Below are 230,686 nucleotides of genomic sequence, written 5' to 3'. Positions count from 1 at the left end.
CTTTCCCATGTTATTTAAAAGACTAACTTTATTGATTTTATTATCTATTTCCATGTTCAGCGGTCTATCTTATGGCGCCTCCTATACACTTTCTCCCCACGGTTATGCCATTGATTACATCCAAGGTGAAGGTGATGTCAAAGGGTTAAAATTAGCATACCAGTACCATCCAGAGTCCCTACAATCGCTGTTTAAAAACACCCATATTTACTTAGAATCAAGTATTAATCTTTGGCAATATGGTGCTAAAAACAGCCATCAGACCAATACCGTGCTTGCTTTGTCGCCGGTATTTCAATACCCAATCGGATCAGTAGCAAACATACCACTGTATTTCGAAGCTGGAATTGGTGTTTCATTAATTAATGACACTCACTTTGCAGGTAAAAACGTGAGTACCCACTACCAATTTGAAGACCGTCTAGGCTTTGTTGCTGACTTTGGAAAAACCAAGGCCGCACTACGCTATTTACATTATTCAAATGCGGGATTTAAAAGCCCAAACCCTGGCCTTGACTTTATTTCGCTGTCGTTAGCTAGGCGTTTTTAAAGTGTATAATAGCTGCTAAACTCAGTGAAAATTAATTGGTCATTAAAAAATCATGCAAATTTGGCAAGTCCTTATTATCATTGTTGTGTTGGCAGTTATTATCGGCAATATCATGCTATTAAAGCACTCAGCAAACATTGGTTTTAAAGCCCAGGATAAAAAAACAGACACCAGAGCGCAAAAAAAGCCCTAACCTAGTTTAGTTAGGGCTTTGCATCGTAGGGGATGTTCTTTAATTTAGGTAAGCTCTTTTCTGAGTTCTTTAGTTGCTTTAACCATGTTATCAAGTGCTTGACGCGTTTCTTCCCAGCCACGGGTTTTCAAACCACAGTCTGGATTAACCCATAAGCGCTGGACAGGTATTTTTCGCGCTGCTTTGTGGATCAAGGCTTTTATCCATGCAATGTCGGGCACATTCGGTGTGTGAATATCATACACCCCAGGACCAATATCATTCGGGTATGCAAAATCCTCAAATGCTGCAAGTAACTCCATGTTTGAACGCGACGTTTCAATGGTGATCACATCAGCATCCATATCTGCAATCGCAGCAATGATGTCATTAAACTCGGCGTAGCACATATGCGTATGAATTTGCGTTTCATCTTTCACACCGCTGGCAGACACCCTAAATGCATACGCAGCCCATTCCAAGTATGCTTGCCATTGGCTGGCTTTTAGCGGCATGCCTTCACGAAATGCAGGTTCATCAATTTGAATGATTTCAATACCCGCATTTTGCAGATCAACCACTTCATCGCGAAGTGCAAGTGCTATTTGATTAGCTATGGTTGGCTTATCTAAATCATCACGAATGAATGACCAAAACAGAATCGTCACAGGGCCTGTGAGCATGCCTTTCATTTTCTTGTCAGTCAGCGATTGCGCATATTTACTCCACTCAACCGTCATTGGCTGTTCACGTGAGACATCGCCCCAAATGACTGGCGGTTTCACACAGCGTGAGCCGTAACTTTGTACCCAACCAAATTGAGTAAAAGCAAAGCCTTCAAAGAGCTCTCCAAAATACTCAACCATGTCGTTACGCTCAGCTTCTCCGTGCACTAATACATCAAGATCGAGCGCTTCTTGCTCTTCAACCGCGTAACGAATTTCTGCCGCCATTTGCGATTGGTATTGTGCAGCGGATAACTCCCCGGCTTTAAAATCACGTCGGGCTTTACGAATAGCCTGCGTTTGCGGGAACGACCCTATCGTTGTGGTTGGTAATAACGGCAAGTCAAGCGCCGCATGTTGCTTTTCGATACGCTGAGCAAATACGCTGTTGCGCTCACCATCTGTTGCCGTTAATGCACTGACACGTTGCTGCACAGCAAGATTATTCACCCGTTTTGACGTTAAACGTGCTTTAACTGGTGCGCAGTAGCTTTGCAACGCGCTGACATCATTACTTGCAAGTGCCGCTTTTAGTAATGCCAGTTCTTGGCCTTTTTGTTTCGCGAATGCAAGCCACGAACGCAGCTCATCATCAAGCTGTTGCTCTTGGTCTAAATCCACTGGGGTATGTAATAACGAACACGACGGCGCAAGCCATAAGTTATCAGCACGCTTTGCAGCAATGTCTTTTACATTTGCATAGACAACTTCTAAGTCAGCGCGCCATATATTACGACCGTTGATAACACCAAGCGACAGCACTTGTGATGGGCTTAATAGCGAATCAAGCGTTGTCACATCTACATCGCTTGCAACACAGTCAAAGTGCACACCATCAACTGGGTAGTCAGCAATATCGTTATAATAAGCAGTTACTGAGTCAAAATAACTGGCAAGTAGCAACTTTACACCTTGTCCGGCTAATGCATTTAAGCTCGTTTTTAATGCATTGCGATAATCTTGTGCGAGTTCAAGGCCCAAAATAGGCTCGTCAATTTGTACCCACGCAACCCCTTGCGCAGCAAGTTTAGCTAATACCTGTTGATAAACGGGCAGTAGCTTTTCAAGTAAACTTAATTTATCAAACTCTTTACCTGCACATTTAGCTAAATAAAGGTAACTGACAGGGCCCAATAACACCGCTTTTGCTTGATGACCTAATTTTTGTGCTTGGGCAACGTGTTCAAATAACTCGTTCCAAGTTAATTGAAACTGCTGATCACTGCTAAGCTCAGGCACAATATAATGGTAGTTAGTGTTAAACCACTTAGTCATCTCGCTGGCTGCACATGCACAACCTGTTGGTGCGCGGCCACGACCAATACCAAACAAGGTATCCAGATCCACGCTGCCATCCGCTGTTTGATGACGCTCAGGGATAGCACCAACTAATAAACTGGTAGCCAGTACATGGTCGTACCAAGCAAAGTCGCCCACCGGTAATAAATCAATACCAGCATCAGCCTGCAGTGCCCAATTTTCTGCGCGGATCGCCTCACCTTGCGCTAATAGCTCTGCTTGAGTGATGTTACCTGCCCAATATGATTCAACTGCAAATTTCAATTCGCGCTTTTTACCTATTCGCGGAAAGCCTAAGTTATGTAATTGTGCCATATGCTCTAATCTCTATTTAGCTGTTTAGATGGCTAAAATCTACACTCGTAATTGCAATCGTACAATTGATGCTTTCTCAGTTCTAACGTGAGGTAAATTCATGGAAATAATTTTAATAATCTAAAAAAATACAATGACAACGCTGTCAAATTTAGTGCTATTAGTGAACTTGTAAACTTTACGTGAAAAAATGACGTTATTTAGCCATCTAGACGTTGAAGCGCCTTTAATAAAAGCGTATTATGTCTGCAATCTGAGTTCGGCTCACTTTTACCATGAGAATTATTAAAGATGATTGATGTAAAACATTTGAAAACCATCGCAACCTTGAAAGAAACCGGTTCTTTGGTGAATACTGCGCGGGAATTATTTTTGACTCAATCTGCTTTATCACATCAAATCAAAGATTTAGAAAACAAGCTTGATTGCCAACTATTTGAACGTAAAACTCAACCGGTACGTTTTACTCCGCAAGGTATGCTATTGCTAGAACTTGCAAACGAAGTACTGCCTCGCGTTGAGGCGACTAAGTGTCGTTTGAAAGAAAGTCTTAACCAACCAATCTCACAATTACGCCTAAGTGTAGAATGCCACGCCTGTTTTCATTGGTTACTACCGACGATTAAAGAATTCAATAACTTTTGGCCAGATATTAAAGTGGATTACGAGCGCGGCTTTAGTTATGACGCTATACCCGATCTGCTCAGCGATGAACTGGACTTAGTATTAACCTCAGATATTCGTGAGCCAGATAAACTTGAATACGCACATTTATTTGATTTTAAACTTAAGCTCATTGTTGCCCCTGATCATGAACTGGCAAAAAAAGCCTATGTCACAGCCCTTGATCTAAAAAACGAAACCATTATTTCGTATCCTATTCCTCGTGAACGTCAGGATATATTTAAGCATTTCATTCAAAATGCACGCTATGACGGTACTTTAAAAACGGTTGATCAAGGCTTATTAATTTTTCAACTTGTAAGCGCGGGAATGGGCGTTGCGGCATTACCAGATTGGTTGGTCACACCTTATGAAAGCCAAGGACTGATAAAATCAATTCCGTTGGGTGCGCTGGGCTTAACACGGCCGATGTATTTAGCGATGAAAAAGAATATGAAAGACAATCCAGTCTATCGCCACTTTTTAAATACCTGTAAGTTAAATAACGGTCGATAAAATAACAGTAACCCAGTAGCATACAAAAAACCCTTTTATGTGTGCTACTGTAATGTTTGAATTAAAAAAAATCCTCGGCGCAATGCTTATGCCATTACCATTATTGGGAATACTGTGCTTTATCGCTCTGGTTATCGCGCTGCGCACCAATAAGCTCAGCGCGTATATTGGTATCTTCGCAATCAGCTTTTTACTGCTGGTCAGCACCCCATTTATTGGCCAACAAATAATAGATCCAAGTTCGCAATTAAAATACACCTTTCACTCAAATCAGCAGCCAGCACTCGATAAAATAGTGGTACTTGGTTGCGACGTAAATCCCAACCCACAACTTAGTGCCAATAGTCAGCTCGGTAATTGTGCTAAAAGTCGCTTAGTTGAAGGCCTGCGGTTAGCCAACATTTACCCTAATGCACAACTTATTGTTTCAGGCGGCGGCTATGCAAAAGTCACCAATAGTAGCTTGATGCAACAAACAGCCATCAGTTTAGGAATGGATGCGGCGCGCATCAAACAAAACCCCGCAGCCATGGATACCGCCGACGAAGCACGGCTTTTAGCACCCACCCTAGTTGATTTTAAAGTGGCACTGGTCACCTCAGCCAGTCATATGGCACGGGCAAGCGATTTATTTAATGCTCAAGGTGTTGACGTGATCCCTGCCGCTACGGATTTTTATGATTTCTCCGCCTGGCCTACTCACAAACAATATATTCCAAATGTAGAAGTGCTCAAGGCCGTTACCAGTTATTGGCATGAAGTACTAGGAAGTGCGTGGATAAACGTGCGCCGCTGGATTGATCCAGAAGCGCTCTAAATCAAGTTCAGGTTACACTGGGTTATCTATATCAATAAAGGTTACATCAAAACCATGTTGCTCAGCCAATAACTCACCGAGTGCTTTTATACCATAACGCTCGGTGGCGTGATGGCCTGCGGCAAAAAAATCAATATGCTGTTCTCGGGAGCTATGGATGGTTTGCTCTGATGCCTCGCCAGTTAGGTATGCATCTATGCCTTGGCTTGCCGCCAAATCGATATACCCTTGGCCACCGCCGGTGCACCACGCAATTGTTTCAATTGGTTCATCGCGTACTAAACTAACCAATGGCTCTCGGTTTAATACCCTTGCTATCTTTTGTGCGAACTGTTCGCCACTCATCGGGGTTTTTAATCGCCCTTTTACCGCCACGCTGTTTGCCACAGGCTCTAAACCTGCGCTCATTTCCAAGTCAAGTAATTGGGCAAGTTGTGCGTTATTGCCTATTACTGGGTGCACATCAAGGGGAAGGTGGTACGCAAACAAATTTATATCGTGATTAAGCAACGCAGCTATGCGACGTTTTTTAATCCCGGTAATTGGTTGCGCTTCACCTTTCCAAAAATAGCCATGATGAACTAATATTGTATCTGCGTTATGAGCAATTGCAGCATCTATTAATGCTTGACTGGCAGTGACGCCAGTAACAATTTTTTTGACCTGCTCACGTCCTTCAACTTGTAAGCCATTTGGACAAAAATCTTGGATAGCATCCGGTCTTAAAATAGTATTTAATAAGTGATTAAATTCTCTGCGCTGCATTTTATTATTCCAGATTAGCGTTAAATTCTGTGCAAATTTTGGCGTTTATAGGGCTAAAATGGAAGGAAAATCGCAAAAAATTGAAAAGTAAGTCAAAAATAGGTATAAATAAATATTCTCAATCTGTGTTTACAACGTATAGGGTCTCTGATGAGCAAACTAGACAAAACAGAAGTATTAAATGCCTTTGAAGCTGCATATCAAGCAGCCAACGGTAAGAAACCTGAAATCACCACCAAACCTGGTTGGTACAGCATCGATGGCGGCAAAAATTTACGCCTTGCAGAAGTTGCTGAATTAACAGAGCAGCTAACATCAGGCACAACGTCTGACAAACCTGCCGCTAAAGCACCAGCTAAAAAAACTAAAACTAAAGTAGCTCCCGCTAAAGCAGCTGTTAAAAAAGCGCCATTTACTATAACAACAGCGAATGAAGAAGGTTACACAGCCGAAGAACTTTGGATTGTGTACCTAGCTGAAAAAGATCACGATTGTCGCCTACCCCGCGGTGTTGTGTAAGCTAATTTAGTTGTTATTAAAAAACCGCTTTTAAGCGGTTTTTTTGTGCGTCACGTATTGCTCAACTTTTTTATTTGCGCCGTTAGATAATGTACCGCACAGCACAATAAATACAGTGCCAAGCAACACTGGCATGAGCAGGAAATCCCAACTTTGCCCACTTAACATGATTAGAATAGGGTTCGCACCGGCAGCAGGATGAATGGTGTTTGTTAGCATCATCGCTGTGATAGCCAAACCCGTGGCTACAGCAATGCTAATTGGCTCAACACCCACAAAATTCACAAAAACAACACCAATTAACGCAGTCAAAAAATGCCCTATTATCACGTTTTTTGCTTTTGCTAGCGGGCTGTGTGGCACGCCAAACACTAACACCGCTGTAGCACCAAAAGGGGCCATTAACCAAATTCCATAATTCCCTAAACTTTCTAAATACGCCAACACCAATAATGTCATTGCAGAAAATACACCGGCACTGAGTGCTTTATAAAACGGATAATTCATAGTTACCTCCAAACAAAGTAGACCGACTTGTCTACACGCGGTAGTGTAGACGAGTCGGTCTACTTATGTCAAGCTTACTTTTTGACTAGGAGCAGCCATGGATAAACGTACCCAGATAATTAATACCGCACTCAGTGCCTTCTATCAAAAAGGCATCCATGCGGTAGGCATTAATGAAATACTTAAAGGATCAGGTGTTGCAAAAAAAACGCTTTATAATCATTTCGTCAGTAAAGATGAGTTGATCTGCGCGTGTCTTGAGGTGAGAGATCAGCGTTTTAATACCTGGTTAAGCAAGCAAATTGCAGGCAGTACAACGCCACTAGACGTTGCCTGTGCATTATTTGGTGCTATCGCAACTTGGATAGATAATAAAGCGCCCGAGCTTGGCAATTTTAATGGCTGTTTCTTTATTAATACTGCGGCAGAATATCCTGTGCCCGATCACCCTATTGCTTTGCAGTGCGCAGCACATAAACAAGCGGTGCTAACTCTGCTAATTGATACGCTCAGCCAAACGGCGCAATTACAAAACCAGCCCGCTAAAGCCGCTCAACTGGCGCAGCTACTGATGACTCTAAAAGAGGGCATGATCTGCCAAGCGCGAGTCACGCATACAACGAATCACTTTTTACAAAATCCAGAGTTGTTATGTCAGTTAATGAATGTGCAGCCATAAAAAAAAGCGGCTATTCAGCCGCTTTTGATTGGTTTATTTAATAATTACTTATCTTCAAAGTACAGTTTGTCACGTGCTTTTTTGCCAACTTCATTCATAGTCGCGGCATCAAACAAGCGACCGTTGATCATAGTGTAATCAACTTTATCTGTATCACGGATATTCGTCAGTGGATTGCCATCGATCACCATTAAGTCAGCCAGTTTACCGACTTCTAATGAACCGATATTTTGATCAAGGCCGATGTACTTTGCCGGATCAAGCGTCGCCGCACGAATTGCCTCAAGTGGTGTCATACCGCCTTGCGCAAACATCCAGATCTCCCAATGCGCGGCAAGTCCTTCGCGCTGGCCATGCGCACCTAAATTCACTAATACGCCCAAATCTTGCAGCTCTTTTGCAACGCGGGCATTATTAAAGTGATTATAATGATGATCCGGTGCTTTAACGCGACGCATTGAACGCGGTAGCAATTGGTTTTTCGGCACAAATTTACTCAAACGCGGGTGATTCCAGACGTCTGTTTTATCGTACCAATAGTTTTCCCCCCAAATCCCGCCATAGGCAACCCCCAGGGTTGGCGTATAGCCCACATCACTTTGTGACCAAAGCTGCTTAATGTCATCATAAATATTTGCCACTGGTATTGAATGCTCAATCCCGGTGTGACCATCAACCACCATGGTTAAGTTATGTTGCAGTAATGAGCCGCCTTCTGGTACCACCATCATCTCAAGCTCTCTACCGGCTTCAATCACTTGCTGGCGCTGTTCACGGCGTGGTTGGTTATATGACTTAACACTAAATGCACCGACTTTCTTTAAACGCTCTAGATGAAATTTTGCATCCTCTAACGAATCAATATGCGACGTATAACCAGGCATATTGGCGCCATATAAAATAGTACCGGTTGAGAAGATACGCGGACCAACTATGTTTCCCGCTTTTTGCATTTCGCTGGCAGCAAAAATTTCCGTGGTATCGTTTGATGGATCGTGAATCGTGGTTACACCCAACGATAAACCGGCTAAGTTTTTCCAGTTTTGCTCAGGAATAATTTCATCACTGGCTTGTGAGCCATGCGCGTGCGCATCAACAATCCCTGGCATAATGGTTTTGCCAGTGACGTCGATCACTTGGGCGCCTTTTGGAATGCTAACATCACCGGCGCTGCCAACGGCTTTAATATGCTTGCCATCGGTTAGTAATACGCCATTTTCAATGACTTCCTCACCTTTCATGGTAATAATACGTGCGCCCGTTAAGGCTATCATGCCTTTTGGTTCAGCCATTTTGCTACTAAAGCCAATGTTATCGCCGCTTGTTACTTTAAAATCAGCGTCATCCGCTTTATTTATATCAAATAAACCTGCCAAGCTTGCATGATAAAGCTCAGGGCCTAAGCTCCAATACAGTTTATCGCTGCTGGCGCTCCAGCTGATATTCTCACCGGCACGCACAGATAACTGCTCGATTGGGAACTGGCTGTCTTTAGGACCAATATTAATGGTTTTTCCACTTTGCACTAAAGGAGTAACGAACACTTTAAAGCGTTCTGCAAAAGCTAAATATTTACCATCAGGTGATACCCTAAATTCAGTGGCATGCTCAGATTCATACAACTTAGAGACTTTTTTAGAATCCAGCTCAACCACACTCAACGTAGGCTTTGGCCACGGGCTCATTAGATAAATACGGTCATTCGCTGCTGCAAATTGTGGCTGATAACCACTTTTAGTAATAAGTTCTGCTTTACCGCCTTTACTGCTCACTGCATAAATACCAGGGTGCAAAGACCAATCAGGGTTTAAAATACTGCCACCAGAGGCTTTACGATACACCACCGTTTTACCATCAGGGCTAAACGTTGGCTCAACATATTTACCCGGCTCTGTGGTGATAGCATCACCACGACCACTGCGTGCAGATACAACTCGTACAGCGCCCTGCTCGTTATCGTCCCAGGTTACATAAACGATTTTTTTACCATCACGGGAAAACTGCGGGAACAACTCAAAATGGTCATCTTGTGTAGTGAAACGTTTAACTTTACCTGACTCTAAATCGCGTTTATAAATATGTCCTAGTGCTTCAAAAATTGCCGTTTCACCATCCGGTGACACTTGTACATTACGGAGCATTTTTACAGCAAATTCATCGCTATCAATGTTCTGCGTAAAGCGCACTGCTTTTTGAATTTTCTTGCTGGTTTTAACTGCAAATGGCACAGTTTCTACATCACCGTCACTCACATCCAGTTTGTGAATAGTACCACCCGCCCAAAACACCAGTTGTTGGTTATCTGGAGTCCAGGCAATGGTTGGATACACACCATGAATAGCCCATGTTTCTTGCATATCACGTTCAAGCTTATCGTATAACTTGGTGTGTTTGCCGCTGGTTAAATCATATAAATACAGGCTCGTTTGAAAGTCATCACGCTTAATATAAGCCAACTTTTTGCCATCCGGCGAAGGGGTTGGTCGAATTGCACCGCCGACACCATCAATGATCGTTTCTATCTCACCCGTTTGCCGATCATAGCGTTTGATTTTATAAATACCAGCAACGGAATCTTTTGAATAGTGGAAGGTTTTACCCGGTGTTGCATCATGAGAAAAATACACATAACGGCCATCCGGTGAGAACATTGGCTCACCTAAATCTTTTTGGTCATCCGCGCGTTGAGTGAGTTGTACACCTTTACCACCCGCTTTATGATAAAGCCATACTTCACCAGCGCCCAGTGAGCGCGTTGCAGTAAAATGTTTACGAGCAACTATATAGTCACCATCAGGGCTCCAAGCAGGACTATTGAGCAGACGAAACGTTTCATCGGTCACTGGCGTTTGGTTTTCACCATTTACATCCATTAGCCAGATATTATCGCCGCCACCTTGATCGGAGGTAAATGCAATATGCTTTCCATCAGGACTAAAACGTGGCTGCATTTGCCATGCTATATCAGAAGTAAGCTGCACCGCCGTGCCACCAGCCATAGGCATGGTATAAATATCACCGAGTAAATCAAACACGATGGTTTTGCCATCAGGGCTAACATCAATATTCATCCAAGTGCCTTGTGAGACACTGATAACCGCATCAGTAAACTGCCCTTGTGGCGCATCTACTTGCCATTTTTCATCATTATTATCCGCTGCCTGAGCTTGGCCATAAAGTGCCAATGACACAGCAACAGCCATCGCTGTATGAAGCATTGTTTTCATTGCATTCTCGCTTATTTTTATTGCGGTTTTCATCTTATGAACATGATTGCAACAAAAACGGCTGCAAGTTACCAGCGATATCTGATAAAGCGCAGGTATTTGGCGGTTAATGCCATTTTATCGGGTCAAACTGATAATAACCGACCAACAAACTGTATATTTCAGGGTCGTAATGGCGCAGCTCGGCGGGTTTTTCAAGAAAGGTTTCAGTGACTACAGCAAAAAATTCGGCTTCATTAGTCGCGCCATAACTATGAATAACATGGGGCATATTATAAGCCACATGCGTTTTTAACTGATTATAAGCACGGCTAAAAACACGTCCCCATTGTTGATAATCAGTTTGCTTTGCTAATAACGGCGTGCCGGTTGTTTTTCCGGTTTCTTGATCAAGTTGATGAGCAAACTCATGAAACACTAAATTATGTCCGTCACTGGGCAAACGGTTACCTTCTAAGACATCATGCCAGCTCAGTACTAAAGTGCCGCCAGGCCACGACTCACCTTGGCGTACCGTATTGTGATAACTTACCAGCCCAGCATTGTCACGGGACGTTTGTGGGGCATAATATGCACTAGGGTAAAGCAAAATCTCTTTCACATTTTGATATAAGGGCCATGGTTTGTTGAGCACTAACACGCATGCGTCAGCTGCAACTATCAGTTTCATGGCATCATTTAACTGTAAACCATCACAGCCGATAAAACGTTTCTCATTTAAAAACCACACAATATGACGTTCTAATTTCTCACGATCGCTATCGGTCATTCTTTGGTAGATAGGCATACAACGTAACAGTAATGCTGTTTGTTTTGCGTCTAAACGGTAATCTCGGTATTTCTTTTGCCACAGTCGATTTTGAATTACCGGCCAACGCCAATAAACAGCCACAAACGCAATTAGCGCCAGTATTAATAATCCATTTACCATATGAGTGTCCACTAAAAAGCTATGCAGTATTAATATGTCCGTTGGCTGGTAAATTCAATTAGTTAACTACAAATAAAACGCCGCATATCGATTTAGGAGCTACGGCTCCTTGGCATGCTGTTAACCTAAATACAGATTAACAGCTTGTAGAATTAACGATACAGTGGCTGCCATGCGCAGGTTTTATAACCATAACGCTCAAAGTAGAAGCGGTTACAGTTATCGTCATAATTACTGTTACCTACATCAATACGATGGCCACTGATGTACTGATTGTGCAGTGACACCTGCTGCCCGTTATACAACAGTGTGAAGTGTACATGCGGGCCTGATGATTGACCGCCTTCACACAAGGCCTGATTATAGTTGTTAGCATAACGGCCAAGCCATGCGCCAGGTTGTACATAATCACCACTGGTATATTGTAAGTTAGACATATGATAATAGTTGGTTGCATAACCACTGGAGTGCGTTACACGAATATTGCACGATGAAAAACGCGTGACTGTGCCGCCATGAGCCGCTTGTACGTATGGTGTATTACTGCCCCAGTTACCCGAACCATTATTAAAATCAAGTGATGAATATGGATAGCCAGAGCCAGTATTTGAATGGGCCCCCCCGCTATACCAATAACCTGATGGCCAAGGTAGATCCATGGAAAAGCTGGCAGCTGTAAACTGTTGACGACTGCTTTTTGCTGCACTTTTTGATGAGCGTTGTAGCTGTGCACTACTTTCGGGGAATAAGCTATCAAAAGTGGCTAAAAAACCTGTTAAATCGCTATTAGCGTGATGAACGTTATCTTGCTCCACGGCTAATTTATTACGCTTTTTAAACACACTAACCAAGGCAGCCGTTGCAGCTGTGCTGCTATTTGTACTGGCCGAGTTGCTTATAGCCGTGCTCGCGTATTTTGATTTTTTTGCCGTCACTTGGCTATCTTGCCACTGTTTGTATGCATAAAATCGCTGACTTAATTTTATAACCACATCTTCTACTTGCGCATCAAAACCCCGCTCATCAGATAAACCCGCTAACGGGTTAGTGCTATCAGCAGCAGGGTTTGAAAGTAAACCGCTTTGCTGTTCAAGTAAGGCTAAAATAATTTTCGGATTAATACTCGCATAACCTGCCCAATGCAGAATAAGCTCTTTTTTATCTTCCAATGCAGGAGCATGTAGAGCAAAAAAGTTATCCCAGTCTTCATTCAATAAGGCATTATTAAATACAAACTGAGTATCATCAACAGCCAGTAAAGAGTTTAATTTTAGTGATTCAATAGACTGGGCTGTAAACGAAAAATTATCGTGCTTATGACCTTCTGCAAATACCGCAGGTGACACGCCTAAAATACTCGCTAGTGCAAGATTAACTATATTATTTTTCATCTGTTGTTCCTTGTATAAATATCAAAAATATCCCCAACTGGGAACAAAGATATAACATCAAGGTTAAGCAAATGTTAATGAAGTGTTTTAATGTTTACATAAATATATTTTATGTACCTGATATAGCATGGCCTGCAGCGGGCTTTCTCTGATAAAAATAAGCGCATAAAAAATACACAAGCAAATTACAAAAAAGCACACTAAGGATTCAATTTTTTAGCGCTAAACGTATCTGAAAATGTTATTTCTACCCTGTTTCGGCCATTACTTTTTGCTTTATATAATGCCTGATCAGCTTGCGCTAGTAACCGATCATAATCATTAACGTTCAATGAATCAGCGACACCAAAGCTAACCGTTACAGATAACCCGCTAGCAATATTTGAAAAATCATAATTGGCAATTTCCACCCGTAATTGTTCACATAATTGCGCGGCTTGTTGTGCGGTTTTATTAGGGAATAGTAAGGTAAACTCTTCACCTCCCCAACGAGCGACTTGGCTTGCGTCGCTCTCACCACATTGGCCTAACAAATGAGCAACTACGCAAATTACCCGATCGCCAATAATATGTGACCAACCGTCATTAATTCGTTTGAAATGATCGATATCCATAATCGCAATAGCCAAAGGTAAAGCTTGCTGTTTAAAATCTGAAAAATTATCAGCTAGCCAACTATCAAAGGCACGACGATTTGGCAAATCGGTTAGCTGATCATGAGTTGCTTGATGAGCAAATGCATCCGTTTGCTGTTGCAAGTCTCTAGTTTGTTGCTCGACACGAATCATGAGCTCTTTTTCAATTTTTTTATAATGATAAAGGCGATATTGATACAAGGCGTATGCAAGCAATAGTAAAGTAAAAAACATTACCAGTTTGAAGCTTGTTTTTTGCCAAAAATACGACTGAATAACAAAATTTACCGTTTTATAATTATCCTGCCACTGACCATTTGGGTACCCCGCTCGTACCATAAAAGTGTATTTACCCGGAGCAAGATTTGTATATTCTGTAATTGTTAAGCGCTGGCGATTTACCCACTCGTTATTATAACCAAGCAATTTTGTTTGAAAGTTGAGCCGCTGCGGCATAATAAAACTCAAGCCAGCATAATGAAATGACAATCGCGACGTACTTGGCGGTAAAAGTAGCACTTCTTCAGCATATAATAACGGGGTATTTTTACCATCTACATACAAATTCTCTATCACTGTTGGCAATGATATTTGCGTGGCTTGTTTTATACGTTCAGGCACAACAGTACTCGCTCCTTGGGAAGTAGCAAACCAAATACTGCCATCATTATGAAGTGTTGCAGCCGGGTTAGAGCCACCATTGGCTTGGGCGCTAAGCATACCATCGCCTTCATCATACAGTTGATACTGTAATTTTTGGCTTTTAGCATTGATTGGATCATCTAAAAAGTCATTCACTTGCTGCTGCTTAACTTGAATGATGCCACGATTACTCGACAACCAAAACGAATCACCTTGTGCCACTAGCTGAAAAAGCTTATCAACTGGTAAACCTTGTTCACGACCCAACATCGCAATATCGCCAGTAATAATATTGAAGCGAATCAAACCTCTATCTGTGGTCATCCACATAAAGTCTTGTTGAGCGTAAAAACCAAATGCATATTCTGCATTGAATTGTTTAGGAAATGCCTGCCCTTTAAATTCCCCTAAGGCACTATTAAACATAGCAACACCAACCCCCGTGCCAACCCAAATGTTGCCATGGCTATCAAGCGCAAGTGCCATGATAAAATCACCTGGTAGACCCTGTTTGGTTGTATATTGAGTTAATGAACCATCGGGTTCTATACGTGTTAGCCCTGCAGCAGAGCCGACCCACAAGCGTTGTTCGTTATCAAACAAAAGTGCTCTGATTTCATTACTTGCTAAGCCATAATCACGATTTATTACTGGGTAGATCTTTTTATCAATAACACGCATTAAACCACTGGTATAAGTACCGACCCAGACATTTCCTTGTTGATCTTCAGCTAAGCTGAGAATTGATAAGGGATCTTGATCAAATGCAGGTTTAATCGCCTCTACTTTATCATCACTAATGCGATTTAAACCTAAGCTACTCCCCACCCAGATACTGCCATCAGGGCGAGAAAGAACGCTGCGTACATAGTCGCCATTAAGTCCACGTTTTTTTGTCCATGACGAAAAAGGGGCTTCGCGTAATCGATAGACACCGCCGTTAGTACCAACCCAGATGCTTTTTTCACGATCCTGCATTAACGATAAAATACGATTTGCCGGTAAACCTGCGTCGGCATCCAGTTGCTCTAAACCAATTTCACTGAGCCTAAAGAGACCTTTATTGATAGTACCAAACCAAATGTCATCATGATCATCTTGTAATAAACTAGAGATAGATTCTCCATCTAATTGGGTATGAATACTTTCAAACATATCACCCACTAATCGCCACGCACCTTTTTCACCTGCAACAATGAGTTGGCCTTGTTTAGTTAATAATACCGAATAAATAGAGCTGTTAGGTAATCCACTACTTGGCGTAACCAATTGTGCCGTTTTATTTTCGACTCGATACAAGCCATCGCTAGTAGCGGCCCAGATCACCCCACTCGCATCTTCAACTAATCTATATGCGCTGAAATTAACTAATACCCTATGTTCTGGGCCATTATCAAACTCACGATATGTAACACCGTCGCCTTCTAGTGCTAACCACATTTCACCTGAACGGGTTTTTAAAACATAATTAACCATGGCTGACGCATTGTCTTGCGCAATCCATTGCCTATTTTTTAAATGACTAATACCACCGCGTGCTCCTGAAATATACAAACTGCCATCGGCTTGCGGGGCTAGACTACGTAAACCGGAATCAGGTAAACCGGCTATTTCTGAGCGGGAAAATAGCTTAAATTCACGACCATTAAAACGGACTAATCCTTCCCAGGTCGCAATCCACACATAACCATCACTGGTTTGCGCAACACTATTAATACTATTATGTGGTAAGCCCGAGCGGGTATTCCATGTTTCAGCAAAATAGTCATTCAGAGGCAAGCGAGTTTGCTCAGCAGCAAAGCTGCTAAAGACAACAAAAATGAAAAAACAAAGACCTAAACGGATCATTCTACTAAACGCCTTTGTAATTATGGCGAGCTAACAACTTAGCATTAACACAAATTAAATTAATAATGATTTATTAGTATTTAATTATCATTACATTTCACTGTTCGGCAATTATACTAACATAGTCTTAGTTTTAGTTTCATTAACTAAATAACACAATATGTTTACGTCTAAACTAAACAGAAAAGTCATCAATACTGCGTTGCAGGTGTTCAATAAACTTAGCCACATGCAAACCATCCATTAATGCATGATGTACATCTATGGAAAGCGGCATTTTTCCGGTTTTGGCATTAAATTTACCAAACACTAATTTTGGAATACCGAAATTATCTGCTTGGCTAAAGGCATGAGAGAAGCTCATAAAATCCAACCAAGGTAACACTGAAATATGCAGCAGATCCGCTTGCCCTTCTGTGCATGCAAAAGCATCTGAAAATAAAGGTTGTTGTTTTGCTGCTAGGCTCACAGCACTGGCATGCACTTGGAAATCAGCAAAGCTTTGCTGCGGTAACAAATAACTAAACCGAAAAGTATCATCATCTGCAAGCTCAACAACACTGGCCCGCTGAGTTGTTAATTGCCAAGGCATGTTATCAATAATACGCAGCAGCATTGGCTGATAAGCATGACTGGCCTGTAACGCCGCATAAATATAAGCATGAAAAAATGAACACTGTTGTGCTTTACAATACTGATAAAGTGCTGCCACATCGAGCTGTACACAGACATTAAAATAAGGTTGCGTAAACTCTTTAAACAAGGAGAAATGTTGTTGGCGTGGCCATGAGGTTAAATCGATTGGGGTCATTATTTAAAACTAAACGGCTTAGGGTAAGCGTATCGTGAGTGATTTATTACATAAAGTAAAGGCGTGCAATTGCACGCCTATATACCAATCGGCTTAAATATTTAACCATTCTAGCGTGCTAAATAAAGCGCTAACTGCGTTATAAATTTCTAAAGTAGAACAACTACATGTCGAAATTTATGCCTTGTTATCACTCTATTTATCTGTCGCTATAAATGGCTAATAACTTAACACGATTGGTATTCGGCTATTATAAACCGTTTTTGATGATCTCTTGTGCTAGTTCATCGGCAATTAAATGCGTTGATTTTTGCTCTTTTTCACTGCGTGCAAAAATTTCAGTTAGGGTATCGTAAATACCTTCAACATGTTTATTTGACGCTGCAGCAGAGTAACCTTCTGGCGCAGTTTCATAATAAACATTAATGATACCACCGGCGTTGATCACATAATCCGGCGCATACAAAATACCTTTTTCACGAATGATTTCACCGTGACGAGATTCTGCCAATTGGTTGTTTGCGCACCCAGCAATAATAGTCGCTTTAATACGAGGGATCGTTAAATCATTGACTGTAGCACCTAGTGCACATGGCGCGTAAACGTCTACATCAAGGTCATAGATCTCGTCGATGCTCACCGCAGTTGCTGCAAAGTCATTGACAACACGGTCAATCGCTACTTGGTTAATGTCGGTCACAAATAATTGTGCACCGGCTTCATGTAAGTGTTTACATAAACCATAAGCAACGGCGCCTAACCCTTGTACCGCGACTTTAATACCTGTTAGGTCCTGATCACCACGTTGATGCTGTAACGCGGCTTTAATGCCTAAAAAAGTACCATAAGCAGTAAATGGTGATGGATTACCACTTTTACCTTCAAGGCCTAACACATAGTTAGTTTCTTTGTTCATAATGGCAACATCTTCGCAGGTGATGTTAACATCTTCGGCTGAGTAATAGCTGCCATTTAAACGCTCTAATTGACGGCCAAAGGCACGAAATAGCTGCTCAGATTTAATCTCTTTCGCATTACCAATGATCACAGATTTACCGCCACCAAATGGCAGGCGTGCTACTGCATTCTTATAGGTCATACCTTTTGATAAACGCAGCGCATCAACGATAGCATCATCATCACTTGCATAGTCCCACATTCTGCAACCACCAACGGCAGGACCTAGATTAGTATTATGTACGGCAATAATTGCTCGAAGCCCTGATTCTTTATCTGCACAAAAAACCACTTGTTCGTGGTTATCAAAGTCAACTTGATTAAACACAGCCACTTTATCTTACTCCGAAATTTGTAACCCGTGAGAGGGTATGCACGCTGAAATTGCCGAGACTTTATCACTTCAAATTGCGCCTTACCACTATATGAGATGATAAAACTAATCAAAATAACTAAACATCATAAACAAATGCAATAAGACAAATTAGCCGCATATTTAATCCACAAAAAATACAAAAACAACAACTTAAATGCACATTAATTGAAAGATTACAAATATAGCTTTACGTGAACGTAAAAGGCAAGTTTAGTGTAAAGTAAATATTACAACCAGAATAACGGGAATATATGTTTAAATAGAGTATGTTATGAGCGGAGTTAGGGATTTATTGAAACTGGTCAGATCTGATAAGCGGTATTTAACATTCGCTAAATACCGCACAAATCAACGGCGGTTTATTTTAATTTACCGTCTAACTCTTCGATCTTTGCTTTCCAAATCGCAGGGCCTTGCGTATGCGCATTTGCGCCTTCGCTATCTACCGCAACTGTAACTGGCATATCTTCTACTTCAAACTCATAGATAGCTTCCATACCTAAGTCTTCAAACGCCACAACACGGGCTTTTTTGATTGCTTTCGATACTAAGTATGCCGCACCACCTACTGCCATCAAATACACTGACTTGTTGTTTTTGATAGATTCAACGGTTGCAGGGCCACGCTCTGCTTTACCAATCATCCCAATGATGCCGGTTTTCTCTAACATCATGTCGGTAAATTTATCCATCCGTGTTGCAGTTGTTGGGCCTGCTGGACCTACGGCTTCATCGCGTACCGCATCAACTGGGCCAACGTAGTAGATAAACTTATTATCAAAATCTACGCCCTCTGGTAAACCTTCACCTGAATTGATCATATCTTGTAAACGTTTATGCGCCGCATCACGACCGGTTAAAATAGTGCCTGACAATAATACTGTCTCGCCCATTTTCCACTCGCGGGTATCTTCTTTGGTTAACGTATTTAAATCAACGCGGCGTGTGCCTTCACCTACTTCAAACGTTACTTCTGGCCAATCTTCAAGTTTTGGCGCTTTTAAGTTCGCAGGGCCTGAACCATCTAGGGTAAAGTGAACATGGCGAGTTGCTGCACAATTTGGGATCATTACCACAGGTTTTGATGCAGCGTGTGTTGGTGCGGTTTTAATTTTTACATCAACAACCGTTGTTAAACCACCTAAACCTTGCGCACCAATACCAAGTTTATTAGCACGTTCAAAAATATCTAAACGCAACTTTTCTTCGGTGGTTTGTGCACCACGTTCCATAAGCTCATGGATATCAACAGGATCCATCAGGGATTCTTTTGCTAGTACCGCTGCTTTTTCAGCCGTGCCACCAATACCTATGCCTAGCATACCCGGTGGGCACCAACCAGCTCCCATGGTCGGTAAGGTTTTTTCAACCCATGCCGCTACGTCATCAGATGGGTTCAACATCACCATTTTAGTTTTATTTTCTGAGCCGCCGCCTTTAGCTGCAACCATGACTTCTACTTCGCCGCCTGCCACTAAGTCAATGTGTACCACTGATGGCGTGTTGTCTTTGGTATTTTTGCGCGTGCCAGCAGGATCTGCAACAATCGATGCCCGTAAAGGGTTATCAGGATTCAAATAAGCACGACGCGTTCCTTCATCAACCATTTGTTGTACGGTTAAATCGGTTTTATCCCATTTCACATCCATACCTACTTTTACAAAGCAGGTAATAATGCCGGTGTCTTGGCATAGCGGGCGCTTACCTTCAGCCGACATACGCGAGTTAATCAAAATTTGCGCGATGGCATCTTTAGCCGCTTTACTTTGCTCTTTGTTATAGGCTTTTTCGAGTGCTTGTACAAAATCAAGTGGGTGATAAAACGAAATATATTGCAGAGCATCTTCAATGCTATCAATAAAGTCTTGCTGACGAATTGTACTCATAGGGGTTCCTTAAGTTACCTTTACGTATTTTTTATACACGTAACATAAATCAAACCGGTGACGGTGGTTTGTAAAGCCATAGGCAGCCTTTGTTATTCACTAAACGCTGCCAAAAAATTTTAACTTATGATACCCTCCCAGCCCGTTTCGAGCCAGTTTTTCAGGGTAAAAAAATAGATGATAAAGCAACAAAAAACCTGTATTCAATTAGACATTTCGCTCAACTGTGTAGAGGTTTTCGCCTATTTTGCTGATTTACCTTATGCAGCACTGCTCGACTCTGCCAATAGCGAGCATGTCAATAGCCGTTATGATCTGATTGCTATTGCCCCTAGCATGCGCCTAGAAGTTAAAAATAATCACACTTATATTGATGGCAAGCTCACAACGCAAGACTGCTTTAGTGTCATCCAAAACGAGCTTGCCAAGCTTGATGCCAGCAAAACACAGCACGACTTACCGTTTAGCGGTGGTTGGCTAGGTTATTTTGGTTACGACTTAGGCCGCATCATTGAGCACTTACCTGAACAAGCAATTGATGATATTGCTATGCCACAAATGGCGATTGGCCTCTATCCAGATGCATTAATTTACGATAAACAGCTCGGCCACTGGTTTTATATCGCACAGCCAAATATTGATAGACAAGCCCTGTACCTTGAGCCGTTAACAACCGCAACACCGCTTTATTCTGCATTTGAGATAACCCGTGACTGGTCATCAAATATGAGCCTTGCTCAATACAGTGACAAATTTGCCAAAATCCAAGCATACTTAAACAGTGGCGATTGCTACCAAATCAACTTAGCACAACGCTTTACCGCGCAATATCAAGGTTCGCCGTGGCAAGCTTACTGCACTTTACGTGATGCCAACAAAGCGCCCTTTTCCAGTTTTATCAATCACCCCGATGGCGCTATTGTATCTATTTCGCCAGAGCGGTTTATCGCCATCAACCAAGGTTATATTGAAACTAAGCCTATCAAAGGCACCTTGCCACGCTGCAAAGACGAGCAGGAAGATGCCGCACAAGCCACTCGCTTACAAAATTCAGCGAAAGATCGCGCCGAGAATGTGATGATTGTTGATTTACTGCGTAACGACTTAGGTAAAGTTGCCAAACCCGGCAGCGTACAAGTGCCTTCGTTATTTGCAATTGAGAGCTTTCCGGCCGTGCACCATTTAGTCAGTACAGTTACAGCGCAATTAGCCGCTGATAAAACCGCCGTTGATCAGCTCAAAGCGGCTTTCCCTGGAGGCTCAATTACTGGCGCACCAAAAATACGTGCGATGGAAATTATTGAAGAATTAGAACCACATCGCCGCAGTATTTACTGTGGCTCAATTGGTTACTTAAGTGCTTGTGGCAATATGGATACCAGCATTACCATTCGCACCTTAGTCTGTCATAACCAGCATATTTATTGTTGGGCTGGCGGCGGCATTGTGGCTGACTCACAAGTGGAGTTGGAATACCAAGAAACTTACGATAAAGTAAATAAAATTTTGCCTTTATTGAAGTGATCCACTTGAATAGCCGACAACTTATGGCTCGTTTTCAGCTAACTGCGCCCAATACTGACATTCCAGCGCATCATGCTTATTTACAAGGCACTCAACGCGCCAGTGCCGTGATGCTGCCATTGATTGATATCGACAACATTGCGCACATTTTATTATGTAAACGCCCAACGTTTTTAAATCATCACCCTGGCGAAATTTGTTTGCCTGGCGGTAAATATGAACACAGTGATATCGATTTACGTAACACCGCCCTGCGCGAGTTACATGAGGAGCTTAATATTGCTGCTGAGAATGTCCGTGTGATTGGCCAATTACCCGATTACTCTACCCTTACAGGCTTCACCATCACGCCATTTGTTGGTGTGCTCGCAGCAAACACCCAGTGGCATCCCGATCACAATGAAGTTGCGGCAAGTTTTTTACTACCCGTAAATACTTTAGCGAATGTAAACAATTGGCAACCCTTGCATTTTGAGCGACGCGGAAAGGTAATTACTTTACAAGGCTTTTCAACCCCTTATGGACTACTCTGGGGGGCAACGGCTAGCATTATAAAAAACTTTACAAAACAGCTCGCCATACCAGTTTAAATCTCTATCGCAAAGGGTTACAAGGGTACAATTACGCGTTATTATGTGCGACCGTTCAAAGGCAGCAATCGTGCTGAGTAAAAGTAGAGTAAAGTTATTATGATCAGTGCATTTGATATGTTTAGTATTGGCATTGGCCCGTCGTCTTCACACACAGTCGGTCCTATGCGTGCATCGCGTTTATTCGTTAACGAACTACAACAACAAAATTTATTAACCGATGTCACCAGCGTTAAAGTTGAGCTATATGGTTCATTAGGCCAAACCGGCATTGGCCATGGCTCTGGTAAAGCCGTTATTTTAGGGCTTGCCGGTTATGATCCAGAAACCATAGATGCTGATTTAGTTGACGAGATCCTCGCTAAAATTGAAAACGAACAAGTTATCTATTTAAATCAAGTTCATAAAGCTAAGTTCCCAAAACAAGGGGCGATCGTATTTCATCGTCGCAAAACTTTACCTAAACACTCAAATGCCATGGAAATCATTGCATTCAAAGGTGACGAAAAACTCCACAGTAAAGTATATTACTCAATTGGTGGCGGCTTTATTGTTACCGATGAAGAATTTGAAAAAGAAAAACAAGCAGCGCTGGATATTCGCGAAGAAAACCCAGCCCCCTTTCCTTTTGGCAGCGCCAAAGAATTGCTTGAGATGTGTAAAGAATCGGGCTTTAGCGTATCAAGCTTGATGATGAAAAATGAAAAAACCTTGCGCACAGAAGATGAAATCAAAGATGAGTTATTCAATATTTGGCAAGTAATGAAAGCCTGTATTGAACGCGGTATGCGCACCGAAGGCATTTTACCCGGTGGTTTAAAAGTAAAACGCCGTGCTCCGAGTTTGTATTTAAAGCTCAATATTGAAGTAAGTAACGATCCTCTGCGAGCCATGGACTGGGTAGACTTATTTGCCCTTGCCGTTAACGAAGAAAACGCCGCCGGTGGCCGTGTGGTTACGGCACCGACTAATGGCGCTGCGGGCATTTTACCTGCGGTACTTATGTACTATCACACCTTTATTAAAGAAGTTGACCGCGATATTGCAACGCGCTACTTACTCACTGCTGCTGCGATTGGCATCTTATATAAAAAGAATGCCTCAATTTCAGGCGCTGAAGTAGGTTGCCAAGGTGAAGTAGGTGTTGCCTGCTCTATGGCTGCGGGTGCACTGACAGAAATTGTTGGTGGCAGCGTATTACATGTTGAAAATGCCGCCGAGATTGGCATGGAACATAACCTAGGTTTAACCTGCGATCCGGTCGGTGGCTTAGTACAAGTGCCCTGTATTGAACGTAATGCAATGGGCGCGATTAAAGCGATTAACGCATCACGCTTAGCTATTCGTGGCAGTGGCGAGCAAAAGGTATCACTGGATAAAGTGATCAAAACCATGCTCGATACCGGTAATGATATGAAAACCAAATACAAAGAAACCGCACGTGGTGGTTTGGCTGTAAACATTATTGAATGCTAATTTTTTAAGATGCTCAAAAAAGCCGCTCGATGCGGCTTTTTTATTTGCAATATTAGCTACTTAACTGGCAACTCGATATCTTCAAACAACTTATCAACGTCCTCTTGATTACGCAATAAGCTGGCTCGTTCCACCCGCTCTTTGGTTAAATGCGGTGCAAAACGTTCTATAAAGTCATACATATAGGTGCGTAAGAAACTGCCTTTTCGAAAGCCAATTTTAGTGGTGCTCGCTTCAAATAAGTGACTTGCATCAATACACACTAAATCAGTATCTGCAATTTGATCAATCGCCATTGATGCAACAACACCCACACCTAGACCTAAGCGTACGTAGGTTTTAATCACATCTGCATCGGTTGCAGTAAATACAATATGCGGTTCAAGTCCCTGCGCATTAAAGGCTTTATCAAGCTCTGAGCGACCAGTAAAACCAAATACATAGGTAATTAACGGATACTGGGCGATATCAGCAACGGTTAAAGATCCCGCTTTTTTCGCAAGTGGATGGTCTTTAGCAACTACGATACTACGGTTCCAGTGATAACACGGCAACATCACTAAGTCTGAATATAAGTGCAGTGCTTCGGTGGCAATGGCAAAATCGGCATCCCCGCGCGCCGCTGCATCGGAAATTTGTTGTGGCGTACCTTGATGCATGTGTAATGACACCGCTGGATACTTTTTCATAAAGCCTTGGATCACGCTTGGCAGCGCATAACGGGCCTGTGTATGTGTGGTAGCAATATTTAACTTACCTTGATCTGGTAAGGTATGTTCATTTGCTACCGCTTTGATGCCTTCGACCTTGGAAAGTATTTCACGAGAAATGTTAATAATTTCAGTGCCTGCACTCGTAACATGAGTGAGGTGCTTACCACTTCGACCAAAAATTTGCACACCCAACTCATCTTCTAACATACGTACTTGTTTAGAAATACCTGGTTGCGAGGTAAATAAACTTTCAGCTGTTGCTGAAACATTTAGTTTATGATTTTGGACTTCGACGATGTATCTGAGTTGTTGTAATTTCATGGCTGCATTTTTTAGTGTAGTTATACTGCTTATTTATAAATGCTACATCACGTCAAGCCAAGTGTTTTCTACTCAATAATAGAAAAAGACTCTCTGGGATCAGAATTATAAGGTTATGTGCTTAGGCTAGCATAAACCCTCGTATTGAGGTAGCCATCTTTTTAACGGAACCCCAAAATGAAAAAAAATCATAATCCGTATAGGAATAAATAATGAGAAAACAAATTCTTTTTTGACATAAATAGCGCAAAACTACCCTGTTAGCATATATTTAATGTAAGATAAAAATTATTAGCTTGTGAAACCTGAGACCTAAACCATGATCGTTTCTATTATTATTATGTTGATTGTTGCACTAATTGTCATTGCCCTGTGGGTCAGTGCGGTACAACAGCATAAAGAGAAACAAGAAACCGAACGTCGCAAAGATTTAACTAAACAAAAAAAAATCATTGAAGAATCGGAAGACGTATTACTAAATAGTGCTAACATCCCCATGTCTGAGCATATTTTACGTATTCTGCAGCGCCGTATTCATGATGCTTTAGTAACTATGGTGCAACTTTCTCCCAATTCTAAAGAGTTAAAAAATCGCTTAAAAGAAGCAAAAGAACGGTTGAGTAACCAACTTGTTGACGCCACTAATTCAGAGAACTTAGTGTTACCTGATAACGACAAACAATTGATATCACTGATCCAAGCTATTAAAAAATTACGCGCAGTGCTTCGCTCTGAGCATGGTAAAGGTAAAGTTGATAGCCAGATTTTTGTTGCTGAAGATAAGCGTTTAGAAAAACTGCAATTAAGAATTAACATAGAAAGCCAAATTAAACGGGGTATCTCCGCTCGCTCAGCCAACATGGTGGGTTCAGCACGGCAATACTTTGAAAAAGCCTACGCTACATTATCAGCAGTGGCCTATAGCGACGACTATATCACTGGGAAACGTCAAGAATTAGAGGGTTACTTAGAAGCCATTAGTACTGAATTAAAAGCATCAAATGCAACGGCACTGAAGAAGAAAGCCGAACAAGAACAAGACGATTTAGATGTATTATTTGCACCAAAGAAAAAGTGGTAAGCCACTTTTTCTTTGCATGAGTCGTTAAAAACCGATTTACGATAAAAACGCGAACTTAACCACAAACATCGCCGTCAAGATCCACACACTAATACTCACTTCATCACGTTTGCCACACAATACTTTTACCGCCGTGTACGAGATAAAGCCAAGCGCAATACCATGTGCAATCGAAAACGTCAGTGGCGTCATCAGTAATACAACACTCACTGGGATCGCATCAGTCATATCATCCCAATTTACAAACTTGAGATTCTGTAGCATCAATACCGCAACATATAAGATAGCGCCTGCAGTAGCATATGCTGGCACCATTTTAGCCAGCGGCGCAAAAAACATCATCAGTAAAAAACACAAACCAACAACCACCGCAGTTAAGCCTGTACGACCACCAACAGAAACCCCTGCAACCGATTCAATATAGGACGTTGTTGTAGAAGTACCAAGCACCGAGCCTGCAATGGTTGCTGTGCTATCAGCACTGAGTGCACGACCTAACCGCGGCATATTACCTTTTTCATCAGCAAGGCCCGCTTTTTGCGTTACCGCCACCAAAGTGCCTGATGTATCAAATAAATCAACAAACAAAAATGCAAAAATAACACTGAGCATTGACAACTCAAGTGCCGCAGCAAAATCAAGTTGCATAAAGGTAGGTAGAATTGAAGGTGGCATAGACATCACCCCTTGATACTCAACTAAACCTAAACTTAACGCTATGACAGTAACTAATAAGATACTGATCAGTACGCCACTTTTAAAATCACGATACAACAAAGCTGCAATAACAAAAAAGCTGAAAATTGCCAGCAATGGCCCTGCTGCAGTGATATCACCTAACTGTACTAAGGTGGCAGGGCTTGCCACAATAATACCGGCATTTTTTAGCGCGATTAACGCTAAGAATGCGCCAATCCCCGTGGCTATTGCTTGCTTTAATACCAAAGGGATTGCGTTAATGATCCACTCTCTGACTTTAAACAAACTTAAAAACAAAAAGATACAGCCCGACATAAACACCGCACCTAATGCAGCCTGCCAGGTATAGCCCATGCCAAGTACAACACCATAAGTAAAAAAGGCATTTAACCCCATACCTGGAGCCAGTGCTAACGGGTAATTAGCCCAAAGACCCATAATAAAACAACCAATCGCGGCTGCTATACAGGTTGCAACAAACGCCGCGCCCTGATCCATACCAGCTTCAGCTAACATTGCAGGGTTTACAAAAACAATATAAACCATGGTAATAAAAGTTGTGAGGCCAGCAATACATTCACGGCGCACAGTTGAATTGTGCTCGCTAATTTTAAATAACGCGTCAAGCATAGATGAGTTTCATTTTAGATAAGAATAATTGTGCAATTTTATCATATATTTCAAGAATAGCAGGACATTTTACCTTGTATTAGACTAAACTTACGCGGTAATAGACAACAATAATATATGTGGCACTATGACAGATACCTCGCCAATTGGCTTAGATTTAGAACAACAGCTAGATAACGTGTTATCGTTTATCACTCAACCAAACCGCCCCCCACAGGGTGACGCTAAAGCTGATACACCACAAAGCACGGTGAATAAAGCGCTGTATTATTTAAAAAATGAACAAGCCCCTCTCGCCGCTAAATGGATGCGCCTGGCAGCGATGTCAGGAGATCACCGAGCACAGTTTTATCTCGGGTTATTTTTTATCAAAGGCCAAGGCGTGCCCAGTAGTGTATTTCATGGTGCAGTATGGCTAAGTTTAGCTAGTAGCCAAGACTATGCACCCGCGACTGCAGCTCTGGCAGATCTTCGTAAACATCTCACTACACGTCGTTTTAAAGATGCTCAGTGCTACGCTGCAACACTGTATGAACAGATCCATCAGCAGCAATTTGCGCATCTGATCCCAACTACTGTATAAAAAAATAATAACCACCACTTTATATTGAGTAAAATACCAACAGCATGAAATAATAATTAAGGGATTGATTTTTATTTTAAATTTCAATTTTACTATGTATTAAATCTGCACAGCGAACATTAAAAATTACAAATCGTATAAAAAATTAGCAAAAAACACTTGCACCAAACAACTGTATAAACTACTGTATACACATACTGTATAAACAACCAGTGAGTGAACATTATGTTACAGCCAATTACCGTAAGAACTGTTAAAAGCTACCAACGAGATAACCAAAGCGCATCAGTTAACTTAATTCAAATTGAAGATGAGATCTCAGCAACGTTTGAATTACTAAAGGTATTGCACCATTACAATAATCAAAATGCATGGACATTACTGATTGCACCCGATCATGTACCGAGTAAAGCGTTACTTGATTCATGCTCTATTGATACCAGTAAACTACTAGTGATACGTCAAAAGCATCTTGTGAATTTAGCGTATGTTTTAAACTCAGCATTACATAATGGTAATTTTGCAGCAGTGATCACTTGGACTGACATCGTAAAAGATAATCAAATTGCGGATCTATCGCTAAACTTAGATCAAGCAAGTGCAAAGTTATACTGCTTCACTAAAACCCAACAAAGTACCGATATGGCATTGGCGCAATAAGCTGTTAAAATAACGTTTTTGCATAAAACTAATTTAACATGACTTCACTTACTAACAGTAATTGCTTATGCGGCAGTCAACACAGTTACCAAGACTGCTGCCAAAAGCTGCATTTAGGCACAGAGCAAGCAACCACGGCAGAGCAACTGATGCGCTCTCGCTATGTAGCCTATGCATTAAAAAATGCCAAGTATATTTATCAAACTTATGCCCAAGCAAAACAAGCTGAAAATCCAGTCAAAGAAATCGCTGAGTTTGCTAACAGCTGCCGCTTTATTCAATTAGACGTGATAGATGCAGAGCAACATGAGAGCACTGCTGATGTTGAATTTTGCGTTAGTTATTTTTATCAAAACTTATTTTGCCAGCTGCATGAAAAATCAAATTTTATAAAAGAAGCAGGATTATGGCGCTATTTAGATGGTGAGATTTTCCCTGTTGCTGATCTTAAAATTAACCGTAACGATGAATGTCCATGCGGCAGCGGTAAAAAATATAAAAAGTGCCACAGCGTGTAGATAATTCCCTTGCATACATTGATGCTGCAATAAACTTTCCTGCAGCATGGCACTCTTTAGCTTAGCGAACGACCCACTAACAACCTAAATCGACTCACTGAAGTTGCTATAGCAGTCGTCATCAACGTTATAATTTGTAAGCTGAACGCTCATTTTAAGCGAAAATTAACCAATATAGATTGGTTTTGCATTACTCATTCAACACTTCCTGACAGTAACTAAACTTCGCTTAAATAAACGATTAACAGCTTGATTAAAAATAAATATTTATTTAAGTCACTCGCTGAATACCTACAGAGCACACAAAGCGAATTTAAACGTTAGAGGTTTTTCTAGCACAACTAAATTCAACCCGGTTAGGGTTGTCATCGTCGTGGGAGCTAAATTAATGATCCAAAAGATCTAGATAACGCATTGAGCAAATATGCCCCTTCATAGAGCCTAATAAGATGCTCATTTCATCCACTTAATGTACTTCTCGCTTAAACATAAAGGGAACAAATGTTAATTTAATAACATCGCAAATCAACTACCCTTGAAACAAAATAGTAAATTAAATTGTTATTATTTTTATCACTTAAAACTCTGTACAAAAACAAGACAACAAACTGATTTTAATGAAATTAAATAATTTAATGGCAAATAAAGCAAACCTAAATGATGAAATTAAAACTAAATATTCAGCAATTAGCATTGCGTAAAATAATATTTACCGCAATAATGCCACCGGTAGCACTGCTGTACAAGCATTAAAAACCTTGATTGCGTTAACACTTTTAACAATTAATTTATTTAATTGTTTTTATCTGAACATACAATAATTAGGAACAACAATGAGAAAAAGTACACTTTTTAACTACTCAGTGCGGGCTTTGGCCATCACTGCGGCAATTTATGGCAACAGTGCGCTTGCTAATGCTTCAGGTTTTGCCACCACAAATGGCGGGACAACCGGCGGTGCTGGCGGTGATATTGTTTATGCGACAACGGGTACGCAAATTCATCAGGCACTGTGTAATCGAGCATCAAGTGACACGCCAATTATCATCCATGTTGAAGGTACAATAAATCATGGTAATACTAGTAAAGTTTCAGGAGACAGCTGCAATACAGGGCCTGATTTAATTGAACTAAAAGAAATAAGTAATGTGTCAATTATTGGTGTAGGAAGCGGTGCCCTGTTTGATCAACTGGGCATTCATATTCGCTCTTCTTCAAATATCATTATTCAGAATGTCCATGTCAGAAATGTCAAAAAGTCTGGCTCACCCACCTCCAACGGCGGGGATGCCATTGGCATGGAATCGAATGTCAGTAATGTCTGGGTTGACCACGTTACATTGGAAGCCAACGGAGGAGAAAGTTCGGGTTATGATGCGTTATTTGATATGAAAAGTAACACTAAATACGTGACGTTATCATACAGTATTTTACGTAATTCAGGTCGTGGCGGGCTTGTTGGCTCAAGTGATAGTGATGAGAATAACGGCCCTGTTACTTTTCATCACAACTACTATGAAAATATCAACTCTCGCACGCCTTTATTAAGACATGCCACAGCCCATGCTTACAATAACTACTACAGTGGACTTGTATCATCAGGTATGAATCCACGTATTGGTGGCAAAATGCGAGCCGAGAATAATTACTTCAAAGATTCAAAAGATCCACTGGGCACGTTTTATACGAATGATATGGGTTATTGGCAGGTCAGTGGCAATATTTGGGATAATATCGATTGGTCACAGCAAGAAAGCAAGCTTCACCCTGCTGGGCCTAACCCGACCTCCACCACATCAATCAACATCCCTTATAGCTATCAACTTGATAATGCGCAGTGTATACCCAGCATCATCGCTGCAACAGCGGGGGCAAACAAAGGCTTACAAACATCCAATGGGCAATGTGGTACAACGCCACCAACTGATCCAACACCGGATCCGGATCCAACTCCAACCCCTGAGCCGACACCCGCTGGTGAAAATCTGGCACTCAGTGCTGGTGTTGATGGTAGCTCAAAGGCCAGTGGTTCAAGCTATGGTAATGTCAATGATGGCGATACTGCAACTTACTGGTCACCGTCAGCTACCACAGGCGCCATTAATATTAAAAACCTAAATACAACTATTAATGCTGTGAGAATTATCGAAACAGCAGCCAGTGCTGGGCGGATCACTGCTTGGTCTTTAGTGAATCATGATACAGGTGTCACCCTTGCAAACGGTGGTGCCGTGCCAAATGTGATCACTTTCTCTGACACTAACTTATCAAAAGTCAGTTTTGTAATTCACTCAGCCAGCGGTGTACCACAAATCGCAGAATTTGAAGTCTACAATGGCTATAGCGATGGCTCGAATGGCAACGTCAGCAATACCTTAGTCAATGGCACCTATCGCATTACTCCAAAACACAGTGGCGCTTCACTCGATGTAGCTAATTGTGATAGTACGGATGGGGCAAATATCAGGCAGTGGTCTTGGCTTAATAATAATTGCCAAAAGTTTAATATCTCCACAGTGGATGGTATATGGCATCGTATTTCACCCGCTAATGCCCCAGCTAAAGGGTTAGAAGTTTATACCCATTCCACAACAGCGGGAGAAAATATCAATATCTGGACCTACACAGGAAGCTATAACCAACAGTTTCGTTTCCAAAGTGCCGGCTCAGGTAAGTGGCGTATCATCAATCGCAATAGTGAACTATGCTTGGATGTAGATGGCAGTAAAACGGGCGATGATGCTAATATTTTGCAGTGGACATGCTTAGCCGGGGCAGAAAATCAAATGTTTGAACTAATCAAACAGTAACCCCACATTACCAGTGAAGGGCTTGACTAAGTCCTTCACTGCGTAAACGCAGCATTCGTAAAGCGTTGTTTATGCAGCCTGTAAATGGTGGTTAAATTAATAACGATAACGGTTGCTTCTAATAACACGCCGCCAATTGAGCCAACAATAATATTATTTGCCAACCATAAACACGATCCCACAAACAGCAAAACACGCATTTTGATGCCCGTTAAACAAAATAGTGCAAAACAACCCAAACAGGCGGCAACAATCGCAAGATAATCCGTCCATTGCTGCGCTGTTAGGTAACCGATAAACACGGTTAAAATAATAAAAATGGCTGCTACCCACACCGATTTTACCCGCATTGATACAGCCGTACGCCCCGCTGAAAATAAACAGCACAATGATGAAGTGATCGCATTGAGTAAATAAAAGTGCAGTGCATGATTTAGATTCATCACCACCATCATTATTTTTAAACGACGATCATCCTTTTGATAAAAGCACACCAATGCTAAAACAAAGCTGAGTAAACCAAACCCTTGGGCAATCAAACTATCAACCACCAGCCCTACACCCCATTAAAATAAATATCTCAACCGCTATTGTGGTTAATAAACAATAACTCAAACAGCTACACGCTATTACAGATTATTTTCAATCATGGTTTTAATCGTTCGCGCTTTAACAAAGTGGTCTAATTGATGAGTTTGTATCCACCATGTCGCGGCTTCCATCAATAGTTCAGGATCATCATTTTTATTTGCAAAGAAAGCATAAAATGACAATCCCACATTATCACCCTTCGTCGCTATTTTTTTATCGCAAACTTGAATGATCTTAGTCCTTAATTCATCGCGCATTACGGCGTTACCTCACTTCACTTTTTAAACTGCATTGCATTTCAATAAGTTGGTGTTCGCCAACTTTTTCAACATCTTTAATATATTTAAAACCATAACGTTGGTAATAGCCTTGCAAGTAGGCATGCGCATGAATTTCAATGCTCTCAAGACCAATTTTACCAGCATGTGATAGCAAAGCATTAATAACCAGCTTAGCAACACCCACCCCTCGGTACTGCTTTAACACCGCAATCCTTGCCATAACAGCACAAAATTTGTCACGTTTAACTAATCGCGCTGTCGCAACTAAAGAGCCTACATCAGTCACCACAACGTGAATAGCTTCCTCATCTAAGCCGTCCAAATCTAACTGCTTAGGAATATTTTGTTCGATAACAAATACCTGATGGCGAATAGCATGCGCTTGCGCAATCAGTTCAGGGCTAGTGCCTAGTTAACATCCATTTATTATGACCTCTTACAGATAAGTTATACCAATCGTGTTAAGTTACTAACCATTTATAGCGACAGAAAAATACAGTGATAACAAGGCAGAAATTTTGACATGTAGTTGTTTTACATAAAAAATTACTAACGCAGTTAGCGCTTTATTTAGCGCGCTAGAATGGTTAAATATTTAAGTCGATTGGTATTATTACACACCTCACTGTAAGGTGTGTAATAGCTCGGCTATTTCAGCTTTTAATGCTTTATCTGGGATTTTATTAGCACTAACCTGCGCGGCTTGTAAACAGCTAATTGCGGCATCGGTTTGCCCGAGTTCAATATGCATAGTTGCCATTGCATAGCCAATTGACGACATATAATCTTTAGCATTAATGGCTGTCGCCTTGGCTAACGCTTTTTCATAGATCAACAAAGCATCGGCAAATTCATCGGTAAAATCAGCCAGCGTTTCCCACTGAACAGGATGATCTTTTTCAGTATTTTCGTGTTCAATACACAAGGCTTTTAACTGCTCGTAAAGTGCCTCGAAGCTCGCTTGATCTTGCTGTTGCGCTGCATTCATTAGCTCGCCAGCCAAATCCAATACTGACTTATACAGTTTTGTATTCATCATTCTATCATTACCTTTTGTTAGAAATAACGGCCAGCTCAATAATAGATTGCTTAAAGTAATTCGAAACCAGCAATCTAGCTAAGACCAATAATGCCCTATTCTAATACACTCTACGCTGAAATGATTCATCCTAAGCGAGATCACACAAGTTGTTTTATTATCGCTGGGTAAAACTGTCGATTTGGTGCCATAATAACGGTGAATTGAGAGGTCTACAGCACCTTCTCGATTGTAAAAATATTAATTCTCTGTTTTGGCCTTAGTTTTGTTACTTGCATGAATAAAATACAATGCGATCCCTAAGCAAATAACGGCACCAATTCGAGTTGGCGAAAAAGTAATAATGTCATTACCAAGCCAACCAAAATTATCAATAAGCATGCTCATACATAATTGCCCAAAAATAACCGCAACCGTTGCAACCGCAGTGCCTATACGCTGTACAGCAAACACCATAATTACGATATAGGGTACGCCACACATTGCCCCGAGTAATTGCCATTTGGGCACATCTGATAGTGTCACCACGTGGTTAGGCTCAAAGTAAAAAATAAGCAATCCGGTGATCAAGGCACCTACCGAAAAAGTTAAGAATGCGCAGCGAAACACGCCGACTTTACTTCCTAGCTGGGCATTTATTGCCGCTTGAATACTTAATGTAGCGCCGCCGATCACAGCTAAAATTATCATTATAAAAGTCATTTTCGTCCCCTACCCCTGTGCCATCAAAATCAATGCAATGATAATAAAAACCAGCGCAACAAGCCGTTTACGATCGACCTGACGATGCTCTGTGCCAAATAAGCCGTAATGATCTATCAATAAACTTTTCGCTATTTGTCCCATCAGAATACCGATCATCGTCATAGCAATACCGATCACCGGTGTTGCTATGGTCAAAATAACAACATAAACCGGCCCCAAAACACCACCTAACAATGTCCATGATGGTTGTGTGAAAAATGACGGGCTATTACGAGGACTAAAAAACAGCATCAACATAAAAGTCAGAGCAGCACCGACACTAAACACACTAAAGGTGGCCCATAGTTCTCCAACTTCGCCGCCCAAAGGCCCCAATATGCCGGCTTCTACAGACAACCCCATTCCTCCCACAACCACAATTAGAATCAAAATAAACTGCATACAAATCTCCTATAAATAAGAAATTCATCATAGCCTAGTGGTTTAACGCAAAAAATGGGATTATATAGAAAACACCTTTGCAGGATTTGCACAAATGAATGATGTTAGCTCAATTAATATCCGCGCATTAAAGTTCTTTATCGACGTGTATAAAAGTAAAAGTTTTTCTGTTGTTGCTCGGCGCGAGAATGTCTCTCCTTCAATGATCTCTCGGGTAATTCTGCAACTTGAGGAGGCGCTTGGTCAGCAACTGTTTTATCGCAATACACGCGCAATAATACCAACCGAAGCCGGGAGGATTTTTCACGACTATGCGCGGTCAATGACCGAACAACTCACAGCAGTACATAATGAATTGCAAGATAGAGCAAGTCAGCCAAAAGGGTTGATCAGAATAAATGCACCAGTGTTTTTTGGCCAAAAACACATCGCCCCTTGGCTTGGCGGGTTTTTAAATCGCTACCCGTTAATTCAAGTTGAGTTAACCCAAACAGATGATTTTATTGATCCACATACGGATGCCGCCGACATAATTTTCCGGATTGGCTCACTCAGCGACTCATCCTTGCATGGCAAAACTTTAGGCGTGCAAACATACCATTTGGCGGCATCACCCGGTTACCTTAAAAAGCATGGTATACCTAAACGTCCGTCAGATCTGAGTGAGCATCATGGTTTAATATATCGCGGTTCATCTGGGCAAAATCGTTGGTTATTTAAAAACAATTCATCAGCATGGCAGCAACAAGCAGTGATCCCTACCTTAGTCTCTAATAATGCCGAAACGCTGCTAATTAGCGCATTAAATGACATGGGGATTGTGTTATTTCCAGACTGGTTAATCGGTGAAAGCCTAACAGCTGGAACACTAGTATCAATTTTAGGTTCGTTTGCACCAACAATTAAAGTTGGCTCACAAAACATTACTGCCATTTACCCAAACACCAAGCAGCCACCGCTCAATGTGCGTGCCTGTATTGATTACTTTAGTGAGGTGTATGGCAATCCCGTGTATTGGAAATACCAAAATTAATTTATCGCTCTATGATTGGCTATTTGTCTACCAGTCTTTATCGAAGCGTTTTGCGGTCCATCATTCGTTGCTTTTGTAGAAAATATTTTAAATTAGGGGTAGATTTATATATCACCACTGAGGTTATACTGGGCTTATATTTTCACCCGTGGCAAACACTATGCTCCCTACAACACATCCTGCTTTTTGGCGCGATCCCGCATTGCCATTTATAGAGCTTCGCCAAGTACTTGATGGCCGACGCGTTACCTATGCCCCCCATTCTCATCAACAATGGTCTATCGGGGCTATTTTAGCTGGGCAAAGTGAATTTGTTTGTGAAAACCGCCTACATCAAGTCAGCCAAGGTCACCTCGTAATAATGAACCCTGATAAAGTGCATGCCTGTAACCCACAGCAAAACTCTGCATGGGCATATTATATGATGCACGTCGATAAACAGTGGTTAGCGCAGTTATTATTTGAGTCAGGAGTGAGAACCGAGCCGCACTGGCAAGATAGTCGTTTAGATACCCTGAACATGCCATTGCTGTATCAGGATTTTGTTAGCCTGTGCAAATTACTGCTATCAAACAACCCTGTTAGTGCTAAGCGTAGTCAATTGCATCATTATTTTATTGAATTATTTAACCATCTAGATAGCAACTCACGCACAGTCGAGCGCACTTTACTCGCTCCCAACACGCTTTATCAAGTGGCTCATTATTTAAATGAGCACAGCTTAGATGACACCCCTATTAGTGCCATCAGTGAACATTTCGGGTTTAGTACCAGCTATTTAGTGCGCGCTTTTAAACGCCACTTTAACATGACTCCTCATGCCTATCGGCTAAATCGCCGTGTTCAGTTAGGCCAGCAAGCACTCAAAAAAGGGCAAACAATAGCCAGTATTGCCTACGAAAGTGGCTTTAGTGATCAAGCTCACTTTCAACGTGTATTTAAGCAACGTGTTGCCGCAACTCCTGAGCAATACCGGCGCTCCTTACCGTTGTAAGTAAAAGCAATTTAAACCACTAATAACACGCAACTGGCCACCAACAACAATGCCAGTGCTCTGTTCATCAACCGCACATTCGCAGCACTTTGAAAATGCTGCCCGAGTCGCATACCAAGCCACACCCAACAACCAAGTGATAGCCAACAAATCGGTAAGTACAAACTGGCAAAGGTGATGACCTCTGTACTTAATGCATTAGGAATATACGCCGCAATACCCGATAACGAAGCCAACCATGCCTTAGGGTTAAGCCATTGCATGATAACCCCAGTCATAAAAGTGGGGGCACGGCGGCTATCTTTACTATTCAATGTGCCATCATCGATAAATAGTTGGTAGCTCAAGTACAATAAAAATGCGATACCAAACCACTGCAAAGCCGCGGTGATCCAAGCCAATTCATCAATCAAAATATGTAAACTAAAACCAATAAATAAAAATAATACGATAAAACCTAAAGTAGCCCCTGTCACAAATAATAGGCCGCTTCTTGCCCCAAAGCGGGCACTGCAACTTAACGATAAAAGGTTAACAGGACCTGGTGTAATAGAGGCTGCTAAGGCAAATAATGCCATTGAGATGATCACAGAAAAAGTCATAAGCGTACTTCAGTAATTAATTTGCTGATGAGTATTTCTTTTTCTCAGTGTGTCGTATTGAACAAAATTGACCTCAAGCAATAATAATCGGCTGGTTTATCTGCCTTGAGCAACAATTGCTGTATAGTGAGCACACAAACTTGCAGAAATGTTAATTATGAAAGAGTGTAATCAGTGTGGTAAATGCTGTATTAAATACGGCGATGGCGATCTCAGTGCTACGCAAGAAGAGATTGATCTTTGGGAAATTTTTAACCCTGACATTTTCGCATTTGTTAAAAATAAGCAAATATGGCACGACCCGCACACAGGGGAAAAACTCAGTCGATGCCCTTTTCTTGCGCTTGCACCCAAAGCAACCCCCCATGCGGCGAATAAATATACCTGCAGTATTTACTTAGATAGACCAGAAGATTGTCGTCATTACCCTAGCCTCATTAGCGAAATGGTAAGAGACGAATGTGAAATGATTGAGGTCATTGATTTGGATAACTACAAAAAAGCACAAGCCAAGTTAGACTTATTAATGCAAGACAGTCGCCCTGCTGGTTATTGATTATTAACACTGTGCTGCGCTTATTAGACTAAAGGTGTAGAGCCAATTGATTAAACAGCATCTGCGTCATCAGCCAATAACGATCAGTTTCTCACTCACTAAAACACACTTAAAAAGCTGATTTTAAAAGATAAAATACATTCACACTTGGCAGTTTGGTTACTTTACACACTTGCCACTTTCAACACCATGCTCGACCTTTGCCTAATCGTAATTGTTACTCACCTGCATTACTGTGCCAATTCAATATTCATAGCTTTAAATAGGTATATAAAGCTGTTTTTTTATTTTGAGTAAGCAACTATGTTGCAGGAGAATTAATGACAACTACGCGAAAAGATGACTCTTCATCCCAAGCTGAGCAGGTAAGCGACACTCAAACCGTTTCCGATAGCTATAAAAATCTTCATAAACCTAGCTCTGAGTTTGCCAGTCGAAATGACTACCTTGAGCATGAACTGCAAATTATGCAGCCCAAGCGTTGGCGCCCTAATTTGCCTTTTCGCGATTACCGCTTCGAATTTGAAGATACTATCCCAGCGATGGCAGGCACCATAGGCAAAGTCGTGATGGTTGGTGCAATTGCTGCCACATTTGCTGCGCCGCTGGGCTTGAGTGATGCCTTTGTGCTAGAAAATGTCCGCTACGAATTACTTATAGTAGCTATTTTTATCATCTTGTTTTCAGGTTTTATTTTGCCCACCGCTAACTTAGCGGGAACCCACGGACCGCTTATTCCACTCATTCCCATTGTTGTTGCAGCAGGCGGGCACCCCATGGCGTTCGGACTACTCATTGGCGCGTTAGGATTACTGCTTGCCATCAGTAAAGGCGGCAGTTTACTGGCACGGCTGACCAGTAAAGGAGTGTGCGGCGGGTTATTACTGTATTTAGGCTTCATCGGCACAATTTCACAGGTAAAAAAACTATTTGCATGGGCGGAAGAAATTGAAATGACCCACATTGCTTTTATCGTTATTTTGGCCACTATTTTACTTTATGCGCTACTCGAGCATTTTAAAAAGCGTTGGTTAGCGGTGCCGCTCAGTTGCCTAATTGGTGGCTTGACTGCCTTTGCTTTAGGCGCGCCGTTTGAATTTAAAACCGCCCCCGGCATGCCAAATATGAACCCTATGTATTGGTGGGGCGAAAACACGGGTTGGATGTTAGGTTTGCCGACTCTTGAAAGCTTTGTAGTCGTATTGCCCTTTGCGATACTTGCTGTAGCAATGTGGTCGCCAGACTTTTTAGGCCATCAAGTATTCCAAAAAATCAGCTACCCAAAACGCACTGAAAAAGTACAAATGAATATTGACGATACTATGCTCAGTGCATCGGTCAGGCAAACCTTTGGTTCTATTTTAGGCGGGGCCAATTTTACCTCATCATGGGGCACCTATATTGTGCCTGCTGCAATTGCCAAGCGTCCTATCCCAGCCGGTGCAATTTTAACCGCATTGTTTTGTGTGATTGCAGGTATATGGGGTTATCCAATGGATCTCGCTATTTGGCAGCCAGTGCTGTGTGTGGCGTTAATTGTCGGTGTATTTATCCCGCTGCTTGAGGCTGGCATGGAAATGACTCGCGAAGGTAAAACCACGCAATCAGCCGCTATTGTGGTATTTGCGTCAACGTTAGTAAACCCCGCATTTGGCTGGTCGCTAACCATGCTACTGGATAACTTAGGCTTAATTGGCTGTAAAGAGCGCAGCTCTGAGCTCACTCATATGAGCCGTTGGATCATTCCGCTGTTTATGTTTGTGTTATTAACCAGTGTCATGGCGATGGTGGGTATGCTACCTGGGATCCCTGCTTTACTAGAGAACTTTAGGCACTAATACAAAAAGGGGAAGCGGATCAATCGCCTCCCCTTTTTCGAGATTTTTAATCACTTTATTAATCTTGCAACGCCATCGCAGCCAGTTTCAGGGTACTTGCAAATGACTCTGCCCCTGCGATAAACAAACCATTGTGGCAAAACATTGCATCATCAATACCCGTTTCGGTTTGAAATTCAATATCTGATAAACCCGCCCATGCTTTTGGCAGTGATTTTCTATCTTCGAATGAGCCTGGCTCCACTGGCACAGTTTGCAAAATCCATTTACCCGAATGTGATGGGTAAACCATATATAGCGCTTGTTGCGATAACGCATGCACTGTTTTTTTCCATGGTGTGTATTGCTCTAGCACAATGACTCTTGGATCTTCTGCGTTTTCAATCGCTTTTGCGACAATTGCTTTAGCGTTGATACTGCCACTGGCCGAGGCTATAAAGCGCGATAAAATGCGCATTGCAAATTCAACCGCTTCGTCAAAACAGCGATCAAACTCACTTGCTTCTTGCCACGTTGGGTTAAACATAGAAATAGTTTGGCTTAAACTGATCCCTTGTGACACCCCTTCAACGTGACCACAATCAATGGCATCAATGGTAGATACTAAAGAGGAATCAACAGCATTAACGATATTTTCATCGCCATGGCACAGTTGTAAGCCATATTTCTGCCAAACTAAACCGAATGACGAATAAGGAATACCATTTTCACGTGCACCCGCGCCACCACGTTGGTGGTGATCAAAGCGCCCTGTTTCTGGATCATATTCACCGCCCACATCAATCACAATATCAGCTTGCGCTATCAACTGCGTATCGCGAGTACGCACAAGCTTAAAGTCAGGAAGAGCTAGCCTAAGTGCTGCGATACTAAACACATCATCCGCGTGAAAATTACCATTGTGGGTTACTACTGTTAAATCATTCATATATTTAATGTCATTTTTGAAAAGGGGTAAGAAGACGACGTAATTAAGCTATACCCGTAAAGCACCGAGCGAGTCTAAAATTACCAGCACAGCAGTATACGCTATACGCGCTGCTGCCACAAAACAGCGCACTGTTTTTTACAAAAAAACGGAGAAAAGCGAGAGCTAAATAATATTATTGCCTTGCTCAGGATCGCGAGAGCTATCAGCTTGTTCACGAATTTCATCGGCATCACTACTCACATCATCAATATCAGTGTGAGTTTGCGCGATTGCCTTGGCTTTTCTCTCTGGTATAACAGGCTCTGCCGAGAGATTTTGCGTTTGCTCGCAGGTTGATGCATTTAAAATAATTCGCTCACGTGCATCATCTGGCATGCTAATACCGTGCTCAGTAAAGCTGTTGACCATTTCTCGCATTAACTGTGATGCTACTTTAATTGTGCTGTGTTGTTCACTGTTAATCCAAAAGTAAATGCTTAAATTGATAGTCGCAGAGCCCAGCTCATCGAGTAACACTTGTGGGGCTGGATCGTTTAACACCGCCTCTTGTTGAGCCATTAAACTAACGGCAAGTTGTTGAGTCGCGCGTATGTCGTTATCGTAACCTATACCTAACTTAAAATGACCACGCATTTTCGGGTTTGCAGTCAGGTTTTTAATCACATTTTTATATACGGTCGCATTAGGAATTTGAATATGGTTACCATCAAAATCAACTAAAGTGGTGGCACGGGCCGTTACTTTTTTAACGACCCCTAAGCGGCCATCGACCTCAATCACATCATCAATACGAAAAGGCCGCTGTACGCTCAACAACATGCTTGATATAAAATTCTCAGCAATATCTCGAAATGCAAACCCTAAGATCAAACCTATTAAGCCAGTACCACTCATCACCGCCACTGCAAACTCAGTTAAGCCTGCTAACCGTAAAAACAGATAAACACCAAACAAAATAATCACAATGCTAATGAAACGACGAGTAACAACGTGCAACAACCGGCTTTCACTAACATAACCGATGGGCTTAACAAATAAGTATGACAATGGCCTAGCAAGCAAATAGCACAAAACGATCGCTACAATTCCCAAGGTAAGAGCAGGTAACATTTGCCAAGCACTTTGTAAAAAATGCGCGATCTGTAGGTTTATTGCTTGCCAAGATATCGGGGCGACAGCGACTGAGTTAGTATTAACTTCGAGTGGCAGAAATAAAGTAAGAAATTGATTATTAATGATATTGATAATTTCCATATGCATACCTTGAGTTCCGTGCCGCTATAAATATTAACTTTGACACTGCAAATAAAACGCCAACTTAAACTGGCAAACACCTTGCAGTTAAGTACATAACTAGACGAGTATTTAATGGCAAATTAGGTGCTTAATAATCAAACCAAGCAAGGAATATAATGGCACATAAACAGCGTGGTTTTACAGCCAATAAGCCTGCAGACATCCCTCTGCTCGGCTGGTGGGATATCTGTAAACGGGTATATGACAGTATGTCGCAAGATAATTTATCGTTTGTTGCCGCTGGTGTCGCTTTTTATGCATTACTGGCTATTGTACTGAACAACAAAAACACGAACATTCTTCTAAAACGAATGAATAGTGCTATTTTTACCCATGGTTGTTTAATTTTAATGTGCTTAAATAACACTATATAAGATTCGGAGCAAAGCAATGAAAGTAATAAAGCAACTCAATAGCCATGCAACCCAAGATGGTGATGGCGTAAACATCAGCCGTATTCCAGGCTTTGATGGCAAACATTTAGATCCATTCTTGATGATCGACGAATTAAAATCTGACGATCATAGTGATTTTATCGGCGGCTTTCCGGCGCACCCGCATCGTGGCATCGAAACCTTTACCTACATTATTAAAGGTGGCTTTGAGCACCAAGACCAAATGGGTAATAAAAAAGCCATTCGCGCGGGAGATGTGCAATGGATGAGCACAGGTTTTGGTGTTATTCACAGCGAAATGCCACTTGCCGATGCGATAGAAGGCATGCATGGTTTTCAAATTTGGCTCAATATGCCAAGTACTGAAAAACTCAGAGCACCTAAATATCAAGATACCACCGAGCACCCTGCACCGCGCTTTAAAAATAGCCAAGGCGTTGAGCTAAAAGCGCTGGCTGGCAGTTGGCAATTTGACCAGCAAACTCAAGTTTCTAGCCTACAAGAGCTGGCAGCCAATGGCATGTTAGCGGATGTAACAATCCCTGCGGGCGCTGAATTTTCGCACCCACCGCTGACACAAACTAAGGTGATGCTTTATATTCACAGCGGCGCTATCAACACCGAACAGGGTGGCCCCGTGATGGCCGGCAGCCTACTTATTTTAGAGCCTGGCAGTGATATTCAATTTAGTTCACAAACCGGTGCTGGGGTGCTTATTTTAGCCGGTGATCCGCTCAATGAACCGATTGCCCACATGGGACCGTTTGTGATGAATACGCAAGCGCAACTGCGAGAAGCAATTAGTGATTACCAAAGCGGTAAATTTGGTACCTTTTAATACACAATACAGGAGTCAATTATGGGATTACTAGTCAACGGTAAATGGCAAGATAAATGGTACGACACTGATAAAAGCGACGGTGAGTTTAAACGCGAGTCTGCACAATTACGTAACTGGGTAACCGAAGATGGCAGCGCAGGCGCAACGGGTGAAGCTGGTTTTAAGGCTGAAAAAGGCCGTTACCACTTATATGTGTCATTAGCTTGCCCATGGGCGCATCGCACCTTGATTTTTAGAAAATTAAAAGGCCTTGAAGACTATATTGATGTCTCTGTAGTCAGCCCAGATATGTTAGATAACGGCTGGACATTTGATAAAAGCAATCACAGTACTGGTGATGCGCTATTTGCTAAGCAATTTATGCATCAAATTTACACCGAAAATAAAGCGGATTATTCCGGGCGAGTAACAGTGCCTGTGCTATGGGATAAACAGAAAAATAAAATCGTTAGTAATGAATCCGCAGAAATCATTCGCATGTTTAACAGCGCCTTCAATGATTTAACGGGCAATAAACGAGACTTTTACCCTGCTCACTTGCAAGCGCAAATCGATGCAATTAATGAGCTGGTGTACAACAACATTAATAACGGTGTATACCGTACAGGGTTTGCAACCACGCAAAAAGCCTATGAAGAGGCATTAAATGACTTGTTCAGTGCATTAGACAAAGTCGAAAGTATTTTACTCAAGCAGCGTTACTTAGTGGGTGACACATTAACAGAATCCGATTGGCGACTGTTTACTACCTTGATCCGTTTTGACAGCGTGTATGTAGGGCATTTTAAATGCAACCAGCGCACTATCGAGAGTTACCCTGCCTTAAGTGAATATTTACGTGAGCTTTATCAGGTCGCTGGCGTAAAAGAAACCGTTGATTTTTATCATATCAAACGGCATTACTATTTTAGCCATACCATGATAAACCCCACCCAGGTGGTGCCTAAAGGGCCTAGTATTGATTTTTCTCGCCCGCATAAGCGTGGCTAACTTAACTCACAAAACTACCCCAGCACAATAGCTGGGGTTAATTTTATTTAATCGCTTTTTTTAAAACAGCTTACCACTGTATTTCATTGATAATATAACCAAAATAGCTTTGCTCTCCGACTAGGTTTACTTTTTTATCCTTAAGCGTTAATAATTCTGCTTTATCTAAATACCATCGTATTGAATGTGTTTCTTCATTTGCTAAATCGGCAAATGTGAGTTCTACACAGTGCGACTCATAATCACTACTACATGTAGTTGCCTCAACTAACTGGTATTCTTGCGACCAATACTCCGCTAAACGGTACTGTGCCCATAACTGTATTGGGATGTTAATGAACGTCCAAAAGTAAAAGTAAATAAATACCGGCGTAAAAAGCAGCGTAAAATACTTAACTAAGCGTCCCTCATAAATAAAATGTTCATCTAAACTTTCCTTCACTTGAGCAAAATTTTTATAGCGACTAAAAAGATAACCGATCGTTAGCACTGTCAGCGTAGGTAAAATCCACTTGAGAATAAAATTGTAATTAGCGTTAGGGATAAATGCGGGATCCACACTTTCATGCCAGATGATAAAACCGCAAGGCATGAAGCAGGTAAGTAATAAGATTAAAATCATCCAAAAAAGCTGAGGTTTTGCCATAAAAATTTAAAATCCTTATAAATTATGACTTGAGATGGCGTAACATGTGCTTATTATACAAGCTATTGCAGTGTAATTTAAACAACACTGTACCGAAGGTAAGCAAAAAATAGTATTTTTCATCTAAAGCTCTGGTAAGCCAAGATAACCTGCTACCTTCAGTACAACATACCAGGGTCTGTTGACCTTTGCGGATTAATATTTGTTCAAACTAGGGGCAATTTAATCACGGCGCGAGGTTTGTAACCTAGTGGGCTAAGTAAAAACCGAGCAACAAAGAGTTAATTACCCCTAGGCAGAACCCTTCGGGCAGCGCCTGTTTGGCATTGATGCTGCGTTATCGCCTATTTATGGGGAATAACCACACCACATAGGCTCTGCCTTGCCTAAATACCAAACAGACTGCTGCAAATTTAACCTTGAAAGGTCAACAGACCCTAAAGAAAACGAGCTTAATCCTTAATCGCTTCTTCAATTGTATGCGTATTTACCAGCTGATTTACATTGCCTTTTATCACAACGGTTGCAGCTATTTTGTCTTGAATTGCTTGGCGGTTTGGATCCCAATAAACTTGTAAAAATCCTAATAAGCCAGTCGCAAACCCTGCCCCATAACCACCGTAGCGGCCAAACGCATCCCATAAACTTAAATATTCACCACTGAGTGCGACAACGCGAATATCACATATTTTTTTGCCCGGTGTTTGGCCTTGCCAAAGCAGCGAAAATAATGTGAAGTACACGGCAGCCCAGCCAAAGCCAAGGCCTAAATCTTGAATGATGCCCTTGCCCCACTGCAGCACGCTATTTACGGGTTCTGTTTGCGCGTTTTCGTCTTCAAGAGCTGGCTTAGCACCATCAGCTTCAACCATTACTTGCAATAACACGCGAGTGACCTGCTGATTTTCAAGCCCCTCGATTTGGGAAAGTGTCGGTACTTGCGTCAGTAAATTAGCCAATGCATTACTTTGGCATGATTGGTCACAATGCTGATTTTGCGCTGTGTTAGCTAAATACGTCTGGATCAGCTGCTTTTCTTCTGTCGTTAATGGCATTTCTTGGTTGATTTTTATCCCTTGAATTGCGCTATCGTCCTCAAAAAAATCAATGGCGAGTGAAAGTACTGCCAACGAACTTACAAATAATATACTGGCCGCTATCACTTTTAGTACTCTGCGCCAAAACATCGACATTTTCGGTAGATGCTTTTGCGCTGTGCCTTTATAAAAAGCCATTGCAGCCACAAAGGCGATTAACGCAGCGCTGAGTTTTGCTGCTACAAAAATCAACATAACATCGATGATCATCGCCACAGCACGCCGTGAAGGAGACGCCAGCGGCAACCCCAATAACGCTTGATCAAGCTCAAACGCATAAGGGGTAATAACTTCCCTGCTTTCAGCACGCGTTAACCCTAACTCTTCTATTTGTTCGACTTTCATTTATGCTCTCGTCCTTAAACATTATTCCGCGCTGTTACAGCAGCTTTAACAAATTACTTTTTTATCAAACCATTAAAGCCAAATTATCTATAAAGGGTTTATTTTCTTCATCAATGATTTGAATTATCTGTTTGTGTAAGCGTTTTTTATGCTCAGCAAAAATGGCGCGTTTTTTATCAAACGTAGCGGCAAATGTCATCGCATCAATAAGTAAGCTTTGCTGATCTGTTGAGGCTTTTTCAATAACGTGATCAATTGCCAGCTCTGCTCCAGAGACGCGACGCCCTGTTAGTTTCATTTCGTTAAAGCGGTAGTAAGGCATGGCTTTTTTTACAAAAGCTATCATGCCAGGTAAAAATGGGATTGATAAATCCACTTCAGGGAAGCAAAAAAAGCCGCGATCGCTGCGCATAAATCTAAAGTCACAGGCGCAGGCTAAAATAGCCCCATTACCAAAAGCATGACCATTAATAGCGGCTATCACTGGCATAGGAAAAAGCAGTAAGGTTTTAAATACATCGTCCATGTCGTACATAAAACCACGTATTTCATCAGCCTTTTTTGCTTGCATGGCAGGTAACAACCAGTCGGTGTCGATACCTAAACTCCAACACTTTTCATCGTTTGAAGTGATCACTAGCGCTTTGTGGTTTTGGTTTGCAGCAACTTCAGCAAGTGTTTGTTTTAGTTGTTTAGCAAACTGTGGATTTTGACGATTTTCGCCGTTTGTTAGGGTAATAACTGCAACGCTGTCTTGAGTCGTTAATGTCATAATGCTCATGCAAGTACCTTGATATTTTTATTGTCATTATTTGCTAAGGCTCCTCTTTAATCTACTGAGGAAGATTAACTTATAATGCCATGATTAATGTTTAAGTTACTAGCTTTGCTATTTAAAAAATTGCTCTCGTGGAAAACTAATAGATTGTTTTAAAGGTAAATATCCATAACAATGCTTACTCAACTATTTAATCAAACACGGGTGAAGACGTATGGGCAAAACCGCAATCGTAATTGGCGCGACAGGATTAGTAGGCAGCCAATTAGTTAAGCAACTCGTTGACCAAGCACATATCAGCCAAGTAATTACCCTCACTCGTCGCCCTGCACCATACAAAAATGAAAAAGTGATTAATCATGTGGTTGATTTTGATCACTTAGCCCAGCATGCGCAGCTGTTTAAAGCAGATATTTTATTTTCATGTTTGGGCACCACCAAAAAAGCCGCGGGCTCTATTGCCGCTCAGCGTAAGGTGGATTTTTATTATCAATTAAAAGTCGCTGAGCTTGCTGTAAAACATGGTGTACAACACTACTTGCTCGTATCCTCCAGTGGTGCAAATGCCCATAGCAGCAACGGCTATTTAAAAATGAAAGGTGAGCTGGAGCAGACGGTTAAAACTTTAGCGTTTAATCGCATCAGCATTATTCAGCCATCGTTATTAGTTGGCGAGCGTAATAACGAATTTCGCCTCGCTGAAAAACTAGGCAGTGTATTGTTACCTATTTTATGTTGGTTACCTAGGTTGAGAAAGTATCGTCCTATCACAGGCAAACAAGTTGCAGCAAAAATGTGCGCGCTTAGTACTAAACCGAGTGTGGGAGTTGAGTATTTTAAATTAGATGAGCTGTTTTATACATAAAGTACATTGTCGCATGTGATAATTTCAAGCTAAGTTAGCGTTTATATGAAAAACATGGATGTCACTGTTATCTTTCAAACCACTAAAGCAAAAACCAAGCTTTACAAATATTTACAAACCAAGGATTAACAATATTTACATCTGTAATTATTAAACATATATTTAGTATCCGTCAAACTACCCCTAAAAATTATATACATGGAGTTTATTTTGAAATTACTAACAAATTTGCTTTTCTTATTTTCAGTGCTTGCTTTAAGTGGCTGCGCCCATCAGATAAGCCTAAACCCTGATACAGAGAATCTTAAAGTTACAGAGCATAAGTCTACATCAGTTGTAGGATATTACATCTCTGAAGATAATATTAAAAAACAAGTGAAAACACCGGGTGGTGGCGGTGATAAAGTGAGCTATAAACCTTATAAAGATACAGAAGCAGCTTTATATACAGTACTATCAAATAAATTTGATAACGTCTATCGTCTTGAATCATTGACTGATAGTGAGTTTTTAAAAAGCAAAAATATAAAATATATATTTGTTCCAACCATAACAACAAATTCTAGTTCTGATAGTGTATTCACATGGCCTCCAACAGAGTTTACATTCACATTAAATTGCAAAACACTCGATAGCGAAGGGAATGTTGCATGGAAAAGTGAAGTTAATGGTGTTGGCAAAGCTGAATTTGATGAATTTAAAAATGACTTTTCCTTATCAGCAAAGCGCGCAACTGAAGAAGCATTTAATGGGCTAGTTGCAGAACTAGACAAATCAAATTTATAAGCGAATAACAATGAAATATAAAAGTTTATTAACTCTAATTATAGTTCTTGCTTTGAGCGCATGTACAATTCAGGTTCCCCCGTATCGCGCAGATATTAGTAATGTATCAAAATTAAAAGAGATTCCAAACGAATCTGTATCTGTAGGTAAAATTAAATCAGAAAAAAACCTAAATAAAATATCACTACGAAGCTCTCCTCTGGTTTCATCTGTTGGCGATAGTTATGGCGAGTATATCGAAAATGCCTTACTGCAAGAACTGAAGCTAGCCAAATTATGGTCAGGTGTTGCCAAAAAGCAGGTTTCAGGCAGTCTAGTTGATCACGATATTGATGTAACAGGTTTCTCAGAAGGTGATGCATTTATAAAAGTCAATTTTGTTGTTTCAGAAGGTAATGTTAATTTATTTGAAAAAACAATATCAGCGGAGCACACTTTCGACTCATCTTTTATGGGCGCAATTGCAATCCCGAATGGACAACAGAGCTATGTAGAATTGGTGCAAAAGCTACTGAAAAATTTATATTCTGATAAAGATTTTATAGAGGCAATAAAATAGAATATCTCTTATTTTATACGTTTTAAGACAAGTTATTCTATCACTGTAATTGAATTAACAGCTTCTACACAAAAAGCCAGCGAATGCTGGCTTTTTGATTAACGCTTATTTAATTATTTACCAAACTCTGTTGGAGCTGGCGGCACAACCAATGGTTTTTTCGGGTTTGCTTTAAGCTCTTTTAACAGCTCTTGTACGGCACGCTCAACCGAAGGATCTTGCCCAGCTTGGATAAGTTCTGGGCGGTCTATCACTTCAATATCAGGGCTTACGCCTTCATTTTCGATGATCCAGTTACCGTCGTTGTCGAGTATTCTAAAGGTAGCAGCGATCACAGAGCCACCATCCACAAGCCCTGGGTTGCCTGAGATACCAATTAAACCACCCCAAGTGCGAGTGCCAATTAGTTTACCTAAGCCTGCTTGGCGGAAGTAATACGGCAGTGCGTCACCACCTGAACTTGAGTAGCCGTTGATCAGCATGGCTTTTGGTCCATCATGGGCAAACTGTGGCGTTTTAGTGGGTTCAACACCACGACGTTTCCAATAATTAAGCGGCTTACGTGCCAGCCAAGTGATCATATGCTCAGGAATAAAACCGCCGCCGTTGTAACGATCATCAATGATCATCGCTTCTTTCGTTGTTTGCGGTAAGAAGTTTTTAAACAATGCACGGTTACCTTCGTAATGTGTGTTTGGCAAATGTACATAACCAATACGACCGTCGGATAGTTTATCGACGTATTCAGCACGGCTTTGCGTCCATTGTAAGTAGCGTAAACCAGTTTCACTTGCCACAGGTTTAACTGACACTTTCCAGCTATTTTTAACACTTGCTGACTTACTTAGTAATAACTCAACAGGTTTGCCCTGAGTGTTTTCAAGTAACTCATAAAAGTTAACCACCTCTTTTACTGAGCGACCATTAACCGCAATAATATAGTCGCCAACACTTGCGTTAACACCCGGCTCGTTTAGTGGTGAACGGAAGTTTTCGTGCCAGTTTTCGCCTTTAAAGATGTTCTCAATTTTCACAAAGCCTGATTTATGCGCGCTAATTTCTACGCCTAATAAGCCATGCTGTAAACGAGTAGCCGTTGGCATATCGCCAGAATTGACATAAATATGCCCAGAGTTAATCTCGCCGGCAATTTCGCTTAACACGTAGTCAAGGTCGGCGCGATGTGCGATTGCATCCGCCATTGGCTGATAACGTTTTAAAATAGCATGCCAATCTTGGCCATGATGATTTTCGTCATAAAACCAATCACGTAATGTCCGCCAGCCTTCGCGGTACATTTGTGCCCACTCGGTTTGCGGGTCAATTTTTAGTACCATGTCGTCAAGGTTAAGTTGCGTGGCTTTTAAATCTTGCTTTGCGGCAGGCGCAATAACACTGTAGTTATCGCCAGCACGAGCAATTATATGCTCGCTACTTGTTGATACTTTATAGCTACTAACACCCGCGGCCACAGTGGCAATCTCACCATCAATAGCATTTGGGATAAGCTTTAGTTCACCGCCAGATAAAGTTAAAACTCCATCTTTAACACCGCTTAATGCGCCGTAGTTACCCGCAGGCGCATTGAGTGCCACCGCACGCTGCATAAAACCTTTACCATCAATATGATTACTCGGCGCTTTAGATGAGGCGTCGTCTTGCTTGTCCTCCACAATACTGGTTTCATCAGTCAACGGGGCATTTAGCGGTTTGATTTTATTGTTTACTGCAACCGCGTAAATTCGCGTGGCATTATTAAACATATAATCAAATTCATAACTACTAAAAGTTAAGTTAAAGTCGCGCTCAGAGGTAAAATACAATTGTTGGCCATCAGGCGAAAACGTTGGGTTTCTCTCACTGCTCATATCGTCAGTCAAGCGAGTCAGGTCTTTTTCTTTGATATTGTAATGCCACAGTGATGCATAACGGTTCTCGTTATTTTTAACAAACACAATATCTTCACTATTTGGTGACCAAATATAGGTGGTTAAACCGTCTTCTTCATACTTTGCGGTATCAATTTTATGCTGCTTGCCGGTTTTTATATCAAGCCACCATAAGCTGTGATTTAGATCGGCAAACATTAATTTTTTATTATCTGGAGACCAAACTGGCTCAAAACGCCAAATAGTGCCATTACTCGTCAGTTGTTTTACCTTGTTGTTATTGGCTCGGTCTTGGATATAAATTTCGTACTCGCCACTTTCATCGCTCATATACGCCACATAACGGCCATTCGGTGACCAAGATGCTGCTATCTCTCGCCCTTTTGGCGTCTGGCTTAAATTACGGGTTGGGCCATTTTTAACAGGCACTGAAAACAACTCACCACGGGCACTAAATAACACGCGTTTGCCATCGTGAGATACATCCATTGAATCAATAAAACCGACTACATTTTTGCTATAAGGCATAGTGTATTCACGGTTACCCTGCACATTAATAGTCAGTTTTTGTGTTTGTCCAGTGGCATCATCAAAGCGATATAAATAACCGCCATTTTCATACACTATGGCATCAGGGCCTGCCGATGGCCAAAGTACATCAAACTCGCTGTGGTTAGTGACTTTTACAGGCGCTTTACCGTCTTGGTGTTTATATAAGTTTAAGGTGTATTCTTTATCAGAAACATAGTAAATGTTGTCGTGCACCCAGGTCGGTTGCTGCTCAGTAGCAGGATCACTGGTTAGTTGTTTTGAGGTATTATTTTCTAAGTTATAAATCCAGACATCTTGCGCACGACCACCACGACTACGCTTCCAAGTACGAAACTCGCGGTCAATGGGGGTATATAAATACTGCTTGCCATCAGGCGATAGCATGCCGCCGCCCGTTTCAGGTATGGCCAATGGCCGCTCTAAGCCACCATCAGCAGGCACCATGTAAGGACGTCCGACACGCTTACCATATGGTGTGCGATTAGCTCTGAATACAATATGCTTACCGTCTGGCGTCCAATCAAGTACGCGATAATCAAACCCGCCACGCGGTGGCATCACACCCACATCATTGTAGTAAGTTAACTGTTTTAGCTGTGAGCCGTCGCGGTTCATTACATACACTTGGCGGCTGCCATTGTATTGCGCTGAAAAAGCAATTTTGCTGCCATCAGGTGAAAACTTAGGGAAGGTTTCAAAACCAATATGATCAGTTAAGCGCGTGCTGTTACCCGTTTTGATATTTGCTATATAAATATCACCGGCATACACAAAGGTGACTGATTCTTTATGAATATCAGGGAAACGCAATAAGCGCGTGTCGTGTGTTTCGTAAGCTAGAGCCACCGATGAGATTGCCGGTGACACTGCTACTGCTATTGCGGTTAAAAAAGTACGTAATTTCAACTTAACCATCCTTATGTTGTTATTTTATATCATCATAACAACATAAAAATGGATTGCAGCTTTGTTCGACAAATTACTGTAACAGAGTGTAAATAACGTTCATGAGCAATAACAGTTAGCCGCTCTATTTAGCCTACTTTAGGTAGCTGCCTTTTATCAATGACTTTAAATGTAGTTAAATCAACGAGCATTGAAAACACGTCAGCATTATCGATAAACAACATAAACAGATCGCCTTGTTCATTAACAGCGTACTCAAGAATGCGGTCGTAGCCTGTAAGAACCTCGCTATAACCACTGCCATCAATTTTACTTAATGCAAAAGTGCTTTTATCTTCGTTGCTTAAAAGGCCGTCGTTATTTGTGTCGTTTTTAATAACATGATAGGCAATACCCGCCGCTTTTGACTGCGAATCAAATTCAGATAAATACAATGGAGAAATATCAGTGATCAACTGATCTGTCGTATCAAAAAGCCAATTTGCATAGTTTGTTTTACCATTGATAAACATCACATTTTTTGACCGTGTTGGCTTGTATTTCGAAGAGAACATTGCACGAACCTCCGCTTCAGCTTGAATGCTTGCTTCAACCGTTAACTTTTCAGACTCAAGCTCTATATAATAAAAGTCCGTTTCTCCTACTCTTCGCGGGTAGCCCAAACGCCACTTTTCTTCTTCGTTCTTGTCATCTGCTAAATTTAATGCCGGTGGCTCAACGTCGTTATCATTAAATACTGTTGTAACAAGTTGGACTGAAATTAACGCAGTAGCAATTAAAACCCCGACTAATAAAATAATTCCATTTAAGTTCCATACCCATTTAAAAAATTTATCTGAATTCATGCTTTCCCTATTTTTAAAAAAAGTGATCAATTTATCTGAACATACGTATTATTTAGCTTATCTATAACACAAAGCTTTGCGATAAAAAATGACAAAAAACCCTACAACTAGTTTGCTGTTACTATCAGGTTCCGGCGATTTAACTCTGCACTGGCAAATAGTTAATGACTCAGTAATGGGCGGTTTATCGACCAGCCAAGCTTATGAGAAGGATAATAGCTTAATTTTTACAGGCAACGTTTCTCTTGAAAATAATGGGGGCTTTGCTTCAATACGCACAACAATAAACACCAATAAAGAAAACGCCAATCTCATATCTTTACGGTTAAAAGGAGATGGTAAAACGTATCAACTGCGCTTAAGAACAAGCCAGTATCTAGATGGGCCAGCGTTTACTGCTTCGTTTGCAACATTAAAAGATCAATGGCAAGTCGTTACATTCTCACCAACTGACTTTAGTCTCACTTACCGTGGTAAAACCTTAGAGCAGCAACCAGAGTTAACGTTTAAAGATGTACAACAATTGGGCCTTATGATCGCCAAAAAACAGCAAGGTAATTTTCAACTTGAATTAGCGCAGATAAACTTTGAGCATAAATAGCGTAAATTAAGTTGTTGTATTGATAGTATTAAAATTATTTTTTGAAATCATATTCTTCGTTATCTCGCTTTTTAAGCTCTGTAATAACCATTTCTATCATCTGTTTCTTTATTTCTGCGTGGTTGGACTTTAGCTCGTTAAGTTGCTGAACTAATATATCAATTTGCTCTTGCTGTTGAGAATCTCGGTATTTTTTCGCACCTGTATGCTCCGGCTCTATTTTTAAATTTTGCGCTTCGGTGTTTTTTTCCAGCTGTATAAAATTGCTAGTGTGGCTTTCAAGCTTGAGATTTCGCTGAATTGGATCTTGTTTTAATTTATTAATTTGTTCTTGTAGCACGGTGATTTTTTGCGCTAAATCTTCATACACTTTTTGTAAATTGTTATACTGTTCAGCAAAATTCACATCCTCTTCGCTGTACTCTTGCGCTTTAGCATCTAAAAACTCAGACAAAATATATTCAGGCTGCTCTGTTTGCGCTGCTTGTTCTTCAAGTCGTTTTTCGTATTTACTTTGCAACCCATGAGCTTCAGGAACAGTAATAACAGGTAAGATCTTCATATTTCATCCTTAAAATTATCCTGGTAATAATATCGGCACAAAATAATAAGACTTTAGCTTTCTTTTGCAAAAACATTACCCTTTGTTATTACCCAAAGGCTAGGAAGCTACTAATGGTTAAACGGCCAGTTGATGGGTTACTAGATAGCCCTAAATCAGGGTTAATATTACCAGAATGCAAGGCATTACTTGGATATACAATAAGCCTATTCGGTTTCGCCTCTAGTGAGGCTATTTGCTCAAACAGTGTTGTATCGCTGGTAATATAACGTGGACGCTCATGGAGCCTTTGAGCAATGGCTTGCTGTTTGATCATTGCACGATACGGTGCGAGTCGCTGCTGCGTTATACGTTCAAAGCCCGATGCTTTATGCCGATACAAGGACGTTCCACCATATGCTTTGGCACATAAAAAGTGCACAGCAGCAAGCTGGTTAACGCTAGGCGTATCAAAGTGAGGCAGCATTTGAATCGGCCTTAATTTTGTAACCGGTGTTGTGGCAATTGAAAAAGCAGAAAAAATCACCTTCATGTCATGGCTATCGATAAAATTGAACGACGACTGTAGGATAGGAAATAACTCTTTAAGTTGCTCACTATAGTTAGCCGGTGATGGTTTGCGAACCCCTGGATATAAATCCCCAGTGCATGCAGTAAAGGCCGAGTTATGCTCAACGTTTTCGCAAGCACAGGCGATGAGTTCATTATAATTTAAACTTAAATCATCAATCACTAAAACAGGTATACGCTCATTCCCAACAACTAAGCGTGTAACTTTCATTGCCGGATTTAAAAAAGTAGCACTAGTCATGTACACTAGCTAACTGCTGGTTTTTACGTTCAATAAGTGGATACAGTTGACCCAATGAATTGATCATCGTGTAGATTGGTTTAAGCTGTTGTGCTTTATGCAAACGCCCTATTTGTTCAGCATCGAGTGCTGCTACTTTCTCTTCACTTACCGTATATAGACCGTTTAGACGTGAACTTTGCTTATTGCTAAAGGTAACGTCAAGGGAAAGAGGCTGCACTAAATTAAGCGCTAATAATGTGTCGATCAGGGCTTTATTGTCTATTTCGCCTTGCAATAAATACCCTAAACATTGTTTCATTTTAACAAAATAATCACTCTCATCCCCGCTGTCAGTAAATAATAACTGGATGTCACTAGCGTTATTTTGCGCTGAGTCACGCACTATTGATGGGCTGTCTAAGTTTATACAAACCGCATAATCTCCCGCTACTTCAGTGTCTATATCACCGACAAAAAATGGCTGTCTTTGAAGCTGTAATGGTATGTATACTCCTTGCCATTGACCGTCTTTCGAAAATAAATTTTCATGTTGCTCAAAACCTAATAATGCCGTTAAGGTAAATTCGCCTGTTTCACCACTTTTAGCCAGTACGATCGGATGTTGCACAGATACTTGGCTAAATTCAGCAACCACCACGGGAAGCATATGTTGTGCGGCACTGTGTTCTTGAGTTTTCACGGTATCAATTTTTAAATGTTTGTGAGCACTGTAATTAATTGCAACTAAATTAGTCATATTGTTCTCTTTATTCTGTATATTTCACAGCACAATTAAATTGCACTAAACCCATGCAGCTTAATTTTATCAAGTAACTCTCTGTTACTAGGTAATGTTGTAACAGCCTGCTGGATCATATGTTTATTTTTAGCAAATTGGCTCTGTGCAAATGTTTTATCATTTAATAAGTAAGGCGAGTTGCTGTAATCACTTTTAAAGCCCATTCCATACAAGACATACTGATAGCTTGCAGCAGGAAACACTTCATTATTACTGGCAAAATCATAATCAGCAGGCGCGCGATATTGCCAAAGTTGCATTAAATCTTGCAAGCTGTGTGGGATCGTTTGAGGATCGCGATTATCTATCCAAAACGCATTATCGGTGCGCTTACTCAAAATATAGTGCAGCTTTAAAAAGTCGATTATTTTCCCCCAGCGGTAGAGAAATGTATCGTTAAAGCGTTTCGCTGTAATGTCCATCACCTCGCGAGTCGCTGGCAATTGCTCGCTAATCATTTGCGCTGACATCTCAACTAACACAAGTGCGGACGCTTCAAGTGGCTCTAAAAAGCCAGCAGACAATCCAACAGCAACACAATTATTTTGCCAAAAGTGACTGCGATGGCCACTTTCTATCGGAATTTTTCTGATTGTTAGTGAATCAATCTTATCGCCTATATACTCGGCAAGCCTTGCCCTTGCTTGCGATTCAGTACTGTATTTACTGGAATACACATAACCAACACCACGGCGATGTTGTAAACCTATGTCCCAGATCCAACCTGCTTCTTGCGCCGTCGAAATTGTATGTGAAGCGATCGGACTACTGTCATTTTCATAGGGTACCTGTACTGCTAAAGCCGTATCTATGAATAAAACATCACGATAGGATTTAAACGGCACCTGATAATGACCTCCAAGTAGCAACGATGAAAAACCACTGCAATCAACAAATAAATCGCCACTTATATTTCCGGCCTGCTTTGTTGTTAAACTACCTATATCACCATTTTCGATGCTGTTAACTTGAATAACATCGGCTAAAATATGCGCTACCCCTAACTTTTCGATACAGTGTTTTTGTAAAAACACCGCAAATTTAGCTGAATCTAGATGATAAGCGTAATTGGCGACAGCGCCATATTCAGGCGTTCTAATCGTTTTTGGTGCAAGACCTTGCTCACAAAGTGCTTCTTGAAAACAGACCGCATTAGAAAACGATGATGATTGCTCGCTATCGTTTAACCAATATCCTGCCATATCTGCTTTAGTGAATCCTTGCGGTAAAACCAATGGATGATAATAATAATCATCTTCGCCACCATTCACCCATTGTGCAAACTTAGCACCTTGTTTAAAACTAGCGTCACACTCACGGATAAAGTCGGTTTCACTGATCCCCAAAGCGATTAAAGTGCTGCGCATTGTTGGCCAAGTACCTTCACCAACGCCAATAATTGGTACATTTGGCGATTCGACTAAGGTGACCTTGACGCCAACGTCTGTATTACTCTTATGCTCTGCCGCCAACCGCCCAGCCGTTAACCAACCGGCAATACCGCCACCCACTACAACCACTGTGTTTATGCTGTTTTTTTGTTGTTTCATTTTAATACTCGCGTGGATTGCAATTAAAAGTGACTTTTAATCAATACATAAAAGTCACTTTATTTAGCAGATTAATGCTTAGAAGTTACCACGAATACCGAACATGAAACGGCGACCGCTGTCTTCAATTTGTAGCATGTGATTAGCAAAACGACCTCGTTTGTGAACATACTCTTGGGTTAGATTAATACCTTCAATGAAAACTGTGACCTGTTCGGTTAGATCATAACTAATGTTCGCATCAAGCTGTGCATAATCTTCGACAATAGTTACACCATCACCATTAAGTTGACTTAACGATTGCACAAAGCTGTCTCGCCAGTTGTAAGCTAAGCGAGCTTGAAAGGCATCATTTTCATAAAAACCGACCACATTGTATGAATCACTTAAGCCTGTAAGAGCAAACACTTGAGTAATATCTGCTGCGTCTAACTCTTTGTTACTATCTACAATAGTGGCATTAACCATAAAACCAAAGCCACTGTCGAAGGTATGCTGTAGAGCGACTTCCCAGCCATCAACAATGGCTGATTCACTGTTATTTGGTATGGTATTGGTAAACACCGCGGTGGTGTCTGCTGAGTCTGGGCTATCAACATCATTGCCTGTGGAAGGATCAGTAAGTAGACCGCCACCAGGCAGTGCAAAGGTTAAGTCTTCAGTGGTATTGATAATGAAATTAGCAACATTTTTTCTAAAATAACCTGCCGATACATAACTCGCATTACCGTAGTACCATTCCAGAGATAAATCTAAGTTATCAGAAGTAAAAGGCGCTAACGCTGGATTACCAGAGCTGGATGTTAAATTGCCGCCTTGCCGCGTTGTTTCTATCACTGTGACCGGTGACATACTATCGAGCGTCGGCCGAGTGATTGTTTGTGATACCGCAGCACGGGCAATTAAGTCATCATTGATTTCGAGCTTAAGACTAAAATTAGGTAAAATCGCTTCATAGTCAGCATTAGCTGAAATAGATTGAACACTGCCATAATTAGCTAACATTTCTGTTTTATCTAAAATTGACAATGAGTTAACTGGTTCATCGCTGCCGTTTACTTCAACATCAGTCGTTTCATACCTAAACCCAGCTGAGGCAAACAAAGGCATACCCGCAAGCTCTGATTCAAAATCAAATTCGCTATACAAAGCAATTGTGTCTTCGGTTATTTCAAATGACTTATTACGCTTTACTGCATCAAAGCTAATTGGCTGCCCATTTGCTGCGGCATATTGCTCTAAATAAGCAAAGTTTGCTTCACCATCATGGGCAAGCCAAGATGTCGGCATACGACCACTGCCACTGACGTTATCTAAAAAGTCATCGCCAGCATCAAATACAAACTGTGCAAATCCGTCCATACTAGGCATATCTGGATAACCACAGAAAGTACAATGGATACCCACCCCTTCATTATCCCAACGTTCAAGACTTTTAGTTTCGGATGAATACATTGCACCAAATTTTACGGCTACAAGACCCGTATAACCATCGTTGTACCAGGTACTATCCCAACGAAATTGATCAACGGTATCTTCGACCGCCCAGCCACGACGCAACATAACATGAGCTCGGCTATTTGCCGGATCTAAATGATTTGAGACCCCATCAGGGCTAACTGCCGGATTATATGCGCTGCCATCTAGCTCCTGTTGACCACTGTAAATACTGCCATCTGCAGAGGCAAACTCACTGGCATAAGGTAAAATACCTTCATCAACTTGAAAGCGCACACGGTTTGCATAACCAATCAAAGATAACTGATCACCGCGGCCATTATTTGCTTCCCGCTCAGCCTTTGAATGACTTAAATCAAAATTCATTTTTAAATTATCGTTTACGTGCCATTGTAAATTAACTCCAAGCGCACTGGAGTTTGTTAAGCGGTCGAATTTTTTGGCGTGCATATCCGTTGCCAACCCGACTTCTTGATAAAGATCAATCACAGTGCCATTTTCGTCAACAGTTGGTCCACCAGCATCACCAAACCCTGCTAAATTGGGTGCAGTAAACCAGTGTCCATAGGACGTGGTATCAGCTTCTACATCAAAATCAGAATAAAGTGCGTCTGCAGTGATCACTAAGTCATCTGACGGGGCATATTGAATAACTAAATTAGCATTGGTGCGAGTACGCGTCTCGGTGGTTACTTTATGATCGTAATTACGGGGAGAAAATATATTGCCGGTATAGGCTTGTCCGCTTTGTGTTTGCGGCTTAGGCACGCCAACATTTTCTAACCAACCATCTACTTGTGCTTGATTTAAGCGGGTTTTACGTTCTTGACGTGACAAAGCGAATAACAAGCCTAAGGTGTCGTCATTAAATGTGTTACTAATTAATCCTGATATTTCTGGCGTTGTTTCTTCACTATTGTCGTCATAAATACCTTTTATGCTACCGGCTACTTTAAAGCCATTAATAGCAAATGGACGAGCGGTATTTACATTGATTGTTGAGCCTATACCGCCTGACTGCTTTGTTGCGGTTGATGTTTTAAATACATCTAAACTCTTAACCAGCTCCGACGCGATAGTATCAAAACTAAATGCTCGGCTTTGGTTTTCAGATGCCATTTGGCGGCCATTTACCAGCACGGTATTAAATTGCGGGCCGAATCCCCGTACCGTAATTAATTGCCCTTCGCCACCGGAACGGTCAATCGAAACACCGGTGATACGTTGCAATGATTCCGCCAAGTTAGTATCGGGGAATTTACCAATATCTTCTGCTGAAATAGAATCGACGACTCCACCCGCTTCGCGTTTGGCATCCATTGCGCGTCCAAGTGATCCTCTTATCCCTCTTACTTCAATTATTTCAGGTCCTTGCTCTGCGGTATCGGCTACTGTAGGCAGTGCAACGCTACTAAGCACTGCGAGTACGGCACTCGCCACCCCGTTTTTTTTATAATTAGTCATGTTGTCATTTCTCTCGAAGCTTGAGTCTATCGAAATAGATATTTGCCCATCTTCGCTGACCTGTGATAGTAAGCCTGTGCCTGCGAGTAAACTATTTAATGCAGTTATTATTGAATACTCACCAGTAATATTATTCGTCTGTAACTTTTGAATTTTATCCAACGGAAACAATAAGGTAATATCAGCTTGCTCGGCAAAGTTAATCAGCGAAAGATCAGCCCTTTGTCTTGGAATATCAAACATAATCTTGTCATTTTTAGTACTTGCTTGAGCCTCGGTATTAAACAAAGTAAAAACCAAAACCAGTACATAAGAATGCAGCTGAGATGTTTGATATTTCATGTGTATAGTTTTTCGCCATACACAAAACAAAGACGAGTGACTTTTTATTTTCCCCCATAAATATTTTCGATTATTTACAAATAATATATATTTTTGACTAGTCATACTGAAAATTGCTAAGCCTTTTTGTTTTTATTGTTACTAAAATACAGCGGCGAATTATTCAATTTTGAATAATTTTACGCTTGCAAAGTAATTGCTATTTTTATCCGCTAAAGCCATTTCTAAAATTGCTGCAGATCGTCAATTAGAACAAGTAATTATTCCGTGTAATGACCAAGTGCTTAGCGATGTAAATTGAGATAATTTGTCCGCTATTTTGTAACAATCTAACAGGTAACACACGGTGCAAAATCACTGCAAGCCTAGACCAGAACTCTTGATTGCTAAAAACTGTAGTACAATTAACACTGTAATTACAAGCTTTAAGCAAAGCGAGCATAGGCCGATAAAAGACTATGCATAACGTTATATTAAAAAAGTGCTGGTTAAATGAGTTTTGCCTAGGGGATTTTTTTATCTCAATCGTCTTACTAAGTATTGGCATAAAAATAAAAAACAGCAGAGCTAAACCTCATGAGAAAACGTTAATGACGACACACACACTACTTCATAAGGCCTATTTAGTCTCAATAAAAAGCATTTCACGCATTGTGGCTAGAATTGTGCCACCTCATGAAATTGAAGATATTGTGCAAGAAACGTATGTGCGTATATGCAAAATTGAAAATAGCGATAATATTAATTCACCCAAATCATTTATCTATAAAACTGCGCGCAACTTAGCATTAGATTATCAAAAACAGGCCAATATACGTTTGGTCGATGGTATTGAAAATATGGAAGCGCTAGAGCAACTGCTGTGTGAACACCACAAAGATGAGATGTATGAGAGCACACTGACCGATAATGAATTTTCGAATTTTTGTGAAGCAGTCAGATTACTGCCGATACAGTGTCGAAAAGTATTTGTATTAAAAAAAGTGTATGGCTATTCACAGCGTGAAATAGCAGCACAATTGGAGCTTAGTGAAAGTACCGTGGAAAAGCATATTGCAACAGGCATGAAAAAATGTACGCTGTTTATGCGTCAATCAAATAAAAGCACCTATAATGAGCCAGCCCCTTCAGCAAACCTCAGTGCAGGAGGTAAATATGAGTAACGTTCATCCGATCCATCAATCTTCCCATGATAGTAATCAAATCGAAGATGAACGCTTAGACCAAGCGAGTGAGTGGCTAGCAAAACTTGATCGAAACCTTAGCGGCGCTGAAAAAAAAGCACTTCAAGCTTGGCTTGCAGAGTCTTACAAAAATGTTGAGGTGCTGCTAGAAGTTGCACAATTGTGGGATAAAATGAGTGAATTGAGTCGGTTATCTGACTTATTTCCACAAGCATCGAGACAACAAAAAAAGCTCCCTGTCTGGTTAGGCGCAATAGCAGCATCCATTTTATTGGCTGTTGCGCTTAGCTTTTTTCAAGAAACATTTAATTTTTCGCTGTTTAACCAAGTAAATAAATCTGCGGTAGTAGCAAAACAATTAAACTTTCAAACCGCGGTGGGAGAAAGCAAAGATATTATTTTGCCTGATCAAAGTAAAATCACACTCAATACAAATAGTTTTGTCCATATTAAATACACTCCATCGGCCCGAGTCATCAACCTTATTCGTGGTGAGATCCATATCGATGTCGCGCATGATACTTCACGGCCTTTGAGTGTCGTAACTGGCAATAAAATTATCCAAGCCGTTGGCACTGCGTTTAATGTAGAAGTAAACAACGAACAAATAGAACTTATTGTCACCGATGGAAAAGTATTAGTTGCTCAGCAGTATACCACCGCTGTACCTAACCTCTCAAATCATGGTACTTCAAGAGTCGCAAAAGATGCATCACTGCATTCCACGCCGGTAGCAAAAGGTGAGAAACTCAATTTAGACTTTAAAGGTAAAATCACCAAAAAGGTTGAAAAAATTGACGCGATTGATTTAGCAGCAAACTTATCGTGGCGTCAAGGGAGTATCATTTTCAGAGGAGAATCTCTTAGCGACGCAATGACCGAAATTAGCCGCTATACCAATATAAACTTTGAGCTTGCTGATGATCAGCGTTTACAGCAAGTACACGTTGCAGGGATGTTCAAAACTGGCGACGTTAAAGGTTTGCTCGAAGTGCTTAATAATAACTTTAATATTAGTTATGAAAGGGTCAGCTCTGATAAAATCATTTTAAAATACGCTTCGCCTCACACGACTATATAATTCGCAACAACAATAATCAGGTATATCACCATGACAACACCTTTATCGTCGGGCAATATTACTAGCCCGAATCACACTTTAGCAACCAGCAGCCATTCACTACTTTACGTTATATTCATCTCTGGCGTTGCAGCAATTGGTGGCTTTTTATTTGGCTTTGACTCCGGGGTTATCAACGGAACAGTGTCGGCGCTGGGGAAAACCTTTAACTCAAGCAGCGTTGCCACAGGATTTAATGTTGCATCAGTATTACTAGGTTGTGCGCTTGGTGCGCTTATTGCGGGGCCACTTGCTGATAAATTTGGTCGCCGTTCAATCATGATTTTCACCGCTGTAATATTTGCCATTAGCGCGTTTGGCTCAGGCATTGCAGACAGTTCCGCTGAGTTTATTTTTTATCGTCTATTTGGTGGCCTAGGTATCGGCGCAGCATCGGTGTTAGCGCCCGCTTACATCGCTGAAGTCGCACCTGCGGCTTTGCGTGGCCGGTTAGCAACGCTGCAACAATTAGCGATTGTACTTGGCTTATTTGCTGCTTTTTTAAGTAATTACCTGATCGCTTCGGCGGCCAACGGCGCGGAAGGTATTTTCATTCTTGAGTTGGCGGCTTGGCGCTGGATGTTTTGGGCTGAACTAGTACCGGCGGGATTATTCCTGTTGGGGGTATTATTTATACCTGAGTCGCCGCGTTATTTAGTGGCTCAAGGCCAATTAGAAAAAGCCAAAGCTGTATTTAGAAAAATATCCAATGAGGATGCTCAATCACAAATAAACGATGTTAAACAGTCACTGCATGGCGATAAAAAACCGAGTATTCGTGACTTATTTATTGATGGTAAAAAGAAAATACACCCAATCGTGTGGGTCGGTATCGCCTTGTCTGTTTTTCAGCAATTTGTGGGCATTAATGTGGTTTTTTATTACGGCTCTGAGCTGTGGCAAGCAGCGGGTTTTGATGAATCACAATCTTTATTTATCAATGTATTAGCGGGTACTACCAATATTTTATCTACATTTATAGCAATTGCGCTTATCGATAAAGTCGGCAGGAAACCATTATTACTGGTCGGCAGCATTGGGATGTTTATTAGCTTAAGCGCATTAACTTATACCTTTGGTAGTGCAGGCCTTGATGAGGCGGGTAAACTTGCATTAACTGAAACTATGGGCACATTCGCACTTATCATGGCGAATCTCTTTGTGGTATTTTTTGGCTTAAGTTGGGGACCTGTTGTGTGGGTACTATTAGGCGAAATGTTCAATAACCGTATCCGAGGGGCTGCTTTAGCGGTTGCAGCAAGTGCACAATGGCTTGCCAACTTTACCATTACTATGACCTTCCCGATTATGCTCGGTAGTATTGGATTAGCGGGTGCCTATGGATTTTATGCTCTATCGGCCTTTATTAGCGTATTTTTTATTGTTAAATATATAAAAGAAACACGCGGTATCAAGCTAGAAGCCATGTAAACGGTGTTTAAAATGGCGAATGTATTTATTTCGCCATTTTTTTGCTAAGACTCTACTTTAAGCAATTCAACTTCAAATATAAGTAAAGAGGCTGGAGGAATACTGCCAACACGTTTTTCACCGTAAGCTAATTGGTGAGGGATATAAAAGGTGTATTTATCCCCTTCACTCATCAGTTGCAAGCCTTCAGTCCAGCCTTTTATTACCTGATTTAAACCAAAACTGATTGGGCTATTACGCTCAACTGAACTGTCAAATACACTGCCATCTAGCAAAGTACCGTGATAATGTACATTCACCATGCTAGTTGGGCTTGGTTTTGTCTCACTACCACTGCTACTAACAACTTTATATTGCAGACCTGAGGCGGTCTCAATAACCCCTTCAACCTTGCTATTTGCCACTAAAAAGTCGGCTTCTATTTGCGCGTTAGCGAGTGCTTGTTGCTTTACTTTTTTGCTATTTTGAAAAATAAAAAAGCATAAAATGGCGATGATCACCGCCAAAATAATATTAATCATAGTTACTCTTTCTCGTGTTCTTTTTCGTCGTTATCGCCATTAACGATATCAGCAATTTCACTTAAACGGGCTAAGGCAATGCCGTTAACTGAGTTTTCAGGATATTGCCCGTCGCTCAGCTCGCCTGCTGCAATATCCATCAGTAAATTAAGCGCTTGGTCAACGGTTTCAACTGCATAGATATGGAATTTACCCAGCTCTACCGCATTAAGAATTTCATCATCAAGTACTAAGTTTACTTGATTCGATTTAGGAATTATCACTCCTTGCGCAGACGTTAGACCACGCATTTTGCAAAGCTTAAAAAAGCCTTCAATTTTCTCGTTCACACCGCCAATGGCTTGTACGTCACCATGTTGGTTAATTGAGCCGGTCAATGCAATTGACTGGCTGATAGGCAAGCTTGTAATAGCAGAGATCAGTGCGCACAACTCAGCTAATGACGCACTGTCGCCATCAATGTAGCCATAACTTTGTTCAATGGCGATATTAGCACTGAGGGTTAAACTAAATTGCTGCGCATATTTATTACCTAAATAACCGGTCAGTAGCATGACACCTTTGGAGTGAATAGCTTTCCCCAGCTCAGCTTCACGCTCAACGTCAATAACCCCATCCGCCCCAGCGTAAACCGTTGCCGTAATGCGTGCCGGCGTACCAAAAGAAGTATCGCCAATGTGCAGTACCGTTAAACCATTTACTTTACCTACCGCATGACCTTCGGTGGCGATTAAAGTGTGCCCTTCTTTGATATCGCTGAGCATGTTTTCGCTAATTTGCCCAGTGCGATATTGCTTGCCTTCAATCGCTTCATCAATATGATGGGCATCAATTAAAGTTAAGTTATCTTGCTTGGTATAAAAGCTGGCTTCTGCCACCAGCTCTAAGACATCGGCAAAGCGGGCTGATAATTTATTATGGTGCTCTGCTTGGCGGTAACTAAATTTCAGTAATCGTGCCATCGCTGATTCAGTTAAACTACACTTTAGCGTCTGCTCACAGTACTCAATCACTTTGGTGATAAATTGATACTGTAATTTATCACTGCTTGGCAAGTAATAATCAAAATCGGCGAGCACTCTAAACAGCTCAGCAAATTCTTCGTCGTACTCGCCAATGGTGTAATACAACTCACGGGAGCCGAGTAAAATAATTTTTACATCAAGCGGAATTAACTGCGGGCGCAAGGTAAAACTGCTGCCAACGGCGCTGTCTTGATACGGTAAATCATTTTTAATTTGATGAGTTTTCAGTGATAGCTTGAGACCATCCCACACTTGTGGATTAGCCATCACTTTTTCGGCATCCATGATCAAGTAACCGCCGTTAGCGCGGTGCAGTGCCCCGGGCTGAATCGAGCGGTAACTGGTGATCAACGAGCCTTGCGATGTCGCATATTCAATTTTGCCAAAAATATTACCAAAGGTCGGATTTGGCTCATACACCACAGGTGCGGCGTCACCTTCTTTAAATTCAACCAAAATATTAGGTGCAAAAAAGTCGGTAAGCATGCCTTTACGGTCAAAATCTTCTTTGTTTTCGTCGCTTACATCTTCGTCATCGAGCCACTCAAGTACCGCATCAATAATTTCCACGCGGATGTCTTTTAAATAGCGTAATACGCCGATATGCGCAGCATATTTATGTTCAAGATCTTTTAGTAATGGTTTAGTGGCCAGCTCTGCGGTGGATTTTTTTAAATTACGGAGCTTTTCAGATGATTCACGTTTCCAACGTGGCAACTCAATCAGTGCCTCAATGAGTGCATCTTCGAGTTTTTCAATGACTTCATAAAATTGTTCGCGTAACTCATCATCAAGCTCAGCAAATTCAGCATCGCTGAGTTGTTTGCCATCAATCAGCGGGGCAAACCCAACCACGCTTTTTTCTTCAATTAGGGCAACGCTTTGTTCAAGTGCGGCTATTTCAACTTCGGTAATTGCACTATCGTAGGCGTCGTTAAATTCACGATCGATTTTTTTCTTTTTCCGTTGATAGGCTGGGTTATCAAACGCTGCCGGAAAGGTATCCAGCACTTCGTCAATAAATGAATCAATATCATCTGCCAATTGTTTACTTTGCCCAGCTTGCATAAACAACGCGATAGGCTCACGGTGATCATCATAATTATTAACGTATAACCATTCGTTTGGCGTTGGTCGGCCTTTGCTGTGCGCTTCAAGTTTGTCTTTTACTAAGGTAAATCGGCCATGCGCAGCCTCCCCCATTACATACACATTGTAACCAGGTAATTCCATTCCTAACGAGAAATCAAGCGCACTTTGCGCCCGTTGTTGACCAATGAAAGTCAAGGTTTCAGGGTATGGATTATTCATGCACGTTTGTACATGATTAAGTGAAATTGTCGGCGCAAGGGCCGACACAGATAAAGGCAGCAGTTTCTTCGTCATTCTAACTTCTTTTTATACCAACATATTCGTTGATTTTTTAAGGTGGCATCAGTGCAGTAAAAGGCACTGATCACTAACTATTTAAGGTTGTAGTGCCTTGCGGCTAAAGTAGATACCATCACATTGCGAACACGCTGTAATTTGCGTAGCGTGGTAAATATCATAACTATACTGACAATTCTTACATACTAATGTGCCCATGGCTATCCATTCGCCTTGGTGATATACCCCATTGTGCTTAAAATCTTGATCTAATGCGTGCCACTCCAGCTGAGTTTTGTCTTCGATATGTGAAAGTTCAAACCATAAAGACTCTTTAAGCTCTTGCCATGCAAGGGAACCATAGTGTTGATCGTGCTCTTGAATATGATCAATATCGCGCTTTAAATATTCGCGGTATAAAGTTAGTTTTTCTTGCCCTAAATCTTTTAGCGCTTGTTCAGATTCAATAAACTTATCCATTGCATCTTTTAACTCATGATCTTTGACATCTTTTAACCATGCGCTCAAATCTGTTAACCACGTCTTATAATCAGCCATTGTTTACTCCTTCAGAACTGTGTTTAGCGAACCTATACCTTACACAAGTATAGGTTAACCTGCTCTGAAAACTAATTTCATATAAAATCCACTGATTTGACGCTGTGATTAGTGCTTTTTTTGGGGTATCCTAACGGCAATTTTTTATTAGTTTGCAAGAAGTCTGGAATCGTAGATGCAAGAGCAATATAACCCACAAGACATAGAGTCAAAAGTCCAAGCCTACTGGGAAGAAAACCAAGTATTTAAAGCCACTGAAGATGAGAGTAAAGAAAAGTATTATTGCCTTTCTATGTTCCCTTACCCAAGCGGCCGACTCCACATGGGTCATGTGCGTAACTACACGATTGGTGATGTTGTTTCTCGTTTCCAACGCTTGCAAGGCAAAAACGTAATGCAACCTATGGGTTGGGATGCGTTTGGTCTACCGGCTGAAAATGCGGCAATTAAAAATAAAACTGCGCCAGCAAAATGGACCTACGAGAACATCGATTACATGCGTACCCAACTTAAGCAATTAGGTTTTGGTTATGACTGGGATCGTGAAATCGCCACCTGTCACCCAGAATATTACAAATGGGAGCAATGGTTTTTCACTAAGCTTTATGAAAAAGGCCTAGTGTACAAAAAAATGTCAACGGTAAACTGGGATCCAGTAGACCAAACAGTACTGGCTAACGAGCAAGTTATTGATGGTCGCGGTTGGCGCTCTGGTGCAGTAGTTGAGCAAAAAGAAATTCCACAGTGGTTTATTAAAATTACTGACTACGCGCAAGAACTACTAGACGATTTAGACAAGTTAGAAGATTGGCCAGAGCAAGTTAAAACCATGCAGCGCAACTGGATTGGCCGCTCTGAAGGGCTAGATATCGAGTTTAAACGCACCGATAACAACGAAACATTCAGCGTTTATACCACTCGTCCTGATACCTTCATGGGTGTGACCTACCTTGCTGTTGCAGGCGCGCATCCAATTGCACAAGAAGCCGCTAAAAATAGCGACGCTGTGGCACGCTTTGTTGAAGAATGTAAAAACACCAAAGTGGCCGAAGCAGACATGGCAACGATGGAGAAAAAAGGCATCGCAACGGGCTTTTTTGCAACTCACCCACTCACCGGTGAGCAAGTACCAATTTGGGTTGCTAACTTTGTATTGATGCATTATGGCTCAGGCGCGGTTATGGCAGTGCCTGCTCATGACCAACGTGACTATGAATTTGCCACCGCTTACGGTTTAGATATCAAACAAGTGATTGCACCAGCTGCAGGCTCAGAACTTGAAGTTAACTTAAAAGAGCAAGCGTTTACCGAAAAAGGCGTATTAGTTAATTCTGGTGAGTTTGATGGCCTTGACTTCGACGCTGCCTTTAACGCAGTTGCAGATAAGCTTGAAGCACTTGGCGTGGGTGAGCGTAAAGTAAACTTCCGCCTACGTGACTGGGGTGTAAGCCGCCAACGTTATTGGGGTTCACCAATCCCAATGTTAAGCGACGAAAACGGTAACGAACTTGCAGCGACTGAAGATATGCTACCAGTGCGCTTACCAGAAGACGTAGTAATGAACGGTGTAACCTCACCAATTAAAGCCGACCCACAGTGGGCTAAAACCACTGTAAACGGTGCTCCTGCGTTTCATGAAACAGACACCTTTGACACCTTTATGGAGTCATCTTGGTATTACGCGCGTTACTGTAGCCCGCGCCATGACGAAGGCATGCTAGATCCAGCAGCAGCAAACTACTGGTTACCAGTAAACCAGTACATAGGTGGTATTGAGCACGCAATTTTACACTTATTGTATTCGCGTTTTTTCCATAAATTATTACGTGACTTTGGCTTAGTAAACTCAGATGAGCCATTTGATCGCTTACTATGTCAAGGCATGGTGCTTGCTGAAACCTTCTATCGTAAAGATGAAAAAGGCGGCGATATTTGGATCTCCCCTAGTGATGTAAATACTGAAACCGACGACAAAGGCCGCGTAACGAAAGCATGGCATAAAGTTGACGGCGAGCCAGTATTCTCATCGGGCATGAGCAAAATGTCAAAGTCGAAAAATAACGGTATCGACCCACAACAAGTCATTGCGCAATACGGCGCTGATACGGTACGTTTATTTATGATGTTTACCGCACCGCCAGAGCAAACGCTTGAATGGTCTGACTCAGGGGTAGAAGGCGCGCATCGTTTCATTAAACGTATTTGGAAATACGCAGTCGATGTAGACATGGTTGGTTTTCAAGCGCTTGATAAATCAGCCTTGAACAATGAGCAAAAAGTGCTCCGTCGTGAGCTGCACAAAGCGATTGCAAAAGTGACTGATGATGTTGCACGTCGTCAAACATTTAATACGGCTATTGCGGCAATCATGGAAATCTCTAACAAATTGTTAAAAGCACCACTGGCTGACAAACAAGATGTAGCGATTGCTAACGAAGCACTTGAAGCATTACTCATTATGCTTGCCCCAATCACCCCGCATTTGTCACATCAATTATGGCAAGAACTGGGTAAAGAAGGCGATATTCTAGATGCGTCTTGGCCTGTGGTTGATGAGTCAGCGCTTGTTGAAGATGAAAAACTAATCATCGTACAAGTTAACGGCAAACTACGCGCAAAATTAACCGTGCCAGCCGATGCCAGCAAAGAGCAAGTTGAGCTACTTGCCTTTGCTGAAGCAAATGTTACTAAGTTCACCGATGGCGTTACTATCCGCAAGGTTATTTACGTACCAGGTAAACTACTTAACGTGGTTGCTAACTAATTATGGCTGCTATTCATGCCATTAAAAACGGACTAGCCTTAGTGCTAGTCTGTTTTTTGTTATCAAGCTGTGGCTTTCATCTTAAAAAAGCATCAAGCCTACCGGATGATTTAACCACCCTGACATTAAGCGGCGATGATGAGAACTCAGCGTTATTCGCGATGCTTGAAAAAGAACTGACGTTGAGCAAAGTTGAGTTACTCAGCGCGCCTAAGAAAAACGTAGCGCAACTGTATTTATTTAAAGATCGGTTAGAGCGTCAAACATTGTCATTATTTAAAAATGGCCAAGTTGCTGAGTACGAGCTGGCTTACAGTGTCCGTTACTTACTCAAACGCCCGGGTAAAGATGCGATTGAGCAAAATTTTGAGCTGTATCGTAATTACCAAGACGACCCTGATAACGCACTTGCCAAAGCGAAAGAGTTAGAGCTATTGCTTAATGAAATTCGTATGCAAGCCAGTCGTCGTATCACTCGAGAGCTGTCGCAACTGTAATGCGCTGTTATGCGAATCAATTACCCAATGAATTAAAAAAAGGCTTACAGCCTTTTTATTTAGTGTTTGGTGAAGAACCCTTTCAAGTTGCGCAATGCGCCCAGCAAATTCGTCAAGCGGCTAAACAGCAAGGCTTTGATGAAGTCGTTAAATTTACTTTAATGCCAGGCTTTGATTGGCAAGAACTGCTAGCGCAATATCAGAGTATGTCATTATTCAGTGCGCGTACTTTAATAGAGCTGGATCTTAATTTCCAAAAGCCTGGGATTGCTGGTAGTCAAACATTCAAGCAATTACTGGATCTAAATAATCCTGATACCGTATTGATCGTCAAAGGCGCCAAAGCGAGCCAAGATATTCAACGCAGTGCTTGGTTCAAGTCTCTGGATAAACTCGGCATTTTTGTGCCCTGCTACCCACTCACTGGCAACCATTTAAGTCGCTGGTTAGACGAGCAATGCAAGCGTTTGCAGATAAATATGCCAAACGATGCGAAACGCACTTTAATAGATGCCACTGAAGGTAACTTATTAGCCTGCTTTCAAGAGCTCGAAAAACTGTCATTATTGCATGGCACTGCGCTGATCGATCAACAGCAGGTGTTGCAAGGCCTACTTAATCAAGCCAAGTTTGATATTTTTGATTTAAGTGATGCACTGCTACAAGGCAATAGTCATCAAGCAATTAAAGTATTAAATAAACTCGCTGGCGATAACACTGAAGCTGTGAGTATCTTATGGACCATCACGAAAGAGGCAAATACCTTACTCAGCCTGCAATTAGGCTTGCAACAAGGTGAACAGCTGGCAACGCTATTTAAACAAAAAGCCATCTGGAAAAACCAACAAGGGCCAATCCAGCAAGCACTTAAACGTTTATCAATTGCCACGCTTGAGCAAATCACTCAGCTTTTGGCGCAATTTGATGCCAGTTATAAGCAAGGTAATTTAGTCAAACCCTATCAAGCCTTGGCACATATTTGTTTAGTCTTTTGCCAACCATTGATGTTCCCTTTGCCTGCGCATCCGCTCAACTAATTATTAGGCGTTTATGATGATTGCATTGTTTGGTGGTACTTTCGACCCCGTACATTTAGGCCATATCAATATGGCAAAGCATTGTGTCGAGCATTTTAATTTAACAACCTTATACTTTATGCCCTGTGCAATCCCTGCCCACAAAGCAGCCCCAGGAGTCAGCACTCAGCACCGAGTTGCGATGCTTAATGCCGCTATCGCACCTTATCCCTATTTTCAGCTTGATTTGCGTGAGTTAAACCGCAGCGGCCCTTCTTATTCACTGCTAAGTTTGCAAGAACTGCGTGTGCAATACCCTCGACAGCCAATCTTGTTTTTAATCGGTATGGATTCATTTAATAACCTAGATAAGTGGTATGAGTGGCAAACGATTACCCAGCTATGCCATATTGTGGTATTTCAGCGTCCTGGTCTTAAGTGCAGTGCCCGTGGTGAATTAAAAGCCTATCAACAAGCAGCCGAATGTAGCGATAGCACAGAGCTTGCAGCACATGCTGGCGGCAAATTATACTTTTTAACTGGCGAAGAACTCGCCATTGCCTCTAGCGATATTCGTGATGCGATAAAAAAGGGTATAAATTACAATGAACTTCTTCCTACTGGCGTGAGTCAGTATATTCAATCACAGCAACTTTATCTAAGTGATGAATAAATACTGGTTGCGTGATAAAATAACAGCTATTCACTTTTAAATGAGATAACACCTTGGATACGAAACAACTACTTGCCTTTGCAATAGACAAAATTGACGATATGAAAGCACGTGATGTGGTTAATATTGATGTAACTGCAAGCTCAGACATCACCGACTTTATGGTGGTATGCTCTGGCACGTCAAAACGTCATGTATTATCAATTGCAGACCATTTAGCAAAAGAAGCTCGTCACGCAGGTCAAGAACCGCTTGGTTATGAAGGCCAAACAGATGGTGAATGGGCACTGGTTGATTTAGGCGATGTGATCGTACACGTAATGCAAGATCAAGCACGTAGCTATTACGACCTCGAAAAACTATGGAGCTAATTGCTCACTAATTTTATTAGAGCTTGGATGTAATACGTGAAAATACAGATGATTGCCGTTGGCACCAAGATGCCAGCGTGGGTAGAAACGGGTTTTGCTGAGTATCAGCGTCGCTTTCCAAAAGATATGGCGCTGGAGTTAATTGAAATTCCCGCAGGCAAACGTGGCAAAAATGCAGATATTAAACGTATTTTGCATATTGAAGGTGAAAAAACCTTAGCCGCTATCCCTAAAGGCAATCGTATTGTTACGCTTGAGGTAACAGGCAAAGCGCTTGATACTCACCAATTAGCAAAAGACATGCTAAAGTGGCAACTGGATGGCCGCGATGTCAGCTTGCTAATTGGCGGCCCTGAAGGTCTAGCACCAGAGTGTATTGCTGCCTCAGAGCAAAAATGGTCACTATCAAATTTGACCTTACCCCATCCATTGGTGCGTATTATTGTTGCAGAAAGTCTATATAGAGGCTGGAGCTTAAACACTAACCACCCGTATCATCGCGAGTAACCATTACTCATGCGAAAACACAGACCCACAATAAGAGATCACTCAGCAGAAGCGAACCTGTTTGCTCGTCGTGCTTTTGTGGGGTTTGTGTTTGTTACTATTTTAGTCGCGGTTTTACTGTCCAATTTATATACCATTCAAGTTGATGATCACCAAGATTATCAAACCCGCTCTAACGACAACCGCATTAAAGTGATCCCGATTGCCCCTAATCGCGGCCTTATTTACGATCGTAATGGCGTATTGCTCGCTGAAAATAAACCCGTTTATAACCTAGAGGTTATTCCTGAAGAAGTTGATGATCTTGATGCATCACTGTCTGCTTTGACGCAATACATTGATATTTCAGAGCAGCAAAAAAGCGACTTTATTGACGATATCAAGCACAATCGGCGCTTTAAAAGTCAAGTATTAAAAGCCCGTTTAACTGAACTAGAAGTGGCGCGTTTCTCGGTCAATCAGCATAAATTCCCAGGTTTTAGCATTGAAGCGCGTTTAGCACGCTATTACCCGTTCGCAGACACCCTAACCCACGCCTTAGGCTACGTTGCTAAACTCAATAAAAAAGAACTCGCAAAACTCGAATCACAAGAACAAGGCACTAACTATCGCGCCACCCATGATATTGGCAAACTGGGTATTGAAAAATACTATGAGCAGTTACTGCATGGCCAAGTTGGCTCACAACGGGTTGAAGTAAACAACCGTGGCCGTGTTATTCGCACCTTAAGTATGACGCCACCACAACCCGGCCACGATTTAGTGCTAACTTTAGATATCGGGCTGCAACAAATAGCCCAACATGCTTTTAAAGATATGCGTGGTGCAGTAGTTGTAATGGATGCTAAAGACGGTGGTGTATTAGCGTTATATTCAAATCCCAGCTACGACCCAAATTTATTTGTTCATGGCATTAGCAGCAAAAATTACAAAGCTTTATTAAACCCAGACCGACCTTTGATCAATCGCACCACGCAAGGGCGCTATGCACCCGCATCAACAGTCAAACCGCACATGGCGATTCTGGCACTAGAAGAAGGGTTAGTCACCGAACATACCACACTATGGGATCCGGGCTTTTTCCAAATCCCCAATGTTGATCACAAATGGCGTGACTGGAAGCGCTGGGGCCACGGCCATGTTGATGTTTACAAAGCCATTGAAGAATCGTGTGATACCTACTTTTATGATGCAGCCTATCGCTTAGGTATCACTAAAATTAGTGATTTTATGGCGCAATTTGGTTTTGGTGATTTAACTGGCATTGATATTCACGAAGAAACTACCGCCATTTTACCTTCAAAGGAATGGAAAGAAGCGCGCTTTAAAGAATCATGGTGGCGCGGTGATACAATTTCCGTTGGTATTGGCCAAGGTTACTGGACTGCCACACCGATGCAAATTGCCAATGCACTGAATATATTAGTCAATAAAGGGGTCAACCGCCCTCCGCACTTAGTTCAAGTTGCCAAGCAAGAAAATCAAGTGGTACAAATTAATAATGACGAAAAACCACCCGTGATCCTCAAAGATCCAAAGCATTGGCAAATAGCATTAGACGCGATGCATAATACCGTAAGTAAAGCAACGGGTACTGCCCATAAAGCATTTCGAGGCGTGAATTATGACCCCGCTGGTAAAACAGGCACCGCGCAATTAGTTAGCATTGCCCAAGGTGAGCGTTATGATGCGAAATCGCTAAAAGAGCGTCACCGCGACAACGCCATTTATGTCGGTTTTGCTCCTTATGATGATCCACAAATTGTCGTGTCTATCGTTGTAGAAAACACCGGTGGTGGTAGTACCGTAGGTGCACCAATCGCTCGTCAATTAATGGATTATTATTTCTCTGCTAATCCCGTTAATATCGCACGCAATGAGGAGCCGTAATGCAGCTAGATGATAAGCGCTCTATTTGGGATAAGTTACATTTAGATCTGCCATTATTACTGGCATTGTTAACCTTAATGGTTGCCAGTTTAGCCATTGTATACAGTGCCAGCGGCCAAGATAGCGCCATGATGATCCGCCATGCCACGCGTATGGCAGGGGCAATTATTGGCATGTTTGTGTTGGCACAGTTTTCACCGGCCACACTAAAGCGCTTAGTGTTCCCACTGTACTGTGTGGGTTTATTGATGCTGGTAGGCGTCTTAATCTTTGGCGTAAGTTCAAAAGGTGCTCAGCGTTGGCTTGATTTAGGTATTACCCGTTTTCAGCCATCAGAGTTAATGAAAATAGCCGTGCCGATGATGGTCGCTTGGTATATTGGCCGTAATAACTTACCGCCTAGAGCCCTGCATTTAGTGGTTGGTTTTGCTATTGTGATGATCCCAACCCTGCTTATTAAAGAGCAACCCGACTTAGGCACCTCAATATTGATTGCCAGCTCAGGTGTATTTGTATTGTTTTTATCTGGATTAAGTTGGCGGTTAATTGGTTTTTTGAGCGCTTTAGTTGCACTTGCAGCGTGGCCTTTTTGGCACTACGGAATGCATGACTATCAAAAGCAACGGGTGTTAACCTTATTTAATCCTGAAAGTGATCCGCTTGGCTCTGGTTACCATATTATTCAATCAAAAATTGCCATTGGCTCGGGTGGTATTGAAGGTAAAGGTTGGTTGCAAGGCACTCAATCGCAGTTAGAGTTTTTACCTGAGCGCCATACCGATTTTATCTTTTCAGTATTAAGCGAAGAGTTTGGCTTATTTGGCGTTTGCTTATTATTGTGCATGTATTTATTTATTGTTGGCCGTGGCTTATATATTGCGGTAAATGCGCAAGACGCTTTTGGTAAGCTATTAGCCGGCGCTCTTACCCTCACTTTTTTTGTTTATGTGTTCGTAAATATCGGCATGGTTTCAGGGCTACTGCCTGTTGTTGGTGTACCGCTACCGCTGATAAGTTATGGTGGCACTTCAATGGTTACGCTAATGGCTGGGTTTGGCATTATTATGTCTATCGCTACGGATAAAAGGATGTTACTAAAATAATGCAGTACTTAGTAAAATTAATCGCGCTCACTGTTTTAACACTATTGTTAGCCGCGTGTAGTAGTTCTGGTAGTAAAACTGATCACAGTAGCCGTTATAGTATGCGCCATGACGCAGCACCGCTACGCGTACCGACCGAATTAGAAATGCAAGATGCGGTTGTTGTGCCGGTTACCAAAAGTGCCAGCGCAGGACGTCCATATACGGTACTTGGCAAAAACTACATCCCAATGCTAGATGAAACAGGTTATACCGAAGAAGGCACTGCCTCTTGGTATGGCCGTAAATTCCATGGTTATCACACCTCTAATGGTGAGGTGTATGATATGTTTGCGATGACCGCAGCGCATAAAACATTACCTTTGCCTAGCTTTGTAAAAGTAACCAATACCAGTAATGGCAAGTCAGCCATTGTACGTGTCAACGACCGTGGCCCATTTCATGATGATCGTGTAATCGATTTATCTTACGCAGCTGCATATAAACTGGGCTACTATCATCATGGTACAGCCAAGGTTAAGCTTGAAGCGATTACCATGGCGGATTCGACTGTGCGTTTGAGTTATATCCAAGTCGCGGCAGGAAGTACCTTAAAAAATATTGAAGCGCTCGCGTACACCCTACGTCAGCAGTACCAGTTACCCACAAACATTGTGGAAAAAGATGCCATTTATCGGCTGCGTTTAGGGCCAATTAAAGACGCTGAACAAGCTCAGCAAGTACTTGAAAAATTAAAACTGAACCAATTTCAAAACGCGTTCTTGCTTTACAGTCAATAAGACTAATACCCAAACTACGCTCGCATCTCGGGGTAGTTTGGGTATAGAATAGGGTAACGCGAATCTTTAACTTTAACCATTAATGAGTATGATGAAATCTATTAAATACAAAATTCTCAACGGTGTGTGCGGCTTAGTATGCTCTGCTGCCATTTTCTCAGCTACCGCCCAAATCATCCCTGCCCCGCCTCAAGTTAATGCAAAAGGTTATTTTCTTGTTGATTTTACCACTGGCAAAGTGATCGCCGAAGGTGAGCCAGATACCAAAATAGCGCCTGCTAGTTTAACAAAAATGATGACCAGCTATGTGATTGGTACAGAAATCAAAGCGGGTAATATTGCGCCTACTGATATGGTAACGGTTAGCGAAAAAGCGTGGGCTAAAAACTTTCCTGAATCATCAAAAATGTTTATCGAAGTGGGTAAACAAATTAGTGTTGATGATTTGAACCACGGCATTATCATTCAATCTGGTAATGATGCGTGTGTTGCAATGGCTGAACATATCGCCGGCAGCGAAAGCGCTTTCGCAGACTTAATGAATGCCCACGCTGAAAAGTTAGGAATGAGCAATACTCATTTTATTAATAGCCACGGCCTAGATACCGATGAGCACTTCACAACACCACGTGATATGGCCATTTTAAGTGCCGCGTTAATTCGTGACGTGCCAAATGAATATGAAGTCTATGCACAAAAGTCATTTACTTTTAATGGTATTAAACAATACAACCGTAATTCATTATTATGGGATGAAAGCCTAAATGTTGACGGTATTAAAACCGGTCATACCTCTGAAGCGGGTTACAGCCTAGTAAGCTCAGCAACAAAAGACGACATGCGTTTAATTGCTGTTGTAATGGGCACTTCAAGTGAACGGGCCCGTAAAGTAGAAAGCAAAAAACTACTTAACTATGGTTTTCGTTTCTTTGAAACAATCACACCATACAATGCGGGCGACAGCTTTGCTGAACAACGTATTTGGATGGGTAATAAAGAAAACGTATCGCTAGGTATTTTAGAAGACACACCAATCACTATTCCACGTGGTCAGCGTAAAAATTTAAAAGCAGACTTCAAACTTGATAAAGTGTTAGAAGCACCACTCGCTAAAGGCTCTACTGTAGGCACTTTATCTTTACAGCTGGAAGGCGAAGTAATTGCGCAGTATCCACTGGTAACGCTTGAAGAAGTTGAAGAAGGTAGCTTCTTTAGTAAAATTTATGATTACCTACGTTTACAAATAATGTAATACCCAAACAACCTCAAGATCCGAGTTTCAGTTGGAATTAAAAGCGATTTAGGCAAGGCATTGATTGCAAATAATAGTGGTTCTATTGTTAAAATCAATAACGCAGTATAAATCGCTTTTAAACCAACCCGTTGGGCGTTTCACAGGCACTTACTCTCATCGTTGTTACTTCTTAAAAGGGATTGCCATTCTTGCAAAGTAACGCCTTGATATTAAGCACCTGTGAAACGCTGAATTCTGTATCTTGAGGTGGCTTGGGTATTCATAGTTAAAGAATATAAGCGCCTTGCACTGCAAGGCGTTTTTTTTTGCTTTAAAAATGGTAGAATGCGCCCCATATCTAACCGACACATAATCTGGCTAGCAATAATAACGGCAAAAAGTGCAGTTATCCCATTGTTATGGCAGTCGAGAACAGATTATCAAAGCGGTTTATTGTTTAGTAAAATAATACTAAGCACACATTAAGTATGAGGAGTCAACGTCGTGGCTACACCGGTAGAAAATACTAAATTTGATGAATATTTAGAGTATCCTTGCCCATTTACATTTCGCGTAATGGGGTTGGCAAACGTCAACTTAACTGAGCAAATTCTAACTAAGTTACAACCGATTGCACCTGGCGACTATGCGCCAAAAGTAAAACCAAGTAGCAAAGGCAATTACGAGTCAGTTAGCCTAGTAGTCACCGTTACCAGTGGCGCTCATATTGAAGAAATTTACAACGTGATCAGTGCGATTGATGACGTACGACACATGCTTTAAGCGCTAAGCGGAGTAAGCTGTGAGCGAAAATACCTTAATCGTCCGTCAACTCGGTAGACAGCGTTACATGCCAATTTGGCAAAAAATGCAAGACTATACCGACGTACGTACAGAGCATGATGCAGATGAAATATGGCTCGTTGAACATGAGCCAGTATTCACACAAGGCCAAGCCGGTAAAGATGAACATCTACTTGCCCCAGGCGACATAGAAGTGATCAAGGTTGATCGTGGTGGTCAAGTAACCTATCACGGACCTGGTCAGCAAATGATGTACGTATTATTTAACTTACGTCGCTTAAAAATTGGCGTAAGAGAACTGGTCACATGGCTTGAAGAGTGTATTATCGATACTCTGAATGATTATGGCATTGCAGCCTACGCCAAAGCAGACGCACCTGGGGTGTATGTTAATGACAGCAAAATAGCATCATTAGGGCTTCGCGTACGTCGCGGTTGTTCTTTTCATGGTCTAGCACTGAATGTAAACATGGATATGAGCCCATTTCTGCGCATTAACCCTTGTGGGTATGCGGGTATGAACATGGTGCAAACAACCGATTTAAACGGCCCAGAAAACCTTACACAAGCAGGTGCTGGACTCGTAAAACACATGATCAAAAAACTTAATGCAACTGCGGTTAAGTATACTGAAGGGTTTGAAAACGAATGAATAAACCAGTCAAGATGGAACCAGGGGTAAAACTGCGCGACGCTGAAAAAATGGCGTTGATCCCAGTAAAAGTATTACCGACTGAAAAAAACGAAATGTTGCGTAAGCCAGAATGGCTAAAAATTCGCTTACCTAAATCAACCGAGCGTATCGATGGCATTAAACAAGCCATGCGTAAACACGGCTTGCATTCAGTGTGTGAAGAAGCTTCATGCCCTAACCTATCTGAGTGTTTTAACCACGGTACGGCAACCTTTATGATTTTAGGGGCAATTTGTACTCGTCGTTGCCCATTTTGTGATGTTGCGCATGGTCGTCCACTGACACCTGATGCCGCAGAGCCGGAAAAACTCGCATTAACAATTAAAGACATGAAGCTGAGCTATGTGGTGATCACCTCAGTAGATCGTGATGATTTACGTGATGGCGGCGCACAACATTTTGCTGACTGTATTCGTGAAATTCGCAAACATAACCCTAAAATCACCATAGAGATTTTAGTGCCAGATTTTCGTGGCCGTATGGATCGTGCACTCGAGATTTTAATTGCAACGCCACCAGACGTTTTCAATCATAACCTTGAAACCGCACCGCGTTTATACAAGCTTGCGCGCCCAGGTGCCGATTACAAATGGTCACTAGAATTACTGCGTCGCTTTAAAGAAGCACACCCAGAAGTTAAAACTAAATCAGGCTTAATGGTTGGCCTTGGTGAAGAGATCAGTGAAATTGAAGCAGTGTTACGTGATTTACGCGCACACAACGTTGACATGCTAACTGTAGGCCAATACCTACAACCTTCTAAGCATCACTTACCAGTAAAACGCTACGTGCCACCAGCAGAGTTTGATGGCTTAAAAGCCTATGCAGATGAAATTGGCTTTACTCATGCAGCCTCAGGCCCATTTGTTCGTTCAAGCTATCATGCTGATCAACAAGCCGCCGGTAAAGAAGTGAAATAATCACTTTTATAGCATTGAAAAATCGTTAGTTATGTACTTTTCACAGCATAGCTAACGGTTAACAAACAAATCACATTTTCACCTTTGCTACCCGAGACTAATACAACTAACGTTTCGAAGCATTACTTCTCAATTGTGCTGAAACATTATCGTTTAACTTAAGCCAATTGGTTTCATAATCCCATGTTCCCTTAAAGTCTTCACTGCTTCTTGAGGTTTCTAACATTTCTCTAAAATCAAAAACTTCAGCAAAATTACTTTCATTTACGCGGTAATTACCCCACCCCCTAGGCTCCATCTTAATATACTTTAAATAATTAGACTTAAAGTCATTAACAGCAGTGACTAGCTCTTCATTACTATTTAGCTTTTCTGCAATGAGTGCCCTTTCATCATCATTAACAGAGCCCGTTACTGTAAGCTCACCCGACTCATTGATAGAAATCCCCCAACTTTTATTTGCTAAAGCGGGCTGCTCACTTCTTAATTCAGCCATGACACTATCATAGGGTGAAAGCATTCTCTCAACCGTTTTAGGCACATCACCGCCTGGCATATACAAATGAGCCATTGCGACTCCAATATCATACATAACCTCTTCAATAGGTCTTAATATATTGGCATCTTTATTTATAGGCTTATAATAAGTCGCTTCAGGCTCTTTAGGCTGTTCTTTATGATATATGTCCTTAGCTAAGCGCTCCATTTCACTCTTTAATTGCGCTTTACCAGTTACTGGTTCATTTATTTTTGCTGCTGAACTATTCGATATAAGCTGCGATGCTGAACTGCTATTGTGTGGGTTAACTTGCATATCACTTTCCTTGTTCGTTACTTATCAACTTGTTATCGACAAATTACTCTTTTCCTTTAGCTGTTTCTAATAAGAAAACTTACCTTGTTGTGTATAAATAATAAACACTACTTAAATGTTAGGTTCGGCAAATCTTTATAACGGTAATGAGACATCGTTTTTGTATCTTATAGCTTTATTTATCTTCCTCGGGTATTTTTCAATTAATCACCATGCGAGTTCTAAAATATAATACCGCTCAAACCAAGCGATCTGGCCCAATAGTTTTGGACACCTCGTTAAGTGAGTAAACTAAACTCACGGAGGTGATATATAACAAACAACGTAAACATTATTCTGACGAATTAAAAGAAGAAGCGCTTACACTTGCCGAAAAAGTTGCTGTGGCTCAAGCATCGAGAGAGCTTGCTATTTGCAGCCTTCAATAATATTCCTGGCGAAGCTCTGCTGCTAAAAAAGTAAGTTCGTTAGATAGGTAAAATTCGTTAGCAGCAGAAAATACCCGCTTAAAATGGTAATTAGCAACTCAAGCTGAATTAAAAGTGCAGACGTGCTGCACTTTTAATTAAACGTACTTAAAGTGGTTTATTGATCCCACTGCGGGGCAAAATCAGGGGTTGCTTGGCGGTCTCCGCAATCGAGAGCATCAATACGGGCAATGTCTTCCTCATCCAGTTTTACCGCTTTATCATTAAAGTTATCTTCTAAGTTTTTACGCTTAGTTGATGACGGAATGGTTGTCATGCCGTTAGCATTTTCCCATGCAATCACCACTTGCGCAGGGCTTGCACCGTGTTTATTAGCAATATCGATTATGGTTTCATCGCTTAATACTTTACCGACTACAAATGGCATATAAGCAGTAACATGAATGTCATGTTGCTGACAAAACGCACGCAGCTTAGTATTAGTTAAATAAGGGTGCACTTCTATTTGATTGGTAAATATTTCTCGTGAGTCCAGTGTTTGCATGGCTGCTTTTAAATTAGCAATAGTGAAGTTCGATACCCCAATATGCTTAGTTAATCCAAGCTGCTTTGCCGTTAATAACTCAGTTAAATACTCGCTCATTGGCTCATCGTTCGATGGCGCAGGCCAATGAACAAGTAGTAAATCGACTGAATCGAGTTGCAGCTTTGTGAGTGACTCTTTCACACTGGCTATAAAATCGTTTTTATTGAGTTTGTTATTCCACACTTTGGTGGTAATAAATAGCTCGTCTCTGGGAATATTACTGTCTTTAATCGCTTGGCCAACTTGCTGTTCATTGCCATAAATTTGTGCGGTATCAATATGGCGAAAGCCAACCTCTAATGCCATTTTTACAGAGTCATAGGCTGTTTTTCCTTCTAAGCGGAATGTCCCCATGCCTAAGTTTGGCATTTCAATTACACCTTGTGTCATAACTTTATCCTTATAAAAATAATCGGTTTAAATACAAACTTATTAGATTTCTAACCTAAGTTTTTCGAAATACACCTGTTACTTTGTTCATTTAAAATTTTTGACCTCGTAAAAGGTATGAGGCCATTAACTTTAGTTTCAAGGGCTAGAGCCTGTTTATCTTTCACAGTTACTTTTACATCCGTATGTTTGGTTTTTAGATAAGGCAGTATTAATGTAGGTAGAGAACCAGAATAAAGTGCGGAAACTTTACTTAATTTTTTACTTAACCCACCAGATTACAAACCTAGCGCCGTGATTAAGCAGCTCATAAATTAAACAACTCTCAATCCAGAGAGGTTAACCGGCCCTAAAACCTCAGAATTATATTTATAAATGACTGCTTTATAAAAAATTGAAAGTGCATCTCTCAAGCCGCTATTTCAATACTGTTAGCGCTAAAAATAGTGGTTTAAATTGATTTACTATCCTGCGCGTTGGTTACTTATCTCTATGTTTTGGTAAGACTTTTATTTCTACTGTGTTCCATCATTTTATTATCTAAGAGGCTAACGTGCTGTTCGTTATCGAACTCAAAACAACTGTGTGTCAATAATAAAAAGCAGTCTTCCATACGGGTCAATACCGCACTTTCCCACAAATTTAGTAATTAAAACTCGCTAAACTTGACTATGTACTGCAGCGCACAGACAACTGTGGCAAATAAGCTAAAACTAAAGCGATTCATTCAAATCATCGCCTAGTTGGCAACCTCAATATCAGCTCTAAAACACGCCAACATTTAATATTGTCGACCCCATTAAAAAGGATAACTATTATGTTATGTAGCATGAAAATGCTAGAAAATTGCGCTATCGCTGCTACCGATGGTGTGATCGGTAAAGAAAAAGATTTTTTATTCGATGATTTAGCATGGGTGATCCGCTACTTCGTTGTTGAAACAGGTTCTTGGCTATCCAGCCGTCAAGTTTTGATCTCACCAATTGCGGTGCAAAAACCAAATTGGATAGAAAAAATTCTGCCCGTGTTGATCAGTAAAGAACAAGTTAAAAACAGCCCAACTATCGATAACGATAAACCCGTATCACGGCAAAATGAGGCCAGCTTACTCGATTATTATGGTTACCCTTATTATTGGGTGGGCGAAGGATTTTGGGGGGGCGGTATTTACCCATACTTATTGTACCGTGATCACCAACACCTCCCACATACAGAAGCAGGTGCACGCAGCGCACAACTGACTCACCATAATGTTAAAAGTGAAGATAATAAAAAAGCTGACCCAAATTTACGAAGTTGCAAAGAGATTATTGGCTATCATATTAACGCTAATGATGGTGATATTGGTCATGTCTCTGGGTTATTAGTAGAAGAAACAACGTGGGCGGTTCGTTACCTGATCATTGATACCAGTAATTGGTGGGGTGGACATAAAGTGCTCGTACCACCAGAGTGGATCAGCGAAGTATGCTGGCTCGACAATACCATCAGTGTTGATCTCAACCGCAAAGTAATAAAAGATGCACCACAGTATGATGATAACCAGCAAATAACCCCCGAGTTTGAAACAGCCATATATCAACATTACGAACTAGCGGGTTACTGGGACAAACTAGCAAAAGCGAAAAAGGATTGCTGAAATGATCGGCTTTCAAGTAACGCCAAACGCCTAGCGAAAAACATTTGGCCAAAGATCATATTCAATAAATAAAAAAACACCACTCACTAAACTAATGAGTGGCTTTTTATTTTTCGTTATTTGCTGACAACTGAATCTAAAATCGCATAGGCGGCTTTGACCCGTTCTACGTTGGGGTAATATTTGTTTGCTAACATAACAATTCCAGCATTTTTTGCCGGAATAAATACAATATATGCGCCAAACCCATTCGTTGAACCTGTTTTATTGATCCAGCCATTATGCAAAGCTACTTGAGGAGAATTATTAATATCGATTGGTTGGGGTTGTGTAATGGTTTCAACTGAATTTCCAGCTAACAGAGCAGTCAAGTTAGTTGGTAAAGGATACATTTCCCATGCTAGTCCTTGCGTGAAAGTACTCGCTTGATAATAGCCCTTCCTAGTACTTTTCAAGGCCGTATTGATTTTATCATCGAGAGAGACTAACCCTAAATTCGCTTTAATAAATTGCACCATATCTGCACTAGTAGACTTAATGCCATATGCTTGTGCATCCAGCATACCGGGATTTACTCTCACAGCATCGCCTGAAGAATTATATCCAAATGCATAATCATCCATTTTATTCGCTGGGACATTAACAAACGTATTTGACATACCTAACGACGGTAATATTTTAATTTCCAGAAACTGTGCATAATCAACTTTCATACTTAATGCCGAAACATAACCAAATAAACCTATACTTGGATTTGAATATAATCGTTGTGAATTTTCAGCAAAAGTTGGCTGCCAAGATTTATAATATTGCTTCATATTCGCGTCAGTCTTAACATTATCAGGGAACTGTAAAGGCAGACCACCTGCTGTATAGGTAGCTAACTGTGTAAGTTTTGTGCTGCCAATAACGCTATTTTTCAACTCAGGTAGATATTTATCAACAGTATCATCAAATGATAAAGTACCATTGCCTTGAGCATAACTCGCGAAGGTTGCAGCAAAGGTTTTACTGACCGATCCTAACTCAAACAGTGTATTCTGTGTTACTGCTTGGTTCTTTTCTTTATTCGCAACACCATAATTATAAAACTGTGACTTACCATCAACAATTATACCCACCGCTAAACCAGGAATTTGGTACTGCTGCATTAAGCGCTCGGCTTGCTTATCGACTGCTTTTCTCAACATTTGATTATTATTTTCAGCCCGAGCATCATTAAACATCACTATAGTTGCAGCTAAAGTAGTAATAACAAGCTTGTTTAAAATTATTTTCATTGTATCTCTCGTTAATGAATAAAATAGCCACGCCAGTGCAACCATATTGCAATAAAAACTCAACTCTCGGATTGAATTCTGGCGCCTGAGTTCATTCAAATATTGTAAATGGAGTATATTGATATTTAGCTTAACCTCGTTTTGAAAATGGTAGAAGGTGGGCATATTCAAGATCTACTCGTTCTAAATGCAAAAGTCAGCAAAGCCGCCGCTATTTTGTGAGTACGACTATTAATTTTTACTGAATTAAAATACGGTGTTGGTATTAAATTCTATGCTCATAGAAAATGAAATGCACAAATCGTCTTGATTTGAGCTCACTACTCCCAAAGCTCAAATAATTAAAGACGAAGAATATGGCTATGTTTTGCTGAATGATTTATATAAATGTGAAATTAATACAGCCAATGTTGTATGCAGCATAAATTAACAAACTAACACTTAGGTTATAGCAGAGGATTGCCTATTCTCTATGAATTATCGTGCGGAAATACACATGATATCGTCCATGCAGAGTCACTCGTCGCCAATTGCCCAACAAGTAATATGGTTGTCGCAGACAAAGGCTACGACAGTGAAAAACTGAGAGAGTTGGTTCGTGATAACAACGCGACACCCGTTATTCCACGCAAGGATAACAGTTTAGTAGGTAATGAAGATATTGACTGGTACATGTACAAATATCGGCACTTGGTTGAGAATGCATTTGGCCGTATTAAGCAATATAGAAAGATAGCCACACAGTATGAAAAGCTTGAATGAAATTATCATTCAATGCTCGCTTTAGCATTTACGATAATGTGGCTACCAATGCGGGCTGATCAATATATGTACCACAAAGATCAACAGTCCCTAATGACATAGCGCTCTCAGTAGCCTTAAACAACAAAATATGATCCCTCACCAACGAGCGAAGAACCACAAATAGTAGAGAACATCTATTATCTAGCTCCTTGAATATTTATCGAATCTATCTGTCGATAATGCCACTCTATCCTTAATTAAGCTCAAATAATGCTTTGCGAAAACTGGTTAGATAATTAACGACTCTATTATTTTTGCTGGGGTTTTCTGTATGATTTTTTCGTGTCAGGTTCTAAAGCTGCGCGCTTGCTTGCCGCTTCTTTTTTTAGTGTTTCAGCAGACTTTTTATCATCTACTTTTTTATCATGAGTTGGATTTTGCATAGTTGCCTCAGAGTTCTCGCCCCTCACGTTAATGTAAAACGCCGAGAATTAAAGCCTAGTTTATAAAGCTCCCCAGCTCTGTGCGCTACAACACTTAAATGTTTTATTATCACTGGATGCTCAATAGACGCTGGTTTATCACTACTATGTCTGTAACAGGTCGTGAGCACGCCTTATAAATCAAGTGTGCTCGCGACCTGCATGAACGATGGTGTGAGAGTTGGAAGTTAGAAACCTCCGGCTACCCGATTATTCATTTCCGATTCTTGGTATGAGTTTCGCGAGCACCTGTCCTTCAGAAAATTCGATAAGGGTGGTGCCTCTGACAACAGACACCACGTCGAACAACTCACCAGCCCACCCGAGCATCTCCTTTGCCAAAGAAGACCCCTCGTCAAGATTCAGCTGAGGCAGACTTTGATTGCTATAGATAAGGAGAAAGTTTTTATCGCATCTTTCATATTTCCCAGAGCCTAGTTTCACTGCCTTTCCGCTTGCAACCTCTTTTAGCATAGCGGCAAACTCCTTCTCGACCTTATTTCCCATCCAGGGCAAGCCAGTAAGCTCAGTTTTGGACGCAAGTGCTCTGATCTCAGCCAAACTCTTCCGAGTCGCCCCCCATTTGAAATGCGATGGGTCGATAAACCATTGATCAGGACTTTCCTTCTCCAGTAGCGCCCTTAGTCGGTTGTAGTCAGGATGTATAGCCTCGGTTATTTCTATACCCCAACAAAGGTCAGAAAACTCTAATAGGAAATCTGGTTTTTCACTCTTTCGGATGACAAAAGGATAACGTAGGTCGAGCTTATGAGCGGCTAGGAAATAAGAAAGCGTCTTCCACTCAACTTGATCACTGGTCCTGCCTTTCAGAGTGGGCGAGACATGCTGAATTTCGCTAATCTTCTGAAACAGAGTTTCTGCACTATCTATGCTGATCATTTGGCTGCCTGTAGAGTGTTGCTAGCCAACGTTTGGTTAAGGGGCGGGCTTTAGCTCGTCCCAGCAAGCGATTTGAACCAATTGTTATGTGTTTAAGCCGATTTTTCAAAATGTGTAATATCCAATAGATACCTATTGCCATCGTACCAACGACCTGAAATTGCATTATTTGTGTTTGAGTCGCTATAAAATGGATGCTTACCAGAGAGTTTATTAGACAAGGTCTCTAATGCCTCTTCCTTGCTTCCGGCAAGAACGTATACAGTGATTCTTTTGTTTTCATCGTGTTCAAAGAAATCTTGGAGTTGAGGTGTAACTGTAATTGTATATTTTTTAGACTTCCTCTTTGCTTCTAGTACCTGACCCTCTTTAACTGGGGTGTCTTGAACTTTTACAAGTTTTATTTTTTCACTAGAAGGCATATCCTTTTCAGATATTTCATCCCAATTAGTCTTTTCTTGAGGAGACGAACGCGTTTCAGCTGAAAATTTTTGTTTGGAGCTTCTGCTAAACAAGGTTTTTAAAAGTTTTAGCACTGGACCTCTCCTTACACATAACGAGCCTGTAGAATAACTCGTTTTAATTTATTTTTATTGATGCATTAACCATAGTCGAGTTCCTATTTTGATTCAATCGCTTACTTCGATTTTACCTAAAAGTAAATATTGCAAAAATTTTTGTCTGTCCTTTTATTTCCATTTAACTTCATAAGGTTTAGCGTCATTGAGAGATATTTGGATCAATATTCATTACGGGAGATGAACCGCCCATTGCACTTCCTGTTAATAAAAAACGCATGATGGGTGGTGTGGGGGCTGGAGGAGACCTCCGGCTACCTGATTAGCCATACTTGGCTTTAACTCTAACCAAGCGCCTGCAAAGTTATCGTTTTTAAACCAAAGTAAGTTTTTTATTGGAAAATTAGAAACCACTACTTTTGTGTCTGATTTCCAAACAACGTCTATATTTTCAGGTTTCCCATCCAATCCAAACAAGCCTCTAAATACTTTACCCGTTTCTACATCAACAATACTTATACCTGATTGCCAATTTGTAGTGGCTCCACAATCAGAATAACCAAGTTTTGCAATTTTTTTACCGTTTGGAGAAGAAAACTCAGCAACATCGGTATATTTACAGATTGACGGTACTTCAACATTTAATAGGTCAATTCCATAACCTATGACTTTAAAACCGAACCAAATGAAAAATATAACAGCCCCAAGATTCCAAATTTTTTTCATGATGCTTAAAGCAACGTTCATGTAAATCCTTATGTATGCCTCAACGAGCCTGTAGATTAACTCGTTTTAATTTATTTTTATTGATGTATTAACCATAGCCGAGTTCCTATTTTGATTCAATCGACAACTGACTTTCACGTAAAATATAAAAAGAGGATTTGCTGTTGCTTTAATGGGCGTTTTGGAAGGTATTGCAGGGTAATCCACCCATTTTTAATGGAGGCTAGCTGTAGAATTTTCGTTGTTTAACTTTTCCAGTTTTTGTATTGGTGTTATGCCACCTATGCCCATGTTAGGGCGTTCATTATTGTAAGTCCATAACCAATCGGTAGCTCTGTCTTGTAACTCACTAATGTCACTGTAAATATAATGACTTAGCCAGTCATAACGAACTGTTCGATTAAAGCGCTCTATATACGCATTTTGCTGTGGATTACCAGGTTGAATAAATCGTAATTCGATCTCATTATTCAATGCCCATTGAGCGAGTTTATGGCTAATATATTCTGGGCCATTATCACACCTGATGGCTTTAGGTTTACCGCGCCACTCTATAATTTGATTTAACGAGCGGAGCACACGCTCAGCAGGCAGTGATAAATCAGCATCAATAGTCAGTCCTTCGCGATTAAAGTCATCTATTACATTAAATAAACGACACGCTCTGCCATCCGCTAGTTGGTCATGCATAAAATCCATTGACCAGCATTCATTAATGGTTTCTGGTACAGCCAATGGCTCAGGTTTGTCTCTCTTTAAGCGTTTCCTAGGCTTTATTCGCAAGTTTAACTCAAGCTCACGGTAAATGCGGTAAACTCGTTTGTGATTCCATTTATATCGTTTTACATTGCGAAAATATAAAAAGCATAGCCCAAAGCCCCAATTGCGCTTTGATTCAGTCAAATCGAGTAACAGCTCTGCTATTTTTAAGTTTTCATTTTTTAATGTCGACGTATAGCGATAACACGTTTCACTGATCATGAAAGTGCGACAGGCTAAGGCAATACTCATTTTATTTGTACTAACGACTTCATGTGCCAATATCTTGCGCTCAGAAGCCTTCACCACTTTTTTGCCATAGCCTCTTGAATGACCTCGGATTTAAGTCGCTCTTCAGCATACATTTTCTTCAAACGACGGTTTTCATCTTCAAGTTCTTTCATTCTCGTCATTAAAGAGGCATCCATACCGCCGTATTTTGCGCGCCATTTATAAAAGGTTGAGTTACCCATACCATGTTCACGGCATAGCTCAGGGATCGGGACACCACTTTCGGCTTGCTTCAAAATAGCGAGGATCTGACTGTCTGTAAAATGTGCTTTTTTCATAATTTTCTCCTGTGTTTACAATAAGAGAAAATTCTACGTTTGACACCCATTATTTTTCGGGGGGATTACCGCAGGTGTTTGGGTAATACCCCCGAAAAATAATTAGCCTTTAAGGTAATCCTCATTTACTTCTCTTTCTCTGCTCTTTGTGCAAAAGATCTTTAATTGAATTATTCACAAAGAGGTTCATAGACGCTGGGCTTTAGAGTAATACAGATGCTAGACCCACGAAGTGTTTAAGCGCTTGGGGGGACACTACTACCTAATAGCCAACGCTTATCAGCTAACGGTGGATTTAGATCACTGGATCCGCCGTAGGATAAGAATGTGCTACTGGCGACAATGGCGCTCTTTATAAGGTATAACAAGCACCAAAGTGCGCAGTTTAATGAAATTGGGTGTTAGTGAACGACTCGCCATAGCATGTGGTATCACCAGTACCAAAAGTAGGCGCTTGGAAGCGAAGGCCCTTGTAGAAGCTCAAAAACAAAAGGAATTAACATTGCACTAGGCAATGACTATTTAGCGTCACAAGGTTTAGTGTCATTGAGAGATATTTGGATCAATATTCATTACGGGAGATGGTAATCCACCTATTGCACTTCCTGTTAATAAAAGCGCATGATCGGTGGTGTGGGGGCTGGAGGAGACCTCCGGCTACCCGATTAGCCTTCCGATTCAATGAATGAATCAAGTTCTTTTAGTAATAATAGCTCTACGGTCTTTTTCTCCATTTTAGCCAACTCTTCTATACTGTAATTTTTGCCTATTTCTTTAGCTAAAATATAGCCTAAGTAATAACCTCTACGATATGGCAAATTTGTCTCATCCTTTCTGAAATTGAAGAATGAAGAATATGTTTCAGGATTTTTGGAGTAAAACTTTCTCTTAAGATCAGTCAGCGAATAAAGCAGTCTAGAGCGGACATTTTTAATCATATTTTCAGGTATGTTTAGCATCAATTCATCATTAGTTGCAGACGAATTCAATTGGTGTGACACATGCGTTGCTAAGCCTTCAGTCCAAAGCGAGCACCAGAGTTCATCATTACATTGAAAAAAGTTTTCATGATAGACATGAAATAACTCATGATGAAAAAATGGGGTATCATTCTTCCAGTTATGGTATTTAGCCATTAAATCTACACCAAACATTAAGTAAGACTTACCATTTAAATCACGTGTTGCACCATTAAACCTACCGAGCGAATGGAGTATATATATTGGTGTTTCAGATTTAAAATCTGCAATAGTAGCAATAAATGACTCCATGCTGTCATTTAAGTTTTTAGATAACCGATTGTTTTTTAACAAGTACACTTCTTCTATCTCACTGAAATTTTCAATGGATTTAACAAAGTTTTTATTACTATAAAAGGGTTCAAACTGAGAGGTAAAATATTGTGAAAACCGCTCCGCTCTCTTTTCAGGGGATAACTTTTTGCTTGACTGATATACAGAATAAAAATCATCAGCAAGATTAATTACTTCGTAGGCAGCTGGTTGGTCGTGGGCAAGTGTTTTAAATGATAACATCCCAAATACAAGTGTTGTTAGTAGATGAATTTTATAAAAATTTCGCATAATTCTAATAAATAATCTTGGTAAGGTTAACGCCCCAAGCAGCGGAAAACACGAACGTTTTGCCGCAGCTAGTGAGTGGTTTTTCTGATGACTTGGTTTGTTAAATTGCATTTACTTCTCTTCTTTTAAACCTTGCATATAAGAAATTAAGTAATTCAATCACAAAAATACACACCATAAATTTTGTCCCTAATTCAAATGCATGAACTACACCCCAGCCACACCAATCATTGTTATATAGAGCCGATTGATACTGCGCAAATGGGAAGTACATGCTTGTTGAAGTTATAAGTAGCGGTACCCAAATTTTATTCTTGTTTGTTATCGCACGTAAAATTACCGCAAGGATCAGCAAGCCCACCATTAAATAAATCTGATCTAAAGATTGAGACTTTATCAATTCGTAATCTTCTTTACTTGTGCCGCCAAAACAAGCGTGAGCACTTGGTACAAAGAGCAGTAGGAACGATAGATATTTCAATTTGGCCTCATTTGCAATTTAACGCCGTGCTTCTGCGGAAATTTAGGAGTGCGAGCGAGTAAATTTCCGCAGAAGCACCTTGTTAGTTACTCTTTATAACTTTGTTTATCCAATTGGTATAATTAGATATTCTTACTTGGTAGGACTTTCCGCCGTATAGGCCATGCTTAAAGGATTTCAGGTCTCCTTCAACATAATCCCAACTGAATAACCCCGCCAAGTACTGTTTTCCTTTTTTTTCAATTATCAGTGGTCCACCGCTATCACCCGAGCCATCGATACCTTCTAACTCAAGTGCGTTCTGACCGTCATCTAATGTAATAGATATCCAGTTCCCCTCAACGACATCAATCTTATTCGACATTGTTCGAAGTACTTTTTTCCTTTTGGTTTCGAATACCGAACCTACCTTTCCATCGCCCGTTGAGCCCCTCCCAAACGCCGTTATTTCCTTCCCTAACTCATCACTATCCAAGTACAACGCTATTGGTCGAACATGCGATACATTTTCAGCCAACTTAATAAGCGCAATGTCACTTGTTGTTTTCATGAAATCCATAAGGGGTTTAGCGTCCCCTTCAAATAAAGAACTATCAGGTTTTTTAGCATTATGATGGATGATAACTCTCTCTATCGTGAATTTTTGTCCATGAATAACAATTTCTTTTCCCGTGTAATCAGAGAAAATTAAATGGGCAACAGTCACAATCCAATTTGGCTTTATCAATACGCCATGCCCCTCACCCGGCATATCTATTAAAAATTCGGGTACACTTTTCGCCAAGTATTTATCTTTATTGACATCATGTTTAGTCACAATTGCAAAGCATGGTAATGAAAGACTAACTAAAACAGTAAAAAAAATTATTTTCTTCATATATATCCATAAACTTCGAGACTGAGTTGAGTAACGCCAAGCGCAAGCGAAAAATTGCGAGCGAGTCAGCGAGTAATTTGTCGCCTTGTCACTTCTTGTTAAGCGTTTTCAGGGCGCTCAACACTATGTTCAGTTGGTTGAGGTGTAACTGTCATTACCTTCACAGCTTTTGGTGTTTCAAACCGGTGCCACATGTTTTTCGGCACAACTAGTAATTCACTTTCTCTTAATATGTGTGGCGTCTCATTATTATCAGACAATAATATTAAAGTCGTTTCGCCTTCTATCACTTGAACAAGTTCATCTCCATTAGAATGTCTTTCCCACTCACTGTTACCAGAATAGTGTGTAATGAAAATTCCACCATCTCGATAATCAGATAGTTTTGCAAAAGAATCTTTAGCTTCTTCATTTGTCGTTTCTGGCGTCCTACCTTCTAGACATTTAATTTCTTTAAATGTTTCTTGAATAGATACAGGATTTATTTGAGTCATAAAACTTCCATTTTCGTGTTTAACGCAAAGCTTTGGGGCGGCTGGAGCGAAGCGTAAGCCGTCCCAGCCGCGATAGCGGCGACAACAGCGCCTTGTTAGGTTGAATCAATCACTCGAATGAATCCATAAGCAGATAGGTTCCAGGTGACCGTTGGTGCTGATCTATCATAGGCACCAACCTCTTGAAATGCTTAGTGTTGCAATGCGTGTCCAAAGCTACTCGATCAGGCCACTCCTCTATAAATATGAAGTGCCCAGGATCTTTCTGATTGATGAAAAGTGCATAAGACACGCACAGCGGCTCTTTTTTCGTCTTCTCCACAAGCTCCCGATACAAAGGCATGACTTCGTCAATGCATTCCGGCTTGATGAAATCTTGAGCAATTACCTTGAGCATAAAATATATGTCCGTTTATTTAACCTAACGAGCCTGTAGAATTACTCGTTTTTAATTTATTTTTATCGATGCATTAACCATAGCCTAGTTCCTATTTTGATTCAATCGACAACTGACTTTCACATAAAATATAAAAGTTGTTTTAATGTGCGTTTTGCAAGGTATTACAGGTACTTGATTGGCTTATTTAAGGTGATAAGCTAAAACATCCCCAAAATTAGCCTTTATATATCAATGAATTAATAGTCTTAAAAAATGTGGGAAGCGAGGGAACATTCATGGTGTTTTGTGATCTTATGAATCGCTTAAAAACAACAGAACTAAACACCATGAATGCGTCTACTATTTTGCACAATATGCTCCACGCTGTCACCCCTAACTCAATTCATAAAGCCAGATTTAATACTTTAGTCGCTGCCGTTAAATCTCTATTGCACTGTCAGCAATGTACCTTGACTTCTATCGGCCGCAACTTGAATTCAAAAACAACTGAAAAACATGATATTAAACGTATTGATCGACTACTCAGTAACCACGAGCTTTTGCGTGAGTCGACATCGGTTTATGTTCGCTTAAGCCGTTTTGTGGTCACTGAAAAGCATCCCGTCATTTTGGTTGATTGGAGTCATGCAGATACACAAACCAAATACTGTATTCTGCGTGCCAGCATTGCCAGTGAAGGTCGTTCTTTGACCCTGTATCAGGAAAGTGCATTCAGTTTTCAGTATCATTGCCCAAAAGTTCAAAAACGGTTCTTAAAGATGCTCAAACTGATTTTGCCGGGTGACTGCCGGCCCGTAATTGTGACGGATGCGGGCTTTAAAGTTCCTTGGCTCAAAGCCGTGCGAAACAATGGCTGGCATTATATTAGCCGTGTTCGAGGTACGGCACATTTGAAAACGCAGGGCAGCGATGAGTTTGTTCCATGCCAGTCACTATTCAAGAGCAATCAACGTAAGAGCCAGTATCTTGGCGCGACCGAGTTGACCAAAAGTGCAAAATATCAAACTCATGCAGTGCTGGTTGGCAAGGGACATAAGTTATTAAAAAGAGATAAAAAACGTGGTTATAAGGAGCCTTGGCTACTCGTTTCTTCTCTTCCAAAGAGGCACCACTTTCTCGAAAAAGTACTCAAATTATATGGTATGAGAATGCAGATAGAAGCAGGATTTCGAGATCAAAAAAGTGTTAGGTTCGGCTTAGGCTCAGATCTGCACAGGACAAACAAACTCTATCGATTAGACATACTGTTGCTGCTTGCCACACTGGCTCATTGGTTCTCAATGATGCTGGGGGCAGTGATAGACAAAGCAGGAAAGACAGGCGCTTTTCAAGCTAATTCAACCAAAAAAAGACGAGTAGTGTCATGGGCATTTGTTGGGCTGCGATACTTCAAAAAACAGTCCATTAAACTGCGACGGCGAGATTATTTGGCAGGACTAGCCTATTTCGTACAGGTGGTAGTGCAACTCGATTGGAAAAATATGGATGTGAGTGATGTAATTGAAATTTAATAATTATTTTTGGGGATCCCTTAGGGTGATAAGGGTTTACCCTTATTAATGCAACGTGTTTTCACATATCAATATTAGCCTTCAAGCTAATCCTCATTTACTGCTCTTTGTGGAAAAATCTTCAATTGAATGTAAGCGTATAGCTAACGACACCTAGCTTTGCTTAATGTTCCAAGGTAGCAGTGGCTCAAGGTTATCTGGCTGCTCAGCAAGGCGCTGTAAGCAAGTAGAGATATAGTCATGCACCACAAGGTCATTTGCCTTTGCGGTTTCAACAAGACTATAGAGTATAGCGCTGGCATGTGCACCATTGCAGGTATTTGAGAACAACCAGTTTTTTCGCCCTATTACGAACGGTTTTATGGCTCGCTCTGCACGGTTATTGTCAATACTGAGCCTGCCATCATCAAGGTAACGCCTGAATTTCTCAAACTGATTTATCGCATAGGTAATTGCTTCACCTAACGCCATTTTTGGTGGGATTTTATCTTTATGCTTGAGTAACCATTGATATAATTCATCAACGATTGGTTTGGCTTTTTGCTGCCTAATCTTGAATTTTTCATCGGCCGTTTTATCTTTGATGGCTTGCTCAATACCGTAGAGCTTGCGAATAAGGTTTAGTGCTACATCTGCTTTGACGGTTTTTTTATTATTGCCTTTAGCCTCGATGAATTTACGGCGCATATGGGCTAGACATGCAACCAGTGTTGCTTTCGTTTGCTCGTATGCCTTGTAGCCGTCAACGTGCATGTAGCCTTCGTAACCATCAAGGAAATCAACCGCACATTGGCCTGCGCGACTGTTATGGTAATCAAACAGGACAATATTAGTGCCTTTACCTGGTTTATCATCGCCGCAACAATACAGCCACATATAGCTGGTTGCTTTATCTGCATTAATGACGTTTAACGGGGTTTCATCGCCGTGAATAACCGGTTGAGATAGCAACACGTCTTTTAAGCGTTGATACAGAGGGGACAACAGGTCTGCGCAGCGCAACATCCAGCTCGACATGGTTTGTCTACTCAACTCAATACCAATATCGCCTAACATGGTTTCTTGGCGATAAAGTGGTAAGCCAAACTGGTATTTACACATGATTATTTGGCTCAGCAAGCTGGGCGTTGCGATGCTTTTTGGAATCGCTGTTGCCGGCATAAGAGCGGTTCTTACCACACTTTCAATGCCTTCACGTTCACAGTGACGGCACGTATATTTAGGGCGAATGGTTTTGATTACTTTGATATGCGCTGGCACAAACTCGAGTGCTTCACTGCTGCTTTCACCCATTTTGTGAAGGGGGCTTTGACAGCAATCACACATTTTGTCATCCTCTTCGAGGTCAACAACCACCTCAATTCGCGGCAACTGCGCTGGCAGTGGCCGGCGTTTCGGTTTGGCTTTTTCTTTCTTTACTGAGGCCGATGTGGCCAATAGCGCTTTATCATGCTCATCGAGAATATCTTCAGCTTCATTGAATACTTCGCCTGCACCCGGCATCTTTTCAGATTTCTTGGCGTACTCTTTGGCTAGTTTCGCGTTATAAGCTTGTAGCAATTCGTGAATTTGCGCGTCTTTTTCAGCTAACTTTTCATCCATATGCTGTTGCAACTCAAGCAACATGCGCTTGAGTTGTTCTGGGTCGTCAGGAAGTGAGTGTGCATCAATTTTCATGTTCGCAATTTAACAGAATTTGACGGTGTTTTCTTGCTTGACGCAAAGATAAAACAGACGGTGTGGCAACGATCATTTACTGCCAATATGATCGATTAGATCATCGATTGATACCGCAACTCTTCATGACCAAGCACATCATATCCCGACAACAACCAATCCAGTTGCTCTGGACTGAGCTCAAATTCTTGCAGACTGGCTTTGTTTGGCCATTTGAACTTTTGCTTTTGTCGAGTAGCCAGACCCGATTACTCGAGCCCAGCCCTCTAAGAACGGTACGTGCGAGTTTCCCCGCATACCGCTCAAGTCGTTATAACGCCATGTAGGATGGCGCAGCAGTATTTTGACTCCTATGAATGCTGTTATGGCAATAAGGATGAACAACCACGGTATTACTCGCTTTATTATCACCACCTAAATATAAAGGTACTAGGCGGTGAATATTCCAACCAGTTTTAGCCGTTATTTTTTCTTTGCAATACAAACACTCACCATTTTGACGTGATAATAATCTATGCAGACGTTCTTTGTTGCGAGAATTTACTAACACATCAAGCCGAGATTCAAAGTAAGTTTCATGTGTCGGATCGTAAGGGTTTGCATCGGAATTGATCTTTGGATGTCGCACAATCGGCATTGCTGCTAACCGAAATAAGCCTATTTGTTTATCACCGGTGCAGAATGTCCAATTACGCGCCCCAATAGAGTGGAAGTATCTAGCCCTAATCCAGTATTTTCCTTTTCTAGGATGTCTACGACATGCCCATTTCCAGAGTAGCAACCATATATCAGAGTCAATCTTGCAAAATACTTCCTTTGCGACACTGTGTCGGTGATAATTGCACCAACCTCTTAATATTGGATTAAGCTGAAAGATTAGCCTGTCTTGTCGACTAGAGCGATATTTGGTGATCGTAAGTCTCAACTTATTCATCAGATGTAGAACGCTTTTGCTACTGGGTTTGACCAATAATTTGCCATTATACTTTCTGAGATTTTGACCAAGAAAATCAAAACCCTCTGATATATGCCTAACGTGCGTTTTTTCTGGCGATAATGCCAAACCACGTTGGGACATAAATTCATTAATACAAGGCAATATTGTATCTACCAAAAACGCTTGAGAATGAGCCGTTACAACAAAATCATCGGCATATCTGATTACAGAGACTCTCTTAACATTAGAACGAATTTCACGGTGCTTACCTCTTTTAACACCAGAAGCTTCTTCAATTGTTCCTTGCAGTTGATTCAATACCATATTCATTAACGTCGGCGAGATTATTCCTCCTTGCGGTGTTCCTGCAAGTGTTGGATATACCTTACCAGACTCCATAAAGCCAGCATTCAGCCACTGTGAAAGGATTGGTTTGTCGATGTTTAAGTGCTTTAGCATCCACTCATGGCTGATATTATCGAAGCAACCTTTAATGTCCGCATCAAGCACCCATTCTCCCGCACGTTTGCGACACAATACTTTGAAGCATTGTTCGATCGCATCAGCACAAGACCTTTGTTTTCGAAAACCAAAAGAATTGCCGTCACTGTTTGTCTCCACTTCTGGCTCAACGGCTAGCAAATATAGTGCTTGCATCCCACGATCCAGCATTGTGGGGATACCGAGAGGTCTTTTCTGCCCATTCGACTTTGGAATAAAGACTCGCCTTAATGGACTTGCCTTGTATCCAGAGCGTTTGAGCGATGAGATTGCTCGCCATTTTTTAGTAGCACTTTGCCATGTTTCGCCATCAACACCAGACGTTTTACGCCCTTTGTTCTCCGTTACTTGTTTAACCGCAAGGGCTTTCGCATAAAAGGAATGAGTCAATAACCATTGCAGGCTTTTAACTTTCCCTTTTCTCCCTTGCTTTACTGCTTTCACAATACGCGCTTGCAATGATCCTACGTAGCGCTTTGCAGCCTTCCAATCGATGTTAGACCAGCATTGCGCTTCGTTTATAGGTGCACATTGTTCATAAGAGCAATTCATTTGCATTCCTAAGCTAAAATCTTATTACAAATTTCTTGTGATTAACCACTCGATGGAAGTGGGCTATGCTTTCGCATGATGTCACGTTCAATACATCTATCTTTGCCATTACAGCAAGGCATTCGCTTTCTCCATCGTCCTTTACCCGCATGCCCGTCATTCATTCTTACGAAGAAACTACCTCAACGAGGGAGCATACGGGCTTACCAAGTTCCGCTTTATTCACATAATGGGTTAGTGTCAGTCAATCCGCCGGGGGCACATTAAATTGCGTAACATGAGACTAGAGCATGTTAACTTGTCCACCACACCTTTTGGTTCAAGCTTGTCAGCATCTTTAGCTTGTTTACAATGACGACAGTTACAACTGTTCAGTTAATTACACATACCATTAATTCCTAGGGCCCAACCGCATGATGCTTGCAGTTTGTTCAACATCACTATTGAACTTAAGGCTACATTGTCTTTCGAGCTTCACACCCCACCATTGCTAGTGACGCATATCGAAATAGGAAACCTTCGGCAATACGAAGGGTTGAATCAAAGTTCAACAGTAAACAAAGCGACTTCTTGTCGCACCTAATCGCTTGTACCACAAAGCAAACCCCGTTTTATCCCAGTAAACCAGCTTGAGTTTATCCTTCGCTTTGTTGCAAAATAAAAATAAAGCGCCAGTATAGGCATCACGTTCAAGCTCACCCTCAACGATTGCGACCAGACCATCAATGGATTTTCGAAAATCCACAGCATCGCGGTGTAAGTAAATACACTTTGGTTCAACAAACATTTTCATCAGGCAAGCTCGCGTAGTAATTGGCCTAGATAAAATGCAGGCGTTGTGGGAGGCAAACTGACGTTTACTTTTCCGACTTCGAGGGTAATCGACAGTTGGTGTTCGGTGACGTCAACGTGTTTAGCTACTTTAGCGCGAACAAAGCTGCCTGATGATTCATTAAGCTTACTTCGTGCGGCATAGAAGCTTGTTTTTGATAAAGCATGTTGCTGGCAATAGTCAGTGATAGTTAAATCGCTGGCTTGTTGTTCTTCAATAATACTGCGCCATTGTTCAAGGCTGCGTGTTTTTCTCATGGCTATCTCCTCATTGAAATTCGGAAATAGCTTAATCATTTTGACGAGTTACTGGCAGGTGCATTTTGCTAGACGCTTACCCTCAATCACGCGCTTGTCGCGTGCATTGAATTGTTAGCCAAAAACTGACGCGAACCTAGCATGTAAGCAGCAATACCGAACCAACCCATTGTTGGGACGGCCCACATACGCTGTACCAACCCATTAATTTCTGACGGGATGAAGCCAGCATAAATCAGCCAAAACATGAACACATGCAGAAACGACACTGCTGCTGAAAAAAGTTCAAACGAAGGCGACTTGATGATGTTTTTGAACTCAAGTGAAAACGAAAGAGGTGCGATAATCATGAAGATTGACAGGTTGTAGAGCAAGTGCAGGGGTGTCTCTAACGTCCAAATTCCCGCACTGATCATGCTAAGACCAAGCAATAAAACAGATGCCATGGAAAAAGAAATTCGACTGGGTGAGGTCAGCTGTATTCCAATGGCAAAAAAGCACATAGAGATTCCGATCATGATATCAGCAATTCTGTGAGTATATGCAAATACAGGCTCTTCAAGTGCGACATGACTGATGCTCTTGGCAAAAACATCAAACCCAGGGATAACAAAGCCAAGGCCAATGTTGATAATCGAAGCGATCCAAATCAGGTGCGCCTGCTTTACTGAAGCTTTTGTAAAAAAATTCACTGGGTATCCTTTTCGGCTAACGCCCCAATTTGGGGGAATTGCGAGTGTTTTGCCACGAAGTGGCAGCGAGTAATTTTCCCAGGCCAACTTGTTGGCCGAACAACATTGGCTTGTTATATGCCACTTTTCCCCCAGTCATCTAGCACTTCTTGAAAGCCTTCAGCGACATCATTGGCATTAATATCAAAACAAGAATATCCGTATCCCATAGCTACAATATCATCTCTAACTTCTTTAATAGTATTCGCATTTTTAACGATCAACATGCCTTTACGTGCACCATACCCTTCAATTAGAGCATCAATGACGTATTTCTCACCATTAACACTTAAATGAAAGGGAGCAAGAATAGTAAGTTGGTAACGTTCAGTTAGAAGTTTAATCGACAAGCCTAATCTCCCTGTGACATATAACGCAAAGCACACGGGCGACGAACCGCGCAGCGGGTTGGCGTCCCAGCGACCAACGGGAGCGAGTGATGCGTATTGTTAGGCATTTTCTACACCTAAAACTGACCACTGCTGCCAAGAACCTAGAGCAAACAGGCCGCCAATAAACAAACATATACCAGAACTAATTAACCAAAACGTCAGACTGTTTTCTGGGAACATTGGCATTAACCCGACGAAGGAAACGCCACGAATTAAAAATATACTGGCAATGACGATTAGCGCCAATTTTGTCAGAGGTAAACGTTTAATTACACCTGCACCCGACAGGCCGTAAAGCGCCCAAACCAGAAGTAGCAATACGATGATAGAGGTGACGATTGTCGGATACCAAAGCCCTTGCTCAGCCATCCGAGCCATCTGCTCGCCTGCACCAAAGAAACGATACCAATCGCCTCCGAATATAATACAGCCCAGATGAGCAAGTGCAGCAGCAAAACAACATAATGCCGCAGCCTGAAGATACTTATCACTTGCAGAATGCATCTTTCCTCCTTGAATGCCTAACGCTCAAAGCAAGCGCGCGGTACGCGTCGCTTTGCCTTTGCTTGTTATATTTTCGTTATTCTTCTTTCAAATCATACATATTAATCGGATTTATTAGAGTTAAAATATCGACTACTGTATTACTAAACGATTCATAATAATCATCATTTTTTTCTACAGAATAATCCCTACCTTCAGTCCGTTTGCTAAGCCTATTAACTTCAAATAAATATTTTTCCTCAAACGCCTGTTCAGGCATTGAATTGGAATCCAACAGCATTTGTTGAAGCGCGTCTCGCTCACCCAAGTCATAGTTGTCTCCGTCGAATGGAAAAACATCATTCTTTAATAGAAATAACAACTTCCTCTCTATGATTTGGCTCAATGTAATGCTACCGACTTGAGAGCTACTCATGTATTTTAAAAAACCTCAAGAAAATATAACGAGGCTGTAGAATTACTCGTTTTTGATTTATTTTTATTGATGCATTAACCATAGCCGAGTTCCTATTTTGATTCAATCGGTTACTTCGATTTTACGTGAAATATAAAAAGAGGATTTGCTGTTGCTTTAATGGGCGTTTTGGAAGGTATCACAGGTGTTTGAGTGGATTATTTGAGGTGATAAGGGCTTACGCTAATTAATGCATCGTGTTTCTCAGCTTTTCTATATTATGAACTAAACAATACAGTTGCCGCAGTGTGAAGTGAAAGCATTCACTTTCGTTTGTCCGCGCAAGGTTAATTTATTCAGCGAAATTGATAGGAATGAATTTATTTGGCAGGATAAATCAGGCTTGACTCCTTACCTAATGAAAGAGCCATAACAATTTACCGTGGGTGAATAATATCTATTAGATCACAGTAACAAACTCGGTTCAAGGTTAAAAAACAATCAAATAAAATGTGTAGAACCAGTTCCTAAAAAGAGTAATTCTACAACTTCAACGCCCCAATAAGGGGAAATTTATAGTTGGCTAAAATAACGAACGAAGTGAGAAAAAGCCAACTGTAAATTTTCCCGCTTGATTGGCTTGTTATGTAACGTTAACTCGGACCTGGCAATGGATGGTTTTTAACTAATCCCCACTTCCCATCAGCTTTTTCAGAACCTCTAGCTCCCGCTTTGAAAAGCAACCGTTTAGTTTCATTTTCATCGGTTCCTATTACCGCGGCAAGAGTTGATAAATTGCGCCATTGATTAGGAAAACGATTGTCATCAAGCATACTTTTAAGCATCTCGATTCTCTTTTCGTCAAACTCCTTTTGAGGTTTTTCTTTAAGTTTGTGGAGTATTACGTTACCTAAAATTGTAAGAAGAGCACCTATAATTGCTCCAACTAACCCAATAATAGCGATCCAAAACTTTGTATCAGAGACAACCTTCGCTGCTACTTCGGTTGCTAGTTGAGTTGAATCCATGACTTTCCTTAATTACATAACGCCCGCATTTGCGGCTGGTTTGAAGCGCAGCGGAAAACCAGTCCGACAAGATGCGCTTGTTAGTTTCGTTGGCGATTCTTCTTTCTCCAACCGTTGTTCTTAATTCCACTTTTGTGAGGCCATTTTAAAAGCTTTTTATAGATCTCATAATCGAACACCTCATCCATGTCCTTACCACCCTCGAAGTAGAACTCATCCTCTTCGATTCTTGCGCATATTCTGAGCAGCTCATCGTTGATAATTGAAATAAACTGCTTTGCATCTTTTTGTTTAATTTTCCACGGGGTTGAAACCCGACTATCTGTATCTATCTTACCTTTTGAGCGAGACAAGCCAACATAGATTGCATTTTGCTTTTTCTCTTCAAGCTTTCGGCTTTGGATCAAAGAAATAAAATTTGGCGAATAATCGTCTGTTTCTCTTGCTACAAAGTTCCACTGCTTTTTTGGATGCAAGTACAGTAACTTTAGCCATTCTTGCTCAGACTCAGCATCAGGATAACCCTCGTTTGTTTCCGATGACCATATGTAGTGATCTACCCAGTTGGCTTTTGAGAATTCTTCCAAAGCTAAGACAGAAAGCTGAAGAGCACTTGGGTAGGATCCGTTTTCATAGAGCAACACAGAGTCAAAATGAAGACGGATGGTATTTCTCAAAGACTCCGTAGCAATCTTATTCAGCTTGTACTTTGAGATTCCGTCTTCTTTCTTCACTGATACTCCGTTTCAGAAACTAACATTTTATAGTGCGCGAAGGGCGGATCTTTTCTGCCGATGTCACGCTCATGTATTTAATAAATCTATTATTAACAAATAACTTAATGCATTGCCAACTATAATTTTTTATTGGTACTAAAGATATTCAGAAAAGAGAAAATGCGCTCGTCGCTCATTTTCTTGAATATGGGAGCAAAACAACTAAACTGTATATTTATACAGTATTTTGTGTTGGTGATGACATGAAAACGCGCTCCCCATTTTTAAATTATATCGCTGATTATATGTTGGTACGTCAGTATTCATTACGTACCGTGGACACATACCTGAGGTGGATTGCATCTTATATCCATTTTCATGATAAGCGCCACCCCGCCTCAATGGGAGACAATGAAGTCGAACGCTATCTAGAACACTTAGTGTTAAAGCAAAATGTTGCACCACGAACGCAAGCCACAGCACTCAATTCATTGTCATTTTTATACAAGCACATAATAAAAAATGAACTGTCGTTAAACTTAAATTTTGCCCGCAGTAAGAAACAAGCAAAACTACCTGTAGTATGACGCCAGAAGAAGTTAAGCTGCTTATGACTCATTTAAATAAGCGCTATTATCTTATTGCAGGCCTTATGTATGGTAGTGGTTTAAGAGTAATGGAAGCGGTGCAATTAAGAGTGAAAGATATTGATTTTGATTAAAAAATGATGCCATTACAATTTTGATGAGGATTCACCAAAAAGCGCATTGTGAGAACATAGTATTGGTAATTTTTAGATAATTAAAAAGGGAAATTTACAACACCCAAATGAGGAATTTGGGTGGCAGTCTTACCAGCCACATCTCGGCACACACGTCACAAACTGTGGCTGCTCCCTTCCGGGCCTGACCAGGTTCGCCTGCTAGTGTTGCGAGAGGACCAATAAGACTACCATTGAGGGCCTTGGTTGGCGCGGGAGGGATTATCTCTACTTTTGTTGTGTTATTCAAGGGTAAACACAAAAAGAAAGTGCGATTGCATGTTAAACATACAATCGCGCTGTTTTTTAAACGATTTAACTAGCTTATTGCTTTTCTAACTCTGTTTTTACGTTACGTAATACTGCTTTTACTTTTTTCATGTTTTCTGGGCCCATACGCAGCAGTTGCTTTTGAGCGGCTGGTAGACGTTCCCATTCTGAGTAAGCATATTGATAAGTTACTGAATCACGTAGCAACGGTATATCCCCTTTTGGCTCTGGAGTATCCAGTAATAGCTCGATCGCTTCTGCAAGTGTTTGATTAAACGCATCCCCTTGATAGCCAATTTCTGCATACGCATCATTGATCAGCGGTTTGTATTCATCGTATAAACGCACGATTTGCGCTGCGCTCATGCTGGTGAATATTTTTACATAAGGGGTATAACGCTCATAGCTGTTTGGATCGATAGTAAGAATATCACCCTCTACCACACTAAAGCCTTCTTCTAACTTAATAACGGGAGTGTGTTTTTGTGCAATTTTACCTTTGGCAAGATTATCTATAAATACCACACCACGGCGAATAACATCGTCGTTTATAACCAAACTCATAGCGGCATCGCTTAGGTATTCGTCTAATTTAGCAACAACAACAGGATCGCTTTCACCAAGACTAGGTAATGGTTCTACTTGCGGCTCAGGCTCTACTGGACGTGGTGTTGGCACGGCTAAATCGGCAGGCTTTTCAGGATTAACAGATGGGGCATTAACAACCGGATCGTTCTCAGGTTTTAGCTCCATCATGGGGCGCTCTGCTACTGGTTGCTCGACTTCAGTAGCTGTTTGTGACTCATCACTTGAGGTTAACAACACAAACGCTGCAGCAATAATGATAATAATTAAAATGATACCTGCAAATAAAAGGTTATTATTCGGTGGACGTTTTTGAACATCTGACGCTGATGGTTGATCTGACATACGAACTCCATAAATATTAAAATGCGATAACAGTAAGAGTACCCTAAATGGATTTAATTCATAGCCTACACTAATAATTATTAACGTAGCTAAGGTATCCTTTGATTCTTCTAGCTTAAAGACTTACAGTTAATAAATAAAGTAAAGACGCTCAACGGTTTAATTGCAACTATGAAAATCAAGCAGGTCAATCAAAATAAACCAAAAATCGCGCTACTACTGACAGGCGGTGGCGCGCGTGCGGCCTATCAAGTTGGGGTACTGAAAGCCCTTGCTCAGAGTATGCCACGCACAGCTCCCTTACCATTTACTATTATTAATGGCACATCTGCGGGAGCGATCAACTCTGCTGCGTTGGCAAGTTATGCGTCGTGTGCGCATTTGGCGGTACGTAAGCTGGAATCTGTATGGAAAAACTTTTCAACTTCAATGGTTTATAAAAGTGATTTTATCAGTGTATTTGGTCATTTAACCCGTAATATGCTGACTAGCTTTCAATCTGAACATATTAATCACCCACCAGCGAGTTTATTGAACAATCAACCTTTACGGGTGTTGCTGAATGATATTTTGGATTTGTCTCGCATTGAGCGTAATTTGCATCGTAATTATTTAGATGCATTGTCAATCACCGCGTCGAGTTATACCACCGGTGATTCTGTGGCGTTTTTTCAATCCAATACGCAATCACCGTGGCGGCGCGCTAAACGTGAAGGTCAAGCGACTCGTATTAACGTTGAGCACTTAATGGCATCCAGTGCTATTCCTATGGTGTTTCCGAGTGTCAATGTGTATAACCACTACTTTGGTGATGGCTCTATTCACCAATTGTCGCCTCTGAGCCCAAGTGTGCATTTGGGTGCTGAAAAAATATTTATTATTGGTGTTGAACAACCCAAAGAAGCCCACCCTCCTGGCTATTTACCCCATTTCCCAGGGTTGTCGTCTATTGCTGGTCACTTGCTCGATAGTGTATTTACCGACACCTTACAGTCAGATCTTGAGCGCCTTGAACGAATTAACCGAACTTTAGGTTTGTTACCTGGGCGTGACAAACACCAAGAGTTAAAACAAATACACAGCTTTGTGGTCAATCCATCAGAAAACTTTAATGCTATTGCCGCGCAGTATTACGATGATATGCCGTTGGCAATTAAAGTTTTACTGCGCATGATCGGGGTTAAAAAGCGCTCACAATCGAGTTTAACCAGTTACTTATTGTTTGAAAAACGCTACACCCAGCATTTGATTGAGATAGGTTATAAAGATGCTATTGGCAAGCTGCCACAAATACGCGAGTTTTTAGAGTTAGATTAGGCGCCTTTACTATTCAATGCCATCAAGTAAATAACGTTCTACTCGCTCTACTCGACGAGGTTTACCTTGCAGCACCAAAATATCGCCGGCGAGTAACACAATGTTCATTGATGGGCTATCAATTTCGCGGTCTTGGCGGCGCAATGCCCGTACAGATACGCGGCGTTTTTCAAGCCCTAATTCACTGATGTTTTTTGCCACCGCAAAGGCATGCTCGGGCAGTGCTATTACGTGTAAATACTCAAGTCGCTCGGCGTTACTTTCTTCATTATCAAATTTATCACCGGCAAAAAAACCATGTAAAAATTGATAGCGATTACGCCGCTCTTTACTAACTCGACGGATAATACGCGACATCGGCACCCCCGACATAGATAACACATGCGACACCAGCATTAAACTCGCTTCGAGTGTTTCTGGTACAACCTCGGTCACGCCAAGTTCTTTAAGTGCATCTAGCTGACTATCGTCCCGCATGCGTACCAGTATTTTCACTTCTGGGGCTATTTGTTTGATGGCATCGATCACGACTTGCGCATGTTCAAAGTCAGTAAACGTAATGATCACTAATCGCGCTCGTTCAACGCCTGCTGATTTTAAAATATCTTTTTGTTTTACATGACCAAAAATAACCGGCTCGCCTGCCGCTTTGGCCTCTTGTACAAGAATTGGATTACTTTCTACGGCTACATATTCGATTGCTTCTGGCTTTAAAAACCGCGCAATCGTTTGCCCAACCCGTGAAAATCCACAGATCACCACATGATTTTGATACAAGGTACTGCTGTTGGGTTGCTGCTGCCATTCACTGTGGGGATTGTTTAATAACCCAAGCTGCTTTAATAACCAAGGCGTACGCTCGATTAAATAAGGGGTTAAACCCATCGACATAACAGCAATGGCAATTAAAAATGAAGCATGATCTGAGGCTAATAGCTGATGCTTAGTAGCAAGGGCAATTAATACAAAACCAAACTCGCCCATTTGCCATAACATAATACCGGCAGCAACAGCATCTTGTTTGCGCTCGCCCATTAATTGCGCTAAAAAAGTAATAACGCCAATTTTGAGCAGCAACATTAGCGCAAGCGCGGCGACAATCCAATACCATACGCCCAACACAAATAAAACATCGAGCTGCATGCCCACCGTAACAAAAAACAACCCCATTAAAATATCGCGAAATGGCCGAATGTCGGCTTCTAATTGGTGCCGATATTGACTTTCACCTAGCATCATCCCTGCCAAAAAAGCACCCAGTGCCATTGATAAGCCAAATAAATAAGTTAGTCCTGCGGCAAATAAAGCAACTAATAACGTGGTTAAAACAAATAACTCATCGGTGCGCATTAACGCAACTTCACTAAATACTTTTGGCAGCACCCATTTACCTATAGCCCACAGTAACAGGGAAACAAACGCGCCTTTGGTTAAAGCAAAAGTCAGTGCCCATGCGATACCTTCTGTGCCACTGCTTTGCGCCAATAAGGGTAACGTTATCAGCAAAGGCACTACTGCAATATCTTGAAATAACAGCATACCGATGGCTAGTTGCCCGCGCCGCTGTTTAAGCTCACCGGATTCTTTTAATAATTTAACCACCACCGCCGTTGATGACAGCGCCATTAATGTAGCGATAGTAAAGCTGCTCAAAATTGATAAACCCATGAGCAATAAAATCAGCATAAACACCAAGGTGGTGATCACCACTTGCAATGTGCCTAAGCCAAATACAATATTACGCATCGCCATTAAGCGGCCAACAGAAAACTCCAGCCCTAGGCTAAACAGTAAAAAAACAATGCCAAGCTCGGCAACAAAATGCATCTCATAACTTTGCGCCATCCAGCCAATACCATGGCCTCCGGCTAAAACGCCCGTAGCGAGGTATGCAAGGATCGGCGGTAAGCCAATGCGTTTAAATAACCATACCAGCACCACAGCAGCCAGTAATAAGCCAAATATTTGGGCCAACATACTTTGCAAACACACCTCCCCTTTATATTGCTGCAATACCGTCAAAATTTTAGCTGCTTAAGAGTTAACTATAGCAACTATCTGTTTTTCAGCCAGTTTGGAATAGTGGCACAAAAATCGCTTAGTTAAAGTAACAACACACTCCTAGGGGGAGAAAACAGTGGAAAATGTCCATATTTTGACACAACGTATCTCAGCGCGTGGCGAGTTTCTGCCGTTTTCGGCAGAGCATTACCGCAATAATGATCCGACTGCGATTCATAGTTTGCTTGAGAAATTGCAAACTACCTTAAATTTAGAAGAGCTACTCACTATTTATGCTGCGCATGCAAAACAAATTATGAATTTTTCAGGATTGCAGTTTCAGTCATCCCTTGGGGTTGCTCAAATTGCAGACAGCGACAATAGCAAACCGCCTTACTCATTTGATTTGGATATAAATAGTGAACATTTAGGCCAACTTATCTATTTTTGCCAATACCCGCTGTCGGGCAATATTGAACAAAAGCTAATTGGTTTACACAGCGCACTGGTTTATCCGTTACGTAATGCATTAATGTATAGCCGCGTACTTAAACTAGCGACTAAAGATACCTTAACAGGGCTTAATAATCGCAGTCAGTTTAATGATATTTTGGCGCAAAAATTAGAACGCTGCCGCCGTCACCATCGTCCATTTAGCTTAATGTTGTTAGATTTAGATAACTTTAAACAAGTCAATGATAACTATGGTCATAAAATTGGCGATGATGTATTACAAGAGTTTGCGAATGTATTATGTAGTAGTATTCGTGGTACTGATTCTGTGTTTCGTTTTGGTGGTGATGAATTTGCGGTATTAATTGATGATCCTGAGTTTACCACTAACAAAGTGATAGCACAGCGAGTAATGCGATTAGTTACTGAATCTAACTTAATGAAGCAATACCAAGTAACCACCAGCATAGGTTTTACGCTTGCAAGCAGCCAAGACTGTAAAAATGGTATTTTTGCCCGCGCCGATAAAGGCCTGTACAAAGCAAAAGCCGCCGGTAGAAATTGCGCAAGAGCGTATTAATTAAAGGTAAGCCTAGTTCCCCCGCTAGGCTTTACTTTGATACTTAAACTAACTTTTTTGACTTGGCTAATAACTTATAGCCTAATAGTGCTAAGCAAAAACCAAAAAAGAAACCACTAATTAAATACAATAAAGCAGCCATTGTTGTTAATGGCATCACAATAACCATTAACAGTGGAATACTCACGCCAACAATAAAAAATAGCCCGCCTTTACCTAGCCAATAAGCAATCAGTATCACCGCGCAAAGTAATCCTCCCGCAATAGCATAAGCTAACGTGACTAATGGTAATTCAAACATAAACGTAGCAGTTACAGCGATTAATGCTGTGATCACAAGTCCTAACGGTGCTTTATTAACAAGCGATAAGCCAACGTGGGGCTGTGGTTTGGTCATGTTTTTATGTTCCAAAAGATACCTTCCTGTTGATAGTGCTCAGCACTTATAAAATGCCCAACAACATACACTAATTGTTCGTTATAAAAAATAAGCGGCACATTAGCACGCAGCCAAGGCGCTACTTTAGCGTCTTTAAACCAATGTTTAAGCGTATTGTGACCGGGTTTTTTAAGTGGTTTGATACGTGCTTGTGGACAATTGAAATGTACATAAACCTGTTCATCAGGCAGTGGGTTTCTAATTCCTTCGCCCGCTAATTGTATCAGAGTGCGACCATCTGACAGTAGTTGCTTTTCATCGGTTATTAATTGGCTATGCGCAGTGGCTATCTCACGGACAAAATATAAAAACTGTTGGTGACGTCGCACTTGCCCTTGCGCTAACTGAATAAGCAACTGAGCATCAGCCTGCGCGGTTAACCCTTGGCTGAGTATTTGCAACGTTTGCTGTTGTGATGGCATCAATGTAGTAAATTGCCCAAGCCAACAGCGTAGTACATTTGCTTGGCGTGCAGCACTAAAGTGTGCCAGCTGTAAACAACTTAATCCTTGCTGATTGTTTTGGCATTGCTGTAAATCTAGCTGTGTGTATTCGTCGAGCAGATCTTGCTGCTGTTGCAATAAACTCACACTACGCGCGGCGCTGTTTTCAAAACCTTTAAAACGTTCACTCAGCAGTGGCACTATTTGCTGACGAATAAAATTACGATCAAAGCGTTCATCACTATTTGAGTCATCGGTAATATGCTCAAGATTAAAGTCTGCGGCGAATTGCTCAATACTTTGGCGGGTTGAATGTAGTAGCGGTCTTAAGCATTCTCGCCCTGAACTCAAGGCGCGAGTTTGCCGCATTGAGGTTAAGCCTTGTAAACCAGAGCCGCGTTTTAAGCGCAGTAAAAACGTTTCGAGCTGATCATTGAGGTGCTGCCCGAGCAAAATAATACTGCCGCTTGGGCTAATTTGATCAAGCGCTTGGTAACGAGCATCGCGGGCGAGCTGTTCTAAACTGGTGCGTGATTTATTGGTAATTTTTACTTGTGCTGCATAAAACGTAATATCTAATGCATCACATCGCTTTTTACAAAATGCCTGCCAATCATCGGCGTACTGGCTTAAACCATGATTAACATATACTGCGGTTAATTGCAGTTGCGGTATTTCTGCTTTTAGCGCATTCATTACATGCAGTAATACCACAGAATCCACACCACCGGAGAGCGCCACTGTAAATGCGGTTTTGTGCTCATCGATATAAGGCGTAATGGCATTTTTTACTTGTTGATATAAAGACGTTGCATGCATTAATTAAAATCGCTAAATAGATGATTGGTTAGCTTAAGCCGAATAGCTCCTAGCTCCTAGCTCCTAGCTCCTAGCTCCTAGCTCCTAGCTCCTAGCTCCTAGCTCCTAGCTCTCAAGCATTTTAAAACAAAAAAGCCGCAACAGCGGCTTTTTTTCATCAATTGGCTTATTAACAATAACCAAATGACATTAAACGTTTGTAGCGTTGATCAAGCATCTCATCCAGCGATAGCGCTTGTAAGTCAGCTAAGTCACGCTTAAGTTGATTTTTCAGGTTACGCGCCATACCTTCGTAGTTACGGTGCGCGCCACCTAATGGCTCTTCAACTAAGCTGTTGATCAAATCAAGCTCTTTAACACGTTCAGCGGTTACACCCATCGCTTCTGCAGCAAGAGGGGCTTTGTCAGCACTCTTCCATAAGATTGATGCACAACCTTCTGGTGAAATCACCGAGTAAGTGCTGTACTGCAACATGTTAACGCGATCCCCTACACCAATGGCTAAAGCACCACCTGAGCCGCCTTCACCAATAACCGTACAAATTGTTGGCACTTTTAATGTTGCCATCACTTTAAGGTTACGGGCAATTGCTTCAGATTGGCCACGCTCTTCAGCGCCAACACCTGGGTATGCACCTGGGGTGTCGATAAAGGTCATAATTGGCATTTTAAAACGCTCTGCCATTTCCATTAAGCGTAATGCTTTACGGTAACCTTCAGGCTTTGGCATACCAAAGTTGCGTTTGATTTTTTCAGCTGTGTCACGGCCTTTTTGTTGACCAATAACCATCACTGGTTGGCCCTCAAAACGTGCAACACCGCCTAAAATTGCCGGATCATTGGCAAAAGTACGATCGCCAGCAAACTCGTCAAATTCCGTGAAAATACGCTCGATATAATCTCGAGTATAAGGACGCAACGGATGACGGGCTAACTGAGAAACCTGCCAAGCACCTAATTTAGAGAATATTTCCTCTTTCATTTTGGCACTTTTCTCTTTTAATCGACTGACTTCCTCTTCTAATTCAAGGTCTAAATCGCCAGCGCGGCTTATATTTTGTAACTCTTCAATTTTTGCTTCTAATTCTGCGATTGGAAGCTCAAAATCAAGATAATTGAGGCTCATGCTCTAAACTACCTAATTAGTTAAATTCTAGTTCTACATCTTGCGCCGCCATTAAGGATAACTTATGAATTAAGTCATCACTAGGCGTAACACACCATTCTGTCCCGAGAGTTAACTGTGCCAGCGCATCTGGACGCTGGTAGTAAACCTTAATCGGACAAGTACCAAACTTATAAGGTTCGAGTACTTTTTGTAAATTTTCGAAGAAGTTCGCTTCGATTTGCACCATATTTAGCGTCATTTTAATCGCTTTAATCCGTTTTTCTCGCGCTTGCGCGATGGTGCAGATGTCTCTGGCGGTCATTGTAATACCACCAGAGAAGTTATCAAAGCTGACCTGTCCAGATATTACCAAGATATTGTTGATTTGCAGCATATCTTGGTACATTTCAAACTGTTCTGGGAATAAGCGTACATCAATACGGGCACTCTTGTCATCTAAAGTTACAAGTCCCCAGCGATTTCCCTTTTTGTTTACCAGCACTCTCGCCGCAATCACTAGGCCTGCAGCGGTAGATTGCACATCACGATTAGTTGGCTGCAAATCCACTAATTTACCACTGGTGTAATATCTCAGCTCTTTACGATACTGATTTATCGGATGCCCAGTTAGGTATAAACCTAAGGTTTCTTTTTCACCATCAAGCCATTGATTATCGGTCAGTGGCGTGGCCTTTATAAAGGCTTGTTCAACCTCATCGGGCTCTGTAGCAAGCAGGCCAAATAAATCGGTTTGTCCTAACGACTCCGCTTTATGATGTTGATCTGCTGCGCGCATGGCATCTTTTAAGCTCGCCAATAACGTAGCACGCGCTGGTTGCGTTTTTTCAGGACCGAGTTGATCAAGTGCACCTGCGTAAATCAATTTTTCGGTTACACGTTTATTGATACGTTTTAAATCTACCCGCGCACAAAAATCAAACAGATCTTTAAATGGCCCACCGGCACTTCGCGCTTCTAAGATTGCGTCAACAGGCGCTTCACCGACCCCTTTGATCGCGCCAATACCGTAAACAATTTCACCTTTGAGGTTTACTGTAAATTTATAGGCACCGGCGTTTACGTCTGGCGGTAATAAGGTGAGTTTCATGTTCTCACATTCATCAACCAAGGTGACGATCTTTTCGGTGTTATCCATATCAGCCGACATCACCGCCGCCATAAATTCAGCGGGGTAATGGGTTTTCATCCACAGCGTTTGGTACGACACTAACGCATAGGCTGCGGAGTGCGATTTGTTGAAACCGTAACCTGCGAACTTCTCTACCAAGTCGAAGATTTTAATCGCCAGTTCGCCGTCAATACCGTTATTTCGCGCCCCATCTTCAAAGGTTGAACGCTGCTTGGCCATCTCTTCTGGTTTTTTCTTACCCATGGCACGACGTAACATATCGGCGCCACCTAGGGTGTAACCTGCTAGTACCTGAGCAATTTGCATTACTTGTTCTTGATACAAGATAATGCCGTAAGTCGGCTCCAAAATCGGTTTTAAGCTTTCATGCTGATACTGTGCGTCTGGATATGAGATTTCTTCACGGCCGAGTTTTCGGTCGATAAAGTTATCTACCATGCCCGATTGTAGTGGCCCAGGCCTAAACAAGGCAACCAAGGCTATCATATCTTCAAAGCAGTCAGGCTTTAAGCGCCGAACCAGATCTTTCATTCCGCGTGATTCGAGCTGGAATACCGCGGTGGTTTCTGCCCTTAACAGTAGGTCGATACTTTTTTGGTCGTCCAGTGCTATGGTGTTGATATCTATCGGCTCTTTGCCCTCTCGGGTTAGGCGCTCGTTGGTCATATCAACTGCCCACTGCAAAATGGTCAGGGTTCGCAGACCTAAGAAGTCAAACTTAACTAAACCTGCTGTTTCTACGTCATTTTTATCAAACTGGGTAACCGGAAACTTACCTTCATCATCACAATACAGTGCGGCAAAATCAGTAATAGTAGTCGGCGAAATAACCACACCACCGGCGTGTTTACCGGCGTTACGTGTACACCCTTCGAGGATGCGGCACATATCGATTAAGTCTTTTACTTCGCTATCGCCATCGTAGGCTTCTTGCAGGCGTGGCTCAATATCAAACGCTTTGGCAAGCGTCATACCAGGGTCGCCCGGGATCAATTTTGAAATACGGTCAACAAAACCATAAGGGTGACCAAGCACCCGACCAACATCACGTATTACTGCCTTCGCCGCCATGGTACCAAAAGTGATGATCTGCGATACCGCATCCCGACCATATAACGCCGATACGTGATCGATTACTTCATCGCGTCTATCCATACAGAAATCGACGTCGAAATCCGGCATCGATACACGTTCAGGGTTCAAGAATCGTTCGAACAGTAAGTCAAACTCGAGCGGATCTAAGTCGGTAATTTTTAGTGCATAAGCCACGAGTGAACCCGCACCAGAACCACGCCCAGGCCCTACTGGAATATTGTTATCCTTACTCCACTGAATAAACTCCATTACGATTAAGAAGTAACCGGGGAAACCCATTTGGTTGATTACATCGAGCTCGATTTGCAAACGCTCGTCGTACTCACCGCGTTTTTCTATGCGCTCAGCTTCATCAGGGAATAAAAACTGCAGGCGCTCTTCTAGGCCATCTTTTGAAACTTTAACTAAGAAGTCTTCAATTTTTAATGAGCCAGTTGGGTAATCAGGTAAAAAGTACGTCCCTAACTGCACCGTCACATTACAACGCTTGGCGATTTCCACACTGTTTTGCAGCGCTTCTGGAATATCGCTAAACAGCTCGGCCATTTGCTCTGGGGTTTTTAAGTATTGTTCTTCAGAGAAACGTTTTGGCCTGCGCTTATCATCGAGCGTATAGCCGTCAAAAATTGCTACGCGGATTTCATGGGCTTCAAAGTTTTCAGGTTTTAAGAACACCACTTCGTTAGTAGCCACTACTGGCAGTTGCTCAACGGTTGCAAGCTCGACCGCTAAGTGTAAATAGTCTTCTTCTTGCGTACGCTTGGTACGTATCAACTCAATATAGTAGTGATCACTAAAATGCTGTTTATAAAAACTAACTACCGACTCAACCGTGGCTGGATTGCCCTTTAATAGCGCTTTCCCTAAATCGCCGTCTTTGCCGCCAGAGAGTAAAATAAGCCCCTCTTTGTGCTCAATCAGCCACTCTCTGTCAATCACTGGGCGGTGAAATAAATGCCCGCGTTGGTATGCTTTTGAAATTAGTAGTGTGAGATTTTTATAACCGACGTTATCTTTGGCTAAAATAACTAACCGGCAAGGCCCTTCAGGAAATTCAGGACTATGCAGCCAAAAATCAGCACCAACAATGGGTTTAATACCGGCATTATGGGCACTGTCATAAAAACGTACTAAGCCACATAAATTCATTTGATCGGTAATCGCCAATGCCGGTAGTTGCAGCTCTTGCGCTTTAGCTACGATCGGTTTAGTTTTCGCTAAACCATCGACCATCGAAAAGTCAGAATGCACCCGCAGGTGGACAAAATCTGGCGCTGCCATTACTTCTCCTGCATTGCCAGTACACGTTGCACTGGTTTAAAGCTTTTACGATGCTCACTAATGGCGCCGTATTGTTCAAGGGCAGCAAAATGCGCCTTGGTTGGATAACCTTTATGACCCGCGAAGCCATATTCTGGATAGCGTTTATCAAGCGCAATCATTTCATCATCACGGGCCACTTTAGCAATAATGGATGCCGCTGAAATTTCTGCAACTAAGCTATCCCCTTTAACAACTGCTTGCGCAGGCATAGTAAATGCGGGTAAGCGGTTACCATCAACAAATACAAATTCCGGTGCAGTGCTTAATCCTTCGACTGCGCGAGTCATAGCCAGCATGGTGGCATGGAGAATATTTAATTCGTCTATTTCGGTTGGGCTGCAACGACCAATTGACCAACACAGGGCTTTTTCTTTTATTTCGACAGCCAATGCTTGACGCTTTTTATCGGTCAACTTCTTTGAATCAGCAAGGCCTGCAATTGGTTTTGCCGGATCAAGTATCACAGCTGCAGTTACTACATCGCCGACTAATGGGCCACGGCCTACTTCGTCAACACCTGCGATAAGCGCGAGGTTGGGTCGTTCAATTTGCATTTATAATCTCCGCAACAGCGGCGGCGGCTTGCTCGCTCGCGTTCAAGCGTATTTGCTGGTGAATAGCTAAAAAGCGTGCTTTTAATTCATTATTATCGCTATTTAGCATCGGCTCAAGGGCATGGGTTAGGTTTTCAACACTGCAATCATGCTGCATAAATTCAGGCACTAGTTCTTCGTCAGCTAATAAGTTTGGTAGTGAAAAATATTTAATATTAAAAGTGAACAAGCTTTTAAATATCCAATAACTGAGGGCTTTTATTTTATAGCCGACTACCATAGGTTTTTTATACAGCATCCCTTCGAGGGTCGCGGTACCCGACGCAATTAAAATAACATCTGCCGCTTGCATAGCAAGGTTTGATTGGCCATCTAACAATTGAATATTCAGCTGCGGTGCGGTAGCTGCCAAAATAGCTGAAAATTGTGCTTTACGCTGCGCGTTAACGAGCGGCACCACTATTTTTAAATCAGGGTTTTTAGCCTGTAAACCGGCTGCCGTTTTCAGGTAAGTTTCACTCAACAAGCCGACTTCTGAGCCTCGGCTGCCCGGTAACAATGCCAATACTTTATCATCTTGGCTTAAACCCAGTTGTTGGCGTGCGCCACTGTCATCATGCTCAAGGGCAATATCATCAGCGAGTGTGTGGCCGACAAACGTACAAGGTACATTGTGCTTATCATAAAAGGCTTTTTCGAACGGTAATAACGCCAGCACCATGTTAGTTGCAGCGCTGATTTTATGAATACGTTTTTCACGCCATGCCCACACTGATGGACTTACATACTGAATCGTTTTAATGCCGGCATCTTTTAACGGCTTTTCAACCCGTAAGTTAAAATCAGGGGCATCAATACCTATATAAACGTCAGGCGGGTTATCAATAAAATGTTGGACTAGTTGCTTGCGAATTTTTAATAACCGCGGTAACCGGCCTAGCACTTCAACTAACCCCATTACGGCAAGCTCTTCCATATCGAATAAGCTGTTACAGCCTTGCGCCTGCATTTTTGGCCCTGCGATACCTTCAAAAATGGCATCTGGGTAGCGTTTTTTTAACGCTTTAATTAGGCCCTCGCCTAAAATATCGCCGGAAAGCTCTCCAACTACAATCGCTATACGCAGTGGCTGTTTATCTTTATTCATGGTTGTTTTTTATTCACAAGTCAACAAGACGCTCATACGCCCTAGTCTAGCGTGTTTTTTAATGTGATTAAATGACACAGCTTGAATAAATTATAGAAACCTTCGCGAACGTACCTTTACTGATACAATTAAAACTATTTGTCTGTTTTTCAATCATATATTGGTAAATAGTTAAACTCTGTGTTTCACTTACTAAAGCTAACAAAACGCGTTGCAATACTCACAAAGGGACTAAGGATTTACTCATTTTGTGATTGACAATAATTAACCAAAAGAGAATAATGCATAAAGTTTCAATAATTACTGAAACTTCATTAAATAACTTTTGCTTACTTTATTTGTTTTGTGACTCGCCCGCACATACAAGGAGCTATAAAAAATGATAGATGAAACCTTTGTGGATCTATCGCGATTACAGTTTGCTGTCACCGCCCTGTTTCACTTTTTATTTGTACCACTGACCCTAGGAATGACTTGGATCTTAGTGATCATGGAGTCGGTCTATGTGATGACCGGTCGAGAGATCTACCGAGATATGACCAAGTTTTGGGGTAAATTATTTGGTATCAACTTTGCCATTGGGGTCGCGACTGGCCTTACCATGGAATTTGAGTTTGGTACTAACTGGTCTTATTACTCTCATTATGTGGGCGATGTATTTGGCGCACCCCTTGCGATTGAAGGGCTTATGGCATTCTTTTTAGAATCGACCTTTGTTGGTATGTTCTTTTTAGGCTGGCAGCGACTCAGTAAACGCCAACATTTAGGTGCCACCTTTTTAATGGCTATTGGTACTAACATGTCTGCGCTGTGGATATTAGTCGCCAATGGTTGGATGCAAAATCCGGTCGGTGCTGAATTTAACTATCAAACAATGCGTATGGAAATGACCAGTTTTGCTGAACTGGTATTTAACCCCGTTGCGCAGGTTAAGTTTATACACACGGTGTCTGCGGGTTATGTTGCAGCTTCTATGTTTGTACTGGGTATTAGTAGTTGGTATATCCTAAAAGGTCGTGATCTCGCCTTTGCAAAACGTTCGTTTTCTGTTGCCTCTGGTTTTGGTTTAGCGTCAATTCTGTGTGTTATTTTACTCGGTGATGAATCTGGTTATGAAGTAGGCGAAGTACAAAAAGTAAAATTGGCAACCATAGAAGCTGAATGGCACACCGAAGAAGCCCCCGCCGCGTTCACGCTAGTGGGTATTCCTGATTCTGATGAGCAAGTGACTCATGCCGCAGTTAAAATTCCCTATGCGCTGGGCTTAATCGCTACTCGCTCGTTAGATGAGCAAGTCATCGGCATTAATGATTTAGAAAAACAACACGAAGTGCGTATTCGTAACGGTATGATTGCGTATAAATACCTTGAGAAGCTGCGCGGTGGTGATGATACGCCAGAGAATATTGCTAAGTTTGACACCCTCAAAGCTGACTTAGGCTACGGCTTATTGCTGAAACGTTACACCCCAAATGTAGTGGATGCGACCGAAGCACAAATTCAACAAGCGGTGAAAGATTCATTCCCTAAAGTTGGCCCGATGTTTTGGTCATTTAGAATTATGGTTGGCTGTGGGATGATTATGCTGGGCGTATTTATTCTGTCTTTTTATTACAATGCGCATCGCGTGATTGAACAAAAACGTTGGCTATTATGGGCTGCAGTGTGGAGTATTCCTCTGCCATGGATAGCCATTGAATTTGGTTGGATAGTTGCAGAGTATGGTCGCCAGCCTTGGGCAATCTCAGAAATACTGCCGACCTTTTTGGCCACTTCATCACTGACTGTCAATGATATATTGATTAGTTTAACGGGCTTTATCGTATTTTATACCGGCCTTGCGATTGTTGAAGGCTGGCTGATGCTGCGCTTTGTAAAGCTAGGCCCTAGTTCATTACATACTGGTAAATACCATTTTGAACATGATCAACATATAAATCACGGCCAACTAACTGACGAGCAAGGAGCAAAATCATGATTTTCGATTATGAAACGTTAAAGTTACTTTGGTGGGTGATCATCGGTGTACTACTGATTGGTTTTGCTATCACCGATGGTATGGACATGGGTGTCGCTATGCTTATCAAACTCGTAGGTAAAACCGACAGCGAACGCCGTGTGGTGATCAATACGGTAGGCCCACATTGGGATGGTAACCAAGTATGGTTTATCACCGCCGGTGGTGCCTTATTTGCAGCTTGGCCGATGGTGTATGCAGCAGCATTTTCAGGTTTTTACTTTGCCATGATGTTGGTGTTATTTGCGCTCTTTTTTAGACCGTTAGGTTTTGATTATCGTAGCAAAGTTGATTCACTACGCTGGCGTAACAATTGGGACTGGGGCTTATTTGCCGGCAGTGCCATTCCTGCGCTGGTATTTGGTGTAGCCTTTGGTAATCTATTTTTAGGCGTGCCGTTTAGCATTGATGAATACCTTAGAACAAGTTACCAAGGGTCTTTCTTTGCGCTACTTAATCCCTTTGCACTACTAGCAGGAATAATTAGTATCACTATGTTACTTGCCCATGGCGGTATGTGGTTACAGTTGCGTACTGACAGTGATGTTGCTCGCCGCTCAGCGCAATATGGTCGTTATGCATTGTTAGTCTTCATCGTGTTATTTGCTGTTGCTGGTATCTGGGTTGCAAACCTTGATGGCTATCAAATCGTCTCTATGGGTGATAAACAAGGCTTTGCTAATCCACTGGATAAAACGGTCAGCACAGCAACGGGAGCATGGTTAAATAATTACCAAACTATCCCATTGAGTATTGCATTCCCTGTCGTCGCCTTTGCGATGGCGGCAGCTGCATGGTTATTTTCAAAAATAAATAAACCCGCTTTAGCACTAATTTGTACTAGTTTGATGCTTGCGGGGGTAATTTTAACCGCTGGCATGTCATTGTTCCCGTTTATTATGCCATCAAGTAATCACCCCGATATCAGCTTAACGATATGGGATGCGGTATCGAGTCATATGACCTTGAATGTTATGTTTGTTGCGGTTGTTATTTTTGTACCACTTATTTTATGCTACACCACATGGTGTTATGTAAAAATGTGGCGCAAAGTGACCGTTAAAGAAATTGAAAATAATAGCCATGGCAGTTATTAAGGAGATCTAACTTATGTGGTATTTTGCTTGGATACTCGGTGTTTTATTAGCCTGTACGTTAGGTGTGATCAACGTTATGTGGTATGAATTTGGTCAAAACAAAGACAGTATCGCAGACGACGAACAAGAATTATACGATAGGCTTAATCGCCAAAATGACGACTAACCCCCGACCAAATCGCGCGCAACAAACTACGTTGCGCGCGTTTTTAAAAACCCATTCTGATCACGCCGGTAGTCTGTTAAAAATCAGTATTGCATTAGGCACTTTTAATGCCCTATTGATGATTGCCAGTGCTTACTTGGTGGCCCGCTCGATTCATTTAGTGATGTTTCAACACGCGGATTTAGCGACCATCACCCCTTTACTTTGGCCATTAGCAGCACTGATACTCGCGCGCGCGATACTGCTTGGGTTTTCCCAGCGTATCAGTGCCAAAGCTGCGCTTAAAATTAAAACCGCGATGCGCCATACACTACTTGAAAAACTAACACTGCTTGGGCCAAGCTATATTGAACAACACGGCCATGGCGCAACCTTAAATACCTTGCATAATGGTGTTGAAGCGCTGCACGATTATTACGCTAATTATTTACCCAGTGTGGCTTACAGTGCATTGATCCCTCTAGCTATCTTGATGGTGATTTTCCCCACTGACTGGAAAGCCGGTTTGATTTTTTTATTTACCGCACCGCTTATTCCGTTCTTTATGATTTTAGTTGGCCACCAAGCTGAGCAGCTTAATCAACAACGCTGGCAACAATTGGCTGTGTTAGGTAATTACTTTTTTGATAGGCTTCAAGGGCTTACACAACTTAAGTTATTTAATGCCACAAAGCGTGAATTAAAACAAATAGCCAAAATCTCTGATGACTTTCGCCATGCGACTCTAAGCGTGCTAAAAATTGCATTTTTATCGTCCTTTGCACTGGAGTTTTTAGCCACTATCAGCGTAGCACTGGTGGCTGTGATCATCGGTTTTCGGTTGTTTTTTGGCACTTTAGACTTTGCCACTGGTTTTGTGGTGCTATTACTGGCACCGGAGTTTTATTTACCGCTACGGCAATTGGGCAGTCATTATCATGCCAAGTTAGAAGGCATCAGTGCTGCGACAGATATGCTAAAAATATTGAATGAACCCATTGTTGGTGACGATAACCAATCGCTCTCCCAGCAGCAAGAACAGTCTCCATTCAGCTTAGAGTGCATCAAACAGCTGCATATTAACAATTTAAACTTTCACTACCCAGACAGTAATGAAGGGGTTAACAATATTAACCTCACCTTTGCAGGCACCGGCTTGTATGCCATTGTTGGTCAAAGTGGCGCAGGGAAAAGCACCTTAGTTGATTGCTTATTAGGATTTCACCCGCAGGTGATCACAGCCATCACGGTTGATCAGCAGCAGCTAAGCCAATCTAATATTAGCCAATGGCAGCAACATATTGCCTGGATCCCACAGCAGCCAACATTACTGTTCAGTAGCATTAAGGCCAATTTATTACTCGCAAAACCGGATGCCACAGCCGCACAATTAGCAGCCGCAGCCAAGCAAGCTGGCGCGCTTGAGTTTATAAATGCATTACCAGAGGGGTTTGATACTCACATTGGTGAGCAAGGCGAAGGGCTCTCTGGCGGGCAAAAGCAACGCATTGCTTTAGCGCGGGCATTTTTAAAACAAGCGCCCATTTTAGTGCTTGATGAACCCACCGCACACCTTGATAGCCAAACCGAGCAACTAGTGCAAACAGCGATTAATCAATATGCGCAGGATCACCTTGTTGTGGTGATCGCCCATCGCTTAAATACTATCGAGCACGCCAAACAAATACTGGTAATGAAAGATGGCAGCGTGATTGAACAAGGCGACTTTAAAAGCTTGCTCAATCAGCATGGCGCACTGTTTGATTTAGTTAATGCAAGGAGCACACAAAATGGCTGACTTTATGCGCTTACTTAAATTATGTAAGCCGCACCTAGGTGCTATGCTATTAGGCGCTTTTTTAGCAACTCTGACCGTACTGGCTAACGTTGCCCTACTGGCTATTTCGGGTTGGTTTTTAGCAGCGATGGCGGCAGCTGGGTTAGCTGGCGTACAGATGAACTACTTCACACCTGCAGGCACCATTAGGTTTTTAGCAATCGTAAGAACGGCCTCTCGTTACGGCGAGCGATTAGTGACCCACAACGCCACCTTTTTACTGTTAAGTGAAATTCGTGTCAGTGTTTTTAACACGCTAAGCCAGCTAAGCAATGTTGATTTAGCGATGAGCCGCAGCGCCGATCTATTTAACCGTATGCAAAATGATGTAGAAGCGCTCGATAAATTTTATTTAAACGTATTATTACCGATGATTGTTGCGTTAATAAGCGTGCCAATTGTACTGATATTTATGAGCGCATATAACGCCAATGTTGCGCTGCTGTGCTTTATTGCGCTGCTATTCGTGGGCGTTCTACTACCATTAATGTTAAGTAAGCAACTGCAACAAACCGCGGATCTCGAAACCAAATACTCAGCCACGTTACGCGCAGAGTTATCTGATACTTTAAGCGGCCTCAGAGAGCTGGCTATTTACCAAGCCACTGAACAGCAAGTTGAACAGTGCCGTACAGCCAGTGAGCGCTATAATCAGCAATTATTTACACGCCATAATGCAGAGGCAACCAGTAATGGCTTATCCCTGCTGATAGTACAACTGAGTATGCTCGGTGCTATGCTGATAATCGCACCACTGGTTTATAGCGGGGCTATGGTGAATGTTGAATTAGCCATGCTCAGCTTGTTTGTACTCGCTAGTTTTGAAACGGTGTTAACACTGCCCAATGCGTTTATCCAATTGCCCGTAGCGCTCAGCGCTGCAAAACGTATTTTTGCTTTAGAAGATAAACTGCGCCCTACGACTAACAACACAAATGAGCTAGTGGCTGTGCAACCTTTAGGGCTGGAATTTAAACAACTTAGCTATTGTTACCACGGCGATACTTTTGCGCTAAATAATATCAATTTTACAATTTCAGCACTGCAAAAAGTGGCTATTGTCGGTCAAAGTGGTAGCGGTAAAAGTACCCTGGTTAATTTACTCAGTGGTTTATGGCCACAGCAAAACGGGGCAATAAACCTAACCTCGGCAGACAAAACCATCGCTATTAACGCCATTAGTCAGCAAAATCGCTGCGAACTGGTGAATATCGTTGCGCAACAACACCATATTTTTGATGGCACTATTGCTGAAAATTTACGCTATGCGGCGCCCTCAGCAACTAAACAACAAATGCGTACAGCCTGTCAACATGCACAGTTAGGTGATTGGCTTAGCGAGTTAAAACTAGGGTTAGACACCCGCTTAGGCACAGGTGGCAGAAGCTTATCTCGCGGACAATCTCGGCGTTTAGCGTTAGCACAAGCCCTACTTCGTGCGCCAGCAATTTTAGTGCTTGATGAGCCGACCGAAGGACTCGACAATCAATCTAAACATCAGGTTATGGATGCGATATTAACCAGCATGCAGCACTGTACTGTGATCAGCATAACTCATGATCCAGCCTTACTTGCCAATATGGATAAAGTGATTTGGTTAGAGCAAGGGCAGGTAAAAGCGATTGCAACCCATCAGCAATTATTAACAGATCACGCTGATTACGTGAACTTGATCACACGGTTTTAATCAATCACTTCAACGGTTACATTAATAACCCCTAAGTTCGGCTCTGCTAGTTGCTCAAACGCATGCTTTGTTAAGTCAATGATACGACCACGAATAAAAGGGCCGCGATCGTTGACTCTAACCACCACAGCACGGTTATTTGCGGTGTTTGTGACTTTAACTTTACTGTTAAACGGGAGTTGTTTGTGAGCCGCCGTCATGGCTTGTTGGTCAAACTTTTCACCATTGGCGGTCAGCCGACCATGGTATTTATCGGCATAAAAGCTGGCCTTTCCTTGCTCAGTAACACCCGTGATTGTTTCAGCATAGTTTGCAGGCGAGCTACTACAGCCAGCTAAAATAGCCAGTGATAAGCTAATTAAAAGTGGTTTAATCAAAATTCAACGCTCCCTTAGAATGCATAAAAGTAGCAGGTATCAACTGAATTAACTGCTATAAAAACAAAAAAGCCACCGATTATTGGTGATAATCGGTGGCTTTTTTAATAGAGCACACTATTAACGAATAATACCGCGCTCTGAGTTTTTCACAAAATCAACCATCAGTTGCACTGCAGGATATTTTGCAGCGTCTTCACTCAAGGCTGCAAGTGCTTCTTCAACACCTAAGCTCTTACGGTAAAGGGTTTTGTAAGCACGACGCGTTGCCATCACTTCATCGCTTTCAAAACCACGGCGCTTCATGCCTTCGGTGTTGATTGCAACTGGGCCCGCTGGCGTACCAATGGTTGTGACAAACGGTGGCACATCTTTGTTTACGCCAGAGTACATACCTACAAAGGCATGTGCCCCCACTTTACAGAATTGATGAATACCTGAGTTACCCGCTAAGATAACCCAGTCACCAATATGTACATGGCCCGCCACAGAGGCATTATTAGCAAAAATAACGTTATCGCCAATCACCGCATCATGAGCGACGTGAGTGTAAGCCATAAATAAATTATTGCTGCCAATCTTAGTCACACCTTGATCTTGAATCGTACCTCGGTGGATAGTAGCGCATTCACGAATAACATTGTTATCACCAATGATAAGCGTGGTTGGCTCATTATTGTATTTTTTGTCTTGGCAAGCTTCGCCTACAGACGCAAATTGAAATATATGATTGCCTGAACCAATTGTTGATGGACCTTTGACCACAACGTGAGATTCAATAATGCAGTTATCGCCAATCACTACATCGTTGCCAATGTAGCTATACGGGCCAACTGAGACATTATTGCCTAACTTTGCACCTGGTTCGATTATCGCTGTAGGATGGATCACAATTAAAGCTCTCTTCTCGCACACATGATTTCGGCACTACATACTATTTTGCCATCGACTTTTGCTTCTGCTGCAAACTTCCAAATATTACGACGCTCTTTTAAAAACTGTACATGCAAATGCATAGTATCGCCAGGAGTAACAGGCTGTTTAAAACGCGCGTTGTCTATCGCTGCAAATAAATATAGCTCATTCTCACTGCGATTTTCGACTGTTTTAAACCCTAATAAACCGGTTGCCTGTGCCATGGCTTCTAAAATTAATACACCAGGGAAAATAGGCTGGTTTGGAAAGTGGCCAGTAAAGATAGGTTCATTAAAAGTTACATTCTTAATCGCATGCAATGATTCACCCGGAGTGTAATCAAGTACACGGTCAACCAGTAGCATCGGGTAACGATGCGGAAGTAAGCTTAAAATTTCTTGTATATCTAGGCTATTTAATTCGTTTGCCAAAATAGCATCCTTATCAATTATCAACGTTTAATGACTTAGTCAGAGTCTCTAGCGCTTTAAGGCGGACTTTCATCTCTGGCAAATTACGTAAATGAGCAATGTTACGACGCCACTCTTTATTGGAAGAATGTGGCAACCCCGATGAATAAACACCAGGTTCTGAAATCGCTTTAGTTACCATGCTCATACCCGTAAGTATAACACCATCACAGATATCTATGTGACCATTTATGCCTACAAGCCCCGCAATCTGGCAATTTTTACCAATCGTGGTACTACCAGCTACCACGGTACAACCTGCAATTGCAGTGCCTGAACCAATTTCTACATTGTGAGCAATTTGACATTGGTTATCGATAATCACATTGCTGTGAATAATCGTGTCGTCAATCGCGCCGCGGTCAACCGTGGTGCCGGCACCAATTTCAACCTTGTCACCAATGATCACGCGACCAAGCTGAGGGATTTTTATCCATTGGCCTTTATCATTTGCATAACCAAAGCCATCACTGCCGATCACGCTACTTGATTGAAATAAACAATCACTGCCAATTTCGACATCATGGTAAACACTGACATTTGCCCACAGTTTTGTACCATTGCCAATTTTGGTGTTTTCACCAATAAAGCAATTAGCACCTATTTGCGCGTTATCACCAATCACAGCACCAGCTTCAATCACCGCATTAGCTGCAATAGCCGCGGTGTTTGCAACAGTAGCATCAGGATGGATCACCGCAGTGGGGTGAATACCTTGTGATGCGGAACGTGGCGTGGTATCGAGTAGCTGGGCTAATTTCGCATAGCAAACATAGGGGTTCGCAACGATAAGCTTATTACCTTGATAATACTCGGCGTCAGCAGCAGATAGGATCACAGCACTAGCCTGTGTTTCTGCTAATTGTGAGCGATATTTCTTATTCGCTAAAAATGCAATATGCCCAGAGCGGGCATTTGCAAGTGTAGCTATTGTTGAGATTTCTAAAGCGCCATCACCGTCAAGTTCGGCGCTTAGAAGTTCCGCAATCTGCGAAAGCGTATAATTATGCATATATCAGTTCTATTGCTTACTTACTTTATCAACAACTTTACTTGATAAATCAACAACCGTTTTCGGGTTAAAGTAGATAGTGGTATCTTTAACTTTAACTTCATCATATTTGCCATCTTTAGCGATATCTTCGATTGCTTTGATGATAATACCTTGTACTTTAGCAAGCTCTTGGTTTTGACGTACTTTGATTTCTTGCTCTAAAGGACGGCCTTTTTCAGCAAGATTTTTTTGCATGCCTTCCACTTTCTCACGTAACGCATCTTTTTGCGCTTGGCTCATGGTGGTGCTTTCACGTTTGAACTTTTCTGCTTCAAAGCGAATGTCGCCTTGTAGTTTTTCTAGTTCTTGTCGACGCTCTGCAAACTCAGCTTGTAAAGTTTGCTCAACTGTTGCCATTTGCGGGATCTGCTTGTAGATTTCTTGCATATCGACAATACCTACTTTATGTGCAAAAGCACTTGCAGAAGTACCCATCATAAGTGTTGCTAGAATGGCAGTTGCCGATAATTTAAATGATTTTTTCACAAAAAACTCCTTTAGAATGTATTACTAATGTTAAAGCTGATGGTCTTCGTATCGTCATCTTCTTCTTGTTGCAATGGATACGCAAAACTGATCAGCATAGGACCCATAGGTGAGATCCACTGCAATGATAAACCGGTTGAAACCCTAAAGCGCATTGGATCTGAATAATCCTCAAGCTTAGCACGTTCATCCGGCCCTAAATTTTGATAACGGTCAACGTTAAATTCTGTGTCCCATACGTTTGCAGCATCAACAAAGAAGCTAGTACGTACAGAGCTGGTGTTATCTTCATCTAAGAATGGTGTTGGTACGATTAGTTCCATACCTGCAACAGCCTTAGCATTACCACCAATACGCCCTTGTGGTGTTAGTACATCAAACTCAGGCGCGCCGCCAATATTGCCTGTTGGGGAGCCATCTGGCAATGGGGTACCTGGTATTAATTGTGGCGTACGAGAAATAGCTCGCGGCAATATGGTATTACGGTCAAAACCACGTAGTTCCATTTCCGTTATACGGAAATACTCTTGGAATGGCAATGTTTGGTCATAACCATTGGTTGTACCATAACCGTTACCATAACCAAGTGCGGCACGTGTTGAGAACACCCAACGATGGTTATCGCTGATCGGCCAGTAAAAACGTGAATCATAATTTATCTTAAAGTAAGTTAAATCTGAATTAGGTGTTGTACCCGTTAAATTAAGTGTTTGACGCGAACCTGCCGTTGGGAATAAACCACGGTTAACGGTCACTCGAGACCAACCTACGCTCAGCTCGTACTTGGTAAAGTCAAAGCCAGCATCTGGGTTATTCGGATCTAAGAAGGTCTCACGCATTACACGCGTTTGCTCGTATTCAGCAATATCAGACAACTCTTCTTGGATCCAACGCACCCCAAAGTTAATCCGGTTTACCGCATCAATTGGGAAGCCAATGTTAGTACCAATACCATAACTCTTCGATTTATAATCGATAAGGCTGAATTTACTTGCATCGTAGTTACTGTAAAAGATGCTACTGCCTTGCGATACACCATCAGGAGTAAAATAAGGGTCAGTATACGATAAGCTCACTCGCTCAGAACCACGCGACGTATTGATATTAAAACCAATTTGATTACCTGTGCCTAAGAAGTTAGATTCAGTAACACCAATATTAAATTGCAGACCTAAGTATGAACCATAAGCAAGACCGGCATTAAAGCTACCTGCTGATTGTTCTTTAACAGTAAAATCAACGTCCACTTGGTCATCTACACCCGGCACTGGCACCACATTAAAATCAACGCTTTCCATGTATGGCAGACGCTGAATTTGTAATTTTGAACGCTCTAGGTTTTGGTTTGATAACCATGCACCTTCAAGCTGAGTCATTTCACGACGCAATACTTCATCAGCGGTATTTTGGTTACCACCGACGATAATACGACGTACATACACGCGTTGCCCCGGATCCACCGATAAAGTTAACTGAACTTCTTTGTTTTCGTCGTCTATTTCAGGAATAGTACGTACTTCAGCGTTAGCATAACCAAAACGCGCTAAGTAGCTTTTGATAAACTCTTCAGAAGAGGTCACCACTGAACCATTGTAAAGCTCACCGGCACGCAGTGGAATAACACTTTTGATCAGCTCTTCACGGCCAAGTAAATCACCAATAAAGTCAAAGCCTTTAACTTTGTACTTTACGCCTTCAGAAATATTCGCAGTAACATAAACCGATTCACGCTCAGGGCTCACTGATACTTGTGTTGAATCGATATTAAAACGTAAATAACCACGATCTAAATAGAAGCTACGGATTTTTTCAAGATCGCCCTCAATGGTTTGTTTCTGGTAGCGATCGCTGCCCATAAACTGCCACCACGGTAAATCTTGTTGTGATTCTGCAAGCGCAAGTAGGTCTTCGTTGCTAAACAATTCGTTACCAACTAAGTTAATTTGGCGAATTGACGCCGCATCACCTTCATCAAACTCAAGCTTTAACTTAACGCGGTTACGCGGAAGTTTAGTAATGCTGACATCAATCTTAGCGTTATATTTACCAATACTGTGGAAAAACTCAATTAAGCCTTTCTCAATATTATCAACCACGGTTTTATCCAGTGGTTCGCCTTGGCGAATATCTTGCTGATCAAGCGACTGAGTTAGCTGCTCATCTTTGATGTCTTTATTACCTTCAAACTCAATAATACTGATTGTTGGGCGCTCTGTTACTCTGAAAATAACATTGTTGCCATCACGTAGTGCCTTGATATTGTCAAAGTGGCCTGAGTTATACAAAGACTTAATCGTTTTTGAAATTGTGTAGTCATCAACATTATCACCCACATTAATAGGGATATGCGTTAATGCCGCTCCCAACGCTACGCGCTGTAAGCCTTCAACTTTTAAATCGTCAACAATAAAGGAGTTTTGGCCTAGGGCTGCAAAGCTAGCGCCTAATAAACTTGTTACTGCCAAATGTTTTTTTATAGCCATTTTATTATCTTTATCCTTTACAACGGTATTACCGCTCAACACCTTAAAACTATACTTTAGCGGTGTTTTACAATCGTGTTTTTAATTCGAGACTGTCGCAATTATTTATAATCGCGATACATCATTGAACAAAGCGAAACATGTAAGAAAAATGAGTAACAAGGCACCCACTTTAAAACCAAATTCTTGTGTCTTTTCAGAGACCGGCTTGCTACGAAAAAGTTCAATTATGTAATACATTAAGTGCCCACCATCAAGTACTGGCAACGGCAATAAATTAAATACGCCTAAGTTTACACTGATCAATGCTAAGAAGCTTAAAAATGCTACAAAGCCATAGCTTACGCTAGTTCCCGCACCGACAGCGATACCAACCGGACCACTTAAATTCTTCACTGATACTTGACCAGTAATTAGATTGCCAATCATGTCAAAACTAAGGCTGATCAAGCGCCATGTTTCACTTACGCCCAGCACCATACTATCGAGTGGGCCATAATGTCTAGTTTCAATGTAACCATCTGGCCACTTTTCAACCACCGGAGCCACACCTAAAAAGCCTTGTAACTGACCATCGTTATTAGGTTGCCCTTGTGGTGTGACGTTTATACGTTCTATATTATCTTGTCTTTTTACACTAAATTGTAATGATTTGTTAGCGGATTGCTGAATAACATTAACTAATTGAGTCCAATCGGTCATTGTTTCGCCATTTACCGCGATAATTTCATCTCCCGCCTGTAAGTTAGCTGCGGCAGCGGCTGAATTAGCTGAAATAGTTGCAACCGTTAAAGTCGCTTGCGGGCGAAACGGCACAATGCCCAATGAAGCTAATGGCGGCACATCTTGCTGATCTAACTTCCAACCATCGATATCGAGTGTTTTCACCTGTTCTTGAAATTGCTCATCGCGCACCGTAACAGCAACGCTTTTTTCACCTAAACTGGCCATCAATGCAAACGTAGCATCTTGCCAAGTGGTAATATTATCGTCGCCAATTTTTACAATATGTTGACTCGGCATAATACCCGCTTGCTCTGCTCGGCTACCTTCTGTGATCGAGCCAACGACTGGTTTAACCGATTGCACACCCACCATGTACATCACTGCTAAAGCAAAAATAGCAAAAATGAAATTAGCCATGGGTCCTGCGGCGACAATCGCGATACGCGCTTGAACCGATTTAGCATTAAATGATAAGTGACGTTGCTCGGCTGGCACTTCATCAACGCGCTCATCAAGCATTTTTACATAGCCACCCAGTGGAATTGCAGCAATGACGTATTCTGTGTCGTGTTTATCGTGCCATTTTATTAGTGGCTTACCAAAACCAATGGAGAACCGTAATACTTTGACACCCGCTTTACGAGCGACCCAAAAATGTCCGTACTCATGCACTGTTACTAAAATACCCAGCGCTAAAATAAAAGAACCTAAATTCCACAGAAAATCGAACATATTAGCGGTTCACCTTTGCAATAAGTTGCGTTGCTTGAAGTCGAGCTAAACGGTCACAGTCAAGAATTTCATCCAACGTGTGTACGTTTACATCGATTGTGTTGTCTAGTGTTTGTGCATTAATGCGATAAATATCGGTAAAGCCGATTTGCCCCTGTAAAAATGCATTTACAGCAACTTCATTGGCCGCATTGACGGTGGTGGTTGCGCCCTGCCCAGCTTCGCATGCCGCTATTGCCAGTTGCAAATTAGGGTAACGAGCAAAGTCAGGTTTGGTAAAGGTAAAATCAGCAAGCTCAGAGAAATCAAGCGGTGTTACACCGGCATCAATCCGAGCAGGATAAGCCAAAGCGTGAGCAATCGGAGTACGCATATCGGGGTTGCCCATTTGCGCCAATACCGAACCATCTTGGTACTGTACCATTGAGTGAATGATACTTTGTGGATGGATCACCACTTCAATATCTTGCGCAGCACAATTAAACAGCCATTTGGCTTCTATAAACTCTAAGCCTTTATTCATCATGGTGGCTGAATCAACCGAAATTTTTTGCCCCATTGACCAGTTAGGATGCGCAACGGCTTGTGCCACAGTCACATCTTTTAGGGTATCGATAGCACGGGTTAAAAATGGCCCGCCAGAGCCGGTAAGTAAAATTTTACTTACTCCGTGCTCATGCAGTTGAGCATTATTTTTCGAGCCTTGCAGTGCGCTTGGCAGACACTGAAATATGGCATTATGTTCGCTATCAATGGGTAATAATGTGGCTTTATGTTGCTTAACTTTATCGATAAACAACTGCCCTGACATAACCAAGGATTCTTTATTTGCCAGTAATACTTTTTTCCCAGCTGCTACCGCACTCAGTGTCGGTATTAGCCCTGCGGCCCCGACAATCGCAGACATCACAGTGTCAACGTCTGGGTGTGCAGCCAATTCACTCATCGCGGCAACGCCACTGCGGATCACTGTTTTACAGTCGCTGCCCGCTAACAACAGAGTTAATTGTGTTGCAGCGTTATCATCTGCCATCACTGCAAAGCGTGGTTGATGAGCAATGCATAATTGCGCCATTAATTCGCTATTGCTACCCGCTGCAAGCGCAAATACCGCAAATTGTTGTTGATTACGCGCTACCACATCTAAGGTGCTTAAACCTATTGAGCCGGTAGCACCTAAGATCACCAATTGCTGTTTACAACTCATAGACTAAGTGTCCACGCATAACACAAAACAAAAATGGGTGCTGCAGCGGTTAAGCTGTCGAGGCGGTCTAAAATGCCACCGTGCCCAGGTAAACATGAGCCACTATCTTTTAAGCCAGCCTCACGTTTAAACATACTCTCAAGTAAGTCACCAATGGCAGAAAATAAAGCAATAAACATGGTCATAATGGCGTAAATTGGCCACACAGACATATCAACATCGGTGAAATGACAAAATGCGAGTACAAAAATAACGGCCGCTACAACGCCGCCAGCTAGGCCTTCAATGGTTTTATTTGGGCTTACTTTCGGCATTAATTTATGTTTGCCAAAGTTTTTACCGGTAAAGTACGCGCCAATGTCAGCACTCCAAACAATTCCTAAAACGACCAGTATCAGCATTGAACCAAAATGGGTTGATTGTTCATAATTAGCACTGCGCAGTGTATTTAGCGCAAGCCACAAGGGGACTAAGGTTAGAATACCCGCAATGGCACGCATCACTACCCCTTCATTCCATGCTTTTGCCATCGCTGGATAACGCCACACTAAATAAGTGGCTACAAGCCACCAAGAAAATGACAGTGTGAATATATAATTCGCATCGCCGACTAGCTGACCATCGCTCCATAGTCCGTCAATTGGCCAGTGCCAGTTAAGTAGCACCAGTAACAAACCAATAAATACCACAAACGAAAAACGTTTCATTTTATCGCACAGCCCCATAAATGCAGACCATTCCCATGCGCCTAATAAAACAATCGCGCCGGCAATATAACTAAACAGTGTAAGTGGTGTGTAAAAAACCAATATCAATGCCAAAGGTGCTAGCACTAAAGAGGTTAAAATTCGTTGTTTTAGCAAAGTGTTACCCTTTTAATTAGGTTTCGGCGAGTAATTGTTTTATTTGTTCGCCAGTACAACCAAATCGTCGCTCTCTGGCAACGTAACAAGCGATAGCGTCAGCAAAAGCGGCTTCGTTAAAGTCAGGCCAAAGCGTATCGGTAAAATAAAGTTCAGCGTAAGCAGCTTGCCATAATAAAAAGTTGCTTATGCGTAAATCCCCACCTGTGCGTATCAGCAAATCAGGTTCAGCTTGATCGTGCATGCTCATATGAGCAGCTAAGTCTTGCTCTGTAATATCGTCAGGGTTTAATGCCCCTGTAGCAACTTGCTTAGCTATCTGCTTAGCAGCATTGGTCATATCCCATCTGCCACCATAATTAGCTGCTACATTAAGTTGTAAGCCGGTGTTATTAGCCGTTAATTGATGCGCCGCATCAACCTTGCTACGCAACGCCTCTGAAAAACGAGATAAATCACCAATGATGGTTAATTTTACATTGTTCTTGTGGAGCTTTTTTACTTCCTTGCTTAGCACATACAAAAACAATTCCATCAAGGTACTGACTTCATCTTCTGGGCGATGCCAGTTTTCACTACTAAACGCAAACAGAGTCAACGACTCAATCTTCAATTTAGTACAAAACTGCACAGACTGACGAACCGCATCCACGCCTTTTTTATGACCGTACACACGAGGCCTATTTTTGGCTTGTGCCCAACGACCATTGCCATCCATGATTATAGCGACATGCTTGGGTAAACATTGCTGGGAAATTTTATCAGCGTTAAGAACCATAAATATCGAGTATTCCATAAAAAAACGCCGCCTAGTATAACCCAGACGGCGTTTCAAAACTAATAAATTTACGAGCTTAGATTTCCATCAACTCGGCTTCTTTTGCCGCTAGCTGAGTATCCATTTCTTTAATGTACTTATCGGTAAGCTTTTGAATTGCATCATCAGATTGACGCGCTTCATCTTCAGAAATATCTTTATCTTTCAATAAGTTTTTCACATCGCCATTGGCATCACGGCGAATATTACGGATCGCAACACGGCCGCTTTCAACTTCGCCACGAACGATTTTAATTAAGTTTTTACGGCGTTCTTCTGTTAGCGGAGGAAGTGGTACACGGATCACAGAACCTGCTGACATTGGGTTTAAACCTAAGTCAGATGCCATGATCGCTTTTTCTACCGCTTGTGCAAGCGACTTGTCAAATACACTAAGTGCTAATGTACGTGAATCTTCAATGGTTACATTAGCAACTTGGTTTAATGGTGTTGGGGCACCGTAGTATGGCACCATAATACCATCCAAAATTGCCGGATGAGCACGGCCAGTACGGATTTTAGATAATTGACTGCTAAGTGCCGTTACACTTTTCTGCATGCGTTCTGCAGCATCTTTTTGAATATCGTTTATCACGGTTCAATCCTAATCTAGTTAATAACTTCATCTGAGGCTTGTGAAGAAATAAGCGTACCTTCTTCTTCGCCCATAATTACACGCTTTAACGCGCCTGATTTATTCATGTTAAATACGCTCAATGGCATATTATGATCGCGCGCCAATGTGAATGCCGCAAGATCCATTACTTTTAATTCTTTTTCAATGATTTCATTGTAGCTCAAGTGACGGTAAAGTGTCGCGTCTGGATTTTTCACCGGATCATCACTATAAACACCATCAACTTTAGTGGCTTTGATCACGGTATCGGCTTCAATTTCGATACCACGTAAACACGCGGCTGAATCGGTTGTAAAAAATGGGTTACCGGTACCCGCGGCAAAAATAACCACACGGCCAGTTTTTAATAAACTAATTGCTTCAGCCCAGTTGTACGCATCACACACACCGTTTAGTGGGATAGCCGACATCAAACGACAATTTACAAATGCACGGTGCAGTGCATCGCGCATTGCAAGGCCGTTCATCACAGTCGCTAGCATGCCCATATGATCGCCAACAACGCGATTCATACCCGCTTCGGCAAGTGAGCCGCCACGTAAGAAGTTACCGCCACCGATAACTAAACCCACTTCTACGTCGAGTTCTACAAGCTCTTTAATTTCTTGCGCCATACGGTCTAATACTTTTGGGTCGATGCCGAAGCCTTCGTCTCCCATCAGTGCTTCACCGCTTAATTTGAGAAGAACGCGTCTAAAAATAGGTTTACGATTGATTGTCATAGTATTTGGGCCAACTTTATAAAAAAAGGATAAAAAATAACCGCGCTTATGATTTTCACATAAAGAGCGCGGTTATTTTAAAGAATTTTCAGCAATGACGCAAAAGCAAATCACAGATTAATTTCATCTAACTCACTTTTTCGTCAAAGGAAATCGATTTTATTGACCTTTAGCGGCAGCAATCTGCGCAGCTACTTCAGCAGCAAAATCTTCAGTTTTCTTCTCGATACCTTCACCAACTTCTACACGTACGAAGCCAGTAACTGTTGCGTTTTTCTCTTTAAGAATTTCGCCAACAGATTTTTTAGGTTCCATGATGAAAGCTTGACCAGTAAGAGAAACCTCACCAGTGAATTTTTTCATGCGACCAACAACCATCTTCTCAGCGATTTCAGCAGGCTTGCCTTCGTTCATCGCGATTTCGATTTGTACTTGCTTTTCTTTTTCAACAACTTCAGCAGGTACATCTTCAGGTGCTAGGTACTCTGGGTTTGAAGCAGCAACGTGCATTGCAATGTGCTTAAGTGTTTCTTCATCAGCAACACCCGCAACAACAACACCAATACGCTCACCGTGACGGTACTCAACTAGCGTTTCGCCAGCGATGTACTGTAGACGACGTACATTGATGTTTTCACCAATTTTAGTTACTAGCTCAACGCGTGCTTCTTCGAACTTAGCTTGTAAGTCTTCGATAGCAATCGTTTCTGCGATAGCAGCGTCAGCAACTTTGTTAGCAAATGCTAAGAAGCTTGCATCTTTCGCTACGAAGTCAGTTTGACAGTTAACTTCTACTAGTACTGCAACACCCGCGTTTTGCTTGATGATGATAGTACCTTCAGCAGCAATGTTACCTGCTTTTTTAGCCGCTTTAGCAGCGCCACTTTTACGCATGTTTTCAATCGCTAACTCGATGTCGCCATCAGTCTCAGTTAACGCTTTTTTACAATCCATCATGCCAGCGCCAGTGCGCTCGCGTAATTCTTTAACTAGGGCAGTAGTTACAGCCATTAGTAAATCCTCAAATCTGAATACAGGTTTTAGATAAGCGGGTTACCCGCTCTACAAGAATAGCAAGTCTTCACCTAATTTTAGGTGAAGACTTGATGACAGCTAATTACTCAGCTTCTACGAAGTCGTCTTTCTCAGCTTGAGCAACGATATTGCTCTCACGACCTTCAGTGATTGCTGCTGCAACTGCGCCAGTGTAAAGCTGGATAGCACGGATCGCATCATCGTTACCAGGTACGATGAAATCAACACCGTCTGGATTAGAGTTAGTATCAACGATCGCAACAACTGGAATACCTAGGTTGTTAGCTTCACGGATAGCAATGTGCTCGTGGTCTGCATCGATAACGAAAAGTGCGTCAGGAAGACCACCCATGTTTTTGATACCACCAAGGCTCTTTTCAAGCTTTTCCATTTCGCGGTTAAGCATTAACGTTTCTTTCTTAGTTAACTTCTCGAAAGTACCGTCTTGGCTTTGGATTTCAAGGTCTTTAAGACGCTTGATTGATTGACGAACTGTTTTCCAGTTAGTCAACATACCACCTAACCAACGGTGATTTACGTAATACTGATCACTTGCGATAGCTGCATCTTTAACTGCTTCGCTTGCTGCACGCTTAGTACCAACGAAAAGAACTTTACCTTTGTTTGACGCTGCACCAGTTAAAAACTTAAGTGCGTTGTTGAACATTGGTACTGTTTGCTCAAGGTTGATGATATGAACACGGTTACGTGCGCCGAAGATGAAAGGCTTCATCTTAGGATTCCAGTAACGTGCTTGGTGACCGAAGTGAACACCAGCTTGAAGCATATCGCGCATTGAAACGTTTGCCATTTTGTATTTCCTCTGTTTAGTTTAGGGTTAGGCCTCCACATACCCCATAGCACCAACACCGCAGTTAAATGAAACTGAAATGCACCCAAGTGTATGTGACGATACGTGTGTGTGTTAAAATAAAATTGTGTTTGCCTTAAATACAAAAAATCATTTAAGAATTTATTTGTAAAAAGACGGCGCGCTTTATACCATATTAAAAACAAATATTCAACGTCGCGTGCAAAAATTGTGCGGCGATAAATGTAATAAAACTCGATAATGGAGCCTCCATGAGCGCTGTGATCAAGACCCCTGAAGAAATAGAGAAAATGCGTGTTGCCGGGCGCTTAGCGGCTGATGTCCTGGAAATGATAGAGCCGCATGTAGTCCCTGGTGTAACCACTGATGAGCTCAATACAATTTGTCATAATTATATTGTTGATGTGCAAAAAGCGATCCCTGCACCTTTGAATTATCATGGCTTTCCAAAATCAATTTGTACCTCAGTAAATCAGGTGATTTGCCATGGTATTCCAAATGACAAAGCACTAAAAGACGGCGACAGTGTCAATATTGATATTACCGTGATTAAAGATGGCTATCATGGCGATACTTCAAAAATGTTTCATGTTGGCACCCCAAACATCCAAGGTAAGCGCCTTGCTGAAGTCACCCAAGAAAGCCTTTACTTAGCAATCAAAATGGTAAAACCAGGTGTGCGTTTAGGCGATATCGGTGAAGCGATTCAAAAATATGCTGAAAGTTTTAACTACTCAATTGTGCGTGAATATTGTGGTCACGGGATTGGTGCAGAGTTTCATGAAGAGCCACAAGTAATGCATTACGGTCGTGCCGGTACTGGCGAAGTACTTAAAGCGGGTATGTGTTTAACAATAGAGCCAATGGTCAACGCGGGTAAACGTCAATGTAAACTGCTTAAAGATGACTGGACTGTGATCACCAAAGACCGTAGCTTGTCAGCACAGTGGGAACACACCTTGTTAGTCACTGAAAATGGTGTTGAAATTTTGACGCTGCGATCAGATGATACGATAGACCGGATCATTGAACATTAAATACTGACTCACCCTACCCAGGGTGAAATAGTATGCTAAGGAGCCAGCCCACGTGGCATTACCCAATAAAGTTAAAAAACTGCTCAGCGATGCTGAGCAATTAACCGATTACCGCGATTGTTCTAATTATTTTTATAAATGGTTACAAAACGAGTTTTCAAAACAACCCGTCGGTAATTTGATTAATGCCCGGGCTGAGTTTATTGACCGCCTGCTGATCAAACTGTTTCATGTTTATGATTTAGCTCGTGAACCTGATTTAGCCTTGATTGCCGTGGGCGGGTACGGGCGCGGCGAGCTGCACCCTTATTCTGACATTGATTTTTTACTGCTGGTTACTGAGCAGCCCAGCGATGCAGTGTGCGAAAAAATCGGCCAATTTGTCACTATGCTGTGGGATCTTAATTTAGAGATTGGTCATAGTGTGCGCACCATTGAGCAAGCGATTGAACAAAAACGGGAAGATGTCACCTTTGCCACCAGTTTACTTGAAAGCAGGTTGTTATTTGGCAATCATATCGAATACGAAAAACTCAAAGCACATATCCTCGCCACCCCTGTTTGGCAGTCTGATGAATTCTTTTTAGCAAAAGTAAACGAGCAACAATTACGCCATAAAAAATGCCACGGCACCGCGTACAACCTCGAACCCAACATTAAAGAAAACCCAGGTGGCCTGCGGGATTTACAAACCATTATTTGGGTTGCTAAAAAGCATTTTAGAGCCGAAACCTTACAAGAGTTGATAAGCCACGGTTACCTTACTCACGAAGAATACCAAGAGCTGCTGGAGTGTTTAGAAAATCTCTGGAACATTCGTTTTGCACTGCATTTAGCAGCAGGACGCTCGGAGAATCGGTTACTGTTCGATCACCAACCACTGGCCGCCGATCTGCTCGGTTTTGGTAGCGATGGCAAAGCCTCTGTCGAACGGATGATGAAACGGTTATTTAGGATCATGAGCCGTGTGCGTGAACTGAATCAAATGCTGTTGTCGTATTTTGAACAAAGTATTTTGCCGGAAAGTAACGAACAAGCAGTGATTGAACTTGACCGTAATTTCGAACGCGTAGGCCATCAAATCCGCGTAAAAAACCCGTCGGTGTTTTTCCGCCGTGATCAACTGTTTGTATTATTTGAACACATTGCCGACAACCCTGAAATCACCCATATTTACCCAAGTACCATTCGCACCATTCGCCAAGTGCGTAGACGTCTTTTGGGCGATTTACAAGATTATGCGGCCTGCCGTGAAGCGTTTTTACGCCTAGTAAAACACCCTAACGGCATGGGCCGTGCATTTACACTGATGCACAAACACGGCATGCTAGCAGCGTATTTACCACAGTGGCGTAATATTTTTGGGCAAATGCAGTTTGACTTATTTCACGCCTATACCGTGGATGAGCATACCCATAAATTGATCAACAATATTTATCAGTATTTTGGCAAAGACAACGTCGCTGAATTTCCTATCTGTTGTGAAATTGTCACCCGCATGGACAAACCCGAGCTACTGTATTTAGCCGGTATTTTCCACGATATTGCCAAAGGCCGTGGTGGCGATCACTCCGAGCTTGGCTCAGTGGATGCCATTGCCTTTGCCAAATTACACCGTTTTTCAACTTCCGATGGCAAATTGATTGCTTGGTTGGTTAGTAATCATTTACTTATGTCTGTAACAGCGCAACGTAAAGATATTAATGATCCTGATGTAATTAAAGATTTTGCCACACGGGTAAAAACTGAGCGCCAACTTGATTACCTGTATTGCTTAACGGTGGCAGATATTCGCGCTACCAATGATAACTTATGGAATGATTGGAAAAATACCCTATTGCGTGAGTTGTATTTACATACCCAGCGCGCTTTGCGGTTAGGCCTTGAAAACCCAATGGATCAGCGTGACCAAATTCGCGATAAAAAGCATCAGGCCAAACAACGCCTCATCAACAATGGCTATGATGAAAATCAGATTGATTTAATTTGGAGCCGCTTTAAAGCAAATTACTTTACTGCCTTTAGCGAGCAACAACTATCATGGCATACCGAACACTTACTCAATTGTGACGATTTAAGCCAACCCAGTGTCACGGTATCAAATACTGCCATGCACGGTGGTACGCAAATATTTGTCTACAGCCCCTACTCCGGTGGTTTATTTGCCCGCTTGGTAAGTGTGATTGGCTCTAAAAAAGCACAAATTCAACACGCCCAAGTACTCACCACCCGAGACGGCTATGTGGTGTTTAGTTTTGTGGTACTAGAAGTCAGTGGCGATCCGATTGCCAGTGCCCAAGCACAATCAATCAAACGTGGTCTTGATCAAGCTCTTGCCGATCCGAAAAAGAAAATTCGCTTTAAAAAGAATCGCTCACAACGTTTTAAAGACTTTAATATTAAGCCAAAAATTATCCTGCGCCCGCACCCGCGTAAAGATCGCAGCTTAATCGAAATTCAAGCCGTGGATATTCCTGGTTTATTAACCAAAATAGCCGAAGTATTCCAAGCGCATTTATTACATATACACGCCGCGCGGATCACCACAGTGGGTGAACGTGCAGAAGATTTCTTCGTGGTGTCGAATAACGAATACCAGGCGCTTACCGACGAAGAACAAGCCAAAATTCACCAAGCATTGCGTAGAAAGCTCAACGCAGAAACCGAATAAGAGGATCTTATGTCAGATTTAAAAACAACCATTGAAAACGCCTGGGATAATCGCGACAGCATTAGCCCAAGCACAGTATCAAGTGAAGTAAAACAAGCTATCATCGATGTACTTGAGCTACTTGATAGTGGTGCAGCCCGCGTTGCTGAAAAAATCAGTGGTGAGTGGGTAGTCCATCAGTGGCTTAAAAAAGCAGTGTTACTATCGTTTCGTATTCGTGACAATCAACCAATGAACGATGGCGTAAACCAGTTTTACGACAAAGTACCGCTTAAATTCAGCGACTACACGCCGGAACAGTTTCAACAAGGCGGCATGCGCGTCGTGCCAAACGCCGTTGCCCGTAAAGGCAGCTTCGTCGGTAAAAACGTAGTATTGATGCCATCGTACGTAAACATTGGCGCTTACGTTGACGACGGCACTATGGTTGATACATGGGCGACTGTAGGCTCATGTGCACAAATTGGTAAGAACGTACACTTATCTGGTGGTGTTGGCATAGGCGGTGTTTTAGAGCCATTACAAGCCAACCCTACTATCATTGAAGATAACTGTTTTATTGGCGCACGCTCTGAAATTGTAGAAGGCGTGATCGTTGAAGAAGGCGCGGTAATTTCAATGGGTGTTTACATCAGTCAAAGTACTCGCATTTACGATCGCGAAACTGGCGAAACTCACTACGGTCGCGTACCAGCAGGCGCAGTAGTAGTCCCGGGTGCACTACCATCAAAAGACGGTACTCACAGTCTGTACGCTGCAATTATCGTGAAAAAAGTAGATCAGCAAACCCGCGAAAAAGTAGGAATTAATGCATTATTGAGATCGATTGACGAATAATACAAAGCTGTAAGCTGATTTGTGTTAACAATGAATAAATGAAAGCCCTAACGCTGTGCAGCGTTAGGGCTTTTTTATTCAGCTTAATAACAATTGCCGCTTACTTTTAATCATATTAATTAAATTGCATTTCCGGAATATCACCAGCGACAATTAATTTACCAGCCGTTTTAGTTATTATCTCCTCTGTCGAAACCCCTGGTGCGCGCTCTAATAAATAAAACGCGCCGTCTTTAATTTCAAGTAGCGCAAGATCGGTGATCACTTTGTTGATACAGCCCACTCCTGTGAGCGGTAAACTACATTCGCTGAGTAATTTAGACTCACCCTGTTTATTAGCATGAGTCATAGTGCAGATAATATTTTTTGCACCAGCCACTAAATCCATGGCACCACCCATACCTTTCACTAACTTATTGGGGATCATCCAGCTAGCTATATTGCCATGTTGGTCAACTTCAAAAGCCCCCAGTACAGTTAAATCTACGTGACCACCACGGATCATTGCAAAACTCTCTGCAGAACTAAAAATGGCGGCGCCTTTAGCCGCGGTGACCGTTTCCTTCCCTGCGTTAATCATATCGGCATCCACAGCAGCTGTTTCAGAGTACGGTCCCATACCTAACAAGCCATTTTCTGATTGCAGCATTACTTCTATGTCACTAGACACATAGTTGGCCACTAAGGTTGGAATGCCAATCCCTAAGTTCACGTAATAACCATCTTGCAGTTCCATCGCTACGCGTTTCGCGATTTGTTCTCGTGATAATGCCATCTGCGAGCTCCTTATTTATTGTTATCTCGGGTGGTGACTTTCTCTATGCGTTTTTCAAACTCGCCTTTAATCACTCGGTCAATATAAATACCAGGGGTGTGAATTTGGCTTGGCTCAAGCTCGCCAGGCTCAACAATTTCTTCAACCTCTAAAACGGTAATTTTACCGGCAGTTGCAGCCATGGGATTAAAGTTCATCGCAGTATGACGATATATACAGTTGCCATAGCGATCCGCCTTATACGCTTTAATAATGGCAAAATCACCAGTAATACTGGGCTCTAATAAATAGTCGCGGCCATTGATATGGCGGGTTTCTTTGCCCTCAGCCACCGGAGTACCTACGCCGGTGGCCGTATAAAAAGCAGGGATCCCCGCACCACCAGCACGCATTTTCTCAGCCAAAGTGCCCTGCGGTGTTAACTCAACATCTAACTCACCACTGAGTAGCTGTTGCTCAAAAAGCGCATTTTCACCCACATATGAGGCAATCATTTTGCTAATTTGCTTATCTTCAAGCAACACGCCAAGACCAAACCCATCAATGCCGCAGTTATTCGAGACTACGGTTAAATCACGTGTGCCTTGACGCTTTATTTGCGCGATCAACCCCTCAGGAATACCACATAGTCCAAAACCACCGGCAATCACTGTCATACCATCTGTAAGACCTGCCATTGCTTCACTGTAACTTGTCACTACTTTATCAAAACCAGCCATAATCCCTCCTATTGAGCAGTCCAGCCACCATCAATGGCAATAGCTTGTGCAGTAATATTGCGCGCTTCATCGGCCATTAAAAAACAAATGGTATGCAGTATTTCATCTAAACCAATGAAGGCTTTTTTTGGCATGGGTGCAAGCATGATGGTGTCTATAACTTGCTGTTGTGAAATGCTATGCTGTTTCGCCTGTGCAGCAATCTGCTGCTCAACCAACGGGGTTTTCACATAGGCAGGGCACACTGTATTAATCGTAATATTACTGTCGCCAGTTTCTAATGCCACCGTTTTGGCAAAGCCTATTAAGCCGTGCTTCGCCGCAACATAAGCAGATTTATATTTAGATGCAACTAGCGCGTGAATAGAGCCTATATTTATGATACGACCGAAATTTTGCTCGCGCATACATGGCAACACCGCTTTGCTCATCATCGCCGGTCCCACCAACATAACCTGCTGTAGAAGTTGCCATGTGTCTGCAGGAAACTCTTCTAGCTTTGCCACATGCTGAATACCCGCATTATTAATAAGTACATCTATCGGTTGATTAAGCATTGTAAAAAAGCGTGTAATAGCTTGGCTATCAGCCACGTTCAATGCATAACCCTCGGCACTGCCACCCTGTGCAACTATGTGTGCCGCAGCCTGCTGCGCTGCTTGCTCATTTAGGTCAGTCACAATAATGTTGTGCCCTGCGATGGCAAGCTGCTCTGCTACGTAAAGGCCTATACCACTGGCAGCTCCAGTAATTAATACTGTTTTACTCATGGTTATCGTCCTCTAAAAATTCGCGGATCAATTGTGCTTTTGGTGAGATTGAAAAAATCCCATCTAAATGCCCCCAGCCTCCTGAAATTTCAGAGATCGCAACATCCTTATCCAACTCTTGCATTGCTTCATACACTTTTCGCATATTTTCAGGGCGTAGTAATAGGTCATTGCTCGCAGGTAATAATAAGGTTTTAGCGGTTATTTTTTTTAATGCTTCATTCACATCACCCTGCATACCGGCACTAAATAGCTGTGAAGCCCGAACTAAATAAAGGACATGGTTAGCATCTTGCGTTTTCGCTCGCGCTAATGCCCGAGCAGCCAGTGTTTGGCTTAATTTAGGTAAAGTGCGAATATCTTTAAGTGCCCCTTGGTCGCGCACGGTAAAATCAGGAAAACTGGCGTTATAAATAATTGGGTGCATTGCATCTTGGGTAATATTCAACATCGTTGCGGTTAAACCATCGAGTGGAGGCTGTTTGTCGTAATAATCACCCTGCTGCCAATTTTTATCTAAACGTATCGGTAGCGCCCATTTTTCAAGTGCTGCGACTGTCCATGCATCCATAGTAGCACCACCAATCACATGAATGAGTCGCTCTACTTGAGCTGGATAACGTACCGCCCACTCAAGCGCTTGGAACGAGCCCATTGATGCGCCCATCACTGCGTGTAATTTTTTAATTCCTAAACTCTCTAACAAACGTTTTTGTACATTAACAAAATCAGTAATGGTCACTACAGGGAAATCGAGCCCATAAGGTTTGCCCGTCGCTGGGTTAATCGATGCCGGTCCTGTGGTGATAACATTGGGATCATGCCAGTTGGCATTGACTAGCGTATCTGAGCTGATCACAAAAAATTTATTAGTATCTATCGCTTTATTTGGACCAATGAGTGCATCCCAATAACCAGGCTGCACATCATCGGCTTGGTATTTCCCCGCAGCATGAGAGGTACCTGAAAAGTAATGAGTGATTAAAATTACATTGTCTTTTTCTTCATTCAGGGTGCCATAGCTTTCCCAGCCAATATCAACTTTAGCAATCGTTTTACCTGACACAGTTATAAAATTTTCAGTGCTGAAATGTTGCTTTTCTACCAACATAGTCGCGACTTTTTCGCTAGCCAATGCCGCCGTACTATAAACAATAAACAACATCAGTATTATTAGTTTAGTTTTCATTGCTGTTCCTTAAAAAATGATAAACAAGCCCAGCGCCAGTGCGACGCCAATTATCGGAATAACGACTGTTAACGCAGCCAATGGCCAGTACGCACGCTGGTGAGTTTCTTTACAAATCGCCCGTATAGTCGTGACCACATAACCATTATGCGGCAAGCTATCCAGCGCCCCTGAACTAATGGCCACCACCCGATGTAATTGCTCAGGGTTAACCCCCATATCTAAGTATTGCGGCGCAACTAATGGCAACGCAATCGCTTGGCCACCTGATGCAGAGCCAGTTAAACCCGCAATAACACTCACGGCAACAGCTGCACCAACCAGTTCATTGCCGGGCATCTGAGTCATCGCATCAACGGCGGCAATAAATGCTGGTGATACTTTTGCCACCGCGCCAAAACCCACCACGGCGGCAGTATTACCAATGGCAACTAAAGCACCTGTAGTACCCACATTGATAGCATTGGCCATATTATGGAAATACTTATAGTTAATAACCACAATACTTAATACACCACCAAGCAATGCGACTATTAATGCGGTTTGCTGTAATACATCATGCAAAGTAAAAGACAGCAACAACACCACTAATAATGGAATGATGCCAGTCATTGGGTGTGGTCGCTCCCGTTCAATAATTACCGGATCATCATCACGGGCTGCAAAGCACTCGCCATTTGCTTGCGCTTTTTTGATCATCTTGTTGAGCCAGAAGTAACCAGCCGTTGCCATAAAAATTGCAACCACTAAGCTCACTTCCCATGCAGCATACGGAGAAGTGGCTAAATATTTAACCGGGATCCAATTTTGAATTTCAGGTGAGCCCGCTGAGGTCATCGTAAACGTCACCGACCCAAACGCCAAAGTAGCTGGAATAAAGCGCCGTGGTAAATTAGCGTCTTTAAACAAACTTAATGCCATTGGATAAACTGAAAACGCGACAATAAACACACTTACCCCGCCGTAGGTTAATACAGCACAAGCAATCACCACAGCCAGCACGGCCTGTTTCATGCCTAATTTACCTACAATATAGCTTGCCACGCTATCAGCAGCGCCGGTGTCTTCCATAAACTTACCGAACAGAGAGCCCAGTAAAAACATAAAAAACCACGCACTTAAAAAGCCCGCAAAGCCATCCATATAAGCATTAATAAAGTTACTATCAGCAGTGACTGGAAATATCGCCATATCACTACTTAATGCCACTAAAAGTGCACATACAGGCGCAGCAATAAATAAATTTACGCCACGCAACGTTAAAATAATCAGCAGTATTAAACCGCCTAACAGCCCTATCATGCTCAGCATAGACATTCCTATAATTATTGTTATTACCCAAGATGAGGTGACATCGCAGTAATTGCTTTTAGTCTTACTGTAAACCACCAAAAAAGACATAACACTAAGGTACTACACATTATAAATTTGGCTTAAACCCTTTATAAGTCAAGGGATTAATTGCGTATAGCACTATGGTACTAATTCCTTTTTTGCAACTATCTTCTACATTGAATGCAGGTGACATGAGCAAACCATTAACGATAACAATAAACAGGAACACACCATGATCAAGCTCAATCAAAACATCACACCGGTAACACTCGCTGTTTCATTAGCCTTATTAAGTGCTAATAGTATTGCCGCTGAGCAAACGACTACTGCAAAAAAAGGCGAACTTGAGCGCATTGAAGTTACTGCGCGAAAAACGGTTGAAAACTTGCAAGAAGTGCCCGTTGCCGTAACGTCAATTGGCGCCCAGCAACTTGCCGAAAATGGCATCAGCGTGATGACCGAAGTGCAGCAGTTTTCACCTAACACCACATTGCAAGCGAGCCGTGGGACTAACTCTACCATTACCGCTTTTATTCGTGGTGTTGGCCAACAAGACCCGCTGTGGGGTTATGAACCTGGGGTGGGCATTTATATTGATGATGTCTACTTAGCACGACCACAAGGCGCTGTTTTAGATTTACTGGATGTACAACAAATTGAGGTTTTACGGGGGCCACAAGGTACGCTCTACGGTAAAAACACCATTGGTGGAGCCATTAAATATGTCACTAAGGAAATGACTGGCGATGCCACTTTAAACGTGCAAGGCACAGTCGGAAGTTACAATCAAAAAGATTTGAAGATCACCGGACAACTGCCGTTGATTGATGAAAAGCTCTATGTTGGTTTTGGCTTTGCTACTTTAAACCGCGATGGCTTTGGAGAGTTTCTAACGTCAGATTTAGATAATCAAGACCGTGAAAACTACAACAAAGATGTAACCGCCGCACGTGTAACCTTAGAGTACACACCAACCGACGACTTATTCTTTAGACTTACATGGGATAAAACCGAAGATGAGTCTAACGCCAAAGGCGGTTACCGTTTACTACCGAGCTTACTCACCGATGCACCAGTACCTGACAGCGTATACGACTCATATACCAGTTTACCAACATGGAACAAGGTTGAACTTGAAGGCTACAGCTTAACTGCTCGTTGGGACATGAGTAGCAACACCAGTTTAAAATACATCGGCTCAAGTCGTGACAGTTATTCACCCACTAATATCGATTTTGATAACACCTCAATTCGCATTTTTGATGTGCCAGCAATTTATGATGACGAACAAACCACGCACGAATTACAACTCAATCATCAAGGCGATAACTACAAACTGGTATCTGGTTTATATTACTATGATGGTGAGTCTTGTGGACAATTTGAAGCCATTTTAGAAGAGCTCGGTAAAAGCTTAGGCGCGGCCAGCCTCACTCGTGAAGTTAGCGGATGCAGCAACTCAACCAGTAAGGCCGCGTATATCCAAGGCAGTTATGATTTTGATGATAAGTGGTCAATGACCTTAGGTGCTCGCTACACCAAAGACAGCAAAGACGCGATTGTAAATAACGGCCTCATATTTGACACGGTATACCCTGAGTCAGGTTGGATACCGGGTTATGTTCGCCCTGAAGGACAACTAGTCCCCACAGTATTAGATGACAGTGCAGATTGGTCTCGTTTTACTCCTCGTGCTGGCGTTGAGTATCAATATAGTCGCGATATTATGTTCTTTGCCAGCTACGCACAAGGGTTTAAATCAGGGACATTCAACCCTCGTGCCACCACGGCTGAACCTGCCGCTAAGCCAGAAATTGTTGATTCATTCGAATTTGGCATGAAAAGCGAATGGCACAATAACCTACGTGCCAACGTAACTTTGTTCACCCTTGATCATAAAGATCGTCAGTATATTTCCGTATTACCGGGTGATAATGCAGCAGATTTAAACCAGCGCTTGGGAAATATTGGTGAATCTACCTCGGATGGTATCGAAGTAGAACTTAACTATATAGCCACAGAATCGCTCAGCTTTGATGCGTCAATTGGTTATATAGATAGTAGCTTTGATAATGTTATAGATTACGACCCTGAAACGGGTGAAGCATTTGATAAGTCTGAGCGCTTTAGTGTATCAAACACGCCTGACTTAACCTTTAACCTCGGTGCCACCTATCGTATGTATACCGCAATGGGCGACTTTGTTATGAACGGTAACTATTACTACCGTGGTGATTACGCGCTATTTGAAGAAGATAGCCTGCTCACTCAAGATGCTTACGGCTTACTCAACATCGGTATAACCTGGTACAGCACTGATGGCCACTGGAGTGCAGGTCTCTATGGTAAAAACCTCACAGACGAAGAATACATGATTGGTGGCTACCAGTTTGTAGCACCCGATCCGAGCGACCCAAGTGATGTCAGCAAATACACACCAGGCCTAGGTGGAGATAACACCTTAATTGGCTACTATGGCGACCCTCGTACTGTGTCATTCACTGTCGGTTACCGTTTTTAAGTTATTGTCTAAAAAGGTTTACCTGTTCTTTTCCCCGCAGGTAAACCTTGTTTCAAGGTAAGAAATCACTTATAACATACTGCATTGGAGTTTTAGGGAATGTCTTTAACTGTGAACACTATTATTGCCGATGATCACCCGTTATTTAGAAGTGCACTGCGCCAAGCCGCGGCCACCTCAGTGCCTGAACAACATATAAAAGAAACCAGCGACATTGATGGTTTATTTGCCCTATTAACCGAGCACCCTGAAATAGAGTTAATTTTTTTAGATTTAACCATTCCGGGTGCAAATGGCCTACAGGCACTCTCGCAACTACGAAATCGTTACCCTGATATTCTAGTGATCATGGTCTCTGCTAATGAAACACCTGCGATTATAAAACAAGCCATGAGCTTGGGGGCTGCTGGTTATATCCCAAAATCATCCTCGCTAGATGTAATAAGCGAAGCCATTAGTCACGTACTCAATGGCGATACTTGGCTACCACCTGAAATCGATTTAACCGACATAGTTATTAACGACGAGCAAAGCAGCTTTGCCCGCAATCTCGAAAAGCTCACACCACAGCAATACCGCGTACTAGCAATGATTGCCGATGGCCTACTGAATAAACAAATAGCCTTTGAAATGTCGATTCAAGAAACCACCATCAAACAACATGTGTCGGCTATCCTGCGCAAACTCAATGTATACAACCGTACCCAAGCAGGCATACTCTTTGACCAATTATCACAAGTCGGTAAAACCGAGGTTAGTTAACAAAGTAAGCAAGTGTTAATAACACTGCCGATACAAAAATCAATCAGCAGTATTATTCTGTTTTAGCGCACGTAAATGCGATAATCCCACGCAGCCAACTGCAAAGTACTGTTAGCATTAAACGCCTCTTTATCGCCGCTTAAATACTCCTCATACTCGCCATGGTGTAAATTTTCTTTAAAGCGAATACGTTGCGGTTTGTCACTAAAGTTAAAGACTGCAAACACTTTATTGTGATCATTTTGCCGTACAAAGCTAAGTACCTGTGCTGGTTGGCTATTGTGTACAGGGATCATCCGAGCCCCCCAATTAGCATTCCACAGTGCCGAATTTGCTTTTTTCAGTGCAAATAATTTTTTATACAAAGCGCCATTTTCATGCTGGATAAAATTGTCATTTTCATCATGCCAAACAATGGCATCACGCTCAAAAAAAGCTAACCGCTTGCTATTGCCCACTTCTTGACCATTATAAATCATCGGCATGCCTTCGCTTACTACCGATAACGCCATCACAGCATGTAACGCATCAGCAAACATTTCAAACTCAGTGCCTTCCCATGCATTTTGGTCATGATTACTCACCCCTAGTAGGCGCATAATGTTTTGCGGATAGTATTTTTCATTCCATGAATAGTATACATAAAGCTTATTAACATCCGCATGGCCTTGTACTATCGCATGCACCGCTTGATGCCATGTCCAGCCGTAGGTCATGTCAAATGCTTGAGCATGAAAATCGCGCCCCTCAAACTCAGCGAGCATAAATACGGGCTTAATTGCGTCGAGCTCCTTACGCACATTATTCCAAAAATCGAGCGGCACAAACCCCGCAACATCGGCACGAAAGCCATCAAAGCCAACGTCTTCAACCCAATATTTCATCGCTTCGGTCATATACTGACGTAAAGCAGGCTGGCTATAATCCAACTCGATAATATCACTCCAGTCCCACCACGGGGTTGGCCTAAAATCACCTTTCCAGTCACGAATATACCAATCTGGATGTTCAGTTACGAGGTTGCTATCCCATGCGGTATGATTCGCAACCCAATCAAGGATCACATACATACCTTGCTGATGTGCAGCAGCAATAAATGCTTTAATATCTTCAATACTACCAAACTCAGAATTCACCCCGTAATAATCTTTAATTGAGTATGGGCTTCCCAAACGGCCTTTACGGTTTACTTCACCAATCGGCTGAATAGGCATAAGCCAGAGAATATCGACACCTAGCTCTTTTAATCGAGGTAACTGCTGTTGCGCAGCGGCAAAAGTCCCTTCAGGGGTAAATTGCCGCGTGTTGATCTGATAAATTATTGCGTTTTTACTCCACTCAGGATGCTTTACCTGAACATATGGGGTGGGTTGATACGCATTATGCTGCAGCTTGGGCGTGTTGGTCGATACGGACTGACAGGCTACAAAACTAACGCTGACCAGAGCCAGAATCAGTTGCCGCCAGTATTGCCTCAAATTACGTTGACGATACATAGTTTATCTCCTGCTTTTATTATGATAGTACACTTTTTCTGAATCGATTAAGATTTGTACTACGTTAAATAAAACCGCTCAAGTTGAATACGTATTCAGCTGTTAGCAAATAATCTCAAATATAGCCCACACAGCTTGTCTGGAAATAAAATTAACACTTATTGCGCTGGTTTATTGCACGTAACAAAACTCACTGTTTTATATTGTTTTTACTCTATCAGTGTAGGATTGATAACCATTTGTTCTAAGCCATACTGATTTCATATTTTGGTTTCTGCTGTTCGCCTTATATCTTTGCGCGCAATTACGCTTATGTTTCTTTTTTACCCAAACAATGATCGGTATTTTACTGGCATTGGTACGCATTATTGGGTTCATTACTTTTTAAGGACGTTGTTTCATGTCTATCGCCGCAATCGTGTCAATCACGGTATTTGTGGGGCTGTTGTTTGTGCTTTTTCAGCAACAGCAAAAAACTCACACACTTTCTCGGTTAGTACTGCTTGGTTTAGTGTCAGGCAGTGTGTTTGGTCTTGCATTACAATTGGTTTTTAGTGAAGGCCATGCTGTTGTTAAAGAAACTTTAAGTTGGATTGATATTGTTGGCAGTGGTTATATTGGCTTATTAAAAATGGTTATTATGCCGTTGGTATTAGTGTCGATGATTGCGGCAGTGGTTAAGCTTGATAAAGACGGCTCGTTGGGCAAAATATCAAGCCTGACCATTGCTATTTTGCTAGTCACCACTGCCATTGCCGCGCTGATCGGCATTATGGTAGTACAAGTCTTTGGTTTAACCGGGGAAGGATTAACCGAAGGTGCCCGCGAAACCTCACGTATTGCAATTCTTGAAAACCGTGCGGCAACACTGAGTGAATTAACCATTCCACAAATGTTACTGAGCTTTATACCAACCAATCCGTTTGCAGATCTAACCGGATCGCGCTCAACATCCATTATCGCAGTGGTTATTTTTGGTATTTTAACAGGGGTTGCTGCACGTAAAGTGATGCTCGAAAAAACCGAGCTAGCAACACCTATTCGTACCTTTGTTGAAGCAGCGCAATCGATTGTAATGCGCTTGGTAAAAATGGTGATCGCGTTAACCCCATACGGGGTTGCCGCGTTAATGACAAAAGTTGTCGCTACATCAAGCCCCGGCGACATACTAAACTTACTCGGTTTTATTGTGGCTTCTTATATTGCTATTTTGCTGATGTTTGTTGTCCACGCTATCTTGATTTCGTTAGTCGGCGTGAACCCTAAACAATACTTTCAAAAAATTTGGCCGGTACTGACTTTTGCTTTTACTTCTCGCAGCTCTGCGGCGTCTATTCCGCTCAATATAGAAACCCAGATCAACAAGCTTAATGTACCACCAGCGATTGCTAACTTGTCGGCTTCATTTGGCGCGACCATAGGCCAAAATGGTTGTGCAGGTATTTATCCGGCCATGTTAGCAGTCATGGTGGCCCCCAGTATGGGCATTAACCCAATGGATTTTCAGTTTATTGTGTCGTTAGTGGCCATCATCGCGATCAGCTCTTTTGGCATTGCCGGTGTCGGTGGCGGCGCTACATTTGCGGCGCTAATTGTACTGCCAGCAATGGGCTTACCCGTCACCATCGCGGCATTATTAATTTCTATTGAGCCGCTCATTGATATGGCCCGTACCGCACTTAACGTATCGGGATCAATGACCGCAGGTACAATGACCAGCCGCATATTAGGACAAAAAACGCCAGATAACCTAGAGCAACAAGCCTAACCCATACATAACCGCTGTTGATATTCGCGGATCAGCAGCGGTTAGTTAAGTCAGCCGCTTGATCATTCGTTTTAAAGCCGGTGCTTTAAGCGGTTTATATAATAACGGATAACCGGCATCGAGCACCCGCTCACGAATAGCTTCATCGTGATTAGCCGTATTGACAATGGCAGGTAATTCACTCAGTCCTGCTTGACGGATCACCTCCAGTCCAGTTACGCCATCATCCAGTTGATAATCGACTATTAATAATTGCGGGAGTTCATGGGTTACTTTTAACTGCTCAAGCTCCACTAAATTAGTGGCAGTCGCAATCTCGCAGCCCCAGTTTTCAAGTAGCTGCTTAAGCGCTTCAAGTACATTGCGGTCGTTATCAACTAACCAAATATGCAAACGCCCTAGTTCGGTTTCTTGGCCTTGCCCTTGCTCTGCACTGTGTAGCGCAGTGCTGATCCGAGCTGCTTTACAAGGTAAGGTTAATGTAAATTGCGTGCCTTTACCAAGTTCAGAGCCCATCATGAGGGGCATTTTCAATAAATCACAAATTCTTTTGGTAATCGCTAAGCCAAGCCCTAATCCCTCAGCATTGGGCTTTGTCCCTAGTTGTTTAAATTCTTGATATATCGTTTGTTGATCACTTGCAGCAATGCCGATCCCTGTATCTTCAATAATGAAAGAGACCTGTTCATCATGGCGTTGCATTTTTAAACGCACTTCGCCTTGTTCGGTGTAACGTATGGCATTACTGAGTAAATTACGCAGCACTCGGCGTAATAATGCTTTATCGGTAACTAATCGTACATCGCACGTCTGCACAATGAAATTAAGCCCTTTTTCTCTCGCAAGTGCCGCATAATCATTACATAATGGCTCAAGTAAGCTACTAACTGCAAATTCACTGTACTGAACTTTAAATGCTCCAGAGTCCAGTTTTGTCAGTTCTAAAATGCTCGACAACAGCTCTTCAGCACTCCCTAATGAGTTTTTAATATTGAGCGCCAGCTCTTGTAGCTGAGTGTCTTGTGCTTTTTCATTCATTAATGAGCAAAACAAACTGGCCGCATTAAAAGGTTGTAATAAATCGTGACTAGCTGCAGCAAAAAAGCGCGTTTTACTCACCGTTGCTTGTTCGGCAACTAATTTTGCCGCAGACAGCTCATGGTTAGCTTGCGTTAAAGCTTTTGTCCGTGTTGCTACTTTTTCTTCAAGACTAACATTTGCCTCTTTAAGTGCTTTTTGCTGCTTAACAAACTCTGAAATATCAGTATAGGTAGTTACAAAGCCACCACCTGGTAGCGGGTTACCTTGCATCTCAAACACCCGGCCATCATTATGTGAGCGTTGATATTTATAGGCACTGCCTTGTTTTAAATAGGCTAAGCGTTTTTCTACTTCGGTATTGATATCTTCACCACTAAACAAGCCACGCTCGGCATTAAAACGAATAATATCAGCCACTGGGCGGCCAATATAAAGTGCAGCTTCCGGATAACAGAACATGCATTTATAACCTTGATTCCAAGCAACTAAACGCAGTTCACTATCCACTACACTTATGCCTTGTTGAATGTTTTCAATGGTGGATTGCAGTAAGTCACGATTAAACTTCAGCACTTGCGTCGCTTCATCAACAAGTTCAGCAACTTGCTCTAGCGGCTGACGCTGCTCATTTTTTGCAACATCTAAAATAAGTCGTGCCGATGCCCCGCCTATCACTGCAGACATTTCTCGTTCTATTAATAACTCAAGTTGTACATTTGCTGGGTGTTTCCACTTACTTTTATCCGTTGGAAAGTATTGGTTTACTAATAGTTGGCTGGCATCTTTTTCGGCAAACCGCTGTAACAGCGCACCTAAATCATGGTAGTTCAATGGTTGTAAGGCGCTATTAATTCGCGAATCGGATAATTGGGGAATAAACTTATTGCTTTGTAATCGCTCTGCTAAGGTCGCTTGGCTAAATAACGGCACTAAAAAATACACAAAGCAATTTGCCCCTAATGACAATAATACCGCTTGGCTGATACTCTCTAAACCCAGAGAGAATAAATCAGTGGGTGCTAACCAAGCAATTTGCCATGGTCCTGCTATCAACCAACGGCTATCATTACCAAGGCCGCTAGCAAGATTTGGCAATAATAAAGTGTAACCCCAAATTATAAAGCCAGTTAAAATACCCAGCTGTGCCCCTCGACACGAAGCGTGTCGCCACCATAAACCTATCACCATTGCAGGAGCAAATTGCGCAACTAAGGTAAACGACATAAGGCCCACATTGGCTAAGGTGTTGGTCTCTCCAAGAATACGATGGGTAAAATAACTAAGTAATAAAATTAACACGATGACGATTTTACGCGCATGCAGCAGGTTATTTTTATCAAGCCCACGACTGCTCGAAGTAAGCTGAGAACGACGTAAAATAAACTGATTGATAAAGTCATTGGTGATCATCACAGAAAGCACAATAGCCGATACGATTACCATGCTGGTTGCCGCTGAAAAGCCGCCTAAAAAAGCTAACAATGCCACCAGCGGACTGTCTGCCGCCATCGGTAACGCCAAAACAAACGTATCGTAACCTACGTCAGTACCTTGAAAGTAAATCAATCCCGCATAGGCAATAGGTAAAATAAATAGATTGATTAGCAGCAAATAAATAGGGAATAACCAGCGTGCAGAGGCCAGCTCTTTATCGCTATTGTTTTCTATAAAGCTCATGTGAAATTGCCGTGGCAAACACAACGTGGCTAAAATCCCTAATAATGTATGTGCAACATACACATAAGTTGGGCTTTGTGTTGCGACCACCTGTTTATCTATATTTAGCTCTGCGGCTTTGGCAAATAAAGCAGCTGGACTATCAAAAAGCACAAAACAGACATATAAGCCCACGACCATAAACGCCAGTAACTTAACCATAGATTCAAAGGCAATACTGGCAATCAGCCCAGGGTTGTGCTCGCTCGGCCTTAACCTCCTAGCACCAAATAAAATGGCAAACAATGCTAATAGCAAAGTGATATAAAACGTACTATCAGCCCAGACTTGATGGCTTTGCGATGCAGCTCGTGCAGTTAATAAATTAATACTTTGCGCGGTGGCGCTCAGTTGTAATGAAATATACGGCACAATGGCAATCACAGAAATAAGTGATATTAAACCCGAGAGACTAGAAGACTGACCATACCGCGTGGCAATAAAATCGGCCATTGAGGTAAGCTTTTGCTGGCGGCAAATATGCGCAATACGGCAGTACACTTGCCAACCAAAAATAAACAGTAAAATAGTGCCTGCATAAGTGGGAGCCAGCCACCAGCCATTATTCGCCGCTTGCGCAGTGGTGCCATAAAACGCCCACGAGGTACAATAAACACCCAACGATAGCCCGTAGGTTAAGCCTTTAAAAGGCAGCGTTTTGCGTTTATCTGCCCAACCCGCCACAGCAAATAAAATTCCCAAATATACAATGGCGAGCAAGCTTATTGACCAAATAGAAAACATAACCGCTGATATTTTTAATTATTATTTAACCAGCATAAGCGTTTTAATACAAAATTACAGCACTAACTTTAGTACTAAATAATTGTTTCATATGTACCTTTGAACAATCTAAAGTGAATGAACACTATTTCACTTTTGTAGATAACTGAAACAGAGCCAACAGCGCATGAAATCAGCTGTTCACGGCTAAAGTGTTACAAGTTATTACAAAGTTACATTTTATTGCCTGTTTTATCGGATTTTCCGTTACTTTTGACATACATGCTATTTACGATACTGGCACTTTTTTCACATCCCACTACAATGCAATGCACAAAAACAAATATTGGAACACACACTATGAATCTGACACGTAGTTCGCTGAAAAATCCTGCGAGTGTCATTGTTATCTTGGTGCTAATTATGTTGTTTGGCATATTAAGCATTTTTAAGCTGCCGATCCAATTAACCCCTGATATTGAACAACCGCAAATTACAATTTTCTCTGGTTGGCGCCAAGCAGCCCCCGAAGAGATTGAATCAGTTATTATTGAGCCAATTGAAAATGCAGTAAAAAACACCCCCGGTGCATTAGAGGTCAATACCAATATCAATCGTGGTAACGGCGCAATTACGCTAACTTTCGCTGTTGGCCAGAATATGCAACAAGCCATGCTGGATGTATTAACCAGTCTTAATCAAGCGCCGCCTTTACCTCTGGACGCATTTGATCCCGTGGTATTTGCCGGCGGTAATAATGGTGAGGCGGCCGCAACCTTATTGATCACACCAAAAAATTATCAATCTGATAGTTTAGATTTTGATATGGCGCAGTTTCAAAAACAAATTGATGAGTTTATTGAGCCACGGTTAGCGCAAATTCCTGGCGTTGCGCGGGTGGAGCTCGCCAGTGAGCGGCCGAAAGAGTTACGCATTACCTTTGATCCACACAAGGCCGCAGCTTTAGGCGTAAGCCTTGATCAAATAAGTAATGTACTGGCCAGCTCTCGCGATACTTCCGGTGGTTTAGCAAATGTTGGCAGGCGCCAATATACAGTGCGCTTTACCGGGCAATATGACCTGTCGAGTATGGCGCAAATGCGCGTTGGTTACTCAGCTGATAGGCCTATTTATTTAGGCGATATTGCCAGTGTTGAGCGCACTTACTCGGACCGACTAGGGATGAGTGGACGTAACGGAAAACCCGCCTACTACATCCGTATTTCACGTGCTAATAAAGCCAATACCGTAGCGTTACTGGACGATATTAATCTGGCAATTAAAGAGCTAAACGAAGGGCCACTGGCAGCAAATGGCCTCTCTATTGAGCTTAGTTTTGACGCCTCTGTGCATATACGTAATGCACTGTCATTAGTAAAAAGTAATTTGGGCTTAGGCGTTGTATTATCGTGTTTGATCTTATGGCTGTTTTTTAGAGGCCTGAAAGCGACCTTGATCATTGCAGCAACAATTCCCATTTCACTGATGGTCGCATTTTTAGCGCTGAATATTTTTGGTCGTAGCCTAAATGTTATATCACTTGCGGGTCTAGCATTTGCTGTTGGCTTAGTGTTAGATGCGGCAATTATAGTGCAAGAAAACATCGCTCGGCTGCGCGCTGAAGGTGTTGATAATAAAAAAGCAGCACTGAGAGGAGCAGCTCAAGTCACCGGTGCTTTATTTGCGTCAACCATCACCAGTGTTGCGATCTTTTTACCTATTTTGTTTATGGCAGGTATTGAAGGACAGCTATTTTCTGACTTAGCGCTGACCCTCTCTATTGCGGTGATCACCTCAATGATATGCGCAATCACGCTGATCCCATTAGCGAATCATTTATGGCCAGATGCACAGATAAAAGTGGATCCATATCACCACTATTGGCAAAAGTTGAGTAATGTTATTATGAGGCTCACTAATACCCGCATTAAACAACTTACTTGGATTGCGGTATTGCTTGGTGGCTCAGTGATCACAACCTTTACTATGTTACCAAAAACTGATTTTATGCCACGTGCGCCTACCGACGGCTTCTTTTTCAATTTGATCACACCACCGGGTGGCAATGTGCAGTTTATGGAAGAAGAGCTGTTACTTCGTGTGAAAAAACGACTGATGCCCTACTACACTGGCGAAAAACAACCGAGTATTAAAGACTTCAATTTTTATGCTTTTGGCTCAAATGCTGGGGGCTTTATTTATTCCGCCGATCCACAACGGGTTGAGGAATTAATGAACGTCGCCAAAGAAGAAATTTTTATTGATTTACCCGACACTCAGGTATTTTTCTTTCGCGGTTCAATGATCCAAGTTGCAAACGGTGGCGATGGCCGTGCTATCAATATTGACCTAACTGGGCCAAACATGGATGACTTAGTCAGTGCTGCGCAAATCGCATTAAGCGCTGTCAATGAAGCGTTACCAGACGCTACCGCACAGCCACAACCGCGCCTTGATATGGCCGAACCAGAACTGAGATTAACACCTAATGATCGCCGTATTACTCAAGCTGGGCTTACTCGTCGCGATGTATCGCAAGCAGTACAAGCATACACCGGTGGTTTATTCGTGAATGAATATTTTGATGGTAATGAACGCATGAATGTGATTTTACGAGGCATTCCTTGGCAAACCCCTGAAGAACTCAAAGCACTGCCGATTGTTACCCCACAAGCAGGCATTCAAACCCTTGGCGAACTTGCCAACATTGAACGAACGGTAGGACCGACTCAGTTACGTCGGGTAAATGGCCGCCGTACAGTGAGCATAGTGGTAACTCCACCTGCCGATATGAGCTTACAACAAGCACAAGCAATTTTAAGCGAACAAGTAATGCCCAAAGTAAGAGCTAGCCTGCCAAGTAATGCGGGAGCAATATTAGCTGGTAACGCCCAAAAAATGAATTCTGCGATGACCGAAATGGCACTGAATTTTGTGCTGGCATTGTTTATTTTATTTTTATTAATGACAGCCCTGTTTAAATCCGCAACAGACAGCGCACTGGTATTACTGGTTATGCCGTTAGCCATTGCCGGCGGTGTACTCGCGCTATTTATTTTAAACTTATTTACCTTTCAATCACTCGATTTGCTCACCATGATTGGCTTTATCATTTTGTTAGGACTGGTGGTTAACAATGCCATATTACTGGTCGATCAAACTAAAGTGGCGTTGGCGTCAGGGTTGAACCGTGCGGCTGCGGTAAAACAAGCAGTATTACTAAGAGCACGGCCGGTGTACTTAAGCACACTAACAAGCTTGTTTGGCATGCTACCATTGATGCTAATGCCGGGTGTTGGCTCTGAGATATACAGGGGCCTTGCAACCGTTATTGTCGGTGGTATGGCAGTCAGTGCATTGTTTACCCTTATTTTAATGCCTAGCTTGCTACAACTCGGTCGCAACACCGCGCCGGCGTCAACTAACCAGCAAAATACCTCAGCAGTACAATGAGGATCGAGAATATAACCATGAAGAGAATAAAATCAGCCTTACAGTTTTTCATTTTGTGTAATTGTTTATTCGTTGCCCCTGCTTTTGCCATCGTGCCAGTCAGTGTTGCTGAGCTAACTAAAGCGCCTCTTACCAGCGAAATAGCTGTTAATGGCACACTGTTTGGCAAAGACGACGTTACTTTAACAGCCGGGATAAGTGGCCGCCTGATGTATGTTGCAGAGCCCGGTAGTGTAATAAACAAAAATGATATTTTAGTGCGCATGGATACCTTGCCTTTAGAGTTAGATAAAGCACGCCAAGCAGAAATGCTTAACCGCGCTAATATCAATTTACGTTTATATCAACAAGACCTAACCCGCTTAAAAGAATTAGCAAAATCTAGCAGCGCTGCCCTCAGCCAAGTTGATGAAGTGCAAAATAAGCATGACTTGGCTCGCTCTGACATAGCGCTTGCCAACGTTGAGCTTCAGGTGATCGATGATAAGTTAACCAGAGCCACGATCCGTGCGCCTTTTGCAGGCATTGTTAGTGAGCGTTTTAAGCGCGCGGGGCGGGAAATAAATCGAGCCGATGAGTTACTTACCTTACTGGATATTCATCATTTAGAAGTGCGTTTATATGTGCCAGTTAAATACTTAAAGTATTTACAAACGGGTATCATCTTACCCATTACAGCTGGTGACTTATCCCAACCAGAAACTGCCACAGCCATAATTACTGCGGTGATCCCATCAACTGATCCACGCTCGCAAACTGTTGAGATACGCGCTAATTTACAAACAGATAATCAACACGCCTGGGCTATTGGCCAACTTGTTGATGTAGCGGTGCCATTGACCACTAAAAACGACGTACTATTGGTAAATAGAGACGCACTGATCATCCGTAAACAAGGCACCCATGTAGTAAAAATTGATAACCAAAGTAAAGCAATCCAAATTCCGGTAACGGTTGGCAGTGGTAAAGGGCAACTTGTTGCAATTTCCCCCCTTGCAGGCAACAGTTTAAAGGCCGGCGATAAGATAGCAATACGTGGTGCTGAGCGCCTACAGGCAGGGCAAGAGGTTGACGTACAGAGTAAATAATCAACTCGTTAACTCACCTCATATATGCAGCCAGTTGCAAAAGTGGCTGCATCTACTTACAAGCAAAACCACTCAAATCTATTCGCTTTATTTGCTCGCCTTTTGCTGTGTGAACGTTGTGTTTGATAATCAAGAATCTGTCTTTTTCACTAAATGTGAAATGCCCAAGCCAATCGAGTGTGACTATCGGTGTTAAGCTATAAAAACCGTTTTCATCCGTGCATTGATAGGAGAAGTAATGCGTAGCTTTGCCAAATGCACCAATATCAGAGGTATACACGCTGATATTACCTTGTTGTTGGTAGTCGTCGGCTTGAGTGCCAACCACTAAATACAATGCACTAATGATTGCTAGGACAATAAATTGGAGCCCTGCCACTATAAAAAAGCTGATATCAAAGACTTTAGCATACCAAGCTCGGGGCTGTTCATGATGTGGATGACCGTGGCTTGCTAACAAAAAGCCACCGCTAGTGACCAGTAATAATTTAACGGGTATCAAATAGGCACTGAGTAAATACATGGTTTTGGGATTGTGCCATTGCAGACCAAAAGCCGTGGGTATAAATAAACTATCTAGCAACGGTAATAATATCAGCAAACACGCGATAATGAGTTTTTTACGTTTTAGCATGTATAAGCGATGGCAATTTATGATGTGTTTGAGTGTACAAATAATAGCGGCCAATAAAAAGCCCGTTAGAGTAAACTTAACGGGCTTCTAGATTTAAATATAATTAATCATCTTCAACGTTATCTAAGCCTTTGGTGCCGTCTTTGGCTTTTAATTTATGATGGATCGCCGACTTTATCAGCATATAGCCACTAATTGGTGCTGTAATTAATAAGAAGATAGTGATCAACAGCTCTTTCACACTGATACCATCTTGCGCGTTACTAAAAAACACCATCGCGGCAATGAGCACCCCTGCCATACCTAAGGTCGTGGCTTTGGTTGGCCCGTGTAAGCGCATAAAAAAGTCGGGCATTTTAATTAAGCCTATTGAACCAATTAAAATAAATGCGCCACCAATAAGTAATAAAATAGCCACAATCCATTCACTGTACATATGTATTCCTTATTCGATAATATCGCCACGTAGCAAATATTTACATACCGCTACGGTGCTGACAAAGCCAAGCATTGCAATTAACAAGGCGGCTTCAAAATACAGACCTGTGCCCATGCTCATACCATATAAAATGATCAATGCAATGGTATTTATATACATAGTATCAAGGGCTAAAATGCGATCAGGTACCGAAGGGCCAACCACTAAACGCCACAAGTTAAGTAACAGTGATAGGCCAATCATGGCAAAGACGATTAAAAAAACCGTTTCTAACATTGAAATATCTCCTTAAGTGGGGCTTCATAGCGCTGCTTTATGGTATTGATCAATGCTTGTTCATCATCTAAATCTAATACATGAATTAATAAATAACGCTCTGTTGGCTCTTCACCTTGCGGTAATGATTCTGGTACAGGGTATACTTCGGCACTTACAGTACCGGGAGTAAGCGACACTGTACTTGCCAAAATAGTAATAGGCATTGCATGACTTAGATCTAAGGGGACTTTCACAAATGCCGGACGCAGCTTTTTAACTGGCCCTAAAATTAACAGTGCCACTTGTAAATTTGCCGTAATAATATCAAACAGCACAATTAAAAACTGTTTTACTGCAAGACCAGGTTTAATTATTAGCGGCTGCGGCTCACGAAATGGAAAAGTGATCACAGGGATAATAAATGCAAACAGCGTAGCCAAAATTAAATGACCAGCCGATACACTGTTATTTAACAATAACCACACAATAAACAGTAATAAACTGCGAAATGGCGTAGGTAGCCAACGAAAGCGGGATTCTAAACGCATTATAAGCCTCCCTTAAGGACAGTATTTATTCCAGCCGATATATCATGCAATTGTGTCGCCGCAGCAATCATATACTCAGAAATAGGCCCCGCAAAAATAACCATTAACGGCGAACACGCTAATAAACCAATGACCGCAATAACTTGCATTGGCTTGGCATGACCTTCTTCAAGATGATCACGGCCTTGGTGCTTGCGCTCCCAAAATAAGCCAGTCCCTGCCCGAGATAATGCAACCAGCAGAACAAAGCTGGCAATCAAATATACTGGCCAAAATAGCAGCGCACGCTCACTATCGAGTGTTATTTTTAAAATCCAAATTTTGCCGACAAACCCAGAAAGCGGTGGCATCCCAACCACCGCTAAAGCGGCAACAATAAAACACGTGCCTAGTAATATCGGTTGTGCTACACCACGCCCTGGGGCTAAACGATCCGCAACTTTACCACGCTGATGAGCAATTAAATCTGCTAATAAGAATAGCGCCGCACAAATAATGGTTGAATGCACAAGGTAATACAACAATGCAGCCGTTGCGCTAACATGTTGAATAGCAACTAACGCCACTAAAGTACCAACAGAAACCACAACTAGGTTTGCGGTTAGTTTACGTAGATCTTGCGCTGCGAGTACACCTATAGCACCAATCACAATTGTTGCTATTGCTAAGCCCCATAACCAAGGCTGCGCCATGTGATTTAATAAACCCGCCTGCTCACCAAATATAACCGTATACACCCGTAGCATAGCGTATACGCCGACTTTGGTCATAATCGCAAACAAGGCTGCCACCACCGGCATAGCACTGGCGTAAGTATTCGGCAACCATAGGTGCAACGGTAATAGCGCGCCTTTTAAAGCAAACACAACCAGTAGTAGTAAACCACCAATTTTCGCAAGGTAGACATCATCACCTTGTAGTTGTGATACTTTTAGCGCCATATCGGCAATATTCAAAGTGCCTAATACGCCATATAAAATACCTAAGGCAATCAAAAATACACTTGAGCCAATCAAATTTAATACAACGTATTGTAATGCCGCACGCGTCTTATGTTTATCCCCTGCATGCATCAATAACGAGTAAGAAGCAATTAATAACACTTCAAAAAATACAAATAGATTAAATAAATCACCGGTTAAAAATGCGCCATTGACACCCAGTACTAAAAAGTGCACTAACGGATGGAAAAAGCTGCCTTTTTCATCATCGCCAACACTACTATAAAGGACCACGGCTAAAGCTAAAAATGACGTTAATGCGACCAGCAGTACTGACAACAAATCAGCTACTAAAACAATACCATATGGGGCTTGCCAATCTCCGATGGCATAGACCATAGGGCCTGAGTTATAAACATGAACCAGCAATACAGCACTAATACAGGCTGTAATAATTGACATCACGATCGACACTACACGACGAATTGGAATGCTTTTACCGCATGGCGGTAATAACAGCAGGATGGCTGCAAGCATTGGAATTAAGATTGGCAATGAAGCCAAGTGCTGAATCATCTGTGCTCCTTGTTGTTGCTTTTCACAAGGTGACCATCAACATGATCATTACCTAGATCAGCACGACCACGAATGGCTAAAATCACCACAAAGGCAGTCATTGCAAAACCGATCACGATTGCAGTTAATACTAATGCTTGTGGTAAAGGATCGGCATAATCAGCGCCAGTGCCTAATACCACGGCCTTATTGATTGTGAGTCTGCCCGCTGAAAATAAAAATAAATTTACCGCATAAGAAATCATCGTTAATCCCAACACCACCGGAAAAGTACGCGCTCTTAGCAGTAAATAAATACCACAAGTCACCAGTACACCAACGCACGATGCGTATAACAGTTCCATTAAATAGTTACCTCTTCTTTGGCTGCATCAGCAGTGAGTTTACCAAGGCTTGCTAAAATCATTAAGGTTGCACCAACCACAGTTAAATACACGCCTAAATCAAATACAATGGCACTGGCGAGCTCCGTTTTACCCACAAATGGAATATCAAAGTAATCAAACCATGTCGTTAAGAACGGTCTGCCAAATGCCCAGCTGCCTAAGCCAGTAAACATTGCAATAGCAATACCTGAGGCAATGATCTTACGATAGTTGACATCAAAACGAGAGGTGATCCACACCGAACCACGTGCCATATATTGCAAAATAAACGCAATAGAAGTCACTAGGCCAGCAATAAAGCCACCGCCAGGTAAGTTATGTCCACGTAAGAATATATACGCTGAAACTAACAAGGCTAAAGGTAATAAACTCTGCGAAATACTGGTAAGCAATATTGGGTAACGCTCACGCGCCCATGGACGCCCTTCACTGTCGCTGGCAGGCATAAATAAAGGTAAGTTTGTGAGTAATTTATAAATGCCTAACGCAGCTATACCTAATACGGTAATTTCTCCTAGGGTGTCAAACCCCCTAAAATCAACCAAAATAACGTTAACTACATTGGTACCGCCACCGCCGGTTTTCGCATTCGCGATAAAGAAATCTGAAATTGATTCAAGCGGCCGCGTTAATAACGCATAACAAATACTGGCAATAACCACCCCAACTGCTGACGCGATCCCTAAATCACGTAACATCCGTAATGAACTTGACTCTTTGGGTGTACGTTGCGGTAAAAAGAATAACGCCAACATTAATAAGATCACCGTCACAACTTCAACGGTTAATTGGGTCAAGGCTAAGTCCGGTGCAGAAAAACGGGTAAACGCCACCGACACCATTAAGCCCACAATGGATATCATTAATAGCGATACCATCCGAGCGCGATGCCAAATTACGGTGCTAATTGCACCAATAATCAATAAGCCTGCGCCAATGCCATTATAAAAATCAATCGGCGTACTTGGAACTGTGCCTGCTAATTCACCCATTTCAAATAATGGCCAACCCGCGCACAGTAAAACCACGCCGAGCATAATAACAATATAGCGTTGTAATGAACCATTTTCAGTACTGCGGATCTTCTCTTGGCTCCATTTAATAACGCTATAAAGCACTCTTTCAAAAGTCTTTTTAGCATTCAATGTTGGTAACGAAGCTTGAAATTGAAACAGGTGTTTACGCTGAATATAAATAAATACCCCACAACACGTTGCTAAAAAGCTCATCAATAATGGTAAGTTAAAACCATGCCAAATTGACAACTTAAACTCAGGCGTTGCATCACCAAGCACAGCCAAAGAGGCCGCCGATAAAATGCCATCGACCACAAAATTCGGGAACATGCCTACTAGCAAACATAGCACCACTAAAATTTCGATTGGCACGCGCATATAACGCGGTGGTTCATGTGGGGTTTTCGGTAAATCAATTGGGTCGCCATTAAAGAATACATCATGGATAAAGCGCGCTGAATAAGCCACTGAAAAAGCAGCCGCTAAAGTCGCTAATACTGGGATCAACCATGACATTGAACCAAGCACTTGTTGGTGTAAGGTCTCAGCAAAGAACATTTCTTTTGATAAGAAGCCATTTAGCAATGGCACCCCTGCCATAGCCGCTGCAGCAACCATTGCCAGCGTCGCTGTGTAAGGCATAAAACGCCACATGCCATTGAGTTTTCGCATATCACGGGTGCCGGTTTCGTGATCAATAATACCGGTTGCCATAAATAAGGAGGCTTTAAATGTTGCATGGTTAATAATATGGAAAATTGCTGCCACAGTGGCAAGCTCAGTATCTAAACCAAGTAATAAGGTAATTAAACCAAGGTGACTAATGGTTGAATACGCTAACAAACCTTTTAAGTCATGCTTAAATAACGCGATATAAGCGCCAACTAATAAGGTGGTTAAACCTGTCATTGCCACTAAAATAAACCAAGTATCATTTCCTGCAAGTGCAGGATGGAAGCGCGCTAGTAAAAATATCCCTGCTTTTACCATAGTTGCTGAGTGTAAATAGGCACTAACCGGTGTTGGCGCCGCCATGGCATGAGGTAACCAAAAATGAAATGGGAACTGCGCAGACTTAGTAAATGCCCCTAATAGCACGAGTACTAAGGCAACTTCAAATAGCTCGTGAGATTGGATCAAAGCGCGGCTGGCTAGAATTACATCAAGATTATAGCTACCAACAATGTCTCCGAGCAGTAATAAACCACCCAGTAGTGCTAAGCCGCCGGCTCCCGTGACTGCCAGCGCCATTCGCGCGCCTTTACGCGCTTCGGTTTTATGCCACCAGTAACTAATCAGTAAGAACGAGCTGATGCTGGTTAGCTCCCAAAAAAACCACAGTTGAATAACGTTATTCGACATCACAATGCCAAGCATGGCCGTCATAAATAGCATTAAGTAACTGTAGAGCTTTGACATTGAGTCTTTCGCACTCAAGTAGTAACGAGTATAAAAGATTACCAGCAGGCCTATTCCCAAGATCATAAAAATAAACAATAAGCTTAAGCCATCTAAGCGTAAGGCTATGTCTATTCCCAATGCCGGTATCCATTGTGCGGTAAAGCGGATTGTCTCACCCGCTAAAATCGCAGGCGCGTGATAAATCGCAATTGCTAAGGCGCATAACGGCGCTAGCATAGTTAAGCTCGTAGATTGATTACGAGTCAGTTTTCCGGTGCAGGAAGAAATAACACTGCCAATTAAGGATAACAAGGGTATCCAGAGCAAAGTCATAATGAGAAACCTTTTGAAGTCATAAGAGTATCAATACACTGCTAGTTAGTTTTAGTTTAGTACTGGTCATTGAGATGGTTTAATTTTAGCTTCAATAAACGCCTTATAGTTATACTGATAAGGGACGATTTTGTCTATAGTAAGCCCTGCTACCTGCTGCTATTTTGTACTAATTTAACGCTGATTTTATATTATTCACAACTTTACTCGGCAATATTTTTATTTACCATTTTATTGGTAAAGTCCATAGCTGGTGCAATTTGCTGAAAATAATCAGTAAAACGCACCGGTTGGTAGTGCGGCTCACTGATTTTTCGCAGCCATAATTGCTGATATTGTGCAGAAAGTGGCAGTTGCTGATATTGCATAATAGACCAGTCAGCGCTTGGTTTGTATGCCTTACTCCCGGTTTCACAGCTATCACTCAAAACCCAGCCAGCAGGCGGTGTTAACCCATTGGCAATAAAAAGATTAGGTGCGACTAAACCGCGCTGATGACATAACCATGCTTGTTTTGCTGTGGGCAATGCATACTCATCTTCAAAGCCATTAAAATGCATTAATTCATGTAAAAATAAACCATAATGGCTCGCCGAGTTTAAGTGCATTATTCCGCCTTGCACATTGCCAGAGCCTGTCGCCGTCATCATGACAATAAAATCAAAGCCCGTTGGCCATCTTTTATCGGCAATTAAAGGACGCCAATCACATTGAGCCGCAGAATCTGGCTGCTGCTGGCAAGCTATTGTATTCCCTAAGTAAATGGGTTTACTAAAACAAAAGCTTGCTGCACGTGGTTGGGGCTGCTGTTGGTAACGGTGGGTAAATGCAGTGAGTTGGCTGATGCCTTGACGGTGATCTGTCATCAGCAACACATTAAACTGACACTGGGGCGTTGCTTTAAGTTGTGAAAAAGCCAATAAAAACCCTTCATCATTAGCAAACTCTTGCTCGATACGCTGCGGTGCTACTTTGTGCTGCAACTTTAAATGCTCTGCCGCATAGCTTGCAACAGGCAAAAGTTGTTGCTCTTTTAAGCTCTCTAAATCACTCCAGCGCTCAAAACGAAGTAACAGTGCGCTGAGCTGGCGACGTTTGTCTTCATTTTGCTGAGCAACACTAACACGCCAAAACGGCTTTGCGGCACGTGGCTTTTCATTATTTAATAAGCGCAACGCCCATGCAAACTGAGCATCAGTAACGGCATTTAAAGCTAACAAGGATAAAGTGGGATCTGACAGACTATTTAATTGCGCATTAAAATCGTCAATAAAACGATAATAGCTAATAAGAATAGAATCTGGGGTATGTTTTACATGCCAAAAAGCAACATCGCGCTGCTGATCCACTGAGCTTGGTAAGCAACCAACACTCAGTACAACAGCAACGCCAATTAGATAATTAACTAGCGTTTTCACCAGCCATTAACTCAAGCTCTAAACGCGCATATTTATATTCCACAAATTCATGCACATTAGTGGCAAGTGCTAAGCGGAAAAAGTCTGCGGCTTGATAATCTAAGCCTTTGGCTTGGTATATTTTCGCAAGGTAAAAATACGCTTCACACAAACGCTGCGCATATTCTTGTTCAGTTGAGACACCTTCGCTAATGCTGGCTAAAAAGGCTCGTTCGCTCATATCACCAATATACAAAGAGATTAACCCATATGCCCATTGACTATCGTCAAGACCTTGCGCATTGGCTTTTAACGTAGCTAACGCTTGTACAGGGTCAGCGTTCGCTTGTGCTAAATAGAGCCATAACACACGGTATGGATCACTCGGTGAGCGAGCTAAAAACTCTTCTAGATCAGCGGCGGCAAGGCTTGGTCTATCACCATAGTACAGTGCGATACCACGGTTTAAATAGGCATATTCATGCTGCTCATTAAGCTCTAACGCTGAATCAAAAAACTCATAGGCTTTTTCATATTGCTGCATCAAGGTATGGTGAATACCTAAAAAATTATACACTTCGGCTAGATCGGGCTTTAATTGCACGGCACGATTAAAATCAATCCGCGCCAAAGTAGACATGCCTAAGCTGTCAAATAATACACCGCGGTCATAAAGTAATTTTGCTTGTTGATCTGGCGCTAAATCGGCGCGATTCAATAATTCAGAATAGCGAGCTATCGCTATTTCACTACGAAAATCAGAAGGCAATGGTGCAGTGAAAGGCACGTTAACAATTGCAGTTGGTTGTGCTTGCGAAGTAGATTGACAGGCGCTTAAGGACAAAATAGCAAACGATGCCAAGGCTATGTGTTTAAGTATCATTAAAATCCTTTATACCAAGATAAGTAGCAAACAGATAAGACAAGTGCTATCCAAAGAGGTTTCATTAAAGCATAAAAAAAGAGGCTATACAGCCCCTTTTTATATTATCCAGAGAATATCTGGATTAAATATCAACAATTAAGCGTCAGTTGCTGTGTCAGCTGAAGATGCTGCTGCTTCCATTGCTTCTTTGATACTTAGACGTACGCGACCTTGACGGTCTACTTCTAGTACTTTAACTTTAACTTCTTGACCTTCAGATAGGTGATCTGTCACGTTATTTACGCGCTCAGTGCTGATCTGAGAGATATGCACTAGGCCATCTTTACCAGGCAGAATGTTTACAAATGCACCAAAATCAACGATACGTACCACTTTACCGTCGTAGATAGTACCTACTTCAAGCTCAGCTGTTAATTGCTCAATGCGGCTGATTGCATTTGCTGCGCTTTCACCGTCTGTTGCTGCAATTTTGATTGTGCCATCATCACCGATTTCAATCGTAGTACCAGTTTCTTCAGTAAGTTGACGAATAGTTGCACCGCCTTTACCGATAACTTCAGCGATTTTCTTCTGTGGTATCTTCATTGTGTAGATACGTGGAGCAAACATTGAAAGCTCTTCAGATGGTGCAGAAATCGCTTCGTCCATCACACCTAGAATGTGTAAACGTGCCGCTTTTGCTTGTTTAAGGGCAATTTGCATGATTTCTTGCGTGATACCTTCAATCTTGATATCCATTTGTAGTGCAGTAATACCTGCAGCAGTACCAGCTACTTTAAAGTCCATGTCACCTAAGTGATCTTCATCACCTAAGATGTCAGAAAGAACTACGAATTTCTCGTCTTCTTTAACTAGACCCATCGCGATACCCGCAACAGAGGCTTTAATTGGCACACCCGCATTCATTAGCGCAAGTGACGTACCACATACCGATGCCATTGAAGATGAACCATTTGATTCAGTGATCTCAGATACCACACGGATTGAGTAAGGGAACTCAGTCAATGTAGGCATTACAGCTTGGATACCGCGCTTAGCTAGGTTACCGTGGCCGATTTCACGACGCTTAGGAGAACCGACAAAACCTGTTTCACCTACGCAGAACGGAGGGAAGTTGTAGTTAAGCATAAAGTGGTTTTTGTGCGTGCCAGTTAAATCGTCGATCAACTGTGAATCACGTTCTGTACCAAGTGTAGCTGTTACAAGTGCTTGTGTTTCACCACGAGTAAAAATTGCAGAGCCGTGAGTACGTGGCAATACGCCAGTCATTACGTCAAGGGCACGGATCATATCTGGTTCACGACCATCGATACGTTTTTCACCAGCAGTGATGCGGCCACGTACGATTTTCTTCTCAAGAGAACCAAATACTTTACCAACTTCTTGCTTGTCTAGTGACTCGCCTTCAGCAAGTTCAGCTGTTAATACAGCAACAACTTCGTCTTTAGCAACGCCAAGTGCTTCTTTACGAGCCACTTTATCAGTGATGCGGTAAGCTTCGCCTACTTTATCAGCTGCGATTGCTGCTACTTTATCTTCTAAAGCAACGTTCTTTTCAGGTGCTGCCCAATCCCATGTAGGTTTGCCAGCTTCTGCTTTGAATTCGTTGATTGCGTTGATGATAGCTTGAGATTGCTCATGACCATATACAACTGCACCTAACATTACGTCTTCAGCTAGAACGTCAGCTTCTGATTCAACCATAAGTACTGCGTTATCAGTACCAGCAACAACTAAATCAAGTTGGCTTTCTTCCAGCTCTTTTAGTGTCGGGTTAAGTACGTATTCGCCGTTGATGTAACCAACGCGTGCTGCACCAATTGGGCCACTGAATGGGATACCAGAGATAGCAAGTGCTGCTGAAGTACCGATCATCGCAACCATATCAGGTTGGATTTCAGGGTTAACAGAAACAACGGTAGCAATAACTTGTACTTCGTTGACAAAACCAGTTGGGAAAAGTGGGCGAATTGGACGATCAATAAGACGTGCAATCAGTGTTTCACCGTCGTTAGGACGACCTTCACGCTTTAAGAAACCACCAGGGATACGACCCGCAGCGTACATACGCTCTTGGTAGTTAACGGTTAGTGGGAAAAAATCTTGGCCAGGTTGTGCTTCACGCTTACCAACAACAGTAACTAATACTGATGTGTCGCCAATACTTGCTAATACTGCGCCGTCAGCTTGACGAGCGATTGCACCGGTTTCTAGGGTAACGGTATGTTGACCTAGTTGAAATTCTTTAATAATTGCTTGCACTTAAAATGTTCCTTAAATGTATTCTAATAAGTTGTCATCAAAGTACCAATTACAGTACATAATTGTATTCAGTTGGAAATCAATTAAGTACTACAATTGGCAATGATGCGAATAAGCGTAGATAAACCTTTTTATCTACGCGCATAGTATATAACAAAGTAATGCAAAATTGCGAGCTTAGTCCCTAGATAAAAGTGGTGATAATAGGCGCGCTAAAAAGTGTGCTTTGCTGTCACTAACTATGTGGCTTTTATTTGATATTTCAAGAGAAATAATTGTTATGGACAGAGAGAGTGAGGAATTTCGGGCACAAAAAAAGGAGCTAAAAAGCTCCTTTTTATGAAATCTAGTTCTTAGCGACGTAGGCCAAGTTCTTGGATTAACGCAGTATAACGTGCAATGTCTTTACCTTTAAGGTAATCAAGCAGTTTACGGCGAGTGCTTACTTTACGAAGCAGACCACGACGTGAGTGGAAGTCATGCTTGTGATCAGCAAAGTGACCTTGCAGCTTGTTGATATCAAAAGTAAGAAGTGCAACTTGTACTTCAGGTGAACCAGTGTCGCCTTCTGCACGTGCGAATTTTGCGATGATATCGATCTTTTCTTGATTGCTTAGTGACATAGTAACTCCAAAAATAAAATTTAAAAGGTGTCTTAGCCGATCACTAATTCAGCCAAAACGATTAGCGGGCGTATTCTACCAGCTACGGCAATAACTACAAGCGAAACTTTACTCGGTTGCTTCTTGCTGATTTGATAAGCCACGCTTTGACTTTAAATGGCCATCAGCATTTTTTTCACCAGTGCCAATAAACACGCCATCAGCGAGCACTTTTAACGCGCCATCGGGTAACTCACTACCAAGCACCACAGCCTGACCATGGCTAAACGAAACCCCCTGCTCTTGGCTTATTTCAACCACAGGTAAATCAACTAAGGCGGTATCCATTGGTAATAACAGTTCATCAAGGTAAGTTGACGGACTCAGGTCTTGCTGTTTTGCTTTCGCTAATAACGCTTCTAGCTGCTCAAGGGTGACCATTTTATCTGCAGGATAATGGCCTACCGCACTACGGTGTAACATGATCACATGCGCGCCACAGCCAAGGTTTTCGCCTAAGTCATCAACAATAGTACGAATGTACGTCCCTTTTGATACGTGGGCGGTCATTTGTACTTCATTATTCGCTTCATCAAACTCATCTAGTGTTAAACTAAATACGTTGATTTTTCTACACTTGCGAGGTACTTCAATGCCTTCACGCGCGTATTTATATAAAGGTCTGCCTTCATATTTTAACGCTGAATACATTGATGGATATTGATCTGACTCGCCTAAAAACTTAGCAATTTCTGCACTAAGTTGCTCAACGGTTACGTTCACATCTTTAGTGCTAACAATCTCGCCATCAGAATCTGATGTTGTCGTACGTTCACCTAATTTAGCGCGAACCACATAGGTTTTATCAGTATCGAGTAAAAACTGGGTAAACTTAGTCGCTTCACCAAAACAAATTGGCAGCATACCAGTGGCAAGCGGATCGAGGGCACCGGTGTGCCCCGCTTTTTGTGCAAAGTACACACCTTTCGCTTGCTGTAACGCTTTATTTGATGAAATGCCTATTGCTTTGTTTAACAACAAAATACCGTCAACTGGGCGGCCTTTACTGCGCTTTGCCATCTGTATCAGTGCCTTCTTCGCTGTCTGTTTCGTCGATATGCTCTGCATTATCTACGCTATCAACTTCGTCATCTACATGTTTTGCTTTATCTTCACGAATGATAGAATCAACAAGGTTTGAAATACGCATGCCTTCCATCAGTGAATTATCAACCACAAACTTCAGCTCAGGCATAATGCGGGCACGAATACGTTTGCCAAGTAGTGAACGGATATAACCGGTCGCTTCATTTAATACTTTAGCGCTTTGCTTTGCAGCATCTTCATCTTGAGTGTTAAACACGGTAATAAAGATTTTTGCGTAAGATAAATCACGTGATACTTCAACAGCTGATACTGTCACCATACCTAAACGTGGATCTTTAATTTCACGTTGCAAAATAACAGCAATTTCTTTTTGAATTTGCTGAGCAACCCGATCAGTACGAGAAAATTCTCTCATTAGACTCTACTCTAAAAATTATAACTCATTGAGAAATATAAATAAGTTATTTAAATAATGGATACACAAATGGGGGCTGAGCCCCCATTTATTATCTTAGCTTACGAGCAATTAAAGTGTACGTTGTACTTCAACTGTTTCGAATACTTCGATTTGGTCACCAACGCGAACGTCGTTATAGTTCTTAACGCCGATACCACATTCCATGCCGTTACGAACATCAGCAACATCGTCTTTAAAGCGACGCAGTGACTCAAGTTCACCTTCGTAGATAACCACGTTATCACGAAGTACACGAATTGGTGCGCTACGTTTAATAACACCTTCAGTAACCATACAACCAGCGATAGCGCCAATTTTAGGTGACTTGAACACGTCACGAACTTCAGCAAGACCGATGATCTCTTGCTTGAACTCTGGTGCTAGCATACCAGACATAGCTTGCTTCACTTCGTCAATCAAGCTGTAGATAACGCTGTAGTAACGTAAGTCTAAGTTCTCAGACTCAATTACTTTACGTGCCGATGCATCAGCACGAACGTTAAAGCCAACCACGATTGCATTAGATGCTGCCGCAAGGGTTGCGTCAGTTTCAGTGATACCACCTACGCCTGAGCCTACAATCTTCACTTTAACTTCATCTGTTGACAGTTTAGTCAATGAATCAGAGATTGCTTCGATTGAACCTTGAACGTCTGCTTTAAGTACCACGTTAACTTCAGATACATTGCCGTCAGTCATGTTAGTAAACATGTTTTCAAGCTTCGCTTTTTGTTGACGTGCTAGTTTAACATCGCGGAACTTACCTTGACGATAAAGCGCAACTTCACGGGCTTTACGCTCGTCTTTAACTACAGTTGCTTCGTCGCCCGCAGCTGGAATACCAGATAGACCTAAAATCTCAACTGGGATTGAAGGACCGGCAGACTTGATATCTTTACCATTTTCATCGCGCATTGCACGAACACGACCATACTCAAGACCACATAATACAATGTCACCTTGGTTAAGCGTACCAGATTGCACAAGAACAGAAGCAACTGGACCACGGCCTTTATCAAGACGTGATTCAATAACAACACCGGCAGCCATACCCACCGTTGGTGCAGTAAGCTCTAAAAGCTCAGCTTGCATTAATACCGCTTCTAACAGCTCATCAATACCTAAACCAGTTTTAGCTGAGATATGCACGTATTGTGTATCACCGCCCCACTCTTCAGGGATAACGTCTAGTTGAGCAAGCTCGTTCTTAACGCGATCTGGGTCTACGCCTTCTTTATCCATTTTGTTTACAGCGATGATTAAAGGCACGCCAGCTGCACGGGCATGCTGTACTGCTTCTTTAGTTTGTGGCATTACACCATCATCTGCTGCAACCACTAGGATTACGATATCGGTCGCTTTCGCACCACGAGCACGCATTGACGTAAACGCCGCGTGACCCGGTGTATCTAAGAAAGTGATCATGTTGCCATTCACATCAACATGGTAAGCACCAATGTGCTGAGTAATACCACCGGCTTCGCCAGAGGCTACTTTGGCAGAACGAATATAATCAAGTGTTGACGTTTTACCGTGGTCAACGTGACCCATAACAGTAACAACAGGCGCACGTGGCTCAGACTTGCCATCTTCATGACGGTCATTAAGTACGGTTTGCTCTAATTCGTTTTCTTTAACAATGATAACCTTATGACCCATTTCTTCTGCAACAAGTTGCGCAGCTTCTTGGTCAATCACTTGGTTAATGGTAACCATGTCACCCATTTTCATCATTGTTTTTACAACTTCAGCGCCTTTAACAGCCATGCGTGATGCAAGTTCGGCAACTGTAATTGTTTCGCTGATACGCACTTCGTTTTTCACATCAACAGTCGGTTTTTGGAAACCGTGCTGTAGTGACGCAGGTGCTTTTAGCTTGCTTTTCTTGCCTCTTGAAGGAACGAATTTCTCTTTCGCTGGGGCTTTCTTCTTTTTCTTCGCACGGCGTGCGCCTTGCTCATCACGGGCATCAGCAACATCTTCTGCTTCACGTGCGTAAGTTGAAGTCGTAAGGTGGTGATCAGCGGTTTCTTCACGCTTTTTACGTTCTTCTTCTTCTTTCTTCCAGCGAGCTGAATTTTCTTCTGCTAGCTTTCTTGCCTCTTCTGCTTGACGTTTCGCTTCTTCTTCAGCTTTCTTCAATGCGGCCTCTTCTGCTTCTTTTTGCAGACGCTCAGCTTCAACGCGATCTTTTTCAGATTTAGCGGTTTGTTCTGGAGTCATCTGCTTCTGTTTTGCTACACGTTCAGCATCTGCTTTACGTTTAGCTTCTTCTTTCGCTTTACGATCAGCCTCTTCTTTGGCTTTACGTTCGGCGTCTTGTTTTGCTTTAAGCTCAGCGGCTTCTTTTGCAGCTTGTTGCTCAAGTTCACGGCGTGCGGCTTCTTCAGCTGCGATACGTGCTTGCTCTTGCTCTTGCTCAACAGCGCTTTTCTTCACGTAAGTACGTGTTTTACGTACTTCAACTTGTACTGACTTTGCTTGACCCGTAGAGCCTGTCACACTTAATGTGCTTTTGCTCTTACGTTGCAATGTCATACGCGCGGGGCCATCTGAGCCTGTGCCGCCGTGTTGCTTGCTTAAGTGATCAAGTAACGTTGCTTTTTCAGCTTCAGTTACATTATCACCCGCTTGCTTAGTGATACCGGCTTGCGATAATTGTTGAAGCAATTTATCAACAGTTGTACCAATATCCCCGGCTAGTTTTTCAACATTTACTTCTGCCATAGTCTCTAATACCTCCGTTAATAAATTACTCGTCTGCGAACCAACAAATGTTACGCGCAGCCATAATTAGCTCACCCGCTTTCTCAGGAGAAAGCTCTGTAATATCGACTAATTCATCAATACCTTGCTCAGCTAAATCTTCTAGCGTAACAACCCCTTTGCTTGCCATAACAAACGCAAGGTGACGCTCTAACCCTTCTAGTGCCAATAAGTCTTCTGCAGGCTCTGCACCGTCAAGGCTTTCTTCTGTTTTAAGTGCTTTAGTCGTTAATGCATCTTTTGCACGTGAACGTAACAAATCAACAGTATCTTCATCTAAGCCATCAATTTCTAAGAACTCAGACGCAGGCACATAGGCAACTTCTTCGAGGGTTGAAAAACCTTCGTTGATAAGTAATGTTGCAAAGTCCTCATCGATATCTAAGTTTTCAGTGAATAAGTTAATTAACTTATCAGATTCCGCTTCATTCTTAGCGCGCATTTCTTCAACTGTCATTACGTTTAGTTCCCAACCAGTTAACTGGCTAGCAAGACGTACGTTTTGACCGTTACGACCAATTGCTTGTGCTAGGTTATCCGCTTCAACAGCGATATCCATTGAATGGGTGTCTTCATCCATTACAATTGAAGCAACTTCAGCCGGTGACATGGCATTAATAACAAACTGCGCTGGGTTGTCATCGTAAAGTACGATATCAACACGCTCACCACCAAGTTCAGTGGATACGGCTTGTACACGTGCGCCACGCATACCAACACACGCACCAATCGGATCGATACGTTTGTCGTTAGATTTAACGGCGATTTTAGCACGTGAACCTGGATCACGTGCTGCTGCACGTAATTCAATCATTTCTTCGCCAATTTCTGGCACCTCAATGCGGAATAATTCCATCAGCATTTCTGGCTTAGAGCGTGTTACAAATAACTGTGCACCACGCGCATCAGGTTTTACTTCATACAGTAAGCCACGGATGCGATCGCCTGGACGGAAGTTTTCACGTGGTAGCATGTCATCACGGTAAATAACCGCTTCAGCATTGTTACCTAAATCTAACACGATTGCGTCACGGGTTGCTTTTTTAACAACACCGGTTACCAGCTCGCCTTGTTGATCTTTATACGCTTCTACAACCAGCGCACGCTCAGCTTCACGTACTTTTTGTACGATAACTTGCTTCGCCATTTGCGTGGTAATACGGTCAAACTTAATTGACTCGATTTGCTCTTCAATGAAATCACCAATCTTCAGGTCAGGATCATCAACTTGCGCAGCTTCTAAGGTAATTTCGCTGTATGGGTGCTCTAGTGAGCCATCTTCAAGTACTTCTGCAATCTGCCAACGACGGTAAGTGTCGTAGTCACCTGTTTTACGGTCAATTGCAACGCGTACTTCAATTTCACCCGTGTGTTTTTTCTTAGTCGCGGTCGCTAATGCGAACTCTAACGCTTCGAAAATCTTTTCTTTTGGAACCGCTTTCTCATTGGAAACGGCTTCAGCAACCAATAATATCTCTTTTGCCATGGGTTATGCCTCGCTTGCCCTATTCCTTCGCACTCGAATTAAAACTTTGCGATAATGTTCGCACGTTCAATGTTACTGAGCATGATTAAGTGTTCAGTGCCGTCACTTGAAAGTGTGATCATATCACTGCTAACTGATACTAAATCGCCTTTAAAATTACGACGACCATCTTGTGGAAGTTTGGTACGCACGCGTACTTCCTCTCCTTGTGCCTTCTCGTAGTGATCTTGTTTGAATAATAGACGATCAACACCAGGAGACGATACTTCCAAATCATATTCATTTGTAATTGGGTCTTCGACATCTAAAATCGCGCTTATTTGACGACTTGCATCAGCACAATTATCAACCGAAATCCCCGCTTCATGATCGATATAGACCCTAAGCGTAGAATGGCGACCCGCTTGCACAAACTCTAGACCATGTAATTCAAAGCCTAACATCTCAACTGACGGTGAAAGCATGGTTAATAAATCTTGCTCAAGTTTTGTCACGAAAATCCTCCATACAAACAAAAAAAGGGCTTATAGCCCTAAAATACTTAGCTTATTCCTTGATTTAAAATCAAGTGGTGCAGATACAACAACGCCCCGAACCAAGCGGGGCGTCACACCTAAAGCATAAAACTGTGTGGCCATGGGCCAAGCTTGGTTGCGGGTAGCTAACGCCACCTAAATAAACCCAAAGGCTTAAACGCAAAACGCGCATTACATAGAATGCGCGACTTCAAATCAGTAACTAAAATCGCTACTCATAAGTATGGCAACAAGAACTGAGAAAAATTAATTAAACAAATAACTTATCTCAAAAACTTGGTTGCGGGAGCCGGATTTGAACCGACGACCTTCGGGTTATGAGCCCGACGAGCTACCAGGCTGCTCCATCCCGCGCCAACTGGTATCAAACTATCGATACCTATCTAGCTAATCAACTAAGCTAAACAATGGCGGCTATTATAGAGAGGCTTGGCATAATTAGCAACCAAAAACTGGTAAAGAATACCTAGACTATAAACTGCAAGATTAGATACCAGAACAATTAGCTATAATGAAGGCGCAACTAGCGCTGCGCAAAGCAAAAAATAATCGCGATCATTTTTTCAAATCAGTTTTAATAACAAACAATGACACTCGGATCAAAAACTTCAGCGTTACTCTTGCTGTTTAAGCAGCAATTACTGAGGTTAATTGATGGCACTGTTGGACATTTTTTATAGGTTTACTTACCCTTTGTAGCCCAGCGTCTATACTTAGTCTTCTACGGCAATCTGCATAGTTTAGATTTTTTAAGAGGGCTTATCATGGGTGTATCAGCTCATCATCAAAAAATATTATTACAGAGCATAGCAATAATAAAACCCAATTTTCACTGTTTTACAGTCACTTTTCATGTACAGCTGAAACGTCATGCACTGACTATGCAGTGGCCTAGCAGTCAAGAAATAAGTGAAAAAAGTTATTTATTGTATTGCTCATTAGAACGTACTGTTACCCATTTAGACTGCTTATTGTCTGTTCTGCCTTTTATTCAGCATCACGCTAACAACCTAAGCAAGAGTGGTCTCACGTGTCAGGACGTTGATTTATTAGGCGATGCGTTTATCGCGGCACTAAAAATTCATCTAGGCAAAGAATTCACGCCAAACTTAGAAAACGCTTGGCGTTATGCCGTTAGAATGTTTAAAAGCATTGTAAAAAGCTACTTATTTAATACCAATAACATCGTTGCTATTAATAAGTCAGTTCAACAGCAAATGAGTTCATAACACGCCCAGTGCTTATTGCAAAGTGGCTAACTCTTGTAATAAACGGTCTATTTGGCGTTGTTCAACATCGATTAACGTTGCATACTTTGACGTTAAAGCGGTCATTTTTCGCGACAGTGAATTATCAAAAACCGCATCCGCTAAATTATTCGGTTGCTCGCTGGCTTGAGTTTCAAGCGCTGCTATTTGCCTATCCATTTGCACTTGGTAAGTATCTATTTTTGATTGTCTTTGTTCAATATCACGTTTGATCTCTTGTACGCGAATAAACGAATCAATATCTTTGCTCTGGGTTGACTGCTCGTCAATTTCTGAGCTGTTTATCACCGTCTGTAAACCCTGCTTTTCTTTTAGCAGACGATCAATGTCTCGCTGTTCACGCTCAATTAACACATTATAACGCTCGGAAACATTGGCCATTTGATTAGCGATTGCCGTTTCTTTCTTGGCACCGGATAAATTATTTAATTGCGCAGCAGATTGCTCACTTAATCCAGCGATCTCTTCGTTCATTTTTTCGCTAAGGGTATCAATCTTATCTTGATGCTGTTGGATATCCGCATCAATTTGCTTTGTGCGGATATAACTATCAACGCCCGTCGTATCCATATTTCCATGAGTAACAATATTACCGGGGACGGCTGGGTTTTGCTCTTTCACCGTAATAAGTTTTGCATCGTCCCCACACGGAAATTGACTAAACTCCATCACCCCATTTTTCTCACATTGATAAACGCTCGCATGCAGTGGTGCAACAAAGCACAGCGTAATAACGCAAGGTAAAATAACTTTTAATGTTCTAATATTACACTGATGTTTGTTCATAAGCCGACATTCCCTCGTTTAGGTAGCTAACCTACACAGTTTTCTTCTACCTATATACCACTACTTTCAGAATTAATAAATGCGATCTAAGCAGTAACTTAGTGCGTATATAATTACTTTGGGCAAAATCTATAATGTATAAAACGCTGCGATTTATTTTTGGTGATCAACTTAATGCCAGCCACAGTTGGTATAAAGAACAAAATCAAACGCAATACCTTTATGTCATTGCTGAATTAAAACAAGAAACAGATTATGTAAAACATCATATACAAAAAGTAGCGGCGTTTTTTGCAGCAATGGAAAACTTTGCCGCGGCACTCAAAAAAGCGCAATTAAATGTGCTTCACTTAACGCTCGATGATACCCAAAACGATGCTTGCATTACTTCATTACTAACACGCTTAGCAGAGCAATATCAGTGCCAGCACATTCAATATCAATATCCTGATGAGTATCGCCTACAGCAACAGATGCAGCAATTTAAATCACACAGCAGCTTAAAAATCAGTGGCTGTGATAGCGAACATTTTTTATTACCTTTTGCCGATATCAGCAACCATTTTAAAAAAGATAAGCATGTGAAAATGGAATTTTTTTATCGCATGATGCGCAAGCGCTTTGACATATTGATGCAAGATAATGCTCCACTAGGCGGGCAATGGAACTTTGACCAAGACAATCGTCACAAATTAAAAAAAACCGATTTAGCCGCCATCCCTGAACCAAAAATATTTAGCAATAATATTGCAGCTATTTTACAGCGCATAAAAAAACACCAGATAAATACCCTTGGCCATTGTTCAGCAACCTTATTGTGGCCAACCAGTCGCGCACAAGCAAAACAATTACTCGCTTACTTTTGTACTCACCTACTCCCCTGCTTCGGGCAATTTCAAGACGCAATGACCTGTCAGAGCTCGTACCAATGGAGTTTGTATCATAGCCGTATCGCGTTTGCACTGAACACTAAAATGCTGCACCCAATGCACGTTATTAAGCAAGTACTGGCTGAATTTACCGCACGCCAAGATCAGATCAACCTTGCCCAAGTTGAAGGGTGTATTAGGCAAATTTTAGGCTGGCGAGAATATGTAAGAGGGATTTATTGGCAAAATATGCCCGCTTACGCAACTAAAAATGAACTCGGTGCCAGTCGCCCGATACCGGATTACTTTTGGAGTGGCAAAACAAACATGAACTGCATGAAGCAGGCAATCACGCAAAGCTTAGAGACCGCCTATGCACATCATATACAACGGTTAATGATCACCGGTAACTTTTGCTTATTAACCGGTATTGCTCCTGATCATGTTGATAACTGGTATTTAGGCATTTATATCGATGCCATTGAATGGGTAGAAATGCCAAACACCCGTGGTATGAGTCAATTTGCTGATGGCGGCCTGATCGCCACAAAACCGTATGCTGCAAGCGGTAACTACATAAACAAAATGAGTGATTACTGCAATAGCTGCCACTACAAGGTACAACAAAAAACTGAAGCTACGGCTTGCCCGTTTAACAGCTTATACTGGCAATTTATGCACAGCCATCAAGCGCGATTAGCACACAATCCTCGTATTGGCATGATTTATAAGAATTGGCAAAAGCAAGATGCAGCTCAACAGCAAGCCATTCTTAACAGAGCGCAGTGGTGCTTAGATAATATTGAAACGCTTTAAAATAATACAAAGCCATCTATTGCAGCCATAGAAAAGCCGCCTCAACTGAGGCGGCTAAAAATAACAATTAAATCAGGGGAAAATAATGTCAAAGGGTTGGTTATTTACCTTCTAGCAAGTTACCACTGCCAATTTCAATTTTACGTGGTTTAAGTGCTTCAGGGATCTCACGTTGCAAATCGATGCTAAGTAAGCCATTGGCTAAATCAGCGCCGAGTACTTTTACGTGGTCACCTAGCTGGAATTTGCGTTCAAAATTACGCTCGGCAATGCCTTGATGAATAAATTTGCGCTCTGCGCTGTCATCTTTATCGGCTTTAATACCTGCCACTTTTAAGGTGTTGTTTTCTGACTCTATCGTCAGCTCATTATCACTAAAGCCGGCAACAGCCATAGTAATGCGATATTTGTCTTTATCGAGTGCTTCGATGTTATACGGAGGAAAACTTGGCTGCTTGTCAGTACGAGCTGCCGCATCCATTAAAGATGCTAAATGATCGAAACCAATGAATGAACGATAAAGTGGTGATAAATCTACTGTACGCATAATAATATCCTCATATTTAAGCGATATTTTGCATGTGCTTTTCGGTTGAACAAGCGCAGGCAAAGTTTAATTAATAATATAAATTTCAATTACTTCTGTTTAGTTGGGACCCATCAGGCGTCCTCACTAAACTATATATGGACGGCAAAATTGTTTTCAAGATTATTTTTGAAAAAAGTTTTATTTTTTTCAAAATCTCTTTTTACCTACTCAATAAAATGAGCACAGAAGGTTTGCTTTTCAAGTCTATAAAGCGTAATTAGGAGCATTAACTTTAGAGGTGCAGATGAAAAAAATAACAAGTTTGTTAGTGAACATCATAATTTTAGTTGTGGTGTTTTTTGTAGTGACTACATATCAGCAACGCAATTTACTCAGCTCAGATAGCAGCCCTGCCCCGTATTTTAATTTACCTCTGCTCAATGACAGCGCACAACGTATGGATATTGCGATGCTCAAAGGCAACACCACCGTAGTGTATTTTTTTGCGCCATGGTGCACAATTTGTCGTTACAGTATGCCAAACCTAGAAGCGGCACTGGTTGATTCTGATATCACTGCCATTGGCATCGCGCTTGATTATAAAAATGCACAAGAAGTTGCGCAGTTTATTGACGAACTTAAGCTAACAATGCCCATTTTACTCGGCGATAAACATACCCAAAGTAATTATAAAATCAGCGCCTTTCCTACTTATTATGTGGTGAATGAGCAACTGCAAATAACCGCCCGTGCAATGGGCTATTCAAGTCAATTAGGTATTACTATCAGAGCCCAAAACTAAATGTAACAGCTTGTAACACCTCCCTACACTTACCTACATTTGCGTACAGTTTACTACGTATTTTTATATCTTTTCTCATTACTATAGGCCGCAGTCACATTTACTCATAACCATGGAAGAAACATGTTAGCCACCTGCTTGCCATCACTTTATCGTTTAACGCCACTGGCGTTGTGTTTGCCATTTTTAACGCACGCCAACATTGATGCTAATGAAGAAACAATAGAGCGTCTTGAAACCGTTTATAAACGCAGTAGCATTACCAGTGAAATAACCGAAAATACTGAAAAACTGATCACTATGCCCGGTGCTATGGGCGACCCACTGCGGGCTGTATTTGCATTGCCAGGCGTTGTCGCCGCTGGCGGCTCAATGAGTGAACCGGCGGTACGTGGCTCATCGCCCGATGATAATTTGTTTGAAGTGGATTTTATGCCTGCCGGCTATATTTTTCACGATTTCGGCAGTTCTATTTTCAACAAGTACATTATTCAAGACTTTCAACTTTACTCAGCCGGTTATGGCACCAGCTACAGCAACGCCACCGGTGCCGTATTTGACGTAACACTGCGTAACCCTAAATATCAGCCGATTACTACCACGCTTGATGTTACAATGTTTAATGCCGGTGTCTTTGTTGAAGGACAACTCACGCAGAACACAGCGTTTTATTTATCAGCACGTAAAAGTACATTACCGCTGTTTTTCTCCAAAGGTGAAGAGCTTGAAAACGACGATGGTGAACTCAGTGGTGTCACCATTAATGATCCGCCGGATGATCATGATTATCAAGGCAAATGGATCTGGGATATAAACAATCGAAACGCGCTAACCGTGTCATTTACAGGCGCTAAAGACTCGGTTGCAGCGGGCTTTAATCAACGCGCTGAACTATCACTAAAAAACCCTGAGTATCAAGGCGATGCTGATTTTATTCGTGAATTTACCAGCCAAAGTATTTTATGGGATCACTTTCATAAAGACTTTCATTTACGCTTAGGCGTTGCTGCGCTCGAGCATTCTGGTCGCTTGGAATACGCTAAACGTGCCACACTAAGTGATGGCTATTTTGATGAAGAACAACAAAAGCAAATCACTTATAAAGGACGCTTAAATTGGCGTGTTACTAAAGCCCAGCAACTGGTGTTTGATGCCGCCTATTTTGATAACGACAGCACGTACAGTTACGATAGTTTTCAATATCTTTGTACCGAGCTCGATCCTGATTGCGATCTAAACAAAGGTGAGCGAATAACGGGCAAAGACAAGCTAGCCCTTGATAAGTACTTTGTTGGTGTTAGCCATATTTGGGATATTAACGAACAATGGCAAAGCGAAGTCGGCGTGCAATATCAAAGCAATGATTACACTGATGAAGATTTTGTGATGCCACGCCTTGCACTTAGCTATTTTATTAATGACAGAAATAGCATAAATGCTAAATACGGGCATTATAATCGTATGCAAGATATTGACTACATATTGCCTGAACACGGCAACCCGAAGTTACGTTCGCAAACCTCCAAACACAGCAGTTTAGGTTTTGCACAAGAACTTGCCGATGAGTGGACATGGTCTATTGAAGGGTATTACAAAACCATGGACGATTTACCGTTGGCATTAAACAATTATTCCGATGCAGCAATGCGTTACAGTAATGATGTCACTGGGCGAGCTTACGGTGTTGATCTATTAATAAACAAAAATAAAACGGATAAATGGTATGGCTGGCTTGCGGTTAGTTATGCCAAAAGTGAACGTACTGACCAACGCCAAAATATCACCCGGGATTATTACGCCGATACCCCTTTAGTTGTCAACATGGTGTTTAATTACCAAATCAGTGAGAAATGGCAAGGCGGCTTTAACTTTACTGCGCGCAGCGGCCAAACTTACACTCCGATTGTTGGTGTCACAGAAAATCCCGAATTCAAAGGGCGTTTTTTACCACAATACGGTGATCCATTTTCTGAGCGTTTTGATGTTTATCATCGCCTTGATCTTCGTTTTGAACGTCAAACCGACTTTTGGGGCTTAGATGGTGTGTTAATTTTAGAATTAATGAACGCCTACGGCCAAGCAAACACCAGTAGCATTGATTTAGATTATCAAAAAATAACCTCCACTAATGATTTAATTATCAAAGAAAACGAGGACGATTTTGAAATGCGCCCTTCAATTGGCTTTAGTGTAACGTTTTAATTACCGATACTGTATCCGCTTTAATAGGCACTTAAGGTGGATACAATCATTAAAATAGAACAGCATAATCGTTTTTTTACGCTGTGTATTTTTTCTCAATTGGTTAAGATAGATATAAATCAAATCGAGGAGAGCGATATGTTAACTGTAATTTTTGGCCGTGAAGGCTGCCCTTATTGTGTACGTGCAAAAGATGTTGCACAAAAACTAGCAAATGAACGTGATGATTTTAAATATCGCTATGTTGATATTATTAAAGAAGGCGTGAGTAAAGCCGATTTAGAGCAATCAGCAGGTAAGCCTTGCCCAACCGTGCCACAAATCTTTATTGACCAAGCACACATCGGTGGTTTCACCGAATTTGAAGCGTACGCCAAACAGAATCTTGGACTTTATCAATAAGTTCTGTATCAAATTTGTTAATCAATTTGATTTTTTAAAATCAAATTGATTAAATTATGACCAACATCAAACACATAGAAATTAGTTGTAATTTATACAAGCATTTGCCTCGTAAATCCTATACAATGCGCGCCTCTTTAAATTCGTTGAGGCGTATTAATGTCAGAACCAGTCACGTTTGAATCTCTAAATCTTTCTCCTGCAATTTTGAAGGCAGTTGAAGAGTTGGGTTACAAGACACCATCTGAAATCCAAGCTCAATGTATACCGTTATTGCTAGAAAGAAAGGACGTACTGGGACTAGCTCAAACGGGTACAGGTAAAACCGCAGCATTTGCACTGCCATTACTTAATAATATTGACCCGTCTGTGAAGCAGCCACAGATCCTTGTACTCACACCAACCCGTGAGCTTGCGATCCAAGTAGCTGAGGCATTCGAACAATATGCTAAACATGTTCGTGGTATTGAAGTATTGGCACTTTATGGTGGCCAGAGCTACAGTATCCAACTAAGTGCACTTCGTCGTGGCGCGCAAGTTATTGTCGCGACTCCAGGTCGCTTAATCGATCATATTAACCGTGGCACTATCAAGTTTGACAGCTTACAAGCTCTTGTACTTGATGAAGCCGATGAAATGTTACGTATGGGCTTTATCGATGATGTTGAAAACATCATGGAAAAAACGCCGCGCGAAAAGCAAACATGTCTTTTCTCTGCGACCATGCCTAAGCAAATTCAAAACATCAGCAGCAAATATATGAATAACCCTGAACAGGTTCATATCTCTGCGCGTAACTCAACGGTATCATCTGTTGAGCAAGTGTTTTGGAATGCCAGCGTACACAAGAATAAAGCGATTGTTCGCTTTTTAGAAGCTGAACAATATGAAGGCGCGATTGTTTTCGTACGTACACGTAACGATACAGTACAACTTGCTGAGTTATTAGAGCGTGAAGGTTTCTCTGCCGCTCCACTTAACGGTGACATGAACCAGCAAGCACGTGAACGCACCGTAGAGCGCTTAAAAAGTGGCATGCTGAACGTTGTTATCGCAACAGACGTTGCAGCACGTGGTCTAGATGTTGACCGTTTAAGCCTTGTTATCAACTACGATATCCCACAAGATTCTGAAGCCTACGTTCACCGTATTGGCCGTACAGGTCGTGCTGGTCGTACTGGTAAAGCGATTCTTTTCGTAAAACATAACGAACGTTATTTACTTAAAAATATCATTCGTCATACGAATTCAGATATTGTACAAGTTGAATTACCAACTGCAAAAGTTGTTGAAGAAAAACGTATCGAAGCGTTACAAGCTAAATTAGCGATTGCGCTTGAAAACAAAGATATTACTTTCTTTAATGAAGTCGCAGCTAATATGGCGCAAAAGCTTGAACTTGCTCCTGAAGACCTAGCGGGTGCGTTACTGTGTTTAGCACAGCAACAATCACCAATTAAGGTTGAAGAAGTTAAGATCCAACAACGTGAGCGTAGCGAACGTAATGACCGTAACCCACGTGAGCGAAATGATCGTGGTGACCGTGGTCGTCGTAACGAACGCAGCGAGCGCCCAGCACGTGACCGTGATGCTAAACCACGTGAACGTAATAGCCGTGATGCAGGCCCTATGGATACGTACCGTATCGAAGTAGGTCGTGAACATGGTGTTCAAGTTAAGAACATTGTTGGCGCTATCGCTAACGAAGCTGACATCTCAAGCAAGTTTATTGGTGATATTCGTTTACACGACAATCACAGTACGGTTCAATTACCGCAAAACATGCCTAAAGATGTACTTGATCATTTCCAAAAAGTGTTTATCTGTAAACGTCCAATGGGCTTAACATTAACACAAGATCAAGGTCCTGCTGAACCACGTGCTGAACGCTCTGAGCGTCCATCAGGTGACAAAAAACGCAGCTTTAACAAAGATGACAGTGCACGCGGTGATAAGCGTAGCGGTCCTCGTAAAGAACGTCGCCCAGTAAGCTTCACCGCTAAATAAGCAACGACTCTTTAATAAAAAAACCTTGCCATGAAAGTGCCAAGGTTTTTTTGTGTTTGGAATTTGAAGGTAATAGGTTCAAGGTGAAAGGCTTGAGCAGCTAGGCGTTAAATTTTTAACTACATATTAAACTTGGAAAATTAACCGTAAAATATAATTTAACCTTTATTAAAAATAACTCTTTAAAAAGAAATTCAAATTTTATGTGTTTGTAATTATTATTAATTTCTATCTGGGCTGACTTCTCAATACTTCTGTTATAAAGCACTCATGTCGAAAATCGTCAGCGGTATATTCATCTGCCTTAACATTAGAAACTGAACTGTATTTTATCCATAAATTTAAAATATCGACTAAGGCACTTTGTCTTTTTTGAGAGAAATAAAAGCTATATTTAGATTCTCCATCGTCAAGAAAGCTAGTTTGTAATGCGTAAATATCTATAATTAATTTTATAATTAAAGTAATAGGCTCTTTTTGAATTGAAAAGTGGCGAATACCTATAGCATGGCAAACTTGTAAAAGAGTCGCGTCCATAATCCCTAAAAGATATATTATTTTTAAGGTATATATATTTATAGAATTCTCTTGTTCTATTTTTTGCTCTTCCGAAAAGTCTGGAAACAATAAGTTTATAAACTTCAGCTTATTTCGTTTAGTGTTTGCTATTTTCCCTAACTCAAAAACCTTAGCCTCGAATAGTTTCATAAATTCATATATATACTCTATTTTTTCAATATCTATCTCGAAATATGGATCTTCTTTTTTTGTTGGTTTTGGATAAAAACGTGTAAAAATTATTGTGGCATCTTCAGGTCGAATGCATTTAAAGTTACCATTGAATATAACTGCAGAGAATTTTTCTTTAAATAGAGTTAACTCTTTATGATAGAGATCTATTTTATGCTCAAATTCTTGCCTTTCTATTGTTCTTTTCTGGTAATTCAAATTAGATTGAAACTGTAATGCTCGAAAGTTAGCGGTTGCTAAAGTAGCAAGAGGTAATGCTGAACCTAAAATCCATAAAGGAACATTCATATACTCTAAGAAAACAGATAATGTTTCTTTACTCGGCCACTCAATTGATAGTCCATCGTTTATAAAAATAAAACTCATCAGTAAAGAAGATAAGCTAACCGGTATAATTATGGCTATCCAAAAATATGAATATGTGAACACACTACTAATCTTTTTATTGTTATTCATATACTTTAAGTCCTTCAGTACACATTCAAGGTAAAAGTCATTATTTAATCCGATTAAATAAATTATTCTTAATTTAAGATTCGAAAAAGCCCTACCACTTTCGCGGTAGGGCTGGTATTAGAACTTATCATTTATACTCTATTACGGTACAACTGCTGGGTAGACGTAACTTGCGTCTAAGCCAAGCGGGATACCCAGTGCCCAGTAGCCGAGTAAAAATAAGCTCCAACCGATTAAAAAGGCGATTGAATATGGCAGCATCATCGCGATTAGTGTGCCGATGCCGGTGCCTTTGACGTATTTTTGGCAGTACACCACGACCAGCGGGAAGTAAGGCATCAATGGCGTGATGATGTTTGAACTAGAATCGCCCACCCGATAAGCCGCTTGGGTTAGATCCGGTGAAATACCCAGTTGCATTAGCATAGGCACAAACACCGGGCCTAACAGCGCCCATTTAGCTGAGCTTGAGCCAACAAACAAGTTTACAAAACCTGTTAAAAAGATAATGCCAACCACAGTAACAGCACTGGGTAACTCCATGGCTTTTAATAGTTGTGCACCTTCAATTGCAAGCAGTGCTCCCAAGTTTGATTTACTAAATGCGGCAATAAATAACGAGCAGAAAAACGCCATAACAATGTAATAGGCCATGCCGCCCATTGCTTTACTCATGGCATCGATCATGTCTTTAGAGCTTTTAAAGGTGCCGACTACAAAGCCATACACAGCTCCCGGGATCCAAAACAATAAGAAAATTAGCGGTACGATTGACTGCATTAATGGCGAACTAAAATTAGTTAACGAGCCATCACTACTGCGCATTGCAGAATCTGTTGGCGCTGATACATACGCTAATAAAGCAAGGCCTGCAACCATAACGCTACTTGCAATAAAAAATGCCCGTTTTTCGTCACTGCGCGCATCTGCAAACACGGGCAAGTCTTCTGTATTACCATCAACCGCTGTTTTTTGTAACCGTGGCTCAATAATTTTATCGGTGATATACCAGCCTAATAAAATAATAAATAAGCTTGAAGCTGAGGTAAACGCCCAGTTATTTAAAGGGTTAATCGACATGGTAGGGTTAATTATTTGCGCGGCACTTTGAGTAAAGCTTTGCAGTAATGGATCAATCCCTGAAGGAATAAAGTTTGCCCCAAAGCCACCACTTACCCCAGCAAATGCAGCGGCAATACCTGCCAGTGGATGACGCCCTGCGGCATAAAAAATAACCCCAGCCAGTGGAATAACTAACACGTAACCGGCATCGGTTGCAGTATGGCTGACAATAGCAACGAGGATAATTGAAGGCGTAAGTAGTTGCTTAGGTGTTACTTTAAGCATTAATTTAAGGCCTGTATTAATAAAGCCAGAATGTTCGGCCACACCCACACCAAGCATAGCCACTAACACCACACCCAAAGGTGCAAAGCCGGTAAAGGTTTTTACCATCGATGATAAAAAGGTTGCTAACGAATCACTCGCCAACATGTTATTAATAATGATGGCTTCGCCAGTACGCGGATCGATTGCATCAAAAGTAACGCCAGAAAACCACCACGACAGTAGCCAAATTAATAACATGGCAAACAAAAAGATGATTGCCGGATCCGGGAGTTTATTACCCACCCGCTCTACAAAATTTAAAAAACGCGCCACAATCCCGGTTGGCATTGCCGCATCATTATTATTATTCATTTCACTTGTTCCCTAGAATTTAGACTGTGCTACTTTAGCGTATATAGGGAATGAGGTAAATTTTAAGTGAACAGAAAATCCAGCCCTCAAGAAATAAATATGCACTAGATACAAAAAAACGGCATAAATGCCGCTTTTTGTGACGTAACTGTAGGGCATCTTTAAGCGAGTGCTTTTACTTCATCCCATAATCTTACTACGAGGGCTTTGTCTTCTTCGTTAAGCTCGCCATTGCGATACGCTTTCACTAAGCTTTTTTCAACGGTCTCGTTCAGTTCATCGATTTCAAGGTTCAGTTCTTCAACTTGCGCATAACCTACCGCTAAATCAAAATGGCCTCGTAAATAACCACCGGCAAATAACTCATCATCAGTGGCTTTGATCACTAAGTCATCAAAATACTGTTGGGCTGCATCTATATAATTTACTAAACTCACTTCTATTTCTCCTGATTTTGCAGGGTCTTATACCAATCACTCTTGATGGCCTACTGCATACATAATATGGTCGTTAAATCCTGTGGTTACACGAATAAAACCGCTTAATTCATCGTCCAGCTCACTATCGCCCGTATCACAAATAAGCGGGCGGCCGTTTAAAGCCTGTAATTTAGTTTTGGTAGCCACCACGATAATATTGTCTTTACCAATAGCGCGGATAAGTGCGGGGCTTAACTGTTGATTGCCACGGCCAAAAATATGCCCTTGGCCACCAATTAGCGTGATCACTAATTTAGTGTCGCGTTGATGGGTCATCGCTAATAATTGTTCAGCTGTAAGGTCTTGCGCAATTAAGCTTTGATCTGCAACTAAATCAACACCTAATAAGCTATTTTCAAGTCCCATTTCTTGCATAATAGCTGCAACTGTTGAGCCACTGCCCATTACATATAGCGTATCTTCATCCATTTCACTGACAACATGGGCGGCAATATCAGCCAATACCAGTTCGTCGGTTTCTTTACCGCCATTTTTAACCGCTTGTACATAACGTACTTCACTGGGTACTTGCATTTCGCCATAACGTTTTGCTTTAACAGTGCCTTGGCGAAACGCATCTTCGTCAATATCCATTACATCGGCATCGGCTAGGGTCACTAACTCACCTTTGACCAGCATTTCAACAACCCGCCCCGCAGCTTTTGGGGTGATGGCATAAACGCCTGAATGAATCTTACAACCGGCAGGAATGCCCAGTGCCGGTACGCTATCTTCAACCGCATGGCAAATATTGCGCGCGGTGCCATCGCCACCGGCAAATAAAATTAAATCAACACCAAGCCGTTGCAATGCCTTGGCTGCACGCTCGGTATCATCAGCGCTAGTCTGTTGCTCGCTTTGATACATAACCTCGGTATTAAAACCAAGTTCATTAGCGACGCTTTCACCCATTGAGCCATTAACAGTATAAATTGTTATTTTGTCTTGATAAGGCAATAACACCTCAAGCGCTGCCTTAGTACGTAAATTAGCTTTGGGCTCAGCACCCAGCGCCAGAGCTTTTGCCGCAACGCCATCGCTACCTTTGAGCGCCACACTGCCACCTAAACCAGCAACGGGGTTTACAATTAGACCTAATTTAAACTGCATTACTGAACTCCTGAGGATGTTGCCATACAAACTGCGCTGCAGTTAAAGGCCATGGCGTACTGTAAAATTCGCTTAACGCTTTTAAAAGTGTCGTAGTACGGGGATTAAAGCCTATTTTTAGTAACTGTAAAAGTTGCTTATGTACTCGCGCCTGAAAATCAAAGCGACAGGTTTGCTCACCATTTAAATTATCAACCGAGACATTAAACTCAAAACCTGCAGCAACACTCAACGCCCACTCGATTGCTTGCGGTTTTACTTCAACCGCTTCAAATTCTGCTTGCTGGGCTTTATCACGGCCATCAGGGCAATACCAATAACCATAATCCTCAAGCAAACGGCGTTTATCACCCGCCACCAGCCAGTGAGCTATTTCGTGCAATGCACTGGCATAAAAACCATGGGCAAACACAACTTGGTGGTACGGCGTTTTAACATCAGCGGGAATATAAATAGGCTCATGCTCACCTTTGACCAAGCGTGTATTATGGCTATGGTAAAAAGTGCGTTCAAAAATAGATATTAGATCGGCTATTTGCTGCATAAAAGTCTGATTAATTCGCCTCGGTAAAATGCAACGAATGCACATTAAAATCGAGGCGAATTGTACGGGCTTTTCAGGGGAAAGTAAAAAGCCTTAAGGTACCTAGCCCACTTATAAGTTGTAATAGTGAGTATTCAGATAAACCTCATATTAAATATAAAACTAAACGACTACCCCACTCAGTTACTGGACTAAATGGCGGGCTAACAAGCGAGTGTTACGGGTGTTTGCTTTAAAGTACGCATCAAAAACATCGCCAATAACCGGTAATAAACCGCCAAAAAAATCAATTAACATATTAATAATAATGCGTAGTTTAATCCCCCAGCCGACACCAAGGCGCTGTGCTTCAAAAAGTACATAGCTAGATAATAGCAAGCCAGCTAAATCGCCAACGACTGGCAGTATACCAATAAGAGACTCGGCGCCAAGCTTAAAATTAGTAAAGGGAACACCAATACTACTATCAGTAAAACGGCTGAATTTCTCCAAACGTTGCAGTACTTCTTGATGTGATGTTTTAGTGTTCATAACGCCCTCGTTAATAGTCGTAAAGATGAATTTTATCAATAACATATCATCTTATGCGTAAATGAATAACGTATTTATCGCTAAATGAAAAGCGCATAGTATTAGCTTACAGCAACTCCCGCTTCATCGCTCTCTACAATATCGCTCTCGCATAGTGCTTGGGTTATCCAAAGTTGTAATACTGGGCAATTCAGTACTTGCTCACAGTAGCGCATGGCTGGTTCAGATAAGCTAATTTGATAGGTTTTTAACCTTAGTACGATAGGCGCATACATAGCATCAGCGATACTAAATTCGCCGAACAACCAGGCATTTGGATAAATACGTTGTTGCTGGCTGAATATGTCATCAATGCGAGTAATGTCTTTTTTAGCCGCGTCTGACAACTCAACCTTTCGCGTAGCGCGGATATTCATGGGCATTTCATTACGCAGCGCCATAAAGCTGGAATGCATTTCTGCACTTAAACTGCGCGCTGTGGCTCGCTGTACAATATTTTTAGGCCAAGCTGCCTGAGACAAATAAGCATCATTGATGTATTCACAGATTGCCAGTGAATCCCACACCTGCAAGTCGCCATCAATTAAGGCTGGCACTTTTTGCACTGCAAAACTGTTTTTAAGCGTTTTATAAAACTCAGGAGTATCGAGTACTAACTGCTGCTCAGCAAATTTAATATTGAATTTACTCATTAAATACCATGATCTGAGCGACCAGGTCGAATAGTTTTTATTACCGATAAATAATTGCATTTGCGTTCCTTAGTAGTGTTTAATGGCTTTACTATAAAGCAGTGTTCAAGTAATTACTTGCCAATAGTTTTTATACAATACATAAGTAAAATTGATAGATGAGTTGAATATGGATTTAGACGCCCTACGTACTTTTTGCGCTTTTGTTGAAACTGGCAGCTTTACCCGTGCAGCACAACAAGTATGCCGCACTCAATCTGCGGTCAGTATGCAAATGAAAAAGCTCGAACAAGAGCTGGGGAATCCATTATTTATCAAACAAGGTCGGCAGCTGGTGCTATCTACGAGTGGGGTTCATTTAGCCAGTTATGCTAAACAATTATTAGCACTGCACGATGAAGCCTATAAGCAACTTAAAACCGGTGGCGGGCAAACCCGAGTACGCTTAGCTTGTCCAGACGATTATGCTGGTTCTGTGTTGCCTAAAGTCGTGGCATTATTACATCAGCACCTGCCACGGCTAGACTTACAAATAAACTGCGCACCAACTGCTCAGCTCAAAGCACAGCTCGATCAAGGCTTACTTGATTTAGTGATCGCAACGCGCTCACCCAGCTCTGAAGAAGGTTACTTTTTACAAACAAGTAAAGGTGTGTGGGTTAAAAGTCCCGAATTTAACTATCAACCCGATATGACTTTGCCGATGGCAATATTTCAACGAGATTGTAAGTTTCATCAAGCGGCTGTTGAAGGGTTATTAAAGGCTGAACGCCAATTCAACATTATTGCCTGTTGCGGCTCAGTGAGTGCATTAACTGCGCTGGTTAAAGCCAATTTAGCCGTAGGCGTGATGGCTGAAGTAAGTAACATCAGCGGGCTTGACATAATTGCGGACTCAACTCTGCCCGCCCTGCCAATGATTGATATTGTGCTATTACATGCAAGTCACACCCATAGCCCAATAAAAAGAGAGTTAGTAAAGCTAATAGCAGAAAATTATAAAATGCTTACTGATGCAGATTAGATTTTCAACATACTTGGTCTTTTTAATGACTAAAGTAAAAAATCAAGGTTAAATTATTATCGCAGCCGCACTAAAGTACGTTTTCTTTTTGGCTCAGTGAGATACAAAAACTGCTTATTGTCATGGGAAGCATTAATTAGCATGTTCCCTGCATTATTTGCGATGAACCGCTTTTTTGCGTTGCGGCCAGATAAATCCATTGTATTAATTTCATAGCCATCATGTTGTTCCAATGTAACCGTCAATGTTTGTTGATCGACGGCAAGGCCAATAATATCTTTATCATCTGTGTGCCATAATGTCTCCAGATTGCCACCTTGATCAAGCCGAAACACCTGTTGGTTGTTAGAAAAATAAATCTGATCGTGTTTATCTAAAGCCATCGCATAGCAAGTGAGTCGCTCTCCTGAGCCGCTAAAGGATGTTAAACTTAATGTTTGTAAGTCTAATTTTGCAGGGTGGAATGTAACACCATCTTCAGCGCGATATGAAACCAAAATCGCATCCTCATTATTAAACTTTTCTCTGAGGTAAAATGAATGATGCGGGTGAGGTATTGCTTGGTAGCCGCCGTTATTTAAATCAATTCGAAACAGTTTATCTTTGCTTGCGGTGATCACTTCATCGCCATTTTTTGACCAAATAACCCCAAACAACTCTTCGTTATTAGGGTTTGCAAAAATCAGCGTTTGTGTACCCTTATCATATAAAAACAGCTGTTTTAAACCAAAGCGATGGGATTCAAAAACAAACCTCGACGAATCAGGCGAGAATACCGGTAAAAAATCCACCGAAGAGGTATCGACGAGTTTTTCATACTGCTGCGGTGCTGTATTTGTTGCCCGAATAATATCCACATCAATGTTAACAAGCTCCATTAAAATTTCCTCACCAGAGGGCGTGAAAGCGGCATCGCGAATAATTTGATAGTTATTAAAGGCGATATCAGTTGAGTTACCTAGGCGATCAATGAGCAGTAAATTATTTCTTTTACTTAACAGTAAATGCTCTCCATTAGGATGCCAACTGAGCCCTAGTATGCCATCTTCAACAGTAGCAATCGTTGCAGTACTAGCATCAGCCAGAGTAAGTAACTCAATTCGATACTGATTTTGCCCCGCCTCATAGCCCAGCGCTAACTGTGTTTGATCTGGCGATAACGCATGTAACAGCAACCAATCTTGGCCAACTGAGGGTTTAATTACCTGCTTTTGTTTCGTTTCTAAACTGACAACTGATAGCTGCGTAGCGTTATCGGCTTTTCGCCGTTCAATAAAATAAATCTGATTGCTATTCGTCCACTGTACTTGCTGACTGGTAACTAAATATTCATCGAATTCAATTACCTTGGCGTAATTTAAACTCGTTAAATTAATCAGATCCAAATTAAAATATGCAAGCTGACTGGTGTTATTTTGTTTATTAATAAACGCAAGCGCCCGATCATCAGGGCTCCAACCTAAGCCATAATAAGTCGATGGATTTTCTGACAGTGGTACTTCTTTACCCGTTGTTAACTCTTTTAACCAAATTTGCTGATGACCTTCATCACCGCGTACAAATGCTAAATACTTGCCGTTATGTGATTGCGATTGGTAGGATTCATTTTCTTCATGAGACGTGACCGGCACCAGCACGGAGAAGTCAGTTTTAACGGCCTGCGTTGCAAAAGCGAACCAACCACCGACTAAACATACGATTGTCACCGCAATAAAAACCAACAGAGGCCACTTTACTGTCTGCGAATTTTCTTCTTCATTAAGTTCAAGGCAGTAGCCCCGTTTTGGGTGAGTAATAATATATTGTGGTTTTTTAGAGTCTTCTTTTAATGCCTTTCGCAGCAGGGCAATACTACGTTGCACATTACTCGGGCTAAACACTGAATTTGGCCACACAGCGGCAAAAATGTCTTCTTGGCTAACCACATTGCCTCTGTGAGAGTAAAGAAATTGCAGCACAGCCATGACTTTAGGTTCGACAATTTGCACGCCATCAGCAGATGAAATTTTACCACGGCTGGCATCGACAGCAAAACGTCCTATTCGAAATTGACCCACTTAACAATCCAATAAGTTTTTATAAATCAAAGATTAAGATTTTCTTAAGATAAATTCAAGGGTTATTACATTGTCCTGTAAATTAACTCGCTGAATGATTAGCCATCGTTTAATAATGAACTAAAAAGATGCAACGTATTCTATCCACATTAATCATTTTTATAAGCGCGTTTTTACTATTTCAAATTCAGCCTATCCTCTCAAAAGAATTACTTCCCATGTTTGGTGGTGGCGCTTCAGTTTGGTCTAGCAGTATGCTTTTTTATCAAACTATGCTGTTAGTAGGTTATTTATATGCTCACCTCTTGAGTCGCTACCCACTCAAACAACAATTACTCATTCACACGCTGCTCGTTGTTTTATCAAGTATGATCACGTTTAACAAACTTGAACTCGGCTCCTTTGTTATACTGACACCTGCTTGGTCAGTCATTGCCAATTTATTCTCTCAAATTGGTTTGGTTTTTATGTTGCTCTCGGCGACGAGTGTACTCATGCAGCGTTGGTATATTGAATCGACCGATATAGCAGTGCCGTATCATTGGTATTCGTTTTCTAATCTGGGTTCATTACTTGCCTTAATGAGCTACCCATTTATTTTTGAAGTGCTGTTTTCATTAGATCAACAAAAAGACTATTGGTCCATAGGCTTATTTGCTCACTGTTTTTTATTACTCACACTCGTTGCTGTACTATTTAAAAATAGTCATACTAACCAAAAACCAGTAACACCGCCGAAAACCATACGCTGGGTAAAACCAAATTATTTATGGATTGTGTTATCCGCAACAAGCTCAATCATGCTTATTGCGACAACACAAATGATCAGTACTAATATTCCACCTATGCCACTTGTGTGGACCTTACCATTGGCAATTTATTTACTTACCTTTGCTTACACTTTTGCATCAGCAAAAAACTACTGCCGTACTCATTGGCTATACTTATTATTGTTCGCAGCATTTGCTGGGCTGATCATGTTTTTCCTCGGTAGCCAATTTAATGCTTTAGCTCAGCTTTTAATGTATAGCTTTATTTTATTGATTGTTTGTATGGTCTGTCACGGTGAACTTCGTAAACTCGCTCCAACAGAGTCATTACTCACCACATTTTACCTGTACATCGCACTTGGTGGAGCTATTGGCAGTTTACTCAGTACCTTACTCGCACCGCTACTGTTTGCGCAAATAACGGAGTATATTGTCGCGTTAGCTGCTGTACTTGCACTGGCTAGCTATATTCAGTTTACACAATGCAAGCAGCCATCAGCGCTATTAAAAATAAACCTACTTACTGTTGTCGCTATTTGGGGTGGCTGCTATGTCTATCTTTTTCTGAGCTTTAATCAATACAATTTAGCATCAGAGAGAAATTTTTATGGCTATGTGACCGTTAAAGACATTAACACCGCGACTCTTGCTGAGAGACGTTTAATCGATGGCACAACCATTCACGGCTCTGAGCCACTTAATCCTCAAGATGAGCTCACAAATAGTTATTACCATCAACATACTGGGGTTGCAAAATCACTGGCAATTCTTAAACAACAAGGCAATTTAAACATTGGTATTGTGGGGTTAGGTGCTGGCGTGTTAGCTAAATTTGGCGATAAACGCGATAAGATCCGTTTTTATGAGCTCAACCCGGCGGTGTATACTATGGCAACAACTTATTTTTCCTATTTAAAAAACAGTCGTGCACAGATAGATATCACCCTTGGCGATGGTAGGATGGCACTGAGCGAAGAGCTAAAAAATAATGCCCCGTTAATGAATGCTTTGATCATTGATGCTTTCTCAAGTGATGTTATTCCTGCTCACTTGCTCACTGAAGAAGCTTTTAGCCTATATTGGCAACGCATTAAAAGCAGTGGCGTATTAATCATTCATATTTCCAATAACCATGTTGATCTAATGCCAGTATTGCAAGCCCACAGTAAGCGCTTCGATAAGTCTCTGATCAAATTTAAATATACGGGTACGCAATTAGGATCTGAATGGGTGGTAATGACTAATAATCAAGCATTTTTAGATGCAATACCCATTGCCGACTTAACAGCAATTAAGCCCTATTCAAACACGCGTTTAACTCAGTGGACAGATCAAAAAAACAGCCTGATCCCGCTCCTGAAACTTTGATGCCTATCTTAAAATGACCACAATAAAAAGCGCGATTAAAATCGCGCTTTTAAATAACTCTAAATGCTTTTAACTAAACCCTAAACAGAGCCATTTATTGGCCCATGCTCATGATGAACATGGGGGTTTTGGCCGCGTTGGCGCAGTAAGTGATCCATTAGAGTAATGGCCATCATCGCCTCAGCAATGGGTATGGCACGAATACCTACACATGGATCGTGACGACCTTTGGTGATCATCTCAACCGCTTCGTTTTCAGTATTAATACTGTTGCCTGGAATGGTAATACTTGAAGTTGGTTTGAGTGCAATTGAGGCGATAATATCTTGCCCTGTAGAAATACCTGCCAATACGCCACCGGCATGATTTGAGGTAAAGCCTGCTGGGGTTAACTCATCACGATGCTCTGAGCCTTTTTGCTCAACCACATCAAAGCCGTCGCCAATTTCAACGCCTTTTACTGCGTTAATACTCATCAGTGAGTGGGCAAGTTCTGCATCAAGGCGGTCAAATACCGGCTCACCTAAACCAACTGGGACATTTTTGGCCACTACTTTTACTTTCGCACCGACTGAGTCACCTTGTTTTTTAAGGTCACGCATATAGTCGTCAAGGGCTTCAAGCTTACTGGCATCAGGGAAGAAAAATAGATTGTTTTCAACTTCATCCCAATCGTAATTTTCCGCTTTAATTGGCCCAAGTTGGCTCAAGCACGCGCGTATTTCAATACCATGAAACTGCTTTAAATACTTTTTAGCAATAGCGCCTGCGGCAACACGAATGGCGGTTTCACGTGCCGATGAGCGGCCACCACCGCGATAATCACGCAGTCCGTATTTATGCCAATAGGTGTAATCGCCGTGGCCTGGACGAAAAACGTCTTTAATTTTGCCGTAATCTTTTGAGCGTTGATCGGTATTTTCAATCAGTAAACCAATGCTGGTACCTGTGGTTTTACCTTCAAATACACCAGAGAGAATTTTTATTTGATCGTCTTCACGGCGCTGCGTTGTGTAACGGCTTTGCCCTGGTTTGCGACGATCTAAATCAATTTGTAAATCGGCCTCAGTAATTTCAAGGCCTGCTGGCGTGCCATCCACAACACCGCCTAAGGCGACGCCGTGGCTTTCGCCAAAGGTGGACACTTTAAATAACTGCCCAATACTATTACCTGCCATTAACTTTCCTCATTCCTAATGACTACTAAGTACCGAGCCTAAGGCTCGGCTTTAATTCTTGCTGTGACTAATCTGCGAAGTATTCAACCAACTGCTTTTTGCTGATCACAAATACGCCAAATCCACCTTGCTCAAATTCAACCCATTCAAAAGGCGCATTTGGATAAAGGGCATCCATGTGTACCATAGAATTACCAACTTCGACAAATAACAAACCGTTATCAGTTAGATGATCGGCCGCTTCACTCAAAATAGTACGGGTTACATCAAGACCATCGTGACCTGATGCTAAACCAAGCTCTGGCTCATGGTGGAACTCACGCGGTAAATCAGCCATATCTTCGGCGTCTACATACGGAGGATTTGCCACGATCAGGTCATATTTTTGCCCAGGTACACCGCTGAATACGTCAGATTGAATAGGTAATACACGGTCACTTAACTGATAATCAGTGATATTGATATCAGCAACTTCGAGTGCTTCATAAGAAATATCAACAGCATCAACCTGCGCTTCTGCAAAGGTTTGTGCTAATGCAATGGCAATACAACCAGAGCCGGTACATAAGTCTAGAATACGAGTTACCGATTCAGGCTCAGCTAGCCAAGGTGAAAAGCGATTATGTATTAGCTCAGCAAAGGGTGAACGTGGGATCAATACGCGCTCATCGACATAAAATGGCATATTGGCAAACCATGCAATATTGGTTAAGTAAGGTACTGGTGTGAAATCGTTAATACGCTCTGCGATTAAGCCCGCAAGGCGATTTTTTTCGGTGCTAGTTAGCCTTGCATGCATTAATTCTTTTGGTGCATCAATGGGTAAGCTTAACGCGGGCAGTAATAGGCTTACCGCTTCATCCCATGCGTTATCAGTACCATGACCAAAGAAAATACCACTGCTGGCAAATTGACTCGTGGTCCACCGTAGCCAATCGTGTAACGTTGACAGTTCTGCTACAGCTTCATCTAAGGTTGCTTCTTCTATTAATAATTCGCTCATGTTCGTTATCTACCTGCTGCTTTAGAAAATATCAATTCAATCGAGGCGCAATTAAGGCCCCATGATTGCCCTATTGTAACGCCTTTTAACTCGATTTTTAGCGTTTTTTTGTTTAGACTGCCGCTATGAAAAAAGATCCTCTCTCAAACGCAGATATTAGCCCTGACGACATCGATATGTTTCGTCAAAGTATTAATGGTGCCCGTGTATTTAAACAAGACACGCATCGCTTTGCTAATAAGCCTAAAATCTCACAAGCTAAGCTGTTTGCCCAGCAAAAAAAGCAACATCAGGCAGAATTTTTCTTTTCTGATGAATATGTGCCAGATATTGATACCAACGGTACGGTTAATTATGTGCAACACGGCCAAGACCGTTTTTTAGCAAAACAATTACGCCGAGGTGACTTTGTGCCTGATTTAACCCTTGATTTACATGGTTTAAATAAGGAATTGGCAAAAGATGAACTTGCTGGACTGATCCATGAATGCAAAAAAAAGCACTATTACTGTGCCTGTGTAATACATGGTATTGGTGGCCATATCCTCAGACACAAAGTGCCGCAATATTTAGTACAGCATCCCGATGTTATTGCGATACACCAAGCGCCGCTTGAATACGGTGGTAAAGGTGCAGTACTTATTTTAATAAATCTTCCACAAAGTGATGAATTTAGACGCTAACGTTTTCTTGTCATAAGGCCTAATGTGCATATTTTTTCGATTATCTTTCCACTGATTTTTATCGTGTTAAGTGGTTACATCAATTCTCGTAGCAGGTTTTTATCGAAAGAACAAATTGCAGGATTAAGTAAGTTCACCTTTTATATTAGCGTGCCCGCTTTTTTATTTTTAAATATGGCACAAGCTGATTTACATAACGGTGTTTCTGTAGCTGGCTTTTTAAGCTTTTACATTCCGGTATTGGCTATTTATGCCCTTGGCTATGTTATTGACCGATACCTAATTGAGAAACAGCCTGCAGCATCGCATCACGCAGTTTTTGCCCTTGGCAGTAGTTATTCAAATACAGTTCTTGTAGGCCTGCCCATTATTATTGCGGCACTTGGCGAGCAAATGGTCGGTATTGTGTTTATGATCATTACTTTTCACAGCGCACTGTTGTTTACCTTGACCTTTTTGCTCAGCGCTAAATCTCAGCAGTCTTTTTCTTGGCGAGCGTTTGCAAAAAACATGCTACTAAACCCTGTGGTGTTAAGTATCAGTAGCGGTCTTGCTGTTAACCTGCTTGGTTTTACACTTTTTGATGACTTAGCAAATGGACTAAGCCTACTTGCCAAACCTGCAATTGCCTGTGCGTTATTCGTATTGGGGGCGAACCTGGCGTTTTATAAAGTGGCCGACAACTTACAAGCATCACTCATCGCAACTATTATCAAGCTTGCTATTTTGCCATGTGGGGTCTACTTTTTTGCTAACTACATATTTAATTTAGAACAATCATTACTAAACGTGCTGGTACTTCTAAGCGCCTCCCCTTTAGGTGTAAATGCCTACCTAATCGCAAATCAAATTAAGCAACACCAAGCGACCCTCGCAAGTGCTGTGGTGCTTTCAACGGTATTAAGCGTAGTGAGCTTTAGTGTTTGGTTAAGTATTTTACTTTAGGCTTTATAAACCACCCGCTACATCGATAAAGCTAGCTGTTGTAAACGAAGCTTGCGCTGAGGCTAAGAAGTAAATGGCAGCGGCAACTTCTTCTGGTGTACCACCTCGCCCTAGTGGTAAGTTCGATTTTAATCTATCAACTCGCCCCGCTTCGCCGCCATCACGGTGCATATCGGTGTAAATTAATCCAGGCCGCACTGAGTTAACGCGAATGCCTAACTTAGCCACTTCTTTAGCTAAACCAATTGTTAAAGTATCCATTGCCCCTTTAGAGGCGGCGTAGTCGATATATTCGTTCGGCGAGCCTGTTTTAGCAGCCCTCGACGAAACATTCACGATACTGCCGCCACTGTGCATGCGCTTAATCGCTTCACGGGAACATAAAAAAGCGCTCGTTACATTGGTTGTCAGCACTTCATTGATACGCGAGGCATCCATCTCAAGCAGCGGCATTTGCGGCTTTAAAATACCGGCATTATTTATAAGCACATCTAATTTGCCAAATAACTCGTCTACTTTTGCAAACAGGGTAAGCACTTGCGTTTCATCAGACACATCAGCTTGCACTATTTCAGCTTTGACGCCAAAGCCACGTACCTGCTGCGCTATTTTTTCAGCGCTGCGTTGATCCACTTTATAGTTAACACAAACAGCATAGCCTTGCTGTGCAAAGTGAATAGCAGTTGCGGCGCCAATTCCTCGGCTAGCGCCGGTTATCAGTACCACTGAATTAGTATTCATAGTGCTTCCTTGTGTTGGTTTTTATAGACTAGTTTATGCAACAAAGAGCAGTTTGGTTACTGTTTTAATGTTTTGTAACACTAGATTGGCGCAATCATTTGCATCGACTTCATTGTCACAACAAGCAGGCAGTGTTTGCAGTGAACGGCCTGACGCTTTATTAAAAGCACCAATCAGCCGCTCAATGGCATGCAAGTATTTGATTGCTGCGACAACTGAAATCTCAACTAATAAGGCATCGCGTGCCATTTTAGCTTCAACACAAGCGCGTGCTGGTGCATGTCCCTCAGGTACCCAGGCATCCCATACGGCATTCATATCAGCAAAATATTCCATGCTTTTTACGTAAATAGTGGCACTGAGCATATGCTCTTTAGAACTGCCCGCTTCGTTAAGTAATACTTCGACTTTATCAAGCATGGTTTGCGTTTGTTCGGTGATGTTTTTTTCTGCGTCAGCACACACTTGACCGCATAAATACACGGTGCCGTTGTGCTTAACAATACGGCTCATTCGCGCACCTGTTTGCAGACGTTCAATTGTCATAGTTAGTCTCAGCTAAATTAGTGTGACGCTAATTTAGCAAATTTAACAATGAACGCAAGGTTGTACGAGGCTAAACTTCAACGTTACTTGGGGCGTGAATACTGAGGTATTGGCTTTTTTGATTGTTTTCGTCATAACTGATCACGGCAACGGCCCCAGTATTAAAGATTGGCATATTTCCGGCACTTAGTTGGTCAACTAAATAACTAACAATAGGCATATGTGCCACCACTAACCAAGTATCACATTCAGGGTGCATTGCTATTAGGGTTTCTAAATAATCCCCGGCAATTTGTGGATTGCCTTCTGGTACTATGTCCGTGCAGGTTTCTTCAAATAAAAAAGCATTATGCTTTTTTACCCCTGCAGCAGTTTGTTGAGCACGAATGTAAGGGCTCACCAACAAGGCGCAAGGTGCATAGCTTGCTTGCAACCATAAACCCATTTTTTCAGCCTGTTGCTGGCCAACCGAGGTCAAATTTCTACTTGCATCGTCGGCTTGCATTGGAGTCGCTTCGCCGTGGCGCATTATTAGGATTGTTTTCATAAAAAATCAACCAATTAAAGAATATAAAACAGTAGCCAGTTTGCCTGTTTGTCCGCTATATTAAAACAACGTCATACATTTTCGCTTATGATATTCAGGTAGAAATCGCTAAGCAATTTAATCGCAGCCCTGAAGTTATCATTGTTGTTAACGAGTAAACTTAACGTCTCAGGAGCATCATTTGAATATCAGCCGCAATGATAACAGAACATACCGTGCCCTTACACTGGACAATGGTCTAAAAGTACTGTTAGTGCAAGATAAAGATTCAACTAAAGCCGCTGCATCGATGGCCGTAAATGCTGGTCACTTTGACGATCCGCTTGACCGACAAGGGCTAGCGCACTTTTTAGAGCACATGCTCTTTTTAGGCACAGATCAATTTCCTGAATCTGGTGGCTTTGGCAATTTTGTTTCCCAAGCAGGCGGTAATACCAACGCGTGGACTGGTACTGAACACACCTGTTATTTCTTTGATATTAACAGCCAAGAATTTGAGCAGGCGCTGAACCAATTCAGCCGTTTTTTCATTGCCCCTTTACTCAACCCAGCAGAAACCGAAAAAGAACGAAATGCCATTGATGCTGAATTTAAATTAAAAATAAAAGATGATGGCCGCCGTATTTACCAAGCGCATAAAGAAACCGTCAACTCTGCACATCCTTTTGCAAAATTCTCAGTAGGCAATCAGCAAACATTAGCTGATCGCGATGGTTGTGTCAGCAAAGAGTTACGTCGTTTTTTTGAAGACTATTACCAAGCACAATGGATGAGCTTAGTGATCTGCGCAGATGCAGAAATAGACACTATGGTGCAATGGGTCAACACCCTGTTTAGCGATATTAAAGGTCAACCAAAAGCAAAGCCGGCTATTGCTGCATCCCTGTATCGCTCACAAGATCTCTGTAAAGTACTGCATATAGAACCACATAAGCACATGCAAAAACTCATTGTTAGTTTTGCAATGCCAAATATCGATGAGTTTTATCGCCATAAAACAGTGAGCTTTATTGCCCACTTATTAGGCTACGAAGGACAAGGCTCGCTGTATTCTATTTTAAAAGCACAAGGTTGGATCAACGCACTCTCTGCTGGTGGTGGCATTAATGGTAGTAACTTTAAAGATTTTAATATCAGTATGGCGTTGACCGACGAAGGCATTGAATACTATGAAGACATTGTGGAAATGGTGTTTGAGTATATTTGTTTAATTAATCAAAACATCGATAAATTACCACGCTTATATCAAGATAAAAAAAATCTACTGCAAATTGCCTTTGATAACCAAGAAAAAGCACGGCTGATCGACTGGGTTAGTAACCTAAGTATTAATATGCAGCACTATGATGAAGCCAATTATGTACAAGGCGACTACCTGATGGATGGCTTTAATCAAACCGCGCATCAAACTGCAATGCAATGGTTAACACCACATAATATGCGCTTGGTGTTGATCCACCCAGACGTAGAGCCAGAACATACCACTCAGTGGTACCACACACCGTATCGGGTCGAAAGTATTTCGAGCTGTTGGCTTGAAGCATTATGCGAAATTAACACTCCACTACCAGAAATGCTGTTGCCCACAGCAAACCCTTATTTAAGCAAGGAAGTGTCGCTGTATGCTGTTGGTCAACCGCACTCAAAGCCACGACTGTTAGTAAAAGAGCCTGGCTTTGATTTTTGGTTCAAGCAAGACAACACCTTTCGGGTTGCCAAAGGTCATTTTTATTTAGCAATGGACTCAGACTTTGCCGTTAAAGACATTAAACACATGGCACTGACGCGATTATTTGCCGACTTATTTATGGACAGTGTTGCAGAGCAGTTTTACCCCGCCGAATTAGCCGGTTTAAGTTACCACTTAACCTCACATCAAGGTGGCTTAACCTTGCACACTGCGGGGCTCTCATCAAGCCAGTTAGAATTGGTTGATGAACTACTCGAAGCTTTATTTAATGTTGATATTTGCGCCAAACGCTTTGCTGAGTATAAAAAACAGTTAGTTCGTCATTGGCGTAACAGTAATCAAAATAAACCTGTTGGCGAATTATTTAGCGTACTTGGCGCAAAAATAATGCCATGGAACCCCGAGCCAGAACAACTTGCTGTTGCCCTTAAAGATACCAGTTTTCATCAATTTAATTGTTTTCGTCGCGAGTTTTTTCATGCCTTGCATGTTGAGTCATTTTTACATGGTAACTGGCGCGAAAGTGATGCGATAGAATTTCAAAAGAAAGTGGCTCAGCATTTAGCCAAATCAGCCACTATCGAAGATTTGACGCGGCCATTGTTTGAAATTGAACAAATCACCCGCTCACAACTAAGCCTCAATTGTAACGATTATGCGATGGTTATTTATTATCAAGCACAAACCGATGACGTAGTTGAAAAAGTCAAAATGATGGCGCTCAACCACCTTATTAATCAAGACTACTTTAACGAGTTACGGACCAAACAACAGTTAGGTTACTTGGTTGGTGCCGGTTATGCGCCTTTTAATACAAGGGCTGGGATTGCGTTTTATGTGCAGTCACCAAATTATTCAGCAAACGCGCTGCTTGAGCGCCATAATTCATTTATTGCGCATTACCTTGGCTCATTACAACAACTCGACGAACAACAATGGCAGCAGCAAAAGCATGGTTTAATCACCCATATTGCCGAAAAAGATAAAAATCTACGACTGCGTTCACAACGCTTATGGCTTGCCATTGGTAACCAAGATCATCATTTTCATATGCAACAAAAACTGTTGGCGGCACTCGACAATCTCAGTTTAGAGCAAATGATAGCCTACATTCGCGAGACTTTTTCCGCAGATAGACCAAGATATGAACTAACTAGCGTGCCTAAAGCAAACAAGTCGACAAAAACTATGCTTTCTTCGCAATCTCTTTGACACAACCGCGCGCTTCAATTAGATTATCAGGTGCAAAATACAGAAGTGCCCTATGATAATAAAAATAATATTCAACACATTCATATTCGCCTCATTATTACTCTGCTTTAGCCCATTGGGCTATAGCGAGCAATTAGTCGATCAGCAAACTTTAATGCTTTATTTACCGAGCGCATTTGTTACGATAGTGCTGCCTTACTTATTATTCACAATTTACAAATTACGCCGCTCACGACGCCAATTATGTATTTCTGAACGGCGCTTGAAAAGCACGGTAGAGGGCAGCGGTGACACGCTCTGGGATTGGAATATAAAAACCGGTGAAGTGCTGCGCATTAACGATAAATACATGATGGATAAAAATACCATCATTGACATCCCCCCTAATAAAGCCCTGATCCACCCAAATGACATAGCTCAAGTAGAACTACTGTTAAAGCAACACTTTGCAGAGCAAACCGCCTTTTTTGAAGCCAGTTACCGAATCAAAGACAGTTTTGACCGCTGGCACTGGGTGCTCGACAGGGGCAAAATAATTGAAAAAGACACCAACTTAAACCCACTGCGGATGACCGGTACGGTGCGTGACATCAGTCAATTAAAGTCAACCGAAGCACGGCTCAATCTGTTTGCTAAATGCGTTGAATCACTCACCGATGCGCTGGCAATTTATGATAAAAACTTTAATTTAGTTGATCTTAATCCCAGCTTTTTGACTCAGTTTGGCGGTAATCGCGATAATTACTTAAATAAACCGTTTACCCTACCCGGCTACGAACAAAGCTATATTGATGATATTAAAGACACTGTACGCGCCACCGAGCACTGGCAACAAGAAGTAAAATTGCGTAACAGTGAGCGAAAGTTGCTGCCGATTGAAATTTCAATTGATGAAATTAAAAACGAACATAATCAAATTTGTAATTATGTAATTGTTTTTTCAGATTTAACCGAACGGAAAAAAGCAGAATCACAACTACATAACCTATCAAATCGAGACCGCACAACCGGCCTGCCAAACCGAAATCTATTTTTTACCGACTTAAAAAAGCTCGCAAAAAAAGACAACCATCATGCGCTACTGGTTTTTGATTTAGATAACTTTAAAAAGATTAATGACTCATTAGGCCATCAACTCGGCGATAGTTTACTGGCTAAACTGGCAATGCGGTTAAACAAACTGACTCGTGAAAAAGATGTATTTTATCGTTTAGGCGGCGATGAATTTGCACTGGTTATGTCCGGCACTAACGATATTCATACCATCACTCGCATGGCAAAGCAGTTTTTAGCCGCCATTGCCACGCCATTTAAAATGGCTGGTCATGAATTGGTGATCACCTCCAGTGTAGGTATCGTGCTATTTCCTGAAGACGGCAACACCCCTGAATTGTTGCTTAAAAATGCCGACACTGCGATGTACCATGCGAAAAAGAAAGGCAACAGCTACTTATTCTTCAATGACACCATGAATCGCCAAGCCGTTAAACGTTTGCAAATTGAAAACCTGATGCGGTTTGGTTTAAAAGAAGATCATTTTGAAGTGTACTATCAACCAAAAATGAATATTCGCACTGGTAAATTTACCGGTATGGAAGCCTTAGTGCGCTTTATTACCCCGAAAAAAGGCATTATCAGCCCTGGCGTGTTTATTCCCATCGCTGAAGAAACCGGGCAAATTATTGAAATTGGTGAAGTGGTACTTCATAAAGCCTGCCGCGATGTCAAAGCATGGCTAGACGCTGGTTTATTTAATGGTCGTGTTGCGGTGAACTTATCAGCTAAACAATTTAGCCTACCCGATTTAACCACCCGTATTGATGTAATTTTGCAAAACCATGCCCTGCCATCGTACTTTTTAGAACTTGAAATTACCGAAGGGACGGTAATGGACGATCCACAAGATGCTATTACCATCATGCGCTCGCTCAGTGCCCGTGGCATTCATTTAGCGATGGATGACTTTGGCACAGGTTACTCATCATTAGCGTATTTAAAGCAATTCCCACTTAATACTTTAAAAGTTGATAAAGCCTTTATTGATGATATGCAAACCGAGCGTGGCCGGAATATGGTGGATTCTATTGTTACGATTGCTCATAACTTAGATTTACATGTAGTGGCCGAAGGGGTTGAGCAAGCGGATCAAATAGAGACCTTAAAAGCGCTTAACTGCGAAACAATGCAAGGCTACTATTATTCAAAACCGCTCTCGCGAGTTGAATTTACTGAATTCTTGAAGAAACAACAAAACCAAGCGGCACTGAGTTTAGTACATCAAGCATAACGCGCTTGTTAGGGTCGCCAAACACATGCTTGTATACCCACACAACGTAGTAATGCGCGACGATAATGCAAATTAAACAAACACCACGCAATCGGGCCTAACAGCCCTGCAAGCAGTAACCAGCGCTTAATCGGCATACCTTTTTTAATCGCCTCTGAATACATAACGACAATAGATACTACGCTGAGTAGAAAGTACAAAAGCAGCCTCGTTTGTTCGGTTTTAAAAATAAGCGCGCAGTGTAGCCAAAGCATGCACTGATTTAAAGTACTGCGTGCAAATAATGAGCATAAATCATAGTGATATAAAAAAACCGACAGAATGTGTCGGTTTTTTCAATGCACAGGCGTAGTTATTTTTCAGCACGGCCCATGAATTTATGCTCCGCGGTATTAATACGGATGCGATCACCGGTAGAAATATGCTCAGGAACTTGAATCGTTAAACCCGTTGATAAGCGAGCAGGTTTTGAACGTGCGCTTGCTGAAGCGCCTTTGATTGATGGGTCTGTCTCTTCAACCACAAGTTCAACGCTTGAAGGTAAATCTAAGCCCACTGGCGCGCCATCAATAACAATGACGTGCACACCTTGAGTTTCTTCATTAACGAATAAAATTTCTTCGCTGATCGCTTCTTTATTAAGATTATATGGCGTGTAATCTTCGTTATCCATAAATACGTATTCTTCGCCATCTAAATACGAGAACATTGCTTCACGACGCGTTAAATCAGCTAGTTTTAACATGTCGCTATCTTTGAATGTTTCATCTACTTTGCTACCAGTTACTACATCGTACAAGCGCATACGATACAAACTTCCACCAGCACGGCCTTGTGGTACAGAACGAACAATATCTTTAACCACTAAAACGCGGCCATTAAACTCAATCGCAGTACCTTTTTTAACTTCACTTGCCTTTGGCATCAGTGTATTTCCTATAATTTATAAATCCCCAGAAACATACCACGAACTGGATTTTCTTCAATAAGAAAATATCACATACCGCTATTTTTCTCGTAGGGCCTGTATTTACTCATAAATTTTACCTATTAATCGATTTTTTCATGACTAAACTACGAAAAAGCTGCTATGGTTAAAATACCAAAAATGACTTCAAGGACTGGATCATGGATCAGCACACTGCACATGAGTATTTAGCAAAAAAACCTCTGGTTATGGTTACCCAACCTTTCGGCCAAGAAGTTGATGTATATAAAGTAAACCATAAAATGTTTGCCACTTTATCGGTTGGCAACGAAGGGCAAACCGACGAAGATGGCAACCCTATTTGGTGGATGAATTTAAAATGCGACCCCGATGAAGCGCAAGCACTACGTGATATTTTTCCTTCAGTGATCCCAGGCTATCATATGAATAAACGGTTATGGAATACTGTTATTTTAGATGGCTCAATCCCGCAAGGTGAAATTGAACGTATGATTGATAATTCATTTAATTTAGTGGTTGCCAATATGCCGGAAAAAGATCGCAAAGCGATTGAGATTCATATGTAAGTCAAAATGTTGTACTGCTCAAGCTACTTGCTCAGTACAACTTAGCCTTACTCCATACACGTTAGTAAAAAATGATGATCATCAAATAACACTCCAGCAATTTCGTAAGCTAATGGTGCAACCTTGACTAACTTAAACCCACATTTTGCCAGCACTTTTTCTGAGCCTACATTCCCTTTCGTAACCACAGCAGTAAATTGTTGAATATTAAATGCTGTCGTCGCCCATGTTAAAAATGCTTGTAGTGCTTCAGTTGCATAACCTTGACCATAAAACTCGGGCATTAACAGATAACCAACTTCGGGGGCGTTTGATGATGATGTTGTAAGCCCTGTCACACCCACTTTTTTGCCTGTTTTTATTTCAATGATCAGCAAACACAAAGGCGTATTGGCTGTAGGATGCCACGGCGCCAACCGCTGCATAAACTTACTACGTATTTGCGTATCTGAGGGCCTGTCAAAGCATTTTTCAATAACGCATGGCTCATCATGCAAAGCTAAAAAGAACGGCCAATCGTCTTGTTCGAGGAGCCTTAGTCGTAATCTTGCAGTGCTGATGTTCATTAGTAGTCTTTACATAGTCTCAGTTACGGATGACCCTGTTATAACAACTAAGCCAAATAATTTCAGCAACTAAAATTTTTAATCCTAAATTCTGGGCATAAAAAAACGCACTGCAAACTATCAGTGCGTTTTTAATAACTAGCAATTAAATACTATTTCACTTTATCACCGCTTGCAGCAGCTGAGTTGGTATCTGTTACCGGTTCAGCTTCATTAGTTGGCGCTGGCGGAACAATAACCTCTTCAGCCTCAACCGATTCAACCGATTCGACAGGTTCTACATCGGTATCGTCTTGCGTAGCCGTCACGGTTTGTTCTACCACGACTTCAGCAGTACTTGGCTGTGCAGGCTCAAGCTGATAAAAGCTTGCACCAGCATCCGCCATCGCCACCAAAGGCGTACACGGTGCAAATACCGGATTAAAATTAGCAAAAGTAGCCATTTCTGAGCTTACTTTGTTTACGCCAAGTTTATCCATATAGCTAAATGGACCACCTAAAAATGGTGGGAAGCCAATACCAAATATAGCGCCAATATCACCATCACGCGGACTGGCAATAATGCCTTCATCTAAACAACGTGCGGCTTCGTTAAGCATTTGCGATACACAACGTTTAGCAATTTCGCTTTTATTTAAACGCGGTGATGGGCTCACGCCGAGTAATTCGTAAACAGATGCGTCTACTTTTTTACCTTTCTTATCATAAAGATAAAAACCACGGCCAGTTTTACGGCCTAAGCGTTTGGCATCAATTAAACGTGAAAATGCATCTGGTGCTTTAAAACGCTCACCGAGTTCTTGTTCAAGAATTGGCGCAATCTTAGAGCCAATATCAATACCCACTTCATCCAGTAGCGCTAATGGCCCAACCGGAAAACCAAACTCGACTAATGCCGCATCAATCTTTTCAATTGGCTCACCTGCTAATAATAAATTAGCGGCTTCATTCACATATGGCGCTAAAATACGGTTCACATAAAAACCGGCTTTATCTTTTACCACTATCGGTGTTTTACCTTGCTTACGGGCAAAATTTACAATCCGCGCGATGGTCTCTTGTGAAGTACCTTCATGTGGAATGATTTCAACCAAGGGCATTTTCTCAACAGGTGAGAAATAATGCAGACCAATGACATTTTCAGGACGCGCAGCCTGCGCTGCTATTTGTGAAATTGGCAGTGATGACGTGTTACTAGCAAAAATAGTGTTGCTTTGGCATTCTCGCTCAACATCCGCCACCATCCCTTGTTTTAGGCTGAGGTCTTCAAATACCGCTTCGATAACTAAATCAATGTGCTTAAAGCCACTGTAATTCGTCGTACCGGTAATTCTATTCATAGTCTGTTGCAGTTCAGCTTTAGATAAAATACGGCGTTTTTGCTTTTTATCTAAAATTTTATAACTGTAGTTCATGGCATTACTAATGCCCTGCTCGGCTACATCTTTAATGCGTACAGGCACACCGGCTTTAACAGCAGTTACATGCGCAATACCTGCGCCCATTAAACCGCCGCCTAACACCGCTGTTTTAGTGATTGCTGGCGCGTCATCATTGCGCCATTCTTTTTTCATCTCAGTGGTTGCAAAAAAGATCCCACGTAATGACTTAGACTCACTACTCATTACTAACGTAGCAAAGCCTTCAGCTTCTGTTTTATAGGCTTTAAGCTCATCAAGCTCAACACTTGCACGTATTGCTTTAATGATAGCCAGTGGTGCTGGATAATGACCACCGGTTTTTTTCAGCACATTTTCTTGGGCTTTTTTAAAGATAATATTACGGCCAAACGGATTAGACTCGAGTAATTGGCTTAAGCGGTCCAGCTTTGGCTTAGTCGCTTTTGCTTTACCTTTAACAGCAAATTCTTTGGCAACACGCAGTAACACAGTTTGCGGAACGCAGTCATCAACCAAGCCTGCTTTTTTGGCTTGTTTAGCACGAATTTGTTTACCTGTTAAGGTCCACTCAAGGGCTTTTTGCAAACCCACTAATTTTGGTAATCGTTGCGTACCACCGCCGCCAGGTAATAAACCAAGTTGCACTTCAGGTAAGCCAAGTTTGGTAATGTCGCTGTCTGAACAAATACGGTAATCACAGGCCAATGCAAATTCTAAACCGCCACCCAGGGCCGCACCATGAATGGCACTGACAGTTGGGAACGGCAGTGCTTTCATGTCAAAAAAAACACGATGACATAGTTCGCTAATAGCCAAGGCATCGTCACGATGCTCGACGTTATCAAGCATTTTTACATCCGCACCGGCGATAAAGTTATCGCTTTTGCCACTGATAAAAACCATGCCTTTCACTGACTGCTGCTTAGCCTCATCAAGCAATGCTTTTAAATCATCAGCAAAGCTATCGCGCAGGGTATTCATTTTTTCACCCGGCACGTCGATAGTTACAACAGCAAGCTTTTGCTCATCTATTTCTAAACTAAATACTGAATCTGTCATTACGCACTCTCCAATACAAAGGCTGCACCTAACCCGCCTGCAGCACATGCAGTCGTAAGTGCTAAACCACCGCCGCGGCGGTTAAGTTCATGTAAACTTTGGGTGATAAGTCGTGCGCCGGTCGCTGCAAATGGGTGACCATATGCCAGCGAGCCGCCTAATACGTTAAACTTATCCATGTTAATTTCACCGATCGCTTTACTGCGACCAAGCTTTTCTTGAGCAAACTTATCAGACGCAAACATTTTCATATTCGCCAGCGTTTGCGCTGCAAATGCTTCATGCATTTCGATTAAATCAAGATCGGCAAGCGTTATACCCGCTCTCGCTAATGCAATTGGCGTTGAATGAGCAGGACCCATTAGCATATCTTCATGTACACCAATCGCTGAAAAGGCAAAGCTGCGCACATAACCTAAAATGTTATAGCCTAAAGCTTTGGCTTTGCTTTCACTCATCATTAGCACTGCTGCTGCACCATCTGTTAAAGGTGTTGAGTTGGCAGCGGTTACTGAGCCATGTTGGCGATCAAAGGCTGGCTTTAATTTAGCGTAACCTTCAACGGTTGAATTATGGCGAATGTTGTTGTCTTGCTCAATAAAGCTTTTATATGGCGGTACATGCGCGGTCATAACTTCTTCGCTAAGCTTACCATCTGCCCAAGCTTGACTTGCAAGTATGTGTGAGCGATGAGCTAGCGCATCTTGATCTTCACGGCTAATGTTATGGGTTTTTGCCATTTGCTCAGCAGTTTGACCCATAGATAAACCCGTCGAATACTCAGCCACTGCAGGTGGAACTGGTAATAAATCTTTTAAACGCAGCTTTGAGAATATTTTTAAACGCTGACCTAAAGTGCGGGCTTTATTTAAATCAACCAAACTGCCAGCTAATTTTTTACTCACTCCGATTGGCAAGACAGATGATGAATCAGCACCACCAGCAATACCCACTTGCACAGAGCCTGCCATAATCGATTCAGCCACATTGGCAATCGCTTGAAAACTGGTTGCACATGCACGCGATACTGAATAAGCATCAACAGAAACTGGCATGCCAGTTCCTAACACGATTTCGCGGGCGATGTTTGGTGCTTCTGGCATTTGCACTACTTGACCAAATACCAATTGATCAATTTCAGATTTATCAAAGTTAAGGCGCTCAAGCATTTCGTTAACCACTAACTTACCCATATCAAGGGCTGGTACATGGTGAAATGCAGTCGCTTGTTTAGCGAATGGCGTACGTAAACCACTGACGATAGCGATACGATCGCCCTTTGCTGTTTTTAGTATGTTTTGCTCAGACATTAATGCTCTCCCGCTGACAGGTCTGACCTGTTTGTTTTCCTCGATTCTAAACAACCCGTGTACTAAAGCCAATAGCGAAATTGAAAATAGTATAATTAGTTATCAACAATAGGCTTTTTTTAACGTATTTACAAAAAATAGTGTGATTTCTATGCTAGGGTAAAAATCCTTAAAAAATAACGAACTATTTTGTAAATTTAGGTCTAACACTTGTGTTATAAACTATTTACCCATATTACTAGTTAAGCTTTTATAAACCTTGCAAATCAGGACAGTATTTTTACTATGGCCACTAACGTATTCTCACAATTAAAAACTTATTTAGATAGCCAAATCATTGGTCAGCCAGAATTAACGCAAGCACTGCTCATCGCAATATTAGCCGATGGCCATTTACTAGTTGAAGGCCCGCCGGGACTGGCTAAAACCCGTGCAGTAAATGCCCTTGCCAAAGGTGTTGAAGGGTCATTCCAACGGGTCCAATTTACACCCGATTTACTGCCTGCGGATGTTACTGGTACTGATATTTATCGTCAACAAACCAGTGAGTTCGTGTTCGAGAAAGGTCCGTTATTCCATAACCTTATATTAGCCGATGAAATAAACCGTGCACCCGCTAAAGTACAATCTGCCTTATTAGAAGCCATGGCTGAACGCCAGGTTACAGTTGGCAAAAATACCTATCCGCTGTCTGATTTATTTATGGTAATGGCAACCCAAAACCCACTTGAGCAAGAAGGCACCTATCCGCTGCCTGAAGCGCAATTAGACCGCTTTTTGTTGCACTTAAGCATTGATTACCCAGGCGCCGAGCATGAGCTAGATATTTTACGTCTGACCCGTGGGGAAGCCTTGAGCGAACACCAAGCCCCTGCGCAACAAATTAGTCAAAGCGATTTATTTGCTTCTCGTAAAGCCATTTTAGGCCTGTATTTAGCTGAGCCACTTGAGCAATATTTAGTGCAACTTATTATTGCTACGCGTGAAGGCGCAAAACTGGACGCTCAATTAGGCAGTTGGATTGAATATGGTGCAAGCCCGCGTGCGACTATCGCGCTAGATAAATGTGCTCGTGCCCACGCATGGCTACAAGGCCGTGACTTTGTTGCACCGGATGATATTCAAGCCGTACTGCACAACGTGTTGCGTCATCGTATTATTTTAAGTTACGAGGCCCAAGCTGATGGTGTTACTAAAGACCAAGTCATTAGCCGTATTTTAGAACTTGTTGCCGTGCCATAAACTATGCAAAGCCAATTAGATAATCAACAGTGGCTGAATTTAAGTCATAGCCATGGGGTTGAGCTTGGGCTAAAAGAGCTAATGTATTATAAAGCAAAGGCTCGCTTACTCGAACTTGCCCCAAAAGTAAAAATTAGAAACAGCCTAACCGGCCAATATCTTGCCCCTCATAAAGGCCGCGGTATGGAATTTGCCGAAGTACGTCATTATCAGCAAGGTGATGATATTCGCTCGATTGATTGGCGCGTTACAGCACGTACAGGCGAAACCCACACTAAACTTTTTCAAGAAGAAAAAGAACGCCCGGTATTTGTGTTTAGCGATTTTTCTAATTCTATGTTGTTTGGTTCAAAGTTATTACTTAAGTCAGTGCAAGCTGCACATATTAGCGCTTTAGTTGCGTGGTCGGCGTGTCAACGCGGCGATCGCATCGGTGGGATTGTATTTAATCAACATTCTCATTTAGAGCTCAAACCCAGTGCTCGTGAAAAAGCCGTGTTAAAACTGTGCCACAATTTATGTGCCAGTCACCAACAAGCTCTGCATAAAATTGACGATGAAGCCCCCAACAAACTCAGTGATAACTTAAAGCGTTTAAATCATTTAGCCAAACCTGGTAGCTTGGTTTATCTGGTGTCAGATTTTAGTAGCTTAGATGATGCCAGCTTTAAACAACTCGAAATACTGAGTCGCCATTGTGAGTTAATTGGTTGCCATATTAGCGACCCATTTGAACACCAATTGCCTGCATTTAAACAAACAGTAACCGTGAGCGCCAACGGCAGTGACTTTGCCCTGCCGCTGATGGATAAAGGGTTTCGTGATAAGTTTGCGAAAACGGCCGAGCAAGCCTTCGCTTCACGTTTACAACGCTTAACAAAATCAGGCCTTAATTTAATATCATTCAATGCAGCCACACCGCTAGAGCTGCAATTAGTGAGAAAGTAACATGCAAACCTCCCCATTAGATGGCCTACATGATGTGATTGTGCCAAGCCAAGTTTCTTGGTGGCCATTGGCACCGATTTGGTGGGTCATTATTGCTACATTATTATTAGCTATTGGCTATCTCAGTTACACCTTGTATCGAGCTTATCAATTTAAAAAAGCCAAGCGACACGCGATTTTATTGAGTAATCAATATGATGACGATGCCCAACAACTGCATATTTTAATTAAACGGTTAGTTTTACATTACTACGCGCAAAGTGCGGCATCACAAGGGACTAAACAATGGTGTAACACGCTAAATAAGCTGACCGGACAACAATTTACTGAGCTTGAATTAATGAGCCTCTATCAAGAGCAAAGTAATCAAACTGCGTTGGCTACTAAATTAAAACTCGCCATTGCGCAATTTAAATTAAAGGAGCCGCTGAATGTTTGAATTTAGCTGGCCTTGGCTATTTGTATTATTACCCTTACCTTGGTTATTGCGCTTACTTAAGCCTGTACCGAGTGAAGGCAGCACCCGCTTACGTATTCCTGGTTTTGCCAAACTTAACTTAGCGTCACAGGTTGCCCAGCAACATACTCGCGGCATCAGCGTGTTTGAATGGTTAGTTTGGGTATTGTTAGTTTGCGCTATTGCGAATCCAACCTGGCTTGATGAACCAATCACCCTGCCTAATGAAGGCCGCGATATCATGCTCGCAGTGGATTTATCAGGTTCAATGACCGAGCAAGATATGGCTTATCAAGGCCAGTATGTTGACCGTTTAACGATGGTAAAAGCGGTATTGAGTGACTTTATAGAGCAGCGCCAAGGTGATCGTTTAGGATTGATTTTATTTGGTGATACTGCATTTTTGCAAACCCCCCTAACGCGGGACGTAAAAACAGTGAGTCAAATGCTGTCAGAGGCACAAATAGGTCTAGTAGGCCGCGCCACTGCCATTGGTGATGCACTGGGTTTATCAGTAAAGCGTTTTGCCAGTAAAGATGAAAGTAACCGTATTGTGGTATTGCTTACCGATGGCCAAAATACCGCTGGAAACTTAGACCCAGAAGAAGCCCTACTGCTTGCCCGTGAAGAAGGCATTAAAGTGTACACCATCGGCGTAGGCTCAGATAATCCTCGTGGTTTTAGTTTATTTAATATGGGTGGTATGAGTGGCGGTAGCTTAGATGAATCGCTGCTAAAGCGTATTGCTGAGCAAACAGGTGGATTGTATTTTCGTGCCAAAGACGTCGCCGGCTTACAACAAATTTATCAAGAGCTTGATAAGCTTGAGCCTATCAGCGCAGATGAACAAACGTTTCGCCCGCAAAGTGCATTATTTTATTACCCATTACTCATTGCACTGGCCTTGATTAGTTTACGCGTTATATTCACCACCGCCAAAACATTTAGACAGGAGGCCTAATGGACTTTGAATTTATTCGCCCTGCAGTATTATGGCTATTGGTGCCGGTGTGCTTAATGTTTACTATTGCAATGTTGAAACACAAAAAAAGTAATCAAGGTGAATTAATTGCGCCTCACTTAGCTAAATTTGTGATCAGCACAAACAGCCAACAACATAGCCAACCTATTTGGCTGATTGCATTATTTGCAGTTTTGGCGGTTATTTTTAGCGCAGGCCCCAGCTTTGAAGAAAAACAAGTGCCGGTGTTTCAAAGCAAAAATGCCCGGGTGATTGTGATGGATATGTCACTATCGATGTACAGCACCGATATCGCGCCCAGTCGTTTAGTGCAAGCGCGCTTCAAGGCGCTGGATATGATCAAACTTTTTCAAGAAGGTGACACCGCTTTAGTCGCCTATGCCGGCACCGCGTATACTATTTCTCCGCTGACCAATGATGCTGCCACACTGGAAAATTTAATCCCCAGTTTAAGCCCAGAAATCATGCCCGATAAAGGCTCTAATGTGCTTGCGGGCCTTGATGCTGCAAAAGAGTTATTGACCCAAGCAGGCTACCTTGAAGGTGACATTATTTTAGTCACCGATGGTATTGAGCAAAGTGAACAAAGCGATATCAGTCAATTTACTAGCAACAATCCCTATCGCCTCAACATTTATGGTGTGGGGACCGAGCAAGGTGCGCCCATCAAACTTCCCGAGGGTGGTTTTTTAAAAGATAATTACGGACAAATTGTAGTGCCTACCATCAATATCAGTATGCTCAATAACCTAGCTAAAAACAGCGGTGGCAAATTTACCACTTATCAACCAAGTGAGCGTGATATTCAAGTATTTGCACCGAGTGCCAACAGTGAAATGCTAAAAAATGAGAAACAAAGCCAAGCGTTATGGCGCATTGATGCAGGCATTTATGGGCTCATTATTTTATTACCTATGATGATGTGGATTTTTCGCCGCGGTGCTTTTGCAGCTGCAATATTAGTGTTCAGCTTTTTACCACAGCAAAATGCTTATGCGCTCGAGTTACCTTCGGTCTTTAAAAATCAAGATCAACGCGCACTGGATGCCTACCAGCAAGGTGAGTATGCGCAAGCTGCAAGCGCGCAATCGAGCCAATTAAAAGGCGCAGCGCTTTACCAGCAAGGTAATTTTGATGCTGCACTATCACAGTTTAACGAAGATAAAAGCGCCACTGGTTTATATAACTACGGCAATGCATTGGCCAAAGCTGGCAAGCTAGAAGAAGCAATTAGCGCCTACCAACAAGCGCAACAACAGCGAGAAAACTTTACCCAAGCCAAAGAAAATCAGGCATTAGTTGAGCAATTACTGCAACAGCAGGAGCAACAACAGCAACAAGGTCAAGACGGCGAACAAAATCAAGATCAAGACTCACAAAATGGCGAGCAAAATCAAGATCAGCAAAATAAAGATAAGTCACAACAAGGTGAGCAGCCCTCAGAAGATCAGCAATCTCAACAAGGGGACGAGTCTGAGCAAAATGATCAGCAACAAGATGGTAAACCTGGCGATCAGCAATCTGGTGAAAAAAATGAGCCGCAAATGGAAGCTGAACCTGAGCAAACTGACAGTAATGATGCACAGCAACAAGATAAACCAAACGAGCCTAAGGATGACCCTGCAAGCGATGAGCAACCAGCGCAACCACAAATGACCCCTGAGCAACAGCAGCAAGCAGAAGACGCGGCGAAACAGCAAGCGATGCAAGCACAAACCGCAGAGCTGACCAATGAAGAAAAAGAGAAAGCCCAACAGTTGAACCAATTGTTGCGCAAAGTACCCGATGATCCCGCAATCCTGTTACGTAACAAAATGCAATTAGAAGCCCAAAAACGAAACCATCAACGCCGTCCACAAGGAGTCGAAAAATCATGGTAATGCGATTAATCTGTTGTTTATTGCTTATCAGCGCTATGCCCTCGTGGGCTATTACACAATTACAAGCCAGTGTTGATAAAAACCCAGTGTTAGCGGGTGAATTTTTTATGCTCAATATCAGTGCTGATGACACCATAAAAAATGATCAACCCGACACCTCAGTGCTACTAAAAGACTTTGTGGTTGGCCGCACCAGTGTCAGCACTCGCACAAATATCATCAATGGTAGTATTTCAAAAGAAACCACTTGGTCTATTAAACTCATGACCCGCACTGCGGGGGATTATACCATCCCAGCGTTTAGTATTGCTGGTGTCAGCTCTGCGCCCATTGCATTAAAAGTGGCTGAACGCAGTCAGGAAACTGAGCAAAATAACGATATTTTTATCAAAGCCTCGCTTGCTAATGACAGCTTGTTTGTGCAGGAGGCTGGGGTTTACACTGTTAAGCTCTATCTTGCCAAAGAATTACTTGATGGCAATTTAAGCACTCCCACTATGCCAGACGCGCAGCTAAGCCAAATTGGTAAACAAACTGAAAACTACGAACTGATTGATGGCAAACGTTATTTAGTTATCACTCGTGAATATTTAGTGCAACCGCAAAAAAGTGGTAGTTATACAATTCAAGCCCCTGCCTTTCAAGGGCGCATTCGTCAGGACTATCGCCAATTAGATGTCTCAGCGTTGGGCGAAGATGTAAACATTGAGATTAAACCCATTCCAAATGATTACCAAGGTGCGTGGTTACCAAGCGAATTAGTGAGTTTAGATGAGCAATGGCAGCCAGAAGATGACACCGTAGAAGTCGGCACCCCTATTACCCGAACGCTGACTTTAACCGCACTTGGCATTACCAAAGAGCAACTACCCGATATTGAACTGCCTGAAATAAAAGGAATTCGCAGTTACCCAGATGAAAAAGAAAATAATCACTTGGTTCGCGATGGCCGGGTAATATCACAACAAACAGCCTCGTACGCATTGTTACCGCAGATGCCGGGCACTTATACACTGCCTGAGGTGAGCGTACCTTGGTATAATACCAAGATTAACCGTATTAGCTATGCAACATTGCCTGCGCGTACCATTACCGTAACGTCAAGCAGTAACGATGTAGTAAATCCGCTACCAGCAGCGCCGACCTCAGCATTGCCAATCACAGAGGATCCATCCTCGCTAAATCAACAGCCTATATTGGTAAATAACACCCCTGTTTGGTTAATTATTGTTAGTGTTATTGGTTATTTACTGTGGTTGATCACGTTAATTTTATGGTTCCGTAGTCGCTCTCAGCGCACTGTTGTTAGCAGCCAGCCTAAAGTAGTAAGCAAAGAGACGTCAGCGTCATTAGCTGAGCTTAAGAAAATAAGTAAAAATAATGACATAAATGCGTTCTACCAGGCATTGAACCGTTACGCGATACAGCAGACAAAACAACCGCATAGTGCAATAGACAAGTTAGTGCTAGACGTTGATAATATTCAACTTAGTCAACAAATTGCTAAACTGCAGTCTGCCCTCTATAGTCCTACTAGCACCGAGGTAGACTTGGCTGCAATTATACATTTGTTAGAAGAGCAGAATAATATTCAGAAGAAATCTCAACAAGCTGTATTAAAAGGACTTTATAAATAGAGTTTGAGTGTATAGGAACTATCCACGCACTTGGACAGCGAATTACTTAAAATAAATAAAAAAGTGCTTATGCTTGGAAATAAAAACTCTAAAAGTCAGGTCTTAGTTGATATGGCAGAGAAAAAAACACGCTATGAAAAACTTGTTCATGTTTATCATAGCGAATTATATCGCTTTGCGTATTGGTTATGCCGCGACCCTAATATTGCCGAAGATCTTGTCCAAGAAACGTTTTTACGTGCTTGGCGTGCCCTTGATTCATTATTAGATCAAAAAGCAGCAAAGCCATGGCTATTGACGATTTTGCGCCGGGAAAATGCCCGCCGCTTTGAACGCAAACAATTTGATTATAGCGATGTTGAAAACGATACCTTAGTTGATGAAAAAAGCGTCACCTTAGATGACGAAATGGAGCAAACAGTGATCCAACGTCAAATCGCTAAGTTACCTGATGAATACCGTGAGCCATTACTACTGCAAGTAGTTATGGGTTGCTCCGGTGATGAGATAGCTGAAATATTAGAGTTAAATAAGAACACCGTGATGACGCGTTTATACCGCGCCAGAAACCAGTTAAAAGAGGCTTTAAGCCGTGATGATGAACAACTTAAAGGGGCATCAAAATAATGGATGATCTCGAGTTTCGTCGCCGAATTAGCGCACAGCCAAACAGCACAGAGAAGGAACTTTTGGAGTTTGCAGAGCAACATCCTGAGCGACAAGCATTTATAGATGACATGCAAGCGTTTGATACGCAGCTTTCAGGCGCACTGGATATACCTGTGCCAGCGGGTCTTGCTGAGCGTATTTTAGCTAATACCGCAGCTCATGCACAAAACGACGCACCGATTACTGAGCAGCGTTTTACAGAGCAAACTGATGCAACCCCATTGCAACAGCCAACAGATAATGTGGTTGAGGCAAGTTCACGCTTTAAACGTGCTCGTTTACCTCTTGCCATGGCAGCCTCATTATTGGTGGCGGTAGGCGCATTTTTCTTTAGCAGCGAACAAAATATTGCGTATGCCGCAGGCGAACATGCACTTGCCCATGTTTATTATGAAATCAACTCGTTACAGAAAACAGAAGCGATCAGTTTAGCAACAGTCAATGAAAAATTTGCAGTCCTTGGCGGTCATTTAGATGAGCTCCCGGGTAAAGTAACGTATTTAATGTTTTGTGACTTTAAGGGTCAAAAAGGACTGCATCTGGTGTTTGAATCTGATTATGGCCCGATGACAGTTTTTATCGTGCCATCAAAACAGCAGACTTTTGGCATTGGCGACGACGATTTTCAGGATGACCGTTTTGCAGGCCATATTAACCGTGGTGCTGACGCTGATACTATTTTAGTAGCAAGTCTTGGTGCGCCATTAGAAAATTACAATGATCGTATTAATGGTGCGATCCGCTGGTTAAATTAACCTGCCCTTTGCATGGTCGTCATTATGGCGAATGCAATTTAATTGACGCGTAGCTATAGGCTTTAGATAAAAAATAAAACCGCACAACAATTGTTAGTGCGGTTTTTTATTATTCAATAACGCTATCTAAATAGAATTATTTACAAACGTCTGCAACAGCATTTGCAAAGTAATCGATATTTGCTTGGCTGATACCCGCCACGTTTACACGGCTAGAACCAACAATGTAAATACCGTAGTCTTTTTGTAGACGCTCGATTTGCTCTTTATTAATACCTAAGAAAGAGAACATACCGTGTTGACGGTCAATAAACGAGAAGTCTTGAGCAATATCTTTTGCCGCTAGGCTGTCTTTGATCAACGTACGCAGACCGTTAATACGGTTGCGCATTTCATCAAGTTCACTGTGCCATTGTTGAGTAAGCTCTGTGCTGCTTAAAATGGTGTTTACAATGTCGGCACCGTGCGCAGGGGGCATTGAATAAATACTACGTACCACACTTAACAATACTGAGTTTGAAATATCAGCCGTCGCGCTATCTTTCGCAATAATTGAACATGCGCCAATACGCTCACGGTATAAACCAAAGTTTTTCGAACATGACGAACAAATGATCAGCTCATCAACCGCGTTAGCTAAAATACGTAAACCGTTGGCATCTTCTTCTAGGCTTGAACCAAAACCTTGATACGCGATATCTATCAGTGGGGTAAAGCCAACATCTTTTGCAAGCTCAGCAACTGTATTCCACTGTGTTTCGTTTAAGTCCATACCACTTGGGTTATGACAACATGCGTGTAATAAAACAACGTCACCTTTCGGCACTTGCGTCAGGGTTTCGATCATTTCATCAAATAACAGGTCTTTGTTTTCGTAATCGTAGTATGGGTATTCTTTAACAGTCAGGCCTGCGGCTTCAAATAAGCTAATGTGGTTTGCCCATGTAGGATTTGTAACCCATACTGTCGCACCGGGATTACAGCGAACGATAAATTCAGCTGCAACACGCAGTGCACCTGTGCCACCTGGTGCTTGTGCTGTACGCACACGATTAGCTAATAATGCTTGGTGCTCACCTAATAATAGGTTTTCCATTTTTTGGCAGTAATCTAAGTTACCCGCCAAACCAATGTATGATTTGCTGGTTTCGTTTTCAAGACGGAACGCTTCAGCTTTTTTTACTGCTTTTAATACTGGTGTATTACCTTGTTCATCTTTATAAACACCAACCCCTAAGTCAATCTTATTTGGGTTAGTATCTTGCTTATAGGCCGCCATAAGGCCAAGAATAGGATCAGTTGGTAATGGTTTTAATACTGAGAACATTGACTATCTCTTTCGTTATTTAGGGGTTAGCTGTTGCACTTAGCTTAACATAAAAGCTCACTAGATTGACTAGTGTTATTTACACTAAAAAGTGAGGAATTTTAATACAGCATGCAATTAATAGCGCTAAAGTTTGCTGGTTGAAAAAATCGTTATTAAAGGCTTCACCATCAACAATACCAACGCAGCGATTTGCACTGTCAAAAAGCGGTAAACAGGCTTCTGATTTTACTTTAGGGTCACAGGTATAATATTCACCACCCGCTGCCAAATACTGCTCAACATTGTTGATCACTCGCCCTTTACTACTTAGTGCCACCTGCACATTATTACTGCCGGCTGCAAATGCTTCGGTGAGTGGAAAAAGCGGTCGACTTGGCGCGCCAAAGTAAGCCAGTTTAAGTAATTGCTGACCCTCAAGTGTTGCTGTGCTTTGGTAAATGCCATACCAGTCAACCTTGGTTTGCGCTACAACGTAATCAACAATCAGTTGTAATTGAGCAAGCTGTTGCGTGGTATGCTGATCTTGCGGTAAAAAGTCAGTGAGTTTAAACGGCTCATCTTGTAAATAACCAAATAAGCTGCACGCGCCTCCCTCGCCTAACTCTGGGATTTGATACTGCCAACGAACAGCGGGAAGCGAGTGGCTTAATAAATAATTTTCGAGCTTAGTGAGCTCAGCAGTGACTAACTGAGCAGGCACATCTAGTTGTGCAAGAGATAAATAAGAAGAAACCATTTAGCCATCCAAACATCTAAAAAATGAATCATAGCATGGCTAAACTACCACGACTAGCTTTGTTGCTGCACTAATCGATAACACATTTCAATTTGATTACCCGATGCGTTATAAGTCACCTGCTCTGCTATTTCTTCTAATATCGACAGTCCACGACCATGCTCTCGATTATTGCTGTTTGCAGTGCTATCAGTACTTGCAAAGCCATTACCAGAATCACAAATAGTAAAATAAAGGCTTAAAGTGTCAGGGCAATAACGCATATCTACAATGATCAACGCATCCACCAGCTTAGCAAGCGTGGCTTCTCTAAGTTGATAATACTCAATAAAGCCATCTTCTTTATTTTTAATCTCTGAGTCGAGTCCTAACACGCCA

205 protein-coding genes, 1 tRNA gene, 1 other RNA gene and 2 pseudogenes (1 of these 209 cut by a window edge) are annotated in these 230,686 nt (G+C 41.8%); 83 read left to right on the top strand and 126 right to left on the bottom strand.

All coding sequences use genetic code 11. The features are described 5' to 3' along the window. The first annotated feature begins 7 nt into the window (after window positions 1–7). Window positions 8–550: an acyloxyacyl hydrolase gene (locus ACMVDV_RS02330; protein WP_304184694.1), complete on the top strand. Its 543-nt coding sequence runs from the start codon at window positions 8–10 to the stop codon at window positions 548–550. Between the two features lie 52 nt (window positions 551–602). Further along, window positions 603–743 (top strand): DUF2897 family protein, encoded by a 141-nt coding sequence (locus ACMVDV_RS02325; protein WP_192540784.1) that lies wholly within the window; start codon window positions 603–605, stop codon window positions 741–743. 44 nt (window positions 744–787) lie between these two features. Here the strand turns inward: ACMVDV_RS02325 and metE are convergent, their stop codons facing one another. Continuing rightward, the gene (metE, locus tag ACMVDV_RS02320) at window positions 788–3,061 is read right to left on the bottom strand and encodes a 5-methyltetrahydropteroyltriglutamate--homocysteine S-methyltransferase (protein ID WP_416157052.1); all 2,274 of its coding nucleotides are present in this window, start codon (window positions 3,059–3,061) and stop codon (window positions 788–790) included. 291 nt (window positions 3,062–3,352) lie between these two features. Here metE and ACMVDV_RS02315 point away from each other — a divergent pair, with 291 nt between their 5' ends. Both ACMVDV_RS02315 and ACMVDV_RS02310 read left to right on the top strand, forming a co-directional pair. Beyond that, window positions 3,353–4,240, top strand: a complete 888-nt coding sequence (locus ACMVDV_RS02315; protein WP_301562364.1) for a LysR substrate-binding domain-containing protein — start codon at window positions 3,353–3,355, stop codon at window positions 4,238–4,240. Between the two features lie 52 nt (window positions 4,241–4,292). Further along, the gene (locus ACMVDV_RS02310) at window positions 4,293–5,057 is read left to right on the top strand and encodes a YdcF family protein (protein WP_416157051.1); all 765 of its coding nucleotides are present in this window, start codon (window positions 4,293–4,295) and stop codon (window positions 5,055–5,057) included. 12 nt (window positions 5,058–5,069) lie between these two features. On the opposite strand, the gene ACMVDV_RS02305 is transcribed toward ACMVDV_RS02310, so the two are convergent. After that, entirely contained in the window at window positions 5,070–5,822 is a 753-nt protein-coding gene (locus ACMVDV_RS02305) for a Nif3-like dinuclear metal center hexameric protein (RefSeq protein ID WP_416157050.1), read from the bottom strand. A gap of 150 nt (window positions 5,823–5,972) precedes the next feature. Here ACMVDV_RS02305 and ACMVDV_RS02300 point away from each other — a divergent pair, with 150 nt between their 5' ends. Continuing rightward, a complete protein-coding gene (locus tag ACMVDV_RS02300) occupies window positions 5,973–6,341 on the top strand; it encodes a hypothetical protein (RefSeq protein WP_301562367.1) in 369 nt (122 codons plus the stop codon). 30 nt (window positions 6,342–6,371) lie between these two features. On the opposite strand, the gene ACMVDV_RS02295 is transcribed toward ACMVDV_RS02300, so the two are convergent. Further along, window positions 6,372–6,848, bottom strand: a complete 477-nt coding sequence (locus tag ACMVDV_RS02295) for an HPP family protein (RefSeq protein ID WP_416157049.1) — start codon at window positions 6,846–6,848, stop codon at window positions 6,372–6,374. A gap of 97 nt (window positions 6,849–6,945) precedes the next feature. On the opposite strand from ACMVDV_RS02295, the gene ACMVDV_RS02290 reads away from it, so the two are divergent. Continuing rightward, window positions 6,946–7,527: a TetR/AcrR family transcriptional regulator gene (locus ACMVDV_RS02290; protein ID WP_192540778.1), complete on the top strand. Its 582-nt coding sequence runs from the start codon at window positions 6,946–6,948 to the stop codon at window positions 7,525–7,527. Between the two features lie 44 nt (window positions 7,528–7,571). Here ACMVDV_RS02290 and ACMVDV_RS02285 read toward each other — a convergent pair whose 3' ends face one another. The 7 genes from ACMVDV_RS02285 to ACMVDV_RS02255 all read right to left on the bottom strand — a co-directional run bounded on the left by ACMVDV_RS02285 (window position 7,572) and on the right by ACMVDV_RS02255 (window position 20,231). Next, window positions 7,572–10,754 carry an amidohydrolase family protein gene (locus ACMVDV_RS02285; RefSeq protein WP_416157048.1) on the bottom strand — a complete coding sequence of 1,061 codons (3,183 nt, stop codon included), beginning with the start codon at window positions 10,752–10,754 and terminating at the stop codon, window positions 7,572–7,574. A 106-nt stretch (window positions 10,755–10,860) separates the two neighbouring features. Beyond that, window positions 10,861–11,685, bottom strand: a complete 825-nt coding sequence (locus ACMVDV_RS02280) for a M90 family metallopeptidase (protein ID WP_416157047.1) — start codon at window positions 11,683–11,685, stop codon at window positions 10,861–10,863. A gap of 152 nt (window positions 11,686–11,837) precedes the next feature. After that, window positions 11,838–13,076, bottom strand: a complete 1,239-nt coding sequence (locus tag ACMVDV_RS02275) for a M23 family metallopeptidase (protein ID WP_416157046.1) — start codon at window positions 13,074–13,076, stop codon at window positions 11,838–11,840. Between the two features lie 200 nt (window positions 13,077–13,276). Next, a complete protein-coding gene (locus tag ACMVDV_RS02270; RefSeq protein ID WP_416157045.1) occupies window positions 13,277–16,201 on the bottom strand; it encodes a two-component regulator propeller domain-containing protein in 2,925 nt (974 codons plus the stop codon). 175 nt (window positions 16,202–16,376) lie between these two features. Continuing rightward, window positions 16,377–17,012, bottom strand: coding sequence for a CatA-like O-acetyltransferase (locus ACMVDV_RS02265; protein WP_416157044.1), 636 nt, complete (start codon window positions 17,010–17,012; stop codon window positions 16,377–16,379). Between the two features lie 250 nt (window positions 17,013–17,262). After that, window positions 17,263–18,303 carry a Leu/Phe/Val dehydrogenase gene (locus tag ACMVDV_RS02260; RefSeq protein WP_304184707.1) on the bottom strand — a complete coding sequence of 347 codons (1,041 nt, stop codon included), beginning with the start codon at window positions 18,301–18,303 and terminating at the stop codon, window positions 17,263–17,265. Between the two features lie 401 nt (window positions 18,304–18,704). Next, window positions 18,705–20,231: a fumarate hydratase gene (locus ACMVDV_RS02255; protein WP_304184709.1), complete on the bottom strand. Its 1,527-nt coding sequence runs from the start codon at window positions 20,229–20,231 to the stop codon at window positions 18,705–18,707. A 177-nt stretch (window positions 20,232–20,408) separates the two neighbouring features. Here ACMVDV_RS02255 and pabB point away from each other — a divergent pair, with 177 nt between their 5' ends. The 3 genes from pabB (at window position 20,409) to ACMVDV_RS02240 (ending at window position 23,821) form a co-directional block, all read left to right on the top strand. Then, window positions 20,409–21,755, top strand: coding sequence for an aminodeoxychorismate synthase component I (gene pabB, locus ACMVDV_RS02250; protein WP_416157043.1), 1,347 nt, complete (start codon window positions 20,409–20,411; stop codon window positions 21,753–21,755). Window positions 21,756–21,778: 23 nt separating this feature from the next. Then, a complete protein-coding gene (locus tag ACMVDV_RS02245; RefSeq protein ID WP_416157042.1) occupies window positions 21,779–22,345 on the top strand; it encodes an NUDIX hydrolase in 567 nt (188 codons plus the stop codon). Window positions 22,346–22,444: 99 nt separating this feature from the next. Then, window positions 22,445–23,821, top strand: coding sequence for an L-serine ammonia-lyase (locus ACMVDV_RS02240; protein ID WP_064667492.1), 1,377 nt, complete (start codon window positions 22,445–22,447; stop codon window positions 23,819–23,821). A 56-nt stretch (window positions 23,822–23,877) separates the two neighbouring features. Here the strand turns inward: ACMVDV_RS02240 and cysB are convergent, their stop codons facing one another. Beyond that, window positions 23,878–24,855: an HTH-type transcriptional regulator CysB gene (cysB, locus tag ACMVDV_RS02235; protein ID WP_304184717.1), complete on the bottom strand. Its 978-nt coding sequence runs from the start codon at window positions 24,853–24,855 to the stop codon at window positions 23,878–23,880. 319 nt (window positions 24,856–25,174) lie between these two features. Here cysB and ACMVDV_RS02230 point away from each other — a divergent pair, with 319 nt between their 5' ends. Then, window positions 25,175–25,936 carry a hypothetical protein gene (locus ACMVDV_RS02230; protein WP_304184718.1) on the top strand — a complete coding sequence of 254 codons (762 nt, stop codon included), beginning with the start codon at window positions 25,175–25,177 and terminating at the stop codon, window positions 25,934–25,936. 36 nt (window positions 25,937–25,972) lie between these two features. Here the strand turns inward: ACMVDV_RS02230 and ACMVDV_RS02225 are convergent, their stop codons facing one another. Continuing rightward, on the bottom strand, window positions 25,973–27,265 hold the full coding sequence (locus tag ACMVDV_RS02225) for an NCS2 family permease (protein WP_304184720.1): 1,293 nt from the start codon (window positions 27,263–27,265) through the stop codon (window positions 25,973–25,975). Window positions 27,266–27,392: 127 nt separating this feature from the next. Here ACMVDV_RS02225 and ACMVDV_RS02220 point away from each other — a divergent pair, with 127 nt between their 5' ends. From ACMVDV_RS02220 to ACMVDV_RS02205, 4 genes are all read left to right on the top strand, one after another. Beyond that, complete coding sequence (locus ACMVDV_RS02220) at window positions 27,393–27,848, top strand: tetratricopeptide repeat protein (RefSeq protein WP_304184721.1); 456 nt, start codon at window positions 27,393–27,395, stop codon at window positions 27,846–27,848. 225 nt (window positions 27,849–28,073) lie between these two features. Then, window positions 28,074–28,508: a SulA-like leucine-rich domain-containing protein gene (locus ACMVDV_RS02215; protein ID WP_304184723.1), complete on the top strand. Its 435-nt coding sequence runs from the start codon at window positions 28,074–28,076 to the stop codon at window positions 28,506–28,508. A 38-nt stretch (window positions 28,509–28,546) separates the two neighbouring features. Beyond that, the gene (locus ACMVDV_RS02210) at window positions 28,547–29,026 is read left to right on the top strand and encodes a YchJ family protein (protein ID WP_416157041.1); all 480 of its coding nucleotides are present in this window, start codon (window positions 28,547–28,549) and stop codon (window positions 29,024–29,026) included. Between the two features lie 833 nt (window positions 29,027–29,859). After that, a complete protein-coding gene (locus ACMVDV_RS02205; RefSeq protein WP_416157040.1) occupies window positions 29,860–31,836 on the top strand; it encodes an RICIN domain-containing protein in 1,977 nt (658 codons plus the stop codon). Between the two features lie 35 nt (window positions 31,837–31,871). On the opposite strand, the gene ACMVDV_RS02200 is transcribed toward ACMVDV_RS02205, so the two are convergent. From ACMVDV_RS02200 to ACMVDV_RS02175, 6 genes are all read right to left on the bottom strand, one after another. Continuing rightward, window positions 31,872–32,387, bottom strand: coding sequence for a YgjV family protein (locus tag ACMVDV_RS02200; RefSeq protein WP_304184726.1), 516 nt, complete (start codon window positions 32,385–32,387; stop codon window positions 31,872–31,874). Window positions 32,388–32,465: 78 nt separating this feature from the next. After that, a complete protein-coding gene (locus ACMVDV_RS02195; RefSeq protein WP_304184728.1) occupies window positions 32,466–32,684 on the bottom strand; it encodes a DUF6500 family protein in 219 nt (72 codons plus the stop codon). A gap of 7 nt (window positions 32,685–32,691) precedes the next feature. Next, the gene (locus tag ACMVDV_RS02190; RefSeq protein ID WP_416159040.1) at window positions 32,692–33,081 is read right to left on the bottom strand and encodes a GNAT family N-acetyltransferase; all 390 of its coding nucleotides are present in this window, start codon (window positions 33,079–33,081) and stop codon (window positions 32,692–32,694) included. A 249-nt stretch (window positions 33,082–33,330) separates the two neighbouring features. Next, window positions 33,331–33,747: a tetratricopeptide repeat protein gene (locus ACMVDV_RS02185; protein WP_416157039.1), complete on the bottom strand. Its 417-nt coding sequence runs from the start codon at window positions 33,745–33,747 to the stop codon at window positions 33,331–33,333. A 240-nt stretch (window positions 33,748–33,987) separates the two neighbouring features. After that, complete coding sequence (locus ACMVDV_RS02180; protein ID WP_416157038.1) at window positions 33,988–34,449, bottom strand: DMT family transporter; 462 nt, start codon at window positions 34,447–34,449, stop codon at window positions 33,988–33,990. Between the two features lie 9 nt (window positions 34,450–34,458). Then, entirely contained in the window at window positions 34,459–34,893 is a 435-nt protein-coding gene (locus tag ACMVDV_RS02175) for a DMT family transporter (RefSeq protein WP_416157037.1), read from the bottom strand. Window positions 34,894–34,987: 94 nt separating this feature from the next. On the opposite strand from ACMVDV_RS02175, the gene ACMVDV_RS02170 reads away from it, so the two are divergent. Next, entirely contained in the window at window positions 34,988–35,926 is a 939-nt protein-coding gene (locus tag ACMVDV_RS02170) for a LysR substrate-binding domain-containing protein (protein WP_416157036.1), read from the top strand. A gap of 160 nt (window positions 35,927–36,086) precedes the next feature. Beyond that, complete coding sequence (locus ACMVDV_RS02165; RefSeq protein ID WP_416157035.1) at window positions 36,087–36,920, top strand: AraC family transcriptional regulator; 834 nt, start codon at window positions 36,087–36,089, stop codon at window positions 36,918–36,920. 11 nt (window positions 36,921–36,931) lie between these two features. On the opposite strand, the gene ACMVDV_RS02160 is transcribed toward ACMVDV_RS02165, so the two are convergent. After that, window positions 36,932–37,522: a LysE family translocator gene (locus ACMVDV_RS02160; RefSeq protein ID WP_304184737.1), complete on the bottom strand. Its 591-nt coding sequence runs from the start codon at window positions 37,520–37,522 to the stop codon at window positions 36,932–36,934. A gap of 157 nt (window positions 37,523–37,679) precedes the next feature. On the opposite strand from ACMVDV_RS02160, the gene ACMVDV_RS02155 reads away from it, so the two are divergent. Next, on the top strand, window positions 37,680–38,078 hold the full coding sequence (locus ACMVDV_RS02155) for a YkgJ family cysteine cluster protein (protein ID WP_304184738.1): 399 nt from the start codon (window positions 37,680–37,682) through the stop codon (window positions 38,076–38,078). A 320-nt stretch (window positions 38,079–38,398) separates the two neighbouring features. Beyond that, window positions 38,399–39,916: a DUF3360 family protein gene (locus ACMVDV_RS02150; RefSeq protein ID WP_416157034.1), complete on the top strand. Its 1,518-nt coding sequence runs from the start codon at window positions 38,399–38,401 to the stop codon at window positions 39,914–39,916. A 58-nt stretch (window positions 39,917–39,974) separates the two neighbouring features. Here ACMVDV_RS02150 and ACMVDV_RS02145 read toward each other — a convergent pair whose 3' ends face one another. Beyond that, a complete protein-coding gene (locus ACMVDV_RS02145) occupies window positions 39,975–40,844 on the bottom strand; it encodes an MYG1 family protein (protein ID WP_416157033.1) in 870 nt (289 codons plus the stop codon). Window positions 40,845–41,009: 165 nt separating this feature from the next. Beyond that, complete coding sequence (locus ACMVDV_RS02140; RefSeq protein ID WP_416157032.1) at window positions 41,010–42,101, bottom strand: mechanosensitive ion channel family protein; 1,092 nt, start codon at window positions 42,099–42,101, stop codon at window positions 41,010–41,012. Window positions 42,102–42,259: 158 nt separating this feature from the next. On the opposite strand from ACMVDV_RS02140, the gene ACMVDV_RS02135 reads away from it, so the two are divergent. Genes ACMVDV_RS02135 through ACMVDV_RS02125 form a run of 3 tightly spaced genes read left to right on the top strand, consistent with a single transcriptional unit; the run spans window position 42,260 to window position 44,369 of the window. Next, entirely contained in the window at window positions 42,260–42,517 is a 258-nt protein-coding gene (locus ACMVDV_RS02135; RefSeq protein ID WP_416159118.1) for a hypothetical protein, read from the top strand. Window positions 42,518–42,533: 16 nt separating this feature from the next. Next, on the top strand, window positions 42,534–43,376 hold the full coding sequence (locus ACMVDV_RS02130) for a pirin family protein (RefSeq protein ID WP_416157031.1): 843 nt from the start codon (window positions 42,534–42,536) through the stop codon (window positions 43,374–43,376). Window positions 43,377–43,397: 21 nt separating this feature from the next. Further along, window positions 43,398–44,369, top strand: coding sequence for a glutathione S-transferase family protein (locus ACMVDV_RS02125; protein ID WP_416157030.1), 972 nt, complete (start codon window positions 43,398–43,400; stop codon window positions 44,367–44,369). A gap of 70 nt (window positions 44,370–44,439) precedes the next feature. On the opposite strand, the gene ACMVDV_RS02120 is transcribed toward ACMVDV_RS02125, so the two are convergent. From ACMVDV_RS02120 to ACMVDV_RS02110, 3 genes are all read right to left on the bottom strand, one after another. Next, a complete protein-coding gene (locus ACMVDV_RS02120; protein ID WP_416157029.1) occupies window positions 44,440–45,015 on the bottom strand; it encodes a hypothetical protein in 576 nt (191 codons plus the stop codon). 452 nt (window positions 45,016–45,467) lie between these two features. Continuing rightward, window positions 45,468–46,457 carry an RDD family protein gene (locus ACMVDV_RS02115; protein WP_416157028.1) on the bottom strand — a complete coding sequence of 330 codons (990 nt, stop codon included), beginning with the start codon at window positions 46,455–46,457 and terminating at the stop codon, window positions 45,468–45,470. 64 nt (window positions 46,458–46,521) lie between these two features. Next, window positions 46,522–47,238 carry an enoyl-CoA hydratase/isomerase family protein gene (locus tag ACMVDV_RS02110; protein ID WP_416157027.1) on the bottom strand — a complete coding sequence of 239 codons (717 nt, stop codon included), beginning with the start codon at window positions 47,236–47,238 and terminating at the stop codon, window positions 46,522–46,524. Between the two features lie 211 nt (window positions 47,239–47,449). On the opposite strand from ACMVDV_RS02110, the gene ACMVDV_RS02105 reads away from it, so the two are divergent. The 3 genes from ACMVDV_RS02105 (at window position 47,450) to ACMVDV_RS02095 (ending at window position 49,445) form a co-directional block, all read left to right on the top strand. Next, the gene (locus tag ACMVDV_RS02105; RefSeq protein ID WP_416157026.1) at window positions 47,450–48,100 is read left to right on the top strand and encodes an NAD(P)H-binding protein; all 651 of its coding nucleotides are present in this window, start codon (window positions 47,450–47,452) and stop codon (window positions 48,098–48,100) included. Window positions 48,101–48,310: 210 nt separating this feature from the next. Next, window positions 48,311–48,886, top strand: a complete 576-nt coding sequence (locus tag ACMVDV_RS02100) for a hypothetical protein (RefSeq protein WP_416157025.1) — start codon at window positions 48,311–48,313, stop codon at window positions 48,884–48,886. 10 nt (window positions 48,887–48,896) lie between these two features. Beyond that, on the top strand, window positions 48,897–49,445 hold the full coding sequence (locus ACMVDV_RS02095) for a hypothetical protein (protein WP_416157024.1): 549 nt from the start codon (window positions 48,897–48,899) through the stop codon (window positions 49,443–49,445). Window positions 49,446–49,558: 113 nt separating this feature from the next. Here ACMVDV_RS02095 and ACMVDV_RS02090 read toward each other — a convergent pair whose 3' ends face one another. Next, complete coding sequence (locus tag ACMVDV_RS02090) at window positions 49,559–52,801, bottom strand: S41 family peptidase (protein ID WP_416157023.1); 3,243 nt, start codon at window positions 52,799–52,801, stop codon at window positions 49,559–49,561. A gap of 119 nt (window positions 52,802–52,920) precedes the next feature. After that, on the bottom strand, window positions 52,921–53,637 hold the full coding sequence (locus ACMVDV_RS02085) for a hypothetical protein (protein WP_304184754.1): 717 nt from the start codon (window positions 53,635–53,637) through the stop codon (window positions 52,921–52,923). Window positions 53,638–53,725: 88 nt separating this feature from the next. On the opposite strand from ACMVDV_RS02085, the gene ACMVDV_RS02080 reads away from it, so the two are divergent. Then, the gene (locus ACMVDV_RS02080) at window positions 53,726–54,238 is read left to right on the top strand and encodes a CIA30 family protein (RefSeq protein WP_416157022.1); all 513 of its coding nucleotides are present in this window, start codon (window positions 53,726–53,728) and stop codon (window positions 54,236–54,238) included. 34 nt (window positions 54,239–54,272) lie between these two features. On the opposite strand, the gene ACMVDV_RS02075 is transcribed toward ACMVDV_RS02080, so the two are convergent. From ACMVDV_RS02075 to ACMVDV_RS02055, 5 genes are all read right to left on the bottom strand, one after another. Then, window positions 54,273–54,800, bottom strand: a complete 528-nt coding sequence (locus tag ACMVDV_RS02075; RefSeq protein ID WP_304184757.1) for a hypothetical protein — start codon at window positions 54,798–54,800, stop codon at window positions 54,273–54,275. Between the two features lie 88 nt (window positions 54,801–54,888). Next, window positions 54,889–55,611 (bottom strand): DUF6445 family protein, encoded by a 723-nt coding sequence (locus ACMVDV_RS02070; RefSeq protein ID WP_416157021.1) that lies wholly within the window; start codon window positions 55,609–55,611, stop codon window positions 54,889–54,891. Beyond that, on the bottom strand, window positions 55,604–56,350 hold the full coding sequence (locus ACMVDV_RS02065; protein ID WP_416157020.1) for a SapC family protein: 747 nt from the start codon (window positions 56,348–56,350) through the stop codon (window positions 55,604–55,606). Before ACMVDV_RS02065 ends, ACMVDV_RS02070 begins: the two co-directional genes overlap by 8 nt. Window positions 56,351–56,385: 35 nt before the next feature. Beyond that, on the bottom strand, window positions 56,386–57,942 hold the full coding sequence (locus tag ACMVDV_RS02060; RefSeq protein ID WP_416157019.1) for a tryptophan halogenase family protein: 1,557 nt from the start codon (window positions 57,940–57,942) through the stop codon (window positions 56,386–56,388). Between the two features lie 78 nt (window positions 57,943–58,020). After that, entirely contained in the window at window positions 58,021–61,311 is a 3,291-nt protein-coding gene (locus ACMVDV_RS02055; protein ID WP_416157018.1) for a TonB-dependent receptor, read from the bottom strand. Between the two features lie 485 nt (window positions 61,312–61,796). On the opposite strand from ACMVDV_RS02055, the gene ACMVDV_RS02050 reads away from it, so the two are divergent. From ACMVDV_RS02050 to ACMVDV_RS02040, 3 genes are read left to right on the top strand one after another with little or no spacing between them, the layout of a single operon-like run. Beyond that, window positions 61,797–62,369, top strand: coding sequence for an RNA polymerase sigma factor (locus tag ACMVDV_RS02050; protein WP_304184764.1), 573 nt, complete (start codon window positions 61,797–61,799; stop codon window positions 62,367–62,369). Then, window positions 62,362–63,471 carry a FecR family protein gene (locus tag ACMVDV_RS02045; protein ID WP_392343850.1) on the top strand — a complete coding sequence of 370 codons (1,110 nt, stop codon included), beginning with the start codon at window positions 62,362–62,364 and terminating at the stop codon, window positions 63,469–63,471. Before ACMVDV_RS02050 ends, ACMVDV_RS02045 begins: the two co-directional genes overlap by 8 nt. A 30-nt stretch (window positions 63,472–63,501) precedes the next feature. Then, window positions 63,502–64,941 (top strand): sugar porter family MFS transporter, encoded by a 1,440-nt coding sequence (locus ACMVDV_RS02040; RefSeq protein ID WP_416157017.1) that lies wholly within the window; start codon window positions 63,502–63,504, stop codon window positions 64,939–64,941. Between the two features lie 44 nt (window positions 64,942–64,985). On the opposite strand, the gene ACMVDV_RS02035 is transcribed toward ACMVDV_RS02040, so the two are convergent. The 3 genes from ACMVDV_RS02035 to ACMVDV_RS02025 form a co-directional block, all read right to left on the bottom strand. Beyond that, a complete protein-coding gene (locus ACMVDV_RS02035) occupies window positions 64,986–65,462 on the bottom strand; it encodes an FKBP-type peptidyl-prolyl cis-trans isomerase (protein ID WP_416157016.1) in 477 nt (158 codons plus the stop codon). 2 nt (window positions 65,463–65,464) lie between these two features. Next, window positions 65,465–67,873 carry a Lon protease family protein gene (locus ACMVDV_RS02030; protein WP_304184768.1) on the bottom strand — a complete coding sequence of 803 codons (2,409 nt, stop codon included), beginning with the start codon at window positions 67,871–67,873 and terminating at the stop codon, window positions 65,465–65,467. Between the two features lie 81 nt (window positions 67,874–67,954). Continuing rightward, the gene (locus ACMVDV_RS02025; RefSeq protein ID WP_304184769.1) at window positions 67,955–68,413 is read right to left on the bottom strand and encodes a zinc ribbon-containing protein; all 459 of its coding nucleotides are present in this window, start codon (window positions 68,411–68,413) and stop codon (window positions 67,955–67,957) included. Window positions 68,414–68,588: 175 nt separating this feature from the next. On the opposite strand from ACMVDV_RS02025, the gene leuS reads away from it, so the two are divergent. The 13 genes from leuS to lipA all read left to right on the top strand — a co-directional run bounded on the left by leuS (window position 68,589) and on the right by lipA (window position 81,665). Then, on the top strand, window positions 68,589–71,177 hold the full coding sequence (gene leuS, locus ACMVDV_RS02020) for a leucine--tRNA ligase (RefSeq protein ID WP_416157015.1): 2,589 nt from the start codon (window positions 68,589–68,591) through the stop codon (window positions 71,175–71,177). A gap of 2 nt (window positions 71,178–71,179) precedes the next feature. Then, window positions 71,180–71,674 (top strand): LPS assembly lipoprotein LptE, encoded by a 495-nt coding sequence (gene lptE, locus ACMVDV_RS02015; protein WP_416157014.1) that lies wholly within the window; start codon window positions 71,180–71,182, stop codon window positions 71,672–71,674. Further along, entirely contained in the window at window positions 71,674–72,711 is a 1,038-nt protein-coding gene (gene holA, locus ACMVDV_RS02010; RefSeq protein ID WP_416157013.1) for a DNA polymerase III subunit delta, read from the top strand. Before lptE ends, holA begins: the two co-directional genes overlap by 1 nt. A 16-nt stretch (window positions 72,712–72,727) precedes the next feature. Beyond that, on the top strand, window positions 72,728–73,363 hold the full coding sequence (gene nadD, locus ACMVDV_RS02005) for a nicotinate-nucleotide adenylyltransferase (RefSeq protein WP_416159039.1): 636 nt from the start codon (window positions 72,728–72,730) through the stop codon (window positions 73,361–73,363). A 53-nt stretch (window positions 73,364–73,416) separates the two neighbouring features. Then, complete coding sequence (rsfS, locus tag ACMVDV_RS02000; protein ID WP_064667527.1) at window positions 73,417–73,734, top strand: ribosome silencing factor; 318 nt, start codon at window positions 73,417–73,419, stop codon at window positions 73,732–73,734. A 36-nt stretch (window positions 73,735–73,770) separates the two neighbouring features. Next, window positions 73,771–74,241, top strand: coding sequence for a 23S rRNA (pseudouridine(1915)-N(3))-methyltransferase RlmH (gene rlmH, locus ACMVDV_RS01995; RefSeq protein ID WP_304184774.1), 471 nt, complete (start codon window positions 73,771–73,773; stop codon window positions 74,239–74,241). 9 nt (window positions 74,242–74,250) lie between these two features. Beyond that, on the top strand, window positions 74,251–76,131 hold the full coding sequence (gene mrdA / locus ACMVDV_RS01990; RefSeq protein WP_416157012.1) for a penicillin-binding protein 2: 1,881 nt from the start codon (window positions 74,251–74,253) through the stop codon (window positions 76,129–76,131). Then, window positions 76,131–77,234: a rod shape-determining protein RodA gene (gene rodA, locus ACMVDV_RS01985; protein ID WP_304184776.1), complete on the top strand. Its 1,104-nt coding sequence runs from the start codon at window positions 76,131–76,133 to the stop codon at window positions 77,232–77,234. The genes mrdA and rodA overlap by 1 nt, the downstream gene beginning before the upstream one ends. Beyond that, window positions 77,234–78,013, top strand: coding sequence for a septal ring lytic transglycosylase RlpA family protein (locus ACMVDV_RS01980; protein ID WP_304184777.1), 780 nt, complete (start codon window positions 77,234–77,236; stop codon window positions 78,011–78,013). Before rodA ends, ACMVDV_RS01980 begins: the two co-directional genes overlap by 1 nt. Before the next feature lie 91 nt (window positions 78,014–78,104). Beyond that, complete coding sequence (locus ACMVDV_RS01975) at window positions 78,105–79,265, top strand: serine hydrolase (protein ID WP_416159038.1); 1,161 nt, start codon at window positions 78,105–78,107, stop codon at window positions 79,263–79,265. Between the two features lie 486 nt (window positions 79,266–79,751). Beyond that, window positions 79,752–80,030 carry a DUF493 family protein YbeD gene (ybeD, locus tag ACMVDV_RS01970; protein ID WP_304184778.1) on the top strand — a complete coding sequence of 93 codons (279 nt, stop codon included), beginning with the start codon at window positions 79,752–79,754 and terminating at the stop codon, window positions 80,028–80,030. 19 nt (window positions 80,031–80,049) lie between these two features. Continuing rightward, the gene (gene lipB / locus ACMVDV_RS01965; RefSeq protein WP_304184779.1) at window positions 80,050–80,703 is read left to right on the top strand and encodes a lipoyl(octanoyl) transferase LipB; all 654 of its coding nucleotides are present in this window, start codon (window positions 80,050–80,052) and stop codon (window positions 80,701–80,703) included. Further along, the gene (gene lipA, locus ACMVDV_RS01960; RefSeq protein ID WP_304184780.1) at window positions 80,700–81,665 is read left to right on the top strand and encodes a lipoyl synthase; all 966 of its coding nucleotides are present in this window, start codon (window positions 80,700–80,702) and stop codon (window positions 81,663–81,665) included. The genes lipB and lipA overlap by 4 nt, the downstream gene beginning before the upstream one ends. Window positions 81,666–81,771: 106 nt before the next feature. Here the strand turns inward: lipA and ACMVDV_RS01955 are convergent, their stop codons facing one another. Both ACMVDV_RS01955 and dkgB read right to left on the bottom strand, forming a co-directional pair. After that, a complete protein-coding gene (locus ACMVDV_RS01955) occupies window positions 81,772–82,479 on the bottom strand; it encodes a hypothetical protein (RefSeq protein WP_416157011.1) in 708 nt (235 codons plus the stop codon). Window positions 82,480–83,064: 585 nt separating this feature from the next. Next, window positions 83,065–83,883, bottom strand: a complete 819-nt coding sequence (gene dkgB / locus ACMVDV_RS01950; RefSeq protein ID WP_416157010.1) for a 2,5-didehydrogluconate reductase DkgB — start codon at window positions 83,881–83,883, stop codon at window positions 83,065–83,067. 835 nt (window positions 83,884–84,718) lie between these two features. Between dkgB and ACMVDV_RS01945 the strand changes: the two genes are divergently transcribed. Next, a complete protein-coding gene (locus ACMVDV_RS01945; protein ID WP_304184785.1) occupies window positions 84,719–85,522 on the top strand; it encodes a PRC-barrel domain-containing protein in 804 nt (267 codons plus the stop codon). A gap of 116 nt (window positions 85,523–85,638) precedes the next feature. On the opposite strand, the gene ampC is transcribed toward ACMVDV_RS01945, so the two are convergent. Then, window positions 85,639–86,802, bottom strand: coding sequence for a class C beta-lactamase (ampC, locus tag ACMVDV_RS01940; RefSeq protein WP_416157009.1), 1,164 nt, complete (start codon window positions 86,800–86,802; stop codon window positions 85,639–85,641). A 459-nt stretch (window positions 86,803–87,261) separates the two neighbouring features. Here ampC and ACMVDV_RS01935 point away from each other — a divergent pair, with 459 nt between their 5' ends. After that, window positions 87,262–87,564, top strand: a complete 303-nt coding sequence (locus ACMVDV_RS01935) for a transposase (RefSeq protein ID WP_416157008.1) — start codon at window positions 87,262–87,264, stop codon at window positions 87,562–87,564. 290 nt (window positions 87,565–87,854) lie between these two features. Here the strand turns inward: ACMVDV_RS01935 and ACMVDV_RS01930 are convergent, their stop codons facing one another. The 5 genes from ACMVDV_RS01930 to ACMVDV_RS01910 all read right to left on the bottom strand — a co-directional run bounded on the left by ACMVDV_RS01930 (window position 87,855) and on the right by ACMVDV_RS01910 (window position 91,500). Continuing rightward, window positions 87,855–87,989 carry a hypothetical protein gene (locus ACMVDV_RS01930; RefSeq protein ID WP_257326201.1) on the bottom strand — a complete coding sequence of 45 codons (135 nt, stop codon included), beginning with the start codon at window positions 87,987–87,989 and terminating at the stop codon, window positions 87,855–87,857. Window positions 87,990–88,238: 249 nt separating this feature from the next. Further along, window positions 88,239–88,928, bottom strand: a complete 690-nt coding sequence (locus ACMVDV_RS01925) for a hypothetical protein (RefSeq protein ID WP_416157007.1) — start codon at window positions 88,926–88,928, stop codon at window positions 88,239–88,241. Window positions 88,929–89,020: 92 nt separating this feature from the next. Further along, window positions 89,021–89,464 carry a hypothetical protein gene (locus ACMVDV_RS01920; RefSeq protein ID WP_416157006.1) on the bottom strand — a complete coding sequence of 148 codons (444 nt, stop codon included), beginning with the start codon at window positions 89,462–89,464 and terminating at the stop codon, window positions 89,021–89,023. Between the two features lie 246 nt (window positions 89,465–89,710). Then, on the bottom strand, window positions 89,711–90,193 hold the full coding sequence (locus ACMVDV_RS01915) for a hypothetical protein (RefSeq protein WP_416157005.1): 483 nt from the start codon (window positions 90,191–90,193) through the stop codon (window positions 89,711–89,713). Between the two features lie 192 nt (window positions 90,194–90,385). Further along, window positions 90,386–91,500 (bottom strand): IS3 family transposase gene (locus tag ACMVDV_RS01910; RefSeq protein WP_416156808.1). Its coding sequence is split into 2 segments (ribosomal slippage): window positions 90,386–91,248 and window positions 91,248–91,500, totalling 1,116 coding nucleotides; the frame shifts between segments, so codons are not numbered across the junction. A gap of 253 nt (window positions 91,501–91,753) precedes the next feature. Between ACMVDV_RS01910 and ACMVDV_RS01905 the strand changes: the two are divergent. Further along, window positions 91,754–92,088 (top strand): annotated as a pseudogene (locus ACMVDV_RS01905) (group II intron maturase-specific domain-containing protein); the annotation flags it as partial. A 77-nt stretch (window positions 92,089–92,165) separates the two neighbouring features. Here the strand turns inward: ACMVDV_RS01905 and ACMVDV_RS01900 are convergent. From ACMVDV_RS01900 to ACMVDV_RS01880, 5 genes are all read right to left on the bottom strand, one after another. Beyond that, a complete protein-coding gene (locus ACMVDV_RS01900; protein WP_416157004.1) occupies window positions 92,166–93,194 on the bottom strand; it encodes a hypothetical protein in 1,029 nt (342 codons plus the stop codon). Further along, entirely contained in the window at window positions 93,184–93,564 is a 381-nt protein-coding gene (locus tag ACMVDV_RS01895; RefSeq protein ID WP_416157003.1) for a hypothetical protein, read from the bottom strand. Before ACMVDV_RS01895 ends, ACMVDV_RS01900 begins: the two co-directional genes overlap by 11 nt. 82 nt (window positions 93,565–93,646) lie before the next feature. Next, the gene (locus ACMVDV_RS01890; RefSeq protein ID WP_416157002.1) at window positions 93,647–94,441 is read right to left on the bottom strand and encodes a trypsin-like serine protease; all 795 of its coding nucleotides are present in this window, start codon (window positions 94,439–94,441) and stop codon (window positions 93,647–93,649) included. A 98-nt stretch (window positions 94,442–94,539) separates the two neighbouring features. Beyond that, window positions 94,540–94,935, bottom strand: coding sequence for a cupin domain-containing protein (locus ACMVDV_RS01885; RefSeq protein ID WP_416157001.1), 396 nt, complete (start codon window positions 94,933–94,935; stop codon window positions 94,540–94,542). A gap of 109 nt (window positions 94,936–95,044) precedes the next feature. Further along, window positions 95,045–95,332, bottom strand: a complete 288-nt coding sequence (locus ACMVDV_RS01880; protein WP_416157000.1) for a putative quinol monooxygenase — start codon at window positions 95,330–95,332, stop codon at window positions 95,045–95,047. A 296-nt stretch (window positions 95,333–95,628) separates the two neighbouring features. On the opposite strand from ACMVDV_RS01880, the gene ACMVDV_RS01875 reads away from it, so the two are divergent. Next, a complete protein-coding gene (locus ACMVDV_RS01875; protein ID WP_416156999.1) occupies window positions 95,629–96,846 on the top strand; it encodes an IS4 family transposase in 1,218 nt (405 codons plus the stop codon). 153 nt (window positions 96,847–96,999) lie between these two features. On the opposite strand, the gene tnpC is transcribed toward ACMVDV_RS01875, so the two are convergent. From tnpC to ACMVDV_RS01825, 10 genes are all read right to left on the bottom strand, one after another. Beyond that, the gene (gene tnpC, locus ACMVDV_RS01870; RefSeq protein ID WP_416156998.1) at window positions 97,000–98,523 is read right to left on the bottom strand and encodes an IS66 family transposase; all 1,524 of its coding nucleotides are present in this window, start codon (window positions 98,521–98,523) and stop codon (window positions 97,000–97,002) included. A gap of 310 nt (window positions 98,524–98,833) precedes the next feature. Beyond that, entirely contained in the window at window positions 98,834–100,513 is a 1,680-nt protein-coding gene (gene ltrA, locus ACMVDV_RS01865) for a group II intron reverse transcriptase/maturase (protein ID WP_248475026.1), read from the bottom strand. A gap of 547 nt (window positions 100,514–101,060) precedes the next feature. Next, window positions 101,061–101,306, bottom strand: coding sequence for an IS66 family insertion sequence element accessory protein TnpB (gene tnpB / locus ACMVDV_RS01860; RefSeq protein ID WP_192540579.1), 246 nt, complete (start codon window positions 101,304–101,306; stop codon window positions 101,061–101,063). Then, window positions 101,306–101,602 (bottom strand): IS66 family insertion sequence element accessory protein TnpA, encoded by a 297-nt coding sequence (gene tnpA, locus ACMVDV_RS01855; protein WP_416156997.1) that lies wholly within the window; start codon window positions 101,600–101,602, stop codon window positions 101,306–101,308. The genes tnpB and tnpA overlap by 1 nt, the downstream gene beginning before the upstream one ends. Window positions 101,603–101,688: 86 nt before the next feature. Next, entirely contained in the window at window positions 101,689–102,294 is a 606-nt protein-coding gene (locus ACMVDV_RS01850; RefSeq protein ID WP_208168174.1) for a DUF998 domain-containing protein, read from the bottom strand. A gap of 113 nt (window positions 102,295–102,407) precedes the next feature. Then, window positions 102,408–102,683: a hypothetical protein gene (locus ACMVDV_RS01845; protein WP_416156996.1), complete on the bottom strand. Its 276-nt coding sequence runs from the start codon at window positions 102,681–102,683 to the stop codon at window positions 102,408–102,410. 99 nt (window positions 102,684–102,782) lie between these two features. Next, a complete protein-coding gene (locus ACMVDV_RS01840; RefSeq protein ID WP_416156995.1) occupies window positions 102,783–103,229 on the bottom strand; it encodes a hypothetical protein in 447 nt (148 codons plus the stop codon). A 76-nt stretch (window positions 103,230–103,305) separates the two neighbouring features. Beyond that, complete coding sequence (locus ACMVDV_RS01835) at window positions 103,306–103,644, bottom strand: hypothetical protein (RefSeq protein ID WP_416156994.1); 339 nt, start codon at window positions 103,642–103,644, stop codon at window positions 103,306–103,308. Between the two features lie 632 nt (window positions 103,645–104,276). Further along, a complete protein-coding gene (locus ACMVDV_RS01830) occupies window positions 104,277–104,651 on the bottom strand; it encodes a hypothetical protein (RefSeq protein WP_416156993.1) in 375 nt (124 codons plus the stop codon). Window positions 104,652–104,731: 80 nt separating this feature from the next. Further along, on the bottom strand, window positions 104,732–105,385 hold the full coding sequence (locus tag ACMVDV_RS01825; protein ID WP_416156992.1) for an AbiV family abortive infection protein: 654 nt from the start codon (window positions 105,383–105,385) through the stop codon (window positions 104,732–104,734). Between the two features lie 245 nt (window positions 105,386–105,630). On the opposite strand from ACMVDV_RS01825, the gene ACMVDV_RS01820 reads away from it, so the two are divergent. Beyond that, window positions 105,631–105,954 (top strand): phage integrase N-terminal SAM-like domain-containing protein, encoded by a 324-nt coding sequence (locus tag ACMVDV_RS01820; protein ID WP_416156991.1) that lies wholly within the window; start codon window positions 105,631–105,633, stop codon window positions 105,952–105,954. After that, window positions 105,951–106,088: a tyrosine-type recombinase/integrase gene (locus ACMVDV_RS01815; RefSeq protein WP_416156990.1), complete on the top strand. Its 138-nt coding sequence runs from the start codon at window positions 105,951–105,953 to the stop codon at window positions 106,086–106,088. Before ACMVDV_RS01820 ends, ACMVDV_RS01815 begins: the two co-directional genes overlap by 4 nt. Window positions 106,089–106,215: 127 nt before the next feature. On the opposite strand, the gene ffs is transcribed toward ACMVDV_RS01815, so the two are convergent. Beyond that, an RNA gene (gene ffs / locus ACMVDV_RS01810) (signal recognition particle sRNA small type) lies at window positions 106,216–106,312 on the bottom strand. Between the two features lie 139 nt (window positions 106,313–106,451). Then, on the bottom strand, window positions 106,452–107,327 hold the full coding sequence (locus tag ACMVDV_RS01805) for a DUF3014 domain-containing protein (protein ID WP_416156989.1): 876 nt from the start codon (window positions 107,325–107,327) through the stop codon (window positions 106,452–106,454). A 171-nt stretch (window positions 107,328–107,498) separates the two neighbouring features. Between ACMVDV_RS01805 and ACMVDV_RS01800 the strand changes: the two genes are divergently transcribed. Next, window positions 107,499–108,644 carry a patatin-like phospholipase family protein gene (locus tag ACMVDV_RS01800; RefSeq protein ID WP_304183400.1) on the top strand — a complete coding sequence of 382 codons (1,146 nt, stop codon included), beginning with the start codon at window positions 107,499–107,501 and terminating at the stop codon, window positions 108,642–108,644. 9 nt (window positions 108,645–108,653) lie between these two features. Here ACMVDV_RS01800 and ACMVDV_RS01795 read toward each other — a convergent pair whose 3' ends face one another. Further along, entirely contained in the window at window positions 108,654–110,630 is a 1,977-nt protein-coding gene (locus ACMVDV_RS01795; protein WP_416156988.1) for a cation:proton antiporter, read from the bottom strand. A 151-nt stretch (window positions 110,631–110,781) separates the two neighbouring features. Here ACMVDV_RS01795 and ACMVDV_RS01790 point away from each other — a divergent pair, with 151 nt between their 5' ends. After that, window positions 110,782–111,678 carry a GGDEF domain-containing protein gene (locus ACMVDV_RS01790; protein WP_416156987.1) on the top strand — a complete coding sequence of 299 codons (897 nt, stop codon included), beginning with the start codon at window positions 110,782–110,784 and terminating at the stop codon, window positions 111,676–111,678. 43 nt (window positions 111,679–111,721) lie between these two features. Here ACMVDV_RS01790 and ACMVDV_RS01785 read toward each other — a convergent pair whose 3' ends face one another. The 6 genes from ACMVDV_RS01785 to lpxB form a co-directional block, all read right to left on the bottom strand. Further along, window positions 111,722–112,075: a hypothetical protein gene (locus tag ACMVDV_RS01785; protein ID WP_416156986.1), complete on the bottom strand. Its 354-nt coding sequence runs from the start codon at window positions 112,073–112,075 to the stop codon at window positions 111,722–111,724. Continuing rightward, complete coding sequence (tilS, locus tag ACMVDV_RS01780; RefSeq protein WP_416156985.1) at window positions 112,072–113,379, bottom strand: tRNA lysidine(34) synthetase TilS; 1,308 nt, start codon at window positions 113,377–113,379, stop codon at window positions 112,072–112,074. The genes ACMVDV_RS01785 and tilS overlap by 4 nt, the downstream gene beginning before the upstream one ends. Before the next feature lie 169 nt (window positions 113,380–113,548). Then, window positions 113,549–114,505: an acetyl-CoA carboxylase carboxyl transferase subunit alpha gene (gene accA / locus ACMVDV_RS01775; protein WP_304183409.1), complete on the bottom strand. Its 957-nt coding sequence runs from the start codon at window positions 114,503–114,505 to the stop codon at window positions 113,549–113,551. Between the two features lie 16 nt (window positions 114,506–114,521). Next, complete coding sequence (dnaE, locus tag ACMVDV_RS01770) at window positions 114,522–118,013, bottom strand: DNA polymerase III subunit alpha (protein WP_416156984.1); 3,492 nt, start codon at window positions 118,011–118,013, stop codon at window positions 114,522–114,524. Then, on the bottom strand, window positions 118,013–118,609 hold the full coding sequence (rnhB, locus tag ACMVDV_RS01765; RefSeq protein ID WP_416156983.1) for a ribonuclease HII: 597 nt from the start codon (window positions 118,607–118,609) through the stop codon (window positions 118,013–118,015). The genes dnaE and rnhB overlap by 1 nt, the downstream gene beginning before the upstream one ends. After that, a complete protein-coding gene (gene lpxB / locus ACMVDV_RS01760) occupies window positions 118,599–119,756 on the bottom strand; it encodes a lipid-A-disaccharide synthase (protein WP_416156982.1) in 1,158 nt (385 codons plus the stop codon). The genes rnhB and lpxB overlap by 11 nt, the downstream gene beginning before the upstream one ends. A gap of 379 nt (window positions 119,757–120,135) precedes the next feature. Between lpxB and ACMVDV_RS01755 the strand changes: the two genes are divergently transcribed. From ACMVDV_RS01755 to cydC, 5 genes are read left to right on the top strand one after another with little or no spacing between them, the layout of a single operon-like run. Beyond that, the gene (locus ACMVDV_RS01755) at window positions 120,136–121,734 is read left to right on the top strand and encodes a cytochrome ubiquinol oxidase subunit I (protein WP_416156981.1); all 1,599 of its coding nucleotides are present in this window, start codon (window positions 120,136–120,138) and stop codon (window positions 121,732–121,734) included. Next, window positions 121,731–122,870 (top strand): cytochrome d ubiquinol oxidase subunit II, encoded by a 1,140-nt coding sequence (gene cydB / locus ACMVDV_RS01750; protein WP_416156980.1) that lies wholly within the window; start codon window positions 121,731–121,733, stop codon window positions 122,868–122,870. Before ACMVDV_RS01755 ends, cydB begins: the two co-directional genes overlap by 4 nt. A 13-nt stretch (window positions 122,871–122,883) precedes the next feature. Next, window positions 122,884–123,036, top strand: coding sequence for a cytochrome bd-I oxidase subunit CydX (gene cydX / locus ACMVDV_RS01745; protein WP_416156979.1), 153 nt, complete (start codon window positions 122,884–122,886; stop codon window positions 123,034–123,036). Beyond that, a complete protein-coding gene (cydD, locus tag ACMVDV_RS01740; RefSeq protein ID WP_416156978.1) occupies window positions 123,026–124,813 on the top strand; it encodes a thiol reductant ABC exporter subunit CydD in 1,788 nt (595 codons plus the stop codon). Before cydX ends, cydD begins: the two co-directional genes overlap by 11 nt. Then, window positions 124,806–126,539: a thiol reductant ABC exporter subunit CydC gene (gene cydC / locus ACMVDV_RS01735; protein ID WP_416156977.1), complete on the top strand. Its 1,734-nt coding sequence runs from the start codon at window positions 124,806–124,808 to the stop codon at window positions 126,537–126,539. The genes cydD and cydC overlap by 8 nt, the downstream gene beginning before the upstream one ends. Here cydC and ACMVDV_RS01730 read toward each other — a convergent pair. The 14 genes from ACMVDV_RS01730 to rpsB all read right to left on the bottom strand — a co-directional run bounded on the left by ACMVDV_RS01730 (window position 126,536) and on the right by rpsB (window position 139,874). Beyond that, window positions 126,536–126,919, bottom strand: coding sequence for a septal ring lytic transglycosylase RlpA family protein (locus ACMVDV_RS01730; RefSeq protein ID WP_416159037.1), 384 nt, complete (start codon window positions 126,917–126,919; stop codon window positions 126,536–126,538). The genes cydC and ACMVDV_RS01730 overlap by 4 nt on opposite strands. 117 nt (window positions 126,920–127,036) lie before the next feature. Next, window positions 127,037–127,807, bottom strand: coding sequence for an acyl-ACP--UDP-N-acetylglucosamine O-acyltransferase (gene lpxA, locus ACMVDV_RS01725; protein WP_304183424.1), 771 nt, complete (start codon window positions 127,805–127,807; stop codon window positions 127,037–127,039). A gap of 2 nt (window positions 127,808–127,809) precedes the next feature. Continuing rightward, complete coding sequence (gene fabZ / locus ACMVDV_RS01720) at window positions 127,810–128,262, bottom strand: 3-hydroxyacyl-ACP dehydratase FabZ (RefSeq protein WP_145240491.1); 453 nt, start codon at window positions 128,260–128,262, stop codon at window positions 127,810–127,812. Between the two features lie 13 nt (window positions 128,263–128,275). After that, window positions 128,276–129,313, bottom strand: coding sequence for a UDP-3-O-(3-hydroxymyristoyl)glucosamine N-acyltransferase (gene lpxD / locus ACMVDV_RS01715; RefSeq protein WP_304183425.1), 1,038 nt, complete (start codon window positions 129,311–129,313; stop codon window positions 128,276–128,278). 9 nt (window positions 129,314–129,322) lie between these two features. Further along, complete coding sequence (locus ACMVDV_RS01710) at window positions 129,323–129,841, bottom strand: OmpH family outer membrane protein (protein WP_416156976.1); 519 nt, start codon at window positions 129,839–129,841, stop codon at window positions 129,323–129,325. Between the two features lie 11 nt (window positions 129,842–129,852). Beyond that, on the bottom strand, window positions 129,853–132,324 hold the full coding sequence (gene bamA, locus ACMVDV_RS01705; protein ID WP_416156975.1) for an outer membrane protein assembly factor BamA: 2,472 nt from the start codon (window positions 132,322–132,324) through the stop codon (window positions 129,853–129,855). A 105-nt stretch (window positions 132,325–132,429) separates the two neighbouring features. After that, window positions 132,430–133,782: a sigma E protease regulator RseP gene (rseP, locus tag ACMVDV_RS01700; RefSeq protein WP_416156974.1), complete on the bottom strand. Its 1,353-nt coding sequence runs from the start codon at window positions 133,780–133,782 to the stop codon at window positions 132,430–132,432. Window position 133,783: 1 nt separating this feature from the next. Continuing rightward, window positions 133,784–134,989, bottom strand: a complete 1,206-nt coding sequence (gene ispC / locus ACMVDV_RS01695) for a 1-deoxy-D-xylulose-5-phosphate reductoisomerase (RefSeq protein ID WP_304181344.1) — start codon at window positions 134,987–134,989, stop codon at window positions 133,784–133,786. Beyond that, complete coding sequence (locus ACMVDV_RS01690) at window positions 134,986–135,852, bottom strand: phosphatidate cytidylyltransferase (protein ID WP_416156973.1); 867 nt, start codon at window positions 135,850–135,852, stop codon at window positions 134,986–134,988. Before ACMVDV_RS01690 ends, ispC begins: the two co-directional genes overlap by 4 nt. A 16-nt stretch (window positions 135,853–135,868) precedes the next feature. Continuing rightward, a complete protein-coding gene (locus ACMVDV_RS01685; RefSeq protein WP_304181341.1) occupies window positions 135,869–136,648 on the bottom strand; it encodes an isoprenyl transferase in 780 nt (259 codons plus the stop codon). Window positions 136,649–136,706: 58 nt separating this feature from the next. Continuing rightward, window positions 136,707–137,264 carry a ribosome recycling factor gene (gene frr / locus ACMVDV_RS01680; protein WP_304181339.1) on the bottom strand — a complete coding sequence of 186 codons (558 nt, stop codon included), beginning with the start codon at window positions 137,262–137,264 and terminating at the stop codon, window positions 136,707–136,709. A gap of 14 nt (window positions 137,265–137,278) precedes the next feature. Further along, window positions 137,279–138,028: a UMP kinase gene (gene pyrH, locus ACMVDV_RS01675; RefSeq protein WP_064667598.1), complete on the bottom strand. Its 750-nt coding sequence runs from the start codon at window positions 138,026–138,028 to the stop codon at window positions 137,279–137,281. Between the two features lie 159 nt (window positions 138,029–138,187). Beyond that, window positions 138,188–139,039: a translation elongation factor Ts gene (gene tsf / locus ACMVDV_RS01670; protein ID WP_416156972.1), complete on the bottom strand. Its 852-nt coding sequence runs from the start codon at window positions 139,037–139,039 to the stop codon at window positions 138,188–138,190. 106 nt (window positions 139,040–139,145) lie between these two features. Further along, window positions 139,146–139,874, bottom strand: a complete 729-nt coding sequence (gene rpsB / locus ACMVDV_RS01665) for a 30S ribosomal protein S2 (RefSeq protein WP_064667599.1) — start codon at window positions 139,872–139,874, stop codon at window positions 139,146–139,148. A 272-nt stretch (window positions 139,875–140,146) separates the two neighbouring features. Here rpsB and map point away from each other — a divergent pair, with 272 nt between their 5' ends. The 3 genes from map to dapD are packed head-to-tail and all read left to right on the top strand — an operon-like array spanning window position 140,147 to window position 144,440. Further along, window positions 140,147–140,932 (top strand): type I methionyl aminopeptidase, encoded by a 786-nt coding sequence (gene map, locus ACMVDV_RS01660; protein ID WP_416156971.1) that lies wholly within the window; start codon window positions 140,147–140,149, stop codon window positions 140,930–140,932. Window positions 140,933–140,984: 52 nt separating this feature from the next. Next, window positions 140,985–143,603: a [protein-PII] uridylyltransferase gene (glnD, locus tag ACMVDV_RS01655; protein WP_416156970.1), complete on the top strand. Its 2,619-nt coding sequence runs from the start codon at window positions 140,985–140,987 to the stop codon at window positions 143,601–143,603. A 9-nt stretch (window positions 143,604–143,612) separates the two neighbouring features. Beyond that, entirely contained in the window at window positions 143,613–144,440 is an 828-nt protein-coding gene (dapD, locus tag ACMVDV_RS01650; protein ID WP_416156969.1) for a 2,3,4,5-tetrahydropyridine-2,6-dicarboxylate N-succinyltransferase, read from the top strand. Window positions 144,441–144,555: 115 nt separating this feature from the next. Here dapD and ACMVDV_RS01645 read toward each other — a convergent pair whose 3' ends face one another. Genes ACMVDV_RS01645 through ACMVDV_RS01625 form a run of 5 tightly spaced genes read right to left on the bottom strand, consistent with a single transcriptional unit; the run spans window position 144,556 to window position 149,204 of the window. Continuing rightward, window positions 144,556–145,215 carry a 3-oxoacid CoA-transferase subunit B gene (locus ACMVDV_RS01645; protein WP_416156968.1) on the bottom strand — a complete coding sequence of 220 codons (660 nt, stop codon included), beginning with the start codon at window positions 145,213–145,215 and terminating at the stop codon, window positions 144,556–144,558. A gap of 11 nt (window positions 145,216–145,226) precedes the next feature. After that, window positions 145,227–145,934, bottom strand: coding sequence for a CoA transferase subunit A (locus ACMVDV_RS01640; protein WP_416156967.1), 708 nt, complete (start codon window positions 145,932–145,934; stop codon window positions 145,227–145,229). An 8-nt stretch (window positions 145,935–145,942) separates the two neighbouring features. Further along, the gene (locus ACMVDV_RS01635; protein ID WP_416156966.1) at window positions 145,943–146,704 is read right to left on the bottom strand and encodes a 3-hydroxybutyrate dehydrogenase; all 762 of its coding nucleotides are present in this window, start codon (window positions 146,702–146,704) and stop codon (window positions 145,943–145,945) included. Further along, the gene (locus tag ACMVDV_RS01630; protein ID WP_416156965.1) at window positions 146,697–147,893 is read right to left on the bottom strand and encodes an E22 family MetX-like putative esterase; all 1,197 of its coding nucleotides are present in this window, start codon (window positions 147,891–147,893) and stop codon (window positions 146,697–146,699) included. Before ACMVDV_RS01630 ends, ACMVDV_RS01635 begins: the two co-directional genes overlap by 8 nt. 9 nt (window positions 147,894–147,902) lie before the next feature. After that, window positions 147,903–149,204 carry a GntP family permease gene (locus tag ACMVDV_RS01625; RefSeq protein WP_416156964.1) on the bottom strand — a complete coding sequence of 434 codons (1,302 nt, stop codon included), beginning with the start codon at window positions 149,202–149,204 and terminating at the stop codon, window positions 147,903–147,905. 256 nt (window positions 149,205–149,460) lie between these two features. Between ACMVDV_RS01625 and ACMVDV_RS01620 the strand changes: the two genes are divergently transcribed. Further along, window positions 149,461–151,749 carry a TonB-dependent receptor gene (locus ACMVDV_RS01620; RefSeq protein ID WP_416156963.1) on the top strand — a complete coding sequence of 763 codons (2,289 nt, stop codon included), beginning with the start codon at window positions 149,461–149,463 and terminating at the stop codon, window positions 151,747–151,749. Window positions 151,750–151,848: 99 nt separating this feature from the next. Then, complete coding sequence (locus tag ACMVDV_RS01615; RefSeq protein WP_416156962.1) at window positions 151,849–152,511, top strand: response regulator; 663 nt, start codon at window positions 151,849–151,851, stop codon at window positions 152,509–152,511. 62 nt (window positions 152,512–152,573) lie between these two features. Here ACMVDV_RS01615 and ACMVDV_RS01610 read toward each other — a convergent pair whose 3' ends face one another. Further along, window positions 152,574–154,007 carry an alpha-amylase family glycosyl hydrolase gene (locus ACMVDV_RS01610; RefSeq protein WP_416156961.1) on the bottom strand — a complete coding sequence of 478 codons (1,434 nt, stop codon included), beginning with the start codon at window positions 154,005–154,007 and terminating at the stop codon, window positions 152,574–152,576. 400 nt (window positions 154,008–154,407) lie between these two features. Here ACMVDV_RS01610 and ACMVDV_RS01605 point away from each other — a divergent pair, with 400 nt between their 5' ends. After that, the gene (locus ACMVDV_RS01605; RefSeq protein ID WP_416156960.1) at window positions 154,408–155,775 is read left to right on the top strand and encodes an L-cystine transporter; all 1,368 of its coding nucleotides are present in this window, start codon (window positions 154,408–154,410) and stop codon (window positions 155,773–155,775) included. 45 nt (window positions 155,776–155,820) lie between these two features. Here the strand turns inward: ACMVDV_RS01605 and ACMVDV_RS01600 are convergent, their stop codons facing one another. Continuing rightward, window positions 155,821–159,276, bottom strand: coding sequence for a PAS-domain containing protein (locus tag ACMVDV_RS01600; protein ID WP_416156959.1), 3,456 nt, complete (start codon window positions 159,274–159,276; stop codon window positions 155,821–155,823). A gap of 339 nt (window positions 159,277–159,615) precedes the next feature. Between ACMVDV_RS01600 and ACMVDV_RS01595 the strand changes: the two genes are divergently transcribed. Both ACMVDV_RS01595 and ACMVDV_RS01590 read left to right on the top strand, forming a co-directional pair. After that, a complete protein-coding gene (locus ACMVDV_RS01595; RefSeq protein WP_416156958.1) occupies window positions 159,616–162,708 on the top strand; it encodes an efflux RND transporter permease subunit in 3,093 nt (1,030 codons plus the stop codon). Window positions 162,709–162,725: 17 nt separating this feature from the next. Continuing rightward, a complete protein-coding gene (locus tag ACMVDV_RS01590) occupies window positions 162,726–163,796 on the top strand; it encodes an efflux RND transporter periplasmic adaptor subunit (RefSeq protein WP_416156957.1) in 1,071 nt (356 codons plus the stop codon). A 52-nt stretch (window positions 163,797–163,848) separates the two neighbouring features. On the opposite strand, the gene ACMVDV_RS01585 is transcribed toward ACMVDV_RS01590, so the two are convergent. The 17 genes from ACMVDV_RS01585 to ACMVDV_RS01505 all read right to left on the bottom strand — a co-directional run bounded on the left by ACMVDV_RS01585 (window position 163,849) and on the right by ACMVDV_RS01505 (window position 182,181). Further along, a complete protein-coding gene (locus tag ACMVDV_RS01585; RefSeq protein ID WP_416156956.1) occupies window positions 163,849–164,430 on the bottom strand; it encodes a hypothetical protein in 582 nt (193 codons plus the stop codon). Between the two features lie 103 nt (window positions 164,431–164,533). Next, complete coding sequence (locus ACMVDV_RS01580; RefSeq protein ID WP_304183482.1) at window positions 164,534–164,866, bottom strand: Na+/H+ antiporter subunit G; 333 nt, start codon at window positions 164,864–164,866, stop codon at window positions 164,534–164,536. Between the two features lie 9 nt (window positions 164,867–164,875). Further along, entirely contained in the window at window positions 164,876–165,145 is a 270-nt protein-coding gene (locus tag ACMVDV_RS01575; RefSeq protein WP_016707651.1) for a K+/H+ antiporter subunit F, read from the bottom strand. Then, the gene (locus ACMVDV_RS01570; protein ID WP_416156955.1) at window positions 165,139–165,675 is read right to left on the bottom strand and encodes a Na+/H+ antiporter subunit E; all 537 of its coding nucleotides are present in this window, start codon (window positions 165,673–165,675) and stop codon (window positions 165,139–165,141) included. The genes ACMVDV_RS01575 and ACMVDV_RS01570 overlap by 7 nt, the downstream gene beginning before the upstream one ends. Continuing rightward, window positions 165,675–167,192: a monovalent cation/H+ antiporter subunit D gene (locus ACMVDV_RS01565; protein ID WP_416156954.1), complete on the bottom strand. Its 1,518-nt coding sequence runs from the start codon at window positions 167,190–167,192 to the stop codon at window positions 165,675–165,677. The genes ACMVDV_RS01570 and ACMVDV_RS01565 overlap by 1 nt, the downstream gene beginning before the upstream one ends. Next, on the bottom strand, window positions 167,189–167,536 hold the full coding sequence (locus tag ACMVDV_RS01560; RefSeq protein WP_064667620.1) for a Na+/H+ antiporter subunit C: 348 nt from the start codon (window positions 167,534–167,536) through the stop codon (window positions 167,189–167,191). Before ACMVDV_RS01560 ends, ACMVDV_RS01565 begins: the two co-directional genes overlap by 4 nt. After that, the gene (locus ACMVDV_RS01555) at window positions 167,536–170,328 is read right to left on the bottom strand and encodes a monovalent cation/H+ antiporter subunit A (RefSeq protein WP_416156953.1); all 2,793 of its coding nucleotides are present in this window, start codon (window positions 170,326–170,328) and stop codon (window positions 167,536–167,538) included. The genes ACMVDV_RS01560 and ACMVDV_RS01555 overlap by 1 nt, the downstream gene beginning before the upstream one ends. A gap of 203 nt (window positions 170,329–170,531) precedes the next feature. Next, complete coding sequence (locus ACMVDV_RS01550) at window positions 170,532–171,746, bottom strand: hypothetical protein (RefSeq protein ID WP_416156952.1); 1,215 nt, start codon at window positions 171,744–171,746, stop codon at window positions 170,532–170,534. Continuing rightward, window positions 171,730–172,608 (bottom strand): lipoprotein NlpI, encoded by an 879-nt coding sequence (gene nlpI, locus ACMVDV_RS01545; RefSeq protein WP_416156951.1) that lies wholly within the window; start codon window positions 172,606–172,608, stop codon window positions 171,730–171,732. The genes ACMVDV_RS01550 and nlpI overlap by 17 nt, the downstream gene beginning before the upstream one ends. A 138-nt stretch (window positions 172,609–172,746) precedes the next feature. After that, window positions 172,747–174,873 carry a polyribonucleotide nucleotidyltransferase gene (gene pnp, locus ACMVDV_RS01540; RefSeq protein ID WP_416156950.1) on the bottom strand — a complete coding sequence of 709 codons (2,127 nt, stop codon included), beginning with the start codon at window positions 174,871–174,873 and terminating at the stop codon, window positions 172,747–172,749. Between the two features lie 353 nt (window positions 174,874–175,226). Next, window positions 175,227–175,496, bottom strand: coding sequence for a 30S ribosomal protein S15 (gene rpsO / locus ACMVDV_RS01535; RefSeq protein WP_016707659.1), 270 nt, complete (start codon window positions 175,494–175,496; stop codon window positions 175,227–175,229). Between the two features lie 108 nt (window positions 175,497–175,604). Then, a complete protein-coding gene (gene truB / locus ACMVDV_RS01530; RefSeq protein ID WP_416156949.1) occupies window positions 175,605–176,555 on the bottom strand; it encodes a tRNA pseudouridine(55) synthase TruB in 951 nt (316 codons plus the stop codon). Further along, window positions 176,539–176,997 carry a 30S ribosome-binding factor RbfA gene (rbfA, locus tag ACMVDV_RS01525; RefSeq protein WP_416156948.1) on the bottom strand — a complete coding sequence of 153 codons (459 nt, stop codon included), beginning with the start codon at window positions 176,995–176,997 and terminating at the stop codon, window positions 176,539–176,541. Before rbfA ends, truB begins: the two co-directional genes overlap by 17 nt. A gap of 111 nt (window positions 176,998–177,108) precedes the next feature. Beyond that, window positions 177,109–179,766, bottom strand: a complete 2,658-nt coding sequence (gene infB, locus ACMVDV_RS01520) for a translation initiation factor IF-2 (protein WP_416156947.1) — start codon at window positions 179,764–179,766, stop codon at window positions 177,109–177,111. 25 nt (window positions 179,767–179,791) lie between these two features. After that, window positions 179,792–181,291: a transcription termination factor NusA gene (gene nusA, locus ACMVDV_RS01515; RefSeq protein ID WP_416156946.1), complete on the bottom strand. Its 1,500-nt coding sequence runs from the start codon at window positions 181,289–181,291 to the stop codon at window positions 179,792–179,794. A 38-nt stretch (window positions 181,292–181,329) separates the two neighbouring features. Then, window positions 181,330–181,785: a ribosome maturation factor RimP gene (gene rimP / locus ACMVDV_RS01510; RefSeq protein ID WP_016707664.1), complete on the bottom strand. Its 456-nt coding sequence runs from the start codon at window positions 181,783–181,785 to the stop codon at window positions 181,330–181,332. A gap of 319 nt (window positions 181,786–182,104) precedes the next feature. Then, window positions 182,105–182,181 (bottom strand) — tRNA-Met (locus ACMVDV_RS01505). 410 nt (window positions 182,182–182,591) lie between these two features. Here ACMVDV_RS01505 and ACMVDV_RS01500 point away from each other — a divergent pair. Beyond that, window positions 182,592–183,056, top strand: a complete 465-nt coding sequence (locus ACMVDV_RS01500; protein ID WP_416156945.1) for a globin — start codon at window positions 182,592–182,594, stop codon at window positions 183,054–183,056. A 12-nt stretch (window positions 183,057–183,068) separates the two neighbouring features. Here ACMVDV_RS01500 and ACMVDV_RS01495 read toward each other — a convergent pair whose 3' ends face one another. After that, window positions 183,069–183,881: a DUF4124 domain-containing protein gene (locus ACMVDV_RS01495; protein WP_416156944.1), complete on the bottom strand. Its 813-nt coding sequence runs from the start codon at window positions 183,879–183,881 to the stop codon at window positions 183,069–183,071. Window positions 183,882–184,015: 134 nt separating this feature from the next. Between ACMVDV_RS01495 and ACMVDV_RS01490 the strand changes: the two genes are divergently transcribed. Further along, window positions 184,016–185,566 (top strand): cryptochrome/photolyase family protein, encoded by a 1,551-nt coding sequence (locus ACMVDV_RS01490; RefSeq protein ID WP_416156943.1) that lies wholly within the window; start codon window positions 184,016–184,018, stop codon window positions 185,564–185,566. A gap of 100 nt (window positions 185,567–185,666) precedes the next feature. Here the strand turns inward: ACMVDV_RS01490 and ACMVDV_RS01485 are convergent, their stop codons facing one another. Further along, window positions 185,667–186,113, bottom strand: coding sequence for an Hsp20 family protein (locus tag ACMVDV_RS01485; RefSeq protein ID WP_304183131.1), 447 nt, complete (start codon window positions 186,111–186,113; stop codon window positions 185,667–185,669). Between the two features lie 286 nt (window positions 186,114–186,399). Between ACMVDV_RS01485 and ACMVDV_RS01480 the strand changes: the two genes are divergently transcribed. From ACMVDV_RS01480 to ACMVDV_RS01465, 4 genes are all read left to right on the top strand, one after another. After that, on the top strand, window positions 186,400–186,897 hold the full coding sequence (locus tag ACMVDV_RS01480) for a TlpA family protein disulfide reductase (protein ID WP_416156942.1): 498 nt from the start codon (window positions 186,400–186,402) through the stop codon (window positions 186,895–186,897). Between the two features lie 123 nt (window positions 186,898–187,020). After that, entirely contained in the window at window positions 187,021–189,099 is a 2,079-nt protein-coding gene (locus tag ACMVDV_RS01475; RefSeq protein WP_416156941.1) for a TonB-dependent receptor plug domain-containing protein, read from the top strand. Window positions 189,100–189,237: 138 nt separating this feature from the next. Next, on the top strand, window positions 189,238–189,501 hold the full coding sequence (locus ACMVDV_RS01470) for a GrxA family glutaredoxin (protein ID WP_416156940.1): 264 nt from the start codon (window positions 189,238–189,240) through the stop codon (window positions 189,499–189,501). A 159-nt stretch (window positions 189,502–189,660) separates the two neighbouring features. Beyond that, window positions 189,661–191,508: a DEAD/DEAH box helicase gene (locus ACMVDV_RS01465; RefSeq protein WP_145240410.1), complete on the top strand. Its 1,848-nt coding sequence runs from the start codon at window positions 189,661–189,663 to the stop codon at window positions 191,506–191,508. A 228-nt stretch (window positions 191,509–191,736) separates the two neighbouring features. On the opposite strand, the gene ACMVDV_RS01460 is transcribed toward ACMVDV_RS01465, so the two are convergent. The 7 genes from ACMVDV_RS01460 to ACMVDV_RS01430 all read right to left on the bottom strand — a co-directional run bounded on the left by ACMVDV_RS01460 (window position 191,737) and on the right by ACMVDV_RS01430 (window position 197,831). After that, window positions 191,737–192,714, bottom strand: a complete 978-nt coding sequence (locus ACMVDV_RS01460; protein ID WP_416156939.1) for a hypothetical protein — start codon at window positions 192,712–192,714, stop codon at window positions 191,737–191,739. A gap of 141 nt (window positions 192,715–192,855) precedes the next feature. After that, window positions 192,856–194,415: an AbgT family transporter gene (locus ACMVDV_RS01455; protein WP_416156938.1), complete on the bottom strand. Its 1,560-nt coding sequence runs from the start codon at window positions 194,413–194,415 to the stop codon at window positions 192,856–192,858. Between the two features lie 161 nt (window positions 194,416–194,576). Next, complete coding sequence (locus ACMVDV_RS01450) at window positions 194,577–194,852, bottom strand: YfcL family protein (RefSeq protein ID WP_064667638.1); 276 nt, start codon at window positions 194,850–194,852, stop codon at window positions 194,577–194,579. A 36-nt stretch (window positions 194,853–194,888) separates the two neighbouring features. Next, window positions 194,889–196,004: an ATP-NAD kinase family protein gene (locus tag ACMVDV_RS01445; protein ID WP_416156937.1), complete on the bottom strand. Its 1,116-nt coding sequence runs from the start codon at window positions 196,002–196,004 to the stop codon at window positions 194,889–194,891. After that, window positions 195,994–196,548: an elongation factor P hydroxylase gene (locus ACMVDV_RS01440; RefSeq protein WP_304185257.1), complete on the bottom strand. Its 555-nt coding sequence runs from the start codon at window positions 196,546–196,548 to the stop codon at window positions 195,994–195,996. Before ACMVDV_RS01440 ends, ACMVDV_RS01445 begins: the two co-directional genes overlap by 11 nt. A 183-nt stretch (window positions 196,549–196,731) precedes the next feature. Then, window positions 196,732–197,079, bottom strand: coding sequence for a DUF4112 domain-containing protein (locus ACMVDV_RS01435; RefSeq protein ID WP_416156936.1), 348 nt, complete (start codon window positions 197,077–197,079; stop codon window positions 196,732–196,734). Between the two features lie 101 nt (window positions 197,080–197,180). Next, on the bottom strand, window positions 197,181–197,831 hold the full coding sequence (locus tag ACMVDV_RS01430; protein ID WP_416156935.1) for a glutathione S-transferase family protein: 651 nt from the start codon (window positions 197,829–197,831) through the stop codon (window positions 197,181–197,183). A 109-nt stretch (window positions 197,832–197,940) separates the two neighbouring features. On the opposite strand from ACMVDV_RS01430, the gene ACMVDV_RS01425 reads away from it, so the two are divergent. Continuing rightward, window positions 197,941–198,795, top strand: coding sequence for a LysR family transcriptional regulator (locus ACMVDV_RS01425; protein ID WP_416156934.1), 855 nt, complete (start codon window positions 197,941–197,943; stop codon window positions 198,793–198,795). A gap of 56 nt (window positions 198,796–198,851) precedes the next feature. Here ACMVDV_RS01425 and ACMVDV_RS01420 read toward each other — a convergent pair whose 3' ends face one another. After that, window positions 198,852–200,852, bottom strand: a complete 2,001-nt coding sequence (locus tag ACMVDV_RS01420) for a winged helix-turn-helix domain-containing protein (protein WP_416156933.1) — start codon at window positions 200,850–200,852, stop codon at window positions 198,852–198,854. 254 nt (window positions 200,853–201,106) lie between these two features. On the opposite strand from ACMVDV_RS01420, the gene ACMVDV_RS01415 reads away from it, so the two are divergent. Further along, window positions 201,107–202,990 (top strand): fused MFS/spermidine synthase, encoded by a 1,884-nt coding sequence (locus ACMVDV_RS01415; RefSeq protein ID WP_416156932.1) that lies wholly within the window; start codon window positions 201,107–201,109, stop codon window positions 202,988–202,990. A gap of 80 nt (window positions 202,991–203,070) precedes the next feature. Here the strand turns inward: ACMVDV_RS01415 and aroC are convergent, their stop codons facing one another. Further along, the gene (gene aroC / locus ACMVDV_RS01410; protein ID WP_304185267.1) at window positions 203,071–204,168 is read right to left on the bottom strand and encodes a chorismate synthase; all 1,098 of its coding nucleotides are present in this window, start codon (window positions 204,166–204,168) and stop codon (window positions 203,071–203,073) included. 67 nt (window positions 204,169–204,235) lie between these two features. After that, window positions 204,236–205,171: a 50S ribosomal protein L3 N(5)-glutamine methyltransferase gene (gene prmB, locus ACMVDV_RS01405; RefSeq protein ID WP_064667648.1), complete on the bottom strand. Its 936-nt coding sequence runs from the start codon at window positions 205,169–205,171 to the stop codon at window positions 204,236–204,238. A gap of 125 nt (window positions 205,172–205,296) precedes the next feature. On the opposite strand from prmB, the gene smrB reads away from it, so the two are divergent. Next, window positions 205,297–205,854: an endonuclease SmrB gene (smrB, locus tag ACMVDV_RS01400; RefSeq protein ID WP_304185269.1), complete on the top strand. Its 558-nt coding sequence runs from the start codon at window positions 205,297–205,299 to the stop codon at window positions 205,852–205,854. A 24-nt stretch (window positions 205,855–205,878) separates the two neighbouring features. Then, entirely contained in the window at window positions 205,879–206,799 is a 921-nt protein-coding gene (locus tag ACMVDV_RS01395) for an AEC family transporter (RefSeq protein ID WP_416156931.1), read from the top strand. A 3-nt stretch (window positions 206,800–206,802) separates the two neighbouring features. On the opposite strand, the gene ACMVDV_RS01390 is transcribed toward ACMVDV_RS01395, so the two are convergent. The 3 genes and pseudogenes from ACMVDV_RS01390 to sixA form a co-directional block, all read right to left on the bottom strand. Further along, window positions 206,803–207,540 (bottom strand): SDR family oxidoreductase, encoded by a 738-nt coding sequence (locus tag ACMVDV_RS01390; protein ID WP_416156930.1) that lies wholly within the window; start codon window positions 207,538–207,540, stop codon window positions 206,803–206,805. Window positions 207,541–207,738: 198 nt separating this feature from the next. Next, window positions 207,739–208,086: pseudogene (locus ACMVDV_RS01385) on the bottom strand (RidA family protein); the annotation flags it as partial. 70 nt (window positions 208,087–208,156) lie between these two features. Further along, complete coding sequence (gene sixA / locus ACMVDV_RS01380) at window positions 208,157–208,633, bottom strand: phosphohistidine phosphatase SixA (protein WP_304185277.1); 477 nt, start codon at window positions 208,631–208,633, stop codon at window positions 208,157–208,159. Window positions 208,634–208,814: 181 nt separating this feature from the next. On the opposite strand from sixA, the gene ACMVDV_RS01375 reads away from it, so the two are divergent. Together ACMVDV_RS01375 and ACMVDV_RS01370 are read left to right on the top strand one after the other, a co-directional pair. Next, window positions 208,815–211,535, top strand: coding sequence for an insulinase family protein (locus ACMVDV_RS01375; RefSeq protein ID WP_416156929.1), 2,721 nt, complete (start codon window positions 208,815–208,817; stop codon window positions 211,533–211,535). Window positions 211,536–211,689: 154 nt separating this feature from the next. Next, window positions 211,690–213,822 (top strand): putative bifunctional diguanylate cyclase/phosphodiesterase, encoded by a 2,133-nt coding sequence (locus tag ACMVDV_RS01370; protein WP_304185308.1) that lies wholly within the window; start codon window positions 211,690–211,692, stop codon window positions 213,820–213,822. A gap of 352 nt (window positions 213,823–214,174) precedes the next feature. On the opposite strand, the gene yeiP is transcribed toward ACMVDV_RS01370, so the two are convergent. Then, complete coding sequence (yeiP, locus tag ACMVDV_RS01365) at window positions 214,175–214,747, bottom strand: elongation factor P-like protein YeiP (RefSeq protein ID WP_304185282.1); 573 nt, start codon at window positions 214,745–214,747, stop codon at window positions 214,175–214,177. Between the two features lie 203 nt (window positions 214,748–214,950). On the opposite strand from yeiP, the gene ACMVDV_RS01360 reads away from it, so the two are divergent. Then, on the top strand, window positions 214,951–215,337 hold the full coding sequence (locus tag ACMVDV_RS01360) for an MmcQ/YjbR family DNA-binding protein (RefSeq protein WP_304185283.1): 387 nt from the start codon (window positions 214,951–214,953) through the stop codon (window positions 215,335–215,337). Between the two features lie 47 nt (window positions 215,338–215,384). Here the strand turns inward: ACMVDV_RS01360 and ACMVDV_RS01355 are convergent, their stop codons facing one another. From ACMVDV_RS01355 to fadI, 3 genes are all read right to left on the bottom strand, one after another. Beyond that, on the bottom strand, window positions 215,385–215,903 hold the full coding sequence (locus ACMVDV_RS01355; RefSeq protein ID WP_416156928.1) for a GNAT family N-acetyltransferase: 519 nt from the start codon (window positions 215,901–215,903) through the stop codon (window positions 215,385–215,387). A gap of 152 nt (window positions 215,904–216,055) precedes the next feature. Continuing rightward, window positions 216,056–218,362, bottom strand: coding sequence for a fatty acid oxidation complex subunit alpha FadJ (gene fadJ / locus ACMVDV_RS01350; RefSeq protein WP_416156927.1), 2,307 nt, complete (start codon window positions 218,360–218,362; stop codon window positions 216,056–216,058). Next, window positions 218,362–219,672 carry an acetyl-CoA C-acyltransferase FadI gene (fadI, locus tag ACMVDV_RS01345; protein WP_416156926.1) on the bottom strand — a complete coding sequence of 437 codons (1,311 nt, stop codon included), beginning with the start codon at window positions 219,670–219,672 and terminating at the stop codon, window positions 218,362–218,364. Before fadI ends, fadJ begins: the two co-directional genes overlap by 1 nt. 285 nt (window positions 219,673–219,957) lie before the next feature. On the opposite strand from fadI, the gene ACMVDV_RS01340 reads away from it, so the two are divergent. The 8 genes from ACMVDV_RS01340 to ACMVDV_RS01305 all read left to right on the top strand — a co-directional run bounded on the left by ACMVDV_RS01340 (window position 219,958) and on the right by ACMVDV_RS01305 (window position 228,242). Continuing rightward, on the top strand, window positions 219,958–220,914 hold the full coding sequence (locus ACMVDV_RS01340; RefSeq protein ID WP_064667661.1) for an AAA family ATPase: 957 nt from the start codon (window positions 219,958–219,960) through the stop codon (window positions 220,912–220,914). Between the two features lie 3 nt (window positions 220,915–220,917). Continuing rightward, window positions 220,918–221,862 (top strand): DUF58 domain-containing protein, encoded by a 945-nt coding sequence (locus ACMVDV_RS01335; protein WP_064667662.1) that lies wholly within the window; start codon window positions 220,918–220,920, stop codon window positions 221,860–221,862. Window position 221,863: 1 nt separating this feature from the next. Further along, window positions 221,864–222,301, top strand: a complete 438-nt coding sequence (locus ACMVDV_RS01330; RefSeq protein WP_064667663.1) for a DUF4381 domain-containing protein — start codon at window positions 221,864–221,866, stop codon at window positions 222,299–222,301. Next, complete coding sequence (locus ACMVDV_RS01325) at window positions 222,294–223,280, top strand: vWA domain-containing protein (protein WP_064667664.1); 987 nt, start codon at window positions 222,294–222,296, stop codon at window positions 223,278–223,280. Before ACMVDV_RS01330 ends, ACMVDV_RS01325 begins: the two co-directional genes overlap by 8 nt. Continuing rightward, window positions 223,280–225,181, top strand: coding sequence for a VWA domain-containing protein (locus ACMVDV_RS01320; RefSeq protein WP_416156925.1), 1,902 nt, complete (start codon window positions 223,280–223,282; stop codon window positions 225,179–225,181). Before ACMVDV_RS01325 ends, ACMVDV_RS01320 begins: the two co-directional genes overlap by 1 nt. Next, the gene (locus ACMVDV_RS01315) at window positions 225,175–226,818 is read left to right on the top strand and encodes a BatD family protein (RefSeq protein WP_416156924.1); all 1,644 of its coding nucleotides are present in this window, start codon (window positions 225,175–225,177) and stop codon (window positions 226,816–226,818) included. The genes ACMVDV_RS01320 and ACMVDV_RS01315 overlap by 7 nt, the downstream gene beginning before the upstream one ends. Window positions 226,819–226,887: 69 nt before the next feature. Beyond that, window positions 226,888–227,445, top strand: a complete 558-nt coding sequence (locus ACMVDV_RS01310) for a sigma-70 family RNA polymerase sigma factor (RefSeq protein WP_416156923.1) — start codon at window positions 226,888–226,890, stop codon at window positions 227,443–227,445. Next, complete coding sequence (locus tag ACMVDV_RS01305; protein WP_304185300.1) at window positions 227,445–228,242, top strand: DUF3379 family protein; 798 nt, start codon at window positions 227,445–227,447, stop codon at window positions 228,240–228,242. Before ACMVDV_RS01310 ends, ACMVDV_RS01305 begins: the two co-directional genes overlap by 1 nt. A gap of 136 nt (window positions 228,243–228,378) precedes the next feature. On the opposite strand, the gene ACMVDV_RS01300 is transcribed toward ACMVDV_RS01305, so the two are convergent. The 3 genes from ACMVDV_RS01300 to ACMVDV_RS01290 form a co-directional block, all read right to left on the bottom strand. Further along, complete coding sequence (locus ACMVDV_RS01300; RefSeq protein WP_416156922.1) at window positions 228,379–229,569, bottom strand: amino acid aminotransferase; 1,191 nt, start codon at window positions 229,567–229,569, stop codon at window positions 228,379–228,381. A gap of 79 nt (window positions 229,570–229,648) precedes the next feature. Then, the gene (locus tag ACMVDV_RS01295; protein ID WP_416156921.1) at window positions 229,649–230,308 is read right to left on the bottom strand and encodes a histidine kinase; all 660 of its coding nucleotides are present in this window, start codon (window positions 230,306–230,308) and stop codon (window positions 229,649–229,651) included. A 53-nt stretch (window positions 230,309–230,361) separates the two neighbouring features. Continuing rightward, on the bottom strand, window positions 230,362–230,686 hold the final stretch of the coding sequence (locus ACMVDV_RS01290) for an ATP-binding SpoIIE family protein phosphatase (protein WP_416156920.1). The gene runs 1,334 nt beyond the window's last position; the window shows 325 of its 1,659 coding nt (coding positions 1,335–1,659); its start codon lies beyond the right edge, outside the window; it ends in the stop codon at window positions 230,362–230,364.

This window comes from Pseudoalteromonas sp. ASV78, assembly GCF_047806705.1.
Taxonomy (GTDB): Bacteria; Pseudomonadota; Gammaproteobacteria; order Enterobacterales; family Alteromonadaceae; genus Pseudoalteromonas; species Pseudoalteromonas prydzensis_A.
Note: the sequence above shows the minus strand (reverse complement) of the source record. Positions and strands in the feature narration are given on the sequence as shown.

Bases quoted from the DNA above. Each gene is read 5' to 3' on its own strand.
- ACMVDV_RS02330 (WP_304184694.1), top strand. From the start codon at position 8: ATGTTATTTAAAAGACTAACTTTATTGATTTTATTATCTATTTCCATG.
- ACMVDV_RS02325 (WP_192540784.1), top strand. From the start codon at position 603: ATGCAAATTTGGCAAGTCCTTATTATCATTGTTGTGTTGGCAGTTATT.
- metE (WP_416157052.1), bottom strand. From the start codon at position 3,061: ATGGCACAATTACATAACTTAGGCTTTCCGCGAATAGGTAAAAAGCGC.
- ACMVDV_RS02315 (WP_301562364.1), top strand. From the start codon at position 3,353: ATGATTGATGTAAAACATTTGAAAACCATCGCAACCTTGAAAGAAACC.
- ACMVDV_RS02310 (WP_416157051.1), top strand. From the start codon at position 4,293: ATGTTTGAATTAAAAAAAATCCTCGGCGCAATGCTTATGCCATTACCA.
- ACMVDV_RS02305 (WP_416157050.1), bottom strand. From the start codon at position 5,822: ATGCAGCGCAGAGAATTTAATCACTTATTAAATACTATTTTAAGACCG.
- ACMVDV_RS02300 (WP_301562367.1), top strand. From the start codon at position 5,973: ATGAGCAAACTAGACAAAACAGAAGTATTAAATGCCTTTGAAGCTGCA.
- ACMVDV_RS02295 (WP_416157049.1), bottom strand. From the start codon at position 6,848: ATGAATTATCCGTTTTATAAAGCACTCAGTGCCGGTGTATTTTCTGCA.
- ACMVDV_RS02290 (WP_192540778.1), top strand. From the start codon at position 6,946: ATGGATAAACGTACCCAGATAATTAATACCGCACTCAGTGCCTTCTAT.
- ACMVDV_RS02285 (WP_416157048.1), bottom strand. From the start codon at position 10,754: ATGAAAACAATGCTTCATACAGCGATGGCTGTTGCTGTGTCATTGGCA.
- ACMVDV_RS02280 (WP_416157047.1), bottom strand. From the start codon at position 11,685: ATGGTAAATGGATTATTAATACTGGCGCTAATTGCGTTTGTGGCTGTT.
- ACMVDV_RS02275 (WP_416157046.1), bottom strand. From the start codon at position 13,076: ATGAAAAATAATATAGTTAATCTTGCACTAGCGAGTATTTTAGGCGTG.
- ACMVDV_RS02270 (WP_416157045.1), bottom strand. From the start codon at position 16,201: ATGATCCGTTTAGGTCTTTGTTTTTTCATTTTTGTTGTCTTTAGCAGC.
- ACMVDV_RS02265 (WP_416157044.1), bottom strand. From the start codon at position 17,012: ATGACCCCAATCGATTTAACCTCATGGCCACGCCAACAACATTTCTCC.
- ACMVDV_RS02255 (WP_304184709.1), bottom strand. From the start codon at position 20,231: ATGAGTACAATTCGTCAGCAAGACTTTATTGATAGCATTGAAGATGCT.
- pabB (WP_416157043.1), top strand. From the start codon at position 20,409: ATGATAAAGCAACAAAAAACCTGTATTCAATTAGACATTTCGCTCAAC.
- ACMVDV_RS02245 (WP_416157042.1), top strand. From the start codon at position 21,779: ATGGCTCGTTTTCAGCTAACTGCGCCCAATACTGACATTCCAGCGCAT.
- ACMVDV_RS02240 (WP_064667492.1), top strand. From the start codon at position 22,445: ATGATCAGTGCATTTGATATGTTTAGTATTGGCATTGGCCCGTCGTCT.
- cysB (WP_304184717.1), bottom strand. From the start codon at position 24,855: ATGAAATTACAACAACTCAGATACATCGTCGAAGTCCAAAATCATAAA.
- ACMVDV_RS02230 (WP_304184718.1), top strand. From the start codon at position 25,175: ATGATCGTTTCTATTATTATTATGTTGATTGTTGCACTAATTGTCATT.
- ACMVDV_RS02225 (WP_304184720.1), bottom strand. From the start codon at position 27,265: ATGCTTGACGCGTTATTTAAAATTAGCGAGCACAATTCAACTGTGCGC.
- ACMVDV_RS02220 (WP_304184721.1), top strand. From the start codon at position 27,393: ATGACAGATACCTCGCCAATTGGCTTAGATTTAGAACAACAGCTAGAT.
- ACMVDV_RS02215 (WP_304184723.1), top strand. From the start codon at position 28,074: ATGTTACAGCCAATTACCGTAAGAACTGTTAAAAGCTACCAACGAGAT.
- ACMVDV_RS02210 (WP_416157041.1), top strand. From the start codon at position 28,547: ATGACTTCACTTACTAACAGTAATTGCTTATGCGGCAGTCAACACAGT.
- ACMVDV_RS02205 (WP_416157040.1), top strand. From the start codon at position 29,860: ATGAGAAAAAGTACACTTTTTAACTACTCAGTGCGGGCTTTGGCCATC.
- ACMVDV_RS02195 (WP_304184728.1), bottom strand. From the start codon at position 32,684: ATGCGCGATGAATTAAGGACTAAGATCATTCAAGTTTGCGATAAAAAA.
- ACMVDV_RS02185 (WP_416157039.1), bottom strand. From the start codon at position 33,747: ATGATGAATACAAAACTGTATAAGTCAGTATTGGATTTGGCTGGCGAG.
- ACMVDV_RS02180 (WP_416157038.1), bottom strand. From the start codon at position 34,449: ATGACTTTTATAATGATAATTTTAGCTGTGATCGGCGGCGCTACATTA.
- ACMVDV_RS02175 (WP_416157037.1), bottom strand. From the start codon at position 34,893: ATGCAGTTTATTTTGATTCTAATTGTGGTTGTGGGAGGAATGGGGTTG.
- ACMVDV_RS02170 (WP_416157036.1), top strand. From the start codon at position 34,988: ATGAATGATGTTAGCTCAATTAATATCCGCGCATTAAAGTTCTTTATC.
- ACMVDV_RS02165 (WP_416157035.1), top strand. From the start codon at position 36,087: ATGCTCCCTACAACACATCCTGCTTTTTGGCGCGATCCCGCATTGCCA.
- ACMVDV_RS02160 (WP_304184737.1), bottom strand. From the start codon at position 37,522: ATGACTTTTTCTGTGATCATCTCAATGGCATTATTTGCCTTAGCAGCC.
- ACMVDV_RS02155 (WP_304184738.1), top strand. From the start codon at position 37,680: ATGAAAGAGTGTAATCAGTGTGGTAAATGCTGTATTAAATACGGCGAT.
- ACMVDV_RS02150 (WP_416157034.1), top strand. From the start codon at position 38,399: ATGACAACTACGCGAAAAGATGACTCTTCATCCCAAGCTGAGCAGGTA.
- ACMVDV_RS02145 (WP_416157033.1), bottom strand. From the start codon at position 40,844: ATGAATGATTTAACAGTAGTAACCCACAATGGTAATTTTCACGCGGAT.
- ACMVDV_RS02140 (WP_416157032.1), bottom strand. From the start codon at position 42,101: ATGGAAATTATCAATATCATTAATAATCAATTTCTTACTTTATTTCTG.
- ACMVDV_RS02135 (WP_416159118.1), top strand. From the start codon at position 42,260: ATGGCACATAAACAGCGTGGTTTTACAGCCAATAAGCCTGCAGACATC.
- ACMVDV_RS02130 (WP_416157031.1), top strand. From the start codon at position 42,534: ATGAAAGTAATAAAGCAACTCAATAGCCATGCAACCCAAGATGGTGAT.
- ACMVDV_RS02125 (WP_416157030.1), top strand. From the start codon at position 43,398: ATGGGATTACTAGTCAACGGTAAATGGCAAGATAAATGGTACGACACT.
- ACMVDV_RS02120 (WP_416157029.1), bottom strand. From the start codon at position 45,015: ATGGCAAAACCTCAGCTTTTTTGGATGATTTTAATCTTATTACTTACC.
- ACMVDV_RS02115 (WP_416157028.1), bottom strand. From the start codon at position 46,457: ATGAAAGTCGAACAAATAGAAGAGTTAGGGTTAACGCGTGCTGAAAGC.
- ACMVDV_RS02110 (WP_416157027.1), bottom strand. From the start codon at position 47,238: ATGAGCATTATGACATTAACGACTCAAGACAGCGTTGCAGTTATTACC.
- ACMVDV_RS02105 (WP_416157026.1), top strand. From the start codon at position 47,450: ATGGGCAAAACCGCAATCGTAATTGGCGCGACAGGATTAGTAGGCAGC.
- ACMVDV_RS02095 (WP_416157024.1), top strand. From the start codon at position 48,897: ATGAAATATAAAAGTTTATTAACTCTAATTATAGTTCTTGCTTTGAGC.
- ACMVDV_RS02090 (WP_416157023.1), bottom strand. From the start codon at position 52,801: ATGGTTAAGTTGAAATTACGTACTTTTTTAACCGCAATAGCAGTAGCA.
- ACMVDV_RS02085 (WP_304184754.1), bottom strand. From the start codon at position 53,637: ATGAATTCAGATAAATTTTTTAAATGGGTATGGAACTTAAATGGAATT.
- ACMVDV_RS02080 (WP_416157022.1), top strand. From the start codon at position 53,726: ATGACAAAAAACCCTACAACTAGTTTGCTGTTACTATCAGGTTCCGGC.
- ACMVDV_RS02075 (WP_304184757.1), bottom strand. From the start codon at position 54,800: ATGAAGATCTTACCTGTTATTACTGTTCCTGAAGCTCATGGGTTGCAA.
- ACMVDV_RS02070 (WP_416157021.1), bottom strand. From the start codon at position 55,611: ATGACTAGTGCTACTTTTTTAAATCCGGCAATGAAAGTTACACGCTTA.
- ACMVDV_RS02065 (WP_416157020.1), bottom strand. From the start codon at position 56,350: ATGACTAATTTAGTTGCAATTAATTACAGTGCTCACAAACATTTAAAA.
- ACMVDV_RS02060 (WP_416157019.1), bottom strand. From the start codon at position 57,942: ATGAAACAACAAAAAAACAGCATAAACACAGTGGTTGTAGTGGGTGGC.
- ACMVDV_RS02055 (WP_416157018.1), bottom strand. From the start codon at position 61,311: ATGACTAGTCAAAAATATATATTATTTGTAAATAATCGAAAATATTTA.
- ACMVDV_RS02050 (WP_304184764.1), top strand. From the start codon at position 61,797: ATGACGACACACACACTACTTCATAAGGCCTATTTAGTCTCAATAAAA.
- ACMVDV_RS02045 (WP_392343850.1), top strand. From the start codon at position 62,362: ATGAGTAACGTTCATCCGATCCATCAATCTTCCCATGATAGTAATCAA.
- ACMVDV_RS02040 (WP_416157017.1), top strand. From the start codon at position 63,502: ATGACAACACCTTTATCGTCGGGCAATATTACTAGCCCGAATCACACT.
- ACMVDV_RS02035 (WP_416157016.1), bottom strand. From the start codon at position 65,462: ATGATTAATATTATTTTGGCGGTGATCATCGCCATTTTATGCTTTTTT.
- ACMVDV_RS02030 (WP_304184768.1), bottom strand. From the start codon at position 67,873: ATGACGAAGAAACTGCTGCCTTTATCTGTGTCGGCCCTTGCGCCGACA.
- ACMVDV_RS02025 (WP_304184769.1), bottom strand. From the start codon at position 68,413: ATGGCTGATTATAAGACGTGGTTAACAGATTTGAGCGCATGGTTAAAA.
- leuS (WP_416157015.1), top strand. From the start codon at position 68,589: ATGCAAGAGCAATATAACCCACAAGACATAGAGTCAAAAGTCCAAGCC.
- lptE (WP_416157014.1), top strand. From the start codon at position 71,180: ATGGCTGCTATTCATGCCATTAAAAACGGACTAGCCTTAGTGCTAGTC.
- holA (WP_416157013.1), top strand. From the start codon at position 71,674: ATGCGCTGTTATGCGAATCAATTACCCAATGAATTAAAAAAAGGCTTA.
- nadD (WP_416159039.1), top strand. From the start codon at position 72,728: ATGATTGCATTGTTTGGTGGTACTTTCGACCCCGTACATTTAGGCCAT.
- mrdA (WP_416157012.1), top strand. From the start codon at position 74,251: ATGCGAAAACACAGACCCACAATAAGAGATCACTCAGCAGAAGCGAAC.
- rodA (WP_304184776.1), top strand. From the start codon at position 76,131: ATGCAGCTAGATGATAAGCGCTCTATTTGGGATAAGTTACATTTAGAT.
- ACMVDV_RS01980 (WP_304184777.1), top strand. From the start codon at position 77,234: ATGCAGTACTTAGTAAAATTAATCGCGCTCACTGTTTTAACACTATTG.
- ACMVDV_RS01975 (WP_416159038.1), top strand. From the start codon at position 78,105: ATGAAATCTATTAAATACAAAATTCTCAACGGTGTGTGCGGCTTAGTA.
- lipA (WP_304184780.1), top strand. From the start codon at position 80,700: ATGAATAAACCAGTCAAGATGGAACCAGGGGTAAAACTGCGCGACGCT.
- ACMVDV_RS01955 (WP_416157011.1), bottom strand. From the start codon at position 82,479: ATGCAAGTTAACCCACACAATAGCAGTTCAGCATCGCAGCTTATATCG.
- dkgB (WP_416157010.1), bottom strand. From the start codon at position 83,883: ATGACACAAGGTGTAATTGAAATGCCAAACTTAGGCATGGGGACATTC.
- ACMVDV_RS01945 (WP_304184785.1), top strand. From the start codon at position 84,719: ATGCTAGAAAATTGCGCTATCGCTGCTACCGATGGTGTGATCGGTAAA.
- ampC (WP_416157009.1), bottom strand. From the start codon at position 86,802: ATGAAAATAATTTTAAACAAGCTTGTTATTACTACTTTAGCTGCAACT.
- ACMVDV_RS01930 (WP_257326201.1), bottom strand. From the start codon at position 87,989: ATGCAAAATCCAACTCATGATAAAAAAGTAGATGATAAAAAGTCTGCT.
- ACMVDV_RS01925 (WP_416157007.1), bottom strand. From the start codon at position 88,928: ATGATCAGCATAGATAGTGCAGAAACTCTGTTTCAGAAGATTAGCGAA.
- ACMVDV_RS01915 (WP_416157005.1), bottom strand. From the start codon at position 90,193: ATGAACGTTGCTTTAAGCATCATGAAAAAAATTTGGAATCTTGGGGCT.
- ACMVDV_RS01900 (WP_416157004.1), bottom strand. From the start codon at position 93,194: ATGCAATTTAACAAACCAAGTCATCAGAAAAACCACTCACTAGCTGCG.
- ACMVDV_RS01890 (WP_416157002.1), bottom strand. From the start codon at position 94,441: ATGAAGAAAATAATTTTTTTTACTGTTTTAGTTAGTCTTTCATTACCA.
- ACMVDV_RS01885 (WP_416157001.1), bottom strand. From the start codon at position 94,935: ATGACTCAAATAAATCCTGTATCTATTCAAGAAACATTTAAAGAAATT.
- ACMVDV_RS01880 (WP_416157000.1), bottom strand. From the start codon at position 95,332: ATGCTCAAGGTAATTGCTCAAGATTTCATCAAGCCGGAATGCATTGAC.
- ACMVDV_RS01875 (WP_416156999.1), top strand. From the start codon at position 95,629: ATGAATCGCTTAAAAACAACAGAACTAAACACCATGAATGCGTCTACT.
- tnpC (WP_416156998.1), bottom strand. From the start codon at position 98,523: ATGAAAATTGATGCACACTCACTTCCTGACGACCCAGAACAACTCAAG.
- ltrA (WP_248475026.1), bottom strand. From the start codon at position 100,513: ATGAATTGCTCTTATGAACAATGTGCACCTATAAACGAAGCGCAATGC.
- tnpB (WP_192540579.1), bottom strand. From the start codon at position 101,306: ATGAAAATGTTTGTTGAACCAAAGTGTATTTACTTACACCGCGATGCT.
- tnpA (WP_416156997.1), bottom strand. From the start codon at position 101,602: ATGAGAAAAACACGCAGCCTTGAACAATGGCGCAGTATTATTGAAGAA.
- ACMVDV_RS01840 (WP_416156995.1), bottom strand. From the start codon at position 103,229: ATGCATTCTGCAAGTGATAAGTATCTTCAGGCTGCGGCATTATGTTGT.
- ACMVDV_RS01835 (WP_416156994.1), bottom strand. From the start codon at position 103,644: ATGAGTAGCTCTCAAGTCGGTAGCATTACATTGAGCCAAATCATAGAG.
- ACMVDV_RS01830 (WP_416156993.1), bottom strand. From the start codon at position 104,651: ATGGATTCAACTCAACTAGCAACCGAAGTAGCAGCGAAGGTTGTCTCT.
- ACMVDV_RS01820 (WP_416156991.1), top strand. From the start codon at position 105,631: ATGAAAACGCGCTCCCCATTTTTAAATTATATCGCTGATTATATGTTG.
- ACMVDV_RS01815 (WP_416156990.1), top strand. From the start codon at position 105,951: ATGACGCCAGAAGAAGTTAAGCTGCTTATGACTCATTTAAATAAGCGC.
- ACMVDV_RS01805 (WP_416156989.1), bottom strand. From the start codon at position 107,327: ATGTCAGATCAACCATCAGCGTCAGATGTTCAAAAACGTCCACCGAAT.
- ACMVDV_RS01800 (WP_304183400.1), top strand. From the start codon at position 107,499: ATGAAAATCAAGCAGGTCAATCAAAATAAACCAAAAATCGCGCTACTA.
- ACMVDV_RS01785 (WP_416156986.1), bottom strand. From the start codon at position 112,075: ATGACCAAACCACAGCCCCACGTTGGCTTATCGCTTGTTAATAAAGCA.
- tilS (WP_416156985.1), bottom strand. From the start codon at position 113,379: ATGCATGCAACGTCTTTATATCAACAAGTAAAAAATGCCATTACGCCT.
- accA (WP_304183409.1), bottom strand. From the start codon at position 114,505: ATGAGCCTCAATTATCTTGATTTTGAGCTTCCAATCGCAGAATTAGAA.
- dnaE (WP_416156984.1), bottom strand. From the start codon at position 118,013: ATGGCAGCGCCAGATTTTGTCCACCTGCGGGTGCATTCTGACTTTTCG.
- rnhB (WP_416156983.1), bottom strand. From the start codon at position 118,609: ATGCAAATTGAACGACCCAACCTCGCGCTTATCGCAGGTGTTGACGAA.
- lpxB (WP_416156982.1), bottom strand. From the start codon at position 119,756: ATGAATAAAGATAAACAGCCACTGCGTATAGCGATTGTAGTTGGAGAG.
- ACMVDV_RS01755 (WP_416156981.1), top strand. From the start codon at position 120,136: ATGATAGATGAAACCTTTGTGGATCTATCGCGATTACAGTTTGCTGTC.
- cydB (WP_416156980.1), top strand. From the start codon at position 121,731: ATGATTTTCGATTATGAAACGTTAAAGTTACTTTGGTGGGTGATCATC.
- cydX (WP_416156979.1), top strand. From the start codon at position 122,884: ATGTGGTATTTTGCTTGGATACTCGGTGTTTTATTAGCCTGTACGTTA.
- cydD (WP_416156978.1), top strand. From the start codon at position 123,026: ATGACGACTAACCCCCGACCAAATCGCGCGCAACAAACTACGTTGCGC.
- cydC (WP_416156977.1), top strand. From the start codon at position 124,806: ATGGCTGACTTTATGCGCTTACTTAAATTATGTAAGCCGCACCTAGGT.
- lpxD (WP_304183425.1), bottom strand. From the start codon at position 129,313: ATGCATAATTATACGCTTTCGCAGATTGCGGAACTTCTAAGCGCCGAA.
- bamA (WP_416156975.1), bottom strand. From the start codon at position 132,324: ATGGCTATAAAAAAACATTTGGCAGTAACAAGTTTATTAGGCGCTAGC.
- rseP (WP_416156974.1), bottom strand. From the start codon at position 133,782: ATGTTCGATTTTCTGTGGAATTTAGGTTCTTTTATTTTAGCGCTGGGT.
- ispC (WP_304181344.1), bottom strand. From the start codon at position 134,989: ATGAGTTGTAAACAGCAATTGGTGATCTTAGGTGCTACCGGCTCAATA.
- ACMVDV_RS01685 (WP_304181341.1), bottom strand. From the start codon at position 136,648: ATGGAATACTCGATATTTATGGTTCTTAACGCTGATAAAATTTCCCAG.
- pyrH (WP_064667598.1), bottom strand. From the start codon at position 138,028: ATGACAATCAATCGTAAACCTATTTTTAGACGCGTTCTTCTCAAATTA.
- tsf (WP_416156972.1), bottom strand. From the start codon at position 139,039: ATGGCTGTAACTACTGCCCTAGTTAAAGAATTACGCGAGCGCACTGGC.
- rpsB (WP_064667599.1), bottom strand. From the start codon at position 139,874: ATGGCAAACGTTTCAATGCGCGATATGCTTCAAGCTGGTGTTCACTTC.
- map (WP_416156971.1), top strand. From the start codon at position 140,147: ATGAGCGCTGTGATCAAGACCCCTGAAGAAATAGAGAAAATGCGTGTT.
- dapD (WP_416156969.1), top strand. From the start codon at position 143,613: ATGTCAGATTTAAAAACAACCATTGAAAACGCCTGGGATAATCGCGAC.
- ACMVDV_RS01645 (WP_416156968.1), bottom strand. From the start codon at position 145,215: ATGGCATTATCACGAGAACAAATCGCGAAACGCGTAGCGATGGAACTG.
- ACMVDV_RS01640 (WP_416156967.1), bottom strand. From the start codon at position 145,934: ATGGCTGGTTTTGATAAAGTAGTGACAAGTTACAGTGAAGCAATGGCA.
- ACMVDV_RS01635 (WP_416156966.1), bottom strand. From the start codon at position 146,704: ATGAGTAAAACAGTATTAATTACTGGAGCTGCCAGTGGTATAGGCCTT.
- ACMVDV_RS01630 (WP_416156965.1), bottom strand. From the start codon at position 147,893: ATGAAAACTAAACTAATAATACTGATGTTGTTTATTGTTTATAGTACG.
- ACMVDV_RS01625 (WP_416156964.1), bottom strand. From the start codon at position 149,204: ATGCTGAGCATGATAGGGCTGTTAGGCGGTTTAATACTGCTGATTATT.
- ACMVDV_RS01620 (WP_416156963.1), top strand. From the start codon at position 149,461: ATGATCAAGCTCAATCAAAACATCACACCGGTAACACTCGCTGTTTCA.
- ACMVDV_RS01615 (WP_416156962.1), top strand. From the start codon at position 151,849: ATGTCTTTAACTGTGAACACTATTATTGCCGATGATCACCCGTTATTT.
- ACMVDV_RS01610 (WP_416156961.1), bottom strand. From the start codon at position 154,007: ATGTATCGTCAACGTAATTTGAGGCAATACTGGCGGCAACTGATTCTG.
- ACMVDV_RS01605 (WP_416156960.1), top strand. From the start codon at position 154,408: ATGTCTATCGCCGCAATCGTGTCAATCACGGTATTTGTGGGGCTGTTG.
- ACMVDV_RS01600 (WP_416156959.1), bottom strand. From the start codon at position 159,276: ATGTTTTCTATTTGGTCAATAAGCTTGCTCGCCATTGTATATTTGGGA.
- ACMVDV_RS01595 (WP_416156958.1), top strand. From the start codon at position 159,616: ATGAATCTGACACGTAGTTCGCTGAAAAATCCTGCGAGTGTCATTGTT.
- ACMVDV_RS01590 (WP_416156957.1), top strand. From the start codon at position 162,726: ATGAAGAGAATAAAATCAGCCTTACAGTTTTTCATTTTGTGTAATTGT.
- ACMVDV_RS01585 (WP_416156956.1), bottom strand. From the start codon at position 164,430: ATGCTAAAACGTAAAAAACTCATTATCGCGTGTTTGCTGATATTATTA.
- ACMVDV_RS01580 (WP_304183482.1), bottom strand. From the start codon at position 164,866: ATGTACAGTGAATGGATTGTGGCTATTTTATTACTTATTGGTGGCGCA.
- ACMVDV_RS01575 (WP_016707651.1), bottom strand. From the start codon at position 165,145: ATGTTAGAAACGGTTTTTTTAATCGTCTTTGCCATGATTGGCCTATCA.
- ACMVDV_RS01570 (WP_416156955.1), bottom strand. From the start codon at position 165,675: ATGCGTTTAGAATCCCGCTTTCGTTGGCTACCTACGCCATTTCGCAGT.
- ACMVDV_RS01565 (WP_416156954.1), bottom strand. From the start codon at position 167,192: ATGATTCAGCACTTGGCTTCATTGCCAATCTTAATTCCAATGCTTGCA.
- ACMVDV_RS01560 (WP_064667620.1), bottom strand. From the start codon at position 167,536: ATGGAACTGTTATACGCATCGTGCGTTGGTGTACTGGTGACTTGTGGT.
- ACMVDV_RS01555 (WP_416156953.1), bottom strand. From the start codon at position 170,328: ATGACTTTGCTCTGGATACCCTTGTTATCCTTAATTGGCAGTGTTATT.
- nlpI (WP_416156951.1), bottom strand. From the start codon at position 172,608: ATGATACTTAAACACATAGCCTTGGCATCGTTTGCTATTTTGTCCTTA.
- rpsO (WP_016707659.1), bottom strand. From the start codon at position 175,496: ATGTCACTAAGCAATCAAGAAAAGATCGATATCATCGCAAAATTCGCA.
- truB (WP_416156949.1), bottom strand. From the start codon at position 176,555: ATGGCAAAGCGCAGTAAAGGCCGCCCAGTTGACGGTATTTTGTTGTTA.
- rbfA (WP_416156948.1), bottom strand. From the start codon at position 176,997: ATGAGAGAATTTTCTCGTACTGATCGGGTTGCTCAGCAAATTCAAAAA.
- infB (WP_416156947.1), bottom strand. From the start codon at position 179,766: ATGGCAGAAGTAAATGTTGAAAAACTAGCCGGGGATATTGGTACAACT.
- nusA (WP_416156946.1), bottom strand. From the start codon at position 181,291: ATGGCAAAAGAGATATTATTGGTTGCTGAAGCCGTTTCCAATGAGAAA.
- ACMVDV_RS01500 (WP_416156945.1), top strand. From the start codon at position 182,592: ATGGGTGTATCAGCTCATCATCAAAAAATATTATTACAGAGCATAGCA.
- ACMVDV_RS01495 (WP_416156944.1), bottom strand. From the start codon at position 183,881: ATGAACAAACATCAGTGTAATATTAGAACATTAAAAGTTATTTTACCT.
- ACMVDV_RS01490 (WP_416156943.1), top strand. From the start codon at position 184,016: ATGTATAAAACGCTGCGATTTATTTTTGGTGATCAACTTAATGCCAGC.
- ACMVDV_RS01485 (WP_304183131.1), bottom strand. From the start codon at position 186,113: ATGCGTACAGTAGATTTATCACCACTTTATCGTTCATTCATTGGTTTC.
- ACMVDV_RS01480 (WP_416156942.1), top strand. From the start codon at position 186,400: ATGAAAAAAATAACAAGTTTGTTAGTGAACATCATAATTTTAGTTGTG.
- ACMVDV_RS01475 (WP_416156941.1), top strand. From the start codon at position 187,021: ATGTTAGCCACCTGCTTGCCATCACTTTATCGTTTAACGCCACTGGCG.
- ACMVDV_RS01470 (WP_416156940.1), top strand. From the start codon at position 189,238: ATGTTAACTGTAATTTTTGGCCGTGAAGGCTGCCCTTATTGTGTACGT.
- ACMVDV_RS01465 (WP_145240410.1), top strand. From the start codon at position 189,661: ATGTCAGAACCAGTCACGTTTGAATCTCTAAATCTTTCTCCTGCAATT.
- ACMVDV_RS01460 (WP_416156939.1), bottom strand. From the start codon at position 192,714: ATGAATAACAATAAAAAGATTAGTAGTGTGTTCACATATTCATATTTT.
- ACMVDV_RS01455 (WP_416156938.1), bottom strand. From the start codon at position 194,415: ATGAATAATAATAATGATGCGGCAATGCCAACCGGGATTGTGGCGCGT.
- ACMVDV_RS01445 (WP_416156937.1), bottom strand. From the start codon at position 196,004: ATGCAGTTTAAATTAGGTCTAATTGTAAACCCCGTTGCTGGTTTAGGT.
- ACMVDV_RS01440 (WP_304185257.1), bottom strand. From the start codon at position 196,548: ATGCAGCAAATAGCCGATCTAATATCTATTTTTGAACGCACTTTTTAC.
- ACMVDV_RS01435 (WP_416156936.1), bottom strand. From the start codon at position 197,079: ATGAACACTAAAACATCACATCAAGAAGTACTGCAACGTTTGGAGAAA.
- ACMVDV_RS01430 (WP_416156935.1), bottom strand. From the start codon at position 197,831: ATGCAATTATTTATCGGTAATAAAAACTATTCGACCTGGTCGCTCAGA.
- ACMVDV_RS01425 (WP_416156934.1), top strand. From the start codon at position 197,941: ATGGATTTAGACGCCCTACGTACTTTTTGCGCTTTTGTTGAAACTGGC.
- ACMVDV_RS01415 (WP_416156932.1), top strand. From the start codon at position 201,107: ATGCTTTTTTATCAAACTATGCTGTTAGTAGGTTATTTATATGCTCAC.
- aroC (WP_304185267.1), bottom strand. From the start codon at position 204,168: ATGGCAGGTAATAGTATTGGGCAGTTATTTAAAGTGTCCACCTTTGGC.
- prmB (WP_064667648.1), bottom strand. From the start codon at position 205,171: ATGAGCGAATTATTAATAGAAGAAGCAACCTTAGATGAAGCTGTAGCA.
- smrB (WP_304185269.1), top strand. From the start codon at position 205,297: ATGAAAAAAGATCCTCTCTCAAACGCAGATATTAGCCCTGACGACATC.
- ACMVDV_RS01390 (WP_416156930.1), bottom strand. From the start codon at position 207,540: ATGAATACTAATTCAGTGGTACTGATAACCGGCGCTAGCCGAGGAATT.
- sixA (WP_304185277.1), bottom strand. From the start codon at position 208,633: ATGAAAACAATCCTAATAATGCGCCACGGCGAAGCGACTCCAATGCAA.
- ACMVDV_RS01370 (WP_304185308.1), top strand. From the start codon at position 211,690: ATGCTTTATTTACCGAGCGCATTTGTTACGATAGTGCTGCCTTACTTA.
- yeiP (WP_304185282.1), bottom strand. From the start codon at position 214,747: ATGCCAAAGGCAAGTGAAGTTAAAAAAGGTACTGCGATTGAGTTTAAT.
- ACMVDV_RS01360 (WP_304185283.1), top strand. From the start codon at position 214,951: ATGGATCAGCACACTGCACATGAGTATTTAGCAAAAAAACCTCTGGTT.
- ACMVDV_RS01355 (WP_416156928.1), bottom strand. From the start codon at position 215,903: ATGAACATCAGCACTGCAAGATTACGACTAAGGCTCCTCGAACAAGAC.
- fadJ (WP_416156927.1), bottom strand. From the start codon at position 218,362: ATGACAGATTCAGTATTTAGTTTAGAAATAGATGAGCAAAAGCTTGCT.
- fadI (WP_416156926.1), bottom strand. From the start codon at position 219,672: ATGTCTGAGCAAAACATACTAAAAACAGCAAAGGGCGATCGTATCGCT.
- ACMVDV_RS01340 (WP_064667661.1), top strand. From the start codon at position 219,958: ATGGCCACTAACGTATTCTCACAATTAAAAACTTATTTAGATAGCCAA.
- ACMVDV_RS01335 (WP_064667662.1), top strand. From the start codon at position 220,918: ATGCAAAGCCAATTAGATAATCAACAGTGGCTGAATTTAAGTCATAGC.
- ACMVDV_RS01330 (WP_064667663.1), top strand. From the start codon at position 221,864: ATGCAAACCTCCCCATTAGATGGCCTACATGATGTGATTGTGCCAAGC.
- ACMVDV_RS01325 (WP_064667664.1), top strand. From the start codon at position 222,294: ATGTTTGAATTTAGCTGGCCTTGGCTATTTGTATTATTACCCTTACCT.
- ACMVDV_RS01320 (WP_416156925.1), top strand. From the start codon at position 223,280: ATGGACTTTGAATTTATTCGCCCTGCAGTATTATGGCTATTGGTGCCG.
- ACMVDV_RS01315 (WP_416156924.1), top strand. From the start codon at position 225,175: ATGGTAATGCGATTAATCTGTTGTTTATTGCTTATCAGCGCTATGCCC.
- ACMVDV_RS01310 (WP_416156923.1), top strand. From the start codon at position 226,888: ATGCTTGGAAATAAAAACTCTAAAAGTCAGGTCTTAGTTGATATGGCA.
- ACMVDV_RS01305 (WP_304185300.1), top strand. From the start codon at position 227,445: ATGGATGATCTCGAGTTTCGTCGCCGAATTAGCGCACAGCCAAACAGC.
- ACMVDV_RS01300 (WP_416156922.1), bottom strand. From the start codon at position 229,569: ATGTTCTCAGTATTAAAACCATTACCAACTGATCCTATTCTTGGCCTT.
- ACMVDV_RS01295 (WP_416156921.1), bottom strand. From the start codon at position 230,308: ATGGTTTCTTCTTATTTATCTCTTGCACAACTAGATGTGCCTGCTCAG.